The sequence below is a fragment of the Enterobacter sp. AG326 genome (assembly GCF_004362415.1).
GTDB lineage: Bacteria > Pseudomonadota > Gammaproteobacteria > Enterobacterales > Enterobacteriaceae > Enterobacter > Enterobacter asburiae.
In genome coordinates this window covers 56128-285271 of record NZ_SNXG01000001.1, presented here as the reverse complement: position 1 = coordinate 285271, position 229144 = coordinate 56128, and the positions used below count along the sequence as shown (strand labels likewise).

Below are 229144 nucleotides of genomic sequence, written 5' to 3'. Positions count from 1 at the left end.
TACTGCGCCCACGTTCACCTTCACCAGCCTGGTGAGTATTGGCGTGCCCTTCTTCCTGGTCACCATGGCATCGCAAAACGCGCCGGGTTTCGCCACGATGAAGGCTTCCGGTTACCCGCTGGCGGTCTCACCGCTCATCATCGTTACGGGTGCGCTGGCGCTGCTGCTTTCCCCTTTTGGCGTCTTTTCTATCTGTATCGCGGCCATTACTGCCGCCATTTGTCAAAGCCCGGATGCACACCCGGATGCCGATAAACGCTGGCTGGCGGCCATCGCTGCCGGAGGGTTTTATCTGCTGGCGGGGATTTTCGGCGGTTCGATTACCGGACTGATGGCCGCTCTGCCGCTCAGCTGGATCCAGACGCTCGCCGGTCTGGCGCTGCTGGGCACCATCAGCGGGAGTTTATATCAGGCACTGAGCCACGAGGCGGAGCGCGACGCGGCCATCGTCACTTTCCTGATGACCGCGAGCGGCGTCACGATCCTCGGCATCGGTTCGGCATTCTGGGGGCTGGTGCTGGGCGGTGTGTGCTATGCCCTGTTTTCACGCGCTCGCCGCACGTAGCTGCGAAGGCGTCATGCCCGTCGCGCTGCGAAAGCGGTTGCTGAAGTGGCTGGCGGAGTTAAACCCGCAGGCAAGGGCGATGTCCGTCAGCGGCGTCGCCGTGTGCTGCACCAGGGCCTTCGCTTTTTCCATTCGCCTCTGCATCACGTACTGATGCGGCGCCAGCCCCGTCGACTGGCGGAACATGCGGGCAAAATGGTACTCGCTGAGGGCGGCCTGAGCTGCCAGTTCAGCCAGCGTCAGGGGTTGCCCAAGGTTCTCTTCAATAAAGGCCAGCACGTTACGCAGCACGAATGGCGATAGCCCGCCGGTGACGACCGGCAGCTTCCACTGAACGTTAGAGTAGTTTTGCAGCAGATGGGTCAGGAGCAGCGTAGAGGCCGTGCTCAAAGTGAGCTGGTTGGCGTGCTGCTGCCAGTCGCAGCCGAGCAAAAACTGGCGATACAGCGCGGTGATCTTCGGATCGCTACCAAAAATGCGCTCGTCCAGCGTCAGCGAAAGCGGGCGCTTGTCCCAGATCTTTTCCCCCACGTCGCGCAGGTGTTCATCGGTGCAGTACAGATGCACAAACGACAGGTCATCACGGATATCCCACGTCGATTCGCTCTCTTTTGGCATCAAGCAGAAACGGTCCGGTCCCCCGCCGTTCTTCCAGCCGCCCGGCGTTTTTTGGTAGCTTTCGTAGCCGTCCGCCACGTACAGGCTCAGGGTATGGTGGTTACTTTTTACCGTTATCGTATCGTGCTTGTTGTACCACGCTGCCAGCTGAATACCCGAATTCAGCGAGACGGTTTCCCGCAGGACCGCATTCTGTTGGCAAAGCGTTTCAAAGGTATCGTAAGCGTGAGACATGACCGTAAGCGCGTGATTGACTGGAATATCAGTCTAAGAAGAGTTGTCTCCCGTTGCCAGCCCCCGGGAAAGAAAAAAGCGCAAGATTTTGCAAGTCACCCGCAAGCTGGTGAAAGCCCTTCGCGGATCTCAGCGTCATACTGCGGGCTTTCGTGGTTTGAGAAGAGAAAAAGTATGAACGCACTATTATACGGACTGGTGGTGGTCATCTGGGGAACCACCTGGATTGCGATTTTCCTGCAGCAGGGGTCCGTGGCGGCGCCCGTCTCTATTTTCTGGCGTTTCGCCGTCGCCAGCCTCACGATGATGGTGGTGTTAATCGCCCTGCGCCGTCTGCGCAAGCTGGCGCTACGGGATCACCTTTTTTGTATGCTCCAGGGATGCTGCGTTTTCTGCTTTAACTTCTGGTGTTTTTACGCCGCAGCCTCGCACATTAACACCGGGCTGGAATCGGTGATCTTCTCCATGGCCGTGCTCTATAACGCCATTAACAGCTTTATTTTCTTCGGGCAGCGCCCGCCCGCGCGTTTCTGGACGGCGGCAGCACTGGGCCTGACTGGGATTGTCACCCTCTTCTGGGACGATCTGCTGGCCAGCGGCTGGAGCGCGTCGCTCCTGACCGGGATTGGTCTCTCCGCGCTGGGCACCTACGGCTTCTCGCTGGGCAACATGATCAGCATGCGTCACCAGCGCAGAGGCCTTGAAACCATGACCACCAACGCCTGGGCTATGCTCTACGGCACGCTGGTGATGGGCTGCATTGCCCTGTTCAGAGGCGACAGCTTCGCGCCAGAGTGGACCATCAGCTACATTGGCGCGCTGCTCTATCTGGCCCTGTTTGGTTCGGTGATTGCCTTTGGCGCCTACTTCACGCTGGTGGGACGTATCGGTCCCGGCAAAGCGGCCTACAGTACGCTGCTCTTCCCGCTGGTGGCGCTGTCCATCTCCACGGTGTATGAAGGCTACGTCTGGCATATCAACGGTATCGTGGGATTATTGCTGATTCTGGGGGGAAATATGGTTATGTTTACCAAACCTGAAACCTGGTTCAGGCGCTTACGAACGGCGTAAATAAAAAGGGCCTGCATTACGCAGGCCGTTTAATTTTATTTAGCGGTCTTTTTCACATCAAACATGGTGGCGTCCGTCGCCATGTCATCAACTACCTGCTTCAGCGTCGCAAAGGTCATCGGCGTACTTTCGTTGTTCAGGTCTTTACCTTCGCCTTTACGCACCACCTTCATGACCGGTTTGTTGGTGGCCGCATCGATCAGTTCGCCTTCAAAGAAGAGATGCGTATCCATGGTGCGATGCCCGGTTGCCATCTGCGTACCTGCTACCACCAGCGCGACCGGCACCACTTCATAGAACTGCAGACCTTCTTTCTGCGAACTCACCCCGGTAATTGCACCGCGGAAAATCAGGCTGTGTTTACCCGGCGTGGTCACAACTGGCTTACGGGTACCAATAGCGGTTTTCATTTTGTTATTGGTGTAATTCAACAGCTCATCAAGCGTTTTTTGACCAATTTGAGTGGTCGGTTTAGGCGCAGGATAATAAGTAATCGGCGTCCAGAGAATACTGTCGTAATTAGCTTCGTTATAAGAAGGATCCACCCAACGCAGCGTTGGTTTTCCCGTCGCAGACGTCGTCTGCTGCAAGCCTGAATAGTCTTTTAAAAAGCCAGAATATTGTTCGGGAGCCGCGACTTTTGAAGAACAGCCCGCCAACGCCAACAGACCAGTAAGCACTGCAACTTTAAAAAAAGTTTGAGTACGCATGATAGTTTTCCATGTTATCTGCAAGTATGCATTTGAAGTTATAGCAAAAGACCGGCGGGTTTGTTGTGACAAAAAATGATGCGGAGAGCACAAATTGCGAAAAGACTGCCCGGAAGCGTGCCGGGCAGTGAAAAATTACTGTTTTATATCCAGTTGCCAGAACAGATGTTTGCCAAACGGGTCAATTTCATAGCCCGTCACCTCTTTGCGCACCGGCTCGAAAATGGTTGAATGCGCAATCATCACCGCGGGCATCTGGTCATGCATCATTTGCTGAGCCTCTTTATACAGCGCCACGCGTTTATCGCGATCGGTGGTTGATTTGGCTTCCGCAATAATTTTATCGAAGGGCTTGTAGCACCATTTCGCCGAATTTGAGCCGCCGTTTGCCGAGGTACAGGTAAATAGCGGACCAAAGAAGTTGTCGGGATCGCCCGTTGCGGTCGTCCAGCCCATCAGCGCGGCCTGATGTTCCCCGCCCTTCACGCGCTTAAGGTATTCGCCCCACTCGTAGGTGACGATTTTGGTCTGAACCCCGATTTTCGCCCAGTCGGCCTGAATCATTTCCGCCATGCGTTTCGCATTCGGATTGTACGGACGCTGCACCGGCATCGCCCATAGGTCGACGCTCACGCCGTTGGCAAAACCGGCCTCTTTCAGCAGCGCTTTCGCCTTTTCAGGATCGTAATCGTAATCCTTAAGCTCGCTGTCTGCGCCCCAGACGCCCGGCGGCAGCAGGTTCTTTGCCGCGGTGCCGGTGCCGTGGAACACCGCATCAATAATGGCCGGCTTGTTGATGGCCATCGCCAGCGCCTGACGGACTTTTACGTTATCCAGCGGCGGCTTTTGGGTATTGAACGCCAGAAAGCCGGTATTCAGTCCGGCTTTGCTCATCAGGTTGATGTCTTTGTTCGCCTTCATGCGCGGCAGGTCCGCCGGGTTCGGGAACGGCATCACCTGACATTCGTTCTTCTCAATTTTGGCAAAACGCACGGAGGCATCCGGCGTGATGCTAAACACCAGCCGATCCAGCTTCGATTTCCCCTGCCAGTAGTCGGCAAACGCCGTAAACAGGATCCGCGAATCCTTCTGATACTGCGCCAGCTTAAACGGCCCGGTGCCTATAGGCTCCATATCCACCTTCTCCGGGGTGCCCGCTTTGAGCATCGCGTCGGCATACTCCGCGGAGAGGATCGAGGCAAAATACCAAGCCAGATCGGCGACAAACGGCGCTTCCGGGTGCGCCAGGGTAAAGCGCACGGTGTGGTCATCAACTTTATCAATGCCGGTTATCAGGCTGCCAAACTCCAGACTTTCGAAGTTGGAGTAGCTGCCGTTAGAGACGTTGTGATAGGGATGATTCACGTCTTTCTGGCGCATAAACGAGAAAATCACGTCGTCGGCGTTAAAGTCGCGGGTCGGCGTGAAGGATTTATTGCTCTGGAATTTGACGCCCTTACGCAGATGGAAGGTGTACACCTTGCCATCGTCGCTGACTTCCCAGCGCTCCGCCAGGCTCGGCACCAGCTCCGTGGTGCCGGGTTTGAAATCAACCAGCCGGTTATAGACCGGCACGGCGCTGGCGTCCACGCTGGTTCCCGAAGTGTATAGCTGAGGATTAAAGTTTTCTGGCGATCCTTCGGAGCAATACACCAGCGTTTTCGCGGCAACGGTGGAACTGACCGTGAGTGCAGCAAGCGCCAGCGCTAAAGTTGTGAGTTTGCTTTTCATCATTTATTCCTGTCTTTTTAATTCGACGGCTAATTAATTCTTTTGCCATTTCATAAATAACATTAAAGTGATGTGGCAAACACCTGAAAAATAAATAAGGAACAAATCACTATGGGCTCGCCGCTTTCCAGACAATTAACGCACCGTTTTTTCCGCTATCTCGCTATCACCAGCCAGAGCGATCCCAAAGTCAAAACCCTGCCCTCAACGCCGGGCCAGCACGACATGGCGCGGGAGCTGGCGCAGGAGCTGGCACAGCTGGGTTTAGACGACATTGTGATTGATGAATTTGCTACGGTAACGGCGGTAAAAAAAGGCAACGTGCCCGGCGCGCCGCGCATCGGCTTTATTACCCATATTGATACCGTGGACGTGGGATTATCACCGGATATTCATCCACAAATATTAACCTTTGCCGGTGAAGATCTCTGTCTGAATAAAGAGAAAGACATCTGGCTGCGGGTTAACGAGCACCCTGAAATTCTGGCTTATCCCAATGAGGAGATTATTTTCAGCGACGGAACCAGCGTATTAGGCGCCGATAATAAATCGGCGGTCACGGTGGTCATGACGGTGCTGGAAAACCTGACGGCGGAACATCAGCACGGGGATATCGTCGTGGCATTTGTGCCTGACGAAGAGATCGGCCTGAACGGTGCAAAAGCGCTGGACCTTAAGCGCTTTGACGTCGACTTCGCCTGGACCATCGACTGCTGCGAGCTGGGTGAAATTGTCTACGAGAACTTTAATGCGGCAGCCGCTGAGATCCGCTTTACCGGCGTAACGGCGCACCCGATGTCCGCCAAAGGCGTGCTGGTGAATCCCCTGCTGATGGCGACTGACTACATCAACCATTTTGACCGCCAGCAAACGCCGGAGTGCACCGAGGGACGTGAGGGCTATATCTGGTTTAACGGCATTCAGGCCGGGCAAAACGAGGCCATTCTTAAGGCCAATATCCGCGACTTTGACAAGGACAGCTTTGCCGCCCGCAAGCAGCAGATTGCCGACGTTGCCGCGCTGATTGCCGCCCAGCATCCAACGGCCAGGGTGGACTATCGCATTGAAGATACCTACAGCAATATCAGCAATGCGATTGGTGAGGACCGGCGCGCTATCGATCTGATGTTCGAGGCGATGGAATCGCTCGGCATCACGCCGAAGCCGACGCCCATGCGCGGCGGTACCGACGGCGCGGCGCTCTCGGCAAAAGGGCTGCTCACGCCGAACTTCTTCACCGGCGCGCATAACTTCCACTCGAAGTTTGAATTCCTGCCGCTGTCGTCGTTCGAGGCGTCCTACAACACTGCGCTGCAGATCTGCCTGCTGGCCGCCCGTTAAGCGGGCTTGCGCGCCAGCATCGTGGCAAAGCGCAGCTTGATGCGGTTACCGTTTTCATCGGTGCGGTGCAGTTCGCCAACGTCTTCGTTGTATTTGAGCAACTCCCAGCCTTCGTAGTAGTTGCTCAGCTCACCGCTTTTGAACGCAAACGGGAAGCCGACGGTGCATGGGTAATCCGCCGTGTCCATCGCGGCAACGATCAGGTTGTAGCCGCCGGGCTTGGTGCAGCGCTGCATGTTGGCGATAAGTCCCGGGATGGTTTTTGACTCCAGGAACATCAGCACCACGGTGGAGAGAATGAAATCGTACTCGCCGTCAAAACTCAGGTTGTTGAGATCTTTAATCGCCGTGTGGAGGTTATCGATCCCTTCTTCCGCCTTGATGCGCTCGATATTCTCGATGCTCATCGGGTTCTTGTCCCAAGCGGTCACCTCGTAACCGTTGGCAGCCAGATAAAGGCTGTTGCGGCCATTGCCGCAGCCCAGATCCAGCGTTTTACCCGGTTTAATCTTTTCCGCACTGAACAGCACCTCTGAATGGGTGCGGGTTAAGCCATATTCCTCTGTGAAGTAGTTCTCATCGACGGTCATTATTTTTTCCTGAGCCTGCATAAGTTGAAAGTGCATCCTGAATGCCATTTTAAGGCGTTTACCGTCTGGTTGCCAGCCGCTCGAAAACCGAAAAATTTGCTACGTTTAGTTAAGACGCCTATCAGAGACCTATAGATGAACAAATATCGCCTTAGCGACGAGACACGCCTCTGGCAATGGAAAAACGGTGAGACAGCCCACTCTGCGACGCTGCGGCAGATCGTCGCCACGGCGGATTTTAACGACGTGACGGTCGGTACCAAAGGCGGCTGGGTTGACGATGAGCGTGCACTCGCCCAGGACGGCGAATGTTGGATCTACGACGAAAACAGCGTGGTGTTCGCCGGTGCTACCGTGTCCGGCAACGCGCGCCTTACCCTGCCGTGCGTCGTCAGCCACGATGCGCATATCAGCGGCAGCTGCTGGCTGGACGCGGCAGAGGTCAGCCACGGCGCGCGTATAAGTGACAACGTCACCATTCAGCAATCCTGCGTGCGGGGCGAGTGTCATCTCTACGGCGACGCCCGCATTCTGCACAATAGCGTTATCATTGCCGCCAAAGGGCTAACGCCGGACCATGACCAGATCCTGCAAATTTACGATAAGGCGACCGTCAGCCAGTCGCGCATTGTGCATCAGGCGCAAATCTACGGCGAGGCGATGGTGAATTTTGCCTTTGTTGAGCACCGCGCCGAAGTATTCGACAACGCCATTCTCGAAGGTAACGACTTAAATAACGTCTGGGTCTGCGACTGCGCAAAGGTCTATGGTAACGCCCGCGTGATTGCCGGTTTTGACGAGGATGCCATTCCGACGGTGCGCTACAGCTCTCAGATTGCGGAAAATGCCGTGGTGGAGGGAAACTGCGTTATCAAGCACCACGTTCTGATTGGCGGTCAGGCCTGGCTGCGCGGCGGTCCGATCATGCTGGACGATAAGGTGGTGATCCAGGGACGCGCGCGGATAAGCGGGGATGTGCTCATCGAGCACCGGGTTGAAATCACCGATGATGCGGTCATCGAAGCGTTTACCGGGGAGAGCATTCACCTGCGCGGCGAAAAAGTGATCAACGGCGACCAGCGCATCACCCGCACCCCGCTGCTGGGGGCGTTATAGGGCGTAGATCTTCCCGTAGATGTTCACATCGTCAAAGCGGCCATTCAGGTATTCCGCTTCCCGCAGGCACCCTTCCAGCGTAAAACCGTTGCGCACGGCAACGCCGTTGCTGTGCTGATTCGCCACCCGGCACTTGATCACAAAACGGCGGATCTCCCCGCGTTCGACGTAGTAGCGCATAAACGCCTGCAGTGACCGGGAAAGAATGCCCTGCCCCTGGTGGGCTTCATCCAGCCAGTAGCCGATGTACCCGGCTTTGTTGGCAGGTTCAATCGTATTGAACGACAGTACGCCGACCAGTTCATCACTCTTAAATATCAAAAACATTTTGGCGTAGCCGCGCTGGTGCAGCATCTGGTTACTTTGCACGTTGCGGCGGGTATCCTCTTCGCTGCCCACGTGCTGCGCCCAGTCAAAGGCGGTTTGCAGAAAGGTTTTGTTTTTGACGACAAGATTATGCAGGTCGGCGGCGTAGCGCTCTTCGACGGCGCGAAGCTCGAGAGCGTCAGATACCGGGATAATTTCGGATGTTGCTGCGGTCATTGCCCCTCACCCTAACCCTCTCCCGGAGGGAGAGGGTATCGTTCGTTAACGCATTATCCGGTCGTCAACGTAGTTACGTTTATCCGGCGCCGGTGGGAAATACTGATACAGCCAGGTTTCACTGATGGCATCGCCCTGGCAGCGCAGGAACAGGCGCATATCCACCGGCTCCGTCGAATCCGAGGTTGGATACCAGTCAAACAGGATGCGATAGCCGTCAAACGGCTCAACGTAGAGGATCTCAACCTGCTTCGCTTCACCGCTGGAGAGCGTAATCACCGGCTCGATGCCTTTTGGCGCAGAGGCCTTGAGGTCGCCACCGACGAAGTCGATAGCAAAGCGACGGGCCCACACTTTCGGGTAATTTTCGCCCGGTGCCCAGCCTTCCGGAAAGCCGCCCATGCCGGTACGGGTGGCGAAGACGTTGGCCAGCGGAGAACGCACCGGCGGCATGGCGCTCCAGTACAGACGATATTTAAAGTCGAGCTCGTCGCCCGCCTTCACCGCTTTTTCCGGCTGCCAGAAGCAGACCACGTTATCCAGCGTTTCACCGGTGGTCGGGATCTCCATCAGGCCAACCGCGCCTTTACCCCAGTCGTTACGCGGTTCAACCCACAGGCTTGGGCGTTTGTTATACCAGCCCATGACGTCCTGATAGTGCGAGAAATCGCGATCGAGCTGCAGCAGGCCGAACCCTTTCGGGTTTTTGTCCATATAGGCGTTGAACTGCAGCTTCTGCGGGTTGTTCAGCGGACGACAGATCCACTCCCCGTTGCCGCGCCACATCGCCAGGCGGTCGGAGTCATGAATTTGCGGGTGAATGGTGTCACACATGCGGCGTTCGTTATTGCCGCAGCTGAACATACTGGTCATCGGCGCGATGCCGAGCTGCTTGATGTCCTTCCGCGCATAGAGATGGTTTTCCACCTCCATAATCACCTGGCTCTTCTCGCAGTGGATCACGAATTTATAGGCGCCGGTGATGCTCGGGCTGTCCAGCAGCGTATAGACGGTAAAAGTCGTGTCGCCGGGCTTGACGGTTTCAAACCAGAAGGAGGTAAAGTCCGGGAACTCTTCCGGGGTGTCGGTAAAGGTATCTACCGCCAGACCGCGCGCGGAAAGGCCGTACTGGTAGGTGTCATCCACCGCGCGGAAATAGCTCGCGCCCAGGAAGGAGACGATATCGCGACGCGCCAGCTCAGGGGCCTTAAAGGCGCGAAAGCCCGCAAAGCCGAGATCGCTTTGCCCTTCCAGCTGTTTGGTATCCACACCCGTTTCACCGTAGCTGAACAGCTCCGGACGGAAGTGGATCTCGCGCGCCATAGAGGTCGACTGGTCAAGCGAGAACATCCGCACGCGGCGGCGGAACCCCATCCCCATGTGGAAGAACTGCACGTCCAGCTGACGCCCTTCAATGTTGTTCCACAGTGACTGCTTTTCATCGTAGCGGATGGCGTTATACGCCTGCGGCGTCATGGTTGCCAGCGTCTCCGGCAGCGGACGCGGCGCGCCACCCCACGGGGTTTTCGCCAGGTCATGCGCCATGGATTGCAGTACGGAGAAGTCGAAACGACGGCTCTGGCCGTCAGCAATGTCAGAGTCGGCAGCGTATGCCGCTTTGGAAAACAGGGAAGCAAGGCCAGATGTGCCGCTCAGGGCTGCCACTGCCAGCGAGCCTTTTAGAAAACGTCTGCGATTCATGCCTGGAAAAACGTCCTTATGGTCGTGTGAATGTGTTTCGCGCTCGGCGAAATGACGGCAAGAAAGAACGCACAGCCTAAACAAAAATGGTTAAGAATCCAATTGTTGGCCGGTGATTATATGAACAAAGTGAGAAATATTTTCTGTCGACCAGAACGGCCCGAAAGTGGTGTAAAGAAAGCCTGGAAAATGTGTAGAAAAATGCCCCGTCAGGACATCAGCTGACGGGGCTAATGAGGCGGTTATTTTACGCTGACATCGATACCCGGAAAGTACTTATCAGCGAGTTTAGCGATCGTGCCGTCGGCACGTACTTTATCGATCGCGGCATCAAGCTGCTTTTTGGTGGCCTCGTCACCCTTACGCAACCCAAAACCAATCCCACTGCCGAGGATAGTGTCGTCAGACACCGGTTTGCCGATGAAGCCAAACCCTTTCCCCTGCGGCTTGCTGAGGAAACCTGCCTGCCCGGCCGCGGACATGACCAGCGAGGCGTCGATACGGCCATTCAGCAGATCGCCCCAGGCCATATTCTGATCTTTATAAGACACCACGGTGACACCCTGCTTTTCCCAGTGCTCTTTGGCATAGGTTTCCTGAATGGATCCCTGCAGCACGCCGATGGTTTTACCCTTCAGCCCTTCTGGCGTTGCCTCAACCGCCGTGCCGGCCTTGCCGACCAGCTGCGACGGAATACGGTAGATCGGCTGGGTAAAATCGATGCTCTTGCGGCGCTGCTCGGTGATGTTCATCGCCGAGTTGATGGCGTCAAATTTCTTCGCCACCAGGCCCGGGATCAGCGCATCAAATGAGGTTTCAACCCAGCTGCACTTCAGCGCAGCCGCTTTGCAGATGGCATTCCCCAGCTCAACGTCAAACCCTTCCAGTTCGCCCGCCGCATTGCGGCTCTCAAACGGCGGGTATTCCGCTTCCAGCCCGTAACGCAGCTCGGTGGCCGCGAAGGAAGAAAAAGTACACAGCAATCCCATGCCGACAACTAACGCGCGTAATTTCATCTACAACTCCTCAGAGCCTATCTCAGCGTGGTTTAACCCGACACAGGGCTTGGGCACCTGCCCGTAACGTCGCCTCATCTTTCGCAAAAGAGAGACGAATCAATTTATTATCCGTACCGTCCGCATAAAACGCCGACAGCGGAATAGTGGCAACACCGTACTCAACGATCAGCCTCTTCACCAGCTCGCTGTCGCGCTCGTCGCTGAACTGGCTGTAGTCGGCCAGCATGAAGAACGATCCGGCGCTCGGCAGCAGCGTAAACGGTGAATCGGCCAGCAGGCTGTGCAGCAGATCGCGCTTGCGCTGGTAAAACGCCGACAGCGACAGCCAGGTTTGCGGATCGACCATATGCTCAGCAAACGCGTGCTGCATTGGCGTATCGGCAGAAAACATTAAAAATTGATGGACTTTACAAATCTCGTCCATCATTACCGCCGGTGCAACACAGTAACCCACGCGCCACCCGGTGACGTGATAGGTTTTTCCGAAAGAGGAAATAATCACGCTGCGCTCCGCCAGCTGCGGGTGCGTGGCCATCCCGTGGTGCGGCTCATCGTCAAAAACGACGTGTTCGTAAACTTCGTCAGACAAAATAATGATGTCGGTATTGCGCGTCAGCGCCGCCAGCTGCTGCAGGTCACTGGCGGAGAAGACCTGGCCGCTCGGGTTGTGCGGCGTATTGATGATGATCATGCGCGTGCGCGGCGTGATCGCGGCGCGAACCTCATCCCAGTTGACGGCAAAATCCGGCACGGTGAGCTTGATGGCTATCGGGGTTGCCCCCTGCAGACGAACAATCGGCGCATAGCTGTCAAACGACGGCTCAAAGTAGATCACCTCATCACCCGGATGCACCAGCCCGCTTATTGCCGAATAGAGCCCTTCGCTGGCGCTGGCGGTCACCAGCACCTCGCTGGCAGGGTCGTACTGCGTGCCGTAGAGCGTGGCAATTTTATCGGCAATACGTTCCTTGAGCGGCTGCAGACCGGTCATCGACGCATACTGGTTATGCCCCGCCTCCATTGCGCGGGTGACGCCCGCAATCAGCTTCGGGTCGCAGGAAAAATTCGGTGCACCCTGAGAAAGGTTAATCGCGTTATGCTGCGCCGAGAGCTGGCCAATAACGGTAAAAATGGTGGTTCCCACATCCGGCAGTTTGGAGCGCGTTTGCACAGGCGTTCGTAAAGTCATCCTCTTTCCCTTCTCATGGACATTGCATAACTATTCAAACAACATCTGTGCTGTCGGGACAATCGAATTGTTGTCATAATAGCCATGAGAAAAATGCATAGCTGAGGTGTTTATATGTCGCGCCGTTCGCTCCCCCTTAATGCCATCGACGCATTTTTAGTCACCGCGCGTCACCTCAATCTTACCCATGCCGCGGCGGAACTGTGTCTGACGCAGGGGGCCGTGAGCCGTAAGATTGCCTCCCTTGAGGCGTGGTTTGGCTTTCCGCTTTTTGAGCGCCACGCGCGCGGGCTGCGCCTCTCGCCGCAGGGCAGCGCCCTGCTTCCGGAGCTGCAGTCCGCTTTCGAGCAGCTGCTGTCCGTGGCCGACCAGGCCCGCAGCCAGCACACGGTGATCCGTCTGAAGGCCCCCACCTGCGCCATGCGCTGGCTGGTGCCGCGCCTGCTGGAGGTGGAGCGCGAGCATCCGGATCTGCAGATCGCGCTGACCACCACCACCGATCACAACGTCAATTTCAAAACCGAATCTTACGACGCGGCCATTGTGTTCGGCACGCACATGAGCGCAGGCGATCTGCTGTTCGAAGAGGCGCTCACCCCGGTGATAAGCCCGGTGCGGGCGGGTGCTGCCTTGGGTTCGCTGACGTTTCTGCACCCGACAAGGGATAAGACGGACTGGTCGCTGTGGCTGACGAAACAGGAAGGCCCGGGCTTTGTCATGCACAAAAATCAACACTTCGATACGATGGATCTCGCCATTACGGCCGCCATTCAGGGGCTGGGGGTCGCCATCGCCGACGAAACGCTGGTGGCAGAAGATGTTCACGCGGGAAGGCTGGTACGCCCCTATGAAACAAGCATAAAAACCGGCGCAAGCTACCGGCTGGTGCTGCGCGAAACGCCTGGCGAGGAAAATGGTCTCGCGGCGTTTCGCGCCTGTTTGCTTAATCGAGGCTGACGTGGTGCTTCATTACCCGCTTGAAGAGGCTCATGCGGGCGCGCATAAAGCGGTTTTCAAGCCTGAAAGCTGCATGTTTATTCACACCGATGCGTAACAGGACGTCCCGCCCTTTGCGACACGCGGGCCAGTGCGTCGGCCCGGGCAGGATGTCGCGAGAACCAGCGTCACGCGCAAAGCTCACCCAGTAATCGGCCACGTGGGCAGCAAACTGCAGATCTCGCTCATTGACGTACTGACGTGAAGGCTCCACCTGACCGAGCGTATCGAAGACATAGGGAACTTCGTTGCCGTGCCAGGCACCGTTGATGTACGTGCCATGTTCCGCCTCTGCGACATAGTCAAACCAGTAACGCCAGCACAATCCGCCGACGCGCTGCTGGGCCTGCATCACCACGTAGCCCATGGTGGTAAACGCCATGTCGCGGCACACCTGCCTGCCCAGCTCTTCATCGCCCTTCACGCCCGGATAGAGCAGCTTAATCAGCCCCAGCCCGAAGCGGCGTTCGCGCCGAAGCTTCTGAATTTGTCCGGCGAGATCGATGCCAAACACCGCCATCACGCTGGCTTCATCGCTGTTGGAGCCAATCATTACCGGCACCGGATGCTGACGGGCGGCGAAAAAGACGTCCAGCATGGCTTCCGGCAGAACGCAATCTCCAGCGATAGGCGCCGGGGCGACGTTCAGCGGCGCGGTGAGCGGCCAGAACGCCTCGGGCGGAATGGCGCGCAGCTGCCCGGCGGTCGCATTTTCCAGGCCGAAATGGTCGGCCAGCGCTTCCCCTTTTTGCAGGGCCTGCTCGCGCGGCGTGTCAGGCAAGGTGTATCCGCTTTGCACAATCGCCTTATGGAACAATCCTTCGGCCAGCGGAGAAGCCAGCAGAGAGAGCACGCTGCGCGCGCCGGCGGATTCGCCAAACAGGGTCACATTAGCGGGATCCCCGCCAAACCCGGCGATATTCTCCCGCACCCATTCGAGCGCGGCGATCTGATCCAGCAGGGCAAAATTATGCACCACGCGCCCTTCTTCTCCTTCCAGCGCGGGATGGGCGAAAAAGCCAAGATGACCGAGACGGTAGTTAATCGTGACCACAACCACGCCGCGCGTGGCGAGCGCTTTGCCGTTATACGGCGGTAGGCCACCGGCACCAATCGTAAACCCGCCTCCGTGCAGCCAGACCATAACCGGCAGCGGCTCGGCGCGCTCTGCGGGAGACCAGACGTTAAGGTAGAGGCAATCTTCGGAAAACTGGCCCGGATCGCCGCCGCCTAGTTCCTGACAATACTCGCTGCTTTGCCAGCTTGAGGGAGAGAAAGCCGTGGCCTCGCGCAGGCCATCCCAGCGTTCAGGCGGCCGGGGAGAGCGCCAGCGCCACTCCCCCACGGGCGGCGCGGCGTAGGGAATACCGCACCAGAGGTGGACGTTTTCATCGGTTAAACCAGACAGTGCGCCCTGGCGCGTTTCAACCACAGGGGCGGAAGGATTTTGCATAACGACCTTAATTTTTCCATCACACCCCAGCAGAGTAACGATTTCAGAGCAAACCGCAACGCTGTTTGCTGCGCGTTTCAGCCTCCTGGTAGAGCGTAAACTCGTCATATACCGGGCATCCCAGCGCGTCTTCAAACGCATCGCGGCTGGCGTTACCGTGGCTGCGGGCCTGGGTTTCGTTCCCGAGATTGGACTGGAAAATCCCCGCGGCGCTGACCGGGAGGAAATCTTCGTAGGTGATCGGCTGGGCAACCACCCATCCGCGCTCGATCAGCGGCTGCGGATCGTCTCCCGGACGAAACGCATGACGATGGGCTTCCCCTGATGGCGTCAGGCGATAGCGGAAATAGGCCAGCTCCTGACGGCGCATGAGCATTTCGCTGTCCGGGAAGGCGCTAAAAATCTCCCGCAGATGCAGCTGATGCGTGAGGTTATCTTTACCGGTACCGGCCTGAGCGAGCAGGCTATCGTACAGTTCACGGCCTTTCGGGGTCAGCGCCACGCCGCGCTGCTCAATCTCACCGAAGCGCGCGGTGTGGGTGCCTTTATGTTCACCGGCAAACAGCACCGGCTCTTCCAGCGCCTTGAAGCTGGTTTGACGCAATAAGACGGGCACCTCGCGACGCGGCGGCCCTTCGATCAGAATTTTTGGCTCGATACCGTACTTCGGCATCAGCTCCTGCACCCGATCAATATCAAGCGTGCGCGGCGTGAGGTGGTTAATATGGCAGCCCGGGAAGCAAACCACGTCGGCAATCAGGCGATGCTCGTTGCTCAGGGCCAGATAGGTCTCCTGATCGACCGTCGCATGGCGGTGCCAGCGGAAGGTTTCTAACGCTTCGTGTACAAACTCGTGGGCCTGTGCGTCAGTAAAGTGCCCTTCCGACTCGTGCAGGTCGATCAGCTCCAGGCAGCGCGGCGTGAAGATGTTGCGGTGAGACAGGATCTCCGCGGCACGCTCGCGCAGCGCGACGTTTTCAATCAGCTCAAGACGCAGCAGCGAGGTAAAGATACGAAACGGATTCCGGCACAGCGCCGCATCCTCTATCGGACGAAATGCCGTTGAGTGGACGGGCACCCCCGCCTGAGAGAGATCGTAATAGCTGACCGGGTACATGCCCATAATGGCAAACATACGGCGCAGGGTTGAAAGTTCCTGTGCCGTGCCGACGCGGATCGCCCCGTGACGCTCCACGTTAAGGCGCGCAAGCTCATCGGCGTTAGCCAGTTGTTCATGTAATAGTGGATTATTTTCCAGAACCGCCAGGTTTACGTCCGCAACCAGTTCAAGTAAGGTGCCGTACTGCGGAACTTCCTGCTGGTACATCGCCGACATAGCCTGCGAAAAGTGTTCCCGAATGTCATCAGCCGTGATGGTGTTCGCCATGATGTCATGCCTCCAGTGAATATTACCTGGAGTGTAGAGAAACCCGTTCCTTCCGGGGGGAAGAATTTCTGATTTGTGATCTTAAGACGACAGTGGTTAAACCGTGTGCTACGGGCCCCTGAACGGGCCCGAACGGCCGCCCTTTCGACCTGAACGCTTTTATCCAGGATTTTCCTTATAATTATTTAGGGTTCCGCTTTCTAGCTATAAAGGAGTATTTATTGGCTCTCTCCTGAATGCAAATTAACCAATATGAGTACGCCATTATTTTTATCCTCACCTTTCAAATTTTTAGCCCGAAGTTAGGATTAATCCGAATGGTTGTTTACAAGTCCTTCCTGCCTATCCATATTTCCACTTTAAGCGAAGCGCAAATTTACAAATATTTAAAAATAACGCAACCGCAAATAGCCAAACGCATTTGACGGATGCCGCACAGCGACTAGAGTTATTACTCGAACGACGAGTGATACGGAAATATTTTCGTATCGTACTGACATAACCAATATATGACTATGAGGTTTAATATGGCAGAGCATCGTGGTGGTTCCGGTAATTTCGCTGAAGACCGTGATAAAGCATCAGAAGCTGGACGTAAAGGTGGCCAGCAAAGCGGTGGGAATTTTAAAAACGATCCGCAACGCGCATCCGAAGCGGGTAAGAAAGGGGGCCAGAACAGTCACGGCGGAGGCCGTAAATCTGATAACTCCTGATCTTATTTAAAACTCTTTTAATAAAACCTGAGAGCATGCTGCGGGCTGAATAGCTCGCAGTAACCTTTCTTCATTTTACCGGAGCGTAATTATTATGAATATGAAAAGCGTCGAGGATGTTTTTATTCATCTTCTGTCGGATACCTACAGTGCGGAAAAGCAGCTTACCCGCGCGCTCAGCAAGCTTGCCCGCGCCGCCTCCAGCGAGAAGCTGAGCGCCGCCTTCACCGCACACCTTGAGGAGACGCAGGGTCAGATTGAACGTATCGACCAGATCGTCGAACAGGAAGACGGTATCAAGCTTAAGCGCATGAAATGCGTGGCGATGGAAGGCTTAATTGAAGAAGCCAACGAAGTCATCGAAAGTACGGAAAAAAATGAAGTACGTGATGCCGCACTTATTGCCGCTGCGCAAAAGGTCGAGCATTACGAAATTGCCAGCTACGGTACCCTCGCCACATTAGCAGAACAGCTGGGCTATAAAAAAGCCGTTAAGCTTCTTGCCGAAACGCTGGAAGAAGAAAAAGAGACCGACCTTAAACTCACCAACCTGGCCGTAGGAAATATTAACCAAAAAGCGCAGAAATGACGCAATAATACAGGTTAAATAAAATGAGCATCAGTCCCAGGACAATTAAACGGTGCCATTTAGCGGCAGCCATAATATGGTTCATTCTCGCCATCCCCTCCGTAATATGGTGGAAGAATAGCGTGCTATGGGTCATTATCATCAGTATTTACGCCAATATTGTCGGCCATTTATCCGGCTACAGTGCCGCGCGTGCCGATCAGGCTGCTGAAAGTGAGACCAAATAAGCGAACCCCTAATGAGGATACAATGATGAATCACGTAGAACACTACCATGACTGGCTACGCGATGCCCATGCGATGGAAAAGCAAGCCGAATCTATGCTGGAATCCATGGCCAGCCGTATCGATAATTATCCTGATGTTCGCGCCAGAATTGAGCAGCATATTAATGAGACAAAACGGCAAATTACATTGCTGGAAGAAATCCTCGACCGTAATGATATTTCTCGTTCGGTTTTAAAAGATTCGATGAGCAAAATGGCGGCGCTGGGCCAGTCTATCGGCGGCATGTTCCCGTCGGATGAGATCGTTAAGGGTTCCATCAGCGGCTATGTTTTCGAGCAGTTTGAAATAGCCTGTTATACCTCCCTGCTCACGGCGGCTAAGAAAGCAGGCGACGTCGCCTCGGTACCCGCCATCGAGACGATTCTTGCGGAAGAACGCGAAATGGCCGACTGGCTGATTCGTCATATTCCGCAGACCACGGAACAGTTCCTGCTGCGTTCAGACGCATCGGGCGTCGAAGCGAAAAAATAATCCGGGAGAATCGCCATGTTCCGACACGTCAAACAGCTGCAATACACGGTTCGCGTTGCCGAACCGAACCCTGGCCTCGCCAACCTTTTACTGGAACAGTTCGGTGGGCCGCAGGGCGAACTGGCTGCCGCCTGCCGGTACTTTACGCAAGGATTGAGCGATGACGATCCGGGCCGTAAAGATATGCTTATGGATATCGCGACCGAGGAGCTAAGCCACCTCGAAATCATCGGTACTCTGGTCGGCATGCTGAATAAAGGCGCTAAAGGCGCGCTGGCGGAAGGGGTGGAAAACGAGGCTGAGCTGTATCGGTCCATGACCGAAAACGGCAATGACAGCCACATCACCTCCCTTCTCTACGGTGGTGGCACCCCGCTCACTAACTCGGCGGGCGTGCCCTGGACCGCGGCCTACGTCGATACCATCGGCGAGCCGACGGCGGACCTGCGCTCAAACGTGGCGGCAGAGGCCAGAGCGAAAATCATCTATGAACGGCTGATCAACGTGACCGACGATCCCGGCGTAAAGGATGCGCTGGCGTTTCTGATGACGCGCGAGGCGGCGCATCAGCTCTCCTTTGAGAAGGCGCTGCAGTCCATCCGTAATAATTTCCCACCGGGAAAATTGCCGCCAATCGAGGAATTCACCAACAAGTACTACAATATGTCTGAAGGTGGAGAGGTTCGCGGAAGCTGGAACAGCGATAAACATTTCGATTACGTTGAGTCCCCCCAGCCTGCGGTTGACGGCGGCGATGGCAGCGCAAGCGTCACGCTCACGACCGAACAGGCAACCCTGGTCAAGGCGATGTCTGCCCGCACGAAGTCCGATCCACATTCTGACCCGCTGACCGGTGCCGAGCTGGGTGCCGGTAAGACTAAACCGTAATCGGTTTTGCCGGGCAGCCATAAACTGCCCGGCAATTCTCGTGCCCCATCGTTTCAGAGGTACGGACCATGTTCGAACTCGACGCGTTCCATCTGGCCAGAATTCAGTTCGCTTTTACCGTCTCGTTTCATATCCTTTTTCCTGCGATCACCATCGGCCTCGCCAGCTATCTGGTGGTGCTGGAGGGCATGTGGCTGCGCACCAAAAACGACGTCTGGCGATCGCTGTACCATTTCTGGCTCAAGATATTTGCCGTTAACTTCGGGATGGGTGTCGTTTCCGGGCTGGTCATGGCGTACCAGTTTGGCACCAACTGGAGCGGGTTCTCACAGTTCGCGGGCAGTATTACCGGCCCACTCCTGACCTATGAGGTGTTAACCGCCTTCTTCCTCGAGGCCGGTTTCCTTGGCGTCATGATGTTCGGCTGGAATAAGGTCGGCCCGGGCCTGCACTTCTTTTCAACCTGCATGGTGGCGCTCGGCACGCTGATGTCGACCTTCTGGATCCTCGCGTCCAACAGCTGGATGCATACGCCGCAGGGCTTCACTATTGAAAACGGACAGGTTATCCCGCAGGACTGGCTGGCGATCGTCTTTAATCCCTCCTTCCCTTACCGCCTGATTCATATGGCTATCGCCGCGTTTCTGAGCAGCGCGCTGTTTGTCGGCGCGTCGGGCGCATGGCACCTGCTGCGCGGTAACGATACCCCCGCCGTCCGCACCATGTTTTCCATGGCGATGTGGATGGCGCTGCTGGTCGCACCCATCCAGGCGGTCGTGGGCGATATGCACGGTCTGAACACGCTTGAGCATCAGCCGGCCAAAATTGCCGCCATCGAGGGGCACTGGGAAAACCCGCCCGGCGAGGCCACCCCGCTGCTGCTGTTTGGCCTGCCGGATATGGACGAAGAGCGCACCAAATATGGTCTGGAGATCCCCGCGCTCGGCAGCCTTATCCTGACGCACAGCCTGGATAAGCAGGTCCCGGCGCTGAAAGATTTTCCGAAAGAAGATCGCCCAAACTCGACCATCGTTTTCTGGTCGTTCCGCGTCATGGTCGGGATGGGGCTGCTGATGATTACCCTCGGGCTTATCAGCGTCTGGCTGCGCTATCGCCATCGCCTTTTCCACTCGCGCCCGTTCCACTGGTTTGCTCTCTGCATGGGGCCTGCCGGGCTGCTGGCGCTGCTCGCCGGCTGGGTGACCACCGAAGTGGGCCGCCAGCCGTGGGTGGTCTATGGCTATCTGCGCACCATCGACGCGGTATCGCTGCACAGCACCCTGCAGATGAGCATCAGCCTGCTGGCGTTCTTCGTCGTCTACACGTCGGTGTTTGGCGTGGGCTATGTTTACCTTATCCGGCTGATTAAGAAAGGACCGCAGCCTGTCGATACGCTGACGTCAAACACCTCGGGCACACCCGCCCGTCCGCTGTCTGCCGCTGAGTCTGTTCCTGAAGAGGAGAGAACCTGATGGGCGTCGATATCTCAGTGATCTGGTTTGCCATCATCGTCTTTGCCACGCTGATGTACATCATTATGGATGGCTTTGATTTGGGCATCGGCCTGCTGTTTAACTTCGTGGGCGATGCGAAGGAGCGGGATGTGATGGTCAACAGCGTGGCGCCGGTCTGGGACGGCAACGAAACCTGGCTGGTGCTCGGCGGCGCAGGGTTATTCGGCGCCTTTCCGCTGGCCTATGCTGTGATTGTGGATGCGTTGACCATTCCCCTTACCGCCATGCTAATTGGCCTGATCTTTCGCGGCGTCGCCTTTGAGTTCCGCTTCAAAGCCACGCCGTCGCACCGAAAGTTCTGGGACTACTCGTTTGCGGGCGGCTCTCTGCTCGCGACATTCAGCCAGGGCATCGTCGTGGGCGCAATGATCAACGGCTTTGACGTTGAGGGCCGACGCTTTGTCGGCTCCGCGCTTGACTGGCTCACCCCCTTCAACCTCTTCTGCGGTATCGGGCTGGTCGTCGCCTACACGCTGCTGGGCACCACCTGGCTCATCATGAAAAGTGAAGGCGCGCTGCAAATCCGCATGCGCGAGCTGACCCGCCACGTGCTGCTGGCGCTGATGGTCGTCATCGCCGTGGTGAGCATCTGGACGCCGCTCGGCTGGCAGTACGTGGCAGACCGCTGGTTTACCCTGCCCAACTTCTTCTGGTTCCTGCCGGTGCCTCTGCTGGTCGGGCTTTTCAGCGTGCTGATCTGGCGCCTCACCCGCAACCCGAATAGCCACTCTCGCCCCTTCCTGCTGACGCTGGGGCTTATTTTCCTCGGGTTTAGCGGGCTCGGCATCAGCCTCTGGCCGAACATTATTCCGCCGCGCATCACCCTGTGGGAAGCCGCGGCCCCGCCTGCCAGCCAGCTGTTTATGCTGGTAGGCACGTTGCTGATTATTCCGGTGATCCTGGTGTACACCGCCTGGAGCTACTACGTCTTCCGGGGCAAAGTGTCGGATACTGAAGGCTATCACTGAGGAACGCTATGACCGACTGGCATACACGAGCCATTATTTATCAGATTGATACCGCGCTATTTTATGATTTGAACGGCGATGGCTGCGGGGACATCGCCGGGATCGCGGCCAAGCTGCGCTATATTCGCCGCATGGGGGCGACGGTCATCTGGATCACCCCGTTTTACCTCACGCCCTTTCTCGATGAAGGCTACGACGTCAGCGACCACCTCCAGGTGGATCCCCGCTTCGGAAAACTGGCCGATATCATCGCCTTTATCGAACAGGCCCGCGAGCTTGGCATGCAGGTCATTATCGAGCTGCTGATCCAGCACACCTCGGACGCGCATCCCTGGTTCCAGCAGGCGCGCCGCAGCCCGGCGTCACCCTATCGTGATTACTACCTCTGGTCGGATAGCGACGAGGACGATACGCCCCCCATGTTTCCCGGCGTGGAAAAGAGCATCTGGACCTGGGACGACGAGGCGGGACAATACTACCGGCACATGTTCTATCGCCACGAGCCGGATCTGAACCTTACCTCGCCCGCGGTGCTTAAAGAGATTGAGAACATCATCCTCTTCTGGCTCAAGCTTGGCGTGTCGGGATTTCGCCTCGACGCCGCGTCCCACCTCACCACGCAGGCGGGAAACGGCGATGAAAAAAAGGGGCTGTGGATCCTCGAACATATGCGGCGTCTTATCGAAGAGCGCAATCCGGACGCGATCCTGCTGGGTGAAGTGGACGTAGACGTTGAGACCTATAAAGACTACTTCGGCAATAATGACCGCCTGAATCTGGTGCTCAACTTCTGGCTCAACAAGTATTTCTACGTCAGCCTGGCCCGCAAAAGCGCCCGCCCGCTGCGCAATGCGGTGAAGAAGATGATCGTCCCGCCTGATGCCTGCTGTTTTGCTAACTGGCTGCGCAACCACGACGAGCTGGATCTGGAAGGCATTAGTCAGAAAGACAAACAGTTTGTCCTCGACACGTTTGCCCCTGACGAACAGATGAACGTCTATCAGCGCGGGATCCGCCGCCGCCTGGCGCCGATGCTCAACGGCGATCGGAAGCGACTGGCGTTCTGCCACGCGGTGCTGTTTTCCCTGCCGGGTGTCCCGGTGATGCGCTATGGCGACGAGATCGGCATGGGTGACGACCTGGCTCTGGAGGAGCGCTACGCCGTCCGCACCCCAATGCAGTGGGCGGGGTCACAGGGAGGCGGTTTCTCCGCAGCAGACCCTGAAAAATTTATCGCACCGATTATCGACCACGGCCCTTACCGCTATCAGAAAGTCAACGTCGCCGATTCGCTGCTTCACCACAACTCGCTTCTGCACCGGATCATCGATATTGCTAATACCCGCTCGGAGTTCCCCGAAATTGCCGTTGCACCCTTTCGCCTTATCACAATCGATGATGACGCGGTGCTGGGGCTCTATTACGAGACCGACGAGCGCAGCATCCTGACCTTCGTCAACTTCAGCGACCAGCCGGTGCAGTTCACCGCAAAAGGCATCCGCAACGCCACCTGGACCGCCTGTCTCGAGGACAAGCGCTACGATGACGCGCTGATTTGCGGCAAAACCGTTCAGCTCACTCTTGGCGGCTACGGCTATCGCTGGTTCTGGACGCACCGTAGCGCGCTGCGCTGACTAGGGTTTCCGGCGGGTTATCAGACGCGTCAGCACTATCCCAGCCACCGCGAGGGCGCCCAGCGCCACCTTACCCGGCATGCCGGAGGTGACGGACGGCGCGCGGGTTTTCGCCTCGTCAGTAAAGCGACCGTGGATTTTATGCAGATCGTTAACCGGCTGGTCGAGGTAGTCCCGGCGATCCGGCGCGTTGAGATCGTCGGTCATCTGCCCTTCCCACGCCTTTTTTACCATCAGCCGGTCAAGAAAGCCGGGGAAGAAAAATTGCCCGACGATTGACTGGATGGTGCTGCTGCCTACCCACAGCTCGCGAACCGGTTTTTGCGCCACCCTGAAGATGGCGCTGGCGGCCACCTCGGGCTCAAAGACCGGCGGCACCGGACGCATCGCCCAGGCAAACTTATTCCTCGCCCATTCGAACTGCGGGGTATTGAGTCCGGGCATCTGGACCATCGAAAGCTGAACCCGGCTGTTCTCATGCATCAGCTCGGTACGCACCGCATCGGTGAACCCGCGGATCGCCGCTTTGGCGCCGCAGTAGGCTGACTGCAGCGGAATGGAACGGTAGGCCAGCGCGGACCCCACCTGGATAATCACGCCCCTGTCACGCGGAACCATAAGTTCGAGCGCGGCGCGGGTGCCGTTCACGTAGCCGAGGTACGTCACGTCAGTCACGCGACGGAACTCGTCCGGCGTGAGGGTTCGGAACGGTGCCAGAACGGCCCCCATGGCGTTGTTCACCCAGACATCAATCGCGCCGAGGCGATACTCAATTTCGTTAGCGGCGTCCACCACCGCCTGGCTGTCGGCGACGTCCGCCTGCACGGCGTGGGCATTAACGCCAAAGCGCCGCAGCTCCTCCTGGGTGGAGTGCAGGCTAGCTTCATCGCGGGCGATGAGCCCCACGTCGTAACCCGCCTTTGCAAAGTGCAGCGCCGTGGCTTTTCCCACGCCCGCCGTTCCGCCGGTAATCACTATGACAGCCATAGAACCTCCCCGTGAGTTTAACCGTTATCCTCGTCAGACAATGCTGCCAGCAGCTCCGCCAGCGAGAAGTGCACCGCTTTTTCCACCACATCCTGACAGTCACCGGAGAAAAGCACGGTGCGGGTTTCCGTCTCGCCGCGTATATTCCACGCAAAGCAGACCGTCCCCGCCGCCGTGCCGTCGTCGCCCCCTTCCGGGCCTGCGTAGCCGCTGATGGCGATGCTGATATCCGCCTGGGCGATATCGCGAATACTGGCGGCCATCTCGGTAACCGTCTGTTCGCTCACGGCCGTAAACCGCTCAAGCGTCTCGGGACGCACGCCGAGGATCCGCATTTTGGCTTCGTCGCTGAACACGACCAGGCCGACATCATAAAATTCGGCGGTATTTTCCTCAGCGCAAAGCGCCACCGAGAGCTTGCCGCCCGTGCAGGATTCCGCGGTGGTTAAGCGGAGCCCGAGATCGGTTAATTTGCTCGCCAGCTTTTTTGTCAGTTCACCCACGGTATTATTACTGTCGTGAAAAAGATTGCTCATCTTGCCGCCTCTTATTTCTCGAAAGGAATGATTGAAATATGACCATTGCGCTCAAGTATGGCATATTTAATGTCGCTTATTTTCGTAATGCCATTATTTTGACGCGCTGACACCAGAATATCATCACAGGACACGTCAACTTTTTTCAGTTTATCGGCTAACGGCACGCCGTTCTCGACAAGAATAACAGGCGTACCATCCAGAATATTCTCCACCGGCGAGAAATATTTCTTCATCAACCCGAATATAATATCCACTACCACCAGCGTGGTAATGGTAATCATCGCGCCGGTGACGGAAAAATCTTGTCCGAGAAGCGCCTGCTGTGTGGCTTCACTAATTATCAAGAGCAGAATGAGATCGAAGCTGGTCATCTGCAGCAGCGCACGACGCCCGGCCACTTTAAATACCACCACGAGGAACAGATAAATAGCCAGCGCGCGAAAGACCATATCCATATCAGCCTCCTACGGGTAAACAAATTGCCAGATGTTAATCTCCGGCTCGCTGTTGACGCGGATGACGGTGTTCCATTTACCGGCTCTGGAAGGTGTCGTGAAGAGTAACACGGAGAAGCGGTCGGATTCTTTCAGGTTGTTATAGACAAAAAAGAGGGTCTTTCCGCGGCTGAACATACTGTCCGGCTGCGGCCAGACGCTGCCGGGCTCATACGCATCGCTGCTCTCGCTGGCCATGCTGAGGACATACTTCCCCTCGGCCTGCACCGGAAACGCGAGCTCCATCCGCGTCTCTGTCTCCCGCCGTCCAAAGCGTTCATAGTTTATGGTCAGTGATTTAGCGGAATTCGTTTTAACCGTGTCGCTGACCATTCCGCTGGAAAACAGACCGGCAATCGCCGCGACGATAATACCCAGCAGAACAATAAACCCCACCTGACGAAACACGTATTCAAACGTCAGCAAGCGATAACTCTCGTCTATCCCGGGTAACTTTTCATTTTCACGCTTCATGGCCATCGTCACCGTTTCGCTTATTATCCGATAATTTTGATTTCTAACGCGAATGTTTTTAGGACTTATCACATTTGCCACATAAAGGAATAGCAACAATACTTAATAAGTCAAGACACCCAAAATGAAGGATATCGGATGAAATTATCACTTGTTTCCGCTTTATTGATATTTCTGGTTCCGGCCGCATGGGCAGATAATAACGGGGGTTTACAAAAAGGCGAAGCACCACCGCCTCCCCACGCGCTTGATAGCGGATATCGCGGAACCGACGACGCGCGTATTATGACCATCAAGCAGGCAAAAGAATTGCACGATGGTGCGACAATTTCATTACGCGGTAATCTTATTGACGGTAGCGGCGATAAGTTTGTATTTCAGGATAAAACCGGAAAAATCGACGTTATTATTCCCCAGGCAGTCTTCGACGGCAGAACGGTAAAACCCGACCAGATGATCAGTATCAACGGTTCGCTTGATAAAAAATCCTCTCCTGCCGTCGTCCGTGTTGATCGTTTGCAGAAATAATTCAGCGAAGCGTTAACGCTGCAGTTATCCATCAAATCTCACCCCTTGGCTTAAGGAGTCAGCTATGAGTGATACTAAACAACGTACGAACGCTTACCCGCAGCCCCCGTTCCCGGAACAGCCGCAGACGCCGCCGGGACTGGCATCAGAAATGCAGCCCGTACCCGACCACGGGGAAAAAAGCTACAAAGGACATGGCCGCCTTGCCGGCAAAAAAGCGCTAATTACCGGCGGAGACTCCGGTATTGGTCGCGCGGTCGCTATCGCCTATGCGCGTGAAGGCGCTGACGTTGCCATCAACTATCTGCCTGAAGAAGAAAAAGATGCCTCCGAGGTCATCGAGCTGATTGAAGCCGAAGGTCGCAAGGCTATCGCGCTGCCTGGTGATGTCCGGGACGAAACGTTCTGTCAGAATCTGGTCGAAGAAGCCGTCTCGAAGCTGGGCGGGCTGGACATTCTGGTCAACAACGCGGGGCGTCAGCAGTTCCGTGAATCGCTTGAAGAACTGACCACCGAGGATTTTGACGCGACGTTTAAAACCAACGTCTACGCCCCTTTCTGGATCACCAAGGCGGCCCTGCGCCACCTGAAAGCCTCGTCCGTTATCATTAATACCTCCTCCGTTCAGGCGGTGAAGCCCAGCCCCGTTTTGCTGGACTATGCCCAAACGAAAGCCTGTCTGGCGGTGTTTACCAAATCCTTAGCCAAACAGCTGGGTCCGAAAGGGATCCGCGTCAACGCGGTTGCCCCTGGCCCTTACTGGACGGTACTGCAGTCCAGCGGCGGTCAGCCGATGGAAAAAGTGAAGGAGTTCGGTGGCGACACGCCGCTGGGACGTCCCGGCCAGCCCGTCGAGATTGCCCCGCTGTACGTCACGCTGGCCTCGGATGAATGTTCCTTTACGTCCGGCCAGGTGTGGTGCTCTGACGGCGGTGACGGCGTGATCTAAACCGGTAAACGACCCTCCTCCGCAATGAGCAATAAATGAACAAGGACGTTCGCTTATCGCCCCCTCCCGAAAAACATGTTGTAACTCAAACAGATCAAATGTTAAAAATATTTTGCTATCAGGTTATCAAAATTAAACAACTTAACTTGTCACCCGCATCGCTCTGTTTTTAACATCGCCTATGGAAAAAAATGGTCTGTTCAGTCAGCGCATACGCTTGCGCCATTTGCATACATTTGTGGCCGTCGCTCAACAGGGAACGCTGGGGCGTGCGGCTGAAACCCTTAACCTGAGCCAGCCTGCGCTCTCGAAAACCCTCAACGAGCTGGAACAGCTGACCGGTGCCCGTCTTTTTGACCGCGGGCGGCTGGGGGCGCAGCTTACCATCGTGGGCGAACAGTTCCTCACGCACGCCGTTAAAGTGCTGGATGCGCTCAATACCGCAGGCCAGTCCCTGCATCGAAAAGAAGAGCAAACCAGTGAGGTGGTGCGCGTGGGTGCTTTGCCTACCGCGGCGCTGGGTATTCTTCCGCCGGTTATCGGCCAGTTCCACAAGCAGCAGCGGCATACCACGATTCAGGTCGCCACCATGAATAACACCATGCTGCTCGCGGGGCTGAAATCGGGTGAACTGGATCTCGGAATCGGTCGCATGTCCGACCCTGAGCTGATGGGCGGTCTCAATTACGAACTGCTGTTCCTGGAGTCCCTGAAGCTGGTGGTTCGTCCCAATCACCCCCTGCTGCAGGACACGGTGACGCTTAGCCGCGTGATGGAGTGGCCGGTAGTGGTTTGCCCAAAAGGGACCGTTCCCCGCCAGACCGCCGAAACCTTGCTGCAAATGCAGGGGTGTACGCTGCCCTCAGGATGTATCGAAACGCTGTCGGCCTCGCTTTCGCGCCAGCTTACGCTGGATTATGACTACGTCTGGTTCGTGCCCTCCGGCGCGGTGAAAGATGATTTACGTCAGGGAACGCTGATCGCCCTGCCGATTACTTCCCCCGGCCCCGGTGAACCTATCGGCATTTTGACCCGCGTAGACACGCCGCTATCAACGGGCGCACAGACGCTGCTGAGCGCTATCCGTAAATCAATGCCGGTATAAAACCTTTTTCACCCCTCACCCTAACCCTCTCCCCTTAGGGGCGAGGGGACTAGCCCATGCGTTAATCAAATAATGCGGAATAATCCATTAACAATTGCGTAAAACAATTTAACAGTTTTATCATAGCGTCGAATTCACCAAATGGTTCGTAAATCATTTTGTAACTCCGAATTCACCCGTATTAATCATTCTTCCCTCCGCATTTATTACCCAACTGGTACACACCCAGCTCGACGGGGGGATCTTAAGGAGACAGAAATGGCATTTGGCAGCGCGCCACGTGGGATACCGCGTATCCTGCAGTGGCTTCTTGCCGGACTGATGTTGCTCATCGGTCTGGCAGTCGGCGGGCTGGGCTTTAAGCTCGTCACCGTAGGCGGAAGTGGATTCTTCCTGATAATGGGCGTGGTGATGGTGATTGCCGCGATCCTGATTTTCCTCAATCGCAGCAGCGGGATCGTGCTTTACGGCATCGCCTTTATTGCCTCGCTGTTCTGGGCGGTAAGCGATGCGGGCTGGGATTTCTGGCCGCTTTTCTCTCGCCTGTTTACCTTTGCCGTACTGGCCTTCCTCTGCGCCATCGTCTGGCCTTTCCTGCGCGCGGCAAACCACAGCGTTGCGAACAAGGCGCCCGCTTTTGGCGTCGCGGCCGTGCTCGCGGTGGCGATGCTGGTCAGCCTGGGCTGGATGTTTAAGCCGCAGACCCTCGTGGCAGCGAACGAGCCCGTTCCGGTGAAACCCGTCGCCCCAGGCGAGCAGCAAAAGAACTGGGAGCACTGGGGCAATACCACCCACGGCGACCGTTTCGCCGCGCTGGATCAGATTAACAAGCAAAACGTCCGCGATCTAAAAGTCGCCTGGGTTGCGCACACCGGCGATATTCCGCAGAGCAACGGCTCCGGCGCGGAAGATCAGAATACCCCCTTACAGGTTGGCGACACGCTGTACGTCTGTACTCCATACAGTAAAGTGCTGGCGCTGGACGTGGATTCCGGCAAAGAAAAATGGCGCTACGATTCCAAAGCCACAGCGCCTAACTGGCAGCGCTGCCGCGGTCTGGGCTATTTTGAAGACCATTCAAGCGTGACAACGTCACAGACGGAAACAAAGCCTGCGGCATGCCCACGCCGCCTGTTCCTGCCGACCACCGATGCCCGCCTGATTGCCATCAACGCGGATACCGGCAAGGTCTGCGAAGACTTCGGCGACCATGGCACCGTAGATCTGAGCATCGGCATGGGCGAAATCAAGCCCGGGTATTATCAGCAGACCTCCACGCCGCTGGTCGCAGGCAATGTTGTTGTCGTCGGCGGTCGCGTCGCGGATAACTTCTCCACCGGCGAACCGCCGGGCGTAGTTCGCGCCTACGACGTTCACACCGGTAAGCTGGCGTGGGCGTGGGATCCGGGTAATCCGAACCTGACCGGCCTGCCGCCGGAAGGCCAGACCTACACGCGCGGCACGCCGAACGTATGGTCAGCAATGTCTTACGACGCTAAGCTGAACCTGATCTACCTGCCAACCGGCAACGCCACCCCGGACTTCTGGGCGGGCGAACGTACCGCGCTGGACGATAAGTACAGTTCCTCCATCGTCGCCGTGGACGCGACCACCGGTCAGGTGCGCTGGCATTTCCAGACGACACATCACGACCTGTGGGACTTTGACCTGCCTTCCCAGCCGCTGCTGTACGATCTGCCAGACGGTAAAGGCGGCACCACGCCTGTGCTGGTGCAGACCAGCAAGCAGGGCATGATCTTCATGCTTAACCGCGAAACCGGCAAGCCGGTGGCGAAGGTAGAAGAACGTCCTGTCCCGGCGGGTAACGTTGAAGGTGAACGCTACTCTCCGACCCAGCCGTATTCCGTGGGCATGCCGATGATTGGCAACCAGACGCTGACCGAATCCGACATGTGGGGGGCGACGCCTGTCGACCTGCTGCTGTGCCGTATTCAGTTTAAAGAGATGCGTCATCAGGGCGTCTTCACCCCGCCGGGTCTCGACCGTTCCCTGCAGTTCCCCGGCTCTCTCGGCGGGATGAACTGGGGCAGCGTCTCCGTTGACCCGAACAACAGCCTGATGTTCGTCAACGATATGCGCCTGGGCCTGGCAAACTACATGGTGCCGCGCGCTAACGTGGCGAAAAACGCCAGCGGCATCGAGATGGGCATCGTACCGATGGACGGTACGCCGTTCGGCGCGATGCGCGAACGCTTCCTGTCACCGCTGGGCATTCCGTGCCAGAAGCCGCCGTTTGGCACCATGTCGGCCGTTGACCTGAAAACCGGCAAGCTGGTGTGGCAGGTGCCTGTCGGCACGGTGGAAGATACCGGGCCGCTGGGCATTCGCATGCACATGCCAATCCCAATCGGCATGCCGACGCTGGGCGCATCGCTCTCTACCCAGTCCGGCCTGCTGTTCTTCGCCGGCACGCAGGATTTCTACCTGCGCGCGTTTGATACCGCCACCGGGAAAGAGATCTGGAAAGACCGTCTGCCTGTCGGCAGCCAGTCCGGCCCGATGACCTACGTGTCGCCGAAAACCGGTAAGCAGTACATCATCATCAACGCCGGGGGCGCTCGCCAGTCGCCGGATCGCGGTGATTACGTTATCGCGTACGCATTACCCGATAAGCAATAAGATGTGAAAAAGGGACCGAAAGGTCCCTTTTTTTGCACGGTGGCGCTTCGCTTACGCGGGCCTACGGATATACGTAGGTCGGGTTAGCGAAGCCGCCACCCGACAAAACACGCCACTCAGAACGTCTCCCAGTTATCCCCGGAAACCGTCGCCGCCGGGCGCAACGGTGCGTTCTTCGCCACTGGCGCAGACATCACCGCGCGGCCCGACTTTGCACCGCTCAGACGAAACGCCCCGACCGCCTCGGTCAGACGCGCGCCCTGTTCTTCCAGAGACGCGGCGGCCGCAGAGGCTTCTTCCACCAGCGAGGCGTTCTGCTGAGTTACTTTATCCATCTCTGAAATCGCCTGGCTCACCTGCACGATACCGCGGCTCTGCTCATCGGACGCGGCGGCAATCTCCAGCATGATGTCGGTCACGCGCTTAACCGCCTCGACGATTTCATTCATGGTATTACCGGCGGCGACCACCTCACCGGAGCCCTGGTCGATCAGCGAGACCGATTCGTTAATCAGGCTTTCGATCTCTTTTGCGGCATTCGCACTGCGGCTTGCAAGGGTTCGGACTTCGCTTGCCACCACGGCAAACCCGCGCCCCTGCTCGCCCGCACGCGCCGCTTCTACCGCCGCGTTAAGCGCCAGGATATTGGTCTGGAACGCAATGCTGTTGATGACGGCGGTGATCTCAGAGATTTTTTTCGAACTGGTGGAGATATTGCCCATGGTTTTGACCACGCCGGAGACCATCTGGCCGCCGCGGCTGGCTTTCCCGGAGGCATCTTCCGCCAGCTTGCTGGCATGATGGGCGTTATCGGCGTTCTGCTTCACCGTCGCGGTAAGCTGTTCCATGCTTGCAGCGGTCTGCTCAATGGCGGCGGCCTGCTGCTCGGTGCGCGAGGAGAGATCGGTGTTACCGGCAGAAATCTCGCTCGTGCCGCGGTAGATCTCCTCCGCCCCCTGACGTACGGTGCCCACGGTGTTTTCAAGCGAGTGCTGCATGGTTTGCAGATCGCGCGTCAGGCGGCCAATTTCGCTGCGCCCGGCCACGTCGTCCGGCATCGTCAGGTCGCCTTTGGCGATATTCTCGATACGTTTCGCTGCACGCTGCAGCGGATTAATGACCGTGCGGCGGAGCACGACAAAGGTCATCGCCGTCAGCACCAGCGCCAGCGCAAACGCGCCCACCATAAACATCAGGCCCAGCTGCGTGCGGCTGTGCGCCTGCGCCGTCAGCGCATTGGCACGCTCGGTACGGATCTTGATCGCCTTCAGCAGCACGGCGTTGTATGCGTCATCCAGCGGGCGCGCCGTTTCGTTTTCGTGGTTGATAATCGCTTCGAACATGCCGTTTTTGGCAAATTTCACCATCGGCTGCATGCCCGCAATATAGGCGTCGTACCGCGCCTTGAGATCCTCATCCAGCGCTGCCCCCTCAGCGGTACGCACGGCACGATTCATATAGGCGGTAAAGCTCTCCTGGGACTGCTTAATACGCGTTTCCGCCTCGCTGATGTTCTGCTTCATCGCATCCATCTCCGCGATGCGGCTTGCCGCACCGGCGTGGATCAGATTGATACGCGCGGTTCGCAGATGGTTTGAGCTGTTCGACAGCCCCATACGCACCTGAATTTCGGATGTGACATCCTGCTGATCGTTATCGGCCTGCAGCAGGAAATACCCCGCCAGACCAGAGCTCAAGGCGAACAGAAGAATAATGCCACCGAGAATGGAGGAAAACAGCGGAACCAGCCTGATGTGATGCAAGAAGCTCAGCTTGCGCTGCGCCTGCATCGAAGTAGTGTTGTCCATGACCGTCGACTCTCTTGTAGGTAAGATGCGTAAAAACATGCGTGTTAAATAGTCATCGGCACGGTGGGGATTTAGATTACGGCTAAAAACGCCGCACTGGTCACACTTTAGAGAAGATTATTAAAGAAACGCCAGCGGTGAAAAACCGCTGGCAGAAGAGTTACTTGTCGCCGAAATGAATGACGGTACGGATGGATTTTCCTTCGTGCATCAGATCGAAAGCTTCGTTGATCTGCTCCAGCGGTAAACGGTGGGTGATGAACGGGTCGAGCTGAATCTTGCCGGCCATAGCATCTTCAACCATACCCGGAAGCTGGGTACGGCCCTTCACGCCGCCAAAGGCGGAACCGCGCCACACGCGACCGGTGACCAGCTGGAATGGTCGGGTTTTAATCTCCTGGCCCGCGCCGGCCACGCCAATGATAATGCTCTCGCCCCAGCCTTTGTGGCAGCATTCGAGCGCGGAACGCATCACGTTCACGTTGCCGATACATTCGAAGCTGAAGTCAACGCCGCCGTCGGTCAGCACAACGATGACGTCCTGAATCGGTTTTTCGTGATCTTTCGGGTTAACGAAATCGGTCGCGCCCATTTCACCCGCCAGCTTGAATTTCTCCGGGTTGGTGTCGACCGCGATGATACGACCGGCTTTCGCCTGCACCGCGCCCTGAATGACCGCCAGACCAATGCCGCCGAGACCGAACACCGCCACGGTGTCGCCCTCTTTGACTTTTGCCGTGTTATGCACCGCACCAATGCCGGTGGTTACGCCGCAGCCCAGCAGGCAGACTTTATCCAGCGGCGCCTGCGGGTTCACCTTCGCCAGCGAGATCTCCGCGCAAACGGTGTATTCGCTGAAGGTGCTGGTGCCCATGTAGTGATAAACAGGCTCGCCGTTATAGGAGAAACGGGTGGTACCGTCCGGCATCAGCCCTTTCCCCTGAGTGGCGCGAACTGCCTGGCAGAGGTTGGTTTTACCGGATTTACAGAACTTACACTCGCCGCACTCCGCCGTGTACAGCGGGATAACGTGATCGCCCGGCTTCAGGCTGGTCACGCCCTCGCCCACTTCCACGACAATCCCGCCGCCTTCATGACCCAGCACCGCCGGGAAGACGCCTTCCGGATCGTCACCGGAGAGCGTAAACGCATCGGTATGGCACACGCCGGTATGGGTGATTTTGATCAGCACTTCGCCTTTCTTCGGCGGTGCCACGTCGATTTCAACGATTTTCAGCGGCTGGCCGGGACCAAATGCAACTGCAGCGCGAGATTTCATCATGTCTTCCCTTTTTGTCAGGTGTGTGGGTTTATTTTAGATAAGAGCGCAGCAAATGGCCGACTTCTGCCATGCGTACGGCTCGCTGATCCGGCGTGGTTTCCCCCGTCACCAGCTCATCTTTGAGGTGAATTTCAACCATTTCGCCCATCAGGCCATTGGCAGCCCCGCGCACGGCGGCGATTTGCTGCAGAATGGCCAGACAGGGATCGCCCGACTCCAGCGCGCGCTCAAGGGCATCAACCTGGCCCCGAATGCGGCGGACGCGAGTAAGAATACGTTTTTTATCTTCGGGTGAATGCGGCATACGCCCTCCTGATACTATAGGGGGGTATGGTATTTTAGTTATCCGGCGATGTAAACCTTCCATTTTGGGATGTGATGGAAATAACACACCTTCAGGAACTCATCACCCGTGCAAATAAAGTACAGTAAGGTATAACAAACTGAAATATATTGTTTTTCAATAACATTTATTGCCTAAAAGGATGCAAACTCTCGTTGTTTAGTGACGTTTTCATACACAACAGGAGTTAACACATGGCATGGGACAAACATACAGCGGCGGGACATGCTCTGATGCACAACGTTCTCTTGATATGCCTGTTACTAACAGGATGTTCAACACAAATGGATACGCCTGAAAAACGTACACATGACTTTTATATGTTCTACCTCACGGCTTTCGTCACAGACAGTAAAGAAGATAATCTCGATTCACCAAAAATGCGTGGCTATGTTGCGCAAGACACGCTCCTCCGATTGCAGAAAATTTCCTCTCTCTATGAGCAGGAAATTATCGGTTCCGACTATTTTACCTATACGCAGGACTATGCGGCGGAGTGGATCCCTGACCTAAGCGTAAGCAACGCGATAAATTCTGCGTCCGGAAAAGTTGTTAACGTCGACCTGGGTGCAGGTAATGGGCAGAAACAGCGGTTAAACGTATATCTGCGCAATGAAGACGGTAAATGGAAAATTTATCGCGTCACCGATGTGAGCCATCATTTTGAACAGTATATTTTTGACGACAGGGCGATTGCAGCCGCACAACGATATACCGCTAGTATAACGTCGCCCTAATCTCTCCTTTCTTGTGCCATGCCAGGGTGTATGTCCTGGCATTTGTGTTTTCATATTTTACCCGGCATTGACGAGCCCTTGTTCACACCGGCTACGCGATCAAACCAAAACATCAAACACACCTTTAGATAAGAGCCACTTACTCTGACGAGCGTTCCCGGGTAGCCTTCTGTAACACGAAAACAGAGTGGTGAATTAAACATCACAATGATTGTTCTGTAGATAAACCAACCCACGGAGATAAAATGCTGGTACTTTTTACAATGTTTATATTTTCACTGACGCTTTCGTTTTCTCCTGGCCCCGTTAATATGGTGATTATCTCGTCTGGTGCCGTTCACGGTTTTAGAAAGACCTTCTCATTTGTCTCCGGTGCAACATTAGGGTTTACGTTATTACTTATCTTTATATGTTTCGGCTTTTACGCTGCAATCGAAAAATATCCCGTATTTTTCAGGTATCTTAATATTGCCGGTTCTTTATTTATCATGTATCTGGGCTATAAGATAGCGTCGTCACGGTCCGATATATCATTAACAAAAACGGATGCACCCGGTTTTGTTCAGGGTTTTGTCATGCAGTGGATCAACCCAAAAGCATGGACCGCGTGCGCCTCTGGGGCAGCGATGTTTTCCGAACCCTCTACCCCTGTGACAGCTCTCGTCTTTATCACGGTCTATTTTTTAGTCTGTTACCTGTCGCTTTCTGCATGGGCATTGATGGGAGAAAAGGTGTCGACGCTGCTCAGGAGCACGCGGCAGCTCCGTACGTTTAACGTGTTGATGGGCGGACTGTTGCTTATTACGGCGTGTTACATGCTCTTTTTAGCATTTTAAACCCGTTATAACGCGTGAAACTCAATTGCGTTATAAATATCATTAATCAATTTGTAGGCAATACTGCTGGTCGACATATTAGAGGGCCATACGGCATAGACTTTCAGCGGTTCTAATGACCAGTCTGGAAGTATTTCCTGCATTTCTCCACGCTTAACGTCCTCTTCGCTTAAATAGCGAGGAGGTGCTGCAAGGCCAATTTGTTGTCTGGCAAGGGCATAAGCGGCTTCGACATTATCTACATACACCGTGGGCGTATACGTCACGACAGCCACTTCCCCATTTTTATGCCGGAATTCCCGGTTATTCTGCCTCATATTGAGTCCAATCCATGGCAGTCGCACCAGGTCATCAGGATGCGTAATCGTCGGGTAATGGCTGAGTAAATCACGGGAAGCAACTACCTGGCGCGGGAGCACAAAAAGATGGCGCGCTTTAAGTGAACTGTCCGGAAGCTCGCCGATTCGAAATGCCACATCGATACCGTCGGCAATAATATCTCTGCGCGTATCGCTGTAAGAGATATTCAGTAAAAGGCCCGGATGACGTTTTATAAAATCGGCCAGATGGCGAGTAAACGCACTCTTCAGAAAAACGGCAGGAAGAGAAATAGTCATCTTATTGGCCGTTGAGATCGAACGCTGCTTAAATTCAATGACCCCCTGCTCATAAAGCGCCAGCATCGATTTGGCCGTTTCCAGCAAATTGGCGCCATCGTGAGTCAGAGAGAGTTTACGGGTGTTTCTGTAGAGCAATGCGCAGCCAAGATTTTTTTCCAGCTTTGATAAATGCGCGCTTGCCGTTGCAGTTGTAAGCCCTAACGCTTCTGCCCCACCTGAAATGGATCCTGCCTCAGCAATCTTTGCAAACACTATCAGATAACGGATGTCATCAATCATTTATCGTCCTGTTGCGACGGCGTTCCTGCGAACTATGCGTTTAATCATAGAGTTACGATATCGTACTTTCCTCCCCGGCCGCATCTCTTTTTACTGTGTGGACTTTAGCGCCCTACCCATTTTGCGAGGCGCTGCAGCGTCAACCCGGCGACATCCTCTCCTGGGAGCCGGACTGCCCGGAATGACGCGCCTGCGCCAGCGTTTGCAGCTCCTCCTTAAGCCAGCGGGTCGCGCCCCGCTGGCCGCTGCGTTTATGCGAGTAAATTTTCACTTCAAACGTGCGTATCGAAAACGGTAAAGGAAAAATCCTCAGGTCCGCTGCCGCAGCCAGCTTCTCAGCGGCAAACCGGGGGATCGCCATCAGCAGGTCGCTTTCCGCAACGATAAACGGCGCGCTCAGCATCGACGGCGTTTTGATCGCGATTTGTCGGGTATAGCCCAGCTGTTCGAGCCGCACGTCCAGAACGCCCTGCTTTTCATTCCATGGCGTCACCACCAGGTGTCGGGCCGCGAGATAATCCTCCAGCGTGAGACGCGTCCGGCGCGCGTTGCTGATGACCACATACTCATCTTCAAACCAGTCGATCTCTTCCAGCTCCGGGTGCCGGATATCATCCTGAGTGCTGAACCCCAGCGCAAGATCCACTTCGCCCGCCAGCAGTTCCGTCAGCGCCGGGCTGTGCGGCAGATAGCGCAATTCGAAACGCAAACCCGGGGCCGCAAGCTGCAGTTTGTGCATCAGCGCCGGGAAAATGCACAGCGCGGTAAAGTCCGTAATCCCAATTTGTAGGCTTTCGGTACTGCTGGCCGGGTCAAACTCCGGCTGCGGGGTCAGCTCATGATTCAGGAACGACAGTGCGGAAGCAATGGAAGGCGCAAGCTGAGTGGCATACACGCTGGGGGACATGCGATGCCCTTCCCGAAAAAATAGCGGGTCATTAAGGGTGATGCGCAAACGCGACAGCGCATGGCTCAGTGCCGATGTGCTCATCGCCAGCTCATCAGCGGCCAGCCGAACGGAACGGTGGCGGTAAATCGCGTCGAAAACGGGCAGCAGGTTTAAATCAAGACGCCTCAGTACTGGATGCATAATATTCATCATTTGTTGATTTCATTGCACTTAATTCTTCGGACAATACTCCGTATGCTTAACGCCATCAATCGAACACAGGCTAAAACACAGGAAAAACAATGAGCATCACCATTCGTCAGGCCCGCCCCGAAGATGCGGCGGCAATATACGCCATGATCTACGAGCTGGCGGTGTATGAAAAAGCGCCGGAAGAGGTGGTTACCACGCCGGAGGAGATCCGCGAAACGCTCTTTGACGCAGGCACAAAAACCGAAGCGTTGATCGCGGAGTTTGACGGCAAGATAGCCGGGTATGCCGTGTTCTTCACCAGCTATTCGACCTGGCTAGGACGCAACGGGATTTATATGGAAGACCTGTACGTTTCTCCGGATTATCGCGGTAAAGGCGCGGGAAGAGCGCTGCTGAAACATATCGCGCAGCTCGCGGTAAAACGGCAGTGCGGTCGCCTTGAATGGAGCGTCCTGGACTGGAACCAGCCCGCCATTGATTTTTACCTGAGCATAGGCGCGCTGCCGCAGTCCGAATGGGTTCGCTATCGTCTTGATGGCGACGCGCTGCTGAAATTTGCTGAATAGCGACACGTGGTACCGGAGAAGATCCCGCCCCGCGGGATCGCTCTGTCCTGCCTTGATCCCGCCTCAACAGATTCAGAATTTATGCTACCCTTCCATAAATTTCATAAACATATTGCAGAACGCCATGACGACAGCCCCTTTTATCCGCCCACAACTTTCCCTGCCAGACGGTGCCGACAAGCTGCTGTTGCACTCCTGCTGCGCCCCCTGCTCGGGTGAAGTGATGGAGGCTATCCAGGCGTCGGGGATTGACTACACGATTTTCTTCTACAACCCCAATATCCATCCACAAAAGGAATACCTCATTCGGAAGGAGGAGAATATTCGCTTTGCGGAAAAACACGGTGTGCCGTTTGTTGATGCCGATTACGACACCGATAACTGGTTTGAGCGCGCGAAAGGCATGGAATGGGAACCCGAGCGTGGCGTCCGCTGCACCATGTGCTTCGATATGCGTTTCGAGCGTACGGCGCTCTATGCGGCAGAAAATGGATTCAGCGTCATCAGCAGCTCGTTGGGGATCTCCCGCTGGAAAAACATGCAGCAGATAAATGACTGCGGCCAGCGTGCTGCCGCGCGCTATCCGGGTATGGTTTACTGGGACTATAACTGGCGTAAACAGGGCGGCTCTTCTCGCATGATTGAGATCAGCAAGCGGGAGCAGTTTTACCAGCAGGAATACTGCGGGTGCGTTTATTCGCTCAGGGACAGTAACCTGCATCGTAAGTCTCAGGGCCGCCCGCTGATTCGCATCGGGAAACTGTATTATGGTCAGGATGACAATGAGAAATAACGGGTTCCCGGTATAGAGATATATCCGAAAACAGCCCTGACATGTACCGAATTTAGCCTTACGTCTCCCACATCCACAAAGAGCGGCTATCCTTTAATTATCAACAAAAGGAGGCAAAAATGTCTGATTTCGGTACTGATAAAAACACCCAGTTTGCTGAAGATAAAGCAAAGAATAAATTTGACGAGCTTGCAGGTTCAGCGCAGCAGCAGTTTGGCGAATTCGTCGATTCACCAAAGCATCAGGTAAAAGGTGCGGCTAAAAAATATGCCGCACAGGCCAGCGATGCCGTCTCCGACGTCACTGAAGCTGTCAGAAATAATCCCCTCACCGGCCTCGTCGCAGCGGGTGCGGTCGGTATTGTTCTCGGCCTGCTGCTGGGTCGAAAATAATAAAAGGCCCTTCGGGGCTTTATTTTTTCTTAGCTAAAAATCCTGACCATGCGGTCTAACTCTTCCTCTTTCACGGCCCGCGATAAATAATATCCCTGAAAGTTTTTGACGCCCAGCGCGACTAATTTTTCAAACTTTTCTTCACTATCAACCCCCTCGGCAATACAGTCCGTTCCGGTCATGTCGCTGTAAAGCTGTATCGCTTTAATCAGGTTATAGTCATTATCGTTTGCCACAAAATGCTCAACGATGTCGCGATCCAACTTGAGTCCATCAAAATGCACCTGCCGCACCGGGAACATGGTTTGATGATTAGAGAAACAGTCATCCAGAAACAATCGACACCCCGTATTACGTAAATGCCGCATGGTTTCAGGGATCCTCTTGTCCTTCGTCACGTCAATATCTTCTGCGAATTCAAAGACCAGCTTTTCGGCCCACTGAGGTTTGAGCAGCATGTCGATAGCTTTCTTTGCCATATCGGGCAATGCATTTCCGGAGGCCAGACGAGGCGGAATATTCACAGAAAAATAGTATTTACCGTTATACTTATTAATCCCGGACACGGCGGCATGAATGACTAACGCTGTTATTTTCAACCATATCTCATGGTTTGAAATACCCGTGAGAAAACTGGCCGGCTTGACAATTTTACCGTTTTTATTCCAGCGAATCAGTATCTCAAAGCCTACGCCTTTTTTGTCACGATCGGTAATGATCTGATAAGCAGGGAAGATCTCTTTTTTATATAATGCATTAAAAATCTCTGTTTCCTTATCCGTAAACTCCGTGTTTTGACTCCGCCGCTTGATACTTCTTTCCGCATTGAAATTGTGCGAATCGTGTAGCCACCGCTTAATTAAGCGTAATTTCAGCACGCCTTCCTTACGGTGCGTATAAACCGTTTTATTAGAAAGCCCCATTTCATCGCACATTTCTTTTACGGACATGCCGCGGTAGAAATTTAATAAAACGTCAATCTCTCTTTTTGTTAACCACTTTACGTTGTCTTGCGAAGAATTATCCTTGTAGCGATCGCGTAATAAATACGAACGATCCTTAAAAACATGATGGTGCGTTTGAAAACCAGTGACGACATCCGAAACGCGGGCTATGCGAATCAAAGATAATTGATAACTATTATTTAAAAGACTGCCCAGGGTGCGATATAGCCAGCCATCCGGTATGTCGCCATACAGGGTAACGCGTCGAATAACGGGAAGTGCATTGAGCACGGATGCCAGTCGCTTCAGGCTCTCCAGGAGGCTGACGATACCTTTTCCGAGAAACACCACAACATGAGCATTCTGATTTATAAGGATATTTTCCAGATTCTGCTGGGATGCCTCATCCCCGTCAAAGTGAATATGCGAAGCCTGTATTCCGTACTGGTTAAGGATCAGACGATATCCCTGGAACGTAAAACCGCAGGCGGAGATGACAAATTTATGTTCATCGCACGCCTCATTTCTGAGAGAAATTTTGTGGGTCATAAACTGCTCCTGGGCACTAAGGCGCCATTTCCATTTGTGAATACGTAAAATTTAACGCACCTGTTATAAACATTAATTTTACAGTACCGCCTCAGGGTAAGAAACAGTTATCAGCTGAACTCACAGGAACATCTTTGCGTTAATCACCGTCATTTAAATATACTTTTCTTTGCAAATAACACCGGCAAACATCTTATTCTCAGGGTATAATGAAAATTCCGAAAAGAAGAGTGGACACTTCATCTATCGGCTCATTCAAATACGAGAAAAATGCTATGGATAATCACATCTCATCCAGGGCCTTGCTACATCGAAGGGATGTTATAAAGAACAATCCGCGATTCGGTGAGGCAATATTAGAGCACTACACAATTAATGACACCATCTACAAAAAACAACCTTTGTTCTACAAGACAATGCTGCAGGAATCACGATTTAACATTATTCTCTCCATGTGTTGTTTTATTTTTGGAAATCAGGCCGAGTCAGTTTCAGAGATTAAAGAGCTATGTTCTCGCTACAAAATAGCCAGCCCCAACAGCGTGATTGCGATCATTACGATACTGAGAACCACCGGGCGCATCAGGACCTGGCGCTGCACGGATGATCGACGCAAAACGAGAATCGCGCCAACTGAAAAAGGACTCAATGAACTTAAGCGTTATATGTCCGGCGCTTTTTTGCCCGTCAGCATTCTTTATCCGGCATTTAATATTAATGTTAACCTGCTGGATAATGATATTTTGAGAAACAACTTCTTCCGCCGCGCGGCTGAATATCTTTTTCGCGGATTAACGTTCAGAAAGGTGTTGCCTGAGGTAGGATTATTTATCGATAAAGATGGCGGCCGTATGATTATGCTTTATATCTATCTGCAGGCCATGAAAAATAAATCCGCTCACGGTGCGGTCATTGACTATTCAGCCAGCACGCTCGCAAAAGAATTTTTTGTTTCACGCATCCACGTCAACCGAATTATCAAATCGGCACAAGAGGCGGGTTATCTTAAAGATCGTGGTGATGGTCGGATGTCGATATACCCGGCGTTTATCGACCTTGTCGAAAATTATGCCGGTTTATATTTTGCGTATGTTACGCATTACATCAACGTTGTGCCTAAAGAGCGACGCCACGCTCACAGCGTGACGTCAACCGTATAATCCAGCAGGCGTTCGGAGTTCCGAACGCCATTCCCCTATCGTTCCCGCAGCGCCTCTTTCGCCTTGTTCAGCGGTTTCAACAGATAATCCAGAATGGTTTTGCTGCCGGTTTTAATATCAACGGTGGCAATCATGCCCGGAAAGACCGGAAATTCCTGACCCTGCTTATTGGTCAGATGGTTACTGTCGGTACGAATATAAACGCGATAGTAATAGACATCCCTTTTCACCTCATCCTGCAGGGTGTCCGGCGAAATCATGGTCACTTCCCCTTCCAGCCCGCCGTAAATGGAGTAGTCATAGGCCGTAATTTTCACCAGCGCTTTCTGGCCGGGATGGATAAACGCCACATCGCGCGGCGAGATTTTCGCTTCGACCACCATCTGATCGTCAAGCGGGACAAGGCTCATCAGCTTGCCGTTCGGCGGGATAACGCCTCCCACGGTAGTGACGTCAATATCCTTCACAATCCCGCGAACCGGGGCATTAAAGGTCAGCCGGGTCAGGGAGTCCTCACGCCCTTTCATCACCGAACGCTGCGCTTCAATCTCCGCATTGGCTTTTGCCAGCTCCTCACGGGCACGAACGTAATACTGGTTTTTCATCTCGGTGATTTTATTCTCAAGCTCATTTTTTTGACGCTCAAGACGTAACACCTCAACCTTGCTGGCCGCTCCCTGAGTCACCAGTGGACGAGTTAACGACAGCTCGCGCTGCACCAGTTCGGCACCCTGACGCAACCCGGCCAGCCCTTTTTCGAGACTTTCACGGCGGGACTGGTAGAGCGCCGTTTCCTGTTTGACCAGCTCAACGTCGTCATCCAGCTCGTCCGGAAACGCGAGCTCCGTGTCGTTCACCTCGGCCTTGAGGCGCGCAGCGGTTGCCAGCGCCGCATTCAGGCGAGACTCGCTCTCCAGCACGCTCGACTCGGTTTTTGTCCGGTCAAGCTGCGCGAGCTGCTGCCCGCGTTCCACGATGTCGCCTTCGCGCACCATCAGGCTGTGGATGATGCCGCCTTCCAGGGACTGGATGACCTGCTCATGCGAAGACGGTATCACCTTGCCGCTGCCGGTCGTCACTTCATCAAGATGGAACAGGCTTGCCCAGGCGATAAACACCGCCAGCAGGGCGAACAGGGACCATGCCACCAGCGACGAGCGCGGCAGGCGCGGCTCCTTCAGTCGGCTATTGAAACGAGAGAAATCATTCATGCCGCGCCCTCCTCTGCAACCGCCGCCGGCTTCATGGTCACCGTACGCTGCGCGGCTTTCTGCGGCGCCATGCCGTGCTGATGCAGGATCGCATCGCGCGGGCCGTCCATCACCACCTTACCGTTTTCCAGCACGATGATGCGGTCGACCAGGTCCAGAATCGGCAGGCGATGCGTCGCCACGACCAGCGTCCGGCGTTTACCCAGCCATTTGTGAAGATGCTGAATAAACTGCTTCTCACTCATTTCGTCCAGCCAGGCGGTAGGCTCATCCAGCAGCAGGATATTCGGGGAAGTGATCAGCGCGCGCGCCAGCAGCAGCGCCTGACGCTGGCCGCCTGAGAGGCCAGCCCCGCCCTCGTTGATGATGTAGTTCAGCCCCATTTTCTGCTTGCGCACAAACTCCAGCGCGCCGCTGTTAACCAGCGCCTGATGAATCTCATCATCGGTGGCTAACGGGTTCCCCATCAGGATGTTGTCCCGCACGGAGCCAAAGAACAGCCGGGCCTGCTGGCTGAGCAGCTGCATGTCGCGGCGCACGTCGGCCGGGTCCAGATGATTGAGGGCAATATCGTCGAGCAGGATGCTGCCCTGCTGCGGCTCCTGCATGCCCGCCAGAAGCTGTAACAGCGTGCTTTTACCGGAGCCATTGCGCCCGAGCACCGCCACGCGCTCTCCGGCGCGGATCTGCAGCTTGCTGATGTTGAGCACGGTGAGTTTTTCTTCCTCGTCGTAATAAAACCCGACGTCCTCAAGCGCATAGTCGCCGCGCAGGTGGGCTTTGTGCACCTTCTTGCCGTGCTGCGGATCGTCAATCGGGCGCTGCATCAGGTCGTCCAGCCCCTTGCGGGCCACTTTTGCCGACTGCCAGCGCGAAAGCACGCCTGAGATCTGCGACAGCGGCGCGATGGTGCGCGACGCCAGAATCGAGGTTCCCACCAGCGCACCGGTAGTCATGTCGCCGCTGATGACCAGGTAACAGCCCACCAGCAGTACCACCGCGTAGACGATGGACTGCACCTCCTGAGTCCATGTCAGCAGTAACCCCGTCAGCCAGCGCTGCTTCATGCCGACGCTGGCGGCAACGTCGTTGGTATTATTCCACTGGTTCTGGAAACGCTGCTCGGCGCGCATCAGCTTGATGTCTTCAATGCCCTGCACCGCTTCCACCAGGGTGGCGTTACGGATGGCGGATTCACGCATCCCTTCGCTGGAGAGTTTCCCCAGCGGGCGCTGCACCAGCAGGCCGGGGATGAGCAGCAGCGGCACGGCGAGCAGGACCACCAGCACCAGCGGGCCGCCAATCATCCACAGAATAAAGACGAACAGCAGGAAGAACGGCAGATCGGAAATCGCCGCAATGGTGGTCGAGGTGATCAGCTCGCGCACCGACTCCAGCTCGCGGATCTGGGCGATAAAGGATCCGGTGGATTTGGATCGCGCGCCGTTTTTAATCCGCAGCGCGTGGGCAAACACGCGTTCAGAGATACGCAGGTCGGCGCGCTTCCCCACCACGTCAGAAATATGCACGCGCAGCATGCGCATGATGAATTCGAACACGATAGCGATCATCACGCCGCCAAACAGGACCCACAGAGTGGCTTCCGACTGCGACGGTACTACCCTGTCGTACACCTGCATGGAGAAGACCATGCCGGAGAGCGCCAGCACGTTGGCCACCAGCGCCACCAGCATAATATCGCTGTAGCGTCGCCAGTCCTTCAGCGCCAGCTGCCAGAACCAGTTTTTCTCATAGGGTTTGATGTAGTCGTCCACGCGGGCATCCGGCGTGGATTCGAGCGGGCGCAACACCATCAGCCCTTTTAACCGCGCCCCGAGTTCGTCACGCGTCAGCGTGGTCTCCAGGCCGCCGTCGCCGCTAAACTGTAGGCTGACGTTGCCTTCGCTGTCCATGCGGTTAATGACCGCGATTTGTCCGCCGGTGAATTCCGCCAGCAGCGGCAGGCGCCACGGATCGAGGGATACCGCTTCAGCCGCCACCATACGCATCCCCAGCCCAAGCTGGCGCGCCATCTCTTCCAGCACCAGCTGGCGCGGAGACTGGCTTTCGTGGTTAATCGTGACCCGAACATGCTCCGCTGAGAAATCCAGCCGGTAGTGTTTAGCGATGATAAGCATGCCCTGCAGCCAGGGTTCGTACTGTGGATGTGTCTTCATAATGCTACGTCCTGTCCAGAGCGGTAATTTCGCACTGAAATGATACCTTTACGGAATGATTAAAAATCGAACACTTTCTAAACGAGCCCGCAAAATAATCATGTGAAATATAGGGTTATCGCTATTCATGTAAAGAAACGCAAAAGGCCGCGGGGATCGCTCCCCGCGGCGTTGGTTTACGCAATTAACAGCTGATGGTTCGCCAGCAGCGTCGCCAGATCCGTCTGCACGCCGTTCAGGGTCACCAGAGTGGTCGGCGAGAACTGACCGCCTGTACCGTCCAGGTCAACCTGGATCTCGGTATTGCTGCCGTTCTGCACCACGCGGATGTAATCGCTGATATTGCCCGCGCTGCTGTCCAGCGTGGCCACGCCGTTCACGTAGCTCGCCGAGCCCGTGCCGGTATAGCCGCTGTCAGAGAGCAGATCGCGCAGGTCAATACGATCCGTGTCCGCGGTCCCTTCCCAAGTGCCGACCGTAAAGCCGTTCACCACGTCGTGACCGTTACCGCCCGTTGCATCCGACGCGTTGATCAGCTTGTAGAGCAACGTATCGTGACCGCCGCTGCCGATGTTGAAGGTGTCGTTCCCGCCGCGGCCTTCGAACTGGTTATCACCGCTGTTGCCGGTAATGACGTCGTCGAAGTCCGAGCCGTTGATCCCCTCAATGTTGAGCAGTCGTGACGTACCGAACCCGGTGTCCTGCGCGGTAGAGAGGCGCAAATCAACGGTCACGCCGGAGGTCGCATTGCGGTAATCCACCACGTCCATCCCGCCGGTGTTGCTCCAGGTGTCGTAGTCGGAATGGGTATTCCAGCCGCCGGAGCCGTTGTAGGTATAGGTGCCATCCTCTGCGATAAAGGTGTCGTTATACCCGGTCCCGGTGAGGGTCCCGCTGTGGCCGCCGGTGGCGGCTTCGGCAGTCAGGACGTACCCCTCTTTGCCGTTGCCCGCTTCCAGACCGCTCCAGGTGACGTTATCCGACACGCCGTTGGTGATCTTCAGGATCTCAGCCGAATAGGTTTCATTCGGATCCAGACCGTAGAAGCTCACCAGCGCGGAGGTATCGTTCGACCCGATACCGGACTGGGCGTTGATGATCTGCGACGCCACCAGCACGCCCGCGGCGTTGTACAGATTGACCGTGTTGCCGTAGTAGGCATTGATGCCCTCGCTGTCGACAATGTGCAGGTGCATCGCGGTGCCGTCAGCAATGGTTTTGCTGTTTTGCACCAGCACCACCTTGCCGTTCTGCTGAGAGACCAGCAGATCCTGCGCGCCGTCCCAGTTGTAGTCGACTGCGGCCACACCGGTAACGTTCGCCAGGCCGGAAGCCAGCTGGCTAGAGGTCCAGGTGGAACCGTAGCCGTTGTTGGTGAACAGGGTCGCCGTCTGCGAGCCGCCGTAGCTGCTGAGCTTGATGATGTCCATCTGCCCGTCACCGTTCCAGTCCACCGCCACCGACAGATAGCCCGCCGTGGCGTTAGAGGCTTCCACCGCGCTCTTGGTAGCAGAGAGCTGCCCTGCGCCGTTGTTGTAGTAAATCACCCCGCCGTTGTTGTTGTAGCTGCTGCCCAGGTACAGATCCATGTAGCCATCGCCGTTGAAGTCCGCCCACGTCATGGACGCCGCCGTGGTGGTATTCGAGGCGTTGGCCACAAACACGTTGGTCAGGTTCTGACCGATAGAGAGCGTGCCGTTACCGTTGTTGTTGATCACGGTTAACGAGTACGCGCCGCTGCGGTTGGTGTGCTGAACCACGTCCACGGTGCCGTCATTGTTAATGTCGACGCCGGAGATTTCACGCATGGTGGTGAACTGTCCCCAGAAACCCGCGCCGCCGTAGGTGCCGTCAGGCGAGAGTACTCCGTTGTTGTTGATCAGATAGGTGATGGAGTCCGCGCCGGAGTCACCGTACGCCAGATCCAGATAGCCATCGCCGGTTTTATCGTACGCAATCACGCCGCCGTACCAGATGGTGGTCCCCATCGCCAGCTGGCTGGCGTTATAGGTGCTGCCATCGTAGGTCCACATCACCTGCGTGGAGCCCGAGTAGGTGGTCTCCGTCGCGAAGATATCCTGCGTGCCGTTACGGTCAAAGTCGGCGGCGGTCTGGCTCACCACGTAGTAGCTGCGGGTGTTGGTCAGCGTATTTCCGGCATAGGTCGAGCTATCGCTGCTGGAGTAGGACTGGCCGTTAGCAATGATATTCCACAGACCGCTGCTGTTCATGCCGAGGGTCATGGTGGAGTTGTTGCTGTTCCCCGCCGTGGTTGCCCAGTCGGTATTCACCGAGGTGGTGTCAATTACCAGGCTGCCGGTCGCCGTACCGGTGGTATTGCCGTTACCCGCGCTGCTCTTCACTTGCGCCGTCACGCTGTAGCTCGACACGCTCAGCGCATCTCCGTCCGGGATCTGCAGATACCAGGTGTTGTGATCCGGGTCGACCACCACCGCGCCGCCGGTCTGGGAGGTGTAGGTTTTTCCATTCACCGTCACCACCAGGTATTCACCGTTCACCAGGTCAGCGGAGACGGTACCGCTGACGATCGGCGTGGTGTCCGACGTGGTCTGCGCGGTAATCGCCGCCGTGGTGGTCGGGATGCTGGTATCGACGTTCAGCACAAAACCGTCGGATTCCGTGTAGTTACCGGCCTTATCGGTGACGCGCACAATGTAGGTGTGGTTGCCGTCGCTCAGGCCGTTGTCCTGGAAGGACCAGCTTGCGCTGCCGTTCATGGTCACCTGGCCGAGCAGGACTCCGTCACGATAGAGCTGCACGATTTCACCGTCGTCCGGGGCGCGGTTAAGCGTACCGTTGATCAGCGGCGAGTTATCGTCCGTCGCTACCGCACTGCCAAAGGTGCCCTGACGCTCGCCTTCGCCGTCGGTATAGCTCACTACCGTGCCTACCGTGGTTGGCGGCGTGGTGTCCACCGTTACCACCTGAGAGGCGGTAGAGCCGACGTTGCCCGCCTGGTCGATAATCCGCACCTGGTAGGTGTAGTCTCCGTCAGGCAGATCGCGGGTATCGGTGTAGCTCCAGCGCTGGTTATTAACGGTGGCGTCTACCCATTGATTACCGCCGTCGAGGCTTATCTGCACGCGTTCATCGCTTGCCAGCGCGCTGCCCAGCGAGCCGTTGATCGTCAGCGTGGTGTCCATGGTGATGAAGTCACTGCTGGACTGCCCGGTATCTTCACTGATGCTGTCGATGGTGACGCCGTACTGCGGCGCCTGCGTATCCACCGTCACCGCCTGCGAGGTGGTCGCCCCGACGTTCCCCGCCTGGTCGACGACCCGCACCTGGTAGTTATGGCTGCCGTCGGTCAGGGTACGCGTGTCGCTGTAGCTCCACTGCGTACCGTTCACCGTGGCGTAAACCCAGTCGGCGCCGCCGTTCAGACTCACCTGAACGTATTCCCCCGCCCCCAGTGGAGCCCCGAGCGTACCGTTAAGCGTGTACGAGGTCGAACTGGTCAGGAAGTCGTTGTTATCGAAGCCGGTATCCACGGTGATGTTATCCACGGTCACCGTAATTGCCGCATCCGGCGGCACCGTATCAACGGTCACCTGCTGATGAGCGCTCGCCCCCACGTTGCCCGCCGCGTCTACCACGCGAACGTAGTAGTCATAGATCTGGTTACCCAGCGTGCGGCCGTCCACGTAGTACCAGCTGTTGCCGGTGACGATGACGTTCTGCCAGGTGACCCCGCCGTTGATGCTGATCTGGGCATACTCGCCGTCGGCCAACGTCGCCCCGAGCGAGCCGTGCAGCGTCAGGGACGTATCGTTGGTGATAAAGTCGCTGCCGCTCAGGCCGGTATCGTCGCTGATGCTGTCGATGGCGATCGTTTTACTGGCGTCCGGTGCAACCGTATCAATGGTCACCACCTGGCTGGCGGTGGCGCTGATATTGCCCGCGTCGTCAATCACGCGCAGCTGGTAGTTGTAATCCCCGTCGGCCAGCGTGCGGCCATCGACGTACGTCCAGCTCAGGCCGCTGACGCTGACGTCGATCCATTTAACGCCGCCGTCGAGGCTGATCTGCGCGTGGTCGCCGCTGCCCAGCGCCGCACCGAGCGTCCCTTTCAGGCTGATCTGGTTGTCGCTGGTAATAAAGTCGCTGCCGGACAGGCCGGTATCCTGGGTGATGGAATCGACCGTAATTGTCGTAGCCGCAGGCTTCGTCAGATCAATCACTACGTCCTGGCTGTCCGTTGCCCCCACGTTGCCCGCGCTATCGATAACGCGTACCTGATACTGATACGTACCGTCCGTCAGGATGCGGCCATCGGTGTAGCGCCAGGTGGTGCCGGTCACCGTCAGGTCAATCCAGTTTGACCCGCCGTCCAGGCTAATCTGCGCCTTCTCGTTATTGCCAAGCTGCGCGCTCAGGGAGCCGTTGACCACGACCTGAGCGTCGTTGGTGATGAAATCCGTCGCGCTCAGGCCGGTGTCGTTTTGCAGCGAATCAATGCTAATACCCATCGACGGCGCGGTGAGATCCACGGTGACGCTGTGGTTATCGCTGCCGCTGTTGCCGATGGTGTTGCTGACCTGCGCGTTAATCACGTACGAACCGCCGTCCGCCAGCGCGGTCACGTCTGCGCTGCCGACCGTATAGCTCCAGGTGCCGTCATTCTGGACGGTCGCCGTATAGGTTTTACCGTTCAGCGTGATGGTCACCGTCTGGCCCGCCGGGGCGTCGGTGGTGCCGCTGACAGTCAGCGGCGTGCCGTGCTCGGCGGCGTTGACGATATCGTCCTGCGCAAAGGTGTTGATGGTGATGGTCGGGACATCGCCGTTCAGCGTCACGTCGTGCGTTGCGCTGCCCGGGTTGCCCGCCCTGTCGCTTACCGACGCGGTGATGGTGTAATCCCCGTCGCTCAGGCCGAGGAAATCACGGCCCGGCACGAAGACCGACCAGGATCCGTCCGCCCCGACGGTCGCCTGATAGCTGTGCCCGTTAAAGGAGACGGTCACCGTCTGGCCCTGTTCCGCCGTGGTGGTGCCGCTGATGGTCTGACCCGCCAGCTGCTCCGCGTTGTTGACGATATCGTCATCGGCCACGGTGCTGATAGTCACGGTTGGCGCGACGGTATCGACCGTTAAGGTGTGCGTGGTCTGGCCGCTGTTGCCGGCCTTGTCGTTGACCGAAGCGGTGACCGTCAGCGCGCCCTGGCTCAGCGCGGCCAGATCGGCTGCCGGAACATCCAGCGTCCACGTCCCGTCGTTCGCGACGGTTGCGGTGTAGGTTTTGCCGCCCAGCGTTACGGTGACGGTCTGACCGGCCTCCGCGCTGGAAGAGCCGCGCACGGTCAGCGGCTGCTGCGCTTCCGCCGCGTTCAGCATATCGTCAGCCGACAGCGTCGCAATGCTCACGACCGGCGCAGTGGTATCCACGCTGATGCCGTGGGTCGCCGACGCGCTGTTGCCCGCGCTGTCCTGCGCCGACACGGACACCTGATAGCTCGCGCCATCGGCCAGGGCGCCCACGTCTGCGGCCGGAACGGTGGTCGTCCAGCTGCCGTCGCTCTGGATGGTGGCCGTATAGCTCTTGCCGTTCAGCGTCACGGTGACCTGCGTACCGCTGGCGAACTGGGCGCTGGAGCCGTTAATCACCAGGGACGAACCGGCTTCCGCCGCGTTGATGACGTCGTCACCGCTAACGGTGTTCACCGTCAGCGCCACGGAGGCGGTGTTCACTACCACATCGTGGGTCTGGGTGCTGCTGTTGCCCGCGCTGTCGGTAATCGTCGCGCTGAGGGTCACGGTGCCGTCGTTCAGCGCGGAAATCACGCTGGCCGGCACGCCCACGCTCCAGTTACCGCTGGCGTCAACGGTGGTGGTGTACTGGTTCGAACCGATGGTGATGACCAGCTTATCGCCGACGCTCGCGCCGGTTGCCGTGCCGCTGACGATCTGCGCCTGCCCGTGCTCCACGCTGTTGATGACGTCATCGCCCGCGACGGCGTTAAAGCTGACGGTCGGCGGCGTGGTATCAAGCGTAATCGCCTTGCCCGCGCTGCCCGGGTTACCCGCGGCGTCGCTCACGCTGACCTGCACGGTGTAGCCGTTATCCGCCAGCGCGGACAGGTCGGCGCCCGGCACGTTCACGCTCCAGATACCGCCCTGCTGCACCTGCGCGGTATAGCTCTTACCGCCCAGCGTCACGGTGACCGTCTGCCCGACTTCCGCCGTGGTGGTGCCGGAGATGGCCACGCCCGCAGCCGCTTCGCTGGCGTTAATCACGTTATCGCCAGCGACCGTATCGATGCTCACGGCTGGCGCGGTGGCGTCCACGCTGTACTCCCGGCCCGCCGAGGCGCTGTTGCCATGCGCGTTGGTGACGCTCACCTGCACGCTGGCATCGCCGTCCTTCAGGCCCGCGAGATCGGCGAAAGGCACGGTGGCCGTCCAGTTACCGTCGGCATCGACTTTCGTAGTGTACGTCTTGCCGCCGAAGGTGATGGTAACAGTCTGGTTTTCCTCCACGTTCGAGGTGCTGCCGGACAGCACCAGATCCGCGCCTTTCTCCGCCGCGTTAATCACGTCGTCGGTGGCAATCGCATCGATGCTGATAGCCACTGCTGACAAATCGACGGTCACGTCATGGCTGATGCTCACCGGGTTGCTCGCCGCGCTCTGGCCTGCAGCGGTCACGGTGACCGTGCCCGCAGCCAGGGCCCCGACGTCTGCCGCCGGGATCGCCGCGCTCCAGGTGCCGTCTGCAAGCACGGAGGCCGCATAGGTTTTGCCGTTGACGGTCACGGTAAGCGTGGTGCCTGCCGCCAGCCCGTCGCTGGAGCCGGTGACAATCAGATTCTGCCCGTGCTCGATGCTGTTGATCACATCGTCGCCCGCCACGGTATCAATGCGCAGACCCGGCAGGCTGGCGTCGATAGTGATTTCGCGCTCGCCCGCGCCGGTGTTGCCGTGGCCGTTGGTGACGGTCGCCGACACGGTCAAATCGCCGTTGCCCAGCGCGGTCAGGACGGATTCCGGCACGTTCACGGACCAGGTCAGATCGCTCTGCACCGTTGCGGTGTAGCTGCTGCCGCCAAGGGTGACGGTGACGGTATTGCCCGCTTCCGCGTTCGCTACCTTACCGCTGATGGTCTGACCCGCGGCCACTTCCGCCGCGTTGATGATGTTATCGCCCGCCACGGTATTGATGGTGACGGTCGGCAGCGCGGTGTCGACCAGCAGGGTCGCCGTATTACTGACGCTGTTGCCCACGCCGTTGGTCGCGGCGGCGTTCAGGGTGTAATTCGCTTCACCCAGCCCCGCCAGATCCGCAGCCGGAACGGTCAGGCTCCAGGTGCCGTCCGCCGCCGTCGTGGCCGCGTAGTTTTTACCGTTGAGGGTTACGGTCACCACGGTGCCTTCCGCCAGGTTGGCGCTGGTGCCGCTGACGCTCAGGTCCTGACCTTTCTCCATCGCGTTCAGCACGTTGTCGCCGCTGATGGCGTTGAAGGCCACGGACGGCAGGCCGGTATCGACGGTCACGTTATGGCTGCCGGTACCGGTGTTGCCCGCCGCGTCGGTAACTGACACAGTCACGGTTACGGTGCCGTCGCTGAGGCCGGAAATGACGCTGGCCGGGACGCCCACGCTCCAGTTACCCGCCGCGTCCAGCACGGTGGTGTAGGTCTGGCCGCCGATGGTGACGGTGACCTTATCCCCCGCTGCCGCGCCGGTGGCGGTGCCGCTAATGATGTGTGCCTGAGCGTGCTCAGCGATGTTAATGACATCGTCGCCCGCTACGGTGTTGATGGTTACCGCAGGAACGGTCACGTCGACCGTCAGAGTGTGATCAACCGACGCCGGGTTGCCCGCCTTGTCGCTGACGCTCGCCGTCACGGTGACGCTGCCGTCGCCGAGTGCCGCCAGATCCGCCGCCGGAACGTTCAGCGTCCAGCTGCCGTCCGCGCCTGCGGTTGTGGTGTAGTCTTTGCCGTTCAGCGTCACGGTCACGGTCTGGCCCGCTTCGGCGGTGGTGGTGCCGGACACGGTCAGATCGGACTGCGCTTCAGCGGCATTCAGAATATCGTCGGTCGCCAGAGTATTGATGGTCACGGACGGCGCGGTTGCATCCACGCTGTACTCGCGGCCCGCCGAGGCGCTGTTGCCGTTGACGTTGGTGACGCTCACCTGCACGCTGGCGTCGCCATCCTTAAGGTGTGCCAGATCCGCAGACGGCACGGTGTAGGTCCAGTTGCCGCTGTCGTCTACTGTCGCGCTATAGATTTTGCCGTTCAGGCTGATGGTCACGGTCTGCCCGGCTTCCACGTTGGTGGTCGCACCGGACAGCACCAGATCCGCGCCCTTCTCCGCCGCGTTAATCACGTCGTCGGTGGCAATCGCATCAATGCTGATGGCAACGGTCGCCAGATCGACCGTCACGTCGTGGCTGATGGTAATCGGGTTGCCCGCAGAGCTGTCGCCGGTAACGCTGATTTTGACGGTGCCTTCCGGCCACGCGCTCACGTCGGTGGACGGGATCGCCGCGCTCCAGGTGCCGTCCGCCAGTACGGTGGCCGCATAGGTTTTGCCGTTGACGGTGACGTTCAGCGCCGTGCCCGCCGCCAGCCCGTCGCTGGAACCGGTGACGATCAGATTCTGCGCGTGCTCGATGGTGTTGATCACGTCATCACCCGCGACGGTGTCGACGCGCAGTCCCGGCAGGTTAGCGTCTATAGCGATATCGCGCTCGCCGGTGCCGGTATTGCCGTGGCCGTTGGTGACGGTCGCCGTCACGCTCAGGCTGCCGTTGCCCAGCGCGGTCAGCACGTCAGACGGCACGTTTACGGACCAGGTCAGATCGTTCTGCACCGTTGCGGTGTAGCTGTTGCCGCCAAGGGTGACGGTAACGGTATTGCCCGCTTCGGCGTTCGCCACGGTGCCGCTCAGGGTCTGGCCTGCCGCCACTTCCGCCGCGTTGATGACGTTATCGCCCGCCACGGTGTTGATGGTGACGGTCGGCAGCGCGGTGTCCACCAGCAGGTTCGCGGTGTTGCTCACGCTGTTGCCCACGCCGTTGGTGGCGGTCGCATTCAGGGTGTAATTGGCCTGGCCGAGACCAGCCAGATCCGCTGCCGGAACCGTCAGGCTCCAGGTGCCGTCTGCCGAGGTCGTCGCCGTGTAGTTTTTACCGTTGAGGGTCACGGTCACCACGGTGCCTTCCGCGAGGTTAGCGCTGGTGCCGCTGACGCTCAGATCCTGACCTTTTTCTACCGCGTTCAGCACGTTGTCATCGCTGATGGCGTTGAAGGCCACCGATGGCAGACCGGTATCGACGGTCACGTTATGCGTGCCGGTGCCGGTGTTGCCCGCTGCGTCGGTAACTGACGCAGTGACGGTTACGGTACCGTCACTGAGGCCCGAAATCACATTCGCCGGTACGCCCACGCTCCAGTTCCCCGCCGCGTCCAGCACGGTGGTGTAGGTCTGGCCACCAATCGTGACGGTGACCTTATCGCCCGCCGCCGCGCCGGTGGCGGTGCCGCTGATGATTTGCGCCTGGCCGTGTTCTGCGATGTTAATGACATCGTCGCCCGCCACGGTGTTGATGGTCACCGCAGGCGCGGTGATATCTACCGCCAGGTTGTGATCCACGGACGCCGGGTTACCCGCTTTATCGCTGACCGATGCGGTGACGGTCACGCTGCCGTCGGTTAATCCAGCCAGATCGGCGGCCGGGACGTTCAGCGTCCAGCTGCCGTCCGCGCTGACGGTTGTGGTGTAGTCTTTACCGTTCAGCGATACGGTCACGGTCTGGCCCGCTTCGGCGGTGGTGGTGCCGGATACGGTCAGATCGGACTGCGCTTCAGCGGCGTTCAGAATGTCGTCGTTCGCCAGGGTATTGATGGTCACGGACGGTGCGGTCGCATCCACGCTGTACTCGCGGCCCGCCGAGGCGCTGTTGCCGTTCACGTTGGTGACGCTCACCTGCACGCTGGCGTCGCCGTCTTTGAGACCCGCCAGATCGGCCGCTGGCACCGTGGCGGTCCATTTGCCGTCGGCGTCCACCGTCGCGGTGTAGCTCTTGCCGCCGAAGGTGATGGTGACGGTCTGGTTTTCCTCAACGTTCGAGGTCGCCCCCGAGAGCACCAGATCCGCGCCCTTCTCGGCCGCGTTAATCACGTCATCGGTGGCAACGGCGTCGATGCTGATGGCAACGTTCGCCAGATCCACCGTCACATCGTGGCTGATGGAGACCGGATTACCGGCGCTGCTCTGGCCCGCAACGGTTACGGTAACCGTACCTGCTGCCAGGGCTCCGACGTCCGCCGCCGGGATCGCCGCGTTCCAGGTGCCGTCCGCCAGCACGGTCGCCGGATAGGTTTTGCCGTTGACGGTCACGGTCAGCGCCGCGCCCGCCGCCAGCCCGTCGCTGGAGCCGGTGATAATCAGGTTCTGTACGTGTTCGATGCTGTTGATCACGTCGTCACCCGCCACGGTATCCACGCGCAGGCCCGGCAGGTTAGCGTCTATCACGATGTCGCGCTCGCCCGTTCCGCTATTGCCCACGCCGTTCGTGACGCTGGCTGACACCGTCAAATCGCCGTTACCCAGCGCGGTCAGCACGTCGGACGGCACGTTCACGGACCAGGTGAGATCGCTCTGCACCGTTGCGGTGTAGCTGTTACCGCCAATGGTCACGGTCACGGTGTTGCCCGCTTCGGCATTCACCACCTTACCGCTGATGGTCTGCCCGGCTGCCAGCTCCGCCGCGTTAATGACGTCGTCACCTGCAATGGTGTTGACGATCACCCCCGGCAGAACGGATTCCACGTTCACGGTGTGCGACGTACTGGTATTGTTGCCGACACTGTCCGTTGCTGAGGCGGTGACGGTATAAAGCGCCTCGCCCAGCTGACCGACCTCGTTCGCCGGAACGGTAGTCGTCCATTTTCCGTTATCGTCCACCTGCGCGCTGTACGCTTTGCCGTTCAGCATCACGGTTACCACCGCGCCTGCCGCCAGGCCGGAAGCCGTACCGGAGATCGTCAGATCCTGGGTTTTCTCGGCGTTGTTGATCACATCGTCACCGGAAACGGTGTCAATGGTCAGCACCGGCGCGGTCAGGTTCACCTCCACGCCGTGCGTGGCGCTGTTGCTGTTGCCCGCTTTATCGGTCAGCGCCGCGGTAATGGTGTAATCCCCGGCGGCCAGGGCGGTGACGTCCGCCGCAGGCACGCCCACGCTCCAGTTGCCTGAGGCATCCAGGGTGGCGGTATACGATTTGCCGTTGAGGGTAACGGTGACCACGTCGCCCGCCGCCGCGCCGGTCACGGAGCCCGTGACAATCAGAGCCTGCGCATGCTCGGCGCTGTTGATCACGTCGTCGTCGGAAACGGTGTTAATGGTCAGCTGCGGAACGGTGGTATCCACCAGCACGTCGCGATCCGCAGAGGCCGGGTTGCCCGCCTTATCAGACACGGCGGCGCTGATGGTGTAGTTGCCGTCGGTAATACCGCTCAGATCCGCGGACGGCACGGTCACGCTCCAGCTGCCGTTTGCCTGCACGGTAGTGGTGTAGTCCACGCCGTTCAGCGTCACGGTGACGGTCTGGCCCGCTTCGGCGTTGGTCACGCCGTTAACAACCAGATCCTGCTGCGCTTCGGCCGCATTGATGATGTTGTTGTCGCTGACGATCTCGATAGACACCGTCGGCGCGGTGGCGTCCACGCTGTACTCGCGGCCTGCCGACGCGCTGTTGCCGTTCACGTTGGTGACGCTCACCTGCACGCTGGCATCGCCGTCCTTCAGGCTGCCCAAATCGGCGGACGGTACGGTCGCCGTCCAGTTGCCGCTGGCATCGACCGTCGCGGTGTACGATTTGCCGCCGAAGGTGATGGTGACGGTCTGGTTTTCTTCCACGTTAGAGGTAGAGCCGGACAGCACCAGGTCCGCGCCTTTCTCAGCCGCGTTGATTACGTCGTCCGAGGCAATCGGGTTAATGCTGATGGCGACTGCCGCCAGATCCACCTTCACGTCGTGGCTGATGGAAACCGGATTGCCCGCCGCGCTCTGGCCTTCTACGGTCACGGCAATCGTGCCCGCATTCAGCGCGCTGACGTCTGCCGCCGGAATGGCCGCCGTCCAGGTGCCGTCCGCCAGCACGGTTGCGGCGTAGGTTTTACCGTTGACGGTCACCGTTAACGCCGCGCCCGTTGCCAGGCCTTCGCTGGAGCCGGTGATAATCAGGTTCTGAGCGTGCTCAATGCTGTTGATCACATCGTCGCCCGCCACGGTATCGACGCGCAGGCCCGGCAGGTTGGCATCAATGGTGATGTCGCGCTCGCCGGTGCCGGTGTTGCCGTGGCCGTTGGTGACGCTGGCTGACACGGTCAGATCGCCGTTACCGATGGCGGTTAAGACCGTGGACGGCACGTTGACCGACCAGCTCAGATCGTCCTGAACCGTCGCGGTATAGGTATTGCCGCCAACTGAAATAGTGACAGTGTCACCGCTCGCCGCGCCGCTCACTTTGCCGCTCAGGGTCTGCCCGGCAGCCACTTCCGCTGCGTTAATGACATCGTCCGTGGCGACAGGGTTGATGGTGACCTGCGGCAGCGCGCTGTCAACCAGCACGCTGTGGCCGGTGCTTGCGCTGTTGCCCGCCGCGTCGGTTACGCTCGCCGTCACGACGTAGCTTGCTTCGCCGAGCGCAGAAACGTTTGCCGCCGGAACGGTGATGCTCCAGCTGCCGCTGGCGTCGGTGGTGGCCGTATAGCTGATGCCATTCAGGGTCACCGTAATGGTGGTTCCGTCCGGCTGGTTGCTGGTGCCGGACACCAGCAGATCCTGGCCTTTCTCGGTCGCGTTGATCACGTCGTCAGCCGCCAGGGTGTTGATGGCAATCACCGGCGCGGTCAGGGAAACGTCAAACGCGTGCGTCGCGCTGGTGCTGTTACCGGCTTTATCGGTGAGGGTCGCGGAAATCGTCTGGTCGCCGTTTGCCAGCGCGCCCACGTCCGCCGCCGGAACGCCCACGCTCCAGCTGCCGGACGCGTCCAGCATCGCAGTGTAGTCTTTCCCGTTCAGGGTCACAGTAATCACGTCACCCGCCTGCGCGCCCGTGACCTTGCCGGAGACGATCAGCGCCTGGCCGTGCTCGGCAATATTCACGACGTCGTCGCCCGCGACGATGTTGAACGAAATCTGCGGTACGGTGGTGTCGACCAGCACCGAGGAGCCCGCGCTGGCCGGGTTGCCTGCCTTATCGGACACGGTCGCCGTGACCGCCGCGCTGCCGTCGGCGATGCCTGCCATATCCGCCGCCGGAACGTCGAGCGTCCAGCTGCCGTCCGCCTGCACCTGCGCGGTGTACTGATTGCCGTTGAAGGTCACGGTGACCGTCTGGCCCGCTTCGGCAGTAGAGGTGCCGCTCAGGGTCAGATCCTGCGCCGCCTCTGCCGCGTTCAGCATATTGTCACTGCTGATGGTGTTGATGGTCACCGTCGGCGCGGTGGTATCAACGCTGAATTCCTGCGCCGAAGACGCCGCGTTGCCGTTCACGTTGGTGACGGTTACCTGCACGCTTGCGTCGCCGTCTTTCAGGCCGCTCAGATCGGCTGCCGGAACGGTCCAGGTCCAGTCGCCGTTGGCATCCACCGTGGTGGTATAGGTTTTACCCGCGAAGGTGATGGTTACGGTCTGACCCGCTTCCACGTTGGAGGTGGTGCCGGAAAGCACCAGGTCCTGACCTTTTTCCGCCGCGTTGAGCACGTTATCGTCGGTCACGCTGCTGATGGTGATGGCGACAGGCGCGAGATCGACGTCCACGACGGTGCCGATAGTCACCGGGTTGCCGGAAGCATCCTGCGCGCTGGCCTTGATATCCAGCGAACCGTCCGCCCACTGGGACACATCGGCCGCCGGTACCGCCGCCTGCCAGGTGCCGTCCGCCAGTACCGTTGCCGAATAGGTTTTGCCGTTGATGGTCACGGTCACGGTGCTGCCCGCCGTCAGATCGGTGCTGGTGCCGGACACAATCAGGTTCTGAGCGTGTTCAATCACGTTGATCACGTCATCACCCGCCACGGTATCAATACGCAGTCCCGGGAGCTGGGCGTCGATGGTGAAGTCGAGAGAAGAAGAGCCGGTATTGCCGTGCGCGTTGGTCACGCTGGCGGAGACGGTGAGGTCGCCGTTGCCGAGTGCGGTAAGCTGGCTCTCGCTTAACGGCAGGCTCCAGGTCAGATCGTCCTGCACGGTAGCGGTGTACGTCTGGCCGCCAAGGATAATGGTGACAGTGTCACCTGAAGCCGCGTTCGTCACCTTACCGGTCAGGGTTTGCCCTGCCGCCACTTCCGCTGCGTTAACGATATTGTCGCCCGCCAGCGTGTTAATCGTCACCACCGGCAGCGAGCTGTCCACCAGCACATCGTGCGAGGTTGACGCGCTGTTGCCTACGCTATCCGTGACGCTCGCCGTCACGGTGTAATGGGCTTCTCCCAGCGCGCTGACGGCCGAGGCCGGTACGGTGACGCTCCAGCTGCCGCTGGCGTCGGTGGTGGCGGTGTAGTTGATGCCGTTCAGGTTAACGGTGATGCTGGTCCCTTCCGGCTGGTTGCTGGTGCCGGAGAGAAGCAGATCTTCGCCCTTCTCGGTCGCGTTAATCACGTCGTCCGCCGCCAGGGTGCTGATACCAATAACAGGCGTCACGGTATTCACCACCACATCCAGCGAACTGCTTCCGGTATTACCGGATCGGTCGGTCACGGAGACGTCGATTGTCCAGGTGCCGTCAGTCAGCCCCTGCACGACGGACGCCGGCAGGCCGAGGCTCCAGTTACCCGCCGCATCCACCACGGTGGTGTAGTCGACGCTGTTAATGGTGATGGTGACCAGGTCGCCCGCTGCCGCACCGGTGACGGAGCCGCTCAGGATTTGCGCCTGTGAATGGGCGAGCTGGTTAATGGTGTTGGTGTCGGTGACAAAGTCGTTAATGGTCACCTGCGGTACGGTTGCGTCCACCAGACCCACGCGGTCCGCGCTGCTGGCGTTGCCCGCCACGTCGCTCACGGTGGCCGTCACGGTCACAATGCCGTCCGTCAGGGCACCCACGTCAGCCGCAGGCACGCTCAGCTGCCACGTACCGTCCGTCTGAACCGTGGTTTGATACGATTTGCCGTTCAGCGTTACGGTGACCGTCTGGCCCGCTTCCGCAGTGCTGGTACCGCTTAAGGCTAAATCCTGCTGCGCTTCAGCCGCATTGATGATGTTGTCAGCGGTCAGGTTATCGAGCGTAATCGCCGGTGGCTGCGTATCCACCGTGACCACGCGCGCGGCGTCCGCGCTGTTGCCGCTGACGTTAGTGACGCTGACGCTCACCTGCGCGCGCCCGTCGATCAGGGTTTCCATCGCGCTGGCCGGTACGGTCAGGCTCCAGGAGCCGTCCTGCTGCACCTGCGCGGTGAAGGTCTGGTCGGCGAATTTCACCACCACGGTCTGCCCCGCCTCCACGCCCTGCGTCTGGCCGGAAAGGGTTAAATCACCGCCTTTTTCTGCCGCATTGAGCAGGTCGTCGCCGGAGACGGTATCAATGGTGACCGCCACGGCGTTCAGATCGAGCTCAATCGGGTGTTCAGCCGAAACGGGATTGCCCCAGGCATCTACCGCGCTGACGCTAACCGTCATGCCGCCCGCCGTCCAGGCCTGCAGGTCCGCCGCCGGAACGCCGATCTGCCAGCTGCCGCTGGCGTTAACCGCGGTGACGTACTCCACGCTGTTGATGGTGACGACAATCTGCGTGCCCGCGGCCAGATGGCTGCTGGAGCCGGTGACGCTCAAATCCTGCTGCTGTTCGATGGCGTTGATCACGTCATCGCCGGAAATGGTGTTCACGCGCAGGCCCGGCAGCTCCGCGTTGATGTTGATATCACGCTCGCCGGTGCCGGTATTGCCGTGCCCGTTAGTGACGGAGGCGGTAAAGGTTAAATCCCCGTCGCCGAACGCCTGAAGATCCGCTGACGGGATTTTCACGCTCCAGGTCAGATCGCTGCCAACCGTCACGGTGTAGCTCTTGCCGCCTGCGGTGATGGAGACGGTATCGCCCGTCGCCGCGCCGGTAACGCGACCGCTGAGGGTTTGATCGACGCCCGCTTCGGCGTTATTGACCAGGTTGTCGCCCGCAAACGTATTGATAATGACCTGCGGAAGGACGGTATCCACCAGCAGATTTGCTTCGGCAGAACCGCTGTTACCCACGCTGTCGGTACCGCTGACGCTGACGGTGTAAAGCGTGTTCGCCAGATTCAGGACGTCGGAAACCGGCACCTGGACCGCCCAGATACCGTTTTCTACGGTGGCCTGATAGCTGACGTTGTTCAGCGTCACGGTGACGGTAGTGCCGTCCGGCAGGTTGCTGGTGCCGGTCAGGCTCAGCGGCTGCATCGCCTCCTGGGCATTCAGGACGTTATCCTGGCTGATGGCGTCAATCGTAAATTCCGGCGGGTGTCCGCTCAGCGTAATGCCGTGCGTGGCGCTGCCGGTGTTGCCTGCCGCGTCAGTGACGGAAACCGAAAGCGTGTGGTTGCCTTCACCCAGCGCGCCCAGCACGGACGCCGGAACGCCCACGCTCCAGCTGCCGTCCGCCAGCACCACGCCGGTGAAGGTCTGGCCGCCAAGGGTCACGGTGACCACATCGCCCGCGGCGGCACCGCTCGCCTGGCCGGAAATAATGTGCGCCTGGCCCTGCTCGCTGATGTTGAGAATATCGTCGCCCGCCACGGTATGGATGGTGACGACCGGCGCGGCGGTATCCACCGTGAAATCTGCCGTCACGGACGAGCCGTTGCCCGCTTTGTCGCTCACGTTAACCGTCAGGGTGTGGTTACCCTCATTGAGCGCCTGCACGTCGCTCGCGGCAAGCGTGACGGACCAGGTGCCGTCGCTGCCCACCGTGGCGTTATAGTTTTTACCGTTCAGGGTGACCGTGACGATCTGACCGGTTTCCGCATTCGTTTTACCGGTCAGGGTCAGCGGCTGATTGTGCTCAGCCGCATTAATGATGTTGTCCTGTGCGAGGGTATCGACAGAGAGGGTTGGCGCGGTGGTATCCACCCCAATCGTCTGGCTTCCGCTGACGGTGTTACCCGCCGCGTCTTTACCGCTCACGCTAACCGTCCAGGTACCGTCGCCCAGCGCCTGCGCGTCTGCCGCAGGTACGTTAACACTCCACGCGCCGTCTGCCCCGACTTCAGCCGCGTAGGTTTTGCCGTTCAGCGTCACGGTGAGTTCGGTACCCTGCGCCAGGTTTTTGCTGGCACCGGAAAGCGTAAAGCCCGCAGATTGCTCGCTGGCGTTCAGCACGTTATCGCCCGCCGTGGTGGCAAGCGTTATGGCGGCATCGGCGGTAGAGACCGTCACGGTGATACTGCCCGCAGAGGTGGTTTTACTGCCGTCGATCTGCACGACCGACCAGGTGTGCTCCCCGTCCGTCTGGTTCGGTAATATTACCGTCCACGTGCCGTCTGTACCGACCATGGTGCTGGCAATGGTGCTGCCGCTGCTGTCTTTGATCTGGATGGTCGCGCCCGGCTGACCGGTGCCGCTAAAGGTTGGGTTGCTGTCGTCCGTGATCTCGTTTGCGCTCAGCACGCCCTGCTTGTCACCCGCTTTATCCGACAGCAAGAAGGTCGGCGTGGCGCTTTCAACTTCTTTTGTATTATCAATGACTTTTGTTTTAGTTTCGCCGTCACCGCCGTTTGCCAGCAGTGCCCCAATGGCACCGCCGCCTAACGCAGCCCCCGCAATCCAGCCCCACGGCGCGTCGCTTAAAACGCTTTCCTGCTCGAGGAAAGGTTGAATGCTGCTAATCGGTGTGGCCTGCGCGGTTAACTCGGTCACCGCAACGCCTGACGCTTCCCCGGCATCGGCAAAAGAAATATGTGTGAGTTCCTGACGGTCGTTGAACACCAGCTCTGACTGATTATGCGTCTCTGGATCTTCGACAAAATAGTTATTGCAGCGAATAACGCTGCCATCTTTCATATAAATGAGGAGGTCTTTCCCCTGACGGACATAACGCGCCACATCCTGAGCGGAGCCCTGAATTTCAATCACGCTCGGGGATGAAATAGAGACCGACAGATTTCCTTCGCCGGTTAATTTGGTTTTCTCCGCCGTTTTGCGAATGATGACATCAACAACTTTTATGTTACTCATATTCTTCTCCTTGCAGGTGTACGGATTCCTGTGGATATGTCCACCAGACGGATGTAGCTATCCCTGGGAAAAAACACCCATTATTTTCAGTCTTACTTTGCGCAACACTGCGCGTCTTTTATTAACTCAAGTCGGGTAATTTTGCGGCAGCGTTTTTCTCTATTCCAATAAGCGGCATTAAATTATCAACCGCGGAAGCATAATTAATTGCCGAACTCCAGCCGTCATACTCAGCGATTATTTTCGCTGAGGTGGCCTGCCAGACATCCTGCTCAACGCTGAGCAGATCGTTAATGCTCCGCTTGCTCAGGGTGTATTCATTTTTATAAACATCCCGGGCGCGCAGCGCATTTTCCAGCTGCTGCTTTCCGGCCTCCATTCTTCCCCGTGCGCCGGTCCAGTCAGCCTGCGCGACGGAGGCTTTTTGCAGGACATCGAAACGCGCCTGATCGACCTGAGAGGAGGCCATGGCCCGTGCGCCTTCCGCCTGCCGAACGCGAGCTGAAACCGCGCCCCCCTGATACAGCGGTGCGTCGATATTGAGCTGTATCTGGTCGTCCCAGTAGGAACGGTTGTCCGATTCGTAACGGGTGCGCCCCCCCTTCAGGCTTAACGTCGGCCAGTGCTGGGACTTCGCCGTTTCCACGCCATACTGGGCCGAACGTTCCATGTTCTGCGCGGCCATCACCGCCGGTATTAACGAATAATCAATACGATTGAGCGAATCTGGCTCAACCGCGAGGTTCGCAGGCACCGGGGAATACGCTTCTGCCTGCATCCCGGTTAATACCGCAAGCCTGGCGCGCGCGCTGTTTAAGGCGGCGTGATACTGCGCGACCGTCGCCTGCATGCCGGCAATGCGCGTGCGGGTCTGAAGCTCATCGGAGGTGGAACTCACGCCCGCGTCTGCGCGCAGCTTTGCCAGCTGCTCGACGTTTTTGAGCGCCTGAACGTTTTCGATTGCCGCCTGCAGCAGATCGGAATAGCGTTTGACCTCGACATAGCTCAGCGCCGTTTTTTCCGCCACGTCCGAAAGCGTGCCCATCAGCTGATAGCGGTAGCTATCGCGCTGGGCGGAGGACTGGCTGATGCTGTTATTGGTCTTGCCAAAATCGTACAGCAGCTGCGTCAGGCTCAGCCCCCAGGCGGCTGAATTCTTCAGCGACCCGCTGGAATCGGTGGTCTGGCTGTGCCCTGTACTCCCGTTCAATGATATTTGCGGCATCCAGCCGCTGCGCGCTTCATCTATTTGTGCCTGGCCAATACCTAATTGCGCGGCCTGCTGGCTAATTGACGGATCGCGATCGATTGCAAAAAGAATACTTTCTTTTAAGGTTGTGGTTGCCACCGGGGCAATACCTACCTGATTACTATTGGCGAAAGCCGTATTTATGGCTAATGAAATGAATGCCAGTGCTGCTGTAAATCGGCGTAACATAGGCTTTCGTAATATCGTCATGTTATCTCCCTGACTCTGAGTGATACTCAAGCAAATACCCAAAAAGAGGTACAGATAATTAGACAAATATCTTATTTAGCTACCTTGCTGAATTTAAGGTAATACTCCCCATACCCATTTCCATTGGAGATGAGATCTGCCTGCGTTTTATTTCAATTAAGAATTTACTTATTTCTTAAACTGGTTAGCAGCATAACAAAATGCGTTATAGCCCACTACACCCACAATGTTAATGTGGTGTTACAATTAAGAAAAAATATGGGGTTTCTGGACAAAACCCTAAAAGTGTCCTTTCAGATGAAACATATAAAGCCTCTGTTATCTAAGGAAAATTCTGAATTCTTTCCATGCACATTTTTGCGTTAATTTCAGAGCGAGTCAGACACAAAGATTTTCAAAGAAGTGTCAGTTTTAGTAACTCGAGGGGTTTGATTGGAATTAAAAACCATTAAAAAACTAATGTAAGAAATTAAGTTCCGCACAGGATGAAAATATCAGATTTTAAATCCACATAAGAGTAAAGCACTGGTTACATAATCCAAATCGTTAAATAAAACATAACAATAACATTGTGATTAACATTCAAAACGGCTTCCTTATACCTGCTTAATAAAATTTTAATAATCACCCATGTGAATCATCACGCCGATGTACATCGTCATGACCACAACCCCCTTCTCTCTGCGTCAAAATGCTGTATTATGCAAACTATTGCGACATTTTGCAGGAATTTGCTCCCATGCACAAAACCGCTCGTCAACGCTATGTCCTGGATATCCTCAGCGAGCAAGGCCAGGCCAGCATCACTGAACTGGCCGAAAAGCTGCAGGTTTCAGCGGATACTATCCGTCGGGATCTGGCCGATCTTGAAAACCAGGGCCTTGCGCAGAAGAACCACGGCGGAGCCATCGCGCTCAACCTCTCCGCCATGAACCGTCAGGGCCGCAACACGCTGCTGCCGGAGACCAAACAGCGCCTGGGTAAACAGGTTGCGCAGCAGGTTCCACCGGGCTCCACCCTGTTTCTGGATGCCGGAAGCACGGTGATGGCCGTCGCCACCTTTCTTCAGGGGCCGCTCACCGTCATTACTCCCTCGCTGGATATCGCCCAGCATTTTAGCGACCGGGAAGACGTTGAGCTGATCCTGCTCGGCGGGAAATGGGACCACAAGCAGCGACTGTTTGCCGGCAGCGCCACGCTGTCCTTGCTGTCCCGTTATCGGGCGGATATCGCCATTCTTGGGGCCTGCGCCATTCATGCCGAGCTCGGGTTGAGCGCAGGTAAAGAAGCGGATGCCGAGGTTAAACGCGCGATGCTCGACGCAAGCCAGGCGCACTGGATTGTCGCCGACCACCTGAAAATTAACCGCTGCGAGCCGTATCTGGTTTCCGGGTTATCCAGCATTCAACAACTCTTTTTAGATCGTCCCTGGCCTGAGCTTGGGGACCATAGCGCACTGCAGGTTACGGTGTGCGCGAATTAACGTGGAGAAGGTCATGAGTAAAGTTCAAACAATCAACATTGCGCTGATCGGGTATGGATTTGTCGGTAAAACCTTCCATGCCCCGCTGATCCAGTCGGTGGACGGGATTAAGCTGGCCGTGGTCTCTTCTCGTGATGAAGAGAAAGTTAAACGCGATTTGCCGGACGTACAGGTGGTGGCGACACCGGAGGAGGCTATTCAGCATCCTGATATCGATCTGGTGGTGATTGCCTCCCCCAACGCCACGCACGCCCCGCTGGCGACGCTGGCCCTGAACTCGGGTAAGCACGTGGTCGTGGATAAGCCTTTTACCCTCGACATGCAGGAAGCCCGCGACCTGATTGCGCTGGCGGATGAAAAGCAGCTGCTGCTCTCCGTCTTCCACAACCGCCGCTGGGACAGCGATTTCCTCGGCATTAAGCAGATTATCGAGCAAGGCACGCTCGGCAAGGTTAAACACCTGGAATCGCACATTGACCGCTTCCGCCCGGAAGTGCGCGTGCGCTGGCGCGAGCAGAACGTCCCCGGGAGCGGTCTGTGGTTTGATCTGGGTCCTCACCTGATTGACCAGACGCTACAGCTCTTTGGCCTGCCGGAGTCGGTTCAGGGGAATATCGCGACGCTGCGCGACGGCGCAGAAATTAACGACTGGGCGCACGTGGTCTTAAACTACCCGGAGCATAAGGTCATTCTGCACGCCAGCATGCTGGTTGCTGGCGGTACGGCACGCTTTACCGCGCACGGGGACAAGGGCAGCGTGGTGAAAGCCAGAATCGACCAGCAGGAAGCGCAGCTGCTCGCAGGGGTGATCCCCGGCAGTGAAACCTGGGGCGAAGACGGCGACAGCATGGTGTTCTTTGGGGCCGACGGCGCACCGCAGACGATTCCTACCCCGAAAGGCGATCAGCGCCAGTATTACGTCAACGTACGCGATGCGCTGCTCGGGAAAATCACCAATCCTGTCCACCCTGTTGAAGCACTGGCGGTCATGGCCGTGCTGGAAGCGGCGGTGAAGTCGTCGGAGACGGGGTCAACGCAGGCTCTGGCGTTAACTGCTGAAGAGCGTGCGCTGCTGGGTTAAAAAACAAGCCGGGTGGCGCTACGCTTACCCGGCAAGAGTTAAAGACTACTGACGCTTTTTCGGCATCATGCGCAGAAGAGTATTATCTTTCCAGAAATAGTGATGCATCAGCGCCGCCACCGCGTGCAGGCCAATCACAAAATAGCCCAGGTTCGCCAGCGTCTCGTGCCATTCTTTCAGCACATCAACCAGGTCAAAATTTGACTCCGCCGCATGCGGCATCACCATGCCAAACGCAAACCAGTCGCTGCCCCGGTTATACATCATCACAATGCCAATCAGCGGCAGCGCAATAAACAGCAGATACACCACAAGGTGCCCCAGATGGGACATCCCCGTCACCATCGCTTTTGGCTTTGGCTGAATCGGCGGCGCGCGGAATTTCAGGCGAACCAGCAGACGCGTCACCATCAGCACCAGGATACTGATACCGCACGAGACGTGGATCATATTGATTACTGGACGCGCGGTGCGCGGGAAGAAACCTTTGAACTCCATGGCGCAGTAGGCAACGATGATTAACAGAAACACCAGCCAGTGGATGCCGATTTGCAGGCTTGTATATTTAGTGCGCATGTGATTTCCCGATTAAAAACAGTTACCGCGCCAACATAATCCCCTTTCCTTAAAAATTCATTAACTTTTCTGTATGGTTTTTCAAATACTTCCTCCCGCATGAAGCATCTTCAATTGCCGCCCTGCCCGTGATGGTCTAAGCCTGGATGAGTTCAAACTGTCGCATCGACACGTTTACAGGAGAACACCATGAGTAAAATTGGCATTAACGGCTTTGGACGCATTGGGCGCCTTGTACTGCGTCGCCTTCTTGAAACCCAGGACAGCAATACCGTCGTCGCCATCAACGACCTCACCTCACCGAAAGTGCTGGCCTACCTGCTCAGGCATGATTCCAACTACGGTGGCTTCCCGTGGAGCGTCGATTTCACCGAGGATGCGCTGATTGTTGATGGCAAAACCATTGCGGTGTACGCCGAAAAAGAGGCGAAGCACATTCCATGGAAAGCCGCAGGCGTAGATATCGTCGTGGAGTGCACCGGCTTTTATACCTCTGAAGAGAAATCACGGGCGCACCTGGACGCCGGCGCGAAGAAAGTGCTGATCTCCGCGCCTGCGGGTGAGATGAAAACCATCGTCTACAGCGTGAATGACGACACCATTGACGCCAGTGACACCATTATTTCCGTCGCATCCTGCACCACCAACTGCCTCGCCCCGCTGGCGAAAGCCCTGAACGATGCGTTTGAAATAAAAGTGGGCACCATGACCACCATTCATGCCTATACCGGTACGCAGGCGCTGGTGGATGGCCCGCGCGGGAAAGACCTTCGCGCCTCGCGAGCGGCGGCAGAGAATATTATTCCCCACACCACCGGTGCCGCAAAGGCCATCGGTCTGGTGATCCCGGCGCTCAGCGGCAAGCTCAAGGGTCACGCGCAGCGCGTGCCGGTAAAAACGGGTTCGGTCACCGAGCTAGTGGCGATTCTCGGCAAGAAAGTGACCGTCGAGGAGATCAACGCCGCGCTGAAAAAGGCGACGCAGGGCAATAAATCGTTCGGGTATACCGACGAAGAGATTGTCTCGTCCGATGTGATTGGCTCGCATTACGGTTCGGTGTTTGACGCCACGCAGACGGAAGTGTCAGAAGCGGGAGAGCTGCAGCTGGTGAAAGCGGTAGCGTGGTATGACAACGAGTACGGTTTCGTGACGCAGCTGGTGCGGACGCTGGATAAGTTTGCGGCGCTGTGATTTTCCCCTCACCCTAACCCTCTCCCCAATGGGGCGAGGGAATGGTTCCGTGCTTAGATTATCTTACGCGCCCCCTTCAGGACCGGATCCTGCTGCAGCTGTTTCCACGCGGCAATCACCCCCTCAGGAAAGTCAACGTGCGTGATAAAATCCCGCCCGGCCGGGCCATAGCCGTTAACGTCATCATACAAACGCGGCAGCTCCCCCAAAACCAGTGACAGATAGCGGTCAACGGGCCACAGTCCGCTATTGACCTCGCTAAACTCCACGCCCTCTTTGCCGTTGTGCAGCGCTGGCGTAAACCCAGGATGGCTTATCCACTGCGGTGACGCGGGCTCATCCCGACAAACGCGGGCAAACGTCGCCATCGTACGGCGCTGCATCGTCGGGTCCTGCACCACCAGCACCCGCCCGGTCGCGCGCTGATGCTGTTTCAGCATGTTCCAGCTAAAACGCGCGTTCTCACCGCAGTTGGTAGATTGATCCTCAATCCACAGGCGCGCATCGGGAATCTGCCAGAACTCCCGCGCAATGTCGGCAAGAATGCTCGCTTCAGCCCGCCCTTCGACCTGTAAGGTGTGATAACGCGGATGACTGCCGATAGCTGAATATAAAAACGCGGTTGAATGGCCAATACCGCCGCTAATCAGGAGAGGGATTTTTCTCTGCGCGGCAATACGGCAGGCTGCCTCAATGGTCGGGATCACCGCGTTCCCTGCCAGGATGACCGCATCGACGTCCGGGGGCTGGCGGCTGCCGCTCAGGTCATCCTGCGCCAGCCATTCACCGACAGTATTGATGGCCGCCAGCGTGGCATCCGGCAGGATGGGAAAATGGGGCTGAACCATGGTGAACTCCTCATTTATGTCTCTTCAGGGTAGCGGCTTCTTACCGATAACGCAGAGGCGGACTCTGAAACCAGACGTTGTTTTATCGCCCAAATTGTCATTTTTCTGAAATAACCAGAAACATCCAAAAACAATCGGGTTGCACCTGCATATTATGCTTTTGGTTTTCCATCATACAAAACATCCTGTTGCACATACTCTCTGCAAAAGCACCCAACGCTGCTTATTTCACCGTGATCTGACCAGTTTCATCCCCCATGAGCTTGCCAAATACAACATCCAACCCTAAGTTGCTTAACAATTTTACAACCCTTTTTCATCATCACGGGTTGCACCTGAAGCGCGCCAGGTGACACCTCATACATCATCAACGTGGCGGGGTTTCAGGTCATGACAGAACATGAAAGTACGACGACGGTATTACGAAAAAATAAGAAGGTATTAATCGCCAGCCTTACCGGGAGCGCCATTGAATGGTTTGACTATTTTCTCTACGGCACGGCGGCCGCGCTGGTCTTCAATAAGATCTTTTTCCCGATGGTCGACCCGGTTATCGGGCTCATCCTCTCTTATCTCTCTTTCTCATTAACCTTTTTTATTCGTCCCATTGGCGGGGTACTTTTCGCCCATATCGGCGACCGCATCGGACGTAAAAAAACTCTCGTTCTTACCCTCTCCTTGATGGGAGGTGCAACCGTCATGATCGGTCTGCTGCCCACGTATGAGATGATTGGCCTCTGGGCGCCCGCTCTGCTGATCCTGATGCGTATCATTCAGGGGATGGGCATTGGCGGTGAATGGGGCGGCGCGCTGCTGCTGGCCTACGAATACGCGCCCGAAAAACGTAAAGGCTTCTTCGGCAGTATTCCGCAGGCGGGCGTCACCATCGGCATGCTGATGGCGACCTTTATCGTCTCGCTGATGACCCTGTTCAGCGAGGAGGATTTCCTCTCCTGGGGCTGGCGCATCCCGTTCCTGCTGAGTTCGATTCTGGTGTTGCTCGGCCTGTGGATCCGTAAGGACATCGACGAGACGCCTGATTTCAAGAAGGTAAAACAATCGGGCCAGGTGGCGAAAGCGCCTCTGCGCGATACCCTGAAACACCACTGGCGCGAAGTATTGATTGCCGCCGGTCTGAAGGTGGTAGAAACCGCACCGTTCTACATCTTCTCGACGTTTGTCGTGAGCTATGCCACCACGACGCTGACGTATCAAAAGTCTCAGGCGCTGGAAGCCGTGACGCTGGGAGCCCTGGTGGCCACGGTTATGATCCCGTTAATGGGGCTACTCTCGGATAAAATTGGCCGTCAACGCATGTATGCCGCGAGCGTCATCATCCTGGGTTTGTTTATCGTGCCGTGGTTTATGCTGCTCAATACCGGTACAACCTGGGGCATTGTGCTCGCGACGGTCATCGCCTTTGGCGTGCTGTGGGCACCGGTAACGGCGGTACTCGGCACGCTGTGCTCTGAAATTTTTAGTGCAAACGTACGCTACACAGGCATTACGCTCGGTTATCAGCTGGGTGCCGCGCTGGCAGGCGGTACCGCGCCGCTGATTGCCACCGGACTGCTGGCAAAATATGACGGCGACTGGGTTCCGGTGGCCTGGTATCTTGCCGTCACGGTAGCCATTTCCCTAATCGCGATTTTCTTCGCCAGCCGCGTCAAGCGAGCATCCCTTCTGCAGGCGCAGCCCGAACATCTCTGATCGTTGTCGGCCCGACTTTCGGGCCGCTCTTTTTCCTTAAACTTCCCTTCTACATTTGATTAACATGCGTAAATCATATTCACTTGAATTATCATTTGCGGCAGACGTAGAATCGCTAGCCCGCTAATTATTCAATTATTTCTAAGGTAAACGACGTTATGCGCCTGCCCGAACGCGACCCTTATGCTCCTCGCGAGTGGCAGCCACATGAGAAACCCGCCCTGCTGGGTTCGCCTTCCACACCCGAGCACACTACGCCAAAACGAATTGCCTACGGCGTCGTTGGCCTGCTGGTGTGCCTGACGGGGGCGCTGGGAAATGCGGTGGTGACCGCCAACCTGCAAAATCTGCAGGGGACCTTCGGGGCCTGGTCGACCGAAATCGCCTGGCTGCCCGCGGTCTACGTCATGACCAACATCTCTATCAACCTGCTGCTGGTCAAGTTCCGCCAGCAGTACGGTCTGCGCGCCTTCACGGAAGGTTTTCTGGTGCTGTACGTGCTGGTGACCTTTTTCCACCTGTTCGTTAACGATCTCAGCTCGGCGCTGATGGTGCGCGCCGCGCACGGGATGGTGGCCGCCGCGCTCAGCTCGCTGGGGATTTACTATCAGATCCAGGCCTGGCCTGCGAAGCACCGCCTGAAGGCGCTCACCATCGGGATTACCGGGTCCTCGCTCGCTATCCCTCTGGCCCGCCTGTTTTCGACCGAACTGCTGCAGCTGGACGAGTGGCGCGGGCTCTATTTCTTCGAGCTCGGGCTGGCGCTGATCTCTCTGGCCTGCGTGATAGCCTTAAAGCTGCCGCCGGGCGATCGGCGCAAGGTCTTTGAGAAGAAAGACTTCATCACCTTCTTTTTAATGGCCCCCGGAATGGCCCTGCTCTGCGCCGTGCTCTCGTTGGGCCGCCTTGACTGGTGGTTCGAGGCGCCGTGGATCGGCTGGTCGCTGGCGCTATCGCTGGTGCTGATTGTAGCTGCCATCGTCTTTGAACATAACCGCGCCAACCCGCTGCTGAACACCCGCTGGCTGTCGAGCGGCAGCATCGTCCGTCTGGGGCTGATCATGCTGCTGATCCGTATCGTGCTGGCGGAGCAAAACACCGGCGTCATCGGCTGGCTGCAGTACGTGGGGTTACAGAATGAGCAGATGACCCACCTGGCGTGGTCCATTTTCGCCGGGATCGTCTGCGGGATTGTCACCAGCTGCCTCACGATTAAGCCGACCAAACTGGCGTGGCCAATCATCACCTCTCTGGCGCTGATGATTGTTGCCTCGCTGCTGGACAGCCAGTCCAACAACCTGACCCGGCCGGATCAGCTGATGCTAAGCCAGTTTCTGCTGGGTTTCGGCAGCGCCTTCTTCCTGGCACCCGCCATGCTGGCCGCCATTGGCGGGGTGATTGCAGATCCGCGTAACCTGGTCAGCTTCTCGGTGATGTTCGGCATGAGTCAGAACCTCGGCGGCCTGCTGGGCTCCGCGATCCTCGGAACCTTCCAGACCTGGCGCGAGAAGTACCACTCCAGCCTGCTGGCGGACCAGCTCACCACGCTCAATCCGCTGGTCAACGAGCGTATCCAGATTTATACCCAGATGTACCGAAGCCTGATTGGCGACAGTTCGCTGCTGGGAACGCAGGCGATAACGCAGCTGCAAACGGTCACCACGCTGGAGGCGAATATTCTGGCCTACAACGATACTTATCTGCTGACGGCGAGCATCGCTGCCGCCACGCTGGTCTGGATTTTATGGCGCTTGCTGCGCCTGCGCATCACTGCCCGTATGGCGCTTAAGAACGCCACCGGCAATAAATAATTGAAATATTTCTGGAGAGTTTATGAGTCAGCAGGATGCCGCTAAAGAGCAGGCCAACACCCGCAAAAATGTGCGCATTGTTTCCGTTTTCACCGCCGCCGCCATCGGTATTGTCGGCGTGCTGGTGATCCTTTATGCGTGGCAGCTGCCGCCGTTCACCCGCCACGCGCAGTTTACCGACAACGCCTACGTGCGCGGTCAGACGACGTTCATCAGCCCCCAGGTGAATGGCTATATCACCGAGGTGAAGGTTCAGGACTTTGTACAGGTTAAAAAAGGCGACCTGCTGCTGCAGATTGATGACCGTATCTATCGTCAGCGCGTGCATCAGGCCGAGGCGCAGCTGGCGATGAAAATTGCCGCGCTCAATAACAACCTGCAGCAGCGTAAAAGCGCCGAAGCGACGATCGCCAAAAACGACGCGGCGCTGAAAAATGCCCGCGCCCAGAGCCTGAAAACCCAGGCGGATTTAAAGCGGGTGAAGGATTTGACGGCTGACGGATCGCTTTCCATTCGCGAGCGCGACGCGGCGCTGGCCAGCGCGGCCCAGGGCAGCGCCGATATCGAGCAGGCCAAAGCCTCGCTTGAGATGTCGCGTCAGGATCTGCAGACGGTAATTGTGAACCGCGGCGCGCTGGAGGCGGATGTCGAAAATGCGAAAGCGGCGCTGGAGCTGGCGCAAATTGACCTGCAAAACACCCGAATTACCGCCCCGCGCGACGGCCAGCTCGGCCAGATTGCCGTGCGTCTCGGGGCGTATGTAACCGCAGGGACCCATCTCACCACCCTCGTCCCGCCTCAGCACTGGGTCATTGCCAATATTAAAGAGACCCAGCTCGCGGAGCTGCGCGTTGGTCAGCCTGTCAAATTCACCGTCGATGCGCTAAACAACAAAGCGTATCAGGGCCGCGTGGAGAGCATTTCGCCGGCAACCGGGGTTGAATTCAGCGCCATCACGCCGGACAACGCCACCGGCAATTTTGTCAAAATCGCCCAGCGTATTCCGGTGCGCATCGAGGTCCTCGGCAAGCCTGAGGAGTCCGCCCTGCTGCGTCCAGGCATGTCGGTGCAGGTGACCATTGATACGCGGGAGGGCAAACAATGACCCTTCGTCCGATAGCCGGTCTGGTGCTGGCGGTAATGCTCGCCGGATGCCAGTCCGTCGACGTAAAACCGGCGCAGCCGACGCTGCACATCCCCACCCAGTGGCGTGCTGACGCCGGTCCTGCCAGCCTGGCAGAGCAGCTCTGGTGGCGCAATTTTCACGACAACAACCTCAACCGCTACGTGGATCGGGCGCTAAAGAACAACAGCGACGTGCTGATCGCCCGCGAACGGATTAACGAGTATCAGGCGCGGGTATTTGCGGCCGACGGCAGCCTGTTTCCGTCGCTTGACGCGGGCGTAACGGGGACGCGCGCCCGTTCGCAATCTGCCGCGACCGGGCTGCCGGTCTACGGCACGCTGTACAGAGGTAGCCTGACGGCGAGCTACGACGTGGATATCTGGGGCGTCAACCGCAGCACGGCCAATGCCGCCGAAGCCTCGCTGGAGGCGCAAAAAGCCGCCGCCGCCGCCGCGGATTTGACCGTCGCGTCTTCCGTTGCGTCCGGGTATGTCACCCTGCTCTCGCTTGACGAACAGCTGCGCGTGACCGAATCCACGCTGAAATCACGCGAAGAGGCATTTAAGCTCGCGAAACGTCAGTTTGAGACGGGCTACAGCTCGCGTCTGGAGCTAATGCAGTCTGATTCCGAACTCCGCTCAACGCGAGCGCAGGTTCCCGTGCTGCAGCATCAGATTGCACAGCAGGAGAACGCCCTGAGCCTGCTGCTGGGAAGCAATCCCGGCGCGGTAGCGCGCAGCGAAAGCTTTGAGGCGCTGACGCCGCTGACGCTGCCGTCACAGCTGCCTTCTACGCTCCTGAACCGTCGGCCGGATATCGTTCAGGCCGAACGACAGCTGGTTGCGGCAGACGCCTCGCTTGCCGCGTCGCGCGCCAGCCTGCTGCCGTCGATCAACCTGACTGCGACAGGATCGATACAGGATCGCACCCTGTCCGGCCTGCTGGACAACCCGCTTCAGCTCTGGAGCGTCGGGGGCAGTATTCTCGCCCCGCTGCTGAACCGCCAGGCGCTGAATGCGCAGGTGGATATTTCCCAGTCCCAGCGTAACCAGGCGCTGTACGCCTATGAAAAAACCGTGCGTAACGCGTTTGCCGAAGTGAACAACAGCCTTGATGCTATTACGCGCTATCAGGAACAGCTGACGGAGCTGCTTGCCCAGCAGGAGGTGGCGCAGGAGACGCTGCGCATTGCGCAGAATCGTAATCGCAACGGCTACTCCTCCTATCTGGACGTGCTGGACGCGCAGCGCACGCTGTACTCGGTGCAGACCAGCGTGGTGCAGGTAAAAAATAATCTGCTGCTGGCGCAGATCGATTTGTACAGGGCGCTGGGCGGCGGCTGGAAGAACGCATGAACCGCCTTGCGCGCTGATGCCCTCACCCCGCCCCTCTCCCACAGGGAGAGGGAGAAAAATCCAAGGAGTCAATCTATGCAACAACAATGGTCTGCAGTAGATAATTACATGATTTCTTCGCTTATCCCTGACGATGACGTGCTGAGTCAGGTACTGGAAAACAACAAGCGCGCCGGGCTACCCGAACACGATGTTGCGGCCAATCAGGGGCAGCTGCTGGCGCTGTTCGTGCGCATGACCCAGGCAAGACGCATTCTTGAGATCGGTACGCTGGGCGCCTATAGCTCAATCTGGATGGCGCGCGCCCTGCCGCCGGACGGAAAGCTGGTTACGCTTGAGGCTGACCAGACGCATGCCGATGTTGCCCGCCAGAATATTCGCCTCGCGGGGCTGAACGATCGCATTGAACTGATTGAAGGCCCGGCGCTGAGCTCGCTGGAGAATTTCGGTGACGTTCCGCCGTTCGACCTGATCTTTATCGATGCCGATAAGCCAAACAATCCCGGCTATCTGGAGTGGGCGCTTCACTACTCCCGCCCGGGTACGGTGATTATCGGCGATAACGTGGTGCGCGATGGCGAAGTGATTAACGGGCAAAGCGACGACGCGCGCGTGCTGGGCGTGCGCCGTTTTATCGAGATGATTGGGGATAACCCGCGCTTAACCGCCACCGCGCTGCAAACGGTGGGGGTTAAGGGATGGGATGGGTTTACGCTGGCAATGGTGAACGGGTGAAAATTGTGCGGCCTGATGCCCTCACCCCAACCCTCTCCCACAGGGAGAGGGAGAAAACCGGGCAAGGGTTTTAACCGGAAATCTGCTCCATTGCCTGCAGAATACGCTTATCCGAAATCGGATACGGCGTACCGAGCTGCTGGGCAAAGAAGCTGACGCGCAGCTCCTCAATCATCCAGCGGATCGCCTGCACGTCTTCATCGTCGCGGCGCGCCGGCGGCAGCTTGTTAAGCCACTGCTGCCACGCCTGCTGCACGCTTTCCACTTTCAGCATCTGCGCGCGATCGCGGTGCGGGTCGATAGCCATCTTCTCCAGACGTTTTTCGATCGCCTGCAGGTAGCGCAGCGTATCGCCCAGACGCTTAAAGCCGTTGCCGGTGACAAAGCCGCGATAGACCAGCCCCGCCATCTGCGCCTTCACGTCCGAGAGCCCCAGCGCCATGGTCATATCCACGCGCCCCTTCAGGCGCTTGTTGATATTGAACACGGCGGTAAGGATCTGCTCGACCTGTTTGGCTATCTCCACCACGGTGTCGTTCAGCTCCGCGCGCACCTTTTCATGAAGCTGAGCAAAGCCCTCTTCCGTCCAGACCGGACCGCCCGCCTCGTGGATCAGCTTGTCCACGCCGCAGGAGATGCAGTCGTCAATCAGATCCAGCACCTTGCCGTACGGGTTAAAGTACAGCCCCAGCTTGGCTTTGTTCGGCAGCTTCTCGTGCAGATACTTAATCGGCGACGGGATGTTGAGCAGCAGCAGACGACGCAGCCCGCGCCACATCATCTGCTGCTGTTCCTGCGGATTATCAAACAGTTTGATCGCCACGCTGTCGCGCTCGTCCACCAGCGCAGGCCAGGCTTTGACCTTATAGTTACCGCGCTTCTGTTCGTAGCTTTCCGGAAGCTGACCAAAGCTCCAGATATGCAGCCCGTTCTGCTCGATACCGTCGTCCGCCACCGCAGAAAGCGTCTCCTGAACTTTCCCCTTCAGCGCCTCTTTCAGCTCGCTCAGCGAACGTCCTTCCAGCAGCTTTTTGTTTTTATCATCCACCACGCGGAAGCTGATTTTCAGGTGATCGGGCACCTGATCCCAGTTCCAGTCCTCGCGTTCGATGGTGGTGCCAGTCATGCGGCGGAATTCACGCTCCAGCGCGTCCAGCAGCGGCTGCTCCAGCGGCGTGACGCGGCCTAAAAAAGCTTCCGCATAGTTTGGCGCAGGCACAAAGTTGCGGCGCACCGGTTTCGGCAGGGATTTGATCAGCGCAATCACCAGCTCGCGGCGCAGGCCGGGGATTTGCCACTCAAACCCGCCCTCATCGACCTGGTTTAACAGCGGCAGCGGAATATGAACGGTCACGCCATCCGCGTCCGTGCCCGGTTCAAACTGATAGGTCAGACGCAGCTTGAGGTTGCCCTGATGCCAGAAGTTCGGGTAGTCGAGCTTGCTGACCGACTCCGCCCCCTCTTTAATCAGCATGCTCTTTTCGAAGTTGAGCAGGTCCGGCGTCTCTTTGCTGGCTTTCTTCCACCAGCTGTCAAAATGGCGAGCGGAAATCACCTCGTGGCTGATGCGCTGGTCGTAAAACTCAAACAGCGCCTCATCGTCCACCAGAATGTCGCGGCGGCGGGACTTGTGCTCAAGCTCCTCCACTTCGGCGCGCAGCTTCAGGTTTTCGCGGAAGAAGGCGTGACGCGTCTGCCAGTCACCCTCCACCAGCGCGTGGCGGATAAACAGTTCGCGGCTGAGCGCCGGGTCAATCTGGCTGTAGTTGACCTTACGCGCGGCGACCACCGGCAGGCCGTAAACGGTCACTTTCTCGGTCGCCATTACCGCGCCCTGCGCGCGCTCCCAGTGCGGTTCGCTGTACGAGCGTTTCAGCAGGTGCTGAGCCACCGGCTCCACCCATTCCGGATCGATACGCGCGGCAATGCGTCCCCACAGGCGGCTGGTTTCCACCAGCTCCGCGACCATGGTCCATTTCGGCGGCTTCTTGAACAGGCCGGAACCCGGGAAGATGGAGAAACGGGCGTTGCGCGCGCCGGTATACTCCTGCTTTTCGGCATCCTTCATCCCAATGTGGGACAGCAGGCCGGTCAGCAACGCGATATGAATCTCGCGGTACTCCGCCGGCTCGCTGTTGACCGGAATGCCAAGCTCTTTCACCACCTGGCGCAACTGGGTGTAGATATCCTGCCACTCGCGCACGCGCAGGTAGTTGAGGAAATCCACGCGGCACTGGCGGCGGAACTGGTTCGAGGAGAGCGCTTTCTGCTGCTCGCCGAGATAGTTCCACAGGTTTACGAAGGCGAGGAAGTCGGACTCTTTGTCGTGGAAGCGACGGTGCTTTTCGTCAGACGCCTGCTGTTTGTCCATCGGACGCTCGCGCGGGTCCTGAATGGAGAGCGCCGAGGTAATGATCATCGCCTCGCGCACGCAGCCGTGCTTTTGCGCTTCCAGCACCATACGGGCCAGGCGCGGATCCACCGGCAGCTGGCTGAGTTGACGGCCCAGCGGCGTCAGCTTGTAGACCGTCGCCTGCTCGTCGGTGGTAATGGCGCCGAGCTCTTCCAGCAAACGTACGCCGTCCTGAATGTTGCGTTTGTCCGGCGCTTCGACGAACGGGAACGCCGCGATGTCGCCCAGCCCCAGCGCGGTCATCTGCAGGATAACGGACGCCAGGTTGGTACGCAGAATTTCCGGATCGGTAAATTCCGGACGCGACAGGAAATCATCTTCGGAATAGAGACGAATACAGATCCCTTCCGACACTCGCCCGCAGCGGCCTTTACGCTGGTTGGCGGAAGCCTGAGAGACCGGCTCAATCGGCAGCCGCTGAACCTTCGTGCGGTAGCTGTAGCGGCTGATGCGCGCCGTGCCCGGGTCGATAACGTATTTAATCCCCGGCACGGTCAGCGAGGTTTCCGCCACGTTGGTCGCCAGAACGATACGTCGCCCGCCGTGCGGCTGGAATACGCGGTTCTGCTCGCTGTTTGACAGGCGCGCGTAAAGCGGCAGGATCTCCGTGTGGCGCAGGTCGCGCTTGCTGAGCGCATCGGCGGTGTCGCGGATTTCGCGCTCGCCGCTCATGAAGATCAGGATGTCGCCCGCGCTTTCGTTGCCCAGCTCGTCAACGGCGTCGAAGATAGCCTGCAGCTGGTCGCGCTCGGTATCATCCGCCTCTTCCACAATCGGGCGATAGCGCACTTCAACCGGATACGTGCGTCCTGACACCTCGATAATCGGCGCATTGTTGAAATGCTTTGAGAAGCGCTCAGGGTCGATGGTCGCGGAGGTGATGATGATTTTCAGATCCGGACGACGCGGCAGCAGCTCTTTCAGGTAGCCGAGCAGGAAGTCGATGTTCAGGCTGCGCTCGTGCGCTTCGTCAATGATGATGGTGTCGTACTGCATCAGCAGGCGATCCTGCTGGATTTCCGCCAGCAGAATACCGTCGGTCATCAGCTTGACCATGGTGTTATCGCTAACGTGGTCGCTGAATCGCACCTTGTAACCGATGCAGCCACCCGGCTCCGTCTGCAGCTCTTCGGCAATACGGTTCGCCACGGTGCGCGCCGCCAGTCGACGCGGCTGCGTATGGCCAATCAGCCCTTTTAGACCGCGTCCCAGCTCCATACAGATTTTCGGCAGCTGGGTGGTTTTCCCCGAGCCGGTTTCCCCCGCAACAATCACCACCTGGTGGTCGCGAACGGCCTCAAGGATGTCCTGTTTTTTCTGGCTGACGGGGAGATTTTCCGGGTAGGTAATCGCCGGACGTGCGGCTTCGCGCAGCACAACTTTCCCTGCCGCCTGTTCAATCTCTTTCGCCATCTCCTGGTAAATGGCCTGTTGTGCATCAGGATTTTTAACCTTCTTCACGCCGTGCAGACGGCGGGCAAAGCGCTGTTTATCGCGCAGCATCAGAGAATCAAGCTGTTGCAGGAGCATCGGGAAGGTTAATTTTTGTTGTTCTGTCATAGCGTTAAAGGGCAGTACACGCCCTGATAAACTCTCTTTTTAATGATTGCTATAGAGTACCACATTGACGTCTTTCGCGCCTTATTCAAAAAATTCGAACATAGGCTTCGATATATTGCGCTATCTCTGTGGCAGGATTGTGAATAGAGTGTCAACAAGCAACGGGGCAACCCCCTTCAATCAAATGCAACAACAGGAATCACCCATGAGCAAAGTATTAGTTTTGAAATCCAGTATTCTGGCAGGGTACTCTCAGTCTGGTCAGCTGTCTGATTACTTCGTTGAACAGTGGCGTGAACAGCATTCCGCTGACGAAATCATCGTGCGTGACCTGGCTGCAAACCCAATTCCTGTGCTGGACGGCGAGCTGGTTGGCGCGCTGCGCCCAAGCGATGCACCGCTGTCTCCACGTCAGCAGGAAGCGCTGGCCCTGTCCGACGAGCTGATTGCTGAGCTGCAGGCGCACGACGTTATCGTCATCAACGCCCCAATGTACAACTTCAACATTCCTACCCAGCTGAAGAACTACTTCGACCTGGTGGCGCGCGCTGGCGTAACCTTCCGTTACACCGAGAACGGCCCTGAAGGTCTGGTGAAAGGTAAACGTGCGATCGTACTGACCAGCCGTGGCGGCATCCATAAAGACACCCCAACCGACCTGGTTGCGCCGTACCTGAGCCTGTTCCTGGGCTTCATCGGTATCACTGACGTGAACTTCGTGTTCGCTGAAGGTATCGCTTACGGTCCGGAAGTGGCGACCAAAGCGCAGACCGATGCGAAAGCCGCCATCGACAGCCTGGTAGCAGCCTAAGATTTTGCCCTCTCACCGCCTGGTGGGAGGGTTTTTCTTTTCTCCCGCATTTCGTTATCATCCGCTCCCACTCTCCAGCCGGGCGGCCTGATGTCTGCGATTATTGATTCTTTTATTGCCCCACCGTGTCACGACGACATTCAGATCCTCTGGCAGGATGAACATCTGCTGCTGATCGATAAGCCTTCCGGTCTGCTCAGCCTCTCGGGCAAAAATCCGCAAAACCTTGATTCCGTCCATTATCGTCTGGTCCAGACGTTCCCCGGCTGCACGCTGGTACACCGTCTGGATTTTGGCACGTCCGGGCTGATGGTGGTTGCACTCAATAAGGCCATCAATGCGGCGCTGTGCCAGCAGTTTAGCCAGCGCAGCGTGGAGAAAGCCTACAGCGCCCTGCTTTGCGGCCATGTGGAAAACGACGAGGGAGTCATAGACGCGCCGATTGCCAAAGACCCGGCGCTGTTTCCGCTGATGTCGATCTGCGCCCTCAACGGAAAACCCGCCCGCTCCCGCTATCGGGTGGTGGAACGGTTTTATCAGAGTACAGGACTGCCGTTAACGCGGGTGAAACTGATACCGGAGACCGGGCGAACCCATCAGCTGCGTATTCACTGCCAGCAGCTGGGGCACCCGATTCTGGGCTGCGATCTGTATGGCGGTCTTGAAGCGCCGGGGGCTGAGGAAACGCCCCGGCTGATGCTGCATGCCAGCGAGTTGAATTTTATTCATCCCGTGAGCGGAGAGCCGGTTAACGCCCGTCACGCCGCCCCGTTCTGAATGCGTTTTACCACATCAAATCGTCAGGGATTTTGAAGTCCGCGTACGGATCGTCTTCGTCCTGTTCTTCCTTGCTGAGCGCGCTGTTTAACACGATGCTGTCGGCATCGCGCTGGGCAATTTTATCGGCCACCACCGCCGGAATAATCGCGTATTCACAGTCGCCGCTGGCGTTGATGACCAGACGGGCAATCGCCAGACGGCCGTTGATCAGCTGAGCCTGGGTTTGCTTGTCGACCTCGATTTTTTTGATCAGATTGCCGTCGGTGAAGTTAAAGGTGATGTTGCCTCTCGCCACGGTGATGCGGTTCATCTCAATCAGCTGCTTCACCTGCGCTTTAAACTCTTTCGCCAGCACGGCCTGCTTCTGCTGCTCGCTCAGCTGCTTGTCGCGCTCGATCTGCGCTTTCTTGTTCTCTTCTACCGCTTCCCGAGCCTCGCGCGCCTGAACGCGTGATTTCTTCGCCGTGCGCTGCACTTTCGCCGCTTTTTTGCTGCTGACTAAGCCCGCTTTCAGCATCTGCTCTTGTAAGGTGAGTTTTGTCATGATTGTTTCTAAACCGGTTGGAAATTTTGGGGATTATAGCGGGAATTGAACGGAAATAAAAAATCTCTCTCCCCCGCAGCCGGTTAACGACGAGGGCAAGTGCATATCACAGACATATTACGAGCTTCGCCCGGCGGCGCTGTGCTTGCAAGGGCCTACAAACGACGCTGAACCGTAGGCCGGGTAAGCGCAGCGCCACCCGGCATGAAGGCAGCGACACCTCGAGCATTACACTTCATGAACTTCGCTCATGTTGCATTGAAATTAAGTCACTTCCCCTGCGCCACGGGCTCAGGCATAAATTATGCATCGGTAACTTCTTGGCAACATGAACTTAGGATGCATAACCACAATGAGCAAAGCTTTCACATATACCCTTAAGCGCAGTTGCTTCGATGAGAATTACAACCCGTCAGAAAATACGCGTACGACCACCAACTTTGCCAACCTGGCGCGCGGGGAAAAACGACAGGAAAACCTGCGCAATACGCTGGTGATGATCAACAACCGCTTTAACGCCCTGGCGCGCTGGGATAACCCAAACGCCGATCGCTACGCGGTTGAGCTGGAAATCATCTCTGTCGATTTGAACATTGGCGCGGAAAAACCATTCCCGGCCATTGAGATATTGCAAACCACGATTGTCGACAAAAAAAATAACAAGCGTATCCCTGGCATCGTCGGAAATAACTTCTCTTCTTACGTGCGGGACTATGATTTCAGCGTGCGCCTGCTGGAACACAACAAGAACCAGCAGCACTTCAGCATTCCGGAAAAGTTTGGCGAACTGCACGGCAATATTTTCCGCCACTTTGTGAATTCGCCGGAATACAAAGAGAACTTCAGCAAGGGTCCGGTGATCTGCCTGAGCGTCTCCAGCAAAGACACCTACCGCCGCACCGGCAACCAGCACCCGGTACTGGGCACTGAATATCAGCCGGATGGCGAGTCGCTAACGGAACAGTACTTCGCGAAGATGGGCCTGCAGGTTCGCTATTTCATGCCGGAAAACAGCGTGGCGCCTTTCGCGTTCTTCTTTACCGGGGATTTGCTGAGTGATTACACCGATCTGGAGCTGATTGCCACCATCAGCACGATGGAGACGTTCCAGAAAATCTATCGCCCGGAAATTTATAACGCAAACTCGGCGGCGGGACTGTACTACCGACCGGATCTGAACCAGCAGGATCATTCATTAACCAAAATTGTTTATGACCGGGAAGAGCGTAGCCGACTGGCGATTGAACAGGGTCGCTTTACCGAAGCGTACTTTATTAAGCCTTACCAACACATTCTTGAGCAGTGGTCTGATAACTACACGCTTTAATTCATCAAAAAAGGTCTTTTATTATGAAAACATTGCTCCCGACTTCTACGGCTGGCAGCCTGCCTAAGCCGACCTGGCTTGCACAACCTGAAACGCTGTGGTCACCCTGGAAATTACAGGATCAGGAACTGCTGGCAGGTAAACAGGACGCGCTGCGCCTGTCTCTGGATGAGCAGATCCGCGCGGGTATCGATATCGTCAGCGACGGAGAACAGACTCGCCAGCACTTCGTCACCACCTTTATTGAACACCTGAGCGGCGTGGATTTTGAAAATCGCCAGACGGTGCGCATTCGTAACCGCTACGACGCCAGCGTGCCGACCGTGGTTTCAGCCGTTGCGCGTCAGAAGCCGGTATTCGTGGACGATGCGAAGTACCTGCGCCAGCTCACGGACAAGCCGATCAAATGGGCCCTGCCCGGGCCGATGACCATGATCGACACCCTTTACGACGCGCACTATAAAAGCCGCGAAAAGCTGGCCTGGGAATTCGCCAAAATCCTCAATCAGGAGGCGCGTGAGTTAGAGGCCGCAGGCGTGGATATTATCCAGTTTGATGAACCGGCATTTAACGTCTTTTTTGACGAGGTGAACGACTGGGGTATCGCCGCGCTGGGACGCGCCATTGAAGGGCTGAAGTGCGAAACCGCGGTACACATCTGCTACGGCTACGGCATCAAAGCCAATACCGACTGGAAAAAGACGCTCGGCTCAGAGTGGCGCCAGTACGAAGAGGCCTTCCCTAAGCTGCAGACCTCTAATATCGACATTATCTCCCTGGAGTGCCACAACTCCCGCGTGCCGATGGATCTGCTGGAGCTGATCCGCGGTAAAAAGGTGATGGTCGGCGCGATTGATGTGGCAACCAACGCCGTTGAAACGCCCGAGGAAGTCGCCGATACGCTGCGTAAAGCGCTGCGGTTCGTCGATGCCGACAAGCTTTACCCGTCAACCAACTGCGGCATGGCCCCGCTTTCACGCCAGGTGGCTAACGGCAAGCTGAAAGCGCTTAGCGCCGGCGCAGAGATCATCCGCAAGGAGCTCGGCGCGTAATTGCCTTACGTTTGCCAGTAGAGCGGCGTGCCGAAAAACGCCACGTAATAATCAATCACCGCCCTGACGTTCAGGGGCGGATGACGTGCGTTAGGATAGATCGCCGCAATATTGAGTTGCTCCGTGTTGATGGCGCACGTCATTTCCGGCATAAGGGCGATCAGCTCGCCCCGCAGCAGCCTGTCGCCAATCAGCCAGTCCGGAAACAGGACGACCCCCATCCCGCCCAGCGCGGCAATGAGCAGCGACTCCGCATTATTGGACGTCATCAGCGGCGCGACGGGATAATGCACCCAATTCTCCCCTGTGCGACGCACGAGCCAGCGGTTAGGCCCGGACGAACCGCGATAGACCAGACACTTGTGCTGGCTCAGTTCGGTCGGGTCGGCCGGGACGCCGTGTTGACGCAGATACGCGGGCGACGCGGCGAGGTGGTAGCGCTGCTGCCCAAAGACACGGGCGTGGAACGTCGAATCCGTCAGCGTGCCGATGCGGAAAATGAGATCGGCGGCGTCCCGGTGCGGGTCGATAAAGTCATCGGTCAGCGTCAGCTCTATGGTTAACCGTGGATAACGCTCGGCCAGACCTGCCAGTCCGGGTGCAACGTGTCTCTGTCCAAAAAATACCGGCCCGTTTATGCGGACCGTGCCGGAGGGTTCGGTCGAACGTTCATCCAGCTCCCGCCGCGCCTCTTCGAAGTTATCGACCATCGCCCGGGCATAGCGGATAAACAGATGCCCGCTTTCCGTAGGGATCACCGCCCGGGTATTGCGATAGAACAGCTGCTGGCCGAGCGCGTCCTCAAGCTGATGAACAATGCGCGACACCTGCGAGGCGGATATTCCCTCTCGTCGCGCGACGACGGAAAAGTTCTGCGTTTCATAGACGGCAATAAACAGCAGCAGTGAGCGAAGGTTCATGCTTCCGGCATCTGACATTAATGCATTTCCTGCAAAGGTGTTTCCTGCATTATGGCATTTTTCTCACGGGTCTACCGACGTAATCTTCTTCGCCTGAAAACGGAGGAAGCGTAATGCAGTTTGTTTTGATTTTACTGGTGATTGCCGGCGGGATGGGCCTTTCCGTCGAGGCTGGGCTGCTGGGGCCATTAGGGGGAGAAGTGGGCGATTTATGGGCGACGTTCAGCATTTTTGGCGTCGGTGCCGCGCTGACGTTTCTGCTGATGCTGTTTTTCAGCCCGCGCAGCAGCCCGTCGTTTTTCGCCCAGCCCGGCTGGCAGCTGCTCGGCGGCGTGCTTGGCCCTGTTTACGTGGTCATTCTGACGATTGCCACGCCGACCATCGGCATCGCTCTGACGATGATTGGCATTCTGGCTGGTCAGGTTTTTAAAAGCCTGCTCATTGACCACTTTGGCCTGCTGGGTACGCCGCACAGGAAGATAAACGCAAAACGTATCGTGGCGCTGGTTTTTATTATTGCGGCACTGATTCTGGTCGCACAGGGGTGATGATATGACGCTGATAATGATTCTTCTCGCCGTCTGCGGCGGCGCAACGCTGAGCATTCAGGCCGCGATTAACGGGCAGCTCGGCAGCAGCGTGGGCGTTTTCAAAAGCGCGTTTCTGACGTTTTCCGTCGGCGCGCTGGTGACCGCCCTGCTGATTTTCTTCTTTGAGCCTAAGCAGGCGGTCACGCTGCTGGACGTGCCGAAATGGCAGCTCCTCGGGGCGATGTTCGGCGTGCCTTACATTGTGATCATGGTCGTGGCGGTGCAGCGCATCGGCACCGCCGTCGCCACGGTGGCGGTGATCTTCGGCCAGCTCGCCATGAGTATGTTGATTGATAACTTTGGCTGGCTGGGCAATCCCGCCATTCCGTTTTCACCGAGCCGTCTGAGCGCGGTAGTGTGCCTGGGGATTGCCCTGTACTTCATCTACTCCAGCAGCAAAACCGGCAGCGTCCGAGACTAAGCTGAGGTATTACGGGTAAAGAACAGCGTCACCGTGGCGACGGTGACGCCAAATTTCTTCATCTCGGTTTTATTAAACAGATGGGTCTCATCCTGCAGGTACATCCAGTCGTCGAAGTTCAGTAGCCAGGTGCTGCCGTTGGCCTTCACGTTCATGCTGTAATGCCAGTTAAAGGCGTTGCCTGCGGCCTGACCCGTTGCAACCCCTTCAATATCCCCTGCCGTTCCCTCGTAGCGATCGTTCCCCACGCGGCGTATATGCCAGACCCGCTGCTGCTTCTCGCCATCGTCGTAGACGAAGTGCTCGTTGAGCGTCAGCGTATCGCCGATAACATCCCCGGCAATCTCAACGTGAAAACGGCGGATCTGCTTGCCGCTGCGATCCTGCACCATCCCCCACGCTTCGGTTTTGCCCTGGAAGTAGTGGAAGATATCAAGCCGCGGCTGCTGCTGGCGATACTCGGCCACCTCAGTGCTACAGCCCGCCAGCAGCATCGTGAATGCCAGCGCCATCATCAGGATACGTTTCATTTTTGGCCTCCGATTAACTGCTGACGCAGCTCAGGATATTGCGTGCGGGGATCGAGCCAGATGGCCAGAAAACGGGTGCTGAACGCTTCCGACTGGCGCGGTCCGAGTGGAATAAAGGATGTTTGTGCCGCTGACGCGCGATACCAGAACTGCCCCTGCTTATCGTTGAGAACAAACGCCAGCTGTGAGCCCGGGCGAACATCCGGCCACAGCGACCGGAGCATCCGCAGCCAGGCTTCGCTTTGCGGCTCCTGCGCCAGGATCCCCTGCGCCTGCCACTGGTCGCGGGTCGCCTCAATCAGTTCATCGCGATCGATGTCCCGCGCATAGGTAATAATGAGCGCCTGATTCTGATTATCCCGGCTATAACGCCCGTCCGGGGTACGTAGCTGGGAGGTATAGACGGTGAACGGTCCCCAGGTGAGCGTGGCGTCCCCCACCTTCCGCCAGGCCAGCCAGTCGGCGGCCTGGGCAACAGGCACAACCAGCGTCAGCCAAAGCAGCAAAACCACAGTTCTCATTTTTGTCTCCCCATCAGCAGGTGGAAAAACAGCATCAATACCAGCCAGCCCGGCGCCATCCAGCCCACGACGATAAAGGTCGGCTCCAGAAACGTGATGCCCCCCAGCCGCTCGCCAAACAGGTAGGCCACCGGTCCACCCACGGCGGCCAGCAGGGTCAGCAGCCAGCCGGGTAACGTGGTGGTGCGCGTCAGCTGCGTCCAGACGGTGGCGAACATCAGCCACAGTGCCACCATCCATAACGGCATCAGGGACTCGCCCGTAAAGGCAATCAGCCCGGTCAGGGCCCAGAGTGCGTCCAGCAGACTGCCCGCCGCGGCCAGCCCAATGGCATAAAAACGGTAAGCAGGCGGCAAGAGCAGGCACGCCAGGATCGCCAGCGCGAGCCAGATAATCAGGCCCTGTTCGCGAAAGAGCACCACCAGCGCCCAGTAGAGGTCGAACGCGACGGCCAGCAGGAAGACCTGAAGGTAACGCCTCATACGCGCTCGGCGGTCAGCTGCACCACGCTGATGGTGCGGGCGTTAAACCCGGCTTCGCAGTAGCCAAAGTAGTACAGCCACATGCGGCGGAACCGTTCATCGAAGCCGAGCTTTTCAATCTCCTGCCAGGCATGGACAAACCGCTGCCGCCAGTGGGCAAGCGTGCGGGCGTAGTCGGGGCCCATGTCGAAAAGATTGCGCACCACGAAATCGGTGTGGCGCGTCATCAGCTCGTTCATCGCGGTGATGCTCGGCAAGAAGCCGCCGGGAAAAATGTAGCGCTGGATAAAATCGACGCTTTTGCTGTAGTCGCGATAGCGCTGGTCCTGAATGGTAATGGCCTGAATCGCCATCCGTCCTCCGGGGCGCAGACGCGCCTGGCAGGTGCGGAAAAACGTGGGCAGATAGCGTTGCCCGACGGCTTCAATCATCTCAATTGAGACCAGCTTGTCGTACTGTCCGGTGAGGTCGCGATAGTCGCAGAGCAGTACCTCAACGCGATCCTGCAACCCGGCGCGGGCGATCCGCTCGGTCGCCCAGCTATATTGCTCCTGCGACAGCGTGGTGGTGGTCACCCGACAGCCGTAATGACGGGCCGCGTATTCCGCCATCGCGCCCCAGCCGGTGCCAATTTCCAGCAGGTGGTCACCCCGGTTTAGCGCCAGCTGGTCACACAGGCGCGCCATTTTGGCCCGCTGAGCCGCCGTCAGATCCTGCTCGTCAGCGGTAAACAGCGCGCTGGAATAGAGCAGCTCTTTATCCAGAAAATGGGCATAGAAGGTATTGCCCAGATCGTAATGGGCGGCAATATTTTCGCGCGCCTGCATGCGAGAGTTACGCCGCGTCCAGTGGCGTATCCGCTCCAGCGGCCTGCCGAGCAGACGAAAGCCGTTTTCCAGACGACCGAGCACCTCGCCGTTGAGCGCCAGCAGCTCCAGAAGCGGCGTGAGGTGTGCGGTTTCCCATTCGCCGTCCATCCAGGCTTCTGCCGCAGCAAGGCTCCCGCCCGTTAAGACGCGCCAGTAGACGCCGGGCGTGAGGATCTGCACGTCGGCATGCAGCGCGGAGGACGTCTCGCCAAAATGAAAGGTCTGTGCCCCTTCACGCAGCGTGAGCGAACCGCCGCGGATGCCGCTTAACAGACGAAACAGCAGCCATCGCGCGAGGCGGACGTTACGCGGGATATCGGGTTCTAACGCAAAGACGGGATCGGTCATGAGCGTTCACTCCTGCTGACGGGATGGTTATACAGCGGCACGCGCTTGAGCCACAGGCGCAGCGCCTGCCAGTAAATGGCAAAAACGGTTTTCAGGGTCATGAGCGGAATGCGCAGCAACAGCGAGCGCAGCGCGGGGCGCGTCAAAGGCTCCCGGCGCAGCGCGAGCGTGGCGTCAAAGACCTTCGCTTCCTGATGATTTTCAATGTGCATATGCAGCGTGTTATCCGGGTCGTTAAAGCGCCAGTGGTAAATCATGTCCATCGGGTTGAAGGGGGAAACGTGAAACGCTTTTTCCGTGGGCTGCGCATCCTGTCCGTTGACGGCATAGTAATGACGTTCATTCCACGGCGTGTTGCGGACCTCCGCCAGCACCCAGCGCAGCGTTCCCTTTTCGTCGTAGCAGTAGTAAAAATTGACCGGATTGAAATGAAAGCCGAAATAGCGCAGCTGCGTCAGGAGCATCACCCGACCGTCCGGACGTTCCCCGGTCAGGCTCTCCAGCCTGCTGAGCACGTTCTCTTTGAGCGGCGTGCCGAGCGGATAGTCCGCGTCGTGGAACGAGGCGGCGGCAAAGCGATTGCGCCGCACGCCGACGGACGAAAGCTGCGGTAGTTCATCGAGATCCAGCCAGGCCATAAAGACGCTGTAGCTAAATTCGTGGGTTTTCGGCTGAAGGCGGCGGTGGCGTAACACGCCGTGGTAGAGGCAGCTGTTCATCTCAGTTCCCCTCTCCGGCCGCTATCGCATTGACCACGTCCAGCGCGCTGCGCACGCCATCTTCATGAAAACCGTTGTACCACCAGGCCCCGCAGTACCAGCTCCGGTTATGACCGTTGATCTCGCCGCGCCGCGCCTGCGCCCGCCAGCTTTGCGGGTTAAACAGCGGATGTTCATAGACAAAGCGTTGCAGAACGAAGCGCTCATCCACCGGCGCGTCCGGGTTGAGGGTGACGCAGAACAGCGGACTGCCCGCAGGCAGCCCCTGCAGGATGTTCATGTTGTAGGTGACGCAGGCGCTGGCCTGTTCCTGCGCGCTCAGGCGGTAGTTCCAGCTGGCCCACGCGCGCTGCCGCACCGGCAGCCAGCGCGGATCGCTGTGTAAAACGACCTCGTTGCGCTGCCAGCCGATATCGCCCAGCACCTCGCGCTCTGCGAGCGTTGGGTCATCAAGCATCGCCAGGGCGCTGGCGGAGTGGCAGGCAAAAATTACCCTATCGAAGGTATGGCTGCCGTTTTCAAGCTGGAGCGTAACCCCGTGCTCGTGGCGGCTCACCCGCTGCACCGGTGAATTGAGGTGCAGATTCAGACGGTCGCCCAGTTTGTCGAGCATGGCGCGGATATACTCTCGCGAGCCGCCCGGCACCACGTACCACTGCGGGCGCTGGGTGATATCCAGCAGGCCGTGGTGGTGGAAGAAGCGTAAAAAGAGCGGCAGCGGAAAACGCTTGATCTCCTGCAGCGACGAGGACCAGATGGCGGCCCCCATCGGCAGAATGTAGTGGCGCGCAAAAAACGGCGTGAAGCCGTGCTGTTCCAGAAACGTCTGCAGCGTGGCGTTCGGGTCCACCTCCCCGTCCAGCGCCTGTTTTGCCAGACGATTGAAGCGGACGATCTCCCCGAGCAGCCGCCAGAATGCCGGATTCACCAGGTTTCGGCGCTGGGCAAACATCGACGTCAGGGTGTGTCCGTTGTATTCAAGCCCCGTCGCCGGGTTGTGCACCGAAAAGCTCATCTGCGTTTTTTGCCCGCTGATGCCCAGCTCGCTGAGCAGGCCCATAAAGCGCGGATAGGTGCGATCGTTGTAAACGATAAACCCGGTATCGATCGCGTATGTGCCCTGTGGCGTCGTCACGTCAACCGTTGCGGTATGGCCGCCGGGCGTGGCGCCCGCTTCAAATAAGGTCACCTGATGGTGCCCGGCCAGGCGCCAGGCGCAGGTCAGCCCGGCGATGCCGCTGCCGATAATCGCAATGTTCATGAACGCACCATCCTGCGCAGCAGCGCGCGCTGTAAAAACGCGGGCAGCCCGGAGAGCAACCGCAAAATAAAGCCGAACCCGTCAGGAAACGCGATATGCATTTTTCCTGCCGCCAGCCCGGTACGGATCGCCTTGACCGCCTCCTCGACGCTCACCCTGCCCGGCATGGCAAAATCGTTTTTGCGCGTCAGCGGCGTGTCGACAAAGCCCGGGGAGACCACCGTGACGGCAATCCCTTTTGGCTCCCAGTCCAGCCGCAGGCTCTCGGCAAACCAGCTCAGGGCCGCTTTGGACGCGCCGTAGGCCTCTGCCCGTGGGAAAGGCAGCCAGTGGGCCATCGAACTCACCAGCACCACGCGGTTGCCAGCCGTCAGCTGCGGCTGCAGCGCGTCAAGACAGTTCACCGGGCCGAGGAAATTTGTCGCCATAACCCGCTCCACCAGCGCCGCATCCACCACGCCTCCATCGAGATATTCGCAGGTACCGGCGCAGAGAATAATCAGATCGGCGTAGCTGCCGGTCAGCGCCTGGCGACAGGCGTCCCTGTCTGTCATATCGAACAGGCGAACGGTGAGATTGGGGCAGGTCTGATGCAGCGCTTCGAGACGCGCCGGATCGCGTCCGCAGGCAATCACGTGGTAGCCGTCTGCAGCAAAAGATTTCGCCAGCCCGGCACCAATGCCCGAGCTTGCGCCGGTGATCAGGACCGTTTTCATGATTTGACCCTCCGCTTCACGCCGCGTACCGCCCAGCCCAGCAGAGGAAGGTGTTCGTAGATCATCTCTCCCGCATCGTAGTAGTCGCGCTGGTGCGTGATGAGATCGCTTTCCGTGTCCACCACCGAACATCCCGGCAGTTCGAGCGGCTCTCCCCCGGCAATGCGCGGATGCGACCAGTGCATTACCCAGGTCACAGCAAACCGGTTCCCGCTGCATAGCGGCGTATCGATGGAAAAACGGCAATGCTCGACGTTGGCCAGCAGATGGGTGAAGTAGCGCTGAAGCGCGAAAATCCCGTCATGCTCGCCAAACGGATCGATAAGCGTGGCATTCGAATGGTAAAGCCCCACCAGCGCGGACGGCGGCTGGCTATCCAGTGCGGCGTAGTACTCAACAAACCGACTCACGACAGAGGGCAAAGTGCTCATGGGTCACATCCTGGCTGTAAACAACGTGGCGTAATCGCATAATTAAAACTTACACAATTAACGTTATTTGTCCAAGTTTGTGGTGATTTATTTTTTATTTTAGATATATATCAATGACTTATATATAGCCAGAAGAGTGGGCTTTGTAGTCCAGGTAAGGCGTAGCCGCCACCCGGCTTTAACTTTCAGGATATCCTTAAGGCAAATTCGCCGGTCTTCTTCCAGGCTTATTCTTTTTATTCATAAGGATGCCCGCATGAAACGTTTCTTTCTCTCCCTTTTCTCCAGCCCGGAATCCTTACTGCAGGTGATGAGCCAGCAGGAAATCATTGAAGCCGTCGAAGATGGCGATCGCATCATTATCGACCAGGACGGGAACGCCTCGGTGAACTACAAAAGCAACGAGGTGCGGCAGGATTTTTTGCGTCACGTCAACATGCTGAAGAGGGCCTGATATGGGAACGGCGATATTTATGGTGCTGATGGTATGCGGGTACTGGTACACCAGCCGCGACCTGTCGACCCGCTTTAAAATCAAGCGCTCCTTTGGCTGGGACGTCTATTTTCTTGTGGCGCTGTACGGCTGTATTTTCGTTCTGCAGGGCGTAATTGCCACCGGTCTGCTCTGGCTGCTCCTGCTCGCCCTTTCTGCGGCCAACAACGCTTTTCACTTTGCCTCGCCGAAATATACCGACTGGCAAATCGACTTTATGAACTGGAGCTTTTTAGGCATTCAGGCGCCGGTGGTCGTGATGCTGGCGTTTGCCATCCTGTTTTGCCTCTACCGCTCTAACTGGGCCGGCAGCGCCAGGCTGGACGGCGAAAGCCGGAAAAAGCTCTACAAACGTCTGGCGCAGTCGAGCGGTATTGAACAACTGCTGTATCAGTGTATGGAGCAAGGGGAACTGGCGCAGGTCACGCTCCGGTCGAGGCGGATTTACGTCGGCATGATCCACACCGCGACGCTGGAATATGAAAAAACGGCCAATATCGTGCTGATCCCGATGTTAAGCGGGTACAGAGACGCGAAGACGATGAACTTTCGCATCGAGAATAACTACAGCAAGTGGTATGCGGAGCATGACATCACGCTCGACTCTGAACCCCGCAGCGCCATGTCATTCCGAAAGGTGATTTTACTCAATCAGATTGAGAGCCTCTCGCTGTTCGATCCCGCCAGCGCCAGCGCGCTATCGCTGGCACAGCGCGACGAAAGCTCTCGCCCTAAAGAGACATCCCCATAATTCTGAGAATGCTCTGCTGTGAAGCGGTTTCGAAAAGGACGTTCTTAACGCAGAGCATGCCCTGCTTCTGGTAGAACCGGTACGCTCCCGCGTTCTGCTCAAGCATTTCCAGCCAGAGATAGTCTTTTCCCCTGCTCCGGGCCATGTCGGTAATGTTGTTGAACATCGCCTGGCCATAGTTCTTGCCGGTCTCGGCGGGATCGAGGTAGAGCTTGTTGAGGAGAACGCCCTTCTTGTCCGTTTCCGGGAGCAGGGCTTCCCATGTCACTTTCATAAATCCCACGGGCCGATCGGTCTCGGCAACATACCAGGAAACAGCGTTCTCTTTCAGGCTCTGTTCAAGTACGGAAAGCGCGTACTCGCCGTGCAGAAAATCCTTCATCTCTGCGTCTGACACCCACAGATGCTGAAAATGGGCGGGATAGATTCGGTATCCCAGCTCGCTTAAAAGCGTTGAATCGGCCCCGGTGGCCTGCCTAATTCGAAGAGTCATGAAAAGTATCCCTGGTAATCACCCACGTTGGGCATTTTGGTAGAGATCCCAGCGGTTGCCGTAAATATCTTCAAACACCACCACCGTACCGTACTCTTCCTCACGAGGTTCTTCGCAGAAATGAACGCCTTTATCTTTCATGGCACGGTAATCGCGCCAAAAATCGTCCGTCTGAAGGAACAGGAAAACTCTGCCGCCGCATTGATTGCCGATAAAGCTTTCCTGCCTCTCGTTAGAAGCACGAGCCAGCAAAATATTGCAGTCGCTTTCCGGGTTGGGTGAGACGACCACCCAGCGTTTACCCGGTTGAGGCGTATCCTCTACGAGGGTAAACCCCAGCTTGTCGGTGTAGTATTCAATAGCGCGATCGTAGTCATCAACCACAACAGCCACGCAGCCAAGGCATCGTTTCTGTGTTCTCATTTTTCGTTTCCTTTACCCTAAATGATTATGCTCAGCGCTTTCTCACAGAATACGCGCGCATGAAAATATTTTACAGACTGATAGGTCTGCTAAGTACGCTCCAGGTTCAGACACACTAAAACGGGTGGGTGAAAAACCTCATCCGATCGCGCTACTCTGCCGCTGATGAAGGGATGATGGGTGATAAAAACATATGGAAATTATTTTGATGCGGCATGGAGAACCTCAGCACAGGGGTGAGCCAAAAGTATCGTACAGGCAAATGGCTGAATGGATCGACAGCTATAACCGCTCTTCAACGGGCAGCGACAGACCTTCGGAGATAGCTCAAATCCTCGCGTACCGCGCGCTCACGTTTCTCAGCAGCCCTCTCCCGCGAGCCCTTTCATCGTTGAAAACGCTGGGGTGTCAACCGGGTTTAATTGATGAGGTTTTTCGGGAAGCGGAACTGCCGATATTTCGTATCCCAGGGTTACGGTTGTCGCCTTTTTACTGGGCGGCACTGTTTCGCGTTCTTTGGCTCTGCGGGCTGTCTGGTGAAGCAGAGTGCGTAAGCGTCGTAAAAAAACGTGCCGCTAAAGCGGCTGAGATCCTCGTAACGGCGGCTAAGGACTCCGATGGCCCCGTCTTGCTCATGGGGCATGGGATCATCAATCGGTTTATTGCAAAAGAACTGATCGCATCAGGCTGGAAAGAACAGACTCGTCAGGGTAAGGGTTACTGGGGAGCGGGTGTTTACAGCCTTATGTAACGGCACCAACTGACGCCGAGGATTTTTCAACCTCAGCAATTGGGTCATAACGTCTGGCCAAGAATAACGCAATCAAACAGACGCGCATGCGGATGAGCATCCCGGCATGCTTGCCGACTGCATAGCATGTACGCGGATGAGGACTTTTCCAGCTTATATCGAGGGCGAAAGTGCGGTTATAGGCCATTTGCTCATTCCCGGTGTGAAGGTTATTAAACGCTAAGTGTTGTTGTCTTGCGGGCATTTGTCAGTCGTCGCAGGGGTAAACATTATTTGCCCACTAATAACGCTGCGGCTAATGCCCTCTTCAACGGAGTGATGACCTCATCCGTACCCATGCCCATTTGCGCATGAATAATTGCACCGTCAATGAGCAGCATGATTTCATTGACGACGCGCTCATCAGCACTCTTCGTCAGCAAGGAAATAATTTTCTTTGTTTCCGACTTATGACTGCGGCATATCTCTTTAATTTCGCTTTCAATATCTTCCGATTTCGCCTCTGCGCTGGCGTTAATAAACGCGCAGCCGTGGAATTCGGGCGAAATAAACCATTCGTAAAGCGTTGCGGATATCGCATCAGAAGGTATTTCGCCTTCATCGAGATGTCGACGCAGCGTGGTCTCAAACCAGTTAATCCATATTTCATGCCGATAGTGTAGATAGGCGAGAATAAGCAAGCTCTTACTCGGAAAATGGCGATAGAAAGTCACCTTGGTCACTTTAGACGCTTTAATCAGCGTATCCACCCCCGTCGCCCTGAAGCCCGTGGAATAAAACAGATCGTGCGCCGTGAGTAATATCTTATCTCTGACGCTGATTTTTGTATCGTTGCCTGCGGGTTCTGTTTTCACTTTTGGGTAGCCTCAAAAAGAATGTTGACAGCGTTATTTTACAGGCATAGATTACCGCAGGTAGACAGATCTGTCTACTTAATATAACGCTGAGGTAATCGCAATGAACACACGTCCTCCTTTACCGCCCTTCACTCGTGAAAGCGCCATCGAAAAAGTCAGACTGGCAGAAGATGGCTGGAACAGCCGCGACCCGGCGAAAGTCGCGCTTGCCTATACGCTGGATACCCAATGGCGTAACCGCGCAGAGTTCGCCACCAACCGTGAAGAAGCCCAGGCGTTTCTGGAGCGGAAATGGAAAAAAGAGCTGGACTATCGTCTGATTAAAGAACTCTGGGCATTTACGGAGAACCGGATCGCGGTGCGCTATGCCTATGAATGGCATGATGATTCCGGCAACTGGTTCCGCTCTTACGGTAATGAAAACTGGGAGTTTGAGCCGGACGGACTGATGAAGCGTCGCTTTGCCTGCGTAAACGATATGCCGATCAAAGCCTCTGAGAGGCTGTTCCACTGGCCGCTGGGCAGACGCCCGGACGATCACCCTTCGCTGAGCGATCTTGGCTTATAGGATTTTCGCATCACTCCGGGCCGCCCCGGAGTGATGACTTTACAGCGCGCCCAGCTGTTTCATCAGCGTCAGGTTGTCCTCAATATGCCAGTTAGCCACAATCTTACCGTCACCAATCTCATAAATATCCGTGGCGATAAAATCTATTTTCTGCCCCTTTCCTTTCAGCTTGCCAAATGTCCCGGTGAAGGTACCATGAAAATGTAAATGCGAAACCACGCGATTGCCTGAAATAATCATTTGCTCAACGTCACAGCGCAAATCAGGCACGGCTGCACGAAACGCACGGGAAGCTAAAATAGCGCCTTCCGGCCCCTGCTTACGCCCCTCCGGAGGCGTTTTATCAATAAAGCTTACCGCCAGGGCATTACGCGCCAGGGTTTCATTACCCGTATTCCAGAATGAGGCATATTCTCTGGCGAGTGCTTCATTCGCCTTTAATTTCGCCTGCGGCAGGCTGTTGTCCACTATAAGCTGTTTTGGCTGCAGCCATTCCCCCTGCGCGGAAATCGCATTACCCGAAAGACCTGCAAAAATAACTATCGCTACAGCCGAATGAAAATACGTCGTATATTTCATGATATCTCTCAATAGAGTATTACATTACCCGCAGACGATTCCCTGCGGTTCAAATCAGAGCGGGTCAGTTAATTAACGCCCCGCCTTCAATATCAATGACCGATCCCGTGACAAAGGGATTATCAATGGCGAAAAGATATCCTTGCGCGACGTCCTCCGCCCTTCCCCAGGCTTTGGCTGGCAGGCTTTCCGCCGCGCCAGCGAGCATTTTTTCCCGCGCGGCGGCGTCCATGCCCGCGTACGCTTCCGTGTCGGTCAGCCCCGGACTCACGACGTTGACGCGCAGCGGTGAAAGCTCTTTCGCCAGCACTTTTGTCGCGGCCTCGATGGCGGCATTCATCGTCGTTTTAACTATGGCGCCCGCCACGGTGCGACGCGCCACGAACCCGCTGGTGAACGTCAGCGTACCGCGAGGGGCGATGTTCCCGCTGAGATAGCGGGCGACATTGATGCTTCCCCAGAATTTTGTATCAAAGGCCAGCCTTGCCGCGCGGAGATCCAGCCCGGAAAGAAGCCCTCCCGGAGCCTGTGAACCCGCCGTAACGACGATATTATTCACCTCACCCAGCGTTTCACCGAGTGCAACCAACTCTGCCTCACGGCTGATATCCAGCACGAGGGTGTGAACAGATGCGGCGTGGGCGCTCAGCCGCTGCCGCGCAGCGTCCAGCTTCGCGCCGTCTCGGCCCGCAAGAATAATTTCCTCGCCGCGCCCGGCAAGCAGGCTGCCCACGGCGAAACCGATGCCGGAAGCGCCGCCGATAATTAAGGTTTTATGGGTCATAACGTTTCCTCCTGCAGGCTGTAAATGGGGTAATCGGTATATCCCGTCGCGGTGCCGCCAAACAGCGTGGCGGGGTCGCGCACCTGGGCCAGAGGCAGCTGGTGCGCCAGCCGGTGGGGTAAATCCGGGTTGGCAATAAACGGCCGTCCGAAGGCAATCAAATCGGCATAGCCGGCAGCAAGGATCTTTTCCGCTTTTTCAAGGTCATAGTTCCCCGCGACGATAAGGGTTCCGCTAAACGTCTCGCGTAGCGATTGACGGAACTGTTCAGGTACCTGCGGCGCATCGTCCCAGTCGGCTTCCGCCAGGTGGATGAACGCAATCCCTTTTTGTTCACACCAGGCCGCGAGAGCGAGTATGGCTTCCGTCACCTGCGGATCGTTCATCCCGCGCTGGGTAATAAACGGGGAAAGGCGAATGCCCGTACGCTCGTGGCCAATGGCCTCGGCAATGGCGCTTAGCACCTCCTGAGCAAAGCGGATCCGGTTCGCCAGCGTGCCGCCGTACTCGTCCGTGCGTTTGTTGGAGGTTTGACGCAGAAACTGGTCGATCAGATAGCCGTTTCCACCGTGAACCTCCACGCCGTCAAACCCGGCCTGAACGGCATTCAGTGCCGCCTGACGATAGTCCGCGATGATGCTGTGGATGTCCTTGAGCGAGAGGGTTCTCGGCTGCGGGCAGTCAACCATTTGGCCTTCCCCCTTTTCATTCACCACCCACACCTGCGCGTCCGGCGCCAGTGCTGATGGGGCGACGGGCTGACCATCCTGATGAAAACTGGCGTGCGACATTCGCCCGACGTGCCAGAGCTGCGAAAAAATCACCCCGCCCGCCTGATGCACGGCGCCCGTCGTGAGTTGCCATCCTGAAACCTGCTCAGGCGAATGGATGCCGGGCGTCCATGAGTATCCCTGGCCCTGAGGCGAAATCTGGGTGGCTTCCGTGATAATTAATCCGGCGCTGGCCCGCTGCCGGTAATACTCCGCCATCAGCGCCGAGGGAATATTTCCCGGCTGCAGGGAGCGCGCGCGGGTCATCGGCGCCATGACGATACTGTTTTTCAGGTCCTGCTGACCCAGCCTGTAGCGTTCAAAAAGTGAGATACGTTGCATGTTTTCATCCCTTATGGTTTGGATGAAATCACTTTACAGTCGGCATCTGATTTTGATAATTACGCTAAAAGTAGATGCACTTTTCGGAAAATATGAATAATGGGTAAACTCGAAGACATGGCGTTACTGGTGGAAGTTGCCGAGGCCGGCGGTCTTTCTGCCGCCGGGCGACGCCTGTCGCTTTCTCCCGCCACCATGACGGCCAGGCTGAAGGCGATTGAGGAGCGTTACCAGACGCGCCTGTTTCACCGCTCAACGCGATCGATCACGCTGACCCGCGCCGGGGAAGAGTTTTACCATGCCGCGCTGCGCGTGCTGGAAGAAGTGCATCACGCCGAGTCGTTACTGACGCAAAAGGAAGGCGTGCTCAGCGGCAACATTCGCCTTTCTGCGCCCTCGGACTTTGGCAGACAGTATCTTAGCCCCGCCGTCGTGGAATTCTCCCGACGCCATCCCGACGTTAAATTTTTCATCTCGTTAAGAGAACACGTTGAGGACCTGGTCGCTAACCGGCTGGATATGAGCGTGCGTTTTGGCAACCTGCCGGACAGCAGCCTTGTCGTCAGAAACATCCGTCCGAACCATCGGGTGCTGGTCGCCTCCGGGGAGTATCTTAACGAACGCGGTATTCCCTCCACGTTTGCCGATTTAGCCCAGCACCGGTGCCTGGCGCTTGAGTCTCAGGGCGTGGTGATGAACGAATGGCGCTTTGAAAAAGATGGCGAGGAAAGCGTCGTTCGCGTAGAGCCTGCCATGGTGTGCGACGACGGGGCTTTGCTTCGTCAGTGGGCACTCAGCGGGGCTGGCATCGCGGGGAAATCGTGGTGGGACGTCAAAGACGATGTTGAAACCGGAAGGCTCACGGTACTGTTTGCCGACAGCTTCACCGGCTTTAGCCGATACGATCGCAAAGATGTCGGCCTGCAGCTTGTTTACCCGCAGCGCAAACTGCAGCCGCTTCAGGTCACGGCGTTTAGCCAGTTTTTTCTCGACTGGCTAAAAAAACATTAACGCAATAAACAGTGATACACTCGCCCTATACAATTCATTATCCCGTCCAAACGGCTTATGACTGCAAATATTGCTTTTTTCGATTTCGATGGAACGATAACGTTTTCCGACACCTTCACCCCGTTTATTTATCGTTCCGTTGATGAAAAAACGCTACGGCGCGGAAAGCTGCGCCTTCTTCCCTACATCCTCGCCTATAAACTGGGCGCGTTATCGGGATCGGTTTTACGAAAAAAAGTGGTAAGAATAGCGTTAGCAGGCAAATCTGAAGCAGAATTAAAAAACGCCGGGCTTTTCTACAGTAAAACAGAAATTCCTGCCCTGTTGCGGGAGAATGCCATGAAGAAAATCAGCTGGCATAAGTCTCAGGGGGATACGGTGGTGGTGGTTTCAGCCTCGCTTGATTTATACCTTAAACCCTGGTGCGAGCAGAATGGGCTTGAACTCTTATGCAGTGAAGTGGCATTTGCAGATGGAAAAGCAACCGGAGAATACAAAAAGGGTGACTGCAGCGCTCGCCTAAAAAAAACGAAGATAACTGATCATTATGATTTATCTTCCTACAACGTCATCTTTGCCTATGGCGATACGAAGGAAGATTTAGACATGCTCTCTCTTGCCTCGAAGAAATTTTATCAGTGGAAAGAAATGGCCTGATCCCGACATGAGATATCAGAAAAACATCAAAATAAGAGGCCTCAGGCGGCACTAATTAATTTCTCGCCAAAATAAGAGATGGCGCGCATTTCGCTGACAACCTCAGGACTACTCTGTGAGCGGTTTTCAGGAGGTACAAAATATGAAAAAGCTTCTGATCTGTTGTTTGTTTGGTAATACCGCAAACTCTCTCGCCAAAAAGATGCAGTCTCTGGCGGAACGCGAAGGCTATCCGCTGATGATTAGCGCCGTTGGGCTGGATAACTTCGCCAGCGTCGCCCCCGCTTTCGATGGTTTCCTCATCGCGCCGCACATTCAGTACAAACTCGATGAGATAAAAGAAACGGTGGGTAATACGCGCTCAATCGCCATTATTGAGAGCCTGCCCTATGCATCTCTCGACGCGAGGAACGTATTGAATTTCGTGAAGGAACAGATGCCTGAACTGGTTGCCTGACAGATAAGGCCGCTTCGGTTTTGCGGCCTCCTCTCACCCGGCGATCAAAACGTGTCGACGCAAGGCTGGCCGACCTTATTAAGGGCGTTTTGCAACCTGGCTCTGAGTTCAATTAACGCTGCTTCTTTCTCTTCAAGCTGCTGCAGCTTGCGGCGCAGAGAAGCCTGTTTTTGCTCAGCGGTAAAGTTGTCGTCAACCCAGACAGCTAAAACCTCTGAAATCTCGGCTAAGGTAAAGCCCAGCATTTTGGCATGCTTGATCATGTTTAAACGCTGTAAATCGACGGCGGAATAGACTTTGTAGTTATTGCTGCGATTGGGCTGCGGGATATTCTCTAATAGCCCCTGTCGCTCATAGTAACGCACCGTCTCTTTCGACAATCCCGTTTTCGCACACAGTTCACCAATTCGCATCGCGTCGCCCTCACCTTGTAAAAATCACGCTTGACCGTGTACCTAAGTGCACGGTTTATCCTGTGCGGCATACATTAGGGAAACGGGATTAAAGATATGAACTCTTTTGATTATACAGGAAAAACAGCGCTGGTTACCGGAGCATCTTCGGGCATCGGTCGTGATTTTGCCCGGCAGCTCGCCGCCCGCGGCGTGGCCTTGATCCTCGTCGCCCGCAGCGAGCCAAAGCTGCAGGCGCTTGCCGCAGAGTTGGTCAGAAAGCACGGCGTCTCCATCACGATTATCGTGCAGGACTTAGTGAAACCGGAAGCCATTCCCCACATTGTGGAACGGCTTGAAACCTTAAGACGCGTCCCCGACATTCTGATCAACTGCGCCGGGTTCGCCACCTACGGGCCATTCGAAAAGCTGTCGATCGACAGGCAGCGTGATGAGATAAACGTAAACTGCGTGGCCCCCGTGGAGCTGACTCACGCCCTGCTGCCGGGAATGCTGCAGCAGGGATCCGGGGTGATTATTAACGTTGCCTCAACGGCCGCGATGCAACCGGATCCCTATATGGCGATTTATGGCGCAACCAAAGCCTTCCTTCTCTCGTTTTCGAACGCGCTGTGGGGAGAATATCGCTCAAAGGGCATCCGCGTCCTGGCGCTTTGCCCCGGCGCAACGGATACGGCCTTTTTTGATGTGGTGAATGCTGAGGAAGCTTCGGTAGGGAAAAGAATGCCCGCTCACAAGGTGGTCACCCTGGCGCTGAAGGGCGTGGAGAGTAACCGTAGCTACCTGATTACCGGATGCGGTAACTGGCTTCTGGGGCAGCTACACCGGTTCGTGACGCGCAGGCGTCTGGTGCTTATTGTTGAAAAAATATTGCGCCCGCGCTCGGCTTAAGCAAAAACGGCTCTGTTCAGCGCAAGGGAGTTGCGCTGAAATCCTCGCTTATCGCCGACAGATAGATGCCATAGTGCACGAAAAACAGTGATACACTTACCCCACCTGGTTGATCGTCCCGTCTGAATGGCGCATGATGAATGATGGTAACCAAAATACGAAATGGTCACTCGTTGTTAATCATAGCCTGTCACGCTAAGCTTAAATAATGACTAAAAATATGAACCCCCCATCATCACGTGGTCCACTTGACCACGCTGTCAGAGAGCAAATCGTCGAAGCGGCTTTTGAGCACTTCGGTCACTACGGCTATGAAAAAACCACCGTCGCCGAGCTGGCTAAATCCATTGGTTTTTCAAAGTCCTACATTTATAAATTTTTCGATTCCAAACAGGCTATCGGCGAGGTGATCTGCGCTAACCGCCTGGAGCTGATCATGGCGGCAGTGCTTTCCGCCATCGAGGATGCGCCGTCAGCAAGCGAAAAATTACGCCGCCTTTTCAAAGCGCTCACCGAGGCGGGAAGCGAGCTGTTTTTCCATGACCGTAAGCTATACGACATTGCCGCCGTCGCCGCGCAGGAGCAGTGGCCGTCAACCCAAAAGTATAGTGAAAGCCTGATGAAGCTGATTGAGAGCATCATTATCGAAGGCAGGCAGGCCGGCGAGTTTGAAAGAAAAACGCCGCTGGATGAGGTCACCGGTGCCGTCTACATGGTGATGTGCCCTTACATTAATCCCGTTCAGCTGCAGTACAACCTCGAAATGGCCCCCACGGCGGCAGTGCTGCTCTCTTCACTGATTTTAAGAAGCCTGGCCCCCTAATTTGTGACCATTGACAATTTTGGTCACTAGTCAGAGAATGCGGATACCGTCCTGTTACATCAAAAAGGTTTCCCATGCTCAGGCTCACTTCAGCCCGCGTTGCCGTTTGTCTCCTGCCGTTTGCCCTGGTGGCGTGCGGCGATATTTCCGCGAGTGACGATCCGCGCACACAGCCACCGCTCGTCAGATCCGCATCCGTCGAGCTTGCGGACAATACCGCCCGCGCCTTCACGGGCGTGGTGGTCGCAAGAACGCAAAGCGATTTGGGCTTCAGGGTTCAGGGAAAAATCCTTGAGCGGCTGGTTGATACGGGTCAGACCGTCAAACAGGGCCAGCCCTTGCTGCGCCTGGATCCGGTTGACCTGAAATTACAGGCCCAGGCGCAGCAGCGCGCGGTGGATGCGGCTCAGGCGCGCGCGCGAAAAGCCTCCAGCGATGAGGCGCGCTATCGCGGTCTCGTGGCGTCCGGCGCCGTATCCGCCTCGGAGTATGACCAGATCAAAGCGGCGGCCGATACGGCCAGGGCCGATCTCAGCGCCGCCCGGGCGCAGGCCAGCGTGGCGCAAAACGCCACGGGCTATGCCGTGCTGCTGGCGGATTCAGACGGCGTGGTCATGGAGACGCTCGCCGAGCCGGGTCAGGTCGTCAGTGCCGGACAGGTGACGATCAGGCTCGCCAGAGCGGGGCAGCGTGAAGCGCTCGTCCAGCTTCCGGAAACGCTGCGCCCTGCCGTCGGCAGCGAAGCGCAGGCCACGCTGTATGGCAATGAAAAACATCCGGTCACCGCAACGCTGCGCCTGCTGTCTGACTCGGCCGATGCCGCGACCCGCACTTATGAAGCCCGCTACGTGCTGGATGGCCTGCTGGCAGACGCGCCGCTGGGGGCAACCGTCACGCTGAACATTCAGGACAATAAAGCGGAAGGTCAGGTCATGCAGGTCCCGCTGGCTTCACTCTATGATGCAGGAAAAGGTCCCGGCGTCTGGCGTATTTCCGCCCAGCCGGCAAAGGTTGCATGGACGCCCGTCAAGGTGCTGAGCGTGGGTGAAGATGCGGCGCAGGTCATGGGCGGCGTGAAGCCCGGTGAGAAGATTGTTGCGTTAGGTGCCCATCTTCTGCACGAAGGTGAAGTCGTCAGGCTTGCCGAGCAACGCAATGCCGCCCTGGCGGAGAACACACCATGAGCGGAAGCCGCTTCAACCTGTCGGCGCTGGCCGTCCGCGAACGTTCCATTACGCTGTTTCTGATCGTTCTGGTCACGATTGCCGGAATTTACGCCTTCTTTGGGCTCGGGCGCGCGGAAGATCCGCCCTTCACTGTCAAGCAAATGACGGTGATAACCGTCTGGCCGGGCGCCACCGCGCAGGAAATTCAGGATCAGGTCGCCGAGCCGCTGGAAAAGCGCCTGCAGGAACTCAAATGGTATGACCGTACCGAAACCTATACCCGTCCCGGCATGGCGTTTATCACGTTGTCATTGCAGGACAAGACCCCGCCTGCCGAAGTGCAGGAGGAGTTCTATCAGGCGCGTAAGAAGCTTGGAGATGAATCTCAGCGACTTCCGGCGGGCGTCATCGGCCCGATGATCAATGACGAATTCTCGGATGTCACCTTTGCCCTCTTTGCCCTGAAAGCGAAAGGCGAACCGCAGCGTCAGCTGGTCCGCGATGCCGAAGGCCTGCGCCAGCAGCTTCTGCACGTTCCCGGCGTGAAGAAAGTGAACATTATCGGCGAACAGGCCGAGCGGATTTACATCTCCTTCTCCCATGACCGTCTGGCGACGATAGGACTCTCACCCCAGGATATTTTCAATGCCCTCAACAGCCAGAACGCGCTAGCCGCGGCGGGTTCCATTGAGACCCGAGGCGCGCAGATTTTTATCCGTCTGGACGGCGCGTTCGATGAACTGCAGAAAATCCGCGATACGCCTTTTGTGGCTCAGGGCAAAACGCTCAAGCTGTCCGATGTGGCAACGGTTGAGCGAGGCTACGAAGATCCCCCGACGATGCTGATACGCAATCAGCATGAGCCCGCCCTTCTGCTGGGCATCGTGATGCGCGAAGGCTGGAACGGTCTGGCGCTGGGTAAAGCGCTGGATGCGGAAACGGCGAAAATAAATGATAGCCTGCCGCTGGGCATGTCCCTGACCAAGGTTACCGACCAGTCCGTGAATATTCGCTCGTCGGTCGATGAGTTCATGATCAAATTCTTCGTCGCCCTGCTTGTGGTCATGGTGGTTTGTTTTGTCAGCATGGGCTGGCGCGTGGGTGTTGTCGTTGCGGCGGCGGTACCGCTGACGCTGGCGGTCGTGTTCGTGGTGATGGAAGCCGCGGGGATAAACTTTGACCGCGTTACGCTGGGCTCCCTGATCCTCGCCCTCGGCCTGCTGGTTGATGATGCCATCATCGCCATCGAAATGATGGTGGTGAAAATGGAGGAAGGTTACGACAGAATCAAAGCCTCGGCCTTCGCCTGGAGCCATACCGCCGCGCCCATGCTGGCCGGTACCCTGGTGACGGCAATTGGCTTTATGCCGAATGGCTTTGCCCAGTCGACCGCCGGGGAATACACCAGCAACATGTTCTGGATTGTCGGCCTCGCCCTGATTGCATCGTGGTTTGTCGCGGTGGTGTTCACGCCCTATCTTGGAGTGAAGATCCTGCCGGCGATCCCTAAAGTAGAAGGGGGTCATGCCGCCATCTATAACACGCCTCGCTATAACCGTTTTCGCCAGCTGCTTGCCCGCGTTATCGCCAGAAAATGGCGGGTGGCCGGGTCGGTGGTCGCCATTTTCATTCTGGCCGTGCTCGGCATGGGGCTGGTTAAAAAACAATTCTTCCCGACCTCCGATCGCCCGGAAGTACTGGTTGAGGTGCAGATGCCCTACGGTACCTCGATTGAGCAAACCAGCGCCGCAGCGGCAAAAATCGAAGCGTGGCTGAGCCAGCAGCCCGAAGCCAAAATTGTCACGGCCTATATTGGTCAGGGTTCGCCCCGCTTTTATCTGGCGATGGCGCCTGAACTGCCCGATCCGTCTTTTGCGAAAATCGTGATCCTGACGGACAGCGAAACGTCACGCGAGGCGCTCAAGCTCCGGCTGAGGGACGCTGTCGCCAACGGCCTTGCCCCCGAAGCCCGCGTGCGGGTAACGCAGCTGGTGTTTGGCCCGTACTCGCCCTTCCCGGTTGCCTGGCGCGTGTCGGGGCCGGATGTCGAACAGGTGCATGACATCGCTGACAGGGTGAAAGCCGTGCTCCAGGCGAGCCCGATGATGAGAACCGTCAACACCGACTGGGGGTCGCGCGTTCCCGTCCTGCATTTCACCCTCGATCAAAACCGCCTGCAGGCGACCGGCTTAACCTCCAGTGCCGTTGCCGATCAGCTTCAGTTCCTGCTGTCTGGCGTGCCAGTCACCTCCGTGCGGGAGGATATTCGCTCGGTGGATGTCATTGGCCGCGCGGCGGGAGATATCCGTCTTGATCCGGCAAAAATAGAGGGCTTTACCCTTGTCGGCAATGCGGGACAGCGCGTTCCGCTGTCTCAAATCGGCAAGATTGAGATCGGTATGGAAGATCCGATCCTGCGCCGTCGCGATCGCACCCCGACGATAACCGTTCGGGGCGACATCGCTAACAATCTTCAGCCACCGGATGTGTCGGTCGCCGTCATGAAGCAGCTCCAGCCGATTGTTGACGCGCTGCCGCCCGGGTACCGAATAGACATGGCGGGTTCGATTGAGGAATCAGGCAAAGCCACGCAGGCAATGATTCCGCTGTTCCCGATCATGATTGCCCTGACGCTGCTGATCATCATTTTGCAGGTGCGCTCAATCTCGGCGATGGTGATGGTGTTCTTAACCGCGCCGCTGGGGCTGATTGGCGTGGTGCCCGTGCTGTTGATTTTCAATCAGCCGTTTGGCATCAACGCGCTGGTCGGCTTGATCGCCCTTTCCGGCATTCTTATGCGCAATACGCTGATCCTGATCGGTCAAATCGATCATAACCAGAAGGAGGGCCTCGAGCCGTTCCAGGCGGTGGTTGAAGCGACGGTCCAGCGCGCACGCCCGGTCCTTCTGACCGCCATGGCCGCCGTGCTGGCGTTCATTCCCCTGACGCATTCGGTGTTCTGGGGCACGCTGGCCTACACGCTGATAGGCGGAACGCTGGGCGGGACGATCGTCACGCTCGTCTTCCTGCCCGCGATGTATGCGATCTGGTTCCGGATCCGACCATCGGAACAACGCGTGCAGCACCGTGCAGAAAACGTGTAAACTACCATGAGTAGATAACACTTCTGAGGAAAGCATGGTTGTTAAGCGCTTAAGAAAAGAGGACCGCCGCGTGCAGCTGCTGGAGGTTGCGCGCGGAATCGTTCGTCAGCAAGGCACGGAGGCGCTTACTCTTGGCTACCTGGCCGAACGAGCCAACGTGACCAAGCCTATCCCCTACGATCACTTTGGCGATCGTGAAGGGCTGCTGATGGCGCTGTACCGGGACTATAGCGATCGGCAGCTGGCGAAATTCCGCGAGACGCTGGCGGTCGACAGCAAAACGCTGGAAAAGACGATCCGCTTTTTCAGCGCCGCCTATATCGACTGCGCCATAAGTGCCGGGCCTGAAACCGGGCCAATCGCCGCGGCGCTGTCCGGATCTCACGCGTTGCAGACGTTTCGTGAGGCATGCGTGGCCGAATGTGCCGACTGCCTGCGTACCGCGCTTTCCCCGTTCGTCGCGCTGAAAGGCGTTCAGGGGGAAGCGGTACTGACGGCGATCATCGGCGCGGCGGACGCGCTCAGCACCGCCGCAGGTAACGGCGTGCTCGCCCGTAACGTGGCGGAAGATACGCTCAGCGGCGCCATGACCGGCGTGCTGGAGACCTACGTGAATAGCACAAAATGATCGCTGGGGGCGGATTGACACCTAAGTTACCAATAGTAATATAGACGTCAATTCTCACCCATCCGAGGTCGCTATGTCTGCTACAAATGCCATTAATAACGCACTGATCGTGACGGCTCACCCTGTCGACAATTCGTTATCCCATTCGCTGGCAGCCCATATTGCCGGAAAATTACGCGAGCAGGGTACGCAGGTTGAGATCGCCGATCTGCATGCTGAAGGGTTTAATCCGGCAATGACCCGCGCCGATCTCGATTTATATCACGGCGATCCGAGCGCCCTTCCCGACGATATTCTGCACGAGCAGCAGCGCGTCGAGCGAGCGGATATGCTGGTGTTTGTCTTCCCCGTGTACTGGTGGTCGGTCCCCGCGCTGTTGAAAGGCTGGTTCGATCGCGTATTAACCCTGAACTGGGCGTATAAGGTGGCCGATGACGGCCGGATTGTGGGCAGCTTACGCGATGTTCCCGTCCGCCTGATTGCCACCGGCGGCAGCGATCTCACCGGATTCGACAAACACGGCTATTCGACGGCGATTCAGACGCAGATAATCGAAGGCGTGTTTGGCTTCTGCGGGTTGAAGAACGTTAAGCTCGATATCCTTTACCAGGCAGACACGGCGACGCCTGAGCAGGTGGAGGAGTTCCTGAAGGGGCTAGAGGGCCTTAAATAATCCCGGCTATTCAGTCAGCAAAGGCGACCACAGCAGGTTACGAGCCTTTGCTGACAGCTTCCTGCCGCTGCATCGGCCCCCTACCCAAGTTGGTGTCTTGAAGCAAAGAGTTAAGCAACGCTATAACTAACGTGATAATTCCGCATATAGCGTAATGAATAAACAAAGGTCATTTCATGTATCAGTCAGTTCAGCCAACAACCACCCTCACCACCACCGGCACTTTCGGCGGCGTGAGCGTATCTGTAGCGAACTACTGACAAACAGAACCTCAATCCCCGCCAGCCTGGACGGGGAAATACCTCTCCGTTCACCACCCTCTGAATGGAGAAAGAAAATGATTTCTGACAATGCTCTCTTAATTATCGACATGCAGCAGGGTCTCTTCCGGGGCCCGGTCTCCCCCTGTTCCGCCGATGCCGTTCTGGCAAATATCCGTTTGTTAATAGCCAACGCGCGGCACGCGCAGGTGCCCGTCTTTTTTGCCCGCCATGTTGGACCAGACGACTCGCCCTTTTCAGAGAAGGGGCCGTTGACGCAGCTGATACCCGAGCTGGACGTAAAGGAGCAGGATGTTGTTTTCACCAAGCGCTATCCCAGCTGTTTTCGGGATACCGAATTGCTGCGTGAACTTAATCACAGAGGCATCAAACAGCTGATCATTGCCGGAATGAAAACAGAATTTTGTGTCGACACCACCTGCCGGGCCGCGCCGGAGCTGGGTTTCAGGACGGTATTGATTTCAGATGCGCATACCACAATGGATAATGCACATTTATCCGCCAGTGACATCATTGCGCATCACAACAGCACGCTGGCCGGCCCGTTCGTGACGCTGTCGACTGCCAGCGGCTGGCATTTTAATACGGTAAGTTGAGTTGGCGGGATCGTCTCTCTCTATCCCGGCGCGCCTTTCCACGCGTCGGGCACATCAGAAAATAATTACAGGGTAAAACCACCGTCACCCACCTGTGCCTGGGCGTACCATTTCATCAGCTCCGCGCTACCGGGCGCGTTCTCAGCCGGTGACCACGAGGCGGTATCGTGCTCCGGAACAGGCTGATAGCCGCCGTGTTTTACCTCAAAAATGACGCCGCCTTTATCCAGCGACAGCACGGCATGCCAGGTACCGGCATCCATCTCCAGCACTTTGCAGTCTTCACCTAACACCACGCGCTGGGTCACGTTACCGCTGTCATCAAAATTCAACACCAGAAAGCGACCGCTCAGAGCCGTCAGCAGTTCAAACGTGTGCGGGTGGCGATGAGGGCGAACATAGGTACCAGGCTCCATCGCGATAGCCAGGCGTTGTACCGGGTCGCTCAGCTCAGGATGTAAATTGCGGTGCGCGCGTAAGCGAGGAGAATTGGCAGCCTGCTCGCTTTGTTGCTGCAGGTCACTGAACGTAATTTGTTTCATATACACCTTTGTGAATGGAGTCAGCGGGCGGCAACCCGATTGCCGCAAGACGTTATACCATTCGGAACGGTCGATGAGCGATGGCATTTGTGAAACAAATCGCTGCAGCGTGAGGAGGTGCGTGATTGCGCTTCAAAGCGCAACGTTGAGTAAAACTCACATTAATTCCCACTATTTATCGTTTTTCAACAGTGACGCCCCTGAAATACCATCCATTCATCCCTGGGATAGAAAAAATAAATATTACCAAGCCTGTATGGAGCACCTATGACACTCGATGTTTTATTCCATGTAATGAATATTATCTCGCCTAATAAATTTAGCGCCCAGGCAAATGTGCATGAGTTGATAACGTTACTTTCTACAGAAAAGGAAAGCTCAGAAGCGCTATCCCCTTTCATCCATCGACTGCGCCTCCTCTCTTTCGCTCAAAGCAATCCGGGTAACGCCGAAGAGCTGCTCTCAGCACATTTACCAAAAGAGGATGGGACCCTCCCGCTGCTTGACTTTGCCGACTGGCCAAAGGTGCGTTACGCCACGTCAGGCGAAGCTCAGACGCGTGAGTCTGAGGAGTATTTCCGTGAAATGACGTCGGCTGCCAATCTGTTACGCACGGCGCTGATCGATGCTGAACGCGCAAGGGGGACGCCTGCGCTTTATATTCTGGATAAATTGCTCAACCTGAACAGCGCCCTGCCAGAGCGATATAAACAGATGGCGAATATTCCCTACGCATAATTTAATTCATTATGCAGGATATGCCGTCCGGAATATCCTGCATTTATATTTATTAAAAACGTTTCTCATCGTCATCGAGACAAACAATATCCAGAGGGGGAAAAACCGGCCTATTGAGATTGAGCCAGGCCAGCAGACGTTCAATACTCTCTCTTCTGAGCGAATTTTTCGGCCAGACGAGGTAGTAGCCATCGCCGGTTGCGATAGCTTCCCTGAAGGGCAGCGCGAGAAGCCCACTCTCAAGCGCTTCAAGCGTAAGGCGAAGATCGGCCATAGCAACACCATGTCCGTTCATGGCGGCCAGGCTTCCCTGCTCCAGGGTGTCGAACACTATTCCACGACTCACGTCGAGCCCGGGGAATAATCCGGTTTTTTTCAGCCAGCGCTTCCAGTCCCGTCTGTCCGCCGAGGGATGAATAAGCTCGCACTGCGCAAGCTGATGCCGGGCAGACTCAAGCAACGACGGGGTACAAACCGGAATGAGCCATTCACTGAAGATCAGCCTGCTTTCCGTTGACTCGCCGAAATAGCCATTACCGAGGAGGATCGCACAATCATAGGGCTCACGGCTGAAGTCAACGGTGTCGAAGTCCATCCAGACGCTGGCAATTTCAATTTTTGGCTTCGCGTGGTTCTCACGAAAGGATTTAAGCACATTCAGAAGCCACCGCATCGTCAGGGTGCTGGGAGCTTTGAGGCGCAGAAAGTGGTTTTCACTTCTGAATGCGCGGCAGGCCCACTCAATATTCGAGAAACTTTCGCTGAGCTGTCCGGCCAGAATACGTCCGGCATCACTGACCTCCACTCTCGGCCCTTGACGTTTAAAGAGCTCACAGTCGAACCACATTTCAAGCGTCCGGACATGCCTGCTGACCGCGCCCGGCGTGATATTCAGTGCTTCAGCCGCTTTGCTGAAGGAGTTCAGCCGCGCGGCAACTTCAAAAGCGCGCAGCGCATACAGTGGCGGTAAAGACATACGTTCCCTTTCAGTGAGGTTTAGCTATGCAGTGTTTGTATTATCGGCACTCGGTGACTTGTTGCTCAGATCCTCGGGCGGAAACGTCAGCAGCAGCTCCCTGAGCAGGGACTCAAGCTGCGCGCGCTGCGGCTCAGACAAGCTGCTCAGCAGCCCATTTTGCGTTTGCGTATGGACGATCAGCGCCTGTTCGATACGCTCCTGCCCGTGCGGCGTCAGGCTTACGAGGGTACTGCGCTTGTCATCCGGATCGGCAATTCGCCTGATAAGCCCTTGCTGTTCGAGATGGCTGAGCCGGTTCGTCATCGCCCCTGAGGTTACCAACAGTGATTTATACAGCTGCGTGGGCGAAAGGCAGTACGGCTCGCCGGCGCGGCGCAGCGTGGCGAGCACGTCAAACTCGCCCTCGCGAAAACCGAACTGCGCCATGGCCTGCGCCCGTTCTCTTGCCAGATGCTTCATCAGCCGGAGCATTCGGCCAAAAATCTTCATCGACGAGGCGTCCAGCTCCGGCATGGCGCGGCTCCACTGGCCGACAACAAAGTCTACATGGTCTTTCATTTTCACCCCTGATGGCGTGGGTATTTATCCTGTTGTGCGGTACATCTTACGCAAAAACAGATTTTATCTTAACGTTAAGATAAATGCTCGTAGCAATTTGCCGGGCCATTCACAACCGAAAAGGACTCCATGTTGAAACGCACGTCGCCTTTACTCTTCGCCGTTATCGCTTTTATCGTCGGGCTGAACCTGCGCCCCATTCTGGCTTCTGTCGGACCTCTGTTCTCCGTGCTGCAGCGCGAAGCGGGGCTAACCGCTACGCAATTCAGTCTGTTGACCACCCTACCGGTCGCGATGATGGGGCTGGCCGCCCTGTGTGGCCCCTGGCTTTTAGCCAGAGTCGGCGCCGTACGGGGCATTATGCTCGGGCTTTTCATCCTGCTTGTTGCCTGCTTATTACGCGGTTTTAGCGCCTCGCCGGAGAGTCTTATGGGCACCGCGTTACTGGGCGGGGCCAGCATAGGCACGATCCAGGCGTTAATGCCTGCCCTGATAAAAAAGGAATATACGCAAACGGCCAGCACGGTGATGTCGCTCTTCAGCACGGGCATTATGGCCGGAGCGGCAATCGCCGCCGCCAGCGCCGAGCCGTTGTTTTCATGGCTCACGCTGAAGCCCGCGCTGGCAATGGCCGGGCTGTTAGCGCTGCTGGCGCTAATACTGTGGTTAACCCTGGTTAAGCATCCTCAGGAGGAAAAAACAGCACACGAAACCGTCACGCTCTCGTCCTCTCGTACAGCACAACTGCTGCTCTTTTTCGGCGTGGGTACGGGAGCCTACACGCTGGTATTGGCCTGGCTGCCCCCGCTTTACATTCAGGCGGGATGGTCCGCACGCAGCAGCGGCTACATGCTGGCCTGGCTGACGTTAACCGAGGTTGTCGCCGGGTTTGCCGTCTCCGCGCTGATCGGTAAGTTTCCCGATCGTCGCGTGCCGCTGATTGCCGTTTTGTTGCTGCTGCTGGCGGGATTACTGTGTCTGGTCTTTTCGCCGGGTACAACGCCGGTGTTATCCACGCTGCTGCTTGGCACCGGGATCGGCGCCCTCTTCCCGCTGTCGCTCATCGTCACGTTCGATCATGCGCGAACGCCCGCCCAGGCCGGGAAGTTACTGTCTAAAGTTCAGGGCGGCGGATACATGATTGCCGCGCTTATGCCGCTAATAGCGGGGATCGTTCGCGACAGTTCGGTCTCGCTGACCAGCGCATGGCTGATCATGAGTGCGGGAGTCGTGCTGCTGATCCTCATCGCGCTGAATTTTAAACCCATCGTGGACGTGCAGGCACGTTGAATGCAACACCAGAATTGAGGGTCGTATTTCCGCCGATCGTAAGATAAATTCAGGGTGAATTTCACCTCATTCAGGAGTGGGTATGTCGCAAACGCTACCAGAAATTGATGTCTTGTTCGTCGCCGGGTTCGGGCCCATTTCGCGGGATACGGAGTCCAGCACCGCGTTTTATGTCCAGACACTCGGCCTTCCGCTGAAGCCGATGGAGGGGAACAGCGAATATCTGCTCACTGAGGATGGCCAGCTGGAAGGCGTGAAGCATTTCGCCGTCTGGCCGCTCGCACAGGCGGCTGCATCCTGTTTTGGCGAGGAAAAGTGGCCAGTTGAGCACCCGATACCGCAGGGTTGGGTTGAGTACGAGGTGCAGGATCTGGACTCGGCTACCCGCGTTCTGCGTGAAAAAGGCTATCGGCTGCTGGTAGCTAACCGTTTGGAACCGTGGGGGCAAACCGTCACTCGCCTGCTCAGCCCGGAAGGCTTGCTTACCGGGCTGACCATTACGCCGTGGCTGCGGGGGTAATGGGGTTTTGGAAAGCAGCCTGGTAGTGGGAAACGCCTGCTTTGAGCGAACAGTGGGCGTACCATTATGCTATTTTCACCAACAGTGTGAGTCTATTTCTGGGTACTTCAGCCGGCACTGCGGGCAAGCTCATCTATTTTTGTGCCAAAAACCCGATGATAGTTAACACTCTTGATAACCTGAGCACCGAAAGACTCATAAAACTTTTGTGCCAATGGGTCTGCTGCCACAGATAACCAATCGAGTTGTAAACATCCCCGCTCTTGAGCCCGACTGGCTATAAAACTCATCAGCTTTCTACCCACTCCAGCCCTCCTGAAAGGTGCTGAAACAAAAAGCTCTTTGATAAACATTTGCCCGCTGAAACGTGGTGAAGGGTACATCACTGAGACGCATGAAAACGCTGCTATTACTCCTTCACAAACCACTTTGTGAACTTCAGTATGAGAGTCGACTGCAAGGACCTTATCCCTCAGATATGCGGTCATGTCACTCCTGGACAAGCAAAGATCCTGATTATAATAGTTTTCCATCTCGATAAAAATATCAACCAAATCAGTATATTCGTCTGGTTTGCAGATGGTGATGTTCACGCATGTCTCCTTAAGCAAATAGTACCAATTTAAATTAACACAAAAGCAATAAAGCTATATTAATAAAGGTTTCTACCGCAAATTGTTAAATAACACAGTTGTTTCATAGTTGCTGAAGCAGTTTTGAGCGCGAAGCAGACACTCAATTTATAAGTGAAATAATTGCTGATTTTGCATTCAGGCCCTGTTAAGTTGAATGACGATGAAAACACACTCAGTCCTAACCTATTCAATGATTATTATAACCTGTCTGACTCAGGTGGGATAACGTTCGCCATTTTCCCGCCGGTAAGGCGGGCCTTACCGGTAACAATCCAGTGAGGTAAAGAATGGACACAAATGCAGTAACGACGCCTGAAAAACCTGTCTTGCACTTGTTATGTGGAAAAATTGCATCAGGAAAATCCACATTGTCAGCAAAATTAGGATCATCACCTGGGACTGTAATTGTCAGCGAGGATCGCTGGCTGGCTGCCCTCTTTACCAATGAAATGCAATCCATATCTGATTATGTGCAGTATTCATTAAGACTAAGAAATGCCATGAAGCCTCATCTGGTGTCACTACTCAAAGCTGGTTTATCAGTAGTTCTTGATTTCCCGGCAAACACACAAAAAAATCGTGAATGGATGATGAGCATTATTAAGGAGTCAGGTGCCAGTAATCAGCTGCACTATCTGAAAGTTTCTGATGAAGTATGTAAATCCCGCTTGCGCGCCCGTAATGCAGAAGGCGTGCATGAATTTTCTGCCTCAGATCAACAATTTGACATCATAACGCGCTATTTCGAAGAGCCAACGACTGATGAAGGGTTTGATATTACCGAATACTGCTAAATTTACCTTCCTGCACAAAAGCCGCCAGTTGGCGGCTTCATTATTTTCCATCTCATACGGTTATAAACGGTACTATAGCGAACTAAAAGTCCGCTCCAGGCACAAAGTGGACATCGGGTATTCCGGAAGTGCCCGACTCATGGTTAATTCCATTCACCAAAACTCTCACCTCCCCAAAGCCTCCACAATCGCCCTCTCCATTTTCTCTGGCGTCGTCATCGGAGCAAAACGCTTGAGTGGTTTACCGTCGCGGCCGATCAGAAACTTAGTAAAATTCCATTTGATCCGCCCTCCCAGCACGCCTGGCAATTCGTTTTTCAGATAACGAAACAGCGGGTGCGCTGCGCTACCGTTAACCTCAACCTTCTCAAACATCGGGAAACTCACGCCGTAGTTGATGTAACAGGTTTTCGAGATTTCGTCGGCACCGCCGGGTTCCTGTTTGCCGAACTGGTTACAGGGGAAGCCCAGCACCACTAATCCTTGATCGGCGTATTTCTTGTATAGCGCTTCAAGACCAGCATATTGCGGCGTGAAGCCACACTGGCTGGCGGTATTGACGACCAAAACTACCTTTCCCGCATAGTCGGCCATTGAGATAAGGCGGCCATCCAGGCTGGTGGCGGTAAGTTGATGAAAGTTCGTCATATTAGTGATGATGATCTCTTAGAAAAACGGTTAGCACATCCTTGGGAGGGGTTACACCCGTTTCTGAAAGCATCCAGCCCACAGCGCCGCGATGATAGGTACCGTGAAACAACACATGGTTGAGCATATCCGCCGCTTTCATTTCGCCATTTCCGCCATCGACGAAACGGAATTTGATGATTTCGGAAAGTCCGGGGATGTCCATTGAACCTGCGTGCGTAATATACCAGTCAGTGCATTCACTCATCTTTTTCAGAAGCTCGTCTGCAGACGGCGTTTCCGGCGTATTTAACGCGGTGTATTGATGCGTTTGACCAGTAATATTTGCCCTGAAAATCATATCCACAACATAAATATGGTTCATAAGCCTGAGCATCAGATGGTGCTTTTCAGCATTTGCTGAGCTATCGACCCTCTGTATTGCCTGTAAGGTTTCCGTATCTGCCCAGCGTTTGAATTTGAATAACGTGACAATCGTGCCTGCGTCCATCGCCCCTCCGGATTAACAAAAAATTATCATATCAGCAACTTTGTCAGGCCGGTAACACTTCCACTTCAGGCACCAAACAGACGGTAATTCGGCCATCCGAAAAATTCCCTCATCGCAGGCTAAGTGTGATACATTCCTGGCGCGTCAATGACCACCACACTCGCTATCAGGTATGCAGAACATAACAAAAAATATTCGCTGGCTTCTGCTTACTCTCCCACTCCTCAGCGGTTGTGGCACGCTCTCACAGATGTCCTCCCCGGAAGGTACTCAGGAACTTCTCACCCATGATTCGCTGGATGGCGACGTTGACAGCGTGGTGCGTCACTATATGGCGCAAAAATCCGTTCCCGGGATGACGGTCGCGGTGATCCATAATCACGGCTCGCCGCAGTTTTACACCTGGGGCGTAACCGATGCGGTCAATCGCTATCCGGTCAGGCCCAACACCCTGTTTGCGCTCGGCTCGCTCAGCAAAGGGATCACGGCGGAAGTGGTGGCTTGTCTGGTAAATGAAGGGCAACTGAACTGGAACGATAACCTGGCAACATTGCTACCTCCAGGGACGCCGCTTAGCGCGGATGCACAAAAAATTACCCTGCTTGAACTGGTAACCCACACCTCCGGCCTGCCGCGTCAGAATATGGATGTTCCGATGCTTGGAAAATTCATCAGCTACTTAAGTACCGGCGATAATTTCTATAGCGAGCTGGATAGCGATAACGTGCTGCGCTCTCTCGCCGACTGGCGGGCGCCAAAAAATAAAGTGCCGCAATACTCTAATACCGGCTACGCCCTGATCGGCTATATCCTGAAACACAAAACCGGCGAAGATATCCAGAGTTTAGCCTCGCGCTATATTTTCCATCCGCTGCAAATGGCTAACAGCAGCTTTATTCCCCGGCAGCTAAAAGGATACCCTCAGCGTGCGCTCGGCCACGCGGGCGATCAGCCGAAATTTATCCCGCGCGGGCAGCTCACCCCGGACTGGCATTTTTCCAACAACATGGTGGCGGCAGCGAGCTTATACAGCAACGCCGAAGATCTGGCGACCTATGCCCGCTATCACGTCTCAACGACCCACAATCCCCTGCTGGACAATGTCTTTGCCGAAGTGAGAAATACCGATATTCAACGTCCCGACGGGGTACAGGGTATTGCCTGGACCACCGACTTTATCGGTCTGGAAAAAATCACCTATCAGGTCGGCTATATCGGCGGTTACTCCAGCTTTATCGGCTATGACAAAGAAAAAGGCAATGCGGTGGTGGTGCTGCAAAATACCTTTAACTGGAGTAATTACATTGGCATCGCGCTATTAATGGATATGGCGAAAAAAGACAGCCAGAGCCCTACACCGCCGACTTCGGCCTTAAATTCTCATCAAACGTCAGCCGTTTTCGGTCAGGCTCAGCCTCGCGCAGCGGCTCCACCTGGTGCATAGTGAGCTTGCAGCGCTCCACCAGCACCTGATACTCCCGCGTGCCCTGCTGCTTCCACGCCAGCTCCTGCTCGCTGAGTTCGCGAATCGCTTTGGCCGGGCTGCCGATGATCAAATGGTTGGCGGGCATCTCCGCTTTCGCCTTCACGAACGCCGCCGCGCCGACGATGCTGTTTTCACCGATGACCGCGCCGTCCATTACCACCGCGTTCATGCCCACCAGCGCATTGCGGCGGATCACGCAGCCGTGGAGAATGGCACTGTGGCCGATATGCCCGTCCTCTTCCACCACCGTGTCCTGCTCCGGGAAGCCGTGCATTACGCAGTTATCCTGAATATTGGCGCCGTCTTTCACCACGATACGGCCAAAATCACCGCGCAGGCTGGCGTTGGGACCAACATAAACGCCTTTGCCCAGAATCACGTCGCCAATCAGCACCGCCGTCGGGTGAACATAGCTCTCGTCCGGCACGACCGGCGTCAGACCGTCAATTTGATAAACTGGCATCTTCGCTCCTTATGCGCTTGTAAGACCACCAAAGCGTTGATAGTAAAGCGTGCCGGGCACGGGCAGCTCGCCCACGGAGGTTTCGCCCTTCTCGCTGACAAACGCCAGCGCCCCCGGCGCGACACGCTGATAGATATTAATGCAGAGCTGTCGGGCGCTTTGCCCCGCCCAGTGCGCGGGCAGCAACTCTTCCGGCAGCAGCGGGTCTTTCAGCACCACGCGACGATAAAAGTGAATCAGCAGCAGCTGGATCTGGAAACAGCGTTCCGGCGTCAGCTCCTCCGGCGCGGCCTCTTTCAGCAGCGGCAGCAGCGGCCGGAACGAGTTGATAAAGGACTCGTACATCGCGTTTTGCTCGGTTAACTGCCAGCACTCTTCCACCCGCGAACGCAGCGCGGCGCGGGAGAGCGCCAGCGGCGAGTGGGCTTCAAAAAAAATCACGTTTTCCGCCACGCCAGCATCGTGAAGCAGAGACTGCACGTCCGCCAGATGCTGCGACGGCGAGGCCATCAGGCTCGGCGCCAGCGTGCCAAAACCCTGCCAGATCAGCTGTTTTTTGACGTCGGCAAGGGTGGTTTTATCCAGACCTTCGGAGAGCAGCAACAGCCATTTTCCGTCCCAGGCGGGCAGTTCCGCGCGGTAAATCTTATTCTCCGCGCGACGCGTCAGGCGCAGCCCCTTATCGCTCAGGCGGTAAAAGCTGCGACGCCCGATGCGGGAAACGTCCAGCCAGCCCTCTTTGTTGAGGCGAAACAGCGCGGTGCGCACGAAGCGCTCGCCAAACCCCATGCCTTCCAGCAGGGCGGCCAGGCTGCCGAGCCAAATCTCACCGCCGCGATGGGAAAGCGCGTCACCGTATAACGAGGAGATAAGCGAGGTCCCACTGACGGGAACGGAGCTGACCGCGTGCTGGATGAAGGCGTCGAGTTTATTCATGTGATTCATTCTGTTGTTATTTTTGTCCTGGATGAATCATAGCATAGGATTCTGGGGTTTCCCCCTCACCCTAACCCTCTCCCAAAGGGAGAGGGTACTTTTTACACCCTCTCCCTTTGGGAGAGGGCTGGGGTGAGGGAAACTCAACCGTTGGCCGCAACTTTACGTAAGTCAAACACCCGACAGGCTTTCCCCTCCGAGCGCGGGATGCTGCCGCAGTTCACGATCGTCACGTCGGTGGAAATCCCCACCATCGACTTAATGCGGTGGCGCAGCTGGTGGCACACCTGACAGCGCTGCTCGTGCGTCAGGGTTAAGCTGCTCTCTTTCAGCTCCACCTTCACGGAAAGTGAATCAAGATGCCCGCGACGGTTCACCTCCAGCTGGTAGTGCGGAGAAAGGTGTTCGAACTTCACGATCTCCTCTTCCAGCTGCGACGGGAAGACGTTGACGCCGCGGATGATCAGCATGTCGTCACTGCGCCCGCTGATCCGGTCCATACGACGCATGCTTCGCGCGGTGGCAGGCAGCAGGCGCGTCAGGTCGCGGGTGCGGTAGCGGATCACCGGCAGCGCCTCTTTGGTCAGCGTGGTGAACAGCAGTTCGCCCTGCTGCCCGTCATCCAGCGGCGTGCCGTCGTTCGGGTTAACGATCTCCGGGTAGAAGTGATCTTCCCAGATGGTTGGGCCGTCGACGGTTTCGATACACTCCATCGCCACGCCCGGCCCCATCACTTCGGAAAGACCATAGATATCCAGCGCGGTAATGCCTAAGCGTTTTTCGATTTCGCGACGCATGGCCTGCGTCCACGGCTCGGCGCCGAAGACGCCCACGCGCAGGGAACAGCCGCTGGCATCACCGCCCATCTGGCGCTCCAGCTCCTCAATCAGGTTGAGGCAGTAGGACGGCGTTACCATGATCATATCCGGCTGGAAATCACGGATCAGCTGCGCCTGTTTCTCCGTCTGGCCGCCGGACATCGGGATCACCGTCGCGCCTAAACGCTCGGCACCGTAGTGCGCGCCCAGTCCGCCGGTAAACAGGCCGTAGCCATACGCCACGTGAATTTTGTCCTTAGCGCTGCCGCCCGCCGCGCGCAGGGAGCGGGCCACCAGATTGGCCCAGTTGTCGATGTCGCCCTGCGTGTAGCCGACAACGGTCGGTTTGCCGGTGGTGCCGGATGACGCATGAATACGCACCACCTGCTCCATCGGCACGGCAAAGGTATCGAAAGGATAATTATCCCGCAGGTCCTGCTTGGTGGTGCACGGGAATTTGCGGATATCCGCCAGCTCTTTGAAATCGTCAGGGTGAACGCCCGCGGCGTCAAACTTGCGTTTGTACATCGGAACGTTGTTGTAGGCGTGATGCAGCGTCCATTTCAGACGCTCGGTCTGCAGCGCCTGTAACTCGTCAAGGGAGGCCGTTTCAATCGGATCAAGCTTTGTTGTATTTGTCATTGTAGGGTACTCACATTGTTTTTATGCTCAAACACGCTCAAGGATCATGGCAATGCCCTGACCCACACCGATGCACATCGTACACAGCGCGTAGCGCCCGCCGCGTCGGTGCAGTTCGTTGCTCGCGGCCAGCGCCAGTCTGGCACCGCTCATTCCCAGCGGGTGGCCCAGCGCAATCGCGCCACCGTTCGGGTTGACGTGCGCGGCATCATCCGGCAGGCCCAGCTGACGCAGCACGCCCAGCGCCTGCGAGGCGAAAGCTTCGTTAAGCTCGATCACGTCCATATCGTTAATACTGAGTCCGGCGCGCTCCAGCACCTTACGGGTAGCGGGTACCGGGCCGAGCCCCATCAGACGAGGCTCCACGCCTGCCGTCGCCATCGCTACGATCCGCGTGCGCGGGACTAGCCCCTGCGCCAGCACCATCTTCTCGCTGGCGACGATCAGCGCCGCAGCGCCGTCGTTGACCCCAGAGGCATTTCCCGCCGTAACCACCCCGTTCTTACGAAACGGCGTTTTCAGACCGGCAAGCTGCTCGAGCGTGGTGTCCGCGCGCGGATGTTCATCCACGCAGAACTCAGTGACCGTCCCTTTTTTGCCCGGCACCGGTACCGGCACAATCTCCTGCGCCAGAATGCCGTTCTGCTGCGCCTGCGCGGTACGCTGCTGGCTGCGCAGCGCGAACGCGTCCTGATCGGCACGGCTGATATTTAACAATTCAGCTACATTCTCTGCCGTTTCCGGCATACTGTCAGTTCCGAATTGCTGATGCATGAGCGGATTCACAAATCGCCAGCCGATGGTGGTATCAAAGATTTCCGCCTGACGCTGAAACGCGGCGGTGGCTTTGCCCATCACAAACGGCGCGCGCGACATCGACTCCACGCCGCCCGCGATCAGCAGGTCGCCATCGCCCGCCTTAATGGCGCGCGCCGCAAACCCAATCGCGTCCAGCCCCGACCCGCACAGGCGGTTAATGGTGGTTCCGGACACCGTCTGCGGCAGACCGGCGAGCAGGGACGACATGCGCGCCACGTTGCGGTTATCTTCCCCCGCCTGGTTGGCGCAGCCGAAAATCACGTCGTCGATCCGCTCGAGGTCGAGCTGGGGATAGCGGGCCAGCAGCGCGCGCAGCGGCACGGCACCGAGATCGTCGGTTCGGACTGCGGCAAGCGCGCCGCCGTAGCGCCCCACCGGGGTTCGAACGCCATCACAAATAAATGCGTCACGCATCTGCCTCTCCTGTCACGCTGCCGCCGATGCGGTGAGATTTCCCGCGAAAAAGGGCGACGGTTTTCTGTTGTTGGTTCTGGATTTCAATGTCGTACACGCCGGTCAGCCTACCCTGGTGCATCACCCGCGCGGTGGCGGTGAGCGTGTCCCCGGCAAAGCCCGGACGCAGAAAATCAATCGAGCAGCCAGAGGCTACCGCCGCCAGCCCCTGGCTGTTGCAGGCGTAGGCAAAGGCGGTGTCTGCCAGCGAAAAAAGCTGTCCGCCGTGGCAGGTTTTGTGGCCGTTAAGCATCTGCGGAGTGATGGTCATGGTCACCACCGCGTAGCCTTCATCCATGTCGACAATGTCCATCCCCATCGCCTGCGCGCAGGCGTCCCGTTCGTACATCGCGCGTGCGTTATGCCAGGCGTTATGACTCATAGCTACTCTCCAGAAGCGCGCGCTGGCGCAGCAGTGAACAGGGGCGATAGCGCTCTTCGCCGTAATGACGCTGCAGGTTCTCCAGCAGCGTCAGCAGCCGCTGCCAGCCCAGTCGCTCGCCCCAGGCGATCGGCCCGCTCGGGTAGTTCACGCCCAGGCGCATGGCAGTGTCGATGTCCTTCTCGCTGGCGACCCCTTTTTGCAGGGCATCCAGCGCTTCGTTGGCAATCATCGCCAGCGTGCGCCAGACCAGCAGGCCGGGATAATCGGCAATCTGCACCACCCGGTTACCCTGCTGCTGCAGGTAGCGGATGACCTTTTGCGTCGCGGTGTGCGGGTTGCTGGCGGCCGCTGCAATCACCGCCACGTCGCGCTCAATGCGGTCCACCACCACCACCGCGCCGTTGAGCCGCAGCGCCAGCGCCTGAGCGGTTTCGCCCTGCGTTTCAATCAGATATACATCATCAATTTCGGTGACACCGTCACGTCTTTTTTCCACGCGCATCGGACTGTAGCTGTCGTTGACGGCCAGCATCCACTGCACGGCGGGTTTGTCACCCTGCCAGTCGTAGACGCCCTTCCCGCTCTTTTTGCCCAGCCTTCCTGCCAGCACCAGCTCCTGCTGGACCAGCGAAGGCAGAAAACGACGCTCCTGCCAGAAGGCGTTAAACACCGAGCAGGTCACCGCGAAATTCACGTCCTGACCAATCATGTCGGTCAGCTCCAGCGGCCCCATCGGGAAACCGCCGCCTTCGCGCAGGGCGGCATCAATCACCTCCGGCGGCGCGACCTGCTCTTCCAGCGCGCGCCAGGCTTCGGAATAGAACGGACGGGCGACGCGGTTGACGATGAACCCCGGCGTTGAGTGGCAGCGAACGGGCTGTTTGCCCCAGTTCAGCGCCAGCTCGCACAGCGCGTCGGCCACTTCCGGAGAGGTCGCCAGCCCGCTGACTACCTCTACAAGCTTCATCACCGGCGCCGGGTTGAAGAAATGCAGCCCTGCGACGCGCTCCGGGTGGTGGACGTCCGCCGCAATCGCCGTAACGGAGATGGATGAGGTATTACTGGTCAGCACCGTCTGCGGCGGGCAGATCTCAGCCAGCTGTGCAAACAGCGCCTTTTTCACCTCCAGACGCTCGGAGGCCGCTTCAATGACCAGATCGGCCGCGGAGAGCGCCTCGATATCCGTGACCGAAACCAGCCGGGCGAGGATCTGGCTCCCGGCATCGGCGGAGAGTTTTCCGCGCGTCACCCGGGAGGCCAGACGCTGGCGGATCCCGTCGATGGCGCGCGATATCGCGTCGCTGGAGATGTCGTAGATCAGAACCTGATGACCATGGCTGGCGGCGACTTCGGCAATCCCTGCGCCCATCGTGCCGCTGCCAATCACGGCGACAGTGCGTATGTTCAGCATCTTATTTCCCCGTAAAGTTCGGCGCGCGCTTCGCCAGGAAGGCGCTGACGCCCTCGCGGTAATCGTCGCTGCGTCCGGCCAGACGCTGATAGTCGCGCTCCAGATCGAGCTGGGCGTCCAGAGTATTGGTTTCCGCGGCGTTGATGGCCTGCTTGATCAGTCCCAGCCCGAAGGTCGGCTGAGAGGCAAAATGCAGCGCCATCTGCTGCGCCGTAGTGGAGAGCTGTTCGTCATCCACCACCTGCCAGATCATCCCCCACGCCTGCGCCCGTTCGGCGCTGAGTTTGTCGCCGAGCAGCGCCAGCCCCATGGCGCGGGCGCGTCCGGCCACGCGCGGCAGCAGCCATGTGCCGCCGCAGTCCGGCACCAGGCCGAGCTTGCTGAAGGCCATCACGAAGTTGGCCGAACGCGCGGCAATCACCATGTCGCACCCCAGCGCCAGCGTGGCCCCCGCGCCGGCCGCCACGCCGTTAACGGCGCAAATGACCGGTTTCGGCAGCTTTGCCAGGCGGCGTACCAGCGGGTTATAGAAAGTTTCAACGGACATCCCCAGATCCGGCGCCGGGCCGTTGGGGTCAACGTTGCGGTCGTTCAAATCCTGACCGGCGCAAAAGCCGCGTCCGGCCCCGGTGATCAGCAGGCAGCGAACGGTGTCATCCCGCTCGGCCTGCTTCAGGCACTCGGCAAGCTGCTGGTGCATCACGTCGTTAAAGCTGTTCAGACGCTCCGGACGGTTCAGCGTAATGGTCATTACGCCCTGCTCAACATGACTGAGAATAAATTCCACAATTAGCGTCCTTTAAAGTCGGGGGTGCGTTTTTGTAAGAAGGCGTCGATGCCTTCCCGGCGGTCTTCGGTGGCAGAAAGCAGCGTAAACAGCTGGCGCTCCTGGGCCAGACCGGCCTGGAGCGGCACCTCCTGAGACTGGCGCAGCGCCTGTTTCGCCGCCTGCAGCGCCAGCGGAGAGTGGCGCGCCATCAGCGCCGCCTGCTTCAGGGCATACTCCAGCGTCAGCGCTGCCGGGAACACGTCGCTCACCAGCCCGGCGCTCAGCGCCTGCTGCGCGGAGATACTCTCGCCGGTCAGAACCATTTTGCTGGCAAGGGATTTACCGACGCTGCGGATAAGACGCTGGGTGCCGCCCGCGCCGGGCATAATGCCCAGCGTGATTTCCGGCAGGCCAAAACGGGCGTTATCGCCAGCAATGACCACGTCGCACAGCAGCGCCAGCTCGCAGCCTGCGCCCAGCGCGAAGCCGTTCACGGCGGCGATCAGCGGTTTGCTGAACGCGTTAACGCGCGCCCACAGCTGCGGGCGGATATCATTCAGGGTAGCGGGCAGGTCTTTCTCTGCCATTTCGTTGAGATCGGCCCCGGCGGCAAAGCAGCGCTCGCTGCCGTAAATCACGCAGACGGAAATGTCAGCATCCACGGCGGCGGCCTCAAGCTGCTCAGCAATCTGGGTTAACAGCGCGTTGTTCAGGGCGTTGCGCGCCGCCGGACGGTTCAGCGTCAGCTGCAGCACGCGGCCATGACGGGTAACAATCAGTTCGCTCATGCCATCCCCTTCGCGTCGAAGTCGACGATCACGTCGGCGGTTAACGGCAGCGACTGGCAGCTCAGCACGTACCCGGCGGCCAGCTCGTCCGGCTCCAGGCTGTAGTTGGTCGCCATATCCACCTTCCCGCGCAGCACTTTGCATTTACAGGTGGCGCACACGCCGCCCTTGCAGGCATACGGGAGATCCGCCCCCTGACGCAGGGCGGCATCCAGGATGCTTTCGTCGTCAGCCGTCAGGGTGATTTCGCGGTCGCGCCCGTCCTGGCGCACGGTCACTTTCTGCCCTTCCGCCTGGACGTGCACCGCGCGTTTAGCGGTGGTCCCCGGGGTGTTAAAGCGCTCAAGGTGAATGGATTTGTCCGGCATCCCCAGCGCCTTCAGCGTCGCTTCGGCGTCGTCCATCATCGCCGACGGACCGCAGATAAACGCCTCGTCGTACTGGCGGAAGTTGATCAGGGTTTTCGCCAGCGCCTGCAGCTTTTCCCCGTCAATGCGGCCAAAGAGCAGATCGCTGTCCAGCCGCTCCTGGCTGAAGATAGAGACCAGCTGCAGCCGCTGCGTGTACTTGTCCTTCAGGTCCGCCAGCGCCTGGCGGAACATCATGCTCTGGCTGCTGCGGTTGCCGTAGATCAGGGTGAACTGGCTGTTGGGTTCGGTTGCCAGCGTAGCGGAGATAATCGCCAGCATCGGGGTGATCCCGGAGCCTGCCGCAATCGCCAGATAGTGGCCTTCACGTTCAGCCCGCGGCTGGTAGCCAAACTGACCCTGAGGAACCATTACCTCCAGGGCCATACCCGCTTTGATCTCATCCCGCGCATAGCGGGAAAAGCGGCCGCCGTCGATGGCTTTGACCGCCACGCTGATTTCGCCCGGGGCGGTACTCCGGCAGATGGAGTAGCAGCGGCGCAGCTCGTCCCCGTCAAGCTTCGTTTTTAACGTCAGGTGCTGGCCGGGGCGGAAGCGGTAGGCGTCCTGCAGCGCCTGCGGCACCGCGAACGTGATGGTCACCGCGTCGCGGGTTTCGGGTTCCACTTTTGCCACTGTTAATGAATGAAACGTTGTCATGGCAGCCTCAAATGCATTTGAAATAGTCGAAGGGCTCGCGGCAGGTATTGCAGCGGTAGAGCGCTTTGCAGGCCGTCGAACCAAATTCACTGATAAGCGCGGTGTCGGTGCTGGCGCAGCGCGGGCAGGTCACCTCTGCCGGAACGTGCGCATGGCAGCTATGCCCCACGGGTGGGCTGATGCCGTACGCCCGCAGGCGCTCGCGCGCGTCGGCGGTCATCCAGTCGGTGGTCCAGGCGGGGTCAAGCTGGAGCACAATGTGCACCGGGGTAAAACCGTGAGCGGTCATCGCATCGCGGATCGCCCCCAGCAGGTGTTCCGTTGCCGGACAGCCCGAGTAGGTTGGCGTGAAGCCAATGACCCAGCCTTCCCCCTGCGCCTTCACGCTGCGCACCATGCCTAAATCGGTGATGGTTAACACCGGCACTTCCGGATCGGGGATCTGGCTTAACAGCGCCCAGATCTGCGGAATTTGCGCGGGCGCGATGTCGACGAGGCGTTGCATAGCGTTCTCCTTTACCACTGCTGGCCGGGATACGCGCGCTGGAGATACTGCATCTCCGCCAGCATCGGGCCCAGATGTTCGGTATGCAGCCCCCTCTTGCCCCCGGTGCGGTACGCTACCTCTGCGGGAACCTGCAGGCAGGCTTCATTCAGACCGGCAAACACTTCGCTTTCCCACGGCTGGCGCAGGAGGCGCGGGTCAACCGCCACGCCGGCATCAATCAGCCCCAGCTCGACCTCATCGGCTTCAAACAGCTCCGCCGTAAAACGCCACAGGCTGTCGATAGCCTGCTGCATTTTTTGCGCGGACGTTTCGGTCCCGTCGCCCAGACGCACCAGCCAGCCGCGGCTGAAGCGCAGGTGGTAGCGCGCCTCTTTAATCGCTTTGGCGGCTATGGCCGCAAGCTGACCGTCGCTGCTTTGGGTCAGCCGTTCGTACAGCGCCACGTTCCAGGCATCCATCAGGTACTGGCGGGCAATCGTGTCGGCGAAGCTGCCGTTCGGCTGCTCCACCAGCAGCACGTTGCGGAACTGGCGCTCGTCGCGGCCAAACGCCAGCGTGTCTTCATCGCCCTGGCCTTCCCGCTCCGCGGCATAGCTCAGGAAATTGCGCGCCTGGCCCAGCAGGTCGAGACCGATATTGGCGAGCGCGAGGTCAATTTCCAGCTCCGGCGCGTGGCCGCACCAGGCGCCGAGACGCTGGGAGAGCACCAGACCGTTGTCGCCCAGACGCAGGGCATAGGCAGTCACTGAATTCATTCTTTGCCTCACATATGCTCGATGCCGTCAGGGATGGTGTAGAACGTCGGGTGGCGGTAAACCTTGCTTTCCGCCGGGTCGAAGAATTCGCCGCTCTCTTCCGGCTGGGAGGCGACAATCTCGCTCGCCTTAACCACCCAGATAGAACACCCTTCGCTGCGGCGGGTGTATGCGTCGCGCGCATTTTCCAGCGCCATGCGATCGTCGGCGGCATGCAGACTGCCCACGTGACGGTGAGATAACCCTTGTTTGCTGCGTACGAACACTTCGTACAGCGGCCAGTAGACGTTGCTCATCGTGATTCCTCTTAAGCCACTTTGCGGGCGTGTTGTTTTTCCGCGTGCGCCAGTGCGGCTTCCCGCACCCACGCCCCCTCTTCCCAGGCTTTTCGTTTCGCGGCCAGGCGCTCGTGGTTGCAGATGCCGCGTCCGTTAATCACCTCTTCAAACTCCTGCCAGTCGATCTCGCCGAAGCGGTAGTGACCGCTCTCTTCATCCAAACGCAGGTCGGGATCCGGCACCGTCATGCCCAGCATCTCCACCTGCGGCACCGTGTTGTCGACAAAGCGCTGGCGAAGTTCGTCATTGCCGAAGCGTTTGATTTTCCAGGCCAGGCTGCGGGCGCTGTTCGGCGAGTTGTCGTCGTTCGGCCCGAACATCATCAGCGCGGGCCACCAGAAGCGGTTGATGGCGTCCTGCAGCATCTGACGCTGGGCCTTGCTGCCCTGCGCCAGCGCCATGCAGGCCTCAAAGCCCTGGCGCTGGTGGAAGCTCTCTTCTTTACAGATTTTCACCATCGCCCGGGCATACGGACCGTAGGAGGTCCGGCACAGCGCCACCTGGTTGACGATAGCAGCGCCGTCCACCAGCCAGCCGATCACGCCGATATCGGCCCAGCTCAGGGTCGGATAGTTGAAGATGGAGGAGTATTTCATCCTGCCGTCGAGCATCTTCTGGTAGATGTCTTCCCGCGCGCAGCCCAGCGTTTCCGCCGCGCTGTAGAGGTAGAGCCCGTGCCCGGCTTCGTCCTGCACTTTCGCCAGCAGGATCGCTTTTCGGCGCAGCGTCGGCGCGCGGGCGATCCAGTTCCCCTCCGGCAGCATGCCGACAATTTCGGAATGCGCATGCTGACCAATCTGACGGATCAACGTTTTACGGTAGGCGTCAGGCATCCAGTCCTGAGGCTCAATTGCCGTCTCCTGCGCTATGCGCTGCTCAAACCGTTGTTCTTGCGTCACGTCATCACCTTTATGATTCGTTAGTTTGCAAATTAAAGCGTAATGTTGAATCACTTTGTCTTTTAAAAGTTACACAAAGGTTAAATATAACCCCAAGAATTGTTTCCTGGTTTTGTGATGTTGCTCGCAAGGCTTTTGCTGCACGCCCTGTGCACAGCCGCTTTGCGCGCGGCAATTCATCAGACCGGATCACAATGTTAACAATTCATTAAAACTCAGCTTGATTTTTATGATTCATGATTAAACTATTAATGAGTAAATTACGTAACATTTGGAGATAAGCGATGCAGCAGTTAGCCAGCTTCGTGTCCGGTACCTGGCAGTCTGGCCGGGGCCGCGAACGCACTATTCATCACGCCATCAGTGGCGAAGCGCTGTGGAGCGTGACCAGCGAAGGGCTGGACATGGCGGCCGCCCGTCGCTATGCGATTGAGCGCGGCGGTGAAGCGCTTCACGAGATGACCTTTATCGAACGTGCGGCCATGCTGAAGGCGGTGGCAAAGCACCTGCTTAGCGAGAAAGAGACGTTTTATGCCCTGTCGGCCCAGACGGGCGCGACGAAGGCGGACAGCTGGGTAGATATTGAAGGCGGCATCGGCACCCTCTTCACTTACGCCAGCCTGGGCAGCCGCGAGCTGCCGGATGACACGCTGTGGCCGGAAGATGAGTTAATCCCGCTGTCGAAAGAAGGCGGCTTTGCGGCGCGCCACGTCCTGACCTCAAAATCCGGGGTGGCGGTGCACATCAACGCCTTTAACTTCCCCTGCTGGGGGATGCTGGAAAAGCTGGCGCCGACCTGGCTTGCCGGGATGCCCGCCATCATTAAACCCGCTACCGCTACCGCACAGGTAACGCAGGCGATGGTGAAATCCATCGTCGACAGCGGACTGGTGCCGGACGGTGCCATCAGCCTGATCTGCGGCGGCGCGGGGGATCTGCTCGACCAGCTCGACAGCCAGGACGTCGTGACCTTTACCGGCTCCGCCAGTACAGGGCAAAGCCTGCGCGTGCACCCGAATATCGTGGCGAATTCGATTCCGTTCACCATGGAGGCCGACTCCCTGAACTGCTGCGTGCTGGGGGAAGACGTTACGCCAGACCAGCCGGAGTTTGCGCTGTTCGTCCGGGAAGTCGTCCGCGAGATGACCGCTAAGGCCGGGCAAAAATGTACGGCCATTCGCCGGATTATCGTCCCGCAAAACCAGATTGACGCCGTGAGCCAGGCGCTGATTGCCCGCCTGGAAAAAGTGGTGGTGGGCGACCCGGCGCAGGAAGGGGTGAAGATGGGTGCGCTGGTCAACGCCGAACAGCGCGCGGACGTGCAGGAGAAAGTGGATCAGCTGATCGCTGCAGGCTGCCAGATCCGTCTGGGTGGCAAAGCGGATCTGCAGGCCGCGGGCGCGTTCTTCCCGCCGACCCTGCTGTTCTGCCCGCAGCCGGACGAAAGCCCGGCCGTCCACTCTACCGAAGCCTTCGGCCCGGTGGCAACGCTGATGCCGTATCGCAACGCACGCCACGCGATGCAGCTTGCCCGCGCGGGCGGCGGCAGCCTGGCGGGTACGCTGGTCACCGCAGACCTGGGCATTGCCCGCCAGTTTATTGCCGGTGCGGCGCGCGCCCACGGGCGTATTCAAATCCTTAACGAGGAATCATCCAAAGAGTCTACCGGCCACGGCTCCCCGCTTCCTCAGCTGGTGCACGGCGGCCCGGGCCGCGCGGGCGGCGGCGAAGAGCTGGGCGGCCTGCGCGCGGTGAAGCACTACCTGCAGCGCACCGCTATTCAGGGTAGCCCGACGATGCTGGCGGCCATTGGCAAACAGTGGGTGCGTGGCGCAACGGTGCAGGAAGATCGCGTGCATCCGTTCCGCAAATACTTTGAGGAGCTGCAGCCGGGCGATAGCCTGCTGACGCCGCGCCGCACCCTCACGGAAGCGGACATTGTGAACTTTGCCTGCCTGAGCGGGGACCACTTCTACGCCCATATGGACAAGATCGGCGCGGCAGAGTCGATCTTCGGCGAGCGCGTGGTGCACGGCTACTTCCTGATTTCCGCCGCAGCGGGACTGTTTGTTGATGCGGGCGTCGGGCCAGTCATTGCTAACTACGGCATGGAGAACCTGCGCTTTATCGAGCCGGTTAAGCCGGGCGATACCATTCAGGTGCGTCTGACCTGCAAACGTAAAACGCTGAAGAAACAGCGTACCGCCGAGGAAAAACCGACCGGCGTGGTGGAATGGGCGGTTGAGATCTTCAACCAGCACCAGCAGGCCGTGGCCCTCTACTCCATTCTGACGCTGGTGGCGCGCCAGCAGGGCGAATTCAGCTAACGCCCCTCACCCTGACCCTCTCCCCAAAGGGAGAGGAATCCCAGTAATTTTTTTAACCGGAAGCGATAAATGTTGCTTCAGGAAAATGAATGGCTTACAGCGATGCCCTGGTCCGGCTGTAAATCGCCGAGGCGTTTCCGTAAGGCCGGGGCGAGGCGCAGGGATGCGCCGAGAGGGCGTGGCCTGCAGGGATGCAGGCTCATGCCCGACCCGATAGCCTGAAGGAATAAGCTGAGGGAACCGCGAAGCGGCGATTTACCGCCGGGAGCCCGGGTCGCCAGGGTGGTGGCGACTGAGCCACCCTGGCACGTTCACCGGTCATGTCGTTACAGAGTAGCAAGGAACATAAAGTGAACGGAATGACCACTACAGCCGTATGTTCCCCCTCACCCCAGCCCTCTCCCTCAAGGGAGAGGGGGTCGCCTGTGCTGACATCATTTGTGGGGAGAGGAAATGGCCCGGCATGTGATGTATCCCCGCTCTTTTTTTAACCTGGCAAGACTGACAAATAATCTGGCAGATGCAGGCAAACGCTTTTCTCAGGCGCCTGTCAGGATAAGGCTGTCACAACACAATAAACACAACAAGATGAGGTCTACGATGGGAAGCAATTCTTCTTTTTCTGCCCGTAGAACGGCGCTGGCCATGGCCGTTGCGCTGTGTTGCGCCTGGCAATCCCCTGTTTTCGCCCACGGCAGCGAGGCGCATATGGTCCCGATGGACAAAACGCTGCAGGACTTTGGCGCGGACGTTCAGTGGGATGATTACGCACAGATGTTCACCATTGCAAAAGACGGTGCCTTTGTGAAGGTTAAACCGGGCGCAAAAACCGCCATCGTCAACGGTAAAACCCTCAGGCTTGAGGTGCCGGTGGTGATGAAAGGCAAGAAAGCCTTTATTTCCGATACCTTTATCAACGATGTTTTCCAGTCCGGTCTTGACCAGACCTTCCAGGTAGAAAAACGCCCTCACCCGTTAAACGCGCTAACGGCGGACGAAATTAAGCAGGCCGTTGAGATTGTGAAAACCTCGGCGGACTTTAAACCGAATACCCGCTTTACCCAGATCGCCCTGGCAGAGCCCGAGAAAGCCAAAGTGTGGGACTTTGTGCTTAACGGTACGGCAGTGGATGCCCCTCGCCAGGCGAAGATCGTCATGCTCGATGGCAAGCACGTTATCGAAAGCGTGGTGGACCTGAAGGATAAAAAAATCCTGCGTTGGGAACCGGTGAAAGACGCGCACGGCATGGTGCTGCTGGATGATTTCACCGCGGTTCAGCAGATCATTAACGAAAGTACCGAGTTCGCCGAGGTGCTTAAAAAACACGGCATCACCGACCCGAAAAAAGTGATTACCACGCCGCTGACCGTCGGCTATTTCGACGGTAAAGACGGCCTGAAGCAGGAAGATCGCCTGCTGAAGGTGGTGAGCTATCTGGACGTGGGCGACGGCAACTACTGGGCGCACCCGATTGAAAACCTGGTGGCCGTGGTCGATCTTGAACAGAAAAAGATCCAGAAGATTGAAGAAGGCGCCGTTGTTCCGGTTCCCATGACCCCGCGTCCCTATGATGGCCGCGACCGCGTTGAGACGCCGAAAAAACCGCTCAACATCACCGAGCCGGAAGGCAAGAACTACACCATCACCGGCGATATGGTGCACTGGCAGAACTGGGATTTCCACCTGAGCCTGGACTCCCGCGTCGGCCCGATGATTTCAACCGTCACGTATAACGACAACGGCAAAAAGCGCCAGATTATGTATCAGGGGTCGCTCGGCGGCATGATCGTCCCTTACGGCGATCCGGACGTGGGCTGGTACTTTAAAGCCTATCTCGACTCCGGCGACTACGGTATGGGCACCCTGACCTCACCGCTGGTACGCGGTAAAGACGTGCCGTCCAACGCCGTGATGCTCAATGAAACTATCCCGGATTACACCGGCGCGCCGATGGAGATCCCGCGCGCGATCGCCATTTTCGAACGCTACGCGGGGCCGGAATACAAACATCAGGAGATGGGCCAGCCAAACGTCAGCACCGAGCGCCGCGAGCTGGTGGTGCGCTGGGTGAGTACCGTGGGCAACTACGATTACATCTTCGACTGGGTGTTTCATGAAAATGGCACCATCGGCATTGATGCCGGCGCGACGGGTATCGAAGCGGTGAAAGGCGTTCAGGCGAAAACCATGCACGACGCCACCGCAAAAGACGACACCAAATACGGCACGCTGATCGACCATAACATCGTGGGCACCACCCACCAGCACATCTACAACTTCCGTCTTGATATGGACGTGGACGGCATCAACAACAAGCTGGTGGCGATGGATCCGGAAGTGAAGCCGAATACCGCCGGGGGCCCGCGCACCAGCACCATGCAGATCAATCAGTACGATATTGATACCGAGCAGCAGGCGGCGCAGAAGTTCGACCCGGGCACCATTCGACTGCTGAGCAACACAAGTAAAGAGAACCGCATGGGCAACCCGGTCTCGTACCAGATTATCCCTTACGCGGGGGGGACGCACCCGGTGGCGACCGGGGCGAAATTTGCCCCGGACGAGTGGATTTACCATCGCCTGAGCTTTATGGACAAACAGCTGTGGGTGACCCGTTACCACCCGGATGAGCTCTACCCTGAAGGGAAATTCCCGAACCGCTCCGTACACGACACGGGCCTCGGACAGTACAGCAAGGATAACGAGTCGCTCAACGATCAGGATGACGTGGTCTGGATGACCACCGGCACCACCCACGTCGCCCGCGCGGAGGAGTGGCCGATTATGCCGACGGAATGGGTACATACCCTGCTTAAACCGTGGAACTTCTTCGATGAGACGCCAACGCTCGGGAAGAAGAAAGACGAACAGAAATAAATAACGTACCGGGCGCAATGCCCGGTTTTTCATCCATTTACTTGCTGAATACCACTCCCCGATTATAGTTATTTCTACCTCGTTTATTTCCCTTGCATTTCTTGAACCACTTTCAGCCAGGACGCGAATTTTCCACAAGCGACGTAATACATCACTGAGAGGTTTAGGATGAAATTCAATTTGATCGTCAGGAGTCTTGCTCTGGCTGGACTTGTTATTTCCGTCAGTTCCGCGTATGCCGCAGAAGCCCCGAAGGATGCCACGGCAGCAACGCAACAAGCCAATAACGCCCTCTTTAATCAGCTGCCTTTCTCCGACAACACCGATTTTACGAACGCCCACAAAGGCTTTATTGCACCGATTCCTCAGGAAATTATCAAATGGGAACAAGGGAATATCATCTGGGATCCACAGTAATATTCGTTTATTAAAGAAGGCGATAAAGCACCGGACTCCGTTAATCCCAGCTTATGGCGTCAATCTCAGCTGATTAATATTAGCGGCCTGTTTGAAGTCACCGACGGCGTATATCAGATCCGAAATCTTGACCTGTCAAATATGACCATCATTGAAGGGAAAGAAGGTATTACCGTGGTTGACCCGCTGGTGTCGGCAGAAACGGCGAAGGTCGGGATGGATCTCTATTTTAAAAATCGCGGCAAGAAGCCTGTCGTCGCCATTATTTATACCCACAGCCACGTTGACCACTATGGCGGCGTGCGCGGCGTGGTGGATGAAGCCGACGTGAAGTCCCGCAAAGTGAAGGTCTACGCGCCAGCCGGGTTTATGGAAGCGGCCGTTGCCGAGAATATCATGGCGGGCAACGTGATGAGCCGCCGCGCCAGCTATATGTATGGCAACCTGCTGAAGCCCGATGCCAAAGGTCAGGTGGGTGCCGGTCTTGGAACAACGACCTCCGCCGGGACGGTCACGCTGATTGCCCCGACTAACATCATAGAGAAAGACGGGCAGAAAGAGGTTATCGACGGCCTGACCTATAATTTTATGCTCGCACCGGGATCCGAAGCGCCATCGGAAATGCTCTGGTATATCGAAGAGAAAAAACTGATTGAATCCGCTGAGGACGTGACCCATACCCTGCACAACACCTACTCTCTGCGCGGGGCCAAAATCCGCGAGCCGCTGCCGTGGTCGAAATACATCAACCAGGCGATTGTGCGCTGGGGTGACAAAGCTGAAATCATCATGGCGCAGCACCACTGGCCGACCTGGGGCAACGAAAACGTCGTCAAGCTGCTGAAAAGCCAGCGCGATCTCTATCGTTACATCAACGACCAGACGCTGCGTATGGCGAACGAAGGGCTGACGCGCGACGAAATCGCCGCTAACTTTAAGCTCCCGGATTCACTGGCGCATACCTGGGCTAACCGCGGCTATTACGGTTCGGTGAGCCATGACGTAAAAGCCACCTATGTGCTGTATCTGGGCTGGTTTGACGGCAACCCGGCAACGCTGGATGAACTCCCGCCTGAAGAAGGCGCGAAGAAATTCGTGGAGTATATGGGCGGCGCGGATGCCATCCTGAACAAGGCGAAAACCGACTTCGACCAGGGGAACTACCGCTGGGTGGCGCAGGTGGTGAGCAAAGTTGTCTTTGCCGATCCAAACAACCAGGCGGCACGCAACCTGGAAGCGGATGCGCTGGAACAGCTTGGCTATCAGGCTGAATCCGGGCCGTGGCGTAACTTCTACCTGACCGGCGCGCAGGAGCTGCGTAACGGCGTGGTGAAAGGGCCAACGCCGAACACCGCCAGCCCGGATACGGTGCGCGCGATGACGCCGGAGATGTTCTTTGACTATCTGGCTGTCCATATCAACGGACAAAAAGGGGGTGACGCCAAATCGGTGTTTAACATCGATCTGGGCAGCGATGGCGGGAAGTACAAACTCGAGCTGGAAAACGGCGTGCTGAACCACACGGCGAACGCAGAAGCAAAAGATGCGGACGCGACGCTGACGCTTAACCGTGACACCCTGAATAAAATCATCCTCAAGGAGGTGACGCTGAAACAGGCTCAGGACAACGGAAATATTAAAATTACTGGCGACAGCGCGAAACTTGATGCCATGCTTAGCTATATGGACAAGTTTGATTTCTGGTTTAACATTGTGACACCGTAACGGTGCACGCAAAAGGGCGGTTCGTCCGCCCTTTCCTGCTTCACGTGTTAGCCAGAAAGGGTAAAAGCGTCAATGGAAAAAAGAAAAAAACCGACACTTGAACGGGCAACCTGGCCAACGCGCCATGCTATGGTCATGCACGGGCTGGCGATGAACCTGCCGTGGCTGGCCTTCGTGAATATCAGCTTCGCGGTGATGATCCTGCTTCGCCACGTCCTGCTTAATACCAGCGATCCCCTTTATCCCCACTCGCCGCAGCTGACGAGAATAGTCGATGCCTCCATGCTCGGCATTATCATCCTCTCCGCTGCGCTGATCCTCATGGCCTGGCGACGCATCGCCGGCATCAGCGTGGTGCTGTTTATCTGTAGCGCCATCTGGTCGGTCTCCTGCTTCTGGTTTATCACCCAGCTGCTGCTCCCGCACGTCTGGCCGCTGTGCGTTATTTTATTACTCGCCGGCTTAACGGCGCTCTATTTTTATCCTGAAGGGCTACTCGCCTTTGTGCTCCCGCTCTGGATCACCCTGCCGGTAGCAAGCTGGATACGGAACGATGGCCTCAACCTTCACTTTTTTGTTATCTGGAGCGTCTTTACGCTGATCCTGATCTGCGGGCGTTTCATCCTGCTAAGCTGGTTTGACGAGGCCTGGCGACGTAACCAGCAAAATCAGCTGTTGATCTCCAGACTGGATGCGCTGGCGCATCAGGATCCGTTAACCAAAACCGCCAATCGCCGGAAAATGGAAGTGGTGCTGGAGAACGCGGTTGAGCAGAAAAAAATCTTCTCGGTGATTATGCTGGATATCGACTATTTCAAACGCTACAACGACACCTACGGGCACCAGGCGGGTGACGACTGCCTGACGCGCGTGGCGCGGGTGCTGAAGCAGTCGGTGCGCACGCCTGACGATGTGGTGTCACGCTACGGCGGCGAGGAGTTTGTGGTGATCCTGTTTAACTGTCCGGAAAACATCGCTGAAAAGGTGGCCTTACGCATTCAGGACGGCCTGCGCGCGGAGTCCATACCGCACAGCGCCTCAACCGTTAGCGACCATGTCACCGCGAGCATGGGGATTGCGAGCATGGCGGAAGGGTTAGCGGGCACCGAGATCATCGCCCGCGCCGATACGGCGCTGTATCGGGCGAAGGAGGCCGGGCGGGATCGAGTATGCCGCTGAGAACGGGGGCTATTCCGTTTGACGCCCGGCGATCCACCTGCGGTACTGTCCGGGCGACATTCCCGTCACGCCAGTGAAAGCGCGCCTGAATGCCGTGTCGTCAGCGTAACCGCAAGCGCCGGCAATCTGCGCGATGACGTACCCCGGCTGTTCCAGGAGACGCATCGCCTTTTCAACGCGCATGCGGGTCAAAAAGTTTTTAGGGCTTTCATTCATCTCCTCCGCCATTTTTCGGTGAAGGGTTCGAGTGGTCATATTCAGCGCCCGGGCAAGCTGCTCTACGGTAATCGCCGGATTTACATATCGGACGAGATGTTCCGCTTTCATTATCATCGGATGTACTGAATTTAAAAAACCTGCTGGCGCGTAAACCTGCTGAGACAAAGGCTGGCTGTCAGCCACGGCCATATCGGCCGTCAGACGCGCCAGCGTCTGCCCCGCGTGCAGACGGATGATATGCAGCGCCAGGTCAACCCACGAGAGCGGGCCGCCGGATGTGATAACCCGCGCGTCCTGCACCAGCGCTTTCCCCCAGACGGGTTTGCTGAGCGGATAACGCTGGCGGAAAGTATGGTAAAGCCACCATGTCGTCGTGCATGCCCGGCCATTGAGTACACCCGCCTCGGCGAGAACCAGCCCACCGGCACAGGCTCCCGCAAGCATCGCGCCTTTATCATACTGGTCGCGCAGCCATGCGCCAGCCTCGTGGACCGTCGCCAGCGAGACCGGGCGTTTCTGCTCGTCAAGCTTCATCCCGCAGGCAATCACGAGGTCGAAGGTTCCCCCGGTGACAAAGCTCCCATCGGCCTCGATCGGCCGACCCTGCGCGTCCGGGACCGGCTTTCCTTCCGCCGTGATGATGACCGCCTCAAATGGCGATATGCCCTCGCCGTCCGGCTGCTGGGCAATCACCTCGTTAGCGAGCCAGAACATGTCGCAGAGCCCAGCCACGGCGGATTTCATACTTCCGGGTAACGCTAAAATGCCAATTCTCATGATTCAGGCCTGAGCAGAATGTCTGATTTCGTATGTTAACCGTCATTTCAGACACTACAAACCTCTTTGTGCCTCTCGTTACACTGTGCTTCAACGTCTCTCAGGAAATTACGTCACGCCTATGAAACCGACACGCTTGCCCGTTCTTCTTTCTTTGCTTTGCATGGCTGCATCCCAACCTGTACAGGCGCGGATTAATAACATCATCCTCGTTCACGGTGCCTTTACCGACGGTTCCGTCTGGCAGGAAGTGATAGACCGTTTGCAGACCCGGGGCTACCGCGTCACGGCAGTGCAAAACCCTCTAACCTCGCTGAAGGATGACGTCGCCGCCACGGAGCGTGTCATTGACCGTCAGCAAGGGAACGTGGTCCTTGTCGGCCACTCCTGGGCTGGCGCGGTCATCGCTCAGGCAGGCAATAACCCGAAGGTGAAAAAGCTGGTTTTTCTCTCCGCCCTTGCCCCCGACAGCGGTGAATCGGTCACCTCTCTTCTTACCCGCCTTAACGCCCCGATGGCCGATATGCGCCCGGATAATAATGGGCTGATCTGGCTGGACGATCCCGATGCCTATCAGCGCACGATGGCCAATGACCTGCCTCTTAAACGCGTAAAGCTGCTGACGGCAACGCAGCAGCCCATCGCGGCAAACGCCTTTAGCGAGAAGGTCGAACATGCCGCCTGGCGCGAAAAGCCCTCATGGTATCTGATAACCAAAGACGATCGCGCCCTTTCTCCCGGCGTCCAGCAGCAGCTTGCCGGCGCCATGAACGCCACCGTCCTGCGTATTAAGAGCAGCCATATGTCGATGATTTCCCACCCGGACGCCGTCAGCCAGTTTATCGAACAAGCAACCCAGACCGACGCAAAGGAAACAAAAAAATGAATATCCTGCATATAGATTCAAGCATTAACGGCGAGTTCTCACTTTCACGTCAGCTGACGGCAGAGGTGGTTCGCCAGCTCGCGTCAGATAAGGTGGTTTATCGCGACGTCGTTAAAACCCCCATCGCCCATCTCACCGGCACCGTTGCTGCAGGCTTCCGGCCGCTGCGGATAGCCGCGGACGCTACGGCTGAAGACGTCCGCGAACACGAGCTGTCCGAGGCGCTTGTGAACGAATTTCTCAATAGCGACCTCATCGTGATAGGCGCCCCTATGTATAACTTCTCAGTCTCAACGCAGCTTAAAGCCTGGTTAGATCGACTGGCTCAGCCGGGAAAAACCTTTAGCTATACCCCGACGGGCCCGGTGGGGCATGCGACCGGCAAAAGGATTATCGTCGTTTCCACCCGCGGCGGGATCTATCACGGTACGCCAATCGAAGACATGGATTTTCAGGAGCGATACCTGCAGAAATTTTTTGGCTTTCTGGGCATCGACAGGGTGGAATTCGTTCGTGCGGAAGGGGCAACGCGCGGTGAGGAGATCCGGACTAAAGGCGTTGCGCAGGCGTTTGACGCTATTCCATCGGTCATCGCCGCCTCGCTAAAATAGCCATCGGGCGAAAGCATGCCGGGTAAGCGTAACCGCCACCCGGCTTGTTTTTTAGTACCGCACGCATACCGATTTGGTTTCACACCAGCCGTCCAGCCAGTCCGGGCCAAAGTCACGCCCGGTGCCGGACTGCTTCATGCCGCCGAACGGCAGGTTGGCGTCGATCAGCGTATGGCTGTTCACCCAGACGGTGCCCGCCTGCAGCCTGTCGGTATACTCCAGCGCCTTGCTGATATTCTGCGTCCAGACGCTGGCCGTCAGGCCATATTCGCTGTCGTTTGCCAGATGGAGCGCCTCTTCCCCGTCAGCGACGCGCACCAGGTTGACCACCGGGCCAAACACCTCTTCTCGGGTCAGGCGCAGCGAGGCATCCGGGTTCACCACCAGCGTCGGCGCAACATAATAGCCTTTGCCTTCCGGCCCCCTGTTACCGACGATCAGCTCCGCGTTGCGCGACTTGGCTTCATCAAGGAAGGTCTGCACCTTGTCGCAGTGCGCGCGCGACACCAGCGGGTTGATAAACGCTTCCGGCGACATGCCCGGCCCGACGCTGAGGGATTTCACCGCCTGCTCAAACCCGCTGACCAGCGTGTCAAACAGCGGCGCTTCAATATAGATGCGCGAGCTCGCCGCGCACACCTGCCCCTGGTTCAGGAAGCTGCCGGTCATCAGGCCTTCGATCACCCACTCCGGATCCGCGTCTTTCAGTACGATAGCCGGGTTTTTCCCACCCAGCTCCAGGGTCACCCCGGTTAGCGTGTCCGCCGCCGCGCGGGCGATTTGCTTGCCCGTCGCCGTTGAGCCGGTAAAGCTCACCTTTGCAATATGCGGATGCGAAGTCAGCGCTGCGCCGCACACCGCGCCGCTCCCGGTTACCACGTTGAACACCCCGTCCGGAATGCCCGCTTCGCTTGCCAGTTCCGCCACGCGCAGCATCGTCAGCGGCGTGGTCTCTGACGGCTTGATGACAATAGAGCAGCCCGCGGCCAGCGCAGGCATCACTTTCCACATCCCGATCATCAGCGGGAAGTTCCAGGGCACAATCCCGGCCACCACGCCAACCGGCTCTTTACGCGTCCACGCCTGATAGCGGGCGCCCTGCGGCAGCGGAATGGAAAGGTCGAGGGTCTTACCCGAAATTTTGGTGGTCAGCCCGGCGGTATAGCGCATCCAGTTCAGGGTGCAGCTGACTTCAAACATGCGGGAAATGTTGATGGATTTGCCCTGCTCCAGCGTTTCAAGCTGGGCCAGCTCCTCGCTGTGCTGCTCGACCAGATCGGCGAAATGAAGCAGGATCCGCTCGCGCTCCGCCGGCAGTTTTCCGGCCCAGCTGCGGGCGACAAACGCGCGCCAGCCGGACATGACGGCACGATCAACGTCGTCGACGCTGGCATCGGCAGTCGAGGCAATGACCTCGCCCGTGGCCGGGTTGAAGACGTTCAGCCGCTTTTCACTGTCCGACGCGGCCTGACGCCCTTCAATCCACAGGCCATGCTGTCGGTCTAAAAATTGTTGTACGGCAGGCTGAATGGCCACCTGTGATTCAGACATAGGATACTCCTTCGTTATTCTTCGCAGGGTGTCCATCCAGTCTAAGTGGGGTTTTGCGTTCTCGCTTTTGTCTCTGTGACATTCGCTTTGCCACCTGTGACAGGCTCCGCAAATCGCGATAATTGCCGCTTATATCGCTGTTACCGGTGAGTGTTCTTTCCTATAGTCAGCCTCATAGCTCTGACAAAATGCAACACAAATGCAACAATGCGAAAACGTTGACGGTGCAGTGAGAGAAGCGATGGCGTGTGCAAGCGAGCAGGAACAGTATCAGCAGTGGCTGGCGCAAATTAACCAGGTTTGCGGGCGTTTTAACGCGCAGCCCACCGGGGGCAAATTCTTCGGCGAGCTGGAGACCAGCTATGCGCGCAGCCTGAAGCTCAGCACCGTGACCGCAGGCGGCGTTAACCTGTTCCGCTCCCGTCAGGAGATCGCTCAGAGTAATGATGCCTGGTTCTATACCGTGTTCCAGCTCGAAGGCAGCGCGGAAATTGAGCAGGATGACCGTCGCGCGCTGCTCAGAACCGGTGATATTACGCTGATTGACGCGTCGCGTCCCTGCTCGATCAACTGGCGGGAAAAATCCCGTCAGATCTCGCTGCTGGTTCCCCGTCAGATTATTGAGCAGCAGTGTCGTTTCCAGGAGATAAGCTGCGCGACCGCCCTTTCCCGCACCTTGCCTACGGTACAGCTGAGCCATCGCCTGCTGATGGAGAGCATGAGCAATGCCGACCTGAGTGACCGCGAAAGCGAAGCGGCGCTCGAAGCGATGATCTGCCTGCTGCGCCCCGCATTCCAGCAGCGTGAAATCATTCAGCCGCGCAAGGAGCGCCAGTTCCAGCATGTGGTGGCGCTGATTGACGACCATATTCAGTCTGAATCGCTGCGCCCGGAATGGATTGCCGCCGAGAGCGGTATGTCCGTGCGCAGCCTCTACCGCATGTTTGCCGAAAAGGGGCTGGTGGTGGCGCAGTACATCAAAAACCGTCGTCTGGATCTCTGCGCGCAGGCACTGCAATCTACCGGTGATGATGAAAAGCTGGCGGGCATTGGCTACAGCTGGGGGTTCACCGACCATAGCCATTTTTCAACGGCGTTTAAGCAGCGTTTTGGCGTCTCGCCGGGTGAATACCGCAGGCGCTACCGCTAACTACTTTTTGAGCCATTTTCCGTTAATGCCCTTTACGTATTCGCCCGGCTGCGCGCGGGCAACCAGTTTCTGACCGGCCATTTTAGCCACTTCATCGACCGGCAAATTATTGCTGTCAGCCAGCTTCTGATAGTTTTCCGTGCGCGCCGCATTGATACGATTGACCAGCGCCAGCGTTTCCGCGTCCTGTTGAATCGGGGCAAGATAGCCGCTCAGGGTTTCCCCCACGCGCCCCTGCGCCCGGGCATCGTTTAAGGTCAGCGCAGCCGCCTGCACGTTCATCCCCAGCGCCAGTAAAATCAGAGCTAATCGTTTCATGGCATCCTCAGAACAGATCGCTGCGCGATTTCAGCAGGGTTTCAACGTCTTTATCGACCTTAATATGGATTTCATGTTCGATTTTGACATTCATATTGATGGTAATCGGCTCCTTTGGTGCAGCGACTTCAATGCGCGGCGTACAGCCGGTCAGTAGCGCGGCAACGGCAACGGTGAGCACACCAGCCATCTTTTTCATTGTTGTTCCTCACTTTCCTTGCCAGTCAAACTGCGGGGAGCAGGTATCGCCGCATGTTGCTCAAACCAGGTTTGCAGGTTGTCCCCAAAGCGCAGGCTGCGCCAGAGGGTAAAGACATTCTCGTCATGGGTATAGTTCAGGTTGACGGAGCTGCTTTTGCCATCCACCCGGCTGGTCCCCTTGATGGTCGCCTGCATGGTTAATTCACCCAGATTATCTAAATTGATTCTCGTCCACGAACGCGAAATTTCCATATAGCGGAGCCAGTTAATCGCCGCGCCCGCCACCATATTATCTTTCACGATGGCGTCGGCCGTATCTTTGTCGATGCGTAGCGTCATTGGCCCCGGGTTGGTCAGCCAGCCATCTTTAATGATCCATTTTTCATTGTCCAGCCAGAACGGCAGCGCCCCGCTCACCGGCCCTGACATGGCAAACTGTTTCGGATTAACGGCGCTAATCAGCTCGCTGGAGGAGATGTTGTCCACGCGCAGCAGGGCCGGATCGTGCTGTGGCATCCGCAGCTGCTGCATGGTGATCTTCCCGCCGAGGGTCTCCACCTTCACGTTGGTGAGGAGCAGCGGGTTGTCCTCCGTCCAGGGATAATCCCCATGTAGATCGGCGGTTATGTTGCGCGCGGTCACCAGGTTTTCCACTTCGCCAATGCGCAACGTGACCGGGCCGCGCGTGCCGAGAGACCAGGTTCCCTCGCTGAAGCGGAACGGCAGCACAAAATCGACGCCGTTAATCTGGTTATCAGGCATCCAGGCGCTGCCGGATTTCAGCACGCCGTGCCCGCCCGCCTCAAAGCCCTGATCGGCCGCCGCCGAGAAGGCGACCTGCGCGTAAAGCTCTCCGTCGCGCAGCGTCATTTTCCAGTCCGGCGGGATCAGCGGCTGGAAGACGGTGAGGGACTGTTTCGGCCACCAGGCCTGCCCACGAAGACGTACGCCGTCCCAGCGACCGTTCACCTGTACCGGGCCGATTTTGTCCGCATGGAGGTCGCCCTTAAACTGAAAAATGGTTGGGTCGGTGCCGTCGACGCTGAAGGTCAGGACCGAGGGCGGCAGCGCGCTGCCGCCGGAGAAACGGGTTTGCCCTGCGTTGAGCGACAGCGCGCCGCTGAAGGACGGTTTATCGGGGTCACGCAACCAGCGCACCGGTTGATCCAGCACCAGACGCGGCTTGCTGACCTCCATCGTGCCGTACTGGAGCTTGTCAAAACCGGTGGAGAGCGCCGTCAGCTCTATAAGGTTGTCGCGCCACTCGCCTTTCCCGGCGACATCCCAGCGGGCATGCATCGGCGTAAAACCGCCTTTACCCCAGTAGCGCCACTGCCACAGGCCGTTATCAGGTAAAAAGTCGTTGGCCTGGCCGTCCAGGTGGAGTTCAAAATCGCCCATCTGGTTTTCATGGGCGCGCAGAATAGCCTGTAAGCGGCCGTCCACGCCCTTCTGCGTCAGCTTCACGCCCGCCAGCGGCCAGCGGATTTCATCAATATCGAGTGAGTTAATAATGCGCCCGCGCGAGCGGAGCAGCGCGCCCGGCTCAAAGGCCAGCTGCGGTTCATACAGGCTGCCGGTCAGCGTGGCGGGCAATTTGGCGTAAAGAATAAGATCGTTTTGCTTCGCCTCGCCGCTGAGATGCAGGGGCATGTCGCTGTTTTCCATGCCGAGCCTGCCGGGCCCAATGTTCAAGACCGCGTTGCCTTTCCCCGCGTCACCGTGGGTAAGCACATTCAGTCGTCCGGTCAGGGTGGTTTTATCCAGCCCCTGCTGCCAGTTGTCCGCGCGAAGGGACACGCGCCCGCTAAGCGGCATACCGGAAAGATCCCAGTTCCAGCGCCCGTCGCTGATGTTTAGCTGCTCCGCCGTAATCTGCCACGGCAGATCGAGCAGCGGATCGGGGTTGTCCCGCGCCATCACCACCAGCTGTCCCTGATTGTCTTCCCAGTCCAGATCGGCATCGACCAGAGACGTTAACTGTGGCACGTTAAAGGTCGCGACCGCGTGGCCTTTCACCGGCACGCCATCCGGTACCAGCGGCAGGGTAAACTCGCCCACCAGCTTAATCGGCTGCGGCTGGTCCGGGAGCTGTACATCGAACTGGCTGACCGAGAGCGTCTGACCGCGAAGCGTACCTTTAATGCTGACCTGCTCGCCTTTATAGGCGATCTCCTGAATGGACGGCGTCAGCGATGCATGAAGTTCGCCCTGCCACTGCTGCCAGGGCGAAAGCGTCAGACGGTGAACCGTGAGCCAGGTATTCGGTAACACGGCCTGCCATTGCGCCAGCGTTTTGGGGGCGACCGTTGAGGGCGCAGACTGGGGAATTTTGCTCAGACAAATGGAGTTAAGATCCAGCGCGCCGATATCCAGCTTCCAGCGGCTCGGGTGTGACAGCGTCACGTTATCGATACGGGCAATTTCACAGTCTTCAACCAGATAGCGAAGATCGGGGATCACAAGCGCGTGGCGAGTCAGTTTCGGACTTTCTTCGAAAGCGATGCGCGTTCCGACGGGCAGCCAGATCCCGGCGAGCGTCGGTACCCATTGGGCGAGCGTCATCAGCAGCGTCAGCGGCAACAATATGAACAGCAGTAAAAGCGCAAGAGCGGCTTTGTATTTACCCTTCATGGGCAGTTAATATCCTGATTTAGCGAAAGAATTAAGCCGGCAGTGCCGATCATTGTCGCATGTTTAGCGATTGAGTTGAAGTTAACGCTAAGTTAAGAATAGATGCTGTAATAGTAAGCGGTGATTTTTTTGCCATGCGTAACCTAAAGAATATATTTTAGGTTCAATTGGTTACGCATAAATTCAATAATAATCGCAGAGCAGAGTTGCGAAATTAATACCTATTCCGTGGCATTGCCAGCAGGTAAAGCATGGCGAATATCAATGACCCCCAATACACCGAGTCGTACCGCCAGGGATCAAAATCAATACGTAAAAAACCACTAACAAACTCATAGCCGTTGGCAAAAACGTTAATTTGAATGGCTGCAATAGCTATCACAAACAGCGTATAGGCGATGAAGAGAGGATATTTACGAAGCCTGTTGACCTTGAGTTTCCCGAGGTACAATAAGCAAAAAATGGCAATAGATACAATGAAATAGCACACAGCAGGTAGAATCGGTGGGGTTAATGACAACTCGAACTGTTCCGACATAATTAATTCTCTTTAGCTATCTGGTACATCTGCCAACCTGTGACGCTTCCACTGGTTAAATCCAGAGCCATCGCTGTTTTAGAAGCCTCTTGCCATCCTCTGATATAATCAGATTCGATGTTGCGAAACAGACTCCAGGATTTTTCTCTGGGAGCCAGTACTCTCCTGCCCGCGCCATAGGCTGATAAAGAAATATCAACTACACCATAGACAATATCAGCTTCATTATTCCCATAGCCTAGCTTCGCTGCTGCGTAACGATAAGCATCTCTTAGCGTGCCAGAACGATCTTCACGATAAAGAAGATAATACCCATTTTCATACATGTTGTTTAGCCCATGAGTAATCATAGGTGCACCATACGCAGCACAGGCAAGACCAAGCGAACCGACGCATAAACTAGCGCCCCCATACACTTGCGCCCCACCGGCAACGAAACCGATCTGTTTAAGCGCTAAAGTCGTCGTTGTTGTCCGATTTTTTTCAACAACAATGAATAATTTAGCCTTATTGAAGGTAAGTAAGTCATCCTGTTCCTTAAGATGATGTATCTGTTCATCAAGTAATTGAATCCCGCCTGACCAGGTCAAGCAATGCGACTCGATCTCCCTTCTCAGATGAGCAACAAGTTGTTGAGTTTCAAAAAACATGCCAGCGGTACCATAAAGCAAATGCTTTGTGGCAATTCGCTGCGCAAGATTTTCAATCTCTAAGACTTTCTCTTCGAAATGACTTTTATCCCGATTATGGTTGTACATTCGGTCTCCCTGTCATTTTAAATGATAGTAGTAATACTACCTTCAATGTTAGGACATTCAAAGAGCTACGTCATTTTAACAGCTAAAGGTAGTCACATTTTCAAGCATTGGTAAACCACTTCCCCAAACATACGCACTTGTTGTGACTTTAGTATCCCCCATAGCCCCTTAGAGTAAAACAAGCAGACATGTCGCTGGTGTCAGGCCCGCTTAAGAAATCGGTGGATATGAATATCATGGAGTTAGGGTGTACATATGCTCTAGAATAATTGATAGAACTTATTGAATTCAATAATATTTTAGAAATTGTAAGATAATTTTAATCATGCTAACGTGAATGCAAAATCACTGGAGAAAGTCTTATGAAACTCGCGGTATATAGCACAAAGCAGTACGACAAAAAGTATCTGCAACATGTTAACGAGGCTTACGGGTTTGAGCTTGAATTTTTCGACTTTCTGCTGTCCGAAAAAACCGCTAAAACGGCGCACGGCTGTGAAGGCGTCTGCATTTTTGTTAACGACGACGGCAGTCGTCCGGTGCTGGAAGAGTTGAAAAAACAGGGCGTGAAGTATATCGCCCTGCGCTGCGCGGGCTTTAATAACGTGGATCTCGACGCGGCGAAAGAGCTGGGTTTGAGGGTGGTACGCGTCCCGGCGTACTCCCCGGAAGCGGTCGCGGAGCATGCGATTGGCATGATGATGTCGCTCAACCGTCGTATTCACCGCGCTTATCAGCGTACCCGTGACGCCAACTTCTCTCTGGAGGGGCTGACCGGCTTTACCATGTACGGCAAAACCGCGGGCGTGATCGGCACCGGTAAAATCGGCATCGCCGCCCTGCGCATTCTGAAAGGCTTCGGCATGCGTCTGCTGGCGTTCGATCCGTACCCGAGCGCCGCTGCGCTGGAGCTGGGCGTGGAATACGTCGACCTGCCGACCCTGTTCTCCCAGTCTGACGTGATCTCCCTGCACTGCCCGCTGACGCCGGAAAACTACCACCTGCTTAACCAGGCGGCGTTTGACCAGATGAAAGATGGCGTGATGATCATCAACACCAGCCGCGGCGGGCTGGTTGACTCTCAGGCCGCTATCGAAGCGCTGAAAACCCAAAAAATTGGCGCGCTGGGGATGGATGTGTACGAGAACGAACGCGATCTGTTCTTTGAGGACAAGTCGAATGATGTGATCCAGGACGACGTGTTTCGCCGCCTGTCTGCCTGTCACAACGTGCTGTTTACCGGACACCAGGCGTTTCTGACTGCCGAAGCGCTGATCAGCATTTCAGAAACCACGCTGGGTAACCTGCAGCAGCTGGAAAAGGGCGAAGCGTGCCCTAACGAACTGGCATAAGCGTGACGCCGGGTGGTGGCTATGCCCCACCCGGCGTACTGTCTGTTTCCCAGGTTCGGTGCGCAAAGCACCACCATAGCAGAACGGCCACCAGCGCAATCGCGCTCAGGACGCTGAATGCCGTGGCAAATGAGTAATGACCCGCAATCGTGCCGGTTAACGCCGGACTCATGGATGCCCCAACCCCCTGCATCAGCATCACCACGCTCTGCCCGGCATTGACGTGCCCGCTTCCGCGCAACAGCACCACGATAAACGACGGCACCACCACCCCCAGGATCCCTGCGGCCAGCCCGTCGAGGATTTGTACCGGGATCATCATGAGCGGCGCATCCGTCGACGCCGCCAGCGCCGCGCGCACCGGCATCACCAGCAGCGCCAGCATAATTAAGCGCCAGTAGCCGTAGCGGTCTATTCGGTTAGCGACCCAGATGGCGACAGGGATCATCACGGCCTGGGAGATGATAACGGTGCCCGCCGCGTACAACCCGGGGTTGATCGAGGCGGGCGCGGCGGCCACCCTCATGCTCAGCATCGGCAGCAGCGCGGCGTTCGCCAGGTGAAAGAGCAGCAGCGTCAGCCCGGTGACAAACAGCGCCCTGTTTTTAATCAGCATGGCAAAGCCGGGAACCGGCAGGCTCGTGGAAGAGGACAGCCCGCGCGCCGCGTCGTTATCAATATCCCCGTTGCGAATGGCAAGCAGCGCGCAGAGCGTTAACAGCGTGGTACAGGTCATCAGAAGGAAAATCCCGCCGACGCCCCAGCACCACGCAATGCCGCCCGCAATCAGTGCGGTAACAAAGTTGCCGCCGTGATTGAACGCCTCATTTTTGCCCATCTGCGCGCTGAACCCGCCCTGACCGGTCAGCCCCAGGGTAATTCCGGCGATCAGCGGACCGACAAACGCCGCACAGATACCGGAGACAATTTGCGAAACAGCGACAACAGCGCTCTGCTGGCTAAACCAGAGCAGGAGCGTGCTAAGAGTGATGAGCAGGCACACCAGCGCCAGCACGGTCCGCTTGCTGCGTGAGGTGTCGGTGATGAATCCCGCCGGCAGCGTGGCCAGTAATCCCGCCAGACCACCTGCCGTCATCAGGATGCCGATATCATCAGGGGTCCAGTGGCGTTCGGTCAGAAAAATACCGAGAAAAGGACCTAGGCCATCGCGGACATCCGCAATGAAAAAACTTGTCAGGCATAATGCCCGCAGCGAACGAAGAGACATACTGCCTGCCTTTGTCTGTTATCGCCTGTAAAAAAGAAAATGTAGTATACCGGGTATTTTTGAAAATCAGATGACGTCTTAAAAAACATGCTTTCCGAACTTAAACAATTCATAACGGAGTCTGTTTTTTCGCTTTACTCATTACCGGCCCTGACTATACTGGCAATAAATTTTCACAGGAGTCCTTCGTTGGAAAGTTATTTTACAGTCGATACGAAGGTAAGCTAGCGCGATTTTCTCGCTGCTTACCTGAAACGGTGGGCAGCAATCCTCTTTAAGCGATTGTATCCCGACACAGTAAGAACCACTCAATTTGTGGGGCATCGCATGTTCATGTTTACTCATTCACTCTTTCCGCCACCGTTGTCCTGACACGCTTAGCATTTAAACGGCGTTATGATGTGCTTAGCAAAGCACTGACGCTTATTATTTAATAACGTTAACAGGCGACAGGCTGATGTTCCCTTATATCTCTCATCTGCTCGCAGCGATGCTGCTGGGCGCAATTATTGGCGCGGAAAGACAGTGGCGCCAGCGTATGGCCGGGCTTCGTACCAATGCACTGGTTGCCACGGGTGCGGCAGTATTCATTTTAAGTTCGGTATCGACTTCTCCTGATAGCCCGGGGCGTATCGCAGCGCAGATTGTCTCCGGAATCGGCTTTCTTGGCGCTGGCGTCATTATGCGTGAAGGAATGAATATTCGTGGTTTGAATACCGCCGCAACGCTGTGGTGCTCGGCCGGAATTGGCGTACTGTGCGGATTAGGCCAGTTCTGGAATGCCGCCATGGCCAGCCTAATTATTCTCTGCGCTAACATATTGCTTCGCGAAGCCGCGCAGCGAATTAATCAACTGCCCGTGCTTCATGAAGGCGAAAAATGCTATGTCCTTAAAATCACCTGTAATGATGAGCATGAAGATGCGGTGCGGCAAAGCATCGTAGATATGGCGAAAGAGTTGACGTTAAGTCTGAAAGCGATTTATTCCGCTACTGCGCAAACAGAAGGTAAAACTGAAATCCGGGCGGAGGTGATGACCCGGGAGGAATACCGAAAGTTACTCGATCTGATTATGGGGAATATGGGCGGGAATAAAATTATCGCGTCCGTCAGCTGTCACGCAGTATAAGTATATTACCGGGCATGAAGCCCGGTTCTTTTTTCAGCCAAAATGCACACCACTCGCCCAATCCACGAGGCAAAATCGCCTCACGGTTTTTTGCCCGTACTTTTACAGAAGAATGGTTGCGGCAGCATTAAGGATGAGTGCCCTGCTCAGGAGGAGGAACCTCCCGCAGCAAGCGTCCGGTTGTTTAACCTTCCCTGTTCACGCACAGAGCAAACGGCGACTGTAAGTTTCCTATCAACCAGCCATTATTGGAAGGCTCAACTCTCAGCTGGCGGACCGTTCCATCCGGGACATAAAAGAAACTGCTTTTGAAGCTCTCCTCATCAGCCGTGTCGCGGTGAGTTTTCACGTAACGCGTATCCATTATGGAGATCTCGTCAGGCCTGTTCATTTCATAACTGAACAATACGGTTCTTGAAATAATTTTAGACCCTTTTTCGGAGTGTATATTTCCAGACAGGACGGCTTGGCCATCATGGTTTTCGTCTAAACGAAAGACCAGGTCCAGCGTCGCGACGAAATCAGGATCCTGATGGTTATAGCGTAAAATCGTTGAGCAGTTAACTTTTAGAAAATTTTGATTCTGCCGTTTGTGTACATAAAACCAAACAGACAACGCCAGCACAACGAGTAGAAGTAAAGCAATCAACCCTGTTTTTTTAGTGAGTGCGTTCATAACCATTCCAATAGTTATTCAGACATGAAATATATTTGTCGTTTCTCGACGTACATCGACTGATGAAAGCTCGTCCCTTATTGCCGTAAAGATATGACTCAGAAACCTGATACAAAAATGAGGTTCCCTCCAGACAGTCAATTCCATTCTCCTTCGCTAACTCGATGAACAAGTCTTTTTTTTGTTCAGAAAGCGATGCGGAGTTTCTTTGCACAGTGTATACAGGGCACGACCCATAGTTAAAGAGAAAATAAGTCTTCAATTCTCTTACCTGAACCAAATCTTTTGATGGAACCCTAAGCCCTAACGCAATCAAGATCGCGCTTATTAAAAGGACTGCCAGTGCCAGAGCGAACGGTAATCTTCTATATTTAACTCGCACCGGAGAGCGTTCTGTTACTATTTGCGCATCATTTCTTTCATCTTCTAACCGAGACTTACCCTCAATAGTGGGTTGAGTCAGAGTCCTTACATCGACATCACTATTAAACATAAAACCAACGCGAGGCACGGTAGTGATACACTCCTCGACAATCCCAAACTGTACAAAATGCTTTCTAAGCTCCGAGATGTATTTGTTTAGCGTATGACTAGAAGAACGGAGACCATGAGCATCCCAGACGCTATCCAGAAGTTCATTTCGCGTCAGAACCTGACCATGCTTTTCCAGAAGACATGTAAGAAGTCTTTTCATTGTCAGGGTCAGAATGACAGCAGAGTCTTCGTCTCCGGATGGCCATATAGCACCATCTTCCGATCGATAGAAAACCCTATTATCAATCACGAAAACCATCTCTGACTCCTTATCCATGATGGTAATTGAATGGTTTCTCTCGTTTGTCCAACTTACGGAAACCCTTCAGCTTCTTTTTTTCATCCTAGCACAGCCAGGTGCAGCAGCAGCCTTGGCAGTCATATTGCTTGTAAATAGATGCGCTATTAGAACATTGATTTGTAATTTAACAAATCCACGATACATATACCCACACTGCGTTTTTGGTTGATAGGATTATTCGCAGAAGTGAATGAGCAGGTTCTTAATCTTAAGGAGTAGTCATCCGCCCTACCGCCATTCACAGTCCGGGGAAAGAAGAGACAACTCGGGTAGCGAATCCAGTAGATAAGGAGCGACATTATGATAAGCACCAAAGTGCTCATGAAGGCAGAACGTTTCTTCATCAAAGCTCGTACAGTGATTAGAGAAACAATCTTATCAGCGGAACTGACCGGTGCTGAATTTGTTCCCTTCATCCAGCCGATATGTAAGGGCGATAAGATCGTAGGCGGAGAGGTATTACTCAGAGTTCTCAAAGATGGGATTTACCAATCTCCAGAAAAATACCTTTCTGCAATGGAATCGTGTGAGGTGATTAATGATGTCACATGCAGCCTGATGTCTGATGTTAAAGCATTTTTTGAAGACTATGAAGGAATTCTACCTGGTGACTTTTATCTTTCCTTCAATATCTGTGCGAGACAGTTGAACTCTTCAAGAGTTATTGAAGCTGTAACGAACTTTAAGAAAGTATTCGACGGACGCATTGCTGTCACACTAGAAATTGTCGAACGCGGAACAATGAACCTGGACGACTTTGCACTCGATGCTATGCAGCAACTTACTGAGTCAGGTGTGCGATTTGCGATTGATGATTTCGGCAGCGGGAGTTCATGCCTTAAATATATTGAACATGCAGGTTTCTCAACAATCAAGATTGATAAATGCCTCACAATTGCCAGCAATGGATCATTAATCTATTCCGCGGTGATTGATTCAATTATCACTCTCGCAGAGCGGCTGCAAATTCATGTCATTGCTGAAGGCATAGAAAATAAAGAACAACTATCGCTTTTGAAAGATAAAGGGGTAGATATTTTTCAGGGTTATCTATTTTCAAAACCTGTAAGCATGCACGAGTTTTGCACGCACATATAACATTTTCCAAAAGCATAAACACAGCAATTCGCAACCTATCATGGAACAGCATTACTTAAATAACAGTAGTGCACTCGACCTATTTATTACAGATTAAAAATTACCACCGAGGACAAATTATATATGTCAGCTAACTTCCCAAACCCTCCAGAGCTTCCGTCATGCTCAGGGCCGGACGGAATTCTTTATGATTTTAACTATGGCGCGCGCGTTTTGCTTCCGGAAGGAAAATGGCACGTCATCTTAATGGATGACGACAGCGGTAATATTCTTTTCAGCTGTGATTCAGAAGGCGGGTGGGTCACCAGTAATAAAAAATATTACGTCCGCTTCCGCATTCAGGTATTCCACCAGGGATCGGCGAGCCCGGTCCTGGATGAAACGCTGGATATGAAGGACAAGCCCGTCGTCATCTTTTTCCCAACGGGTACGCTGGGCGACATGCTTGGGTGGTTCCATTATGCAGAGCGGTTTCGCCAGCTGCACCGCTGTCAGCTTGAGTGCGTTATGGGGCAGGAAATCATTGAACTACTCAGCGCACAGTATCCCGAAATCACGTTCTCCACCAAGGACAATCTTCAGACGGTAAATCCCTACGCGTCCTGGTATGTAGGCCTCTTCTTTAAGGGTGATACCACACATCAACCCATAGATTTCAGGAAGGTCGGCTTCCACCGCAATGCCGGCTATATCCTCGGGGTCGATCCGCGGGAGTGCCCTCCCCGACTGAAGCTGGATGCGGAACGAAAAATTGCCGAACCGTATGTCTGCATCGCCGCGCAGTCAACCAACCAGGCGAAGTACTGGAACAACGGCCATGGCTGGGCCGAGGTAGTTGCTCACCTCAAATCTCTGGGATATCGGGTGCTGTGCATTGACCGCCATGCACATTACGGCCAGGGCTTCATCTGGAACCACATTCCTCAGGGCGCCGAAGACTTCACGGGGAACATTCCGCTTCAGGAGCGTGTGGACCTGTTAAAGCATGCAAGCTTCTTTATCGGACTGGGTAGCGGGCTGTCATGGCTTGCCTGGGCTTCCGGTATCCCGGTGGTGTTAATCAGCGGATTCAGTCTCCCCAACAGCGAATTTTACACTCCCTGGCGGGTGTTCAGCAGCCATGACTGTAACGGCTGCTGGGATGACACGTCCGTTGATTTTGACCACGTAGATTTTTTGTGGTGTCCGCATCACAAGAACACCCCCCGACAGTACGAGTGCACGAGTCTGATAACCGGTAAACAGGTCATCGGAATGGTGGACTGCCTGCATTCAGGATTAGTTGATAAGTAAGGGAAATAAAAATGAACAAGATATATACCACGGTCTGGTGCAAATCGCGCCAGCAGTGGGTGGTAACCTCTGAACTGGCGACCGGGTCCGGTCGTCCGAAGCTGACGCCGAAGAAAAGTGCCCAGGCGCTGCTGCTGGGTGCCATACTACTGCCCTCAGGGCCGGTCATGGCTGCGGATTATGTGGATGTGACGATAGACGGGGGCTCACAAACACTGTATCCAGGAGATACAGCTACCTCCACGACCATCAATAATGGTCAGCAGTATGTCTCTGGCAGCACAGCCACGCATACGACCATCAATGGTGGTGAGCAGTATGTCTCTAGTGGTAGCACAGTCACGCATACGACCATCAATGGTGGCCGTCAGTTTCTCTATTATGGCGCCTCGGCGGCACTTACTACCATCAGTACAGGAACTCAGATGGTCAGTAGTGGTGGCGTGGTCACCTCCACTACCATCAATGGTGGCTATCAGGATGTAAGACGTAGTGGCTCAGCCACCTTTACTACCATCAACAGTAAAGGGCTTCAATTCGCCTCCACTGGCGGATCGGTGACCTCCACCACTATCAACGGTGGTCGCCAGCACATCAGCGGCGGCATTGCTACCACTACAACTATTAACAGTGGTGGTACTCAGCGTGTCTACACTAGCGGTATAGCAGCCTCTACTACCATCAATAGCGGTGGTTTGCAGTACGTCTCAAGTGGAGGCTCGGCCTCTGACACCACAATACACATTGACGGAGAACAGCACGTATTCAATGGTGGTTTGGCCACTTCAACAACCATCAGAGGCGGTACTCAACACGTCTCCAGCGGCGGTTCAGTCACCTTAACTACCATCAGCGCAGGAGGTGGTTATCAGGAGGTCAACCTTGGAGGTTCAGCCATCCACACTACACTTCGCGGCGGCTCGCAGTTCGTACGCAGTGGTGGTTCTGCCACCTCTACTACTATCGCCATAGGTGGCTATCAGGAAGTTGGCGGCTCTGTCACATCCACGACCATTCACAGTGGCCAACAGCGCGTAGACATTGGCGGCTCAGCCACTTCTACAATCATAAACAGTGGTGGTCTGCAGACAATAAGTGGCTCGACCACCTCCACTATCATAAACAGTGGTGGCATGCAGAAAGTCTACAGTAGTGGTATGGCTACAGAATCTACTATCGACAATGGTAAACAGTACGTCTACAACGGCGGTTTGGCCACTGATACCACTATCCACAGCTATGGGGAGCAGTACGTTTCCAATGGCGGATTGGCAACCGGAACTACCATCGGCAACTTTGGCAGACAGTCCATCTCCAGTGGTGGTTCGGCCACTGACACCACTATTAACATCGGTGGCGAACAGATCATTTTCGACGGTGGCTCGGCTACCTCAATAATCATCAACAGCGGTGGTTCCCAAGTAGTCTCCAGTGGCGGTTCGGCCACCTCCACGACTATCTACAGCCGGGGAGAACAGGTCATATTCAATGGTGGCTCGGCTACATCTACCACCATCAATGACTTTGGTTATCAGCATGTTTACAGTGGTGGCACGGCAACCTCGACAATTGTCAATGAAGGTGGTTATCAGCACATTTCCAGTGGCGGTGCGGCCATTTCTACGACCATCATCAGCGGCAGTCAGGTTGTCTCCGGTGGCGGTTCGGCCACCGCCACGACCTTTTACGCTGGCGGTCTTGGCGGTCAGACCGTTGATGGTGGCTCTGTAACCTCCACAACCCTCAATGACGCCGCTCAGATTGTCATAAATGGTGGTACAGCAACGGATACCATCTTAAACGATAGCACTCAGATTATCTCCAAGGGAGGAACGGCAACATCTACAACCATCAACGGTGGTGTTCAGTACGTTGAGAACTCTGGCTCTGCCATCTCAACCATCATTAGCAGTGGCAGTCAACGTGTCTCCAGAGGAGGGACTGTCATCTCGACAACCGTCAATAGCGGTGGTTCTCAGCAAATATCCTATTCAGGCTCGGCCACCTCTACTGACATTTATAGCGGTGGTGAACAGCTCATTTTCAATGGAGGCTCAGCTACTTCTACTACCATCTTCAATGGCGGCAAACAACATATATCCAGTGGCGGTTCGGCAACCTCAACTACAATCAATAACGGGGGAAATCAATATGTTTCCGGTGGCGGCACAACCACAGACACCACTATAAGAGGTGGCCAGTCCTGGCTGATGACCGGGGCGTTGGCCGACGGTGAAACCAGAGTGAACGTCGGTGGCGAACTGCTGATGAATGCCGGCTCTCTCGCAACGGACGTAAACATCCAGGGAGGCACCCTCTCTGTTAACGACCTTGAAGCCCCATCGGGCCCGGAAACGGCTCAGGTCGGTAAGCTCACCATGGATGGCGGTAACGTCAACTTCCTGCGCAACAGCGATGGTGAATTTGCGAAGCTAACGATTACAGAGCTGAACGGCACCGGAAACTTCCTCCTGAACACCTCTCTCGCCGATCGTAAAGCCAACTTCGTTACTATCGAACAGGGCACTGGTCATTTTGGTATTGCCGTGGCTGACTCAGGTAAAGAGATATCAGATCACACTGATTTGACGCTGAACCTCATCCATGAGAAAGGCGGTGACATTGATTTTGAAATGGTCACTGCTTCAGGGCGAAGCACCAGAGTGGTTGACGGCGGTACGTACATGTACACCCTTTACAGCCAGCAGAACAAGGACGGTCTTAACGGCGGTAATGTCTGGTACCTCGGCGCGATGGACGGTGGTGAAAACCCTGGCGGCGGCGAAAACCCGGGCGGTGGCGAAAACCCAGGCGGCGGTGAGAACCCAGGCGGTGGTGAAAACCCTGGCGGCGGTGAGAACCCAGGCGGTGGTGAAAACCCTGGCGGCGGCGAGAACCCTGGCGGTGGTGAGAACCCAGGCGGCGGTGAGAACCCAGGCGGTGGTGAAAACCCTGGCGGCGGTGAGAACCCAGGCGGTGGTGAAAACCCTGGCGGCGGCGAGAACCCTGGCGGTGGTGAGAACCCTGGCGGTGGTGAGAACCCTGGCGGCGGTGAAAATCCTGGCGGTGGTGAGAACCCTGGCGGCGGTGATAACGGCAATGCAGGCGGGAACGGCGGCAAGAAGCCGATGACCACCCCTGCAACCGATGCCATTCTGGCCATGTCCAATGCAGGTCTGAACGTCATCCACTCTGAGCTGGATGGCCTGCGCACATATCGCGCGAGTCTGGATAAAACCGGACCAGAAAGCAACGTATGGGGACACTACCTCGGCAGTAAAAGTGACATTGATACAAGCAATGGCACGGCCTATAAGTTGAGCCAGAACGGACTTGAGATCGGCGCTGACACCAGGACAGACTTTGCGGGCGGCAGCCTCGTCGCCGGCGCATTCATGTCCTTTAGCGATAACAAAGTGAAACATGCCCGAGGCGGTACAAGCAAAATCGACAGCTACGGTCTCGGTCTGTATGCAACCTGGTACGACGCAAGTGGGTTCTACGCTGACGGTGTAGTCAAAGGTAACCGTCTTAACAACAAACTGAGAGCAGTTATGACTAATGGAGGTAGAACCGGCGGTGACTGGACTCAATATGCACTCAGCACAGCTATTGAAGGTGGTTATCAGTTTGATCTCAAAGATGACGTAAGCATCACGCCTTATGCGCGCCTGGCGTTTGTTCAGATGACAAGTGAGGATGTGAAACTCAGCAACGGCATGAAAGGTAATACGGGTTCCCCGCGTTCTGTCACGGGTGAAGCCGGTGCGAAGATTGCCGGGAAGTTCAATATTGGCTCAACTGAGTTCAAACCTTATCTGTCAGCTGCGGTGCTGCAGGAGTTTGCTAACTCCAACGAGGTCACGATCAATGAGCGCAATCGCTTTGATAACAACGTTAAAGGCACATCAGGCAAATACGGTCTGGGCGCGTCGGTTAACGTTGGTAAAGACGTAACCCTGTACGGTGAGGCTAATTACCGTCAGGGCAGCCAAATCGAAACACCAATTCAGGGTGTGGCAGGTATCCGTATCGGATTCTGATGTTACCGGAGGGGCCTAAGGGCCCCTTTTCTCTTTGTTCTGAGATGTTCAGGTTATGTTTATGCCTCACATGATTTTAACGAAAGATGTTTTTTTGAATAAAGCGTTGTCTGTCATCCTTCAGCAGACGCCCCTCAACAGAAAGGTTTGCATCGTTGACATTGAATCATTCCGAAGCCTGGGAGCCATTTTTAATCTTCTGAAAAGGAAGAAACTGACGGAAAAACACCAGGTGATCTTCATCGGTGGAAAGGACGTCAGCTCAAGGGTCCTGGAACCACTTGTGACGATCTACAGGAAATCATGCTTTGTGGAGTTTCGAAAACAACTCACTAGCGGGCGGATGCATTCTCCGGAGTATGTGTTGAACCACATATCGCGGTGCAGGAGCCTCAGTATGCTGTCAGCCCAGGAAAAAAAGACCCTTTTCGCCCTGCTTGATACTGATGATACTTACGCTGCAGCGAGAAAAATTTACTTGTCACCCAAAACTATCTATACCTACACCAATAATATCGGGCACAAACTTAACCTCAATTCGATCCTTCAAGTCAGGCAATTTATTCATTCTGAATTCGAATAGTCATTGCGGGATAAAAAACAAAAAACCGGGCGCGGAGCTCGGTTCTGTTATTTGCTTACGGTGACTTTACGCAATCAACTTGCGATTCTCCAGCATCGGTTCAATCTTCAGTTCGTGCCCGCGCCAGTTGCGATACGGTTCAGCTAAATCCGTGCTGTTATCACGGGACAAAATCGCCTCGCGGAATTTTTGCCCGTTTTCACGAGATAAGCCGCCCTGTTCGACAAACCACTGTATAGGCAAATAGCTGCTGCGGTAACATGGCGCAGTTCATAAAGAGGTGCTGGTTTTAGCCAGCTGTCTCATCATCTCCGTCGTCAGGCTAAGCTCTTCGCTGCCCAACAGATGGGACAATTTCTCCTTAGCTGACTGCCATACCGGGATGACCTCTTCAAGCAGACGCCAGCCTTCACCTGTCAGCGTGAGTCGTTTTCCTGCACGTCCACGGCCTCCAGCCGAATCGATAATGCCGCGCGATTCCAGACTGCGGATATTTCGACTCAGCGTGGTCGCATCCACCCCGGCTCTGGCGGCGAGTTCCGCAACGGTTTCATTTGGGGAACCCCCGATGCCAACCAAAAGGCTGAACTGCTCGGCGGTCAGCTCAAACGGTCTGAAGCAGGCATTGTAATAGCGCGTAATAGCCCTTGCGGCAGCGCGCGCCTGAAACCCCGGGCAGACTTCCGGGATCGCCTTCAACAGCGCAACATCAATGTTGTTCATCATTTCATCTCGACAATCAATGCTAAAGTTAATACTGTATATGCATTATTTATCATGTTAAGGAACGACTATGCCAGCCTTTGTTCATATCAACTTACGCGTTATTGATCCAGCCAGACAGGCCAGCCTTGCCCCCCGCTTCACGTCTGCATTAGAAGAGGCAGGAGGTAAAATCGTTCATTTTGGTGCTGTCGCACAGCTCCTGGAAGGGGAAGTGGAGCCGTTACCCTATGCGGGCATTTTTGAATTCCCTACCCTGGAGCAGGCCCTTGCCTTCTATCATTCGGAAAAATATGCACCGATTAAGGCTGAACGCCAGCTCGCCCAGGAGGCGAGAATGTTCATTGTCTCGACGGAATGACAGCCAGGTTCGACTGTACGCATATCACATAACCGAAATTTGTCCCCGTTATGACAGCTTGCTCTCTGTTTTCCTGAAATTAACGGTCTACCCTGAGTTGTGTGAAAAACACTCAGGAGGGACAAATGTATAACTCAATTTTGGTTCCAATTGACATTTCTGAGGATAGCCTGACGCACATGGTTATCCCCTTCGTTCAGGCACATACAGCACTTAACACAGCTAAAGTTCACTTTCTTACTGTCATTCCATCGCTACCGTATTATTCATCATTAGGCCTGGCCTATTCGGTAGAAATGCCGAAGCTGAAAGAGTTCCAGCACGCGGCCTTAGCGAAGCTGGATGAAATCGTTAAGCAATTCAAAATCCCTCCCGACAAGATACAGACTCATGCCTTGACGGGATCTCCAAAAGATCAAATCCTTAAGCTCGCTGACACGATCGATGCCGACCTGATTATCATCGCTTCCCACAAACCTGACATATCGACATATCTGTTGGGTTCGAACGCTGCGGCAGTGGTTCGGCATGCGAAATGCCCTGTCCTGGTCGTGAGATAGAAAATGGCGTTTACGCCCGTGGATACGAACGGATAGCGGATAACAAAAACCGGGCGCGATGCCCGGTTTTTCATTTACGCAGCCCTGAGTGAAAGCGCGATTTAGAGATTTACTCTGTTGGCGTTTAAATTTAAGTCCGTAATGGCGGCCGGTTTTCCAAGCAAGTAGCCCTGGACTTCATCACATTTATTTTTTTTCAGAAAAGACAGCTGTTCCGCGGTCTCCACCCCTTCTGCGGTTACCGCCATGGAATAGGCTTTCCCCAGGTCGATAATTTTCTCCACGACTGACTGGTTCTGCGGCGAGTCACCGAGGGTAAAAATAAAGCTCTTGTCGAGCTTAAGCCCGTCAAACTGAAACTTCCGCAGATAGCTCAGTGAGGCGTAGCCGGTACCGAAATCGTCAATCAGAATGCGGACGCCCATTTTTTTGAGAGACTTCATGGTCTGCAAGGTTTTTTCAGGATCGGAAAGCGTAACGTTTTCAGTGACTTCAATTTCCAGCCGGTTAGGTTCAAGCCCCGTTTCGCGAAGGATCTCTTTTATCCTTTCGGCAAGATCGCTTGCCTGGAATTCGATAGCAGAAATATTGACGGAGACCGATAATCCCGGCAATTTATCTTTTGTCTCCGCACAGGCTTTGCGTATGACCCAGTTGCTCAGGCTAATAATCAGCCCGGTTTCTTCTGCCAGCGGAATAAACTGATCGGGCATTATGGTCCCCCGAGCCGGGTGCTGCCAGCGTACCAGCGCTTCGACGGCATCAATAGTAGAATACCGGAGGTTATAACGCGGCTGGTAAACCAGGTAGAGCTGTTCTTCGCGAATTGCGGTCTTGAGTTCTAATTCCAGTTTCCTGCGTTCGGTCAACTTTTCCGACATATCCGGGCGATAATAGACCCATCGGTTTCTGCCGGATTGTTTCGCCTGATACAGCGCAATATCCGCATAGCGTAGAAGATCGTTTGCGCTGCTGCTATCCCGGGGAGCCAGCGCAATGCCCATGCTTACGCCTATCGCCACATCATTGCCCTCAATGGCGAAAGGACGGTTAAGTTCTTGCACGATGCGACGACACACCTCCTCAATCTGGTCTTGCTGGCTGGTGTTGCCGAGGAGAAGCATAAATTCATCCCCTCCCTGCCGTGCGACAAAGTCACCTCGACGAACGCAATTTTTAAGACGTGAAGCGACCTCACCAAGCAGTGCATCGCCGGTGGAGTGCCCGAAAATATCATTGACGGGTTTAAACTTGTCTAAATCAAGGCAAATCATGGCAAAGGGATAATGGTTAAGGTCTTCTTTCGCTAACTTGCCAGCCAGAAATTCCTTAATATGATACCGGTTCGGCAGACCGGTTAATTCATCATGGCGTGACAGGAACTCCACGCGTTTTGTTGCTTCAACTTCCTGAGAGACGTCGGTTGCCGCGCCTCGCAACACCACCGTTCCATCAGGCTGAGCAGAAAATTTTGCCAGAAGCGTGCAATATGACGTGGTTTGTTGCGCGTGAGTATATGGGCAGTTTTTAAATTCAAAGCGTTCGGTTAAGTCCCGCTGCCTGGCGCAGTCATGTGATAATTCGCTTGTCGACGGAAAGAGTTCATCCAACCTGCGGCCTATCCATTTGCTATTTTCATATCCCGTTATTGTAGAAAAACGCCCCGATAGCCACGTTATCCTTAACGATAAATCTGTTTCCCAGAACCAGTCGCTGGTTGTTTCACTGACGTCCCGAAAACGTTTTTCACTCGTAATAAGATTCAACCGCGCCTGCTCGAGGAGAAACGTATTTTCATCAAGCATTCTCGCCTTTTGCATAATATGGCGCATTAATATCACCGTCATCGATACCGTCAGAACGACGGAGAGAATGAGTAATGGCAAAAAATAAATTATTAACGCCTGCCCGGGATTTTCACCGTCCCAGATAATTTTCACATCCCCATTCTGGGTGCTTAAGGTAAATTCTGTCTGATTATTTATTTGAGAAGTGACTGTAGCGGGAGAAGTACGAACGTTCTGGATACCGGCATCCTGCCCAATCGTGAGGAGTTTTCTAGCCGTTAACTTGTCTATAAACACCATTGTCGAAGGTTTTCCGGGTAGGGTTTGTACGCTCGAATCATCACCCGTTGTTATCCATTGCGCAGAAACAATGGCCGGAACGGAATCGATAAGCGTCAGCACAGAAACCGGCGATCCACTTTTGATGCTCGTTTCACGCAGTAAACGGTCTTTTGTTGATTTATCTAACCAGCGCTCCAGATCCTGAAGCTTCAGTTTCCCGTCAACCACGCTGTATCGCGTGCTCCCTTCCGGGGAGAGAACAAACACCCCTTCGTAGCCAAAGTTGTCATACAGGGACTTACCCAGGTTCTGCTTATCCCATGCCCAGTGAACGTCAGTGTTCAGATGAAGATGTTTATAGGCATCTCCCCACTCGGCATTGTCTTTCAAATGACTTCGCATGCTTTCCTGGCGAGTATCCAGGGCTTTCCTTAACAGAAATTCATCGTGCGTGTCGCTGATTTCATTCACATTATCTTTTATTATTAGCAGGGAAATTATTGCCGCAATAAAAATACTTATCAACAACGTTACAATATAGGTAAAGGTTTTATTTATCAGGCCTTTAGAAGGCTCGGTATCGGTGAAGCCCGGATTGTTCAGAGGTAGGGTCATCTTTCGCCTTCTTAACTGCTACTACGTCGATTTTTATGCCATCAACATTTATCGGCAAAAAATAATAAAATTTTATAGCTAAAAAACTGAACGCCAGCTCATCAGGAAGCGAGAATGCTTTTCGTCACGATGGAATAGAAGGCTCATAGACTCAGCCAGTAATATCTTGCTTACTTTTAATTGTCAGACGTGCTTTATATTTTTCCGCCAGCTAAGTTTGTCAACTAAATAATAATTACATTTTTTAACTTCAAATAAATTAATCATTTATATATGATAAGTAAATAATCTTTTGAGTTTGTAACGTTTACGATATGTTTAATTTATTTGTTATATCTTCTTTCGCCAATCATTGGAATTCTTAAAGGATAAATGATAATGCTAAGTAAAGTCAGCACAGTTAACTGTATGGGATGTAGTTTTAACTGCTCACTTGATCCGGAAAATAAAATGGAAGAATTTTTATGCGAAGAGAGACAACTTGCAGTCTGGCCTGATTTGAACTATTACTTTAAACGTGCCATTCATGATCTCGTTTTTAAGGAATTAACGTGTTATTTATCTCAAGGTATAATCGTGGTTGATTTCTCAGTGGATAATATCTTGTTTTTTATTAATGAAAAATGGACGAAGAAACTTCATGACTCTGGACTGAAGATAGTCTTATTATCCGAAAAAAATATGCTCCCCATGGCTAATTTCTGGATGGCACATTCAGGATTTACATGGTCTGTTGTAGAAGTCGAAAACAGCTTACCTAATGTAATCGATAAAATTAAACGCATCATGCAGGGACGGCAGCTTCACTGCCGGCGCACTCCATCACTCACCGAACATGAAATGGTTACGCTGCGTCTGCTCGCCCAGGGCAAATCCAGTCAGGATATTGCATGTATAATGTCCTGTGATACCCGCAGCGTTTACCGCTTCCAGACTTCTCTCTGTAAAAAGTTTGGAGGGCTGAATCGGCTACGGGATTTGCGTCTAATGCATGCTATCTATGCTATTGACTGAGTATACTAAGGTTGTTGACTGGAGAAACAACCATTACCTAAATGATGGTATTTACCTAATGCGACAATAAATTTCTTATTTCCATTTTTTGCCTCAGTACCCTTCCAGGTTTCGCCTGGCAGCATATAAAACTGGGTTGAACTTTCATCATCACCATTGCACCCTTTCTGCAGGATGACTCTAAAAAATGTGTTGCCCGTATTTTTTATTATGCCGCTTTGCTCATCTATCTCATAGCTCAGATGAGTTTTGCGGGGGCGGACAATGAGAATAGTACTCATCGAAACGACAGGGATAAAATCCATTCTCTTTTGCTCAGCACGCCACGGGAAAAGCGTAACCGGCGTTTCTCTAAAGATCACCCGATAGTATCTCTCGACGTCATCTTTAGGTCCACGGTAATAGAGCTTAAAATATTCGCGTCCGTTTGGCTGCACGGTGAATTTTAAAGGGGACCAGACCAAATCTTTGGCTATGTCATTCACAGGCGGCTCCAGACCGTTACCAGGGCGAGGGATTTTATAAGCCGATAGCGTATATAAATTCGTTTTAGTGGTGTCATTAATGACGGGACGTGCAATAAACTCTTTACTGGCATCCATATCATAAATAATTGAGTTGAAATACACGGCATAAGCAGGCAGCGTACAAAACCCGCTTAAGACGATTAAAAGGATATATTTCATCATAGTATCTAGCGGTCTACACCGATCCATTTGGCTGTCACTTTTAACTCACCGCTTGCGCTAACGGTTCCAATCCAGTCGCGACCGTCTAACGTGAGTTTTGAACGTGAATCATCCATTGGAAACAGGAGTCGCAATGTCGTGGAGAAAAAATAGCCATCGTCGTTGTTAGCATTCCACGAAGTCTGAGTCCACGCGGCGTTTGTCATATCGACGGCATTTTCATTACAGCTGTTACGAGCACGCTCAACGCCTCCGGATGAGGAAGTCCATTCAAGATAGGCCGGGACAGGAACTTTTAAGTCATTATCTGTTGAGGTAAACAGGCAGTAAGGCACGCCGCTTAAGGTAGTGGAATCACCAATTACTTGTGCAGTAATGCTGTCGGCCTGCCTTGCTGCAGACGTCATGACTTTATACTCAAAGGAGATCGGCTCTTCGCTGCCAATCATTCCCGATGCTTTTGGATCTGAGTTTCCGTCACTGGACATAATGCTGATGCCATATTCACGAGGAACGATGTTAACCAGCGTCGATGGTGTAAATTGATAATAACCCGATTGCGGAGTCACTGAATTATCAAAATAAAACGTGAAAAGCGAATCCTTGTTAGTCAGGTCGGTACCAGCGGTCAGGACCTTTTTAAAAAAGGCGTTAGACAGAAAGACGTACACGTATTCCCCAGAGGTGGTGAACGTTTTTGTGTAGGTACTGGCCGTGCCGAAGTTGGTCCAGCTTGCACCATCACCACTGTATTTTACATCCGATGTTCCGGGCGAAAATCCCAACAACGCCGTATCAATGACCATGCGAAAATCAAGCGAGGTGGTCAGGGTTTTCGTCTGCTGAAGGTTGTAAGAAACCATCTTACATATAACCCCGGTTACGTTTGATACCACGCCAATCTGGCACAAATCTGAACCCATATTAATACTCGGGGTTCCATCGCTTGCTACCCACACTTCTGCCATGGACCCTGTGCTGTTCAATGTCAAATGAGCGACCTTTTCGAGGCTCATCGTGTAATAGCGCCACGTACCTCCGCTTGCGAGGTCTTTACAGCGTGTACCAGAGGCAAAATCGTAATCCGTATTGGAATTCAAATAACAGAGATTAAGTTGGAATGTATCCGTTGCTCCAACGGGCTGATTTCGGAAATACTCATAGGCTGCCGGACTTAGCGTCCCGGCACCATAGCTGCCGTTTTCTACGCTGTTACCGGACATGACATGATAAAAGCCATCTTTATCAATGACGTCAGGAGAGATATATCCTGAGGCTGGGCAATTCGCCCCCGTACTCATACAGCGAAGCCCTAAAAAAGGTTGATTAATCGGGGAGTTGTCGATCCACAAATCATAATAACGGCTAAGATAACTCCAGCCTGAATTGCCCATATATCCTAAACTACGCTGATTAGTCTTGTATCTCGTCCAGACGTTGGCGCCGCTGAAACGCGGGGATAATGAGCCTGTCGTGATGAAATATTCATGATCGACGGTATTATTAATAAACATATAAGTGTTACTGCCGCTGCCGCTACTGCTTGCCGTCAGGGCCTGTGCAGGCGATGCGAGCAGCCAGCACATCAGCAGCATGACGCGACGAGTTTTAATAAACATGCTTACCCTCTCCAGTCAGTGATGCTGTCTGTTGCTGGATCTCGCAAGGGATCTCCCCCACCCACACGGCGCCTTTAGCTTCTTTCAGATCAAGATCCACTTCGCAAATTCCACCGAATTTATCCATGAGTGTGATCACCGGATACCGTTTATCGACATCCATGGCGAACTCGCCGAGTTCATCCGTTCTCGTTTTACCAATGTGATTGTGAATATCGGCGTTAGCGTAGTAACCGCCACGTTTATCCTTCACCCGACCAAAGACGGTAACGAGCTGTTTTATTTCCGGATTGAGCACGCTAACGTTACCCGGGTAGAGCACGACATTGCTGCGACGGCCGCTCACAATATCAACACTGTCTTCCGAATTTTTATCATTCATCAGCTCAACCTTATATTCCGCGTAAGGCGGTAGGCTGATGAAATTGCTTTTTCCGGTTAGCGGATAATTTTGGCCATTGATTTTAGCCATCACCCTTCCCTGTTCACTGAAACCGGTATTAACAACCAGACCCGCAGTCTGGTTGCCTTTTCCGGCATAGAGTTTATTTTGCGTCCAGGCCACGCTGCCCTGCGAGCTAAGACTGTAATTGGAACTGCGCTGTGCCGAACGACTGACTGAAACGGTGCCAGCGTTATATTTCGTGTCATAGCTGACGAAACCATTAGTGGCATAGTCATCGGAACGATAGCTGCTGGCGCTATCGTTTTTTTGTTTTAACTGCTTTGATACAGAGGCACCGACCTGAGTAATGGCATTATTTTCAAAGCGCTTTCGAAGCGTTGCGTTAGCCAGCATATTACCGTTCTGGCTCGAAACACCCGTGCTGAACCAGGTTGCAAAGGGAACAGAAACGTCAATGTTAATGTACTTATCGCGCAGGTTTTCACCGTTGTCGTACTGATAATTTTGAATACCGGCGCGCAGGGACACCGTCGCATATCTGTTTGCTAACAGTGACTGGTCGTAATCGACATTGGTATATGTGTTACGGGTATATTTGTTGTTGGTCCGGCTAACGGTTAGCGTGCCGAGAAATGGGGCGATTTTACGCAGGTTCGCGGTTGCCCCTACGGTAACGTAGTCATTGTTCTGAAGCGGTAGCGCGTTTCCGATAGCGCTATACTGACGCGATCCCCACACATTGCCATACCCTTCCGGTAAACTCAGACTGAACGTGGAAATACTTTGCCACGTGCTATCGGTGCCAATAAGGGCCTGCTGGTTAAAGCTAAATGCGTTATTGAAAATAACATTGGCTTCCGTCTCATTGACGCCATTTTGGTCAAAACCGTACAGCGTGGTTTTAAGGTTCACGCCTGACAGCCAGGGTTGGTTAGTCGCGGCGGCAATACCGGCAATCCATGTATTCTGCTGACCGTAATTGCGGTTTTTGTGATTACGGTAATCCATCTTATTATATTCGAGGCTGCCCCCAAACATTTGCCATGAAAGATCGCCGGTATTGCTGGATTTTCGCGAAAACGTTTTATTGATATTCGCCGTACGGCTGCTCACTATGCGTCCGTTAACAATGACCTTGATATCGACGTTGTAGATGCCAAACGGCAGGCGCGACGTGTCCAGCTCGTAGCTTCCCATCGAGAAATTTTGAATGCTGAGCAATTTACCGTCACGGTAAACGTGAACCTCACCTGCGGCGGGCAGAAACACCGTGACAGGCACCAGGGACAGCGTGTTGTCCTCAATTTGTGTGCTGCTTTTATTGCCATAGCTCATGCCATAAATACGGCTTGAATTCAGGGCGCTCATGCTGGCAATGGATTGCAGGTTCCATGTGTCGACCATCCCCATTGCCAGGCGGCGTCCCTGATAATCACGTTCATACATGGAGCGATACAGTTCTGCCTGTTGGTTTGCGGTACCAATGCCATAGAGAGAACCGTTTATATTCAGGTGATGCTCCCGCAGGGACCAGGTATTATCGAGCGTGAGGTAGCTACTGGCGCTATCGGTATTCTCGTACTTATTGTAATAGCTTCCGATAGAGTAATTCAGCACGCTGGACAGATCCTGTGCGGAGGAATCACCGAGGATATTAGTACGTGGCAAAACGGCAGCCTGCAGAGCCGATCGGTTAACCCTTAGCTCAAGATAGAATGAGCGAGTGTCAAGCGAGAGAGAGGCATCTTTATTGATCATAACGCGCTGCCCATCGCCTATGCTTTTGTCCTGCAAACCCGCGAGCAGCGTTTTTATTTGTGGTGACAGTTCCGTTCGCTTCGGCAGATCGCTTAACGCTATCTGGTTTAAGCGGAACTCATCATCCTTAATGGTAAGGATTGCATCGGCTATCTTTTGCTGGCTACGTTGCATACTATCGTCACCTTCATAACGAATGAACACAGGGACAGTCATGCCCTGATATAACGCATTAGCAAACACTGAAGGGATAACATAGTGGCTCACTCTGACTGGCGTCGATGTATTGGCTGACCACCCTTGGTTAATTGTTAATAATAACCCAGCGAATAACGTTCCTTTGACATAACCGATATTATCCATAATGTTACTCAGTTTACATTTATATATTGCTCACCGTGCCATATACCAATTCGTGTCTTTTTACTGGTGAGATCGGTGTACTTAATTTTGACGCTCATACCGGGCATGACATAATAGCGCTCACGACAGCCTTGCCCTATGTCTTTGGCTTTATCCCGACAGGGTCCATAGGAAATAACGCGGAAAGACGCATTCCCGGTATTTGTAACGGTGTCACCACTACGATGGTAATCAAATTTTTCTTCACGTGGTGCAACCACCAGAATGGTACCAATAATAGCAGAGGTGGTAGCCTCTCCCTGTTTCTTCTTTTTACTGGCATCAAACTCCGTCACCGGCTCATCAGTCCATGACAGCCGATAATATCGTTCTTTATTATCCTGAGGTCCCTTATAGAAAAAGCGAAAATTTTCTTTCGCACTTCCGGGAAGGATAAGACTCGCTGGCGTTGACAATAACTCCGTTCGGGTCTCCATCGGAATAATAACGCCCCCCGCCATTGGAGAAGACAGACGTTCTACATTGACGCTGACGTAACGTGCAGTATTGGTGGTGTTAATAATTTCCTTAGCAAGACTGGATGCTTCAGGGCCCATTATTGAGGTTACCTCTCCGACATGAATCGCCAGAGATGGCGACGTAACGCTCAGTAAAAAGAGAGAGAGTAATAGTGGTTTCAGCTTCATGGTTCATCCTTAGAAGGAGGCCTAAGCCTCCTTGTCATTCCTGCCAGGTATTGGCCAGACGTAAATTAAACGGTCCAGACAGCGGTAAACTGAACGCGAACATCACCGCTCCAGTAACCATCAGTTAAAGCACTGAACTCGGCAGCGGTACTACCATCAGAGGTGGCGGAATCAATCGAGAAGTCGAAAAGACCCTGAGTGCTCACGCGGTCGCTACCGGCATAGGCGGTGCTAACCGCCAGCGCATCAAGACCGGCTGAGATGTTATTAGCGGTATCGATCATCGTTACTGGCGTTGTTTTGCTCAGAGCCGTGCCGTTCCAGTTCACACCAACGTCCAGCGTTGACGCATCTGTTGTTCTGCTCAGCGTATTGCTGACAATTTGTGAGGTCAGGGTAAAGTCAGTCGCCCCAGACTGGCCTTCGATGGTGATATCAAAAGCGCCTTTTTGGTTGTTAAAGGCTTTGATCCCTTCGGCGTACTGGAACGTCAGTGACTTCAGCGGGGTAACGACCAGAACGCTGGATGTATCTTTGGTTGCGCTGGCATCCCAACTCGCAGTGGCAGAAGCAGTGATATCAGCCATCGCGCTGGTAGATACAAGAGCGGCCGCCGCAATACCAGCTAATACGATTTTTTTCATTTTTAATTTCCTGTAAATAATTAAATTAGTTCCATTTATGGATTTATTACTTAAATGACGAATGATTGTTTCTATCAAGATAAAATAATATTTAACTTACCTCTGCCCCCCATCTTATTTTGCAAGCTGAGTTTTGTTGCGTAGACTTTCTTTTCCGGAAAAGACAATTCATCAGCAATTTGCCTTACTGTTTTTTCCTCAACCAATAGTTCAAAAACCCGGACCTCATTATCGCTTAGTGTTGGCAGGTAAACCCGTCCGTCCCTTTTCCCTAAAAAATGCAGATGTATTTTCTTTTCAATCTCTTTTCCAGTATCACTGGCGTAAATAACTGACACGATATGCTTGCTGCGCTTTTTCCAGTACAGCGCCAGTGGTTGCGTGAGCCTGTCAGCGATCAATACCAGGCGCAAACCCGTTTTGGCCAAATACTCAATCCATTTGTTATTGGTAAACAATCGTATGTTGTAACGAGAAAAATCAACAAAAATAAGGCCGTTATGCAGAAGCTTGTAACGCGCATTCATTAGCAATAGCTGCGTTCCACATTTCAAGTACATGTTCTTGTCGGGCCATAAGCAATATTTGGATTCTGTGCAACCCATCATTTTTATTGTCGCTTGCGGATATAGTTCACATTGAAAATGACAACTCATGCACTGTACTTTCTCATATTTTTTCAATGCCATATATTGTTTGATTTCCCTATATTGTTTTTACCTCATTGCTTAACGATATGGTCATATTATGGCTAGCCCGAAGATGTGACAACGTTTAATTTCAAAATGTGTATCCGAGTGAATTCGTGTAAATTCCTAATAAAAATAACGTTCCTGTAGAGATGTAAATTATTCTTTTAACTAAGAATAGTCTCAAGGCGTAAAGAACAGAGCGGATAAATTTATTAGGAATAATCCATAGGCTATTAGGAATATTCATCAATTAATCATGTGGGTTGATTAAAAAATAACAGCACGTTTTGTCAAAAACCAAGCGTCACACCCTTTACCTTGTTAACTAAATGTTTTAATTATGTTTGCACGCTGTTTTTTTCAGCGTTTTTATGGGAGTTTTTATACGTTCAGTTTGAATAGTTTGTAATGGTGCGGGTTAAGTGAAAGAAGGCGTTTTAGCGCGTATTGATCCAAATCATTTCTTCTCTTTTAAGACAATCACGGGGAAGATAAGGTAGAAAAAGAACCGGGCGCAAAGCCCGGTTCTTTTGTCTGTCGTGACTGACTCTATTCGCTCAACCCGCGATTCTCCAGCATCGGTTCAATCTTCGGATCGTGCCCGCGCCAGCTGCGATAAAGTTCAGCCAGATCCGTGCTGTTACCGCGGGACAAAATTGCCTCGCGGAATTTTTGCCCGTTTTCACGGGTCAGGCCGCCCTGTTCGACAAACCACTGATAGCCATCGTCCGCCAGCATTTGCGTCCACAGGTAAGCGTAATATCCCGCCGCGTAGCCGCCGCCAAAAATATGGGCAAAATAGCTGCTCCGGTAGCGCGGCGGTACAGCGGGCAGATCCAGCCCCTCTTTTATCAGCGCTGCCGCTTCAAATTCCTCTACGCTCGAAACGGCCTCACCGATGCCGTGCCAGTTCATGTCCAGCAGCGCGGCAGCCAGCAGTTCCGTCATGTCATATCCCTTGTTGAAATGGGTCGCGTTGAGCATGCTTTCCCGCAGCGCGTCCGGCATCGGTTCACCGGTTTCGTAATGGCGGGCGTAGTGGGTAAACACCTGTGGGTGGCTGGCCCAGTGCTCGTTAATTTGTGACGGGAATTCAACGAAATCACGCGGCGTATTGGTGCCGGAAAGCGTAGCGAAACGCTGGCTGGCAAACAGGCCGTGCAGCGTATGGCCAAACTCGTGGAACAGGGTGATCACGTCATCCCAGGAGAGAAGCGCGACGCCGCCGTTAGCCGGTTTTTGGTAGTTACAGACGTTGTAGATCACCGGGCGGGCAGCAAACTCGAAGGATTGCTCGACAAAATTCCCCATCCAGGCCCCGCCCTGCTTGGAATCGCGGGCAAAGAAGTCGCCGTAAAACAGCGCCATGCCCTCACCGGTGTGGTCGAAAATTTCCCAGACCCGGACGTCCGGGTGATACACCGGAATATCGAAGCGCTCCACAAAGCGGATGCCAAACAGCTGGCTTGCGGCCCAGAATACGCCATCGTGCAATACGGTATTGAGCGCAAAATAGGGTTTGATTTGCGATTCATCGAGGGCATATTTCGCCTGACGCACGCGCTCGGCGTAATAAGCCCAGTCCCAGGCCTGCACGGTGAAACCGCCCTGCTCGTCATCAATGACGTTCTGTATATCGGCTTGCTCGCGCTCTGCCCGGGCGCGGGCGGCGGGCACAATGCCGCGCATAAAGGCCAGCGCGGCGTCCGGGGTTTTCGCCATCTGGTCGGCGATACTCCAGCTGGCGTAATCCTCAAAGCCCAGCAGGCGGGCCTGCCGCGCACGTAGCGCCGTAAGGCGGAGGATCAGCTCGCGAGTGTCGTTTTGATCCACTTTCTGGGTGCGCGTCCAGCCTGCATTGAAAAGGTTTTCGCGGGTCTGACGATTGCGCAGCGCGGAAAGCGCGGGCTGCTGGGTCGTGTTCAGAAGCGGGATCAGCCAGCGATCGTTTAGCCCTCGCTCTGCGGCAGCCTGCGCCGCGTCGGCAATCTCGCTGGCGCTGAGCCCGTCAAGCTGATGCGCGTAATCCACTACCAGGCCGCCCGTCTTGTCGGCAGCCAGCAGACGCTGGTTGAACTGGCTGGTCAGGGTGGCCGCCTCGGTATTCAGCGCCTTCAGCTCAGCTTTTTCCGTTTCATTGAGGCGCGCGCCGGCCAGAATAAACCGCTGATACGTCTCCTCGACCAGCCGGCGGGATTCGGCGTCCAGCGCGGCACGGTCCTGCCAGACGCTCTCCACGCGGGCGAAAAGCGTGTCATTCAGCCAGATATCGTTCGCCAGCGCGGCAAGCTCGGTGGAGAACTGCTCCTCAAGCTCCTGCAGGTACGCATTGGTGTGTGCCGAGGTCATGGCGAAGAACACGCTGCTGACGCGCGCGAGCATGGCGCCGCTTTTCTCCAGCGCCAGCACGGTGTTGGTGAAGTCCGGCGCAGCGGTTTGAGACACAATGGCGTCAACGTCCGCCCGCTTCTGGCGAAGCGCTGCATCGAAGGCCGGGCGATAGTGGCCGTCGTTGATTTCATCAAAATGGGGGGCCTGATAGGGCAGCAGGCTGATTTCAAAAAAGGGATTTGCGGCCGTCATCTTTCACTCCTGAGTACGGGTATCCTCCCAGAGTAGGCCAGGCCGCCATCCCCTGCAACGCCGTCATACAAATGTTGCCTTAACGCACCCTCTGCGGCCGTGCTATGTTAGTACAACACAAAAAGCGTTGAGGAACAGTGAGATGATTATTTTAGTTACCGGGGCAACGGCAGGTTTTGGTGAAAGCATCACGCGTCGCTTCGTCGCCAACGGGCACAAGGTTATTGCCACGGGCCGTCGTCAGGAGCGCCTGCAGGAGCTGAAAGACGAATTAGGCGACAGCATCCTGACCGCGCAGCTGGACGTGCGTAACCGCGCGGCCATTGAAGAGATGATTGCCAACCTGCCTGCCGAGTGGCGCGCCATCGACGTGCTGGTCAACAATGCCGGTCTGGCGCTGGGCATGGAGCCCGCACACAAAGCCAGCGTGGAAGACTGGGAAAACATGATCGACACCAATAACAAAGGGCTGGTCTATATGACCCGCGCGGTGCTGCCTGGCATGGTCGAGCGCAACCGCGGCCACATTATCAATATTGGCTCCACCGCCGGGAGCTGGCCTTACGCGGGCGGCAACGTCTATGGTGCGACGAAGGCGTTTGTGCGCCAGTTCAGCCTTAACCTGCGTACCGATCTGCACGGCACCGCCATTCGCGTCACCGATATCGAGCCGGGTCTGGTGGGCGGCACCGAGTTTTCCAACGTGCGTTTCAAAGGCGATGACGCGAAAGCGGGCAAAACCTACGAAAATGCTAACGCGCTGACGCCGGAAGATGTGACCGAAACGGTCTGGTGGGTGGCGACGCTGCCAAAACACGTCAACATCAATACTGTAGAAATGATGCCAGTCAGCCAGAGTTTTGCCGGACTTAGCGTCCATCGTGGCTAAATCTGCCCTTCCCGGCCTGCGGGCCGGGTCTGTTTCGGGTTAGAAAAGAATGGTAGTATGTTCAGGCTAACTCTCTGAGAAATGACAACTCATGGCCGCTGAATCGCAACTCAATCCCACCCAGCCCGTTAACCAGCAAATCTATCGCATTTTGCGACGTGATATTGTCCATTGCCTGATCCCACCGGGAACGCCGCTTTCTGAAAAAGAGGTGTCCGTGCGTTTTGACGTTTCCCGTCAGCCGGTACGTGAAGCGTTTATTAAGCTTGCTGAAAACGGACTGATTCAGATCCGCCCGCAGCGCGGCAGCTACGTGAACAAAATTTCACTCTCTCAGGTACGCAACGGCTGTTTCGTTCGCCAGGCCATTGAATGTGCGGTGGCGCGCCGTGCCGCAACGCTTATCAACGACAACCAGTGTTACCAGCTTGAGCAGAACCTTCATCAGCAGCGTATTGCGATTGACCGTAAGCAGCTCAATGATTTCTTCCAGCTTGATGACGAGTTTCACCAGAAGCTGGCGCAGATCGCGGATTGTCAGCTGGCCTGGGACACCATCGAGAACATCAAGGCCACCATTGACCGCGTGCGCTACATGAGCCTCGATCACGTCTCCCCGCCGGAAATGCTGCTCCGACAGCATCATGATATTTTCAGCGCGCTGGAAAAACGCGACCCGGACGGTGTGGAAAAAGCGATGACGCTGCATCTGCAGGAGATCAGCGAATCCGTGCAGCTTATTCGTCAGGAAAATAGCGAGTGGTTTAGCGAAGAGTAATATTCGCCGCCCCTTTCAGGTGCGGCGACCTGATTAACGAACGACTAACACCGGGATCGTGGCGTAGCGCAGAATAGATTCCGCATTTGAACCCAGCAGATGAGTGGTGATGCTCGGGTTTTTCGACCCGATCACAATCGCATCATATTCCCCCTCCTTGCTCAGCTTGATAATTTCATCCCGGACGTTGCCAAAACGCACCATGCTGTGAATATTCTCAGGGGCAATATCGAACAGTCTTTTTAACTCGTTCATTTTCTTCCCGGACTCTGCGGTCATATACTCTTCAAACTTTTTAATATCGGCGTTGAACCCGCGCAGCAGAGACCGACTGCTGGCAGGCAGAATGTTGACCAGGGTAATCGACGCGCCCTCTGTCTTCGCCAGGTTTGCCGCGTGGCGAACCGCTTTGTCGCTCAAATCCATTTCAAACACGTCTACAGGCATCAAAATGCTCTTATACATAAGCCTGACTCCTTATTCCGATGAAGGGTTATTTCCTGCTCCCAGAATGACATCGGGAATATAAACCAACCCTAAACGCTTCCCTGTCGAAACTATCAGTTAATGAAAATAACGGTCTGCTTTGTAAATTACCGTCCTGAACCGTCAGCGCCCGACGAAATAAAGAAAAAAGTGTGAGTTTGATCAAAAACAAAAACATGAAGCGCGGACAGGCGTATTTATATGCCCCGTGAACGGCAAACCTGAAATAGGGCCATAACGAACAGGTTAGAGAGGAGAATATACCATGATGACATACGACCGTAACCGCAATGCAATCACCACCGGCAGCCGCGTCATGATTAGCGGCACGGGCAAAACTGGCGTGATAAAAGCGATCCACAGCGACGGGCTGGATGCCGCGCAGGTGCGCCGCAGCAAAACGGTTGAAGTGGAAGGATGCGAAGGTAAGTTCGAGCCGATTGAGCTGATTCGCCTGGGGATGCACTAAGCTGTGCGCAGACATGCCGCCGCGCACGGCGGCATGTGCTGAATTACCGTTGGGACGCGTACTGCGCCACGGTCGCTTTCGCCCCCTTTTGCAGCAACGACCGGTACGCGGTCATCACCGCAGCAACGAAGCGCGGCTCCTGCGGTAACTCTTTACCAAATATGGCTTCAATGCCGAGCAGCGCGTTAACCCGACTTTCCCCTTCCGCACTTCCCTTTACCGCCGCCTGAATCACCGCCAGCTGTGGATCGCTCACGTCGATGGCGTTACCCTGCTCGTCCACGCCGCCGACATAACGCATCCAGCCTGCCACGCCCAGCGCCAGCAGTGGGAAAGGTTTCTGGTGCACCAGGTGCCAGCGCACGGAGTCCAGCATACGCTGCGGGAGCTTCTGGCTGCCGTCCATCGCGATTTGCCAAGTCCGATGGCGCAGGGCCGGGTTGCTGTAGCGGGCAATCAGGAGATCGGCATAGCGGCCTAAATCAACGCCCTTCACTTTCAGCGTCGGGGCCTGCTCGTTAAGCATCAGCGTATGCGCGGCGAGGCGGTAGTTCTCATCTTCCATACAGTCGTTGATATGCGGGTATCCGGCCAGATAGCCCAGGTAAGCCAGGAAAGAGTGGCTGCCGTTGAGCATGCGCAGCTTCATCTCTTCAAACGGGATCACGTCTGACACCAGCTCGGCACCGGCTTTTTCCCACTCGGGACGTCCTGCAACAAAGTTGTCTTCGATTACCCACTGGCGGAACGGTTCACAGGCTACTGCCGCCGGGTCACGCACGCCCGTCAGCTGTTCGATTTTATCCAGCGTATCGGGCGTAACCGCGGGCACGATGCGATCCACCATGGTTGACGGGAAGGTGACGTTAGCCTCGATCCAGTCCGCCAGCTCGCCGTCTACCGCCCGGGCGTAAGCGCAGGTCACATTGCGCATCACGTGGCCGTTCTCCGGCATGTTGTCGCAGGACATCACGCTAAACGCGGGCAGACCCGCCGCTTTGCGTCGCGCCAGCGCTTCCACCACCACGCCCGGCGCGGATTTCGGCTGGTGCGGGTTTTGCAGGTCGGCGACGATAAATGGGTGATCGAGCATCAGTTGCCCCGTCGCCGGTGAGTGGCAGTACCCTTTCTCGGTGATGGTCAGCGAGACAATCGCCACCTGCGGTTCACACATCGCTGCCAGCACGCTTTCCAGCCCGTCGACCTGTGCATGCAGCGCTTTTTTGACCACGCCAACCACGCGGGATGTCCATGCGTCGGCAGACATCTCCGCCACGGTGTAGAGGTTATCCTGCGCGTTCAGATCGGCAATCTGCTGCTCGCCGCCAATCAGGTTAACCTCACAGTAGCCCCAGTCGCTGCCGTGCTCAGCCGCGAGAATGTCGGCGTACACCGCCTGATGCGCGCGGTGAAATGCGCCGAAGCCTAAATGTACAGTGCGTGCTTTAAGGCTTTCGCGATCGTAATGAGGCAGCGTCGCGTTGGCCTGTAATAAGGTGTTTTCCATGATTAAGACTCGTTAATTAGAAAGCCGTGGACCGCTGCCGCTCCTTCTGAAGCGGCAGCGCCTGCTGACTACACCAACTAGAATGGCAGTTGGGGTAAAAAAGTAACTGCCATCAACCATACTGATACTGCCGTTTGAAATTTTGATTTATATTAACTTTTGCTCATGTGGTGTGACATAAAGATAAAGTTATGTGACAGGTAACGTAAGTTATGAACCACTAGCGCCGGGAGGAGACCGCGCCGTAACCCACGCTCTCTTCTGGTGCGGACTCCGCTGCGTCTTGCGCCGCGCTCAAATCACGGTCGCGCACTTCCGGCATCAGGATCGCCGAGGCCAGCCCAATCACGGAATAGGCCACCAGCATGGCGACAATCGGCCACCAGGAGCCGGTCATATTGCAGAAGATCCCCGCCAGTACCGGACCAAAACCCACCGCCACCAGACCGCCCGCCTCTTTCGAGATAGCCATACGGGTAAAGCGATTTCGCGAGCCAAACATCTCCGCCATGGTGATATTTTCCAGCGCAAACAGCCCCAGCACGGCGAAGTTATGGATAACGATGATCGAGAGCATGATTGTCCCCGGCGCATAGCTCTTATCGACGATGATCGACAGCATCGGATACGCGAGAAGAATGGCGGAGATATTGAGGATAATGTACGGCAGACGGCGCCCTACTTTATCGGAAAGCCAGCCCAGCAGCGGAATGGAGATAAACCCGAGAATGGAGCTGATCATCAGCGCATCGGTCGGGATGGCTTTATCGAACAGCAGCGTCTGGACCAGATACCCGGCGAGGAACGTCTGGATCAGACCCGAGTTGCCCGCCTGGCCAAACCGCAGGCCGGTCGCCAGCCAGAAGGATTTACTTTTCACCATTGAACCCAGCGAGGTGTCCGGCTGCGCGGTTTGTGCATCGTTCACTTTCTCAAACACCGGGCTCTCTTTCAGGTTCATACGCAGCCAGATGGCGAAGATCATCACCACGACGCTGGCAAGGAACGGCACGCGCCAGCCCCAGGCAATCAGCTCTTCACGATCGAGGGCAAAGAACATCACCGCCCAGATCGCCGTGGCGCTCAGAGTTCCGCAGTTAGTACCCATCGCCACCAGCGAGGAGATGATGCCGCGTTTGCCTTTCGGCGCGTACTCCGCCAGCATGGTCCCGGCTCCGGAAATCTCCGCCCCGGCCCCCAGGCCCTGGATGATACGCAGCGTCACCAGCAGAACGGGAGCAAAAATCCCAATCTGCGCGTAGGTCGGCAGGACGCCAATCAGCGTGGTGCAGATCCCCATCATGGTGATGGTGATAAACAGCACCTTCTTACGACCAATGCTGTCGCCCATTCTGCCGAAGATAAAGGCGCCGACAATACGTGCTATGTAGCCTGCGCCGTAGGTCCCCATCGCGAGGATCAGCGCCATCGCGGCTGACTGTTCCGGGAAGAAGATCTCGTGAAAGACCAGGGCAGCCCCCAGCGAGTAAAGCTGAAAGTCCATAAACTCCAGGGCGGTGCCCAGCCAGCCGGAAACGGCGGCTTTCACCAGATCGGAGGTAGTTCTTTGAGGTTGTGCTTGCGTCATAATGGCTATCTCTGAAGGGTAAGATGCGTACCACATAGAGCCTGTCTGCGCAGGCTCTTAACCGCGTAAATGATTATTGCCCGAACGTGAGCAAGACTTTGCAGCACTGCCGCTGGTCTTTCTCAAACAGTTCAATGGCGTCTGTTACATGGTGATAGTCAAAGGCATGAGTGATCAGTTTTTCCGGGTCGATCAGCCCCTTCTTCAGCCAGTCGATGACGACCGGGAATTTGTTGGCATTGAGGCGCGATGAGAAGATCGCCAGCTCTTTGCCGGTGATGCCCTGCTGGACAATCTGGCTCGGCTCGCTGGAGACCCCCATCAGCACGATACGCGCCGCCGGCGAGGCCAGGGTAATCGCTTCCTGCAAAATCGCCGGATGACAGGCGGCATCAATGATTAACGTCGGTTTGATGCCCCTTTCGTCCAGCGCGGCCTGCAGCGACTGCTCGCCGTTGTTCAACACCCAGTCCGCGCCGCTGCGCTGGGCCATTTTCAGGCGTTCATCAATGCGGTCAACCACGATAACCTGCTTCACCTTATAGACGCCCTTCAGCGCCTGCACGGTGACCAGCCCCATCGGCCCTGCGCCGTAAACCAGCGCAACGTCCTGCTCGGTAGGGTTGGCCTGCCCCGTCACGTTGGCGGCGATGGTGAAGGGCTCAACCATGACGGCGTGTTTATCCGGAATGTCATCCGGGATAGGCCAGGCATTTTTAGCGGGCACTGCCGCATATTCGCTGAAGCCCCCGTCGCGGTGGACGCCCAGCACCACCAGCGAGGTGCAGACGTTCGGTTTTCCGACGGAACACGGGTAGCAGTGTCCGCAGCTGATCACCGGATCAACCGAGACGCGCTGGCCCAGACGGGCGCTGTCTACGCCCTCGCCCACGGCGTCAATGACGCCAAAGAACTCGTGGCCGATCGTGCGTGGATACTTCGCAAACGGGTTATGGCCGCGATAGATGTGGCTGTCCGAACCGCAGATCCCCGCCAGCGTGATTTTGACGCGAACTTCGCCTGCACCTGGCGCCGGGCGTGGCCGCTCTTCAATCACCAGTTCGTTCGGCTGTTGAATCACTACGCTTTTCATCGTTCGCTCCTCGTTTACCAGTTCCACAGCGTGCCGTCTTCAAGACGGGCCACCGGCAGATAGGCCGGATCGTAGGGGTATTTCGCCGCCAGTTTTTCATCAAACTCGATGCCCAGTCCCGGCTTGTCGCCCGGATGCATATAGCCGTTATCAAAGCGCCAGCTGTGCGGGAAGACTTCCAGCATCTGTTCGGAATAGCCCATATATTCCTGTACACCAAAGTTTGGCACCCACAGGTCGAAATGCAGCGCGGCGGCGTGGCATACGGGCGAGAGATCCGACGGGCCGTGCGAGCCGGTGCGCACCTGGTAGAGCGAGGCAAAGTCCGCGATGCGACGCATCCCGGTGATCCCGCCCGCGTGGGTAATGGTGGTGCGAATATAGTCGATGAGCTGCTCTTCGATGAGCTGCTTGCAGTCCCAGATGCTGTTGAATACTTCGCCCACGGCAATCGGCGTGACGGTATGCTGACGGATCAGGCGGAAGCAGGCCTGGTTTTCCGCAGGCGTTGGATCTTCCATCCAGAACATGCGGAATTCTTCAATGCTCTTGCCGAAGCGCGCCGCTTCGATTGGCGTCAGGCGGTGGTGCATGTCATGCAGAAGATGTTCATTGAAGCCGAATTTACTGCGCACCGCGTCAAACAGCTTCGGTGTGAAATCGAGGTATTTTTCGGTGGACCACAGCTGCTCTTCCGGCCAGTCGCCTTTGGTCGCAGGCTCGTAGGCAAGCCCCTTCCCTTTGGCCATGCCGTAGGTGGTTTTCATGCCCGGCACGCCGCACTGGACGCGGATCGCCTTGAAGCCCATCTCTTTATGGCGGGCGTAATCTTCCAGCACGTCGTTAATCGTGTGTCCGGTGGTGTGGCAGTAGACCATCACCCCTTCACGGGATGCGCCGCCCAGCAGCTGGTAGAGCGGCATGTTGGCCGCTTTGGCCTTGATGTCCCACAGCGCCATGTCCACGGCGGAGATGGCCGACATGGTGACCGGGCCGCGACGCCAGTAGGCACCCTTATAGAAGAACTGCCAGACGTCTTCGATGCGGTGTGCATCGCGGCCAATCAGCTGCGGGCAGAGGTGGTCTTTCAGATAGGAAGCAACGGAGAGCTCACGCCCGTTCAGCGTAGCGTCACCGAGGCCGACAATCCCCTCGTCGGTGGTGATTTTAAGGGTGACAAAGTTCCGCCCCGGGCAGGTAACAAACACGTCAGCCGCGACAATCTTCATAATTCCTTTCCTTACATCATTCGTTGTGATGCTGGAAATTTACCCATCAACCCTACTACCATACAAGTATAATGATCATAAAATCGGCTAACGATCACAAAACAGGGGGCTCAGGCCCGCCCCCATCCCGCCACAATAATCAGCATGCCGCACAGGGCAATCAGCGCGCCGGCCCAGTCGTAGGCGCTGAGCTTGACGCCGTCCACCACGCGTAGCCACAGCAGCGCTGTACAGACATAGACACCACCGTAAGCGGCGTAGACGCGGCCGCTGGCAGCCGGATGCAGCGTTAGCAGCCAGACAAAGAGGGCCAGCGCGACGCTTGCCGGGATGAGCAGCAATACGGACCCTCCCTTCTTCAGCCAGAGCCAGGGCAGGAAGCAGCCGATGATTTCGCATAGCGCGGTAGCAAAAAAAAGCAGCGTCGTTTTGAGCATATTTAACGTCAGGTGAGGATCTATTTAGACATCATACCCGATAATGTCCTTTACTTTTCCATACTTGCTCCGCGGGTATGCCGTCATTTCTCTTTGGTGTAGAATCTGTTCGGGGTAACTTGATTATCTGCACCCATTTAAAAGGAAACGCTATGACCACATTAAGCAAACGCCTTTGTCTGACAGCCCTGCTGGCGCTGTCATCGTTCGCCTTTGCCGCCTCTGCGACAGCGGAAACCAGCAAGCTCATTATTGAGTCTGGTGACAGCGCGCAAAGCCGCCAGAACGCCGCCATGGACAAAGAACAATGGAATGACACCCGCAGCCTTCGTCAGAAGGTCAACAAACGTGCTGAAAAAGAGTGGGACAAAGAAGATGTCGCTTTTGACGCGCGCGATAAGTGTCAGCAAAGTGCAAACGTCAATGCCTACTGGGAGCCAAACACCCTGCGCTGCCTGGATCGCCGCACTGGCCGCACGGTAGCCCCGTAATGTCGGCGCCCTGCGACATTAAACTCCGTCCGCTGGAGCGTGAAGACCTGCGCTTCGTCCACCAGCTCGACAATAACGCCAGCGTGATGCGCTACTGGTTCGAAGAGCCTTACGAGGCCTTTGTTGAGCTGTCCGATCTCTACGATAAGCACATTCACGATCAGAGTGAACGTCGTTTTGTGGTGGAGTGTGAAGGCGAAAAAGCCGGACTTGTGGAGCTGGTTGAAATCAACCATGTTCACCGTCGGGCGGAGTTTCAGATCATTATTTCCCCTGAGCATCAGGGAAAAGGCCTTGCCTCACGGGCAGCGAAGCTGGCGATGGATTACGGGTTCAACGTTCTGAATCTCTACAAGCTTTACCTGATTGTGGATAAAGAGAACGAGAAAGCGATCCATATCTACCGCAAGCTGGGCTTTATGGTGGAAGGCGAGCTGGTTCACGAGTTCTTTATCAACGGCGAATACCGCAATACCATTCGCATGTGCATCTTCCAGCATCAGCACCTGGCCGGACACAAGCCGTCAGGCGCCAGCCTGCTGAAGCCGACCGCGCAGTAACCTGCGCGGTTTTATTCTCAGTAGTATTCAATCGTGTTTTTGATGGTGTATTTGTGCTCAACGGCAGGTTTGACGCTATCGTCCGTGATCGTCAGGTCACAGCTCACCGGATTATTGTGTCGATCGTAATCGCAGCTCTGCTTCACGTTGCCCAGCGGCTTGTCATTCAACATGCTCACTGCCGAGTAATCCATCCTTTTGCGAACGTCTTTAGACGGCGTCGACTGGACGGACAGGTGCTGATCGCCGGAGACGGTGGTTTTGCCCAGCGGGTAGCCATCCGCATCGTAGCGATACTTCACTTCCATCTCTTTGCCGTGCGCCGCCACCACAAAACCGTTGTCGTCGGTATCCCACGTTATCCCGGCTGACGGCAGTTCGGCCAGCTGGCATTTCCCCTGCAGCTTCACTTTGCGCTGCTGGGTTTCCGCATCAAGGTAGTAATTGGCATCCAGCACCAGCGCCACGCCGGTATTGGCCTCCAGGTCGTGCAGCTCCAGGGTATCGAAACACCCTTCCATCGACACGGTGCCGGTGACCCGTTTGGACACTTCGCCCTTCTCGTTGAGCAGCGTCTGGGTGAAGTCTTTGACCGGGCCGCGCAGCGGGTCAAAGTCAAATTCGTTCGAGAAACTCGCCATTTCGGGCGTAAACGACAGCGGCGCGGAGCTGTTGTCGCACCCCACCAGTGTTGCTGCCAGTAGCGTTATCGCTGCGTATTTCTTCACATTTATTACCGTATAGGGAGATTATTCCCAATCATATTAGCAAATACAGTTGTTTACACGAAGCCTGCTAAAATTAATCTCTACACAGAGAAAAGGAGCTACAGATGAAACGGTTACCCTGGATTACCGCCCTGCTGTTAATGAGTGCCTCAACGGCCGCGCTGGCGGCACCGGATTCCTGCGAGCGCGTTAAAAGCGACATTCAGCAGAAAATTATCAACAACGGTGTGCCTGAATCAGGTTTTACGCTGAGCATTGTGCCGAACGATCAGGCCGACCAGGCGGGCACACAGGTGGTAGGCCACTGCGCCAACGACACCTTTAAAATTTTGTACACCCGTACAGGCAGCGGGGCTGCTGAAGCTCAGTAATTTATCGACAATCCCCTTTGATTTGATGAGGATTAAGATCTAATACCCCCAAATCAGTAACACTCACCCCATCATTAGCCCGGTTATGATTTCGGGAAAAATAATACGTAATTATAATGATGGGGTGAGCCATGTCCGATACTGAACATCACGGCGGAATTAGCCGTCGAACTCTCGTGAAATCTACGGCTATAGGTTCTCTGGCGCTTGCCGCTGGCGGGATCTCGCTTCCTTTTGGTTTAAAAAGCGCCGCCGCCGCGGTGAAGGATGCCGTCCAACCTGCTGAAGATAAAGTGGTGTGGGGCGCCTGCTCGGTCAACTGCGGCAGCCGCTGCGCGCTGCGTCTGCACGTCCGCGACGACGAAGTGTACTGGGTCGAAACGGATAACACCGGTGAAGATATTTACGGTAACCATCAGGTGCGCGCCTGCCTGCGCGGGCGTTCTATTCGCCGTAGGATCAATCACCCTGACCGACTCAACTACCCGATGAAACGCGTGGGCAAACGCGGTGAGGGCAAGTTCGAGCGCATCTCGTGGGACGAAGCGCTGGACGCTATCACCGCCAGCCTGAAAAACGTGGTCAGCAAATACGGCAACGAAGCGGTGTATATCAACTACTCCTCCGGGATTGTCGGCGGCAATATCACCCGCTCCTCCCCTTACGCTTCGCTGGTGGCGCGCCTGATGAACTGCTACGGCGGTTTCCTGAGCCACTACGGCACCTACAGCACGGCGCAAATCGCCTGCGCCATGCCCTACACCTACGGCAGCAACGACGGCAACAGCACCTCGGATATTGAAAACACCAGGCTGGTGGTGATGTTCGGCAATAATCCGGCGGAAACCCGCATGAGCGGCGGCGGGATTACGTATTATCTGGAGCAGGCTCGCGAGCGGTCCAACGCGCGAATGATCGTTATCGACCCGCGCTATACCGATACGGCAGCCGGACGCGAAGATGAGTGGATCCCTATCCGTCCGGGTACCGATGCCGCACTGGTGGCGGGTATTGCCTGGGTATTAATCGACGAAAACCTGGTCGACCAACCTTTTCTCGATAAATACTGCGTCGGCTACGACGAAAAAACGCTGCCGGAAGGCGCGCCCGCTAACGGCCATTACAAAGCGTACATTCTCGGCCAGGGCGATGACCGCACGGCGAAAACGCCTGAGTGGGCCTCACGCATCACCGGCATTCCGGCAGATCGTATCGTCAAGCTGGCCCGCGAAATCGGCTCCGCGAAACCGGCCTACATCTGCCAGGGCTGGGGACCGCAGCGCCAGGCGAACGGCGAGCTGACGTCCCGCGCCATCGCCATGCTGCCTATCCTGACTGGAAACGTGGGGATCAACGGCGGCAACAGCGGCGCGCGTGAGTCAACCTACACCATCACCATTGAACGTATGCCGATACCGGATAATCCGGTCAAAACGCAAATCTCCTGCTTCAGCTGGACGGACGCCATCGCCCGCGGGCCGGAGATGACCGCCCTTCGCGACGGCGTGCGCGGGAAAGATAAGCTGGACGTGCCGATTAAGTTCATCTGGAACTACGCGGGCAATACCATCATCAACCAGCACTCCGATATCAATAAAACTCACGATATCCTGCAGGATGAAAGCAAGTGCGAAATGATTGTCGTCATCGACAACTTCATGACCTCGTCAGCGAAGTACGCCGATATCGTGCTGCCGGACCTGATGACCGTCGAGCAGGAAGACATCATTCCAAACGATTATGCGGGCAACATGGGCTACCTGATTTTCCTTCAGCCCGTGACCGCACCGAAGTTCGAGCGTAAGCCTATCTACTGGATCATGAGCGAAGTGGCGAAACGCCTCGGGCCGGATATCCATCAGAAATTCACCGAAGGACGCACGCAGGAACAGTGGCTCCAGTTCCTGTACGCCAAAATGCTCGCAAAAGATCCTCAGCTTCCGTCCTATGACGAGCTGAAAAAAATGGGCATTTATAAGCGCAAAGATCCGAACGGACATTTTGTGGCCTATAAAAAATTCCGCGAGAACCCGGAAGCCAATCCGCTGAAAACGCCATCGGGCAAGATTGAAATTTACTCCAGCAAGCTGGCAGAGATTGCGGCCACCTGGGAGCTGGAAAAAGATGAAACCATCAGCCCTCTGTCCGTCTACGCCTCGACCTTTGACGGCTGGGATGCGCCCGAGCGCGCGCAGTTCCCGCTGCAGCTGTTTGGCTTCCACTTCAAAGCCCGTACGCACTCGAGCTACGGTAACGTCGACGTGCTGAAAGCGGCCTGCCGCCAGGAAGTCTGGCTCAATCCTGTCGATGCCGAAAAACGCGGCATTAAGAACGGCGATACGGTGCGCGTCTTTAATAGCCGCGGCGAGGTACGAATTGAAGCGAAGGTCACGCCGCGCATCATGCCCGGCGTGAGCGCCATGGGCCAGGGCGCCTGGCACGATGCCAATATGAGTGGCGATCGTATCGACCACGGCTCCTGCATCAACACGCTGACGACCCATCGACCTTCTCCGCTGGCAAAAGGTAACCCGCAGCACACCAATCTGGTGCAGATTGAGAAGGTGTAGAGGGTGAAACACGAGACCCTGGTTTATTCTATGGTCAGTATCATCGGTTAACACAGTCGCGCGGGCGTCATCCGCGCGAGCAAGGAAGGTTTAATGAAAGACGTCTCACATAGTGAATCGTTCGCGTTCAGCGCCCGGGTGCTGGGCGCGCTGTTTTATTTCGCTCCCGACAGCGAACAGGCCGCGCCGCTGGTGAAAGCGCTCACCGCTGGCGAATGGGTTCAGGACTGGCCCCTGCCTGCAGAAACGCTGCAGCCCGTTGCCGATACGTTTGCCTCATCTTCCGATGAGCCGCTGGCGGACGCCTGGCAACGGCTGTTTATTGGTCCGTATGCCCTGCCCGCTCCGCCGTGGGGTTCCGTCTGGCTGGACCGTGAATCCGTGCTGTTTGGCGACTCGACCCTCGCGCTGCGCCAGTGGATGCGTGAGAACAATATCGCGTTTGAGATGCAGCAGAATGAGCCGGAAGATCATTTCGGTACTTTGCTGCTGCTCGCGGCGTGGCTGGCCGAAAATGGCCGCGAAGCGGAGTGCGAGCAGCTTCTGGCGTGGCACCTGCTGCCGTGGAGCACCCGCTTCCTGTCGGTGTTTGTCGACAACGCCGGGCATCCGTTTTATGCCGCGCTGGGCAGGCTTGCGCAGCTAACGCTCGCGGACTGGCGATCCGGGCTGCTTATTCCGGTTGCGGAAAAAACGCTGTATCGCTAAGGGATGTGGCTTGCTCGCGGGTGGCGGGCAAGCCTTTAACTTATACCTCGCCACCTGATTCACTCGCACTCTCTTTGCTTTGAATAAACCGAAGTGCCAGATAGAGGTCTGGCGCCAGAATCATGTCATCATCATTCATTGTTGGCCGGCTATCTTTAAACCAGCGCGTTAATTCCGTTTTTCTGCCCGCAAGGATTAACGTAATCTGTCGACTTTTCAGATCGCGCTTTAACTCATTTATGGTTGCCAGAACGCTGATGTCTGAATAGGTGAAGCAAGCAACGGCGTCAATGACCACCCATTTGGGTTGTAATGCTGCACCATCAACCAGGTTCAATACCCGACGTTTAAAATAAGCCACGTTAAAATAGGTCAGCGGTGAGTTAAATCGATACATCAGCACGCCCGGGACCATTTTAATATCGGTCGTATTACCTAATGAGTGAATCATTCCATCTTCGTCAGTTCCCAGTAAGTGCTCAGAGGGACGAAACACCGTACGCAGAAACTGTAACAGGCCAAGCAACACCGCAAGGCCGATCCCCTGGATAACGCCGATAATTAACACACAGCCAAACGTGAAAAAGGCCAGGCGAAATGCCTGTTTATTTCTTCGCCTCAGATTCCATAACCCGCGCAGATCAATTAATGACCAGGATGCGTACATCAAAACAATACCTAATGCAGAAACCGGAATAAATTGTAATGGCTGAGTGAAAAACACCACTACGATACCGATGAGTAAAGCTGCGACTACGGAAACCAGCTGACTTTTCCCACCCACTGAATCATTAACCGCGGTCCGGGAATCGGCTCCACTGATAGCAAACCCCTGAGATAACCCAGACATAATGTTCGCAATCCCCAGCGCTCTGAACTCTGCATCAGCATTAATTTCATAGCCATTTTTCGCGGCGAAACTGCGGGCGGTCAGCATCAGGCTGACAAAGCTGACCAGCGCCAGGTTCAAAGCCGGGATCACTAAATCACGCATCGGACCGGGCTGAAACGCGCCCCAGTTAACGACGGGTAAACCAGGCTGGAAGCCTTCCCCTCCAATAGTGGCAATACCATACTGTTGTGCAGATGTCGCCCATACCAGTAGCGTTGTCATCACAATGGCAATCAACGGTGCTGGCCAGTGGCTGCGATACGTTTTAATAACTATTAAAATAATTAACGTTAAAAGCGATATTCCAACGGTTAATAAATGGCTGTCTGAAAGACGTCCCGGCAAGGCCATTATTTTCTCAATAACCTGCGCTTCGTCGAGTTTTATCCCCAACACCTTGCCTAATTGCCCGACAATAATCGTCACGGCAACGCCATTAAGCAAACCCGTAAGGATGGGATGAGAAAGCAGATCGGCAAGTGCGCCCAGGCGGAATTTACTGGCAAGCAGGCACCACCCGCCCATCATCAACGTCATGATAATGGTCAGCTGCCAGTGCAGTTCGGGATTACCTGCAGAAAGAGGAAACACGACGGCCGCAATCACCGCGCAGGTCGTGGCATCAGGGCCCACAATAAGCTGACGTGAAGAACCAAACAGTGCATACGCTATCATCGGTAAAACGCAGGAATAGAGCCCCACTATTGCCCCAACACCTGCCAATTCAGCATAGGCAATGGCCACGGGTAGCGCGACAGCCGCAACGGATAAGCCGGCTTTAATATCATGTTTTAGCCAGCTTTTATCGTAGGCTAACAAAGTTTGTAAACCTGGCATGTAGTTTAATAATTGTTTTCCGAACACGTTGTTCTCCGGATAGGGATATTAGCCACGTCATGCTGGCACACTTCTCAGTGAGGTTCTGGCTTTCGAATGCTCCGGATTAAGGCGCCACTGTTCAGAATCTAATAACAGTTCAACTCTTTATTATTCTGACTGATGTTAAACATAGTTCAAAAACGACCGCTTGTGACTATTCTTCGTCTGGGAACGTATCGGCTTCAGGAGAATAATGCTGACAAACGCATGCCAGCTTATGCCCGTCAGGATCGCGCAGATAGGCAACATAAAAATCGGGGCCGTACGCGGTTCGTGTCCCTGGCATGCCTTCACTCTTCCCTCCCGCAAGAAGGCCTACGGCATGGAAACGTCTGACAAGCTCCGCGTTATCTGCACGGAATGCGAACATTGTTCCGTTTCCCGCCGTTGCAGGATGCCCGTCAAAAGGAGGGCAAATACAGAAGCTGAACCCCTCATCCGGATTATTTTCATCTCCCCACATTGCCCAGTCCTCGGTCCAGGCAGGCAAACGTGAATAGCCAAGCACGTTAAAAATCGCGTCATAAAACGCCGCGGCGCGCTGAAGATCATTTGTACCTATAGTGATATAAGTCAGCATCTTGTCACATCCTCTTTGCCGTTTTCTGAACAGCGATTATACCTCAGAGCCTATGATTTTAGCGGCGGCAAAAAGGCTGATTTTCACTCCTGTAAGCGCGTGGGGTAAGGGTTTGCAGAACATGTTCTATCGTAATTTCGGCCCCCATCCGCGACGTGAATATCTCGAGTTTTCGTATGTATGCTAAAATTTATCCAGCTGAAGACCGAAAACAGTCCTTATAATTTCAGTACGTTAGCCAAAGTGAGCGAATATGGATAATATTCCACATAAGCAGACAGATCGGAAAAGATGGCCCACATGGTTGTGGTGCGGAAGTTTTTATCTTTTTACGTTGCATTGCTCTGCAGATGAAATAAATCTGTATTCAATAAACACCGGCTCATACGTTTATCATCTGACGCATAATCGAGGACAATACACGGAGAACTTTGAAAATAAGTTCATATCCGTGGAGAGGAAATTCTCAGATACGTCGAAATACAGTCTTGTGCTAGGGACAATGAAAAACAGCTTTAATGACAGATGCCTGGCTGCCGGCGTAAGAAGAGACTGGGCTGGTTGGGATAACGGTTGGGTTTTTAAAGGAATCTATGGATATGTAGGTGAATTTTTCTTTGATACTTTCGATGATTGTGGTGACCATGGTTCATACCATGATTTTAAAAAAGCAACGGGGATAGGATTTTCTCCCTATATATATCATGGGTTCCAGTATAATTTTACGTCTTATTTTGGAATGGATGTGGGTATTATCATACCTTCCGTGTTTGTCATTACGGCACAATGGAGCTTTAGATAAATCCTTCAGCCGCGTGTGCAGTGCTGTAACTGTCTGCAAAGGGAACCGCCCCGCCATCTCAACCGGAGCGGCTTTAATTACCGCTGGTGCGTGCTCAAAACGTTAAGCCACCGCAGCCAACAATCAAAAACTGTACGTCACCTTCAAACTCCCCGTGGGCGACGTTTTACGCTGCACAATGGGGCTATCACCCGCATCCCCCGTCAGCTGCGTCACGCCCGCTGAGGCAAGGACGCTCCAGCGCGAGGTGAGCTTGTGGGTCCAGTCCAGATTCATCGACCAGGCATAAATCCCTGCCCCGGCGTCATGTCGGGCAAATCCCGATGCGCTCGACTGAGCGGCGCTGACGCCGTAGTAGGTCTGCATATACTTGTCGGATCCCCAGCTGCCGGTCAGCGCCAGGGTCACCTCATTTTTTGGTGAGGTATAGAACGGGCTGGAAATGCCGAAATGAACCGCCTCACCGTTGTCCCTCTCAGAAACTGGTACCTCAGCCTGCAGCTGCAGGTGAAGCCAGTCGGTCACCCTGTACTCAAGCCCTGGCACAACGATTGCAGAGCCTTTTATCTCGCCCATCCCCCGCAGCTCGTCGCTGCCGGAGCTGATCGAATCGCTGCTCACGTCTTTATCTTTCCGGCCAATTCGATAGCTCAGCGCGGCGCTGTAGTCCAGGTTGCCGATGTTGTTGCCGTAACCGATCCCTCGCGTGGTGCCGATAAAAAAGCCGTTTGCCATGGCGTAATCCACCACCTGAGCCGCGCTGACGCGGGTTTTATCGGAACCCGAGTAGCGCGGCGCGACGTCCACGCCGCCCCCCAGGGTTATGACGTTACCCTGGCTCTGTTCTGCCGCCAGTACGGGCGTGGCCAGTAACGCCATAACGACGCCCGGCACGATGTTTTTCAGGCTGCGGCCCGAGAGTAAATGAGGGAACGTATGACGAAGTTCGATGTTTCTCATTAAAGAAGCCCTTTTGGATTCAAATGATGACGATGCATGCGGTTAACCGCCAGAACGCCCATTTTGAATACCGACCCTAAGGTTCTTATGAGCCGAACATGAAGAAACACTGAAGCGCGAGCCGGTGCTGTAAACCGGGCAGGTTTCCTGATACCGTTTTTTTCTTAAGATGTTCTTCATTCACGGTTGATACAGTTACCAGTGTGAAAATTCTACTAATCGAAGACGACCTGGATCTCGGCAACGGCGTACGTATCGCCCTCTCGGATCAAGGATTTGACGTCATATGGGTACGCCGCAAAGAGGATGCGCTGCATCAGCTGAACGTCTGCGTGCCGGAACTTATTTTGCTTGACCTGGGGCTGCCCGACGGCGACGGCATGAGCCTGATGACGCGTTTGCGTCAGCAGCTCAAAGGGATCCCGGTCATCATCCTGACGGCGCGAGGCACGCTGCAGGACCGGCTGTGCGGGCTGGATGCCGGTGCGGACGACTATCTCGTCAAACCTTTTATTCTCGCAGAGCTGCTGGCGCGAGTCAGAGCCCTGGCGCGGCGCAGCTACGGTTTCGAGAATGAGGCGATAGAAATTCGAGGCCTATCGCTTCATGTCCCGACGCGTCGCGTGACGGTGAGCGCGCGCCATGTAGACCTGACGGCGAGTGAATATGCGCTGCTGGAAACGCTGATGCTGCGCGCGGACCGCGTGATTACGCGACGGTTTCTGGAAGAACGGATATTCGGCAACAAAGAGAACCTCAGCAATGCGCTCGACGTGCATATGGGAAATTTGCGGCGAAAAATCGGCGACGGCTATGTGCGAACGGTGCGGGGCGTCGGGTATGTCATTGATACCGTTTCAGTCCAGAAGGTGACCGGTTAATGCGAAACGTCTGGTATCACCTGAGGCGCCCAACCCTGGTACGGCGAATTATCATCGCCCAGATGCTGCTACTTACCCTGCTGTGGTGTCTTTTCGTAACCTTCATCCTGTGGGAGGACCTGCGCAGTCCTCCCATTATCACGGGCAGTAATACCTACGAAACCCTTTTTACCCTGGTTGAGAGGATGGACGGACGCCCGCAGGATCGCACCGCAGTGCTGGAAGCCTTCAGCAAGGCGCTGCGTGAGGGCTATGGCGGCGGGGAAGATCCCGTGCTGTCGATTAACCTCATCGTTCGCAAGAATAATGCCGTTATTTTTTCGTCAGAGGGTGCCCCTGCAGGGGTAATAAATACCCGGCTGGGGGAAATGGAGCACGTGCAGAGTGAAGGTCGCGTCTGGACCAGCCGCACCCTCAAATCCGCCCACTCCGATGTGGAAGTTACCCTCTTCACCCCTGCCAGCGGCTGGAACTTCTTTATCTACCTGAACTCGCGTGGCTACTACATCCTGCCGCTGCTGGTCTGCTTCCCTTTTCTTCTGTTTCCCGCGTGGCTGTCAATCCGCATTGCGATGCGCCCCTGGAACAAGGTGGTCAATGAAATTACGTTACGCGCACCTGACGATCTCTCCCCTTTAAAAGCCGTTCCCGGACACAGGGAGCTTCGCCAGATGGTGGATGCGATCAATGACTTCCTTGCCAGAGTGCGCGAAAGCGCGGAAAGGGAACGGGTTTTCATTGCGGATGCCGCGCACGAGCTGCGTACCCCCCTCGCGGCGATGCGCATCAACGTGGAAGCGCTGCAGTCCTGGGTCATTAGCGAGAGCCAGCAGGAGCTGCTTGCGGGGGTGATTCGCAGCAATAGCCGGGCAGCGCGTCTCGTCAACCAGCTGCTGCTGATGATGCACAGCGAAGCGCGCATTGATACAGAGATGGAGCCCGTGCCGCTGACGACGCTCATTCAGGAGCGAATGGCCGAGCTGGAACCGCTGGCCTCTGCGCGCAGAATTGAGCTGGAATTCTTCGCTGAGGATGACATCTGGATCGCTGGCGTCAGGGAACGCCTGGTGTCGCTTATTGATAACCTCATTGAGAACGCCGTGAAGTACAATCCCGAGGGCGGGCGGATTCAGGTCGACGTCTGCACATCAGATGGCTTCGCGCGGCTTCGCGTTTCAGATGCAGGGCCCGGTATTCCGGTTGAACTGCGCGAACGCGTGTTCGACCGGTTTTTCCGCGACCCCAATCAGGTGCAAAGCGGGAGCGGGCTGGGGCTTGCCATTGTCAAAGCGGTGGCGCAGCAACACAACAGCAGCGTAAACCTGAGTACTTCCGCTGAAGGAGGCCTGATGGTGACGGTTGACTTCCCGAACCGCACGTTTAGCTAAATCAGAACAGGGGGTTCGATCGCAAATGCCGCAGATTGCTTCAAAATAATTACCGTATTTGTTATATTGTTGTTTATTGCTTATTCACCTCTGCGGTGCCAAAAAGAACAAGATTCACCGCAACCCAGGACAGAGAAATGTTAGATTACCGCTTCCCGACAGCTTTGCAGATGGTTCTCAGCGTAGCGATGGCGGAGCAATTGGGTGAACGTTCCACGAGTGCGATTCTGGCCTACGGCCTGGAAGCGAACCCGAGCTTCATCCGCAAATTGATGGTTCCGCTGACGCGTGACGGCATTATCGTCTCAACGCTTGGCCGTAACGGCTCAATTCATCTTGGTCGCCCGCCGGAAGAGATCACCCTGCGCGACATCTACCTTTCGGTTATCGAAGATAAAAAGCTCTGGGCGTCGCGCCCTGACGTACCGGCCCGCTGCGTGGTCAGCGCTAACGCCTGCTGGTACTTCAAATCGATATCCGAAGAAGCCGAGGAGGCTTCGTTAGCGGTACTGGCCCGCCATACCGTGGCAAGCGCCCTGGAAGCGGTCAAAAACGCAGATAGCAGCGGATGGGATCCGCTCCCGGACCTTATTGCCCAGTATCAAAAAACGTCTTAACGATCTTGCCGGGTGCGCTGCGCTTACCCGGCCCACATTCTGATGTAAAAAAACCGCCTTCATAATGAAGGCGGTTTTTTATTATCTGCAGCATTCCTACGCGGGCAGAACGTCCCTTTCTTCTTTTTTCCCGCGCGTCACAAACTTACGCAGCGTTACGTAAAACACCGGCGTCAGGAACAGACCAAACAGCGTCACGCCCAGCATCCCGGAGAAGACCGTGATCCCGGTAACGCCGCGCACTTCTGCGCCCGCCCCATGGCCGAGGATCAGCGGAATGGTCCCGGCAATAAAGGCGATGGAGGTCATTACAATCGGGCGTAAACGCAGGCGGCACGCCTCCAGCGCGGCTTCCATAATGCCTTTGCCCTGAATTTCCAGCTCGCGGGCAAATTCCACGATAAGAATCGCGTTTTTACAGGCCAGCCCCATCAGCACCACCAGCCCCACCTGCACGAAGACGTTGTTATCGCCACCGGTCAGCCAGACGCCAAACAGCGCGGAGAGCATGGTCATCGGTACGATAAGGATCACCGCCAGCGGCAGCGTCCAGCTTTCATACAGCGCCGCCAGGACCAGGAACGCCAGCAGCACCGCGACCGGGAAGACGATCAGCGCCGTGTTGCCCTGCGTCGCCTGCTGGAAGCTCAGATCCGTCCATTCAATGTTCATCCCGTTCGGCAGGATCTGCTTAGACATGGCGTCCAGCTGCGTCATCGCCTGCGCAGACGAAAGCACGCGCGGGTCGGCATCGCCAATCAGATCTGCCGCCGGGTAGCCGTTGTAGCGAATCACCGGATCAGGACCGTAGGTGGTCGTGATTTTCACCATGCTGCCAATCGGCACCATTTCACCCTGGCTGTTACGGGTGCGCAGATTCGCAATATCTTCCACGCTGTCGCGGAACTGCCCGTCGGCCTGCGCCATCACGCGCCAGGTACGGCCGAACTGGTTGAAGTCGTTCACGTACGACGAGCCCAGATAGGTTTGCAGCGTACCGAAAAGATCGGTCAGCAATACGCCCTGCGCTTTCGCCTTGTCACGGTCGACCTGCACGTCCAGCTGCGGAACGTTAGCCTGGTAGGTTGAGATCGGGAAGTGCATTCCCGGGGTCTGCATAATCGCGCCGGACATGGTGTTCACCGCATTTTGCAGCGCGCCATACCCCAGACCGCCGCGGTCCTGAATATACAGAGAATAGCCCGACCCCTGACCCAGCCCTAAAATCGGCGGCGGCAGGATGGAGAAGCCAAAACCTTCCTGAATTTGCGCGATTTTCGCGTTGATCTCAGCATTAATTTCCGCCGCAGTATGTTTGCGCTGGTCGAACGGCTTCAGGCCAAAGAAGACCGTCCCGGTATTCGGCGTATTGGTGAACTGCAGCGCGTTCAGCCCCGGGAACGCGACCGCGTAGTCCACGCCTTCGGTATTCATCCCGATTTCGCTCATTTTGCGGATCACCGCATCGGTGCGCGCCAGCGACGAACCTTCCGGCATTTTCACGCCGCCAATCAGGTACAGCTTATCCTGCGTCGGAATAAACCCGCCGGGCACCGCTTTAAACATCACGCCTGCGGCACAGAGCAGCAGCAGATACACCACAAATACCGAGCCGCGTCGTCCCAGCGTTTTGCCCACCAGCCCCTGATAGCCGTTCGAGCTGCGGTGGAAAAAGCGGTTAAACGGACGGAAAATCCAGCCGAACAGACGATCGATAAGCCGGGTCGGGAAGTCTTTCGGCGCGCCGTGCGGTTTTAACAGCAGTGCCGCCAGCGCCGGAGAGAGCGTCAGCGAGTTAATGGCGGAGATGACCGTGGAAATCGCGATCGTCACCGCAAACTGCTTGTAGAACTGCCCGGTAACGCCCGAGAGAAACGCCATCGGCACAAACACCGCGCACAGCACCAGCGCAATCGCGATGATCGGCCCCGAGACTTCGCGCATCGCCTGATGCGCCGCCGCAAGCGGAGCAAGCCCCTCTTCAATATTACGCTCGACGTTTTCCACCACCACGATGGCGTCGTCCACCACGATGCCGATGGCCAGCACCAGCCCGAACAAGCTCAGGGTATTCAGCGAGAAGCCCAGCAGGTAGAGAATGCTGAAGGTACCCACCACCGAAACCGGCACCGCGATCAGGGGTATGATCGACGCGCGCCAGGTTTGCAGGAACAGGATCACCACCAGAACCACCAGCACCACCGCTTCCAGCAGCGTTTGCACCACCGCGCGGATGGAGTCGCGCACGAAAACGGTCGGATCGTAAGGTGCCGCCCACTTCATGTCCGCCGGGAAGCGCGTGGACAGCTCGTCCATTTTCGCACGCACCGCGTTAGACAAATCGATGGCGTTCGCCCCCGGAGACTGGAAGATACCAATCCCGACAGCGTCTTTATTGTTCAGTTGGGAACGCAGCGCATAGCTGCCGGAGCCCATTTCGATACGCGCCACGTCGCGCAGGCGGACGACCGTACCGTCCTGCGTCGTTTTCAGGACAATATTGCCGAACTCTTCTTCGGTATGCAGACGGCCCTGGGCGTTAATGGAGATCAGGAAATCGCTCTCTTTCGGCAGCGGCTCGGCGCCAAGCTGCCCGGCGGATACCTGCACGTTCTGCTCCTGCATCGCCGTGACCACGTCCGACGCGGTCAGCCCGCGGGCCGCCACCTTGTTGGGATCCAGCCAGACGCGCATCGCGTATTCACCCGAGCCGAAAATCTGGATCTGGCCGACGCCGGGCAGGCGCGCCAGCTCGTCCTTCACCTTCAGCGTGGCGTAGTTACGCATATACAGGGAGTCGTACTTGCCGTTAGGCGAAAACAGATGCACCACCAGCGTCAGCGTCGGGGACTGTTTCTGGGTGGTAATGCCCAGGCGCCGCACGTCTTCCGGCAGACGCGCTTCGGCCTGCGCGACGCGGTTTTGCACCTGAACCTGCGCCTGGTCCGGATCGGTACCCGGACGGAAGGTGACGGTGGTGACCAGCACGCCATCGGAACCCGCGACGGACTTCATGTACATCATGTTCTCAACGCCGTTGATCGCCTCTTCCAGCGGCGTCGCCACCGTCTCGGCAATCACTTTCGGGTTGGCGCCCGGGTACTCCGCGCGCACCTGCACGCTTGGCGGCACGACGTCAGGGTATTCGCTCACCGGCAGCAGCGGGATGGCGATTAACCCTGTGATAAAAATCAGAATCGACAGCACCGCGGCAAAAATCGGCCTGTCGATGAAAAAGCGGGAAAAGTCCATGGATGGATTCTCAGGTCAAGGGATCAGTTGAGGGCGCTGGTGGCGGTCATGGCAACGGTTTTGGCGTTAACCGGCATCCCCGGCATAAACACTTTTTGTAAACCCTCGACGATGACTTTATCGCCAGGGTTCAGACCCTGCCGCACGATGCGTAAACCGTCTGCCAGACGGCCCGGCGTAATGTCACGACGCTGCGCTTTCCCCTCTTTATCCACGATATAAACGTACTTACGATCCTGATCGGTCAGCACCGCTTTGTCGTCGATAAGCGTGGCTTTGAACTCCGCGCTGCCCGGCAGGCGTACGCGGGCAAAAAGTCCCGGCGTGAACTGACGCTGCGCGTTATCCAGCAGCGCGCGCATGCGGATGGTGCCGGTACTCGGCGTCAGCTGGTTATCCAGGAAGTCCACTTTGCCCTGATGGGGATAGCCCTCCTCGCCCGTCAGGCCAATCTCAACCGGAAGCGCCGTGTGATTGCTGGACGCCCCCTGCCCGCTGCGGGCCAGATTCTGGTAGTGCAGGTAGGTCGACTCGTCCACGTCAAAGTAGACGTAAACCGTCTTCTGCGAGACCAGCGTGGTGAGGACGCTGGCGGTGTCGCCCGCAGTCACCAGGTTTCCGCTGGTGATCAGCGCCCGGCTGGCGCGACCGTCGATAGGCGCGGTGACTTTGGTGAAGTCCAGGTTGAGCTGCGCGGCGTCAACCGCCGCCTGCGCGGCGCGAATATCGGCCTGCGCCTGAGTGGCGGCCGAACGACGCTGCTCCCACTCTTCACGGGAGACAACGTTGGTATTGACCAGCTTATCGGTACGGTTAGCCTCACTTTGCGCCAGGCTGGCCTGCGTTTTGGCTCTCGCCAGGTTCGCCTGCGCCTGTTCCAGCGCCGCGCGATAGGTTCGGTCATCAATCGTGAACAGCACCTCGCCCTTCTTCACTTCCTGGCCGTCGGTGTAATTCACTTTATCAATGTAGCCGGAAACGCGCGGACGGAGCTGAACGCTCTCCACCGCTTCAATCCGGCCGTTAAATCTATCCCACTGGCTAATGGATTTCACCACCACGTCAGCAGCGCTGACGGCGGGCGCAGGCGGCGCGGCGTTTTGCGCGACGCTGTTGTCGCATCCGACGAGCAGCACGGAGAGCAATATGGCCCCCAGCGCGTTCAGATGAAAGTTACCCCAGGTTTTTTGCAGGCTCATTATTTTTATTCCGGTAATTGTCGCCGCCGGGCAAGACGCAGCAGGAGGCACTGCGCCACTTCCTTTGTCCGGTGGCTGTCTCAAGGCCATTTGTGTCGTTCATCGCCACAAAACTGTAACAGTTGCGAATACACTATCGCGGCGATTGTAGGAAGGCGCTTAACTAAGTGCAAGAATAATTGTTGCACTTTATGTGCTATTTGATGAGATGTGAAAAGACCCGTTTCGGTCAGGGATTTAAATGTAACAATAAAACTTGCAATTAATACAAAAACGCGCCACCTTTTAATGCAACAGACAAAGATACCTTTTGACAGGCAGCGTGGGAGTAACCAGATGAACACTGGCGCATTTATGCATGATTTACTCGACTGGATCGACAACAACCTGGATAGCCGTCTGGACATTGAGTCCGTCGCCAGGCGTTCCGGCTACTCAAAATGGCACCTCCAGCGCCTGTTCAAAGAGCATACGGGCTATCCCCTCGCCGGGTATATTCGCGCGCAAAAGCTGCAAAAATCGGTTGAGCGCTTAACCCGCAGCGATGAACCGATTCTGAACGTGGCGATCGCGCTGGGCTTTGACTCACAGCAGTCCTTCAACCGCAGCTTTAAGCGTCAGTATGGTCAGGCGCCCGGGGCATGGCGGCGGAGCATGGCTGGCCCGGAAACGCAGCAGCTACGCTAGCAATGAAATTGTCACGGATGACATCCTCCCTGCCTGCGTCCCAGGCGATGCCCACCTTCCAGCTGATTGACTTCCCCGTTAGCGGAATCATCACCAGCTCCGGCGGCGCGATATGCGTCACGCTGGTGGGCAGAATGGCCACACCGATACCCGCAATCACCATCGCGACGATAGTTTGGATATCGTCAGTCAGCTGAGTCGATGAGACGAAAAGGCCGTTGTCATGCAGGAAGCGGTCTATCTGCGCGTTTAAACCCCGCCCTCGCTCATCATACAGCCGCAACAGAGGGCGTTTCGTCAGCCACTCTGCGGCAGAGAGTGTCGGCGATGCGGCGGGCGCAACCAGAACCAGCCGATCGGTAAATAACGGCAGGTATTCAAGCGCCACGGGGGGAGGAACCCTGACAAAACCGACATGTAGCTCATCATTTTGCAATCGCTCGTACTGCTGGAAGGAAGGCAGATCCGTCAATGACATTTCTACTTCCGGATAGTCCCGACGAAAGTCAGCGATACAGCGTGGCGCCAGATAAAAGCTTGAGAGTCCGAACCCGACGGAAATATGCCCTTCAACCCCTTTCGATACCCGCTCAGCGTGCTGCATAAATTGCCGGATCTGCCTGACCACCTTCTCAGCCTCTGGCAGCAAACGCCTGCCGCTGGCGGTCAGCATTGCGCCGTGACGACCTCGTGTAAACAGAGACATATTCACCTGTGATTCGAGGAGATTGATCTGTTTGGTCAATGCCGGCTGCGAGATAAACAGCGCCCGCGCCGCATCGGCATAATTACCTTTTTCCGCCAGCATCAAAAACGCCTTTAGCAACCGGGTGTTCATTTTCGCATTCCAGATGGTTATCGAATTCAGAAATGTTTTGATTATACAGTTATCGGTAATCGTTATGTAATTCAGTCTCGATGACAACAGGAGACGCATCATGAACGAACTGACATCCTTAAAGGCGGCAACCGTACAGTTTCAGCATCAGGCCAGTAACAAAAAATACAACCTCCTGATAATGGAGAAATTTATTGAACAGGCGGCGCTTGAGCAGGTGAACATTCTCACTTTCCCTGAAATGTGCATCACCGGCTACTGGCATGTCCCTAAGCTCAACGCAGCGGAAGTGTCTGCGCTGGCAGAGCCGATTGCTGACAGCCCTTCCCTGACGCTCATTAGTTCCCTGGCGATAAAACATCAAATGCTTATTGGCGCCGGACTTATTGAACGCGCCGACGATGGTCGCCTCTACAATGCGTATGTTGCCTGTATGCCGGACGGCTCAATGCACACGCATCGTAAGCTCCATGCTTTTGAACATCCGGCCATCAGCAGCGGGGATAGCTTTACCGTTTTTGATACGCCGTGGGGCGTGAAGGTCGGGATCCTGATTTGCTGGGACAATAATCTGGTCGAAAATGTACGCGCGACGGCGCTGCTGGGTGCCGATATTTTTCTCGCGCCGCATCAAACAGGCGGTACCGATTCCCGCAGCCCTCACGGGATGAAGCCTGTTCCGCTGGCGCTCTGGGAAGAGCGGGAAACGCGCAAGGACGAAATTACGGCCGCATTCAAAGGGCCAAGCGGCCGGGAATGGCTTATGCGCTGGCTGCCAGCCCGCGCGCATGACAACGGAGTATTTCTTCTCTTCAGCAACGGTGTCGGTGCGGATGACGACGAGGTGCGCACGGGAAATGCCATGATCCTCGACCCGTATGGAAGGATCGTGAATGAAACCTGGGCGGCTGAAGATGTGATGGTGAGCGCTGAGCTGGATTTAAGCCTGCTTGCTATGAGCACCGGTCGCCGCTGGATCCACGGTCGTCGTCCTGATTTATACCAGATACTGACGCAGCCGCAGGGCTATGAACGTGATGCGATCAGCGCACGATTTTCGAATGTTCCCCCTTCTCGCTAGAAATGTGCTCACTTTTTAGCTGCAAGATAAACCAGGAACTGTTATACTGTATATAATTACAGTATGAGGTGCGCATAATGGCTGTTGAAACAAAATTTGTTGTCGTTAGAAAAGGTGAAGAGAAAATGACATTTGCCAGTAAGAAAGAGGCTGACGCTCACGACAAGCTGCTCGATATGGCAGACGCGTTCACCGACTGGCTGTTGCAAAGCGGAATGCAGATGGATGAAACGCAGGCTGAAAATCTTGGCCTGTATCTCGCCGAGCAGAAAGAGACCGTGCAGCATATTCTTCGTACCAGCAAGCTTCCCGATCTCAATACTCCAGCTGCTGCGGATAAAACAGAATCCGATGCGGCTGACACGAAAAAAATCAGGGCTGTGAAAGCGGCCTGATTGTCAGAAAATCATCACCGATCCGAAAGCCGTGAGCTGATAACCGCTTACGGCTTTTTTAGCTGTCAGCAGGGATCCACAGCTGATTGATGTTAACGATTATATTGACCCTTAACGTTTGTTTGAGCGTTCGTTCGTCCCGCATGTCGGACTCGAAGGCTGCGCTGTAGGTTATAAACCACGCCATTTAATTAGCAGTTCCGGTATGTGTTCTTACAGCCTTTGCCAATCGGTAGGTACAGCATGTCGGATTGGCGCAGCGGTTAGGGTGCCAGCCTTAAACATCTCACTTTCCCGGGTACATAATAATAGATGCTATAATGCGCCCGGTAATAATAGACACCTTTTATTCTATACAGAGCGGTATTTTTCTTTTTATTTTCTTTTTATTAAAGAAAAATCAACATTGCTTTCGTAGTTATAGTGCAATCCTGTTACCAGGCAAAAGCCTGGGTAATAACGTCTAAAAATCTATTCTGCCTGCGGATACATCAGATTGGTTCATTCTTGAACGCGGTTTTGCGATAATAGCGGATAATTAAAAAACGTTAACTCTGTTGTAACAACCAGCACACAATCCTTTTAAGGACATACAAAAAGAGACTTTTCTTAACTTCACCAGTATCATATTTTAATATCTGCAAGACACTCCAGATATTAATTTCACGGGGTCTATTTTAATTATTTATTGTGGAGTCAGGATTGAAAGCCACATTGCGTATATTAAATGACTGGGTTACAACTGCCCTTATTAATAATACCTGCAACACTGCCAATATTGGCGGCATCCGGTTTTTATATGAAGCGGTTAAAAAAGAATTTTCATTAAGCGTGCACAACCCGGACGATAAAGCGAATCTAACGCGCCTTATTATTGCAGGCACACTTTACCAGGATAAAGAGTCGTTGCACAGGCTCTGCGTCAAGGCGATCCCGTCTGCGTCTTGGGAAAATAATACCCAACAGATTGCCGTCTTCACCAGTACCAAACTTATCAATCGTTCTGGCGCGCTTAAGGAAGCCGACTCAGATAAACAGATCGATAAACTCAACTGGCATGCTACAGACGAGCGGCTGGAAGGACTTTTTAATGGGACCTTCAGCGACGGAAAAATGGGGGGTATCGATACTGCCTCAGCAGTTGGCACGCCGACGCTTCAAACCCATACACGCGCTTTGAGTATGGGCGCTGGCGCCACACCCCGTAAAATCAGTCCTGTTATTACCATGTCATCTGCATACCACTAAGGTCAGGCTCAGTACGTAAAACCGCTATCGGCAGGCGGTTTCATATTTGTTTTTCCTCCCCAGGATGTCCAGATGAAGCTAGTACTCCCAACCCAATATTCTGTTCAGCGCCTTATAAACTTCCAGAACGATTGTTCCGATACGTTCTGATTCGGAATTTTTATCATCTTTTCAAAAACTCTTCTATCATAAATTAAGAATTATTATTTTTTGGTAACCATAAGTATGAAACCTGAAACACATTTTAATGCACTGATCAAGGCAGCCTCTGACACCAGGCGGATCCAGAGTGCTAAGCCACGTCAGCTCATTACGCTGGAGAAGCAAACTGAGCCAGTAACGTTTATCCTGCATGAGGGAGTCGTTGCGATATACAGAAGCAGCGATCGGCTTCTAATTAAATATATCAGAGGCCCGATGATTACTGGGATGAACGAATTAATTGACACCAACGCCGGCATTTTTATAAAAGCCTACAAAAGCGTTAGCTATGAGATCTTACCTACAAAAGAGATGCTTGACGTCATCAATACACAGGAGTTATGGAAAGATGCTTCATACTGTTATATGTATGCCGTCCGTCAACTGCTCCTCGCCCACTATTCATCCGTCGGGCTATCAACCTATGAGCTGATACGACTGAATTTGATTGCCCTGATGAATGAAGATGAAGCGCTCAGCGATCATGTCAACGTCAGTGATTATATTCTGGAAAAAACCCGACTTTCACGCAGTCGTGTGATGAAAATACTGGGTGATTTACGTATCGGTGGTTATATCGAGATCAATCGAGGGATTCTTAAAAAAATAAATAAATTACCTGAAAAATATTAAACGCATTAACTGGTAATTAACGCAGGGTCATTATGTCAGACAGCGAATATCATGTAATAAATGACCTGATGGAAGAACAGCTGCCGCATCAATGCGGCGGCTGGAGCTTTTGTATCGCTTTGCGCAGTTCCAGATCATTTTTTACTCCCAGCTTAAACATAATCTTTCGTTTGTGGGTACTGATCGTTTTCTGACTTCGAAACATTTCGCGTGATAATTCAATTCCGGTTTTACCACTTTTCAGGCCACTAAGTACTTTTCTTTCTGCATCGGTAAAAAACATACCGTCGGATATATTATTCTTTTGCTCCCTGAGTCGCAGGAAGTGAGCACTGATATAACGTTGACTTTTCATACTGTGTTTTATCAGCTCACGCAGTTCCAGCAAACGTTCATCCACACAAAGCAGCGAACACCGGTATGACTTCATTAGCTGAAGCGCCAGCTTCTCCTGACACGCAGAGAGCATAACCAGCGCAGTACCTTCACCTGGCCGGCAGAGACCTTCGTACTCCGCGGCGGTGATATCAGTAAGTGCGTCATACGCGGTGAAATCAAGCAAAGTCAGATGTGCATTATCATGCCGTATAAGTTCATAATTCCATTCTGGATTTTGCTCACGAAAAGCCTTTAAGCTGGATAGAAACCCATTCAGTAGAGTCGGATGAACCACGCGAGAATAAATAGTAAAAGTAAACATAGTCCTCCAGATGTTCAGACTGAACAGATCTGATCCAAACGGTTAAGCAGATCCAGCCAACTGGCTGACTTTTGTAGCCCCAGACGCAACCGAATGTTTTGTTTATGGGTGAAGACCGTTTTGTATCCCATATGGCGCAGACTGGCGATTTCATAGGCATTCAGACCTCGGGCGCAGTCGATAAGAATATTCAGCTCCGAGTGTGTGAGCCTGTTTTTTTTATTCATGTTATTTATTAGCGCGGGGCGTAAAGGCAAATATCCTGATCTGAAACTGGTGGATTTCATGCGCTGAGGGAGTTCCTCTTCCAGGTAATTTTCGCAGAGCAGCGTCTGTACACCAAGCTCGTACATCAGTCTGGTAAGAAGAACATCCCGCTTAGCGACCCAGACGATAGTTTCTTTTCCCAGCATTATTAGATGTTGAATCAGCCGTAATAGCGCATATATTTCTTCACCGGCGCCACTAAGGCCTGCAGCGAATAGAGACGTTTGATCGGTAACGGGGGTTACCTCCTCTATCAGCGCGTCTGGTTCAATCACCAGCAGGGAACCGTTGGCGACCTGGATGCTGTTTTTTGCCACATTTCGAAATAGAGGCCGAGGCTCGTAAAGTATTATTTCTGTTATTTTTGGCTGAGGCATCGTATCAATTATAAATATAAATGAATATAGATGATATTAGAGAAACAGGCTGTAATGTAGGAGTTGTTTTGTGTCCAATAAAGGATGTCAATTGCAGAAAATTATTTCCCAGGGATTTCCTGTGCTTACTTTGCAGTTTGCGAGGCGTATTCTCGAAAGACAACACCGCCCTAAATTTTCAGCGTATCAATCACCGCTCTAAGCGCAGGCGACACGTTACGGTGCGGATAATAGAGATACAGTCCGTCCATGCGCAGGCTATAGCGCTGCAACACCCGGATAAGCGTTCCGCGCTCCAGATCGTCAGCCACCAGCTCCACCGGGACATAGGCCAGCCCAAGCCCCAGCCGGGCGGCTTCGGCTTCCATGTAGCTGTCAGACAGCGCCCATTGCCCCTCTGGCCTATGGGTGATTTTTTTCCCGTCCTGCACCAGCTCCCACTGATAGTCACTCCCGTCGGCAAACTGGTAGGCAATGCAGGGGTGCGCCACTAAATCCGCAGGCGTCTGAGGAAAACCGTAGCGTCTGAAGTGTTCCGGGGCAGCCACTGCGGCCATTTCCATATCAGGCGTGATACGTACTGCAATCATTCCCTGCCCCACTTCCGGCCCGAGTCTGACACCCGCATCGAACCGCTCGGCGATAATGTCGACGAAGCGGCTTTCATTCATCAGTTCCAGCCTGATGTCCGGGTAACGCTGTTTAAAAATGGCGAGCTTTGGCAGCAGACATTTGTCGATAGCGTGCTGGCTGGCATTAATACGTACCGTGCCGGACGGCGTCTGACGATAGTGTGCCAGGGTCGCCAGGCCCGTATCGAGCGTATCGAACGCGGACTCGGCGGTCCGGTAAAGCTGTTCCCCCGCGTGGGTTAGCGAGAGCTTGCGCGTGGTGCGGACCAGAAGCTGAACGCCCAACCGCTCTTCCAGCTCGCGAACCGAGCGGCTGATCCCGGATTGCGCCAGCCCAAGCCGCTGCGCAGCCGCCGTGAAGCTCCCCTCCCGTACCACCTGCATGAACAGGTAAAGCTCATTATAGTTTTCCCGTTTCGCCATCATGCTCACCAATTTATAACAATATGATATGAATTCTAGCAGCTTTCGGCCTCTAATCAGCACTATTTCTGCTAACTATAATGACCGCAACACAACAACCCAGGGTCTATTTTCATGAAAACATTCACCCAAAAACTGTCTGTTGCGATGCTGCTATGTGCATCATTAAGTGGAGTGACAACAATGAGCTATGCAGAAACCACCAACCCAAACGCGCCTGTTTCGATGGTGAGCACATGGGATAAAACCTTCGCCGAAAGTGACAAAGTCGATCACCGCAAGGTGTCCTTCCAGAACCGGTACGGGATCACCCTGGTGGGCGATCTGTATCTTCCTAAAAACCTCGGTGACCGCAAGCTGGCGGCGATTGCGGTCAGCGGGCCGTTTGGCGCGGTCAAAGAGCAGTCCAGCGGTCTGTATGCGCAGACCCTGGCGGAAAATGGGTTTGTGACCCTGGCGTTCGATCCGTCCTATACGGGCGAAAGTGGCGGCCAACCGCGCAACGTCGCCTCTCCGGATATCAACACTGAAGACTTTAGCGCGGCGGTGGATTTCCTGGGATTGCAGAAAGAGGTTGATCGTAACCGCATTGGTATTCTCGGCATCTGCGGCTGGGGCGGTATGGCGCTGAATGCGGCCTCCATGGACACCCGCGTGAAAGCGGTCGCCACCAGCGTGATGTACGACATGAGCCGGGCGATGGGTCACGGCGTGGGCGACGGGAAAGATCGCTACTCAACGTCTGAACGCCATGCCGTTCTGCAGTATCTGAACGCACAGCGCTGGAAAGATGCAGAGAACGGGACCTTCGCGCACGGTGGACATGACATTTATGTCGATGAGAACGGCAAAGTGACGGCGGCTGAACGTATTCTGCCAGAGGCGTTGCCAGCAGACCCGCACCCGGTGCTGAAAGAGTTCTATGACTACTACCGCATGCCGCGCGGCTTCCACGCGCGCTCCGTCAACTCCACCGGCGCGTGGACCGCGACCACGCCACTATCCTTTATGAATATGCCGCTGCTGAGCTACGCCGGGGAAATTACTATCCCGACGCTTATCGTCACCGGTGAAAAGGCACACTCCCGCTACTTTGCCGAAGATGCGTTTAAAGCGGTCGGCAGCAAGCAGAAGCAACTGGTGATTGTCCCGGGCGCAAACCATGTCGATCTCTACGACAACGTTGCCGGGAAAATCCCGTTCGGCCAGTTTGAACAGTTCTTCAAAACCAGCCTGAAATAAACCTCTCTGCCGCCCGTTTTCGCGGGCGGCGCTTTGTGAAAGATGACTATGTCCACTCTGAATCCTGCCTCCTCACAGAATGAGGAACGCGCGCACTGGGGCGGTATTTTTGCCATGACCCTGTGCGTATTTGTCCTGATTGCCTCGGAATTTATGCCCGTCAGCCTGCTCACGCCCCTTGCCAGAGATTTGGGCGTTACGGAGGGGCTCGCTGGCCAGGGGATCGCCATTTCCGGCGCGCTGGCGGTTCTGACCAGCTTCTTCCTTTCCAGGCTTGCCGGGAATATGAACCGCAAACACCTTCTGCTGGGCATGACGCTTCTGATGGCGCTCTCGGGGATGATTATCGCTTTCGCCCCAAACTATCTGGTTTACATGACCGGCCGCGCGCTGATCGGTATCGCTATAGGCGGGTTCTGGTCCATGTCTGCCGCAACGGCCATTCGCCTCGTTCCGCAGCATCAGGTATCGCGCGCGCTAGCGATATTCAACGGGGGCAACGCGCTGGCGACGGTAGTCGCCGCCCCGCTCGGGAGCTATCTCGGCGCCACCATTGGCTGGCGCGGCGCCTTCCTGTGCCTGGTTCCCGTGGCGATAGTGGCGTTCCTCTGGCAATGCTTTAGCCTGCCCGATATGAACGGCAATAAAAATACGACGTCACGTGCATCCGCCTTTGGGTTATTCCGCCAGCCGGTGGTTTCCATTGGTCTGCTGGCCTGCGGTCTGTTCTTTATGGGGCAGTTTGCGCTGTTTACCTATGTGCGTCCGTTTCTCGAAACCGTCACGCAGGTGACCCCCTCCGGCCTATCGCTGATTTTACTCACCATCGGCGCCGCGGGTTTTATTGGCACACTGCTCGTTGCCATTGTTCTGAACGCGGCGTTTTACCTGACGTTAATCGCCATTCCCCTGCTGATGGCCGTTATTGCAGGCGTGTTGATACTGACCGGCCACAGCGTGTGGATCGTTTCCCTGCTGTTAGGCTTCTGGGGGATGCTGACGACGGCGGCGCCAACGGGATGGTGGACATGGATTGCGCGAACGCTGCCGGAAGATGCTGAAGCCGGCGGCGGATTAATGGTCGCCGTAATCCAGCTTTCTATTGCGCTGGGTTCAACGGCCGGTGGCCTGGTATTCGACCATAGCGGCTGGCAGAGCACGTTTGCATTGAGCGGCATGTTGCTCCTGGGCGCGGTTGTGCTGACGCTTCTGCTTTCGCGTCTTCACAAATCACTCGCCGGATGATTTGTTGACGCTTTTCTCAACCGCTGGTGTATTGTTTTTAAACGATTCATCACTCTGAAGAGAAGCGGCGACATGATTAACATCCTCGGCAAAACCACCTCCATTAACGTGCGGAAAGTGCTCTGGACCTGCGAAGAGGCGGGCCTCGCGTATCAACAGGAAGATTACGGCAGCGGTTTTGCGTCAACGGAAACGGATGCCTTCCGCGCGCTGAACCCCAACGCCATGGTGCCGGTGCTGGTCGATGACGATTTCGTGCTGTGGGAGTCCAACGCCATCTGCCGTTACCTGGCGCGCAAGGCCGGGCGTCACGATCTGCTGCCCGCAGAACCGCAGGCCTGCGCCAACGTCGAGCGCTGGATGGACTGGCAGGCAACCGAATTTAATAACGCCTGGCGCTATGTCTTCCCGGCGCTGGGGCGTAAAAACCCGGACTTTAACGATCCTGCACGGATTGCGGCGGGAATAAAAGAGTGGAACCACTGCATCACCATTCTGGAAAACCATCTGCAGCAGACCGGCGCCTATGCGGCAGGCGAGACGTTTACCCTTGCGGACGTGGTGCTTGGTCTGTCGGTGAATCGCTGGAAGATGACGCCGTTTGATAAGCCCGACGTGCCGGCGATTGAGGCCTGGTTTGAACGTCTTAACCAGCGCCCGGCGTTTTTGCGTCACGGCAATAACGGCATGATATAAAGTATTTACGCCCCCATGATGAGCAAGGATATTTTATTTAATTACTAAACCCTTAAACGTGTCAGAGGGAATAATAATTAAGCCATATCCTGGACAGCCCGTTGCACCGCTTTGCTAGCCTGACTATTCAGGCAAAGCTCAACCTGGAGGTATTCTTGCTGATTAGACTCAAGAAAGAACGAACGCATAAGGAGGATCGCCGGCTTGCTCTCTGGCTGGCGACCTCGGCAGGTTTGCTGAATGCCATCGCCCTTGGTGCATTTGGTTTTTTCCCCTCACACATGACCGGCAACACCTCACAGTTATCCAGCGAAGTCTCCTCCACCGATCTCAGCGATATTATTTTCTTCGGCTCGATTATTCTCTCCTTTGTCGCAGGCGCTATTCTTGCCCGCATGATTGTAATATGGGGCATTATCCATAACGTCAGGCTGGTTTTTTGCCAGATTCTGTTTGTCGAGGGGATATTGCTGACCGGCGTCTCCTTCTATGAGATGTATTTTCACGCCCTCACCAGCAACCGCGTGATTATTCTTTTTCTGTGCGGCCTGATGGGCATTCACAATTCTACCTCCACGCAGCTTTCCGGCGGACGGGTGAGATCGACGCACATTACCGGCACGCTGACGGACGCGGGGATATCCCTGGCCTCCGTAATGGTGGCGATGCTGCGCAGGGATTACTCCAAAGATACGGCGGCGCAAAAAAGTCAGCTGAAAACCCACTTAACCACCCTGTTCTCGTTTATTACGGGCGGTATCGCGGGGCTGCTGCTGTTCAGGTGGATCGGGTTTAACGCCATGCTGGCGCTCGGGTTGATGCTCGCCGTGGTCGCTATCGTTTCAATTATCACCGTCTCGACGCGGGTTCGACGCGTTCGCGCCTCTCTATGAAAATAATGACCTGTATTGGGCGTAAGAGCTCTTTAGATGTGACGTTGTCACATCTAAAAATTCGCTTTAGGACTATTCTGCCTGCCCCTCAATCAGCCCTTACACCATAAGGCTTAACGCCAGGTTGTCACTGTTTTCATAGGGTTACTGATTTTACCCCTTCGCTGGAACCCTTCCCAAACGCTTGCTATAGGTGAAATACCCCTGCCGAAACATGGCATAACAACAGGCAACCGGTGGTTGCTATAACGCATGCGCACAGGGAGACACACCGCAATGCACCCATTACTCAAACGTTCGCTGCTGTTTGTCGGCGCCATTATCGTGGTTCTCGCCCTCCTCGTCTGGGGTATCGGGATGGAGACGATAAAGGCGCGCCAGGTTGACCTGGTCTATCTCGGGCAACAGCACATGATTCTGGTTTTCTCATCCATGTTTTTTGCCCTGCTGGTGGGCATCCCGGCCGGTATTCTGCTGAGCCGCCCGGCCGCGCGGGGTATCGCCGAATATGTGATGCAAATCTTCAACGTCGGCAACACGCTGCCGCCGCTGGCCGTTCTGGCGCTGGCGATGGTGGTGATTGGCATTGGCGATACGCCCGCCATCATCGCCCTGTTCCTCGCCTCGCTGCTGCCGATCGTGCGTAACACCTACGCCGGGCTGTGCTCGGTCCCGCCGTCGCTGCTGGAAGCGGCAAACGGCATCGGGATGACCAAATGGCAGCGCCTGCGTCAGGTTGAGCTGCCAGCCGCCTGGCCGGTCATGCTGTCGGGGATCCGCATCGCCACAGCCATTAACGTCGGTACCGCGCCGCTGGCGTTCCTGATTGGCGCCAGCAGCTACGGCGAGCTGATTTTCCCCGGTATTTACCTGAACGATTTCCCAACCCTGATCCTCGGCGCGGCGGCCACCGCCCTGATCGCCCTGATCCTCGATACCCTGCTGGCGGCGCTGGGTCGCGCGATGAGTCCACATCTCGCTCGATAACAATAACAAGGAGCTTTTATGAGACTGTTTTCCGGCCTGACGGCGCTGTGTGCCGCGGCGCTGTTCACCAGCCAGACAATGGCGGCCCCGCTGATTCTGGCGACCAAGAGCTTTACCGAGCAGCACATTCTCTCGGCGATGACCGTGCAGTACCTGCAGAAAAAAGGTTTCCAGGTCCAGCCGCAAACCAACATTGCTACGGTCATCTCCCGCAACGCGATGATCAACAAGCAGATTGACATGACCTGGGAGTACACCGGCACGTCGCTGATCATCTTTAACCACATCAACAAGCGCATGTCGCCGCGGGAGTCTTACGAGACGGTGAAACGCCTGGACGCGAAGCACGGTCTGGTCTGGCTCAAACCCGCCGACATGAACAATACCTACGCTTTCGCCATGCAGCGCAAGCGCGCCGAGGCGGAGCATATCAACACCATGTCGGAGATGGTGGCGAAGATTGAGCAGGTCCGTAAAACCAACCCGGACAAAAACTGGCTGCTGGGCTTAGACCTGGAGTTTGCCGGGCGCAGCGACGGCATGAAGCCGCTACAGGCGGCCTACAAGATGGATCTGGACCGTCCGCAAATCCGTCAGATGGACCCCGGTCTGGTCTATAACGCGGTGCGCGACGGCTTCGTTGACGCCGGTCTGATTTACACCACCGACGGGCGCGTGAAAGGCTTCGACCTCAAGGTGCTGGAAGACGATAAAGGCTTCTTCCCGAGCTACGCGGTGACGCCGGTGGTGCGTAAGGACACGCTGGAGGCCAACCCCGGTCTGGAAGAGGCGCTCAACACCCTCTCGGCCCAGCTCAACAACGACGTTATCACCGAGCTGAACAAGAAGGTGGATATCGACCATCAGTCACCGCAGCAGGTCGCCCGCGATTTCCTGCGTAGCAAACAGCTGCTGTAGGAGGCGCTATGGAGACGATTCACTACATTCTGGACAACTGGGATTACCTCTTAACCCTGACGCTGCAGCACCTGTGGCTGGTGGCGCTGGCCGTAGGTTTAGCCATCATCATCGGCGTACCGCTGGGCATTCTGATTGTCCGCCACAAGTGGCTGGCAACGCCGGTGCTGGGGATTGCCACCATCGTGCTGACCATTCCGTCCATCGCCCTGTTTGGCCTGATGATCCCGCTGTTTTCGCTGATCGGTCAGGGTATCGGTGCCCTGCCCGCAATCACGGCGGTGTTTCTCTACTCGCTGCTGCCGATTGTGCGTAACACCCATACGGCGCTCGACAGCCTGCCGCCGGGCCTGCGCGAAGCCGGACGCGGCATCGGCATGACGTTCTGGCAGCGCCTGCGCTGGGTTGAAATTCCGATGGCGCTGCCGGTGATTTTCGGCGGCATCCGCACCGCCGTGGTGATGAATATCGGCGTGATGGCGATTGCCGCCGTGATCGGCGCGGGCGGTCTGGGCCTGCTGCTGCTCAACGGTATCGGCGGAAGCGATATTCGCATGTTGATTGCGGGCGCGCTGATGATTTGTCTTTTAGCGATTGTGCTCGACTGGCTGCTGCACCGTCTGCAGGTGGTTCTGACTCCAAAGGGGATTCGATAATGATAAAACTGGAAAACCTCACTAAACAATTTTCACAGAAGCACGGCCAGACTTTTAAGGCCGTCGACAACGTTAACCTGACCGTGCCCGAAGGGGAAATGTGCGTCCTGCTCGGCCCGTCCGGCTGCGGAAAGACCACCACCCTGAAGATGATTAACCGCCTCATTACCCCAAGCAGCGGGACGATCCTGATCAACGGTGAAGACACCAGCGGAATGGACACCGTCACCCTGCGCCGCAACATTGGCTACGTGATCCAGCAGATTGGCCTGTTCCCGAACATGACCATCGAAGAGAACATCACCGTCGTGCCGCGCATGCTGGGCTGGGATAAAGCGCGCTGCAAAACCCGCGCCGAAGAGCTGATGGATATGGTGGCGATGGATCCGCACAAGTTCCTGAATCGCTACCCGCGCGAAATGTCCGGCGGCCAGCAGCAGCGTATCGGCGTGATCCGAGCCCTGGCGGCGGATCCTCCGGTACTGCTGATGGATGAACCCTTCGGCGCGGTAGACCCGATCAACCGCGAGGTGATTCAGAACCAGTTCCTGGAGATGCAGCGCAAGCTGAAAAAAACCGTCATGCTGGTGAGCCACGATATCGACGAAGCCCTGAAGCTCGGCGACCGTATTGCGGTGTTCCGTCAGGGGAAAATCGTTCAGTGCGCCAGCCCGGATGAACTGCTGGCGAAACCGGCGAATGAGTTTGTCGGCTCGTTTGTCGGTCAGGACCGCACCCTGAAGCGCCTGCTGCTGGTATCAGCGGGCGACGTCACCGACCAGCAGCCGACCATTACGGTGCGGGGCTCTACTCCGCTTCCCGACGCCTTTGCGACCATGGATGATAATGACATTCGTGCCGTTACCGTGGTCGACGAACACGGTAAACCGCTGGGCTTTGTGAAGCGTCGCGAAGCGCGTAACGCCAGCGGTACCTGCGCCGACATCCTGCATCCGTTCCGCATGACCGGCAAGGCGGAAGATAACCTGCGCGTGGTGCTTTCACGTCTGTATGAAAGCAATACCAGCTGGATGCCGATCGTGGATGAGGACGGTCGTTACAACGGCGAGATTTCGCAGGACTATATTGCCGAGTACCTGAGCTCCGGACGCACGCGCCGGGCGCTGAATATTCATAGCGACAGCTAACCTTTCTGGCCGGGCATCGCCCGGCCTTTTCGCACGCAGACCTTTTGCTAACCCCGCGATTTCCCGCCACAATATCGTATCGTCCCCGTTTAATCGCGACCCATGCTACGTCTTCATACCTACCCTGACATCCGCGCGATGTTTCGCCGACTGCTGATTGCCACCGTCACCGGCGTGCTGGCCGCGCTGGCCGTGGCGGTATTCCGCCACAGCATGTACCTGCTGGAGTGGCTGATTCTCAGCAACGACAGCGGCAGCCTGGTGAATGCCGCCGCGTCGCTCTCGCCCTGGCGGCGCGCATTGACGCCAGCGCTGGGCGGGCTGGCTGCCGGGCTGCTGCTCTGGGGATGGCAGCGTCTGACCGCGCAGCGGCCTCATGCTCCCACCGATTACATGGAAGCGCTGGAGACCGGAGACGGCCAGTTTGACTACGGCGCCAGCCTTGTGAAATCCCTTGCCTCGCTGCTGGTCGTGGCCAGCGGAAGCGCCATCGGGCGTGAAGGGGCGATGATCCTGCTTGCCGCCCTCGCCGCCTCTCTTTTCGCCCGGCGCTTTACGCCCAAATCCGAATGGAAATTATGGATTGCCTGCGGTGCCGCCGCCGGGATGGCCAGCGCCTACCATGCTCCGTTAGCAGGAAGTCTGTTCATCGCGGAAATTCTGTTTGGCACGCTGATGCTGGCCTCGCTCGGCCCCGTGGTTATTGCGGCGGTGGTTGCGCTTCTCACCACTCAGCTCCTGGCACCGGGCGCGGGTACGCTCTACGCGGTCCATCTGAGCGGCAACCTCACCGCGCCCGATTATGCTTTTCTCGTCGCGATGGGGCTGGTGGCGGGCCTTAGCGGACCGCTGCTGATGTGGCTGATGGACTTCTGCCACGGGCTTTTCCTGCGCCTCAAGCTTTCGCCGCCGTGGCAGTTGGCGCTGGGCGGTGCGATCGTCGGGCTGCTGTCTCTCCTCACGCCGAAGGTGTGGGGGAATGGCTACAGCGTGGTTCAGGCTTTTCTGCTCGCCCCGCCGCTGCTGTCGGTGATTGCCGGGGTGTTTATCTGCAAGCTGCTGGCGGTACTGGCGAGCAGCGGATCGGGCGCGCCGGGCGGGGTGTTTACGCCCACGCTGTTTGTCGGGATGGCAACGGGGATGCTGTTTGCGCAGCTGTTCGCGCTGTGGCTACCGGGTTCTGAGACGGCGATTCTGCTGGGGCTGGCGGGAATGGCAACGCTACTTGCCGCGACCACGCATGCGCCCATTATGTCGGCGCTGATGGTCTGTGAAATGACCGGGCAGTATTTTTTGCTGCCCGGCCTGCTGGTCGCCTGCGTGGTGGCGTCCGTATTGTCGCGGACGTTACGCCACGACTCGATCTACGGTCAACACGCCACCGAGGGCAGAGAGATCGATGTATTGCGCTAGCTCGCGCTGCTCGGCGCGGGGCAGATAAGGCAGCTCACCCACCAGCGGTCCGGGCAGTTTTTTGCTCAGCACATCGATGATCTCCGCGTAGTGGGCCAGGCCCGGGTTGATGCGGTTTGCTACCCAGCCAATCAGCGGCAGGCCGTCATTGGCGATCGCCTGCGCCGTCAGCAGCGCGTGGTTGATGCACCCTTCCTGGATACCCACCACCATCACTACCGGAAGCTGCTCCTGCACGACCCATTCAGAAAGCGGACGCAGGTCGTTCATCAGGCTGCGCCAGCCGCCCGTCCCTTCCACCACCACGTGGTCAACCTTCTCGCTCAGGTTCGCCAGTCCGTCGGACAACAGGGGATAATTAATCAGGCCGCTGTGCGCTACGCTGCTCTCCTCTTCGCTTAACGCAATGGGATTGACCGCGTGATAAGGCAGTTCCAGTGACGAGACGCTTTGCAGCACCAGGGCGTCTTTATTACGCAATCCCTCTGGCGTCTCTTTACTGCCTTTTGCGACCGGTTTGTACCCTGCCACGCGTTTACCGCTTGCTGCCAGCGCCTGCAGCAATGCGCGGGATACGACGGTCTTGCCGACAGAGGTATCTGTACCAGTAACAAAGAAACGCTTAAGCATGACTCACTCCACCTCTTGGGTATGCTTCGAAAATATAAACCAGGTAAATAATTCAGTGGAGGAAGTCTACGGGATGCGTGCGCTACCCGGCTTGAGATAGCGCAATTTTTCTTACATCTGCGAAAAAGAGTTACCCCTGCAGCAGGCGGATCAACAGCGAGCCGTTATACATGGCGTCTTTGACCAGCGCCGCGCCGGCCATGGTTCCCTGGTTGGAAAACTGGGTGCTTTCTACCGCAATATTTTTGCTGTAGGCGGGAAGCGACTGCTGATGGATACAGGCCGAAATCGCCGGGAAGAGGATCTCCGCCGCCTGGCTCAGCGGTGAGCCAATAAGGATTTTTTGCGGATTAAAGAGATTCACCATGATGGCCAGAATGCGGCCAACGTTATTACCCACCCCGGTAATAATGTCCTTCGCCAGCAGATCGCCCTGGCGCGCGGCGGCGCAGAGGGAATCCACCGTTAAGGGTTGTCCGTGCAGCGAGGAGCTCATGGACTGGCTCAGCCGAACCTGCGCCAGCTCGAGCACGCTTTCGACGCTGGCAATGGTCTCCAGACAGCCGTGGTTTCCGCAGTAGCATCGCTTGCCGTACGGATCGACCTGGGTGTGACCAATTTCCACCAGGCTACTGCTTCCGGCGTGGAGAAGACGTCCGTCGGTGATCACGCCCGCCCCGACGTTATGATCGATGACCACCTGAATCACATCCCGCGCGCCGCGCGACGCGCCAAACAGCGCCTCCGCCATCGTCCAGGCGCTGATGTCATGCTGAATATAGACCGGCACGCCGGTATGATTTTTCAGCACCTCACCAAGCGGCATCTCTTTGACATCGTCGTAAAACGGCATGCGGTGAACAATACCGTTTTCGGTATCAATAATTCCCGGCATGGTGATGGCAATCGCCGTTAAGCGCTCAAGCCGCTGCTGATGGCGGATAAAGAAGTGATCGATATGCGAGACAATCGCGTCGAGGAGCGGTTCCTCCGCGTTGAGCGGCAGTTCAAGCCGGTCTTCCACCACCAGCTTGCTGCTCAGGTCACGCAGCGCAAGGAAGATCTCCCCCCGGCTGATGCGCAGTGACAGGTAGTGCCACGCTTCCGTTTCAACCACCAGCCCGACTGCCGGACGGCCACGGCTGCCCGGCTCCTGAATTTCCGTCTCCTGAACCAGGTGCGCTTCCAGCATCTCGCGGACAATCTTGGTGATACTGGCAGGTGCCAGTTGTGCCAGGCGCGAAAGATCGATACGCGAAACCGGACCAAGCTGATCAATCAGGCGATACACCGCGCCAGCGTTGGTCTGCTTAATCTGATCGATATGCCCTGGCTGACTATCAGCAACCACCTCGTACTCCCTTATTTTCGAGCTTCGAAATAAACTGTTTGCTATGGTGAAGCACTTGCATGGCCGTCGTCAAATATTTACTTAGCCATGTGATTTACCGCACATTTTTACCCTCTTTTCCGTGGAAATGCCGCCCGGCAGAGGCGCTAATTAGCTGCTGTTTGAAGCGCTGTGCGGCATGGCTCTGTTCACGGTGTTTTGACCACACCAGCCACATTTCGGAAACGGCATCCTCTTCGGCAATGGTCACCCAGCGCATTTCGCGCAGCTGCACCCGTTTAAAGGAGGCCGGAAGAATAGACACGCCCAGTCCGGCCGCCACCAGGCCTATAATGGTCATCGCTTCCCCTACCTCCTGGGTGATGACCGGGGCAAGATCGTAGCGGCGCATCAGTCCCAGGATATCGTCATACAGGCCCGTCCCGACCTGCGGGTCAAAAAAGACAAACGGCTCTTTTGCCAGCTCTGCCAGCGAAACGGCCGGACGCGACGCCAGCGGGTGATCGTGCGGGATCATCGCCATCAGCGGCTCGCGCAGGATCACCTCCCACGCCAGCGTGTCCGGCAGCTGGGTGTTACGCATCAGCCCCAGATCCAGCGAACCCTCATTCAGCGGGGCAATCTGCTCGCGGGTGTTGATTTCGCGCGTCTGAATGTGAACATCCGGAAAGTGGCGACGGAATGACGAAAGGGTCTCCGAGACGGCGCTGATAAACGGCGCGGAAGAGGTAAACCCGATTCGCAGCTCTCCGGCCTCCCCGAGATAGAGCCGTTCTGCACGGGCGGCGGCGTCATCAACCATGCTCAGGATTTGTCTGCTGTCGATCAGGAACTGCTTACCCGCCGCCGTCAGGCTCACGCTGCGGTTAGTGCGGGCCAGAAGGCGCGCCCCGACCTGTTGTTCCAGGATCTGAATCTGCTGGCTTAACGGTGGCTGAGAGATATTCAGCCGTGCCGCCGCGCGGCCAAAATGCAGCTCCTCGGCGACGGCGACAAAGTAGCGAAGATGACGCAGCTCGATATTCATATTTTTAAAGTATCATTTGAGATTATTAATATATTAGACAGAATATTTACATTTTCCTACCCTGAACATGTGGTCATACCCGTCACCAGAAATCACGGGGATGTTTAAGCAAGGAAACAGTGTGAGCCGTACAACGACTATTGATATCGATCCGGCAAGAGATATCAATGATTTACCCGCAGCACCGCAGCCGGTCCAGTTCATTAAACGTGGTACTCCCCAATTTATGCGCGTCACGCTGGCGCTCTTTTCCGCCGGTCTGGCCACCTTCGCCCTGCTCTATTGCGTTCAGCCGATCCTGCCCGTTCTCTCTCATGAGTTTGGCGTATCGCCTGCCAGCAGCAGTATTTCACTCTCTATTTCTACCGGCATGCTGGCGATTGGCCTGCTCTTTACCGGGCCGCTGTCCGACGCCATTGGCCGTAAACAGGTGATGGTGACCGCGCTGATGCTGGCGTCGGTCTGCACGTTGCTCTCGACCATGATGACCAGCTGGCACGGTATTCTGGTGATGCGCGCGCTGATTGGGCTCTCGCTCAGCGGCGTGGCGGCGGTGGGGATGACCTACCTCAGCGAGGAGATCCACCCGAGCTTTGTTGCTTTCTCTATGGGGCTTTACATCAGCGGGAACTCGATTGGCGGAATGAGCGGCCGCCTGCTGAGCGGGGTCTTTACGGACTTCTTTAACTGGCGTATTGCGCTGGCGGTCATCGGGTGCTTTGCGCTGGCATCAGCCCTGATGTTCTGGAAAATTCTGCCGGAATCACGTCATTTCCGCCCGACATCGCTGCGCCCAAAAACGCTGTTTATCAACTTCCGCCTGCACTGGCGTGATAAAGGGCTGCCGCGCCTGTTCCTGATGGGATTCCTGCTGATGGGCGCCTTCGTCACGCTGTTTAACTATATAGGCTACCGCCTGATGCTCTCCCCGTGGCATCTGAATCAGGCCGTTGTCGGCTTGCTTTCTGTGGCCTATCTCACCGGCACCTGGAGCTCGCCGAAAGCCGGGGCGATGACCGCACGCTATGGCCGCGGTCCGGTACTGCTGGTATTCACGGGCGTGATGTTACTCGGCCTGCTGCTGACGCTCTTCTCCTCCCTGTGGCTGATTTTTGCCGGAATGCTGCTCTTCTCCGCGGGGTTCTTCGCCGCTCACTCGGTCGCCAGCAGCTGGATTGGCCCGCGCGCGCGTCGCGCCAAAGGTCAGGCATCGTCGCTGTATCTGTTTAGCTATTACCTGGGTTCCAGCATCGCCGGGACCCTCGGCGGCGTGTTCTGGCATAACTACGGCTGGAACGGCGTGGGCGGGTTTATCGCGCTGATGCTGTGCGCGGCGCTGCTGGTGGGGGCAAGTCTTCATAAACGTCTGAGATAGTAAGGGACTGATCTCCGGTAAGACGAACGATCCCGATAAACGGCACCAGCGTACTGGTGCCGTTTCACGTTCAGGAATCCCAGGCCTGCTCTATCTTAGCGGCTTCAAACTGCGGAGGCGGTTTTCGGAATCGGCGCGTTAGCCATGTCAGGTAAAGGATCCCCAGTGCCGCCCAGATGAGGCCAAGCGTCAGGGACGTCGCTTCGAGGTTTATCCACAGCACCCCAACCGTTACGGCACCAATGAGCGGCAGCAGAAGATAGTGGAACCGATCTTTCCACGTTTTGTTCATCCCCTTACGCCGCCAGAAATGGTTGTATACCGAGAGATTTACAAACGTAAACGCCACCAGAGCGCCAAAGTTGATCAGCGCCGTCGCGGTCACGAGGTCAAAGTACAGGGCCGACAGCGCCACTATCCCTACCATAATGACGTTCAGGGCCGGAGTCCGCCATTTCGGATGCACGTAGCCAAACACCCGCTCCGGAAAGACGTTGTCACGCCCCATCACATACAACAAGCGTGAGACGCTGGCGTGCGAGGCCAGGCCTGAAGCGAGCGTATTTACAAACGTGGTACACAGAAACACCGACTGAAAGAGCTTGCCTCCCACGTACAGTGCAATTTCCGGCAGCGCGGCGTCCGGGTTCTTGAAGCGCGCGATCGTCGGGAAAAAGAGCTGCATGAAAAACGAGGCAACAATGAATATCAGCCCGCCATACAGCGCGGTCAGGAAAATGGCTTTGGGAATCACCCGCGCCGCGTTTGGCGTCTCCTCCGACAGCGTGGTGACCGCGTCAAAACCGAGGAAAGAGAAGCAGACGATAGTCGCGCCGGTAATAATAGGGATCAGGTGTGCGTTCTCGCTGATAAACGGCTGTAGCGACCAGACGGTGCCGACGCCCTCACCCTTGTGCAGGCCATGCACCACGAGTATGACAAACACCACCATGATGGCGACCTGCACCAGCACGAACAGGGTGTTAAAGTTGGCGACCAAATTAACGCTCTTCAGATTCGCCAGCGTCAGGATCGTCACAAACCCCACCACCCAGAGCCACGGCGGGACTTCAGGGAACAGCGCGGAAAGGTAGATCTTCGCCAGCAGCACGTTGATCATCGGCAGGAAGAGATAGTCCAGCAGCGATGACCAGCCGACCATAAAACCCAGGTGGGGTCCGATCGATTTCTGCGTGTAGGTGTACGCAGAGCCCGCTTCCGGGAACTGTCGTACCAGCTTGCCGTAGCTGATGGCGGTAAACATGACGCCGGCCAGCGCCAGGAGATACGAGGCGGGCACGTGGCCATTGCTGATACCGGACACAATGCCGAAGGTATCAAACACGGTCATGGGGGTGAGGTAAGCCAGCCCCATCATGACTACCTGCCAGAGCTTGAGGGAACTGCGCAGCCGGGTTCTTCCGGCGATGCCCGGCGAGTCAAGAGAGGTGTTAGTCGCCATAAACCGTCCCCCCCATGCTTACCGTGGTTTGCAATTGCGTTGACCTTGACGCAAACCTGCTTAGCAAAGGGGGAAGTTGTAAAGAACAAACGCGATCGAACCAGCGCACCGTCTCTGGTTCACACTCACAGCAGGAGCCTGACTGGCCCCCTTCGCCCTGCGGATAGTTGAACATCTGCATCATTTCTTACCTCGTCACACTGTGTCGTTAAGAAAATCCCTGTGCCGCCTGCGCTCCATAACGCGACTCCCGGGAGATAGCTGGCGTGCCAGCGAACAGTTAGGCCAGGCTCCGCGCAGGCCGTTGGGTGATACGTATGCGATGAAACAAAGCGGCCCCTTACCGGGGCACGTTATCAGGCGTTTTTCAGCATCCACTCAATTTCAGTTTCGGTAATCAGGCGTTCAAACTGCAGTAATTCATCATTTTTGCAGGCGTGATAGACGTGGCAGAAACGCTCGCCCAGCCGCTCGCGAAGATGATCGTTTTGCATAAATTCCCACAGCGCATCGCTCTGACGGATCGGGAACGGCAGTCCGTCCTGCTCCAGACCATTGCCTTCAACTTCTTCCTGCAGGGGTAAATCGTTATCCAGCCCATGTAGAATGCCGGCAAAAATCGCCGCCATCACCAGATACGGATTCGCGTCTGCTCCCGCCACCCGGTACTCGACCCGATGGTTATGGCGATCGCCGCACGGGATACGCAGGGCAACCGTGCGATTGTTGTGTCCCCATGAGGCCTGCGTCGGCACGTACATTCCCGGCTGGAAACGGCGGTAGGAGTTGACGTTCGGTGCCAGCAGCGCCATGGACGCCGGCATAAGGTCGATCATCCCGGCCAGCGCGCGTTTCAGCAGCGCGGAATCCTCACCGCTGGCGTCTGCGAGCACGTTTTCGCCTCTGTTATTTTGCATGCTGATGTGGATATGCATCCCGCTGCCCGCATGCTCTTCATACGGCTTTGCCATAAACGTGGCGTGCATCTTATGTTTTTCCGCCATCTGCCTGACGAGACGTTTTAGCGCCAGCGCATCATCGCAGGCATCAAGCACGTTTTCCGTATGGTGCAGGTTAATCTCAAACTGGCCCGGGGAGGCCTCGGCCACTGCCCCGTCGGCGGGGATCAGCTGCAGCTGCGCCAGCTCGTCAATGTCATTCAGCACGTCAGCAAAGTGGTTCAGGTTGTCAACCGAGTAGACCTGACTCTGCGTGTTACGCACGTCGGTGCCCGGCGCGCAGGGTGGCTGCAGATAGCCTTCGGCATCGCGTTTACGGTCAAGCAAATAGAACTCCAGCTCTACCGCTACCACGGGGAACAGACCGCGCTGGCGCAGCTGCTGCCAGAGTCGGTTGAGTACGTTCCGCGGCTCAACGTCAAAGGGAGCGCCATCTTCATCGACCATGGTGAGCTGCACCTGACCAATGTATTCCGGGTCGGCGGCGGACGGCGTCAGGGTGCCCGGTACCGGCACGCAGATACAGTCCGGCTCGCCGAGCTCCTGCCCCAGGCCCGCCTCTTCTACGACGTTACCCAAAATGTCCATGGCGAAAACCGATGCCGGGAAATAGCAGCCTTTTTCAAGTTTGCTCAGTCCGGCAACCGGGATACGTTTGCCGCGAAAACAGCCGTTCAGGTCGGTCAGGAGGACATCAATAAACTGGGTGTCAGGATACTTTTCTAAATAGCGCTTCACTTCCTGCGTAAAGGCGCTGCCCCGCCTCTCATCCGTGTGCTGCACAAAGTTCTCAACTTCTACGATATTGGTTTCCATGATTTACCACCGTTTTTGGGATTTGCGTTCGCTGCTGTGGACTGTCAAATATAATGTCCACCCTATCGAATTTGTATGCAAACAAATTGTTTGTCAAATGTTAAATTAAGTTTGCAAAAGGCAGATCCCGTTGCTAGATTGAGAAAATATTGAACGAAAAGGCCGTTCCAGAGGTGAGAATGGCCTAAATTTAGTCCACTTTGTGAGGGCGATCATGGAAAATATAATGAACAAGCCAGTTATTGGCGTGGTGATGTGTAGAAACAGGCTTAAGGGTCATGAGACCCAGACCCTGCAAGAAAAGTACCTGAATGCCGTTATTAACGCGGGGGGCTTACCTATTGCCTTACCGCATGCGCTGGCGGAGCCTGAGCTAATGGCCGCTCTGCTGCCAACCCTGGACGGAATTTACCTGCCGGGCAGCCCAAGTAACGTGCAGCCGCACCTTTATGGTGAAAACGGCGATGAGCCTAACGCCGATCCCGGGCGAGATCTTCTGAGCATGGCGCTGATTGCCGCCGCGCTCGAAAGGCGCATCCCCATTTTCGCCATCTGCCGGGGGCTGCAGGAACTGGTTGTTGCGACGGGAGGGACGCTGTATCGCCGCCTGTTCGAGCAGAACGACCTGCTTGAACACCGGGAGGATGCTGAATTGCCGGTTGAGCTACAATACGCCCCGTCTCATGAAGTTCAGGTTCAGGAGGGAGGACTGCTGTCTCAATTAATTCCAGGCTGTAACAAATTTTGGGTAAACTCGTTACACGGGCAAGGTGCACGAACGTTAGGACCACGGCTCCGCGTGGAGGCCCGTTCGACGGACGGGCTGGTCGAAGCGGTTAGCGTTCATGACCACCCTTTTGCCCTCGGCGTGCAATGGCACCCCGAATGGAACAGCAGCGAGTACGCCCTGTCACGCATGTTGTTTGAAGGTTTTATCACTGCCTGTCAAAGCCACGTTGCCGAGAAGCAACGGCTTTGACCACTATCGTAAAGGAAATGCAACTATGAGCGATGACGGACTGGCGCCAGGGAAACGTCTGTCAGAGATCCGCCAGCAGCTGGGTCTCTCGCAGCGGCGTGCCGCCGAACTGTCTGGGTTAACACACAGTGCCATCAGCACCATTGAGCAGGATAAAGTCAGTCCTGCCATCAGTACGCTGCAAAAGCTGCTGAAAGTTTATGGGCTGTCGCTCTCGGAATTCTTTTCGGAACCGGAAAAACCTGATGAACCGCAGGTGGTTATTAATCAGGAAGATCTTATCGAAATAGGCAGTCAGGGTGTTTCGATGAAGCTGGTTCATAACGGAAATCCGAACCGTACGCTGGCGATGATTTTTGAAACTTACCAGCCTGGAACCACGACCGGAGAGAGGATCAAACATCAGGGTGAGGAGATCGGAACGATACTGGAAGGTGAAATAGTGCTAACCATTAATGGCCAGCCATATCACCTGGTTGCGGGGCAGAGCTATGCCATCAATACCGGCATACCGCACAGCTTCAGCAACACCTCGGCAGGCATCTGCCGCATTATCAGTGCCCACACCCCCACCACGTTCTAATTACCACTCGGTCCCGGCGTAAGCGCGCTTACGCCGGGACAAATAAAAACGATCAATGTCGGCATTCAACGGGTTAATTCCCGGGATGCCTCACGGCTTCGTATTGCCTGAAACGGCCATGCCTTTATTTATCTGATTGCGAAAGAAAGGAGTGAATATGCATTTTAAGCACCTGACTTACTGGCAGGATAAAGCAAAAAACAGCGCCATTGAGACCCGGCTATTTATTAACGGTGCCTATTGTGATGCCGCCGATAACGCCACGTTTGAAACCGTCAATCCCGCTACCCGGCAGGCGCTGGCGAACGTGGCCCAGGGCAAGCAGGCGGACGTGGACCGTGCGGTTCAGGCCGCGCGTGAGGTATTTGAGCGCGGTGACTGGTCGCAGGCGTCTCCGACGCAGCGCAAGGCCGTGCTACATAAGCTCGCCGATTTGATGGAACGCCACGTCGAAGAGCTGGCCTTACTGGAAACGCTGGACACCGGTAAACCCATCCGCCACAGCCTGCGTGACGATATACCCGGCGCGGCGCGCGCCATTCGCTGGTACGCCGAAGCGGCGGATAAAGTCTACGGCGAAGTGGCGCCTACGGGGCCGGGCGAGCTGGCGATGATCGTGCGCGAACCGATCGGGGTTGTCGCGGCCATCGTCCCCTGGAACTTCCCGCTGCTGCTGGCCTGCTGGAAGCTGGGCCCGGCGCTGATCGCGGGCAATAGCGTAGTATTGAAACCGTCAGAGAAATCGCCGCTCACAGCCCTGCGGCTAGCCGGGCTGGCGAAAGAGGCGGGCCTGCCGGACGGCGTGCTGAATGTGATAAGCGGTTACGGCCACGAAGCGGGCCAGGCGCTGGCGCTGCATCCGGAGGTCGAGGTGCTGACGTTTACCGGCTCTACCCGTACCGGCAAGCAGCTGTTGAAGGACGCGGGTGAAAGCAACATGAAGCGGGTCTGGCTGGAGGCTGGCGGCAAGAGCGCCAACATTATCTTTGCCGACTGTCCGGACCTGGACAAGGCCGTGAGCGCGACCGCCGCCGGGATTTTTTATAACCAGGGGCAAGTCTGTATCGCCGGTACCCGCCTGCTGCTCGAAGACAGCATCGCCGATGACTTCCTGGCAAAGCTGAAAGCGCAGGCCCGTCACTGGCAGCCGGGCGATCCGCTCGATCCCGACAGCACGATGGGAATGCTCATCGACGCTGCGCACGCCGATACCGTCCACACGTTTATTCGCGAGGGAACCCGAAAAGGCACGCTGCTGCTGGACGGGCGGGAACAATCATGGCCTTCCGCAGTCGGTCCAACCATTTTTGTCGACATCGACCCCGCCTCCCCGCTGTGCCGGGAAGAGATTTTCGGGCCGGTGCTGGTCGTCACCCGTTTTAAAACCGAAGAGGAAGCCTTAACGCTGGCCAACGACAGTGAATATGGGCTTGGCGCGGCGGTATGGACCCGCGATCTCTCCCGCGCGCACCGCATGAGCCGCCGCCTGAAATCAGGCTCGGTCTTCGTCAATAACTATAACGACGGTGATATGACCGTACCCTTTGGCGGCTATAAGCAGAGCGGCAACGGTCGCGATAAATCCCTGCACGCGCTGGAAAAATTTACCGAACTGAAAACCATCTGGATTGCCCTGGAGCCTCAATCATGACCGAACATACCACCAGCTACTACGCGGCCAGCGCGAACGCTTACGAACCTTTCCCGACGCTTAACGAGTCGATCAGCTGCGACGTGTGCGTGGTGGGCGGCGGCTACACCGGCCTCTCCTCCGCGCTGCATCTCGCCGAAATGGGCTACGAC

205 protein-coding genes and 2 pseudogenes (2 of these 207 running past the window's edge) are annotated in these 229144 nt (G+C 55.9%); 102 read left to right on the top strand and 105 right to left on the bottom strand.

Features of this window, described 5'->3' with window-relative positions; genetic code table 11:
- Nucleotides 1-565, top strand: the final stretch of a protein-coding gene (locus DFO52_RS01320; RefSeq protein WP_133548930.1) for a benzoate/H(+) symporter BenE family transporter. It extends 602 nt beyond the left edge of the window; only the last 565 of its 1167 coding nucleotides appear in the window; the start codon falls outside the window, past its left edge; it ends in the stop codon at nt 563-565.
- Here the strand turns inward: DFO52_RS01320 and DFO52_RS01315 are convergent.
- A complete protein-coding gene (locus DFO52_RS01315; protein ID WP_133548928.1) occupies nt 545-1417 on the bottom strand; it encodes a response regulator transcription factor in 873 nt (290 codons plus the stop codon). The genes DFO52_RS01320 and DFO52_RS01315 overlap by 21 nt on opposite strands.
- Before the next feature lie 174 nt (nt 1418-1591).
- Between DFO52_RS01315 and DFO52_RS01310 the strand changes: the two genes are divergently transcribed.
- On the top strand, nt 1592-2488 hold the full coding sequence (locus tag DFO52_RS01310) for an EamA family transporter (protein WP_029739583.1): 897 nt from the start codon (nt 1592-1594) through the stop codon (nt 2486-2488).
- A gap of 35 nt (nt 2489-2523) precedes the next feature.
- Here DFO52_RS01310 and DFO52_RS01305 read toward each other — a convergent pair whose 3' ends face one another.
- Nucleotides 2524-3198, bottom strand: coding sequence for a DUF3313 domain-containing protein (locus DFO52_RS01305; RefSeq protein ID WP_033145514.1), 675 nt, complete (start codon nt 3196-3198; stop codon nt 2524-2526).
- A 135-nt stretch (nt 3199-3333) separates the two neighbouring features.
- Nucleotides 3334-4929, bottom strand: coding sequence for an ABC transporter substrate-binding protein (locus tag DFO52_RS01300; RefSeq protein WP_133549830.1), 1596 nt, complete (start codon nt 4927-4929; stop codon nt 3334-3336).
- 111 nt (nt 4930-5040) lie between these two features.
- On the opposite strand from DFO52_RS01300, the gene pepT reads away from it, so the two are divergent.
- Nucleotides 5041-6270 (top strand): peptidase T, encoded by a 1230-nt coding sequence (pepT, locus tag DFO52_RS01295; RefSeq protein ID WP_133548926.1) that lies wholly within the window; start codon nt 5041-5043, stop codon nt 6268-6270.
- On the opposite strand, the gene tehB is transcribed toward pepT, so the two are convergent.
- On the bottom strand, nt 6267-6863 hold the full coding sequence (gene tehB / locus DFO52_RS01290) for a tellurite resistance methyltransferase TehB (RefSeq protein ID WP_279512850.1): 597 nt from the start codon (nt 6861-6863) through the stop codon (nt 6267-6269). The genes pepT and tehB overlap by 4 nt on opposite strands.
- A gap of 132 nt (nt 6864-6995) precedes the next feature.
- On the opposite strand from tehB, the gene ydcK reads away from it, so the two are divergent.
- Nucleotides 6996-7976, top strand: a complete 981-nt coding sequence (ydcK, locus tag DFO52_RS01285) for a YdcK family protein (protein ID WP_133548922.1) — start codon at nt 6996-6998, stop codon at nt 7974-7976.
- On the opposite strand, the gene rimL is transcribed toward ydcK, so the two are convergent.
- The 4 genes from rimL to DFO52_RS01265 form a co-directional block, all read right to left on the bottom strand.
- Nucleotides 7971-8519, bottom strand: a complete 549-nt coding sequence (gene rimL / locus DFO52_RS01280) for a 50S ribosomal protein L7/L12-serine acetyltransferase (protein WP_133548920.1) — start codon at nt 8517-8519, stop codon at nt 7971-7973. The genes ydcK and rimL overlap by 6 nt on opposite strands.
- Nucleotides 8520-8564: 45 nt before the next feature.
- Nucleotides 8565-10220 (bottom strand): glucan biosynthesis protein, encoded by a 1656-nt coding sequence (locus tag DFO52_RS01275; protein ID WP_133548918.1) that lies wholly within the window; start codon nt 10218-10220, stop codon nt 8565-8567.
- 242 nt (nt 10221-10462) lie between these two features.
- Entirely contained in the window at nt 10463-11236 is a 774-nt protein-coding gene (locus tag DFO52_RS01270; protein WP_025756391.1) for a transporter substrate-binding domain-containing protein, read from the bottom strand.
- A 22-nt stretch (nt 11237-11258) separates the two neighbouring features.
- Nucleotides 11259-12428 carry a pyridoxal phosphate-dependent aminotransferase gene (locus DFO52_RS01265; RefSeq protein ID WP_133548916.1) on the bottom strand — a complete coding sequence of 390 codons (1170 nt, stop codon included), beginning with the start codon at nt 12426-12428 and terminating at the stop codon, nt 11259-11261.
- A 114-nt stretch (nt 12429-12542) separates the two neighbouring features.
- Between DFO52_RS01265 and DFO52_RS01260 the strand changes: the two genes are divergently transcribed.
- Nucleotides 12543-13385 carry a LysR family transcriptional regulator gene (locus DFO52_RS01260; RefSeq protein WP_029739592.1) on the top strand — a complete coding sequence of 281 codons (843 nt, stop codon included), beginning with the start codon at nt 12543-12545 and terminating at the stop codon, nt 13383-13385.
- Here DFO52_RS01260 and DFO52_RS01255 read toward each other — a convergent pair.
- Both DFO52_RS01255 and DFO52_RS01250 read right to left on the bottom strand, forming a co-directional pair.
- Nucleotides 13372-14877, bottom strand: a complete 1506-nt coding sequence (locus tag DFO52_RS01255) for a carboxylesterase/lipase family protein (RefSeq protein WP_133548914.1) — start codon at nt 14875-14877, stop codon at nt 13372-13374. The genes DFO52_RS01260 and DFO52_RS01255 overlap by 14 nt on opposite strands.
- 43 nt (nt 14878-14920) lie before the next feature.
- Entirely contained in the window at nt 14921-16264 is a 1344-nt protein-coding gene (locus tag DFO52_RS01250; RefSeq protein WP_059346715.1) for a VOC family protein, read from the bottom strand.
- A 527-nt stretch (nt 16265-16791) separates the two neighbouring features.
- Between DFO52_RS01250 and DFO52_RS01245 the strand changes: the two genes are divergently transcribed.
- From DFO52_RS01245 to DFO52_RS01210, 8 genes are all read left to right on the top strand, one after another.
- Nucleotides 16792-16977 carry a general stress protein gene (locus DFO52_RS01245; protein ID WP_063142815.1) on the top strand — a complete coding sequence of 62 codons (186 nt, stop codon included), beginning with the start codon at nt 16792-16794 and terminating at the stop codon, nt 16975-16977.
- 94 nt (nt 16978-17071) lie between these two features.
- The gene (locus DFO52_RS01240; RefSeq protein ID WP_133548912.1) at nt 17072-17566 is read left to right on the top strand and encodes a ferritin-like domain-containing protein; all 495 of its coding nucleotides are present in this window, start codon (nt 17072-17074) and stop codon (nt 17564-17566) included.
- Nucleotides 17567-17589: 23 nt separating this feature from the next.
- Nucleotides 17590-17793, top strand: coding sequence for a hypothetical protein (locus DFO52_RS01235; RefSeq protein ID WP_008502273.1), 204 nt, complete (start codon nt 17590-17592; stop codon nt 17791-17793).
- Between the two features lie 25 nt (nt 17794-17818).
- Nucleotides 17819-18325, top strand: coding sequence for a ferritin-like domain-containing protein (locus DFO52_RS01230; protein ID WP_133549828.1), 507 nt, complete (start codon nt 17819-17821; stop codon nt 18323-18325).
- Between the two features lie 15 nt (nt 18326-18340).
- Nucleotides 18341-19213, top strand: a complete 873-nt coding sequence (locus DFO52_RS01225) for a manganese catalase family protein (RefSeq protein WP_008502274.1) — start codon at nt 18341-18343, stop codon at nt 19211-19213.
- A gap of 68 nt (nt 19214-19281) precedes the next feature.
- Entirely contained in the window at nt 19282-20685 is a 1404-nt protein-coding gene (locus DFO52_RS01220) for a cytochrome ubiquinol oxidase subunit I (RefSeq protein WP_029739598.1), read from the top strand.
- A complete protein-coding gene (gene cydB / locus DFO52_RS01215; RefSeq protein WP_133548910.1) occupies nt 20685-21695 on the top strand; it encodes a cytochrome d ubiquinol oxidase subunit II in 1011 nt (336 codons plus the stop codon). Before DFO52_RS01220 ends, cydB begins: the two co-directional genes overlap by 1 nt.
- 8 nt (nt 21696-21703) lie before the next feature.
- Nucleotides 21704-23329: an alpha-amylase family protein gene (locus tag DFO52_RS01210; protein WP_133548908.1), complete on the top strand. Its 1626-nt coding sequence runs from the start codon at nt 21704-21706 to the stop codon at nt 23327-23329.
- Here the strand turns inward: DFO52_RS01210 and DFO52_RS01205 are convergent, their stop codons facing one another.
- From DFO52_RS01205 to DFO52_RS01190, 4 genes are read right to left on the bottom strand one after another with little or no spacing between them, the layout of a single operon-like run.
- On the bottom strand, nt 23330-24316 hold the full coding sequence (locus DFO52_RS01205) for an SDR family oxidoreductase (RefSeq protein ID WP_133548906.1): 987 nt from the start codon (nt 24314-24316) through the stop codon (nt 23330-23332).
- A 17-nt stretch (nt 24317-24333) separates the two neighbouring features.
- On the bottom strand, nt 24334-24852 hold the full coding sequence (locus tag DFO52_RS01200; RefSeq protein WP_133548904.1) for a 2-oxo-tetronate isomerase: 519 nt from the start codon (nt 24850-24852) through the stop codon (nt 24334-24336).
- 11 nt (nt 24853-24863) lie between these two features.
- Nucleotides 24864-25310 (bottom strand): YetF domain-containing protein, encoded by a 447-nt coding sequence (locus tag DFO52_RS01195; protein WP_047060810.1) that lies wholly within the window; start codon nt 25308-25310, stop codon nt 24864-24866.
- 9 nt (nt 25311-25319) lie between these two features.
- Nucleotides 25320-25823 (bottom strand): hypothetical protein, encoded by a 504-nt coding sequence (locus DFO52_RS01190; protein WP_133548902.1) that lies wholly within the window; start codon nt 25821-25823, stop codon nt 25320-25322.
- Between the two features lie 138 nt (nt 25824-25961).
- Here DFO52_RS01190 and DFO52_RS01185 point away from each other — a divergent pair, with 138 nt between their 5' ends.
- The 4 genes from DFO52_RS01185 to DFO52_RS01170 all read left to right on the top strand — a co-directional run bounded on the left by DFO52_RS01185 (nt 25962) and on the right by DFO52_RS01170 (nt 31045).
- On the top strand, nt 25962-26351 hold the full coding sequence (locus tag DFO52_RS01185; RefSeq protein WP_029739605.1) for a YdeI family stress tolerance OB fold protein: 390 nt from the start codon (nt 25962-25964) through the stop codon (nt 26349-26351).
- Between the two features lie 64 nt (nt 26352-26415).
- Nucleotides 26416-27300: an SDR family oxidoreductase gene (locus tag DFO52_RS01180; protein ID WP_133548900.1), complete on the top strand. Its 885-nt coding sequence runs from the start codon at nt 26416-26418 to the stop codon at nt 27298-27300.
- 181 nt (nt 27301-27481) lie between these two features.
- Nucleotides 27482-28405 carry a LysR substrate-binding domain-containing protein gene (locus DFO52_RS01175; RefSeq protein ID WP_038417503.1) on the top strand — a complete coding sequence of 308 codons (924 nt, stop codon included), beginning with the start codon at nt 27482-27484 and terminating at the stop codon, nt 28403-28405.
- Between the two features lie 258 nt (nt 28406-28663).
- Nucleotides 28664-31045: a glucose/quinate/shikimate family membrane-bound PQQ-dependent dehydrogenase gene (locus DFO52_RS01170; protein ID WP_133548898.1), complete on the top strand. Its 2382-nt coding sequence runs from the start codon at nt 28664-28666 to the stop codon at nt 31043-31045.
- Between the two features lie 116 nt (nt 31046-31161).
- On the opposite strand, the gene DFO52_RS01165 is transcribed toward DFO52_RS01170, so the two are convergent.
- The 3 genes from DFO52_RS01165 to DFO52_RS01155 all read right to left on the bottom strand — a co-directional run bounded on the left by DFO52_RS01165 (nt 31162) and on the right by DFO52_RS01155 (nt 34439).
- Nucleotides 31162-32853 (bottom strand): methyl-accepting chemotaxis protein, encoded by a 1692-nt coding sequence (locus DFO52_RS01165; RefSeq protein WP_133548897.1) that lies wholly within the window; start codon nt 32851-32853, stop codon nt 31162-31164.
- A gap of 160 nt (nt 32854-33013) precedes the next feature.
- Nucleotides 33014-34132 carry an S-(hydroxymethyl)glutathione dehydrogenase/class III alcohol dehydrogenase gene (locus DFO52_RS01160; protein ID WP_133549826.1) on the bottom strand — a complete coding sequence of 373 codons (1119 nt, stop codon included), beginning with the start codon at nt 34130-34132 and terminating at the stop codon, nt 33014-33016.
- Nucleotides 34133-34163: 31 nt separating this feature from the next.
- Nucleotides 34164-34439, bottom strand: a complete 276-nt coding sequence (locus tag DFO52_RS01155) for a metal/formaldehyde-sensitive transcriptional repressor (protein ID WP_003857256.1) — start codon at nt 34437-34439, stop codon at nt 34164-34166.
- Between the two features lie 233 nt (nt 34440-34672).
- Between DFO52_RS01155 and DFO52_RS01150 the strand changes: the two genes are divergently transcribed.
- Both DFO52_RS01150 and DFO52_RS01145 read left to right on the top strand, forming a co-directional pair.
- A complete protein-coding gene (locus DFO52_RS01150) occupies nt 34673-35215 on the top strand; it encodes a YbjP/YqhG family protein (RefSeq protein ID WP_243737931.1) in 543 nt (180 codons plus the stop codon).
- Nucleotides 35216-35460: 245 nt separating this feature from the next.
- Complete coding sequence (locus tag DFO52_RS01145; RefSeq protein WP_133548895.1) at nt 35461-36051, top strand: LysE family translocator; 591 nt, start codon at nt 35461-35463, stop codon at nt 36049-36051.
- A 5-nt stretch (nt 36052-36056) separates the two neighbouring features.
- On the opposite strand, the gene DFO52_RS01140 is transcribed toward DFO52_RS01145, so the two are convergent.
- Together DFO52_RS01140 and DFO52_RS01135 are read right to left on the bottom strand one after the other, a co-directional pair.
- Nucleotides 36057-36950, bottom strand: a complete 894-nt coding sequence (locus tag DFO52_RS01140; protein WP_133548893.1) for a LysR family transcriptional regulator — start codon at nt 36948-36950, stop codon at nt 36057-36059.
- Between the two features lie 139 nt (nt 36951-37089).
- Complete coding sequence (locus tag DFO52_RS01135; protein ID WP_133548891.1) at nt 37090-38052, bottom strand: LysR family transcriptional regulator; 963 nt, start codon at nt 38050-38052, stop codon at nt 37090-37092.
- 89 nt (nt 38053-38141) lie between these two features.
- Between DFO52_RS01135 and DFO52_RS01130 the strand changes: the two genes are divergently transcribed.
- From DFO52_RS01130 to DFO52_RS01120, 3 genes are all read left to right on the top strand, one after another.
- Complete coding sequence (locus DFO52_RS01130; protein ID WP_029740546.1) at nt 38142-38618, top strand: GNAT family N-acetyltransferase; 477 nt, start codon at nt 38142-38144, stop codon at nt 38616-38618.
- Nucleotides 38619-38742: 124 nt separating this feature from the next.
- Nucleotides 38743-39411, top strand: coding sequence for an epoxyqueuosine reductase QueH (locus DFO52_RS01125; RefSeq protein ID WP_023335645.1), 669 nt, complete (start codon nt 38743-38745; stop codon nt 39409-39411).
- Nucleotides 39412-39530: 119 nt separating this feature from the next.
- Nucleotides 39531-39803, top strand: coding sequence for a CsbD family protein (locus tag DFO52_RS01120; RefSeq protein WP_023311651.1), 273 nt, complete (start codon nt 39531-39533; stop codon nt 39801-39803).
- 29 nt (nt 39804-39832) lie between these two features.
- Here the strand turns inward: DFO52_RS01120 and DFO52_RS01115 are convergent, their stop codons facing one another.
- Nucleotides 39833-41296 (bottom strand): EAL domain-containing protein, encoded by a 1464-nt coding sequence (locus tag DFO52_RS01115; RefSeq protein ID WP_133548889.1) that lies wholly within the window; start codon nt 41294-41296, stop codon nt 39833-39835.
- 275 nt (nt 41297-41571) lie between these two features.
- Between DFO52_RS01115 and DFO52_RS01110 the strand changes: the two genes are divergently transcribed.
- The gene (locus DFO52_RS01110; RefSeq protein WP_121931470.1) at nt 41572-42456 is read left to right on the top strand and encodes a MarR family transcriptional regulator; all 885 of its coding nucleotides are present in this window, start codon (nt 41572-41574) and stop codon (nt 42454-42456) included.
- A 35-nt stretch (nt 42457-42491) separates the two neighbouring features.
- Here the strand turns inward: DFO52_RS01110 and DFO52_RS01105 are convergent, their stop codons facing one another.
- The 4 genes from DFO52_RS01105 to DFO52_RS01090 all read right to left on the bottom strand — a co-directional run bounded on the left by DFO52_RS01105 (nt 42492) and on the right by DFO52_RS01090 (nt 65485).
- Nucleotides 42492-43667, bottom strand: coding sequence for an HlyD family type I secretion periplasmic adaptor subunit (locus DFO52_RS01105; protein WP_048978818.1), 1176 nt, complete (start codon nt 43665-43667; stop codon nt 42492-42494).
- Nucleotides 43664-45844, bottom strand: coding sequence for a type I secretion system permease/ATPase (locus DFO52_RS01100; protein WP_029740550.1), 2181 nt, complete (start codon nt 45842-45844; stop codon nt 43664-43666). Before DFO52_RS01100 ends, DFO52_RS01105 begins: the two co-directional genes overlap by 4 nt.
- A gap of 176 nt (nt 45845-46020) precedes the next feature.
- Complete coding sequence (locus tag DFO52_RS01095) at nt 46021-64026, bottom strand: Ig-like domain-containing protein (RefSeq protein ID WP_133548887.1); 18006 nt, start codon at nt 64024-64026, stop codon at nt 46021-46023.
- Nucleotides 64027-64147: 121 nt separating this feature from the next.
- Entirely contained in the window at nt 64148-65485 is a 1338-nt protein-coding gene (locus DFO52_RS01090; protein ID WP_133548885.1) for a TolC family outer membrane protein, read from the bottom strand.
- Between the two features lie 739 nt (nt 65486-66224).
- Here DFO52_RS01090 and DFO52_RS01085 point away from each other — a divergent pair.
- Both DFO52_RS01085 and DFO52_RS01080 read left to right on the top strand, forming a co-directional pair.
- Nucleotides 66225-66968 carry a DeoR/GlpR family DNA-binding transcription regulator gene (locus tag DFO52_RS01085; protein ID WP_133548883.1) on the top strand — a complete coding sequence of 248 codons (744 nt, stop codon included), beginning with the start codon at nt 66225-66227 and terminating at the stop codon, nt 66966-66968.
- Between the two features lie 13 nt (nt 66969-66981).
- Entirely contained in the window at nt 66982-68049 is a 1068-nt protein-coding gene (locus DFO52_RS01080; protein WP_133548881.1) for an oxidoreductase, read from the top strand.
- Between the two features lie 45 nt (nt 68050-68094).
- Here DFO52_RS01080 and cybB read toward each other — a convergent pair whose 3' ends face one another.
- Nucleotides 68095-68625 carry a cytochrome b561 gene (gene cybB, locus DFO52_RS01075; protein WP_029740555.1) on the bottom strand — a complete coding sequence of 177 codons (531 nt, stop codon included), beginning with the start codon at nt 68623-68625 and terminating at the stop codon, nt 68095-68097.
- Between the two features lie 189 nt (nt 68626-68814).
- On the opposite strand from cybB, the gene gap reads away from it, so the two are divergent.
- On the top strand, nt 68815-69816 hold the full coding sequence (gene gap, locus DFO52_RS01070; protein WP_029740556.1) for a type I glyceraldehyde-3-phosphate dehydrogenase: 1002 nt from the start codon (nt 68815-68817) through the stop codon (nt 69814-69816).
- 53 nt (nt 69817-69869) lie between these two features.
- Here gap and DFO52_RS01065 read toward each other — a convergent pair whose 3' ends face one another.
- Nucleotides 69870-70664: a YdcF family protein gene (locus tag DFO52_RS01065; protein WP_133548879.1), complete on the bottom strand. Its 795-nt coding sequence runs from the start codon at nt 70662-70664 to the stop codon at nt 69870-69872.
- 390 nt (nt 70665-71054) lie between these two features.
- Here DFO52_RS01065 and DFO52_RS01060 point away from each other — a divergent pair, with 390 nt between their 5' ends.
- The 5 genes from DFO52_RS01060 (at nt 71055) to DFO52_RS01040 (ending at nt 77401) form a co-directional block, all read left to right on the top strand.
- Complete coding sequence (locus tag DFO52_RS01060) at nt 71055-72374, top strand: MFS transporter (protein ID WP_133548877.1); 1320 nt, start codon at nt 71055-71057, stop codon at nt 72372-72374.
- A gap of 158 nt (nt 72375-72532) precedes the next feature.
- Nucleotides 72533-74185: an MFS transporter gene (locus tag DFO52_RS01055; protein WP_047647823.1), complete on the top strand. Its 1653-nt coding sequence runs from the start codon at nt 72533-72535 to the stop codon at nt 74183-74185.
- 22 nt (nt 74186-74207) lie between these two features.
- A complete protein-coding gene (locus tag DFO52_RS01050; RefSeq protein ID WP_029740560.1) occupies nt 74208-75290 on the top strand; it encodes an HlyD family secretion protein in 1083 nt (360 codons plus the stop codon).
- Nucleotides 75287-76666 carry an efflux transporter outer membrane subunit gene (locus tag DFO52_RS01045; protein ID WP_133548875.1) on the top strand — a complete coding sequence of 460 codons (1380 nt, stop codon included), beginning with the start codon at nt 75287-75289 and terminating at the stop codon, nt 76664-76666. Before DFO52_RS01050 ends, DFO52_RS01045 begins: the two co-directional genes overlap by 4 nt.
- Before the next feature lie 75 nt (nt 76667-76741).
- Nucleotides 76742-77401, top strand: coding sequence for an O-methyltransferase (locus DFO52_RS01040; protein WP_133548873.1), 660 nt, complete (start codon nt 76742-76744; stop codon nt 77399-77401).
- Between the two features lie 70 nt (nt 77402-77471).
- On the opposite strand, the gene hrpA is transcribed toward DFO52_RS01040, so the two are convergent.
- Entirely contained in the window at nt 77472-81374 is a 3903-nt protein-coding gene (gene hrpA / locus DFO52_RS01035) for an ATP-dependent RNA helicase HrpA (protein ID WP_133548871.1), read from the bottom strand.
- Between the two features lie 205 nt (nt 81375-81579).
- Here hrpA and azoR point away from each other — a divergent pair, with 205 nt between their 5' ends.
- Both azoR and DFO52_RS01025 read left to right on the top strand, forming a co-directional pair.
- The gene (gene azoR, locus DFO52_RS01030) at nt 81580-82185 is read left to right on the top strand and encodes an FMN-dependent NADH-azoreductase (protein ID WP_133548869.1); all 606 of its coding nucleotides are present in this window, start codon (nt 81580-81582) and stop codon (nt 82183-82185) included.
- Between the two features lie 90 nt (nt 82186-82275).
- Nucleotides 82276-82962 carry an RluA family pseudouridine synthase gene (locus DFO52_RS01025; protein ID WP_133548867.1) on the top strand — a complete coding sequence of 229 codons (687 nt, stop codon included), beginning with the start codon at nt 82276-82278 and terminating at the stop codon, nt 82960-82962.
- Nucleotides 82963-82969: 7 nt separating this feature from the next.
- Here the strand turns inward: DFO52_RS01025 and DFO52_RS01020 are convergent, their stop codons facing one another.
- Nucleotides 82970-83509: a DUF2058 domain-containing protein gene (locus tag DFO52_RS01020; RefSeq protein ID WP_133548865.1), complete on the bottom strand. Its 540-nt coding sequence runs from the start codon at nt 83507-83509 to the stop codon at nt 82970-82972.
- Between the two features lie 352 nt (nt 83510-83861).
- Between DFO52_RS01020 and DFO52_RS01015 the strand changes: the two genes are divergently transcribed.
- Nucleotides 83862-84836, top strand: coding sequence for a DUF1852 domain-containing protein (locus DFO52_RS01015; protein ID WP_133548863.1), 975 nt, complete (start codon nt 83862-83864; stop codon nt 84834-84836).
- A 23-nt stretch (nt 84837-84859) separates the two neighbouring features.
- Nucleotides 84860-85888, top strand: coding sequence for a methionine synthase (locus DFO52_RS01010; RefSeq protein ID WP_133548861.1), 1029 nt, complete (start codon nt 84860-84862; stop codon nt 85886-85888).
- A 5-nt stretch (nt 85889-85893) separates the two neighbouring features.
- Here the strand turns inward: DFO52_RS01010 and DFO52_RS01005 are convergent, their stop codons facing one another.
- A complete protein-coding gene (locus DFO52_RS01005; protein WP_133548859.1) occupies nt 85894-86826 on the bottom strand; it encodes a LysR family transcriptional regulator in 933 nt (310 codons plus the stop codon).
- A 95-nt stretch (nt 86827-86921) separates the two neighbouring features.
- Here DFO52_RS01005 and DFO52_RS01000 point away from each other — a divergent pair, with 95 nt between their 5' ends.
- Both DFO52_RS01000 and DFO52_RS00995 read left to right on the top strand, forming a co-directional pair.
- Nucleotides 86922-87356 carry a DMT family transporter gene (locus tag DFO52_RS01000; protein WP_133548857.1) on the top strand — a complete coding sequence of 145 codons (435 nt, stop codon included), beginning with the start codon at nt 86922-86924 and terminating at the stop codon, nt 87354-87356.
- Nucleotides 87357-87360: 4 nt separating this feature from the next.
- Entirely contained in the window at nt 87361-87819 is a 459-nt protein-coding gene (locus DFO52_RS00995) for a DMT family transporter (protein ID WP_133548855.1), read from the top strand.
- Here the strand turns inward: DFO52_RS00995 and DFO52_RS00990 are convergent.
- Genes DFO52_RS00990 through DFO52_RS00955 form a run of 8 tightly spaced genes read right to left on the bottom strand, consistent with a single transcriptional unit; the run spans nt 87816 to nt 93696 of the window.
- On the bottom strand, nt 87816-88349 hold the full coding sequence (locus DFO52_RS00990; RefSeq protein WP_029740570.1) for a DUF3833 domain-containing protein: 534 nt from the start codon (nt 88347-88349) through the stop codon (nt 87816-87818). The genes DFO52_RS00995 and DFO52_RS00990 overlap by 4 nt on opposite strands.
- Nucleotides 88346-88870, bottom strand: coding sequence for a hypothetical protein (locus tag DFO52_RS00985; RefSeq protein WP_133548852.1), 525 nt, complete (start codon nt 88868-88870; stop codon nt 88346-88348). Before DFO52_RS00985 ends, DFO52_RS00990 begins: the two co-directional genes overlap by 4 nt.
- Nucleotides 88867-89352, bottom strand: a complete 486-nt coding sequence (locus DFO52_RS00980; protein ID WP_121931453.1) for a DUF2878 domain-containing protein — start codon at nt 89350-89352, stop codon at nt 88867-88869. Before DFO52_RS00980 ends, DFO52_RS00985 begins: the two co-directional genes overlap by 4 nt.
- Nucleotides 89349-90569 (bottom strand): cyclopropane-fatty-acyl-phospholipid synthase family protein, encoded by a 1221-nt coding sequence (locus DFO52_RS00975; protein WP_133548850.1) that lies wholly within the window; start codon nt 90567-90569, stop codon nt 89349-89351. Before DFO52_RS00975 ends, DFO52_RS00980 begins: the two co-directional genes overlap by 4 nt.
- The gene (locus DFO52_RS00970) at nt 90566-91288 is read right to left on the bottom strand and encodes a DUF1365 domain-containing protein (RefSeq protein WP_047647840.1); all 723 of its coding nucleotides are present in this window, start codon (nt 91286-91288) and stop codon (nt 90566-90568) included. Before DFO52_RS00970 ends, DFO52_RS00975 begins: the two co-directional genes overlap by 4 nt.
- Before the next feature lies 1 nt (nt 91289).
- A complete protein-coding gene (locus DFO52_RS00965) occupies nt 91290-92549 on the bottom strand; it encodes an FAD-dependent oxidoreductase (protein ID WP_133548848.1) in 1260 nt (419 codons plus the stop codon).
- Complete coding sequence (locus DFO52_RS00960; protein WP_059346693.1) at nt 92546-93265, bottom strand: SDR family NAD(P)-dependent oxidoreductase; 720 nt, start codon at nt 93263-93265, stop codon at nt 92546-92548. The genes DFO52_RS00965 and DFO52_RS00960 overlap by 4 nt, the downstream gene beginning before the upstream one ends.
- On the bottom strand, nt 93262-93696 hold the full coding sequence (locus tag DFO52_RS00955; protein ID WP_029740577.1) for a nuclear transport factor 2 family protein: 435 nt from the start codon (nt 93694-93696) through the stop codon (nt 93262-93264). The genes DFO52_RS00960 and DFO52_RS00955 overlap by 4 nt, the downstream gene beginning before the upstream one ends.
- A gap of 256 nt (nt 93697-93952) precedes the next feature.
- Between DFO52_RS00955 and DFO52_RS00950 the strand changes: the two genes are divergently transcribed.
- The gene (locus DFO52_RS00950) at nt 93953-94150 is read left to right on the top strand and encodes a hypothetical protein (protein WP_023311615.1); all 198 of its coding nucleotides are present in this window, start codon (nt 93953-93955) and stop codon (nt 94148-94150) included.
- A 1-nt stretch (nt 94151) separates the two neighbouring features.
- Nucleotides 94152-94940, top strand: coding sequence for a hypothetical protein (locus tag DFO52_RS00945; protein WP_029740578.1), 789 nt, complete (start codon nt 94152-94154; stop codon nt 94938-94940).
- Here DFO52_RS00945 and DFO52_RS00940 read toward each other — a convergent pair.
- Entirely contained in the window at nt 94921-95433 is a 513-nt protein-coding gene (locus DFO52_RS00940) for a GNAT family N-acetyltransferase (protein ID WP_133548846.1), read from the bottom strand. The two genes, DFO52_RS00945 and DFO52_RS00940, sit on opposite strands and share 20 nt — an antisense overlap.
- 18 nt (nt 95434-95451) lie before the next feature.
- Complete coding sequence (locus tag DFO52_RS00935) at nt 95452-95856, bottom strand: VOC family protein (protein ID WP_029740580.1); 405 nt, start codon at nt 95854-95856, stop codon at nt 95452-95454.
- Between the two features lie 208 nt (nt 95857-96064).
- On the opposite strand from DFO52_RS00935, the gene DFO52_RS00930 reads away from it, so the two are divergent.
- Nucleotides 96065-96607, top strand: coding sequence for a histidine phosphatase family protein (locus tag DFO52_RS00930; RefSeq protein ID WP_133549822.1), 543 nt, complete (start codon nt 96065-96067; stop codon nt 96605-96607).
- Here the strand turns inward: DFO52_RS00930 and DFO52_RS00925 are convergent.
- Together DFO52_RS00925 and DFO52_RS00920 are read right to left on the bottom strand one after the other, a co-directional pair.
- Nucleotides 96600-96794: a hypothetical protein gene (locus DFO52_RS00925; protein WP_133548844.1), complete on the bottom strand. Its 195-nt coding sequence runs from the start codon at nt 96792-96794 to the stop codon at nt 96600-96602. The two genes, DFO52_RS00930 and DFO52_RS00925, sit on opposite strands and share 8 nt — an antisense overlap.
- An 82-nt stretch (nt 96795-96876) precedes the next feature.
- Nucleotides 96877-97461 carry a TetR/AcrR family transcriptional regulator gene (locus DFO52_RS00920; RefSeq protein ID WP_133548843.1) on the bottom strand — a complete coding sequence of 195 codons (585 nt, stop codon included), beginning with the start codon at nt 97459-97461 and terminating at the stop codon, nt 96877-96879.
- A gap of 103 nt (nt 97462-97564) precedes the next feature.
- Here DFO52_RS00920 and DFO52_RS00915 point away from each other — a divergent pair, with 103 nt between their 5' ends.
- On the top strand, nt 97565-98032 hold the full coding sequence (locus DFO52_RS00915) for a DUF1348 family protein (protein ID WP_023311608.1): 468 nt from the start codon (nt 97565-97567) through the stop codon (nt 98030-98032).
- A 39-nt stretch (nt 98033-98071) separates the two neighbouring features.
- Here DFO52_RS00915 and DFO52_RS00910 read toward each other — a convergent pair whose 3' ends face one another.
- The 3 genes from DFO52_RS00910 to DFO52_RS00900 form a co-directional block, all read right to left on the bottom strand.
- Nucleotides 98072-98611: an ester cyclase gene (locus DFO52_RS00910; RefSeq protein ID WP_133548842.1), complete on the bottom strand. Its 540-nt coding sequence runs from the start codon at nt 98609-98611 to the stop codon at nt 98072-98074.
- A 64-nt stretch (nt 98612-98675) separates the two neighbouring features.
- Nucleotides 98676-99395, bottom strand: coding sequence for an SDR family oxidoreductase (locus DFO52_RS00905; RefSeq protein WP_029740585.1), 720 nt, complete (start codon nt 99393-99395; stop codon nt 98676-98678).
- Nucleotides 99392-100507, bottom strand: coding sequence for an alkene reductase (locus DFO52_RS00900; RefSeq protein ID WP_133548841.1), 1116 nt, complete (start codon nt 100505-100507; stop codon nt 99392-99394). The genes DFO52_RS00905 and DFO52_RS00900 overlap by 4 nt, the downstream gene beginning before the upstream one ends.
- A 99-nt stretch (nt 100508-100606) precedes the next feature.
- Here DFO52_RS00900 and DFO52_RS00895 point away from each other — a divergent pair, with 99 nt between their 5' ends.
- From DFO52_RS00895 to DFO52_RS00885, 3 genes are all read left to right on the top strand, one after another.
- On the top strand, nt 100607-101518 hold the full coding sequence (locus DFO52_RS00895) for a LysR family transcriptional regulator (protein ID WP_133548840.1): 912 nt from the start codon (nt 100607-100609) through the stop codon (nt 101516-101518).
- A 57-nt stretch (nt 101519-101575) separates the two neighbouring features.
- Entirely contained in the window at nt 101576-102175 is a 600-nt protein-coding gene (locus DFO52_RS00890) for an HAD-IB family phosphatase (RefSeq protein WP_133548839.1), read from the top strand.
- Nucleotides 102176-102317: 142 nt separating this feature from the next.
- Nucleotides 102318-102632, top strand: a complete 315-nt coding sequence (locus tag DFO52_RS00885) for a PTS cellobiose transporter subunit IIB (RefSeq protein WP_047647850.1) — start codon at nt 102318-102320, stop codon at nt 102630-102632.
- A 44-nt stretch (nt 102633-102676) separates the two neighbouring features.
- Here the strand turns inward: DFO52_RS00885 and DFO52_RS00880 are convergent, their stop codons facing one another.
- Nucleotides 102677-103045 carry a MerR family transcriptional regulator gene (locus DFO52_RS00880; protein ID WP_133548837.1) on the bottom strand — a complete coding sequence of 123 codons (369 nt, stop codon included), beginning with the start codon at nt 103043-103045 and terminating at the stop codon, nt 102677-102679.
- A 96-nt stretch (nt 103046-103141) separates the two neighbouring features.
- Here DFO52_RS00880 and DFO52_RS00875 point away from each other — a divergent pair, with 96 nt between their 5' ends.
- The 7 genes from DFO52_RS00875 (at nt 103142) to DFO52_RS00845 (ending at nt 111207) form a co-directional block, all read left to right on the top strand.
- Nucleotides 103142-103936 carry an SDR family oxidoreductase gene (locus DFO52_RS00875; RefSeq protein WP_133548835.1) on the top strand — a complete coding sequence of 265 codons (795 nt, stop codon included), beginning with the start codon at nt 103142-103144 and terminating at the stop codon, nt 103934-103936.
- Between the two features lie 208 nt (nt 103937-104144).
- Nucleotides 104145-104759 (top strand): TetR/AcrR family transcriptional regulator, encoded by a 615-nt coding sequence (locus tag DFO52_RS00870; protein WP_133548833.1) that lies wholly within the window; start codon nt 104145-104147, stop codon nt 104757-104759.
- A gap of 74 nt (nt 104760-104833) precedes the next feature.
- Nucleotides 104834-105943 carry an efflux RND transporter periplasmic adaptor subunit gene (locus tag DFO52_RS00865; protein WP_133548831.1) on the top strand — a complete coding sequence of 370 codons (1110 nt, stop codon included), beginning with the start codon at nt 104834-104836 and terminating at the stop codon, nt 105941-105943.
- The gene (locus DFO52_RS00860) at nt 105940-109029 is read left to right on the top strand and encodes an efflux RND transporter permease subunit (RefSeq protein ID WP_133548829.1); all 3090 of its coding nucleotides are present in this window, start codon (nt 105940-105942) and stop codon (nt 109027-109029) included. Before DFO52_RS00865 ends, DFO52_RS00860 begins: the two co-directional genes overlap by 4 nt.
- A gap of 34 nt (nt 109030-109063) precedes the next feature.
- Nucleotides 109064-109657 (top strand): TetR/AcrR family transcriptional regulator, encoded by a 594-nt coding sequence (locus DFO52_RS00855; RefSeq protein WP_038417506.1) that lies wholly within the window; start codon nt 109064-109066, stop codon nt 109655-109657.
- Between the two features lie 73 nt (nt 109658-109730).
- The gene (locus DFO52_RS00850; protein ID WP_133548827.1) at nt 109731-110330 is read left to right on the top strand and encodes an NAD(P)H-dependent oxidoreductase; all 600 of its coding nucleotides are present in this window, start codon (nt 109731-109733) and stop codon (nt 110328-110330) included.
- Nucleotides 110331-110667: 337 nt separating this feature from the next.
- Nucleotides 110668-111207: a cysteine hydrolase family protein gene (locus tag DFO52_RS00845; protein WP_133548825.1), complete on the top strand. Its 540-nt coding sequence runs from the start codon at nt 110668-110670 to the stop codon at nt 111205-111207.
- 65 nt (nt 111208-111272) lie between these two features.
- On the opposite strand, the gene DFO52_RS00840 is transcribed toward DFO52_RS00845, so the two are convergent.
- Entirely contained in the window at nt 111273-111749 is a 477-nt protein-coding gene (locus DFO52_RS00840; protein WP_121931438.1) for a WbuC family cupin fold metalloprotein, read from the bottom strand.
- 267 nt (nt 111750-112016) lie between these two features.
- Here DFO52_RS00840 and DFO52_RS00835 point away from each other — a divergent pair, with 267 nt between their 5' ends.
- Nucleotides 112017-112487, top strand: coding sequence for a hypothetical protein (locus tag DFO52_RS00835; RefSeq protein ID WP_133548823.1), 471 nt, complete (start codon nt 112017-112019; stop codon nt 112485-112487).
- 52 nt (nt 112488-112539) lie between these two features.
- Here DFO52_RS00835 and DFO52_RS00830 read toward each other — a convergent pair whose 3' ends face one another.
- Entirely contained in the window at nt 112540-113463 is a 924-nt protein-coding gene (locus tag DFO52_RS00830) for a LysR substrate-binding domain-containing protein (RefSeq protein ID WP_133548821.1), read from the bottom strand.
- Between the two features lie 24 nt (nt 113464-113487).
- Nucleotides 113488-114024, bottom strand: coding sequence for a MarR family transcriptional regulator (locus DFO52_RS00825; RefSeq protein ID WP_133548819.1), 537 nt, complete (start codon nt 114022-114024; stop codon nt 113488-113490).
- A gap of 129 nt (nt 114025-114153) precedes the next feature.
- Here DFO52_RS00825 and DFO52_RS00820 point away from each other — a divergent pair, with 129 nt between their 5' ends.
- Together DFO52_RS00820 and DFO52_RS00815 are read left to right on the top strand one after the other, a co-directional pair.
- Nucleotides 114154-115314, top strand: coding sequence for an MFS transporter (locus DFO52_RS00820; RefSeq protein ID WP_133548817.1), 1161 nt, complete (start codon nt 114154-114156; stop codon nt 115312-115314).
- An 82-nt stretch (nt 115315-115396) separates the two neighbouring features.
- The gene (locus tag DFO52_RS00815; protein ID WP_047647861.1) at nt 115397-115834 is read left to right on the top strand and encodes a VOC family protein; all 438 of its coding nucleotides are present in this window, start codon (nt 115397-115399) and stop codon (nt 115832-115834) included.
- Between the two features lie 107 nt (nt 115835-115941).
- Here the strand turns inward: DFO52_RS00815 and DFO52_RS00810 are convergent, their stop codons facing one another.
- Nucleotides 115942-116427, bottom strand: coding sequence for a GNAT family N-acetyltransferase (locus DFO52_RS00810; protein WP_121931432.1), 486 nt, complete (start codon nt 116425-116427; stop codon nt 115942-115944).
- A gap of 329 nt (nt 116428-116756) precedes the next feature.
- On the opposite strand from DFO52_RS00810, the gene DFO52_RS00805 reads away from it, so the two are divergent.
- Nucleotides 116757-117263, top strand: a complete 507-nt coding sequence (locus DFO52_RS00805; RefSeq protein ID WP_029741878.1) for an ATP-binding protein — start codon at nt 116757-116759, stop codon at nt 117261-117263.
- Nucleotides 117264-117428: 165 nt separating this feature from the next.
- Here DFO52_RS00805 and DFO52_RS00800 read toward each other — a convergent pair whose 3' ends face one another.
- Both DFO52_RS00800 and DFO52_RS00795 read right to left on the bottom strand, forming a co-directional pair.
- The gene (locus DFO52_RS00800) at nt 117429-117911 is read right to left on the bottom strand and encodes a glutathione peroxidase (protein WP_133548815.1); all 483 of its coding nucleotides are present in this window, start codon (nt 117909-117911) and stop codon (nt 117429-117431) included.
- A 1-nt stretch (nt 117912) separates the two neighbouring features.
- Nucleotides 117913-118401, bottom strand: a complete 489-nt coding sequence (locus DFO52_RS00795; protein ID WP_133548813.1) for a DinB family protein — start codon at nt 118399-118401, stop codon at nt 117913-117915.
- Nucleotides 118402-118573: 172 nt separating this feature from the next.
- On the opposite strand from DFO52_RS00795, the gene DFO52_RS00790 reads away from it, so the two are divergent.
- On the top strand, nt 118574-119845 hold the full coding sequence (locus DFO52_RS00790) for a serine hydrolase domain-containing protein (RefSeq protein ID WP_133548811.1): 1272 nt from the start codon (nt 118574-118576) through the stop codon (nt 119843-119845).
- Here DFO52_RS00790 and paaY read toward each other — a convergent pair.
- The 13 genes from paaY to paaA form a co-directional block, all read right to left on the bottom strand.
- On the bottom strand, nt 119754-120350 hold the full coding sequence (gene paaY, locus DFO52_RS00785; RefSeq protein WP_023619119.1) for a phenylacetic acid degradation protein PaaY: 597 nt from the start codon (nt 120348-120350) through the stop codon (nt 119754-119756). The two genes, DFO52_RS00790 and paaY, sit on opposite strands and share 92 nt — an antisense overlap.
- Before the next feature lie 9 nt (nt 120351-120359).
- Nucleotides 120360-121295 carry a phenylacetic acid degradation operon negative regulatory protein PaaX gene (paaX, locus tag DFO52_RS00780; protein WP_021241337.1) on the bottom strand — a complete coding sequence of 312 codons (936 nt, stop codon included), beginning with the start codon at nt 121293-121295 and terminating at the stop codon, nt 120360-120362.
- A 134-nt stretch (nt 121296-121429) separates the two neighbouring features.
- Nucleotides 121430-122746: a phenylacetate--CoA ligase PaaK gene (gene paaK, locus DFO52_RS00775; protein ID WP_047647866.1), complete on the bottom strand. Its 1317-nt coding sequence runs from the start codon at nt 122744-122746 to the stop codon at nt 121430-121432.
- Nucleotides 122747-122773: 27 nt separating this feature from the next.
- Nucleotides 122774-123979: a 3-oxoadipyl-CoA thiolase gene (pcaF, locus tag DFO52_RS00770; RefSeq protein ID WP_047647867.1), complete on the bottom strand. Its 1206-nt coding sequence runs from the start codon at nt 123977-123979 to the stop codon at nt 122774-122776.
- On the bottom strand, nt 123972-124400 hold the full coding sequence (gene paaI / locus DFO52_RS00765) for a hydroxyphenylacetyl-CoA thioesterase PaaI (protein ID WP_047647868.1): 429 nt from the start codon (nt 124398-124400) through the stop codon (nt 123972-123974). The genes pcaF and paaI overlap by 8 nt, the downstream gene beginning before the upstream one ends.
- Entirely contained in the window at nt 124390-125814 is a 1425-nt protein-coding gene (gene paaH / locus DFO52_RS00760; RefSeq protein WP_133548809.1) for a 3-hydroxyacyl-CoA dehydrogenase PaaH, read from the bottom strand. The genes paaI and paaH overlap by 11 nt, the downstream gene beginning before the upstream one ends.
- 1 nt (nt 125815) lies before the next feature.
- Nucleotides 125816-126604: a 2-(1,2-epoxy-1,2-dihydrophenyl)acetyl-CoA isomerase PaaG gene (paaG, locus tag DFO52_RS00755; RefSeq protein ID WP_133548807.1), complete on the bottom strand. Its 789-nt coding sequence runs from the start codon at nt 126602-126604 to the stop codon at nt 125816-125818.
- Nucleotides 126604-127371: a 2,3-dehydroadipyl-CoA hydratase PaaF gene (gene paaF, locus DFO52_RS00750; protein WP_133548805.1), complete on the bottom strand. Its 768-nt coding sequence runs from the start codon at nt 127369-127371 to the stop codon at nt 126604-126606. Before paaF ends, paaG begins: the two co-directional genes overlap by 1 nt.
- Nucleotides 127368-128438 carry a 1,2-phenylacetyl-CoA epoxidase subunit PaaE gene (gene paaE, locus DFO52_RS00745; protein ID WP_133548803.1) on the bottom strand — a complete coding sequence of 357 codons (1071 nt, stop codon included), beginning with the start codon at nt 128436-128438 and terminating at the stop codon, nt 127368-127370. The genes paaF and paaE overlap by 4 nt, the downstream gene beginning before the upstream one ends.
- A 7-nt stretch (nt 128439-128445) precedes the next feature.
- Nucleotides 128446-128943, bottom strand: a complete 498-nt coding sequence (gene paaD, locus DFO52_RS00740) for a 1,2-phenylacetyl-CoA epoxidase subunit PaaD (RefSeq protein ID WP_133548801.1) — start codon at nt 128941-128943, stop codon at nt 128446-128448.
- An 11-nt stretch (nt 128944-128954) separates the two neighbouring features.
- Nucleotides 128955-129701 (bottom strand): 1,2-phenylacetyl-CoA epoxidase subunit PaaC, encoded by a 747-nt coding sequence (gene paaC / locus DFO52_RS00735; protein WP_133548799.1) that lies wholly within the window; start codon nt 129699-129701, stop codon nt 128955-128957.
- A gap of 8 nt (nt 129702-129709) precedes the next feature.
- Nucleotides 129710-129997: a 1,2-phenylacetyl-CoA epoxidase subunit PaaB gene (gene paaB / locus DFO52_RS00730; RefSeq protein WP_003857353.1), complete on the bottom strand. Its 288-nt coding sequence runs from the start codon at nt 129995-129997 to the stop codon at nt 129710-129712.
- An 11-nt stretch (nt 129998-130008) separates the two neighbouring features.
- A complete protein-coding gene (paaA, locus tag DFO52_RS00725; RefSeq protein WP_243737930.1) occupies nt 130009-130938 on the bottom strand; it encodes a 1,2-phenylacetyl-CoA epoxidase subunit PaaA in 930 nt (309 codons plus the stop codon).
- A gap of 284 nt (nt 130939-131222) precedes the next feature.
- Here paaA and paaZ point away from each other — a divergent pair, with 284 nt between their 5' ends.
- From paaZ to DFO52_RS00705, 4 genes and pseudogenes are all read left to right on the top strand, one after another.
- Nucleotides 131223-133265: a phenylacetic acid degradation bifunctional protein PaaZ gene (gene paaZ / locus DFO52_RS00720; RefSeq protein ID WP_133548797.1), complete on the top strand. Its 2043-nt coding sequence runs from the start codon at nt 131223-131225 to the stop codon at nt 133263-133265.
- Between the two features lie 600 nt (nt 133266-133865).
- Complete coding sequence (gene tynA / locus DFO52_RS00715; RefSeq protein ID WP_133548795.1) at nt 133866-136142, top strand: primary-amine oxidase; 2277 nt, start codon at nt 133866-133868, stop codon at nt 136140-136142.
- A gap of 168 nt (nt 136143-136310) precedes the next feature.
- Nucleotides 136311-138284: pseudogene (locus DFO52_RS00710) on the top strand (alkyl sulfatase dimerization domain-containing protein).
- 72 nt (nt 138285-138356) lie between these two features.
- Nucleotides 138357-139463, top strand: a complete 1107-nt coding sequence (locus DFO52_RS00705; protein WP_133548793.1) for a GGDEF domain-containing protein — start codon at nt 138357-138359, stop codon at nt 139461-139463.
- Nucleotides 139464-139472: 9 nt separating this feature from the next.
- Here DFO52_RS00705 and DFO52_RS00700 read toward each other — a convergent pair whose 3' ends face one another.
- Entirely contained in the window at nt 139473-140459 is a 987-nt protein-coding gene (locus tag DFO52_RS00700; protein ID WP_133548791.1) for a helix-turn-helix domain-containing protein, read from the bottom strand.
- A gap of 163 nt (nt 140460-140622) precedes the next feature.
- On the opposite strand from DFO52_RS00700, the gene DFO52_RS00695 reads away from it, so the two are divergent.
- On the top strand, nt 140623-141345 hold the full coding sequence (locus tag DFO52_RS00695; RefSeq protein ID WP_243737939.1) for an alpha/beta hydrolase: 723 nt from the start codon (nt 140623-140625) through the stop codon (nt 141343-141345).
- Nucleotides 141342-141956, top strand: a complete 615-nt coding sequence (locus DFO52_RS00690; protein WP_133548787.1) for an NAD(P)H-dependent oxidoreductase — start codon at nt 141342-141344, stop codon at nt 141954-141956. Before DFO52_RS00695 ends, DFO52_RS00690 begins: the two co-directional genes overlap by 4 nt.
- A 51-nt stretch (nt 141957-142007) precedes the next feature.
- Here DFO52_RS00690 and DFO52_RS00685 read toward each other — a convergent pair whose 3' ends face one another.
- Nucleotides 142008-143507: an aldehyde dehydrogenase family protein gene (locus DFO52_RS00685; RefSeq protein ID WP_133548784.1), complete on the bottom strand. Its 1500-nt coding sequence runs from the start codon at nt 143505-143507 to the stop codon at nt 142008-142010.
- Nucleotides 143508-143748: 241 nt separating this feature from the next.
- On the opposite strand from DFO52_RS00685, the gene feaR reads away from it, so the two are divergent.
- Nucleotides 143749-144657 (top strand): transcriptional regulator FeaR, encoded by a 909-nt coding sequence (gene feaR, locus DFO52_RS00680; RefSeq protein WP_033145415.1) that lies wholly within the window; start codon nt 143749-143751, stop codon nt 144655-144657.
- Here feaR and DFO52_RS00675 read toward each other — a convergent pair whose 3' ends face one another.
- From DFO52_RS00675 to DFO52_RS00655, 5 genes are all read right to left on the bottom strand, one after another.
- A complete protein-coding gene (locus DFO52_RS00675) occupies nt 144658-144975 on the bottom strand; it encodes a YdbL family protein (RefSeq protein WP_028017556.1) in 318 nt (105 codons plus the stop codon).
- A 7-nt stretch (nt 144976-144982) separates the two neighbouring features.
- Nucleotides 144983-145174, bottom strand: a complete 192-nt coding sequence (locus DFO52_RS00670) for a YnbE family lipoprotein (protein ID WP_014169918.1) — start codon at nt 145172-145174, stop codon at nt 144983-144985.
- Nucleotides 145171-147810: a YdbH family protein gene (locus DFO52_RS00665; RefSeq protein ID WP_133548782.1), complete on the bottom strand. Its 2640-nt coding sequence runs from the start codon at nt 147808-147810 to the stop codon at nt 145171-145173. The genes DFO52_RS00670 and DFO52_RS00665 overlap by 4 nt, the downstream gene beginning before the upstream one ends.
- 214 nt (nt 147811-148024) lie before the next feature.
- Nucleotides 148025-148348 carry a hypothetical protein gene (locus DFO52_RS00660; protein WP_029739419.1) on the bottom strand — a complete coding sequence of 108 codons (324 nt, stop codon included), beginning with the start codon at nt 148346-148348 and terminating at the stop codon, nt 148025-148027.
- A gap of 2 nt (nt 148349-148350) precedes the next feature.
- Complete coding sequence (locus tag DFO52_RS00655) at nt 148351-149106, bottom strand: DUF4225 domain-containing protein (RefSeq protein WP_029739418.1); 756 nt, start codon at nt 149104-149106, stop codon at nt 148351-148353.
- Between the two features lie 362 nt (nt 149107-149468).
- Here DFO52_RS00655 and DFO52_RS00650 point away from each other — a divergent pair, with 362 nt between their 5' ends.
- Nucleotides 149469-150458 carry a 2-hydroxyacid dehydrogenase gene (locus tag DFO52_RS00650; protein ID WP_023311563.1) on the top strand — a complete coding sequence of 330 codons (990 nt, stop codon included), beginning with the start codon at nt 149469-149471 and terminating at the stop codon, nt 150456-150458.
- Nucleotides 150459-150477: 19 nt separating this feature from the next.
- Here DFO52_RS00650 and DFO52_RS00645 read toward each other — a convergent pair whose 3' ends face one another.
- Nucleotides 150478-151686 carry an MFS transporter gene (locus DFO52_RS00645; protein ID WP_133548780.1) on the bottom strand — a complete coding sequence of 403 codons (1209 nt, stop codon included), beginning with the start codon at nt 151684-151686 and terminating at the stop codon, nt 150478-150480.
- Nucleotides 151687-152143: 457 nt separating this feature from the next.
- On the opposite strand from DFO52_RS00645, the gene DFO52_RS00640 reads away from it, so the two are divergent.
- Nucleotides 152144-152815: an MgtC family protein gene (locus DFO52_RS00640; protein WP_133548778.1), complete on the top strand. Its 672-nt coding sequence runs from the start codon at nt 152144-152146 to the stop codon at nt 152813-152815.
- Between the two features lie 184 nt (nt 152816-152999).
- Here the strand turns inward: DFO52_RS00640 and DFO52_RS00635 are convergent, their stop codons facing one another.
- Together DFO52_RS00635 and DFO52_RS00630 are read right to left on the bottom strand one after the other, a co-directional pair.
- Entirely contained in the window at nt 153000-153491 is a 492-nt protein-coding gene (locus DFO52_RS00635) for a hypothetical protein (protein WP_133548776.1), read from the bottom strand.
- Entirely contained in the window at nt 153475-154284 is an 810-nt protein-coding gene (locus DFO52_RS00630) for a helix-turn-helix domain-containing protein (RefSeq protein ID WP_133548774.1), read from the bottom strand. Before DFO52_RS00630 ends, DFO52_RS00635 begins: the two co-directional genes overlap by 17 nt.
- Before the next feature lie 342 nt (nt 154285-154626).
- Here DFO52_RS00630 and DFO52_RS00625 point away from each other — a divergent pair, with 342 nt between their 5' ends.
- From DFO52_RS00625 to DFO52_RS00615, 3 genes are all read left to right on the top strand, one after another.
- Entirely contained in the window at nt 154627-155424 is a 798-nt protein-coding gene (locus DFO52_RS00625; RefSeq protein WP_133548772.1) for an EAL domain-containing protein, read from the top strand.
- Between the two features lie 123 nt (nt 155425-155547).
- Nucleotides 155548-156717, top strand: coding sequence for an autotransporter strand-loop-strand O-heptosyltransferase (locus DFO52_RS00620; protein WP_133548770.1), 1170 nt, complete (start codon nt 155548-155550; stop codon nt 156715-156717).
- A gap of 11 nt (nt 156718-156728) precedes the next feature.
- The gene (locus tag DFO52_RS00615; RefSeq protein WP_133548768.1) at nt 156729-160760 is read left to right on the top strand and encodes an autotransporter outer membrane beta-barrel domain-containing protein; all 4032 of its coding nucleotides are present in this window, start codon (nt 156729-156731) and stop codon (nt 160758-160760) included.
- Nucleotides 160761-161409: 649 nt separating this feature from the next.
- On the opposite strand, the pseudogene DFO52_RS00610 reads toward DFO52_RS00615, so the two are convergent.
- A pseudogene (locus tag DFO52_RS00610) lies at nt 161410-161577 on the bottom strand (M3 family metallopeptidase); the annotation flags it as partial.
- Between the two features lie 36 nt (nt 161578-161613).
- Complete coding sequence (locus DFO52_RS00605; protein ID WP_243737929.1) at nt 161614-162069, bottom strand: MarR family winged helix-turn-helix transcriptional regulator; 456 nt, start codon at nt 162067-162069, stop codon at nt 161614-161616.
- Between the two features lie 67 nt (nt 162070-162136).
- Between DFO52_RS00605 and DFO52_RS00600 the strand changes: the two genes are divergently transcribed.
- Nucleotides 162137-162427 (top strand): DUF1330 domain-containing protein, encoded by a 291-nt coding sequence (locus DFO52_RS00600; protein WP_047647886.1) that lies wholly within the window; start codon nt 162137-162139, stop codon nt 162425-162427.
- Nucleotides 162428-162552: 125 nt separating this feature from the next.
- Nucleotides 162553-162987 carry a universal stress protein UspF gene (uspF, locus tag DFO52_RS00595; protein WP_029739413.1) on the top strand — a complete coding sequence of 145 codons (435 nt, stop codon included), beginning with the start codon at nt 162553-162555 and terminating at the stop codon, nt 162985-162987.
- Between the two features lie 101 nt (nt 162988-163088).
- Here uspF and DFO52_RS00590 read toward each other — a convergent pair whose 3' ends face one another.
- On the bottom strand, nt 163089-165671 hold the full coding sequence (locus tag DFO52_RS00590) for an EAL domain-containing protein (protein WP_133548766.1): 2583 nt from the start codon (nt 165669-165671) through the stop codon (nt 163089-163091).
- Between the two features lie 378 nt (nt 165672-166049).
- Between DFO52_RS00590 and DFO52_RS00585 the strand changes: the two genes are divergently transcribed.
- Nucleotides 166050-166685: a LuxR C-terminal-related transcriptional regulator gene (locus DFO52_RS00585; protein ID WP_029739411.1), complete on the top strand. Its 636-nt coding sequence runs from the start codon at nt 166050-166052 to the stop codon at nt 166683-166685.
- A gap of 5 nt (nt 166686-166690) precedes the next feature.
- On the opposite strand, the gene DFO52_RS00580 is transcribed toward DFO52_RS00585, so the two are convergent.
- From DFO52_RS00580 to dcp, 7 genes are all read right to left on the bottom strand, one after another.
- On the bottom strand, nt 166691-167374 hold the full coding sequence (locus DFO52_RS00580; protein ID WP_029739410.1) for a hypothetical protein: 684 nt from the start codon (nt 167372-167374) through the stop codon (nt 166691-166693).
- Nucleotides 167375-167379: 5 nt separating this feature from the next.
- Nucleotides 167380-168993 (bottom strand): hypothetical protein, encoded by a 1614-nt coding sequence (locus tag DFO52_RS00575; protein WP_029739409.1) that lies wholly within the window; start codon nt 168991-168993, stop codon nt 167380-167382.
- Nucleotides 168983-171520: a TcfC E-set like domain-containing protein gene (locus tag DFO52_RS00570; RefSeq protein ID WP_133548764.1), complete on the bottom strand. Its 2538-nt coding sequence runs from the start codon at nt 171518-171520 to the stop codon at nt 168983-168985. Before DFO52_RS00570 ends, DFO52_RS00575 begins: the two co-directional genes overlap by 11 nt.
- 8 nt (nt 171521-171528) lie before the next feature.
- On the bottom strand, nt 171529-172206 hold the full coding sequence (locus tag DFO52_RS00565) for a hypothetical protein (RefSeq protein WP_133548762.1): 678 nt from the start codon (nt 172204-172206) through the stop codon (nt 171529-171531).
- A 65-nt stretch (nt 172207-172271) separates the two neighbouring features.
- Entirely contained in the window at nt 172272-172850 is a 579-nt protein-coding gene (locus DFO52_RS00560) for a common pilus major fimbrillin subunit EcpA (RefSeq protein WP_029739406.1), read from the bottom strand.
- Between the two features lie 74 nt (nt 172851-172924).
- Nucleotides 172925-173539: a LuxR C-terminal-related transcriptional regulator gene (locus DFO52_RS00555; RefSeq protein ID WP_047647891.1), complete on the bottom strand. Its 615-nt coding sequence runs from the start codon at nt 173537-173539 to the stop codon at nt 172925-172927.
- Nucleotides 173540-174091: 552 nt separating this feature from the next.
- Nucleotides 174092-176125: a peptidyl-dipeptidase Dcp gene (gene dcp, locus DFO52_RS00550; protein WP_133548760.1), complete on the bottom strand. Its 2034-nt coding sequence runs from the start codon at nt 176123-176125 to the stop codon at nt 174092-174094.
- Nucleotides 176126-176267: 142 nt separating this feature from the next.
- On the opposite strand from dcp, the gene ydfG reads away from it, so the two are divergent.
- The gene (gene ydfG, locus DFO52_RS00545; protein WP_023311558.1) at nt 176268-177014 is read left to right on the top strand and encodes a bifunctional NADP-dependent 3-hydroxy acid dehydrogenase/3-hydroxypropionate dehydrogenase YdfG; all 747 of its coding nucleotides are present in this window, start codon (nt 176268-176270) and stop codon (nt 177012-177014) included.
- Between the two features lie 91 nt (nt 177015-177105).
- Complete coding sequence (locus DFO52_RS00540; RefSeq protein ID WP_023311557.1) at nt 177106-177792, top strand: GntR family transcriptional regulator; 687 nt, start codon at nt 177106-177108, stop codon at nt 177790-177792.
- A gap of 33 nt (nt 177793-177825) precedes the next feature.
- Here the strand turns inward: DFO52_RS00540 and DFO52_RS00535 are convergent, their stop codons facing one another.
- Nucleotides 177826-178257, bottom strand: coding sequence for a universal stress protein (locus tag DFO52_RS00535; RefSeq protein ID WP_133548758.1), 432 nt, complete (start codon nt 178255-178257; stop codon nt 177826-177828).
- A gap of 286 nt (nt 178258-178543) precedes the next feature.
- Between DFO52_RS00535 and ydfZ the strand changes: the two genes are divergently transcribed.
- The gene (gene ydfZ / locus DFO52_RS00530) at nt 178544-178747 is read left to right on the top strand and encodes a putative selenium delivery protein YdfZ (protein WP_014883679.1); all 204 of its coding nucleotides are present in this window, start codon (nt 178544-178546) and stop codon (nt 178745-178747) included.
- 43 nt (nt 178748-178790) lie between these two features.
- On the opposite strand, the gene DFO52_RS00525 is transcribed toward ydfZ, so the two are convergent.
- The 5 genes from DFO52_RS00525 to DFO52_RS00505 form a co-directional block, all read right to left on the bottom strand.
- The gene (locus DFO52_RS00525; protein WP_133548756.1) at nt 178791-180254 is read right to left on the bottom strand and encodes a mannitol dehydrogenase family protein; all 1464 of its coding nucleotides are present in this window, start codon (nt 180252-180254) and stop codon (nt 178791-178793) included.
- Nucleotides 180255-180474: 220 nt separating this feature from the next.
- Entirely contained in the window at nt 180475-181842 is a 1368-nt protein-coding gene (locus DFO52_RS00520; protein WP_133548754.1) for an MFS transporter, read from the bottom strand.
- 73 nt (nt 181843-181915) lie between these two features.
- Nucleotides 181916-182935, bottom strand: coding sequence for a Zn-dependent oxidoreductase (locus tag DFO52_RS00515; RefSeq protein ID WP_133548752.1), 1020 nt, complete (start codon nt 182933-182935; stop codon nt 181916-181918).
- A 14-nt stretch (nt 182936-182949) separates the two neighbouring features.
- Entirely contained in the window at nt 182950-184164 is a 1215-nt protein-coding gene (gene manD, locus DFO52_RS00510) for a D-mannonate dehydratase ManD (protein WP_047647897.1), read from the bottom strand.
- A gap of 110 nt (nt 184165-184274) precedes the next feature.
- Entirely contained in the window at nt 184275-184601 is a 327-nt protein-coding gene (locus DFO52_RS00505; RefSeq protein ID WP_021241222.1) for a YnfA family protein, read from the bottom strand.
- 152 nt (nt 184602-184753) lie between these two features.
- Between DFO52_RS00505 and DFO52_RS00500 the strand changes: the two genes are divergently transcribed.
- A complete protein-coding gene (locus DFO52_RS00500) occupies nt 184754-185092 on the top strand; it encodes a DUF1283 family protein (protein WP_008502414.1) in 339 nt (112 codons plus the stop codon).
- Nucleotides 185092-185652: a spermidine N1-acetyltransferase gene (gene speG / locus DFO52_RS00495; protein ID WP_029739396.1), complete on the top strand. Its 561-nt coding sequence runs from the start codon at nt 185092-185094 to the stop codon at nt 185650-185652. The genes DFO52_RS00500 and speG overlap by 1 nt, the downstream gene beginning before the upstream one ends.
- A 17-nt stretch (nt 185653-185669) precedes the next feature.
- Here the strand turns inward: speG and DFO52_RS00490 are convergent, their stop codons facing one another.
- Nucleotides 185670-186380 carry a YnfC family lipoprotein gene (locus DFO52_RS00490; RefSeq protein WP_133548750.1) on the bottom strand — a complete coding sequence of 237 codons (711 nt, stop codon included), beginning with the start codon at nt 186378-186380 and terminating at the stop codon, nt 185670-185672.
- Nucleotides 186381-186484: 104 nt separating this feature from the next.
- Here DFO52_RS00490 and DFO52_RS00485 point away from each other — a divergent pair, with 104 nt between their 5' ends.
- The 3 genes from DFO52_RS00485 (at nt 186485) to dmsD (ending at nt 190029) form a co-directional block, all read left to right on the top strand.
- Nucleotides 186485-186751, top strand: a complete 267-nt coding sequence (locus tag DFO52_RS00485) for a DUF1161 domain-containing protein (protein WP_048976916.1) — start codon at nt 186485-186487, stop codon at nt 186749-186751.
- A gap of 131 nt (nt 186752-186882) precedes the next feature.
- Nucleotides 186883-189321, top strand: a complete 2439-nt coding sequence (gene ynfE / locus DFO52_RS00480; RefSeq protein WP_133548748.1) for a selenate/tellurate reductase subunit YnfE — start codon at nt 186883-186885, stop codon at nt 189319-189321.
- Nucleotides 189322-189414: 93 nt separating this feature from the next.
- Complete coding sequence (dmsD, locus tag DFO52_RS00475) at nt 189415-190029, top strand: Tat proofreading chaperone DmsD (protein WP_047647902.1); 615 nt, start codon at nt 189415-189417, stop codon at nt 190027-190029.
- A gap of 40 nt (nt 190030-190069) precedes the next feature.
- On the opposite strand, the gene DFO52_RS00470 is transcribed toward dmsD, so the two are convergent.
- Both DFO52_RS00470 and DFO52_RS00465 read right to left on the bottom strand, forming a co-directional pair.
- Nucleotides 190070-191785: a SulP family inorganic anion transporter gene (locus tag DFO52_RS00470; protein WP_047647903.1), complete on the bottom strand. Its 1716-nt coding sequence runs from the start codon at nt 191783-191785 to the stop codon at nt 190070-190072.
- A gap of 169 nt (nt 191786-191954) precedes the next feature.
- Nucleotides 191955-192380, bottom strand: a complete 426-nt coding sequence (locus tag DFO52_RS00465; RefSeq protein ID WP_047647904.1) for a VOC family protein — start codon at nt 192378-192380, stop codon at nt 191955-191957.
- A 253-nt stretch (nt 192381-192633) separates the two neighbouring features.
- Between DFO52_RS00465 and DFO52_RS00460 the strand changes: the two genes are divergently transcribed.
- Nucleotides 192634-193182, top strand: a complete 549-nt coding sequence (locus DFO52_RS00460; protein ID WP_223604024.1) for a hypothetical protein — start codon at nt 192634-192636, stop codon at nt 193180-193182.
- Between the two features lie 123 nt (nt 193183-193305).
- Here the strand turns inward: DFO52_RS00460 and DFO52_RS00455 are convergent, their stop codons facing one another.
- Complete coding sequence (locus tag DFO52_RS00455) at nt 193306-194142, bottom strand: MipA/OmpV family protein (RefSeq protein ID WP_133548746.1); 837 nt, start codon at nt 194140-194142, stop codon at nt 193306-193308.
- Between the two features lie 203 nt (nt 194143-194345).
- Here DFO52_RS00455 and DFO52_RS00450 point away from each other — a divergent pair, with 203 nt between their 5' ends.
- From DFO52_RS00450 to DFO52_RS00440, 3 genes are all read left to right on the top strand, one after another.
- Nucleotides 194346-195023 (top strand): response regulator, encoded by a 678-nt coding sequence (locus tag DFO52_RS00450; RefSeq protein ID WP_029739388.1) that lies wholly within the window; start codon nt 194346-194348, stop codon nt 195021-195023.
- Complete coding sequence (locus tag DFO52_RS00445) at nt 195023-196411, top strand: ATP-binding protein (protein WP_133548744.1); 1389 nt, start codon at nt 195023-195025, stop codon at nt 196409-196411. Before DFO52_RS00450 ends, DFO52_RS00445 begins: the two co-directional genes overlap by 1 nt.
- A gap of 137 nt (nt 196412-196548) precedes the next feature.
- Nucleotides 196549-197028, top strand: coding sequence for an Rrf2 family transcriptional regulator (locus DFO52_RS00440; RefSeq protein ID WP_029739386.1), 480 nt, complete (start codon nt 196549-196551; stop codon nt 197026-197028).
- A 96-nt stretch (nt 197029-197124) separates the two neighbouring features.
- Here DFO52_RS00440 and oqxB read toward each other — a convergent pair whose 3' ends face one another.
- Entirely contained in the window at nt 197125-200280 is a 3156-nt protein-coding gene (gene oqxB, locus DFO52_RS00435; protein WP_023311530.1) for a multidrug efflux RND transporter permease subunit OqxB, read from the bottom strand.
- Nucleotides 200281-200303: 23 nt separating this feature from the next.
- Nucleotides 200304-201479 carry an efflux RND transporter periplasmic adaptor subunit gene (locus DFO52_RS00430; RefSeq protein ID WP_047647907.1) on the bottom strand — a complete coding sequence of 392 codons (1176 nt, stop codon included), beginning with the start codon at nt 201477-201479 and terminating at the stop codon, nt 200304-200306.
- Nucleotides 201480-201815: 336 nt separating this feature from the next.
- Between DFO52_RS00430 and DFO52_RS00425 the strand changes: the two genes are divergently transcribed.
- Entirely contained in the window at nt 201816-202166 is a 351-nt protein-coding gene (locus DFO52_RS00425) for a helix-turn-helix domain-containing protein (RefSeq protein WP_029739383.1), read from the top strand.
- Here DFO52_RS00425 and DFO52_RS00420 read toward each other — a convergent pair.
- Nucleotides 202090-203004, bottom strand: coding sequence for a LysR family transcriptional regulator (locus DFO52_RS00420; protein ID WP_208110462.1), 915 nt, complete (start codon nt 203002-203004; stop codon nt 202090-202092). The two genes, DFO52_RS00425 and DFO52_RS00420, sit on opposite strands and share 77 nt — an antisense overlap.
- Nucleotides 203005-203104: 100 nt before the next feature.
- On the opposite strand from DFO52_RS00420, the gene DFO52_RS00415 reads away from it, so the two are divergent.
- From DFO52_RS00415 to DFO52_RS00400, 4 genes are all read left to right on the top strand, one after another.
- Nucleotides 203105-204085, top strand: coding sequence for a nitrilase family protein (locus tag DFO52_RS00415; protein WP_133548742.1), 981 nt, complete (start codon nt 203105-203107; stop codon nt 204083-204085).
- A 77-nt stretch (nt 204086-204162) separates the two neighbouring features.
- Nucleotides 204163-204480, top strand: coding sequence for a YebG family protein (locus tag DFO52_RS00410; protein WP_047647909.1), 318 nt, complete (start codon nt 204163-204165; stop codon nt 204478-204480).
- A 702-nt stretch (nt 204481-205182) separates the two neighbouring features.
- The gene (locus DFO52_RS00405; RefSeq protein ID WP_166642340.1) at nt 205183-205728 is read left to right on the top strand and encodes a fimbria/pilus periplasmic chaperone; all 546 of its coding nucleotides are present in this window, start codon (nt 205183-205185) and stop codon (nt 205726-205728) included.
- Between the two features lie 225 nt (nt 205729-205953).
- Entirely contained in the window at nt 205954-206562 is a 609-nt protein-coding gene (locus DFO52_RS00400; protein ID WP_047647910.1) for a helix-turn-helix domain-containing protein, read from the top strand.
- 88 nt (nt 206563-206650) lie between these two features.
- Here the strand turns inward: DFO52_RS00400 and DFO52_RS00395 are convergent, their stop codons facing one another.
- From DFO52_RS00395 to DFO52_RS00385, 3 genes are all read right to left on the bottom strand, one after another.
- Nucleotides 206651-207262: a LuxR C-terminal-related transcriptional regulator gene (locus DFO52_RS00395; protein ID WP_133548738.1), complete on the bottom strand. Its 612-nt coding sequence runs from the start codon at nt 207260-207262 to the stop codon at nt 206651-206653.
- 14 nt (nt 207263-207276) lie between these two features.
- Nucleotides 207277-207906, bottom strand: a complete 630-nt coding sequence (locus DFO52_RS00390) for a hypothetical protein (RefSeq protein WP_133548736.1) — start codon at nt 207904-207906, stop codon at nt 207277-207279.
- Between the two features lie 170 nt (nt 207907-208076).
- Nucleotides 208077-208961, bottom strand: a complete 885-nt coding sequence (locus tag DFO52_RS00385; protein WP_059347813.1) for a LysR family transcriptional regulator — start codon at nt 208959-208961, stop codon at nt 208077-208079.
- Nucleotides 208962-209075: 114 nt separating this feature from the next.
- Here DFO52_RS00385 and DFO52_RS00380 point away from each other — a divergent pair, with 114 nt between their 5' ends.
- The 9 genes from DFO52_RS00380 (at nt 209076) to clcB (ending at nt 218159) form a co-directional block, all read left to right on the top strand.
- Nucleotides 209076-210203: an alpha/beta hydrolase gene (locus tag DFO52_RS00380; RefSeq protein ID WP_072034203.1), complete on the top strand. Its 1128-nt coding sequence runs from the start codon at nt 209076-209078 to the stop codon at nt 210201-210203.
- Between the two features lie 48 nt (nt 210204-210251).
- Nucleotides 210252-211448 (top strand): MFS transporter, encoded by a 1197-nt coding sequence (locus tag DFO52_RS00375; RefSeq protein ID WP_133548734.1) that lies wholly within the window; start codon nt 210252-210254, stop codon nt 211446-211448.
- A 72-nt stretch (nt 211449-211520) separates the two neighbouring features.
- On the top strand, nt 211521-212144 hold the full coding sequence (locus tag DFO52_RS00370; RefSeq protein ID WP_133548732.1) for a glutathione S-transferase family protein: 624 nt from the start codon (nt 211521-211523) through the stop codon (nt 212142-212144).
- A gap of 155 nt (nt 212145-212299) precedes the next feature.
- Entirely contained in the window at nt 212300-213037 is a 738-nt protein-coding gene (locus tag DFO52_RS00365) for a YoaK family protein (protein ID WP_059347812.1), read from the top strand.
- 276 nt (nt 213038-213313) lie between these two features.
- Nucleotides 213314-214024 (top strand): osmoprotectant ABC transporter permease OsmY, encoded by a 711-nt coding sequence (gene osmY / locus DFO52_RS00360; protein ID WP_029739370.1) that lies wholly within the window; start codon nt 213314-213316, stop codon nt 214022-214024.
- An 18-nt stretch (nt 214025-214042) separates the two neighbouring features.
- Nucleotides 214043-214942: an osmoprotectant ABC transporter substrate-binding protein OsmX gene (gene osmX / locus DFO52_RS00355; protein ID WP_133548730.1), complete on the top strand. Its 900-nt coding sequence runs from the start codon at nt 214043-214045 to the stop codon at nt 214940-214942.
- Nucleotides 214943-214950: 8 nt separating this feature from the next.
- Nucleotides 214951-215598 carry an osmoprotectant ABC transporter permease OsmW gene (gene osmW / locus DFO52_RS00350; RefSeq protein WP_006808875.1) on the top strand — a complete coding sequence of 216 codons (648 nt, stop codon included), beginning with the start codon at nt 214951-214953 and terminating at the stop codon, nt 215596-215598.
- A complete protein-coding gene (osmV, locus tag DFO52_RS00345; protein WP_029739367.1) occupies nt 215598-216746 on the top strand; it encodes an osmoprotectant ABC transporter ATP-binding protein OsmV in 1149 nt (382 codons plus the stop codon). Before osmW ends, osmV begins: the two co-directional genes overlap by 1 nt.
- 102 nt (nt 216747-216848) lie before the next feature.
- The gene (gene clcB, locus DFO52_RS00340) at nt 216849-218159 is read left to right on the top strand and encodes a voltage-gated ClC-type chloride channel ClcB (protein ID WP_133548727.1); all 1311 of its coding nucleotides are present in this window, start codon (nt 216849-216851) and stop codon (nt 218157-218159) included.
- Here the strand turns inward: clcB and bioD are convergent.
- The 3 genes from bioD to DFO52_RS00325 form a co-directional block, all read right to left on the bottom strand.
- Nucleotides 218094-218789, bottom strand: coding sequence for a dethiobiotin synthase (gene bioD / locus DFO52_RS00335; RefSeq protein WP_023311511.1), 696 nt, complete (start codon nt 218787-218789; stop codon nt 218094-218096). The genes clcB and bioD overlap by 66 nt on opposite strands.
- A 130-nt stretch (nt 218790-218919) precedes the next feature.
- Nucleotides 218920-220140, bottom strand: a complete 1221-nt coding sequence (gene mlc / locus DFO52_RS00330) for a sugar metabolism global transcriptional regulator Mlc (protein WP_023311510.1) — start codon at nt 220138-220140, stop codon at nt 218920-218922.
- Between the two features lie 94 nt (nt 220141-220234).
- The gene (locus tag DFO52_RS00325; RefSeq protein WP_029739365.1) at nt 220235-221167 is read right to left on the bottom strand and encodes a LysR family transcriptional regulator; all 933 of its coding nucleotides are present in this window, start codon (nt 221165-221167) and stop codon (nt 220235-220237) included.
- Between the two features lie 121 nt (nt 221168-221288).
- Here DFO52_RS00325 and DFO52_RS00320 point away from each other — a divergent pair, with 121 nt between their 5' ends.
- Nucleotides 221289-222542, top strand: coding sequence for an MFS transporter (locus DFO52_RS00320; protein ID WP_059346674.1), 1254 nt, complete (start codon nt 221289-221291; stop codon nt 222540-222542).
- Nucleotides 222543-222612: 70 nt separating this feature from the next.
- Here the strand turns inward: DFO52_RS00320 and DFO52_RS00315 are convergent, their stop codons facing one another.
- Together DFO52_RS00315 and DFO52_RS00305 are read right to left on the bottom strand one after the other, a co-directional pair.
- Nucleotides 222613-224004 (bottom strand): APC family permease, encoded by a 1392-nt coding sequence (locus DFO52_RS00315; protein WP_133548725.1) that lies wholly within the window; start codon nt 224002-224004, stop codon nt 222613-222615.
- A gap of 356 nt (nt 224005-224360) precedes the next feature.
- On the bottom strand, nt 224361-225779 hold the full coding sequence (locus DFO52_RS00305) for a glutamine synthetase family protein (RefSeq protein ID WP_029739362.1): 1419 nt from the start codon (nt 225777-225779) through the stop codon (nt 224361-224363).
- A 214-nt stretch (nt 225780-225993) separates the two neighbouring features.
- Here DFO52_RS00305 and puuD point away from each other — a divergent pair, with 214 nt between their 5' ends.
- The 4 genes from puuD to DFO52_RS00285 all read left to right on the top strand — a co-directional run.
- A complete protein-coding gene (puuD, locus tag DFO52_RS00300) occupies nt 225994-226758 on the top strand; it encodes a gamma-glutamyl-gamma-aminobutyrate hydrolase (protein WP_029739361.1) in 765 nt (254 codons plus the stop codon).
- A gap of 25 nt (nt 226759-226783) precedes the next feature.
- The gene (gene puuR, locus DFO52_RS00295; RefSeq protein WP_013096835.1) at nt 226784-227341 is read left to right on the top strand and encodes an HTH-type transcriptional regulator PuuR; all 558 of its coding nucleotides are present in this window, start codon (nt 226784-226786) and stop codon (nt 227339-227341) included.
- A gap of 157 nt (nt 227342-227498) precedes the next feature.
- Nucleotides 227499-228992, top strand: coding sequence for an aldehyde dehydrogenase PuuC (puuC, locus tag DFO52_RS00290; protein ID WP_133548721.1), 1494 nt, complete (start codon nt 227499-227501; stop codon nt 228990-228992).
- On the top strand, nt 228989-229144 hold the 5' portion of the coding sequence (locus DFO52_RS00285) for an FAD-binding oxidoreductase (protein ID WP_047647922.1). Its footprint extends 1125 nt past the window's final position; 156 of the gene's 1281 nt are visible here — the first part of the coding sequence; the start codon lies at nt 228989-228991; the stop codon falls past the right edge of the window. The genes puuC and DFO52_RS00285 overlap by 4 nt, the downstream gene beginning before the upstream one ends.

What these genes read in the sequence shown, in the direction of transcription:
- DFO52_RS01315 (WP_133548928.1), bottom strand. Translation starts at nt 1,417, where the DNA reads ATGTCTCACGCTTACGATACCTTTGAAACGCTTTGCCAACAGAATGCG.
- DFO52_RS01310 (WP_029739583.1), top strand. Translation starts at nt 1,592, where the DNA reads ATGAACGCACTATTATACGGACTGGTGGTGGTCATCTGGGGAACCACC.
- DFO52_RS01305 (WP_033145514.1), bottom strand. Translation starts at nt 3,198, where the DNA reads ATGCGTACTCAAACTTTTTTTAAAGTTGCAGTGCTTACTGGTCTGTTG.
- DFO52_RS01300 (WP_133549830.1), bottom strand. Translation starts at nt 4,929, where the DNA reads ATGAAAAGCAAACTCACAACTTTAGCGCTGGCGCTTGCTGCACTCACG.
- pepT (WP_133548926.1), top strand. Translation starts at nt 5,041, where the DNA reads ATGGGCTCGCCGCTTTCCAGACAATTAACGCACCGTTTTTTCCGCTAT.
- ydcK (WP_133548922.1), top strand. Translation starts at nt 6,996, where the DNA reads ATGAACAAATATCGCCTTAGCGACGAGACACGCCTCTGGCAATGGAAA.
- rimL (WP_133548920.1), bottom strand. Translation starts at nt 8,519, where the DNA reads ATGACCGCAGCAACATCCGAAATTATCCCGGTATCTGACGCTCTCGAG.
- DFO52_RS01275 (WP_133548918.1), bottom strand. Translation starts at nt 10,220, where the DNA reads ATGAATCGCAGACGTTTTCTAAAAGGCTCGCTGGCAGTGGCAGCCCTG.
- DFO52_RS01270 (WP_025756391.1), bottom strand. Translation starts at nt 11,236, where the DNA reads ATGAAATTACGCGCGTTAGTTGTCGGCATGGGATTGCTGTGTACTTTT.
- DFO52_RS01265 (WP_133548916.1), bottom strand. Translation starts at nt 12,428, where the DNA reads ATGACTTTACGAACGCCTGTGCAAACGCGCTCCAAACTGCCGGATGTG.
- DFO52_RS01260 (WP_029739592.1), top strand. Translation starts at nt 12,543, where the DNA reads ATGTCGCGCCGTTCGCTCCCCCTTAATGCCATCGACGCATTTTTAGTC.
- DFO52_RS01255 (WP_133548914.1), bottom strand. Translation starts at nt 14,877, where the DNA reads ATGCAAAATCCTTCCGCCCCTGTGGTTGAAACGCGCCAGGGCGCACTG.
- DFO52_RS01250 (WP_059346715.1), bottom strand. Translation starts at nt 16,264, where the DNA reads ATGGCGAACACCATCACGGCTGATGACATTCGGGAACACTTTTCGCAG.
- DFO52_RS01245 (WP_063142815.1), top strand. Translation starts at nt 16,792, where the DNA reads ATGGCAGAGCATCGTGGTGGTTCCGGTAATTTCGCTGAAGACCGTGAT.
- DFO52_RS01240 (WP_133548912.1), top strand. Translation starts at nt 17,072, where the DNA reads ATGAATATGAAAAGCGTCGAGGATGTTTTTATTCATCTTCTGTCGGAT.
- DFO52_RS01235 (WP_008502273.1), top strand. Translation starts at nt 17,590, where the DNA reads ATGAGCATCAGTCCCAGGACAATTAAACGGTGCCATTTAGCGGCAGCC.
- DFO52_RS01230 (WP_133549828.1), top strand. Translation starts at nt 17,819, where the DNA reads ATGAATCACGTAGAACACTACCATGACTGGCTACGCGATGCCCATGCG.
- DFO52_RS01225 (WP_008502274.1), top strand. Translation starts at nt 18,341, where the DNA reads ATGTTCCGACACGTCAAACAGCTGCAATACACGGTTCGCGTTGCCGAA.
- DFO52_RS01220 (WP_029739598.1), top strand. Translation starts at nt 19,282, where the DNA reads ATGTTCGAACTCGACGCGTTCCATCTGGCCAGAATTCAGTTCGCTTTT.
- cydB (WP_133548910.1), top strand. Translation starts at nt 20,685, where the DNA reads ATGGGCGTCGATATCTCAGTGATCTGGTTTGCCATCATCGTCTTTGCC.
- DFO52_RS01210 (WP_133548908.1), top strand. Translation starts at nt 21,704, where the DNA reads ATGACCGACTGGCATACACGAGCCATTATTTATCAGATTGATACCGCG.
- DFO52_RS01205 (WP_133548906.1), bottom strand. Translation starts at nt 24,316, where the DNA reads ATGGCTGTCATAGTGATTACCGGCGGAACGGCGGGCGTGGGAAAAGCC.
- DFO52_RS01200 (WP_133548904.1), bottom strand. Translation starts at nt 24,852, where the DNA reads ATGAGCAATCTTTTTCACGACAGTAATAATACCGTGGGTGAACTGACA.
- DFO52_RS01195 (WP_047060810.1), bottom strand. Translation starts at nt 25,310, where the DNA reads ATGGATATGGTCTTTCGCGCGCTGGCTATTTATCTGTTCCTCGTGGTG.
- DFO52_RS01190 (WP_133548902.1), bottom strand. Translation starts at nt 25,823, where the DNA reads ATGAAGCGTGAAAATGAAAAGTTACCCGGGATAGACGAGAGTTATCGC.
- DFO52_RS01185 (WP_029739605.1), top strand. Translation starts at nt 25,962, where the DNA reads ATGAAATTATCACTTGTTTCCGCTTTATTGATATTTCTGGTTCCGGCC.
- DFO52_RS01180 (WP_133548900.1), top strand. Translation starts at nt 26,416, where the DNA reads ATGAGTGATACTAAACAACGTACGAACGCTTACCCGCAGCCCCCGTTC.
- DFO52_RS01175 (WP_038417503.1), top strand. Translation starts at nt 27,482, where the DNA reads ATGGAAAAAAATGGTCTGTTCAGTCAGCGCATACGCTTGCGCCATTTG.
- DFO52_RS01170 (WP_133548898.1), top strand. Translation starts at nt 28,664, where the DNA reads ATGGCATTTGGCAGCGCGCCACGTGGGATACCGCGTATCCTGCAGTGG.
- DFO52_RS01165 (WP_133548897.1), bottom strand. Translation starts at nt 32,853, where the DNA reads ATGGACAACACTACTTCGATGCAGGCGCAGCGCAAGCTGAGCTTCTTG.
- DFO52_RS01160 (WP_133549826.1), bottom strand. Translation starts at nt 34,132, where the DNA reads ATGAAATCTCGCGCTGCAGTTGCATTTGGTCCCGGCCAGCCGCTGAAA.
- DFO52_RS01155 (WP_003857256.1), bottom strand. Translation starts at nt 34,439, where the DNA reads ATGCCGCATTCACCCGAAGATAAAAAACGTATTCTTACTCGCGTCCGC.
- DFO52_RS01150 (WP_243737931.1), top strand. Translation starts at nt 34,673, where the DNA reads ATGGCATGGGACAAACATACAGCGGCGGGACATGCTCTGATGCACAAC.
- DFO52_RS01145 (WP_133548895.1), top strand. Translation starts at nt 35,461, where the DNA reads ATGCTGGTACTTTTTACAATGTTTATATTTTCACTGACGCTTTCGTTT.
- DFO52_RS01140 (WP_133548893.1), bottom strand. Translation starts at nt 36,950, where the DNA reads ATGATTGATGACATCCGTTATCTGATAGTGTTTGCAAAGATTGCTGAG.
- DFO52_RS01135 (WP_133548891.1), bottom strand. Translation starts at nt 38,052, where the DNA reads ATGATGAATATTATGCATCCAGTACTGAGGCGTCTTGATTTAAACCTG.
- DFO52_RS01130 (WP_029740546.1), top strand. Translation starts at nt 38,142, where the DNA reads ATGAGCATCACCATTCGTCAGGCCCGCCCCGAAGATGCGGCGGCAATA.
- DFO52_RS01125 (WP_023335645.1), top strand. Translation starts at nt 38,743, where the DNA reads ATGACGACAGCCCCTTTTATCCGCCCACAACTTTCCCTGCCAGACGGT.
- DFO52_RS01120 (WP_023311651.1), top strand. Translation starts at nt 39,531, where the DNA reads ATGTCTGATTTCGGTACTGATAAAAACACCCAGTTTGCTGAAGATAAA.
- DFO52_RS01115 (WP_133548889.1), bottom strand. Translation starts at nt 41,296, where the DNA reads ATGACCCACAAAATTTCTCTCAGAAATGAGGCGTGCGATGAACATAAA.
- DFO52_RS01110 (WP_121931470.1), top strand. Translation starts at nt 41,572, where the DNA reads ATGGATAATCACATCTCATCCAGGGCCTTGCTACATCGAAGGGATGTT.
- DFO52_RS01105 (WP_048978818.1), bottom strand. Translation starts at nt 43,667, where the DNA reads ATGAATGATTTCTCTCGTTTCAATAGCCGACTGAAGGAGCCGCGCCTG.
- DFO52_RS01100 (WP_029740550.1), bottom strand. Translation starts at nt 45,844, where the DNA reads ATGAAGACACATCCACAGTACGAACCCTGGCTGCAGGGCATGCTTATC.
- DFO52_RS01095 (WP_133548887.1), bottom strand. Translation starts at nt 64,026, where the DNA reads ATGAGTAACATAAAAGTTGTTGATGTCATCATTCGCAAAACGGCGGAG.
- DFO52_RS01090 (WP_133548885.1), bottom strand. Translation starts at nt 65,485, where the DNA reads ATGACGATATTACGAAAGCCTATGTTACGCCGATTTACAGCAGCACTG.
- DFO52_RS01085 (WP_133548883.1), top strand. Translation starts at nt 66,225, where the DNA reads ATGCACAAAACCGCTCGTCAACGCTATGTCCTGGATATCCTCAGCGAG.
- DFO52_RS01080 (WP_133548881.1), top strand. Translation starts at nt 66,982, where the DNA reads ATGAGTAAAGTTCAAACAATCAACATTGCGCTGATCGGGTATGGATTT.
- cybB (WP_029740555.1), bottom strand. Translation starts at nt 68,625, where the DNA reads ATGCGCACTAAATATACAAGCCTGCAAATCGGCATCCACTGGCTGGTG.
- gap (WP_029740556.1), top strand. Translation starts at nt 68,815, where the DNA reads ATGAGTAAAATTGGCATTAACGGCTTTGGACGCATTGGGCGCCTTGTA.
- DFO52_RS01065 (WP_133548879.1), bottom strand. Translation starts at nt 70,664, where the DNA reads ATGGTTCAGCCCCATTTTCCCATCCTGCCGGATGCCACGCTGGCGGCC.
- DFO52_RS01060 (WP_133548877.1), top strand. Translation starts at nt 71,055, where the DNA reads ATGACAGAACATGAAAGTACGACGACGGTATTACGAAAAAATAAGAAG.
- DFO52_RS01055 (WP_047647823.1), top strand. Translation starts at nt 72,533, where the DNA reads ATGCGCCTGCCCGAACGCGACCCTTATGCTCCTCGCGAGTGGCAGCCA.
- DFO52_RS01050 (WP_029740560.1), top strand. Translation starts at nt 74,208, where the DNA reads ATGAGTCAGCAGGATGCCGCTAAAGAGCAGGCCAACACCCGCAAAAAT.
- DFO52_RS01045 (WP_133548875.1), top strand. Translation starts at nt 75,287, where the DNA reads ATGACCCTTCGTCCGATAGCCGGTCTGGTGCTGGCGGTAATGCTCGCC.
- DFO52_RS01040 (WP_133548873.1), top strand. Translation starts at nt 76,742, where the DNA reads ATGCAACAACAATGGTCTGCAGTAGATAATTACATGATTTCTTCGCTT.
- hrpA (WP_133548871.1), bottom strand. Translation starts at nt 81,374, where the DNA reads ATGACAGAACAACAAAAATTAACCTTCCCGATGCTCCTGCAACAGCTT.
- azoR (WP_133548869.1), top strand. Translation starts at nt 81,580, where the DNA reads ATGAGCAAAGTATTAGTTTTGAAATCCAGTATTCTGGCAGGGTACTCT.
- DFO52_RS01025 (WP_133548867.1), top strand. Translation starts at nt 82,276, where the DNA reads ATGTCTGCGATTATTGATTCTTTTATTGCCCCACCGTGTCACGACGAC.
- DFO52_RS01020 (WP_133548865.1), bottom strand. Translation starts at nt 83,509, where the DNA reads ATGACAAAACTCACCTTACAAGAGCAGATGCTGAAAGCGGGCTTAGTC.
- DFO52_RS01015 (WP_133548863.1), top strand. Translation starts at nt 83,862, where the DNA reads ATGAGCAAAGCTTTCACATATACCCTTAAGCGCAGTTGCTTCGATGAG.
- DFO52_RS01010 (WP_133548861.1), top strand. Translation starts at nt 84,860, where the DNA reads ATGAAAACATTGCTCCCGACTTCTACGGCTGGCAGCCTGCCTAAGCCG.
- DFO52_RS01005 (WP_133548859.1), bottom strand. Translation starts at nt 86,826, where the DNA reads ATGTCAGATGCCGGAAGCATGAACCTTCGCTCACTGCTGCTGTTTATT.
- DFO52_RS01000 (WP_133548857.1), top strand. Translation starts at nt 86,922, where the DNA reads ATGCAGTTTGTTTTGATTTTACTGGTGATTGCCGGCGGGATGGGCCTT.
- DFO52_RS00995 (WP_133548855.1), top strand. Translation starts at nt 87,361, where the DNA reads ATGACGCTGATAATGATTCTTCTCGCCGTCTGCGGCGGCGCAACGCTG.
- DFO52_RS00990 (WP_029740570.1), bottom strand. Translation starts at nt 88,349, where the DNA reads ATGAAACGTATCCTGATGATGGCGCTGGCATTCACGATGCTGCTGGCG.
- DFO52_RS00985 (WP_133548852.1), bottom strand. Translation starts at nt 88,870, where the DNA reads ATGAGAACTGTGGTTTTGCTGCTTTGGCTGACGCTGGTTGTGCCTGTT.
- DFO52_RS00980 (WP_121931453.1), bottom strand. Translation starts at nt 89,352, where the DNA reads ATGAGGCGTTACCTTCAGGTCTTCCTGCTGGCCGTCGCGTTCGACCTC.
- DFO52_RS00975 (WP_133548850.1), bottom strand. Translation starts at nt 90,569, where the DNA reads ATGACCGATCCCGTCTTTGCGTTAGAACCCGATATCCCGCGTAACGTC.
- DFO52_RS00970 (WP_047647840.1), bottom strand. Translation starts at nt 91,288, where the DNA reads ATGAACAGCTGCCTCTACCACGGCGTGTTACGCCACCGCCGCCTTCAG.
- DFO52_RS00965 (WP_133548848.1), bottom strand. Translation starts at nt 92,549, where the DNA reads ATGAACATTGCGATTATCGGCAGCGGCATCGCCGGGCTGACCTGCGCC.
- DFO52_RS00960 (WP_059346693.1), bottom strand. Translation starts at nt 93,265, where the DNA reads ATGAAAACGGTCCTGATCACCGGCGCAAGCTCGGGCATTGGTGCCGGG.
- DFO52_RS00955 (WP_029740577.1), bottom strand. Translation starts at nt 93,696, where the DNA reads ATGAGCACTTTGCCCTCTGTCGTGAGTCGGTTTGTTGAGTACTACGCC.
- DFO52_RS00950 (WP_023311615.1), top strand. Translation starts at nt 93,953, where the DNA reads ATGAAACGTTTCTTTCTCTCCCTTTTCTCCAGCCCGGAATCCTTACTG.
- DFO52_RS00945 (WP_029740578.1), top strand. Translation starts at nt 94,152, where the DNA reads ATGGGAACGGCGATATTTATGGTGCTGATGGTATGCGGGTACTGGTAC.
- DFO52_RS00940 (WP_133548846.1), bottom strand. Translation starts at nt 95,433, where the DNA reads ATGACTCTTCGAATTAGGCAGGCCACCGGGGCCGATTCAACGCTTTTA.
- DFO52_RS00935 (WP_029740580.1), bottom strand. Translation starts at nt 95,856, where the DNA reads ATGAGAACACAGAAACGATGCCTTGGCTGCGTGGCTGTTGTGGTTGAT.
- DFO52_RS00930 (WP_133549822.1), top strand. Translation starts at nt 96,065, where the DNA reads ATGCGGCATGGAGAACCTCAGCACAGGGGTGAGCCAAAAGTATCGTAC.
- DFO52_RS00925 (WP_133548844.1), bottom strand. Translation starts at nt 96,794, where the DNA reads ATGGCCTATAACCGCACTTTCGCCCTCGATATAAGCTGGAAAAGTCCT.
- DFO52_RS00915 (WP_023311608.1), top strand. Translation starts at nt 97,565, where the DNA reads ATGAACACACGTCCTCCTTTACCGCCCTTCACTCGTGAAAGCGCCATC.
- DFO52_RS00910 (WP_133548842.1), bottom strand. Translation starts at nt 98,611, where the DNA reads ATGAAATATACGACGTATTTTCATTCGGCTGTAGCGATAGTTATTTTT.
- DFO52_RS00905 (WP_029740585.1), bottom strand. Translation starts at nt 99,395, where the DNA reads ATGACCCATAAAACCTTAATTATCGGCGGCGCTTCCGGCATCGGTTTC.
- DFO52_RS00900 (WP_133548841.1), bottom strand. Translation starts at nt 100,507, where the DNA reads ATGCAACGTATCTCACTTTTTGAACGCTACAGGCTGGGTCAGCAGGAC.
- DFO52_RS00895 (WP_133548840.1), top strand. Translation starts at nt 100,607, where the DNA reads ATGGGTAAACTCGAAGACATGGCGTTACTGGTGGAAGTTGCCGAGGCC.
- DFO52_RS00890 (WP_133548839.1), top strand. Translation starts at nt 101,576, where the DNA reads ATGACTGCAAATATTGCTTTTTTCGATTTCGATGGAACGATAACGTTT.
- DFO52_RS00885 (WP_047647850.1), top strand. Translation starts at nt 102,318, where the DNA reads ATGAAAAAGCTTCTGATCTGTTGTTTGTTTGGTAATACCGCAAACTCT.
- DFO52_RS00880 (WP_133548837.1), bottom strand. Translation starts at nt 103,045, where the DNA reads ATGCGAATTGGTGAACTGTGTGCGAAAACGGGATTGTCGAAAGAGACG.
- DFO52_RS00875 (WP_133548835.1), top strand. Translation starts at nt 103,142, where the DNA reads ATGAACTCTTTTGATTATACAGGAAAAACAGCGCTGGTTACCGGAGCA.
- DFO52_RS00870 (WP_133548833.1), top strand. Translation starts at nt 104,145, where the DNA reads ATGACTAAAAATATGAACCCCCCATCATCACGTGGTCCACTTGACCAC.
- DFO52_RS00865 (WP_133548831.1), top strand. Translation starts at nt 104,834, where the DNA reads ATGCTCAGGCTCACTTCAGCCCGCGTTGCCGTTTGTCTCCTGCCGTTT.
- DFO52_RS00860 (WP_133548829.1), top strand. Translation starts at nt 105,940, where the DNA reads ATGAGCGGAAGCCGCTTCAACCTGTCGGCGCTGGCCGTCCGCGAACGT.
- DFO52_RS00855 (WP_038417506.1), top strand. Translation starts at nt 109,064, where the DNA reads ATGGTTGTTAAGCGCTTAAGAAAAGAGGACCGCCGCGTGCAGCTGCTG.
- DFO52_RS00850 (WP_133548827.1), top strand. Translation starts at nt 109,731, where the DNA reads ATGTCTGCTACAAATGCCATTAATAACGCACTGATCGTGACGGCTCAC.
- DFO52_RS00845 (WP_133548825.1), top strand. Translation starts at nt 110,668, where the DNA reads ATGATTTCTGACAATGCTCTCTTAATTATCGACATGCAGCAGGGTCTC.
- DFO52_RS00840 (WP_121931438.1), bottom strand. Translation starts at nt 111,749, where the DNA reads ATGAAACAAATTACGTTCAGTGACCTGCAGCAACAAAGCGAGCAGGCT.
- DFO52_RS00835 (WP_133548823.1), top strand. Translation starts at nt 112,017, where the DNA reads ATGACACTCGATGTTTTATTCCATGTAATGAATATTATCTCGCCTAAT.
- DFO52_RS00830 (WP_133548821.1), bottom strand. Translation starts at nt 113,463, where the DNA reads ATGTCTTTACCGCCACTGTATGCGCTGCGCGCTTTTGAAGTTGCCGCG.
- DFO52_RS00825 (WP_133548819.1), bottom strand. Translation starts at nt 114,024, where the DNA reads ATGAAAGACCATGTAGACTTTGTTGTCGGCCAGTGGAGCCGCGCCATG.
- DFO52_RS00820 (WP_133548817.1), top strand. Translation starts at nt 114,154, where the DNA reads ATGTTGAAACGCACGTCGCCTTTACTCTTCGCCGTTATCGCTTTTATC.
- DFO52_RS00815 (WP_047647861.1), top strand. Translation starts at nt 115,397, where the DNA reads ATGTCGCAAACGCTACCAGAAATTGATGTCTTGTTCGTCGCCGGGTTC.
- DFO52_RS00805 (WP_029741878.1), top strand. Translation starts at nt 116,757, where the DNA reads ATGGACACAAATGCAGTAACGACGCCTGAAAAACCTGTCTTGCACTTG.
- DFO52_RS00800 (WP_133548815.1), bottom strand. Translation starts at nt 117,911, where the DNA reads ATGACGAACTTTCATCAACTTACCGCCACCAGCCTGGATGGCCGCCTT.
- DFO52_RS00795 (WP_133548813.1), bottom strand. Translation starts at nt 118,401, where the DNA reads ATGGACGCAGGCACGATTGTCACGTTATTCAAATTCAAACGCTGGGCA.
- DFO52_RS00790 (WP_133548811.1), top strand. Translation starts at nt 118,574, where the DNA reads ATGCAGAACATAACAAAAAATATTCGCTGGCTTCTGCTTACTCTCCCA.
- paaY (WP_023619119.1), bottom strand. Translation starts at nt 120,350, where the DNA reads ATGCCAGTTTATCAAATTGACGGTCTGACGCCGGTCGTGCCGGACGAG.
- paaX (WP_021241337.1), bottom strand. Translation starts at nt 121,295, where the DNA reads ATGAATCACATGAATAAACTCGACGCCTTCATCCAGCACGCGGTCAGC.
- paaK (WP_047647866.1), bottom strand. Translation starts at nt 122,746, where the DNA reads ATGACAAATACAACAAAGCTTGATCCGATTGAAACGGCCTCCCTTGAC.
- pcaF (WP_047647867.1), bottom strand. Translation starts at nt 123,979, where the DNA reads ATGCGTGACGCATTTATTTGTGATGGCGTTCGAACCCCGGTGGGGCGC.
- paaI (WP_047647868.1), bottom strand. Translation starts at nt 124,400, where the DNA reads ATGAGTCATAACGCCTGGCATAACGCACGCGCGATGTACGAACGGGAC.
- paaH (WP_133548809.1), bottom strand. Translation starts at nt 125,814, where the DNA reads ATGCTGAACATACGCACTGTCGCCGTGATTGGCAGCGGCACGATGGGC.
- paaF (WP_133548805.1), bottom strand. Translation starts at nt 127,371, where the DNA reads ATGAGCGAACTGATTGTTACCCGTCATGGCCGCGTGCTGCAGCTGACG.
- paaE (WP_133548803.1), bottom strand. Translation starts at nt 128,438, where the DNA reads ATGACAACGTTTCATTCATTAACAGTGGCAAAAGTGGAACCCGAAACC.
- paaD (WP_133548801.1), bottom strand. Translation starts at nt 128,943, where the DNA reads ATGCAACGCCTCGTCGACATCGCGCCCGCGCAAATTCCGCAGATCTGG.
- paaC (WP_133548799.1), bottom strand. Translation starts at nt 129,701, where the DNA reads ATGAATTCAGTGACTGCCTATGCCCTGCGTCTGGGCGACAACGGTCTG.
- paaB (WP_003857353.1), bottom strand. Translation starts at nt 129,997, where the DNA reads ATGAGCAACGTCTACTGGCCGCTGTACGAAGTGTTCGTACGCAGCAAA.
- paaZ (WP_133548797.1), top strand. Translation starts at nt 131,223, where the DNA reads ATGCAGCAGTTAGCCAGCTTCGTGTCCGGTACCTGGCAGTCTGGCCGG.
- tynA (WP_133548795.1), top strand. Translation starts at nt 133,866, where the DNA reads ATGGGAAGCAATTCTTCTTTTTCTGCCCGTAGAACGGCGCTGGCCATG.
- DFO52_RS00705 (WP_133548793.1), top strand. Translation starts at nt 138,357, where the DNA reads ATGGAAAAAAGAAAAAAACCGACACTTGAACGGGCAACCTGGCCAACG.
- DFO52_RS00700 (WP_133548791.1), bottom strand. Translation starts at nt 140,459, where the DNA reads ATGAGAATTGGCATTTTAGCGTTACCCGGAAGTATGAAATCCGCCGTG.
- DFO52_RS00695 (WP_243737939.1), top strand. Translation starts at nt 140,623, where the DNA reads ATGGCTGCATCCCAACCTGTACAGGCGCGGATTAATAACATCATCCTC.
- DFO52_RS00690 (WP_133548787.1), top strand. Translation starts at nt 141,342, where the DNA reads ATGAATATCCTGCATATAGATTCAAGCATTAACGGCGAGTTCTCACTT.
- DFO52_RS00685 (WP_133548784.1), bottom strand. Translation starts at nt 143,507, where the DNA reads ATGTCTGAATCACAGGTGGCCATTCAGCCTGCCGTACAACAATTTTTA.
- feaR (WP_033145415.1), top strand. Translation starts at nt 143,749, where the DNA reads ATGGCGTGTGCAAGCGAGCAGGAACAGTATCAGCAGTGGCTGGCGCAA.
- DFO52_RS00675 (WP_028017556.1), bottom strand. Translation starts at nt 144,975, where the DNA reads ATGAAACGATTAGCTCTGATTTTACTGGCGCTGGGGATGAACGTGCAG.
- DFO52_RS00670 (WP_014169918.1), bottom strand. Translation starts at nt 145,174, where the DNA reads ATGAAAAAGATGGCTGGTGTGCTCACCGTTGCCGTTGCCGCGCTACTG.
- DFO52_RS00665 (WP_133548782.1), bottom strand. Translation starts at nt 147,810, where the DNA reads ATGAAGGGTAAATACAAAGCCGCTCTTGCGCTTTTACTGCTGTTCATA.
- DFO52_RS00660 (WP_029739419.1), bottom strand. Translation starts at nt 148,348, where the DNA reads ATGTCGGAACAGTTCGAGTTGTCATTAACCCCACCGATTCTACCTGCT.
- DFO52_RS00655 (WP_029739418.1), bottom strand. Translation starts at nt 149,106, where the DNA reads ATGTACAACCATAATCGGGATAAAAGTCATTTCGAAGAGAAAGTCTTA.
- DFO52_RS00650 (WP_023311563.1), top strand. Translation starts at nt 149,469, where the DNA reads ATGAAACTCGCGGTATATAGCACAAAGCAGTACGACAAAAAGTATCTG.
- DFO52_RS00645 (WP_133548780.1), bottom strand. Translation starts at nt 151,686, where the DNA reads ATGTCTCTTCGTTCGCTGCGGGCATTATGCCTGACAAGTTTTTTCATT.
- DFO52_RS00640 (WP_133548778.1), top strand. Translation starts at nt 152,144, where the DNA reads ATGTTCCCTTATATCTCTCATCTGCTCGCAGCGATGCTGCTGGGCGCA.
- DFO52_RS00635 (WP_133548776.1), bottom strand. Translation starts at nt 153,491, where the DNA reads ATGAACGCACTCACTAAAAAAACAGGGTTGATTGCTTTACTTCTACTC.
- DFO52_RS00630 (WP_133548774.1), bottom strand. Translation starts at nt 154,284, where the DNA reads ATGGTTTTCGTGATTGATAATAGGGTTTTCTATCGATCGGAAGATGGT.
- DFO52_RS00625 (WP_133548772.1), top strand. Translation starts at nt 154,627, where the DNA reads ATGATAAGCACCAAAGTGCTCATGAAGGCAGAACGTTTCTTCATCAAA.
- DFO52_RS00620 (WP_133548770.1), top strand. Translation starts at nt 155,548, where the DNA reads ATGTCAGCTAACTTCCCAAACCCTCCAGAGCTTCCGTCATGCTCAGGG.
- DFO52_RS00615 (WP_133548768.1), top strand. Translation starts at nt 156,729, where the DNA reads ATGAACAAGATATATACCACGGTCTGGTGCAAATCGCGCCAGCAGTGG.
- DFO52_RS00605 (WP_243737929.1), bottom strand. Translation starts at nt 162,069, where the DNA reads ATGATGAACAACATTGATGTTGCGCTGTTGAAGGCGATCCCGGAAGTC.
- DFO52_RS00600 (WP_047647886.1), top strand. Translation starts at nt 162,137, where the DNA reads ATGCCAGCCTTTGTTCATATCAACTTACGCGTTATTGATCCAGCCAGA.
- uspF (WP_029739413.1), top strand. Translation starts at nt 162,553, where the DNA reads ATGTATAACTCAATTTTGGTTCCAATTGACATTTCTGAGGATAGCCTG.
- DFO52_RS00590 (WP_133548766.1), bottom strand. Translation starts at nt 165,671, where the DNA reads ATGACCCTACCTCTGAACAATCCGGGCTTCACCGATACCGAGCCTTCT.
- DFO52_RS00585 (WP_029739411.1), top strand. Translation starts at nt 166,050, where the DNA reads ATGCTAAGTAAAGTCAGCACAGTTAACTGTATGGGATGTAGTTTTAAC.
- DFO52_RS00580 (WP_029739410.1), bottom strand. Translation starts at nt 167,374, where the DNA reads ATGATGAAATATATCCTTTTAATCGTCTTAAGCGGGTTTTGTACGCTG.
- DFO52_RS00575 (WP_029739409.1), bottom strand. Translation starts at nt 168,993, where the DNA reads ATGTTTATTAAAACTCGTCGCGTCATGCTGCTGATGTGCTGGCTGCTC.
- DFO52_RS00570 (WP_133548764.1), bottom strand. Translation starts at nt 171,520, where the DNA reads ATGGATAATATCGGTTATGTCAAAGGAACGTTATTCGCTGGGTTATTA.
- DFO52_RS00565 (WP_133548762.1), bottom strand. Translation starts at nt 172,206, where the DNA reads ATGAAGCTGAAACCACTATTACTCTCTCTCTTTTTACTGAGCGTTACG.
- DFO52_RS00560 (WP_029739406.1), bottom strand. Translation starts at nt 172,850, where the DNA reads ATGAAAAAAATCGTATTAGCTGGTATTGCGGCGGCCGCTCTTGTATCT.
- DFO52_RS00555 (WP_047647891.1), bottom strand. Translation starts at nt 173,539, where the DNA reads ATGGCATTGAAAAAATATGAGAAAGTACAGTGCATGAGTTGTCATTTT.
- dcp (WP_133548760.1), bottom strand. Translation starts at nt 176,125, where the DNA reads ATGACGGCCGCAAATCCCTTTTTTGAAATCAGCCTGCTGCCCTATCAG.
- ydfG (WP_023311558.1), top strand. Translation starts at nt 176,268, where the DNA reads ATGATTATTTTAGTTACCGGGGCAACGGCAGGTTTTGGTGAAAGCATC.
- DFO52_RS00540 (WP_023311557.1), top strand. Translation starts at nt 177,106, where the DNA reads ATGGCCGCTGAATCGCAACTCAATCCCACCCAGCCCGTTAACCAGCAA.
- DFO52_RS00535 (WP_133548758.1), bottom strand. Translation starts at nt 178,257, where the DNA reads ATGTATAAGAGCATTTTGATGCCTGTAGACGTGTTTGAAATGGATTTG.
- ydfZ (WP_014883679.1), top strand. Translation starts at nt 178,544, where the DNA reads ATGATGACATACGACCGTAACCGCAATGCAATCACCACCGGCAGCCGC.
- DFO52_RS00525 (WP_133548756.1), bottom strand. Translation starts at nt 180,254, where the DNA reads ATGGAAAACACCTTATTACAGGCCAACGCGACGCTGCCTCATTACGAT.
- DFO52_RS00520 (WP_133548754.1), bottom strand. Translation starts at nt 181,842, where the DNA reads ATGACGCAAGCACAACCTCAAAGAACTACCTCCGATCTGGTGAAAGCC.
- DFO52_RS00515 (WP_133548752.1), bottom strand. Translation starts at nt 182,935, where the DNA reads ATGAAAAGCGTAGTGATTCAACAGCCGAACGAACTGGTGATTGAAGAG.
- manD (WP_047647897.1), bottom strand. Translation starts at nt 184,164, where the DNA reads ATGAAGATTGTCGCGGCTGACGTGTTTGTTACCTGCCCGGGGCGGAAC.
- DFO52_RS00505 (WP_021241222.1), bottom strand. Translation starts at nt 184,601, where the DNA reads ATGCTCAAAACGACGCTGCTTTTTTTTGCTACCGCGCTATGCGAAATC.
- DFO52_RS00500 (WP_008502414.1), top strand. Translation starts at nt 184,754, where the DNA reads ATGACCACATTAAGCAAACGCCTTTGTCTGACAGCCCTGCTGGCGCTG.
- speG (WP_029739396.1), top strand. Translation starts at nt 185,092, where the DNA reads ATGTCGGCGCCCTGCGACATTAAACTCCGTCCGCTGGAGCGTGAAGAC.
- DFO52_RS00485 (WP_048976916.1), top strand. Translation starts at nt 186,485, where the DNA reads ATGAAACGGTTACCCTGGATTACCGCCCTGCTGTTAATGAGTGCCTCA.
- ynfE (WP_133548748.1), top strand. Translation starts at nt 186,883, where the DNA reads ATGTCCGATACTGAACATCACGGCGGAATTAGCCGTCGAACTCTCGTG.
- dmsD (WP_047647902.1), top strand. Translation starts at nt 189,415, where the DNA reads ATGAAAGACGTCTCACATAGTGAATCGTTCGCGTTCAGCGCCCGGGTG.
- DFO52_RS00465 (WP_047647904.1), bottom strand. Translation starts at nt 192,380, where the DNA reads ATGCTGACTTATATCACTATAGGTACAAATGATCTTCAGCGCGCCGCG.
- DFO52_RS00460 (WP_223604024.1), top strand. Translation starts at nt 192,634, where the DNA reads ATGGATAATATTCCACATAAGCAGACAGATCGGAAAAGATGGCCCACA.
- DFO52_RS00455 (WP_133548746.1), bottom strand. Translation starts at nt 194,142, where the DNA reads ATGAGAAACATCGAACTTCGTCATACGTTCCCTCATTTACTCTCGGGC.
- DFO52_RS00445 (WP_133548744.1), top strand. Translation starts at nt 195,023, where the DNA reads ATGCGAAACGTCTGGTATCACCTGAGGCGCCCAACCCTGGTACGGCGA.
- DFO52_RS00440 (WP_029739386.1), top strand. Translation starts at nt 196,549, where the DNA reads ATGTTAGATTACCGCTTCCCGACAGCTTTGCAGATGGTTCTCAGCGTA.
- oqxB (WP_023311530.1), bottom strand. Translation starts at nt 200,280, where the DNA reads ATGGACTTTTCCCGCTTTTTCATCGACAGGCCGATTTTTGCCGCGGTG.
- DFO52_RS00430 (WP_047647907.1), bottom strand. Translation starts at nt 201,479, where the DNA reads ATGAGCCTGCAAAAAACCTGGGGTAACTTTCATCTGAACGCGCTGGGG.
- DFO52_RS00425 (WP_029739383.1), top strand. Translation starts at nt 201,816, where the DNA reads ATGAACACTGGCGCATTTATGCATGATTTACTCGACTGGATCGACAAC.
- DFO52_RS00420 (WP_208110462.1), bottom strand. Translation starts at nt 203,004, where the DNA reads ATGAACACCCGGTTGCTAAAGGCGTTTTTGATGCTGGCGGAAAAAGGT.
- DFO52_RS00415 (WP_133548742.1), top strand. Translation starts at nt 203,105, where the DNA reads ATGAACGAACTGACATCCTTAAAGGCGGCAACCGTACAGTTTCAGCAT.
- DFO52_RS00410 (WP_047647909.1), top strand. Translation starts at nt 204,163, where the DNA reads ATGGCTGTTGAAACAAAATTTGTTGTCGTTAGAAAAGGTGAAGAGAAA.
- DFO52_RS00400 (WP_047647910.1), top strand. Translation starts at nt 205,954, where the DNA reads ATGAAACCTGAAACACATTTTAATGCACTGATCAAGGCAGCCTCTGAC.
- DFO52_RS00395 (WP_133548738.1), bottom strand. Translation starts at nt 207,262, where the DNA reads ATGTTTACTTTTACTATTTATTCTCGCGTGGTTCATCCGACTCTACTG.
- DFO52_RS00390 (WP_133548736.1), bottom strand. Translation starts at nt 207,906, where the DNA reads ATGCCTCAGCCAAAAATAACAGAAATAATACTTTACGAGCCTCGGCCT.
- DFO52_RS00385 (WP_059347813.1), bottom strand. Translation starts at nt 208,961, where the DNA reads ATGGCGAAACGGGAAAACTATAATGAGCTTTACCTGTTCATGCAGGTG.
- DFO52_RS00380 (WP_072034203.1), top strand. Translation starts at nt 209,076, where the DNA reads ATGAAAACATTCACCCAAAAACTGTCTGTTGCGATGCTGCTATGTGCA.
- DFO52_RS00375 (WP_133548734.1), top strand. Translation starts at nt 210,252, where the DNA reads ATGTCCACTCTGAATCCTGCCTCCTCACAGAATGAGGAACGCGCGCAC.
- DFO52_RS00370 (WP_133548732.1), top strand. Translation starts at nt 211,521, where the DNA reads ATGATTAACATCCTCGGCAAAACCACCTCCATTAACGTGCGGAAAGTG.
- osmY (WP_029739370.1), top strand. Translation starts at nt 213,314, where the DNA reads ATGCACCCATTACTCAAACGTTCGCTGCTGTTTGTCGGCGCCATTATC.
- osmX (WP_133548730.1), top strand. Translation starts at nt 214,043, where the DNA reads ATGAGACTGTTTTCCGGCCTGACGGCGCTGTGTGCCGCGGCGCTGTTC.
- osmW (WP_006808875.1), top strand. Translation starts at nt 214,951, where the DNA reads ATGGAGACGATTCACTACATTCTGGACAACTGGGATTACCTCTTAACC.
- osmV (WP_029739367.1), top strand. Translation starts at nt 215,598, where the DNA reads ATGATAAAACTGGAAAACCTCACTAAACAATTTTCACAGAAGCACGGC.
- clcB (WP_133548727.1), top strand. Translation starts at nt 216,849, where the DNA reads ATGCTACGTCTTCATACCTACCCTGACATCCGCGCGATGTTTCGCCGA.
- bioD (WP_023311511.1), bottom strand. Translation starts at nt 218,789, where the DNA reads ATGCTTAAGCGTTTCTTTGTTACTGGTACAGATACCTCTGTCGGCAAG.
- DFO52_RS00325 (WP_029739365.1), bottom strand. Translation starts at nt 221,167, where the DNA reads ATGAATATCGAGCTGCGTCATCTTCGCTACTTTGTCGCCGTCGCCGAG.
- DFO52_RS00315 (WP_133548725.1), bottom strand. Translation starts at nt 224,004, where the DNA reads ATGGCGACTAACACCTCTCTTGACTCGCCGGGCATCGCCGGAAGAACC.
- DFO52_RS00305 (WP_029739362.1), bottom strand. Translation starts at nt 225,779, where the DNA reads ATGGAAACCAATATCGTAGAAGTTGAGAACTTTGTGCAGCACACGGAT.
- puuD (WP_029739361.1), top strand. Translation starts at nt 225,994, where the DNA reads ATGGAAAATATAATGAACAAGCCAGTTATTGGCGTGGTGATGTGTAGA.
- puuR (WP_013096835.1), top strand. Translation starts at nt 226,784, where the DNA reads ATGAGCGATGACGGACTGGCGCCAGGGAAACGTCTGTCAGAGATCCGC.
- puuC (WP_133548721.1), top strand. Translation starts at nt 227,499, where the DNA reads ATGCATTTTAAGCACCTGACTTACTGGCAGGATAAAGCAAAAAACAGC.